Below are 220,022 nucleotides of genomic sequence, written 5' to 3'. Positions count from 1 at the left end.
TTAATTTCTGCCATAATGTTTTAGATAAATAGATGTAAATAATTAAACCTGATTATACTTATAATCTAAGATGTAATCTATAAGAACCATGCCTAGAAAATAAGCACTGTATATTTTTGAGTTGATTTTAAGTGTACAAATAGTAGCGGTTGCCATTTTAGGTATTTACGTAGTGATTTAGCGGACAAAGAATTACAGACTCTTCGATTTAGAGAAGTGTGTGTTTTTGCAGAAATTATAAAACAAGCGCTTGTAAATTCTGATTTATTTAACATATTTGCATCTCTAACAAAAAGGGGGATTAGCTCATTTGGCTAGAGCGCTTCGATCGGCTTGAAAGGGATGGTCGTTTGGAATAACAAATACAAAAAGGGGGATTAGCTCATTTGGCTAGAGCGCTTCGATCGGTTTGAAAGGGATGGTCTGTTGGAATAACAAATACAAAAAGGGGGATTAGCTCATTTGGCTAGAGCGCTTCGATCGGTTTGAAAGGGATGGTCTGTTGGAATAACAAATACAAAAAGGGGGATTAGCTCATTTGGCTAGAGCGCTTCGCTGGCAGTGAAGAGGTGATCGGTTCGAATCCGATATTCTCCACATAATTATTTAAAAGAAGCTATTTCTCCCCAGAAATAGCTTCTTTTGTTTCTTAGTAACGCAAAAAAAAAATCATTTTCATCGCTATCATAAAACAATTCATCCCGTAAAGCGGTGTAAATGCATTTAAGAAATAGTTTAATATTTGAGTTGTTTGCTCATTGCTGTTTTTTTATCTAGAAAATTGCAGTTTAATATGCTATTTGTATATTTATTTTAAATTAAAAAACAGTAAATGACGGCTTTATTGAGTGAACAACATCAGGATCTAATCCAATCGGCTAATAAATACGCAACTCAGTACCAAAGCGCAGATCCTTTTCCGAGTATAAGTTTCGATGATTTTTTTGATGAGGATTTTTTAACCGAGGTTCTTTCGGAGTTTCCAGATCTTTCAAGAAAAGACAACATTAGCTTTAACGACACTAAGCAGATTAAGCTTGCCAGTAAAGGGGAAAGTAGCTTTGGTTCTCAAACTAAAGTATTGATGCACTTTTTAAACTCCGAGCCATTTTTGAGCTTTTTACAAGTTTTAACTGGGATTGAGGAACCTTGATCAGTGATCCATATTTTTTTGGTGGTGGCCAGCATGAAATAAAAAAGGGAGGTTTGTTAAAAGTACATGCAGATTTTAATAAGCATCCACAGTTAAAACTTGATCGCCGAATCAATGTTCTGGTTTATTTGAATAAGGACTGGAAAGAAGAATATGGTGGTAATTTTGAGCTGTGGGGCAAAAATATGGAGCAGTGTGTAAAGAAAATTCTACCTGTATTCAATAGAATGGCAATTTTTTCGACTACAGATTTCTCCTATCACGGACATCCCGATGCTTTAAATTGTCCAGAAGATAGAAGCCGTAAATCTTTAGCCTTATATTACTACTCAAACGGAAGACCAGCCTCAGAAATTAATATCGATCAAGAAAAACATAACACCTTATTCAAAGAAAGAAAAAATAACTCAGAAGATTTAATAGCTTTTAAACCATCGCTAAAAGAAAAAGTAAAGGCTATTTTGAAAGATTGTATTCCTCCCATAATTCTAAAAAAGATAATGCCCTCAAAGCCATAATATAAATATTATTAATTGCTTTTTAGTGGCATACCCTTTGCATATCGCTGTTAATACGATATAGTGATGAGATTTATACTAAATATTTTAATAATAATTTTTATAGTGGGCTGGATACTGGGGGTTTTTGTTTTTGCCGCCGGTATTATGATTCATATATTATTGATTTTAGCTGTCTTCTCGTTCATTATTAAGTTTTTATCAGAACCAACATAGCACCTAAACTGCTCCTGAAATCTTTCAGAAAAATCTCGGAATTAGCTAATATCTTTGTGCTCTAATTTTTTAAGAACATGAATTTCAACAAGCTCTCTCAAATCCTATTTATTGGCTTAGCATTGTATATCTCTTCTTGCAGTACCTCTAAGCAAGTGCAGGCATTAAAACCTTTACCAGATTATTCTTCAACAGAAGTAATTTACGAAAAGCAACTTTCTTTTATAAATATGCCGGTAGAGATTGCGGTTAAAGATCTGCAAACACAGAGTAATAAATACTTAAAAGGATTAATTTATGAAGATAATTCTTTAGATGAAGATAACCTGATGATGAAGGTTTATAAGCCCTCTAACATTGTTATTAGCGAACAGAATGGCAAAATTTTGATGGATTTACCACTAAAAATTATAGGTAAAGTAAAATACGGCGTACAGTCTTTTGGTATTGACCTTACAGATGTTAAAGATTTTTATTTAAACGGAACAGTGAGGTTAAGTACCACAGTTGGTTTAAAAGATTGGAAATTGGTAACCGCTACCACTATCCAGAACGTACAATGGAAAGAAACACCAACCGTAACAATAGCCGGAAAAGCAATTCCAATTACTTATTTGATTAATCCGGCACTTTCTGTATTCAAGCCAACTTTGGCCAAATTAGTAGATGATGCAATTGCGCAATCTTTAGATATTAAACCGTATGTTTTAGATGCTTTAGAAAGCTTTAGCCAGCCAACTAAGGTAAATGATGAATATGAAACTTGGTTTTCCATGCAACCGGTAGAAATTTATGCTACCAAGGCGACCGTTGCCAACCAAAAAATTACGGTCAACATGGGACTAAAAACCTATTTAGAAACCGCTATTGGTCGCAAGCCGTCCATTGTTTTTGACCGGAATGCTATCGTTTTAAAATCGGTAGATAAAATGCCCGATCAGTTCAACGCAAATGTAGCCGCTTTTGCATCTTATAGCTATGCATCAGCAGTGGTTACCAAAAACTTCGCCGGGCAAAGATTCGAATCGGGCAGCCGGTCGGTTACAGTTAATAAGGTAGATTTATGGGGCAAAGATGGTAGAATGATTGTTGCTTTGAATTTAAGTGGTTCTGTGAATGGCGATTTTTACCTTACAGGTATTCCTGCTTATGATACTGCCACCAAAGAAATATATTTAGATCAGGTTGATTTTGTGCTCGACTCCAAAAATAAATTGTTAAAGGTTGGAAACTGGTTAGCACATGGTTTGATTCTTAAGAAAATGAGCGATGCCTGTCGCTTTTCTATCGCTAGCCAACTGGCAGACGGGCAGAAAACAATGGCTGGTTATTTAAATAATTATCAGCCCATTAAAGGCGTAAAAGTGAATGGAACCCTAACCGGCATAACACCCAACAAAGTTATTTTAACACCTAATGCAATTGTAGCTATGGTTGTTGCTACTGGAAAAGTGGCTGTAACGATTGACGGGACTGAGTAAGTCAATTAAACAAATAATGTAAAGCTAATCTCGCAACAGATTGGCTTTTTTGTTTTGCCATCTTGCGGTAATTAGATAGTGTAAGCATTACACTAAATAAAGAATTCGTTTCCAGTTTTCCGCCTAAAACTTTAGCTTAGCGTTTCAATTTTAATAACGATGAGAACAATAGACGATATCAATTTCTCCGGAAAGAAAGCATTAGTAAGGGTTGACTTCAATGTCCCTTTAGATGCTGAATACAATATCACCGATGATAAAAGAATGACGGCAGCAATGCCAACGATTAAGAAAATATTAAAAGATGGAGGTAGCGTAATCTTAATGTCGCACTTAGGCAGACCAAAAGATGGCCCTACAGAAAAATACTCCTTAAAGCATATAGTAACCCACTTAAGCGAATTAACAGGCACAAAGGTTGAATTTGCTGACGACTGTATTGGCGAAGAAGCAAAAACCAAAGCCGCTAATTTACCAATCGGTGGCGTGTTGTTGTTAGAGAATTTACGTTTCCACAAAGAGGAAGAAAAGGGCGATAAGGCTTTCGCTGAAAAGCTAGCTACTTTAGGTGATGTTTATGTAAACGACGCTTTTGGAACAGCTCACAGAGCACATGCATCAACAGCGATAATAGCTCAGTTTTTTCCTAATGCAAAGTACTTTGGTTATTTGATGGGGGCTGAGCTTAAAAATGCTAAAAAAGTATTGGATGCTCCAGAAAGACCATTTACTGCAATTATGGGCGGAGCAAAAGTATCAGACAAAATTTTGTTGATTGAAAAATTGATGGATAAAGTGGATAATATCCTTATCGGCGGTGGCATGACTTATACTTTTATTAAGGCTAATGGCGGTAAAATCGGTAAATCATTAGTGGAAGACGATAAACTCGAGCTTGCAAAGGAATTGATTAAAAAAGCAAATGAGAAAGGCGTTAAATTACTGATACCTAGTGACTCTGTAATTGCGGATGCTTTTAGTAATGATGCTGAGACGGGTAACGCTTATAACGATCATATCAAGGATAACTGGATGGGCTTGGATATTGGTGAAGATACAATCGAAAAGTTCTCTGCAATCATCAAAAAATCCAAAACAATACTGTGGAATGGACCAATGGGTGTTTTTGAAATGCCGAAATTTGAAAACGGAACAAAAGCTATTGCACATGCAGTAGTTGAAGCTACGGAAAACGGCGCTTTTTCTTTGATCGGTGGCGGAGATTCTGCAGCAGCAGTTGCTAAGTTTGGTTTAGAGGATAAAGTTAGCTACGTTTCTACAGGTGGTGGCGCTTTGTTAGAATATATGGAAGGTAAGGAACTGCCAGGTGTTAAAGCTATTTTAGATTAAGATTTTAACAGCTAATTTAAAAGCGACAGGCTTCTCCTTGTCGCTTTTTTTATGGGTTCTTTTGTGCAATTTGGTTTCACTCTGATTCTTGATAGATAATTTAAAACAATAAACTAAACATTATGTTCGTAACATGTTTTTTGAACTCTAAAACAAAGCGTACTACGCTGATAGCTCCGAACGTATGATTAAACTTTGCTATATTTGTTTTACATAAATTTGTATTAGATTAAACGACAGGAATATGACAACAATCACTTTAAAAATAAACGAACGGAGCAGTTACGGAAAAGCGCTATTAGAGTTGATAAAAGTTGGAATTGATGAGAAAAAAGGGATTGAGAGGGTGGAAGGAGAAAGTCCTTATAATCCTGAGTTTGTGAAAATGATTAAAGAATCAGCCGCAAGCAAAGAGCGTTACGAAGTGAAAGATATAAATGAACTATGGAAAAGTTTATAGTTTACTTAACAAAAAACGCAATGGCAGATATTGCCAAACACAAAAAATCAGGCAATAAAATCGCAGAACGTAAGATAAAAGAAATTTTAGAAGAATTAAAAGTACATCCATCCACCGGCGTAGGTCAGCCCGAACAGTTAAAATACGATCTTAAAGGTTTTTGGTCTCGACGCATCAATCAAAAAGACCGAATGATTTATTCGATAAACAACGATACAGTCGTTGTGGAGGTAATTTCTGCAATGAGACATTATACCGATAATAGCTATCCTCATTAATCTTAATTTTCCTTTATCACTGTTTATGTTTTAAAGAAGGCTGTTTTCTGTCCTTTCCCAGTTACATAAGTTCAATTTTTCTAAAAATTAACTCCAAAAAAACTAAAAGATGGAAATATCTGAGATTTTCTCCCACTTTTAACTCCAGCGAATCGAGCTTCCCCACACAAGGCTTATTTCTCTTTATTATTCTATATTTCAAATATTTACAAGTATAAATTTGCCTCAATTAAAATTGTTGACACTAAGTTTTTTGTCTAAAATCGTCTTTTAAAGTGGTTATGTCGCCATTTCTTGCTGTTGAAAACTTTTTGTGGCGAAAAGTGGGAAAAAGTGGTAACATTCTGTACTTTTACACTAATAAATAGTGTAAAGTTCAATGGTGTCCCATCTAATTGGTGAATTTGATTGCAAGCTTGACGCGAAAGGCCGTTTAATGGTTCCTTCCGGTTTAAAAAAGCAATTGCCTTTGGCGGACACGGAAGGCTTGGTGATTCACCGAGGGTTTGAAAAGCATTTGACTATTTATACCAAAGCCGAGTGGGATAAAATTACTGCTCAATTAGCAGCGTTAAATTCCTTCGAAAAGAAAACCAGAGAGTTTATTAGGTACTTCACCAGAGGTGCAACAATTTTGAGTCTGGATGCTTCTGGACGAGTTTTGTTGCCAAAACCTTTGTTAGAGTATGCGGGCATCAATACAGAAGTTGTTCTTTCCTGTCAGTTTGATAAAATTGAGGTTTGGGCAAAAGAAGCTTATGATGTGCAGATGGACGACGAGCCAGAAAACTTTGCTAACCTAGCAGAGGAAGTAATGGGTAATAAAGGAAGGAGTGCAAATGCCGAATAATTACCATGTTCCTGTAATGTTGCAAGAATGTATTGATGCCTTAGCGATAAAGCCGGCAGGTGTTTATGTTGACGTTACTTTTGGTGGTGGCGGGCATTCAAAAGAAATAATCAAGCATTTAGGGGCAGAAGGAACTTTGGTTGCTTTTGATCAGGATGCAGATGCACAAATGAATCTGATTGCCGATGATCGTTTTGAGTTTATCGATCAAAACTTCCGATTCTTAAAGAATAATCTCAGAGCTCATGGTTTACTTCCTGTTGACGGAATTTTAGCCGATTTGGGTGTTTCTTCACATCAATTTGATGTGCCGGAACGTGGGTTTTCCACCCGTTTTGATGCTGATTTGGATATGCGGATGGATCAATCAGCAGATTTGACTGCAAAAAAAATCATCGCCGAGTATACAGAAGAGGCGTTGCATAAAATCTTTGGCATGTACGGCGAGATCCAGAACGCAAAAACCTTGGCAAAAGCAATCGTAAATGCTAGGCTAACGCAGGAAATCGCAACCATCGCAGATTTAAAATCAGCAATCGCTAGCCTAACTCCTAGAGGGAAAGAAAATAAATATTTAGCGCAGGTTTTTCAGGCCTTACGCATTGAGGTTAATCAAGAGATGGAAGCTTTAAAAGAATTTTTAGAGCAAACTATCGATGTTTTGGCGCCGGGCGGAAGATTGGTTGTCATGTCTTACCATTCTTTAGAAGATAGGTTGGTGAAGAATTTTATGGCGAAAGGAAAATTCTCTGGTATGGTAGAGAAAGATTTTTTTGGTAACGAGATTAAGCCTTTTGATCTGTTGGTAAAAAAATCGATTACGGCATCGGAAGAAGAGATTAAAGTTAATAACCGGGCAAGAAGTGCAAGGTTAAGAATTGCGATAAAGAAATGAGTAACCGCTTAAAATCTGAAATAGAAGCAGAAAGAAAGCTGGCCGAACCTAAAAAAGTAGAGCAGAAGGAAAAGCCTGTTGAGGTGCCAAACATTTTTACGGTTTGGATGGCTAAAAAAGCTTTCTCTAAAGAAGCGGCAACAGATGCCTTGCCGTTTCTATTGTTTCTTTCCTTTTTAGGAATGATATATATCGGAAACCGTCACAATGCTGAGAATAATATCAGAAAAATTGACGGTTTAAGTAAAGAAGTAAAAGAGTTGAGCTGGGATTTTAAAACGCTTAAAGCGGATTTGATGTTTCAGAGTAGACAAACAGAAGTGATAAAAAAGGTGGACTCCTTGTTAGGATTAAAAGTATCTGTAAAGCCACCCACAAAATTGAAAGCAAATTAAAAATGAATATTAGAACTAACATCCTACTTAGAGTTTATGCAGCCTTTGGGCTCATTATTCTTTTTGCAGTGGCGGTTATGGCTAAGATGTTCCAAGTTCAGGTGGTTCAAGGCGATAGATATCGCTCCATGGCCGATAGTTTGAGCACTAAATATGCAACTGTAGAAGCTTCTAGGGGAAATATCTACTCGATAGATGGAAGTCTACTGGCCACTTCGGTTCCTGAGTATGATGTCCGAATGGATTTATTGGCCGGCGGTATTGAAGATAAAGAAGTGTTTTTTAGCAAAGTAGATTCTTTGGCTGCCAAGCTTTCTGGTTATTTTAAAGATAAAACCGAGCGTGAGTATTCTAGGGCTTTAAGAAACGCGAGACAAGATAAGCAGCGTTATTTTCTGGTTAAAAGAAATATCTCTTATCAGGATTTAAAAGCCATTAAAAAATTCCCGATTTTTAATATGGGCCGATATAAAGGCGGTTTAATTGCGGTACAGGAGAATAAAAGAATTTTACCATTTAGAGATTTAGCATATAGAACCATAGGTTATTATAATGTTCATTCAACGGCGGCTGTTGGTTTAGAAGGGGCTTATGGAGATTATATCAACGGCGAAACGGGCAGAAGATTGGTGCAACGTATTGCAGGTGGTGTTTGGATGCCAGTTAACGAAGATGCCGAAATTGCGCCTAAAGCTGGTGCTGATGTTATTTCGACTATTGACGTAAATATTCAGGATTTAGCGCAAAATGCGTTAAAAAAGCAATTGATAAAGTCCGCTGCAGATTTTGGTTGTGTGCTGGTAATGGAAGTTAAAACAGGCGAAATTAAAGCCATCTCCAATTTTACCAAGGTAGCGCCAGATACTTATAAAGAAACTTATAATTACGCAATTGCACAAAGCGCCGAGCCAGGTTCAACTTTTAAATTAGCTTCTTATCTGGTAGCGATGGACGATAATAAATTTGGTCCAAATGATATCGTTGATACGGAAGGCGGGAATTATAAACTATATCGCCATACCATCAGAGATCATGAGAATGAAGGGGTAATCTCTATGAAGGTTGCTTTCGAAAAATCATCAAACGTGGCAATTGTAAAGCAGATTTATAAAGGTTATAAAGACAATCCAAGTGAGTTTACCGATAAGTTGCATGCGCTACATTTGAATGATAAATTAGGTTTACAGATTTCTGGAGAAGGAACACCTTTGGTAAAAACGCCAAAAAGTAAGTCGTGGAGTGGTTTAACCTTGCCTCAGATGGCTTATGGGTACGAACTTAAAATGAGTCCTATTCAAATTCTTACACTTTATAACGCAGTGGCTAACAACGGTAAAATGATTGCGCCACTATTCGTTCATGAAATTAGAAGATTGGGGAACACAGTAGAGTTATTTAAAGCCCGCACAATTAAAGATAAAATCTGTTCTGACCGCACTTTGGGATTGTTAAAAGAAATGTTGGAAGGTGTTGTAGAAGAAGGAACAGCAAGCACTATCAAAAGTGATTTATATCGGATTGCAGGAAAAACAGGTACTGCACAGGTAGCAGATGGCGCAAATGGTTATCGTGGCAAAAGACAGTATCAAGCTTCTTTCTGTGGTTATTTTCCGGCAGATAATCCGAAATACTCGATGATTGTAGTGGTGCAAAATCCTACAAAAGGTTCTTACTACGCATCATCTGTGGCAGGTCCGGTTTTTAGAGAAGTTGCCGATGTTGTTTTTGGTAGCGATTTGGAAATGAATTCTAGCTATAAAGCACCTCAGTTGGTAGGTAATACTAAAATGCCCGAAGTTAAAGGTCGTTACAAAAAATCTACGCAAAACGTTTATAAGGCTTTTGGCGTGAAGGCTTTGCTTGCTTCTACCAACCAAGAAGAACTTGGAATTGATACCAACAGCGGTATTGCTTATAAAGAAGTAAAAATGAATAAAGGTCTGGTACCTAATGTTGAAGGAATGGGTTTAAAAGACGCATTGTTTGTATTAGGCAACTCTGGTTTATCGCCAGTAGTTAAGGGTAATGGCGAAGTAGTATCGCAATCATTAGCTGCCGGTACACCAATATATAAAGGAACAAGAATTTTAATTGAATTACAGTAAAGGTTTGGCAATTTTAAAAGACATATTGTACGGGGTTGCTTTAGAGCAAGTGGTAGGTTCTACAGATGTAGAAGTTGTTGCTGTGCAATTTGATTCGAGAAAAGCAACTAACGATAGTTTATTTGTTGCAATTAAAGGAACCGTTGCAGACGGACATCAGTTCATTGCCAAAACCATTGAACAAGGTGCAAAAGTTATAGTTTGCGAAGAGCTACCAGCCGTTTTTGCCGAAAGCGTTACTTACGTTAAAGTAACTGACGCAGGTAAAGCATTAGGTTTAATTGCTGCTAATTTCTATAATCACCCATCAACAAAATTAAAGTTGGTTGGTATCACAGGCACAAACGGAAAAACTACAGTCGCCACAATTTTATTTAAGTTATTTAGAGCATTAGGTTATAAAGTAGGGTTAATATCAACTGTAGAAAATCAGATAAACGATAAAATAATCCCTGCTACGCATACCACGCCAGATCCAATTGCACTCAATATTTTATTGAATGATATGTTGGACATGGGTTGTGATTATTGCTTTATGGAAGTGAGTTCGCATGCCATTGCGCAACACCGTATTGAAGGTTTAACCTTTACAGGAGGAATTTTCACCAACATTACCCATGATCATTTAGATTTTCACAAAACTTTTGGTAACTATATCAAAGCCAAAAAAGCTTTTTTTGATGGGCTAACACGTTCTGCGTTTGCGTTAACTAACGTTGACGATAAAAACGGAATGGTGATGTTGCAAAACACCGCGGCTAACAAAAAAACATACGGACTAAGATCTCTTGCAGATTTTAAGGCAAAAATTATTGAGAACCAATTTTCTGGTTTACACCTCGATATCGATAATCAAGAAGTTTATTTTAAGCTGGTAGGTAGTTTTAACGCCTCCAATTTGCTGGCAGTTTACGGCGCTGCTTTGTTGCTAGATCAAGATAAAATCAATGTTTTAACAATTTTAAGTACGCTAAGTGGTGCAGAAGGTAGGTTTGATTATGTTATTTCTCCAAACAAAGTAATTGGTATTGTAGATTATGCACACACACCAGATGCTCTGGAAAACGTGTTGAGTACAATTGATAACATCAGGTCGAAAACCGAAACGGTAATTACGGTTGTAGGCTGCGGTGGCGATCGGGATAAAACAAAACGTCCTTTAATGGCAAAATCTGCTTGTGATTGGAGTGATAAAGTGATTTTGACATCAGATAATCCGCGTACAGAAAACCCCGATACCATCATTCAAGAAATGCAAACTGGTGTTTCTCCAGTAAATCAAAAAAAGGTTTTATCAATAACAGATAGGAAAGAAGCGATTAGAACGGCTTGTCATTTAGCGAAACCAGGAGATATTATTCTTTTGGCAGGTAAGGGCCATGAGAAATACCAAGAGATAAATGGAGTGCGTAACCACTTTGATGACAAAGAGATATTAACCAACTGTTTTAACCAGTTAAGCTAAGAGACGAAATATGCTATATCATCTTTTTACATATTTAGACAAGATTTTTGATTTTCCCGGGTCAAATCTGTTTCAGTTTATCTCGTTTAGAGCAGCTTTGGCAATGATTTTATCGTTGGTAATTACAACGGTTTACGGTAGCCGATTAATAGAATACCTAAGGTATAAGCAGGTTGGTGAAACCGTAAGAAATTTAGGATTAGAAGGGCAAGTGCAAAAGCAAGGAACACCAACAATGGGTGGTTTAATTATTATTGCTGGAGTTTTAATTCCAACCCTACTTTTAGCTCGTTTAGATAATATCTATATCATTTTGATGATTATAACCACCGTATGGATGGGCTGCATCGGTTTTTTAGATGATTATATCAAAGTATTTAGAAAAAATAAGGAAGGCTTAGCCGGGAGGTTTAAGATTGTTGGTCAGGTTGGCTTGGCTTTAATTATCGGCTGGACGATGTTTTTTCATCCAGATATTTTAGTTCGCCAAACGGTTAGCCAAGTGCCTACAATAACTACGAACCAACGTATACCGAAAGCAGCTTTTAAAGAGCAGATCATCAACGAAAAAGGCGAAACGCTGATTAGGGTAGAAAAAGGTAACGGCGTTTATTATGCAAAAGATGTAAAGTCGACCATTACCAATATCCCGTTTTATAAAAACAACGAATTTGATTACGCAAAGGTTCTAAAATTTTTGGGAGACGATTACCAGAAATATTCTCTAGTGGTTTTCTTATTGTTTGTTATCGTAATTATAACAGCGGTATCAAACGGTGCAAACATTACGGATGGTATTGATGGGTTGGCGACAGGTACATCCGCAATTATTGGAATTACTTTAGCATTGCTGGCTTATGTTTCTGGTAACACCATCATTGCAGATTATTTAAAAATTATTTACATCCCTAATTCTGGAGAGTTGGTGATTTTCGCCGCGGCATTTGTTGGTGCTTGTATCGGCTTTTTATGGTATAACGCGTATCCAGCACAGGTTTTTATGGGCGATACGGGCAGTTTAACCATCGGTGGGATTATCGCTGTGTTTGCCATCATGATACGAAAAGAACTACTGATTCCAATTTTATGCGGTGTTTTTCTCATAGAAAACCTTTCTGTAATTATGCAGGTTACGTGGTTTAAGTACACCAAGAAAAAGTATGGAGACGGTCGGCGTATTTTTTTAATGTCTCCATTGCACCATCACTTCCAAAAGAAGGGCTATCATGAAGCAAAAATTGCAACAAGGTTTTGGATTGTAGGAATATTGCTAGCGATTATCACCATTGTAACATTGAAAATAAGGTAAGGAAGTAGTTAGTATTTAGTATCAAGACATAATACACAAGACAAAAGAATCAAGACATAAGTATCAAGTATCAAGACATAAGAATCAAGAAAATGACTAACCACCAAAATATTCCACACAGCGCTCCCTCTCCTTCGGAGAGGGCTGGGGTGAGGCTTGTTGTTTTAGGCGCTGGTGAAAGCGGTGTAGGTGCGGCTATTTTGGCGCAACAAAAGGGTTTTGATGTTTTTGTTTCAGATTTTGGAGTAATCAAGGATGTTTATCAACAAGAACTTAACAAGTTCAACATTCCTTTCGAGTCGCAAAAACATACTGAAGAGCTTATTCTAAATGCTAATGAGATTATTAAAAGCCCAGGCATTTCTGATAAAGTTACTATCGTAAAGAAAATAAAGGAAAAAGGTATTCCTGTTATTTCAGAAATTGAGTTTGCTGGTAGATATACCGATGCAAAAACCATCTGTGTTACAGGATCAAACGGCAAGTCAACCACTACCATGCTTACCTATCATATTTTGAAAGAAGCAGGTTTTAACGTTGGTTTGGCGGGTAATATCGGGCACAGTTTCGCTAGGCAAGTTGCTCAGCAAAATTTTGATGTTTACGTAATCGAACTCAGCAGTTTTATGTTGGACGATATGTACGAGTTTAAAGCAGACATCGCCATATTGTTAAACATTACTCCCGATCATTTGGATAGGTACGATTACCAAATGAGCAATTACGTGGCATCTAAATTCCGGGTAATCCAAAACCAAACAGAAGCAGATCATTTCATCTATTGTGATGACGATGCTGAAATTAAAGCTTTTATGGCTACGGCCGATATCAAAAGCCAAAAACACCCATTTTCTATTGAACACGAAGTAGAAAACGGCGCATATTTAAAATCAAATAATCTAATGATAAATCTCACCAAATCAGATCAGTTCGACATGACCATTAACGACTTAGCGCTACAAGGCAAGCACAACACTTACAATTCTATGGCTTCTGGAATAGTAGGTAAAATGCTCGAAATCAGAAATGAATCGGTTCGCGAAAGTATGGGGAGCTACAAAAACATTGATCATAGATTAGAGTTTGTGGCCAATATTTCCGGAATCACTTTCATCAACGATTCCAAAGCCACCAACGTTAACTCGGTTTGGTACGCTTTAGAAAGCATCAACACAGATGTTGTGCTGATTATGGGTGGAATTGATAAAGGCAATGATTATAGCATGTTGGTTGACTTGGTGAAGCAAAAAGTAAAAGCTATTATTTGCCTAGGTAAGGATAACAAAGCTTTGCATGATGCTTTTGAAGAACATGTAGAAGTAATGGTAAATACTTTTTCTGCAAGTGAAGCAGTAGAAATTGCATACCATGTTGCAAAAAAAGGAAGCACTGTATTGTTGTCTCCGGCTTGCGCTAGTTTTGATTTATTTAACAGTTACGAAGACAGAGGGAACCAGTTTAAAGCAGCTGTAAAAGAACTTTAAAAATGATAAAAGCAATACTTGATCATACAAAAGGCGATAGGTGGATATGGCTAATCATTATCCTGCTTTCCCTAATTTCTGTTTTAGCAGTTTATAGTGCCACAGGTACCTTAGCTTATAAAAGAGGAGTTGGGTCGGAGTCTTTGATGTTTAAGCATTTACTATTTATAGTAATTGGGTTTGTGATGATTTATTTTGCACACTTACTCAATTACCGCTATTACGCAGGTATATCTAAGGTGTTGATGGTAGTTACCGTTCCGCTTTTGTTATATACGCTGGTTTTTGGTAGTCACGTAAATGATGCAAGTAGATGGATTGCGATTCCCGGAACGGGTTTGACTTTTCAAACATCCGATTTGGCAAAATTAGCTTTGATTACTTATTTGGCCAGAACGCTTACTAAAAAGCAGGAGAATATTAAAGACGTTAGAAAGGCATTTATCCCAATTATGGGTTCTGTTTGTTTGGTTTTTATATTGATTGGTTTGGCAAACTTATCTACCGCTTTAATGCTTTTTGGAGTAAGTATTTTGGTGTTGTTGATTGGAAGAATTAGTATGAAGCAGATAGCCATTGTGTGTGTGGGAGGCGCTATTTTGTTAACCATATTGGTCATGTTTGGTCCACGTAGAGAAACCTACAAGTCAAGGATCAAAGCATACTTTAATCCAGAGATGCAGCATTCTGATAAAACCTTTCAGCAAGACCAATCAAAAATCGCAATAGCATCTGGCGGTTTCTGGGGTAAAGGACCAGGAAACAGTACGCAGAGGAACTTTTTACCGCATCCTTATTCCGATTTTATCTTCGCCATTATTGTGGAAGAGTACGGAATGTTAGGCGGTTTTATCATCGTTTTGTTATACGTTGTTTTGATGTATCGAATTATAAAAATTGTAACGCAGGCGCCAAAAGCCTTCGGGGCCTTACTCGCCGCCGGGCTTGGATTTAGTTTAACCATCCAGGCCTTAGCAAACATGGCGGTCGCGGTAAATTTATTTCCGGTAACCGGTGTTCCGCTTCCTTTGGTGAGCATGGGAGGAACATCAATTTTGTTTACCAGTGTGGCTTTCGGCATTATTCTATCAGTAAGTAAAGATATTGAAGACCATAAAGCGGAAAGTGCAGCAAATGGCAAAGAAGAAAAAATAATAGTAGGAGAAATACCTGCAATGGCGTAATAAGGAGTATCAAGCTTTAAGTATCAAGTATCAAGTATCAAGATGCTTATAGAATGTTTAGTAAAATAAACTACTAAATAAAAAGACAGCAAGTAAGTCTAGCTATTTGATACTGATAACTAGCTACTAAATAAAAAGACAGCAAGTAAGTCTAGCTACTTGATACTAGCTACTTAATACTAAAAAATATGGCGAAAAGAATAATCATAAGTGGTGGCGGTACCGGAGGACATATCTTCCCGGCAATTGCTATTGCCAATGCGTTAAAATCTTTAGATGCCAAAACAGAAATTTTATTTGTTGGTGCAAACGGCCGTATGGAAATGGAAAAAGTTCCCGCGGCGGGTTATAAAATCATTGGCTTAGATATTCAGGGATTTCAAAGAAGTAGATTGCTGAAGAATGTTTTTCTACCTTTTAAAATCATAGCCAGTGTCTTAAAATCACTATCAATTATAAAAAACTTTAAACCAGACGCGGTAGTAGGAGTAGGCGGCTATGCTTCGGGGCCTCTACTGTACGCTGCATCGTTAAAAAAAATACCATACCTGTTGCAAGAGCAGAATTCTTATGCTGGTGTAACCAATAAGTATTTAGGTAAAAAAGCGGAGAAGATTTGTGTTGCTTTTGATCATATGGATCGTTTTTTTAAAGCAGAGAAGATTATTAAAACCGGCAATCCAGTAAGAGAAAGCGCTGTGGATATTGAGGGCAAACGAGCGGAAGCACTGGAATACTTTGGGCTAGAAGCAACTAAGAAAACGGTGTTAGTGGTAGGCGGAAGTTTAGGGGCTTTAACATTGAATAACAGTATTATGGCGGGTATTGAAGCTTTTCAGAAAGCTGATATACAAGTGATTTGGCAAACTGGTAGGTATTACTATAAATCAATTGTTGAACGTTACGGCAACCAATCAAAAGATGGTGGGATTAGGATTCATGAGTTTTTAACCCGTATGGATCTGGCTTACGCCGCTAGTGATTTAATCGTATCGAGAGCTGGCGCAGGAACAATTGCAGAGCTTTCCTTAATCAACAAGCCAGCGATTTTAGTGCCTTCGCCCAATGTTGCAGAAGATCATCAAACAAAAAATGCGAACGCTTTGCTAATTAAGGAAGCAGCGGTTTTGGTGTCTGATAAGCATGCGGAAGTAGAATTGGTAGAACAAGCAATTAAGCTTTTAAACGATGAAGTGCTCTGCGCAAAATTAGTGGAGAATATCAAAAAATTAGGTTTTGCTAACGCCGATAAAGTTATAGCAGAGGAAGTAATTAAAATAGCGTTATAATGATAAATTTAACCGACATCAAACAAGTTTACCTAATCGGCATCGGCGGAATTGGGATGAGTGGCTTGGCTCGTTATTTTTATCAGAAAGGCTTTTTGGTAAGCGGTTACGATAAAACATCCACACCACTTACCCAAGCATTAGAAAAAGAAGGAATTGCCATTACCTACCAAGATGATGCTTCTTTAATTCCCGTAACATTTCAGCAGAAAGATGCGAAAACCTTGGTTATTTATACGCCTGCAATCCCAAAAGATAGTTTGGTTTTTAATCATTTTAAAAATAGCGGGTTTGATATCCAAAAGCGCTCACAGGTGTTGGGGATTTTATCAAAAGATGCTTTTGCAGTTGCGGTTGCGGGTACGCATGGTAAAACAACAACCAGTACTTTAATTGCTCATTTATTACGGGTTGGTGGCGTGGATTGCTCTGCTTTTTTAGGTGGAATTTCTACCAATTATAACACCAACTTACTCATCGGCGAAAGCAAAGTTATGGTGCTTGAAGCTGATGAATATGATCGTTCTTTTTTAACGTTGCACCCAAACATTGCGGTAATAACATCGATGGATGCCGATCACTTAGATATTTACGGCGCAGAGGAACAATTACACGAATCATTTAAGCTGTTTGCAAATCAGGTTAAAACTGGCGGAAAATTGATTTTTAAAGAAGGTTTGTCTTTAAGTAACGGTACAAGCTATGGGATATCAACATCAGCGCAAGCGAAAGCTTTAAACGTAAGAATCGAGAACCGTAAATTTTACTTCGATTTTAAAAATGAGTTTATCCATTTAGAAAATTTGGAGCTTGGTTTACCAGGACAGCACAATATAGAAAACGCTGTTGCAGCCATAGAAGTCGCCCTAGCTTTAGATATTAATCCGGATTTAATAAGAGAAGGCTTAACGTCTTTTAAGGGAGTTAAAAGACGTTTTGAATACCAGGTGCAAACAGAAAATCATGTTTACATAGATGACTATGCACATCACCCCGAAGAGTTAAAGGCTTGTTTTCAGGCAGTTCGTTCTTTATATCCCGATAAAAAAATGACGGTTGTTTTTCAGCCACATTTATTCTCGAGAACACGGGATTTTTTAGATAATTTCGCAGAAATATTGGGCACCGCGGATGAACTCTTATTAATGGAAATTTACCCGGCCAGGGAGTTGCCGATTACAGGAGTTACAAGCAAAGCTTTAGCAGAAAAAATCAATAATTCAGCAGTAACGGTTTGCAATCACCAATCGGCTTTAAAGCTGGTTAAAGAACTACAGCCAGAACTGTTGTTAACAGTTGGTGCAGGAGATATTGATACTTTGGTTTTACCTTTAAAAGAGTTATTTGCCAATGCTTAAAAAGATAAATTGGAAGTTCGTTTTTACCTGTTTTGCCTGGGTATTTAGCCTTAGCGCATTGGTTGTGCTGATGGGTTTTATTGAGGTAAAAAAAGCAGAAACTACTTGTAAAAAAGTACAGGTGGTTTTGCCTGGCAACCAGTTTTTTATTGAGCGGGCAGAGATTGACGAGATTTTAAAAGAAAACAACGGCTTATTGGTAGGTAGACGAATTGGTAATATCAATATTCAGGACTTGGAAAGCCGTTTAAAAGCCAATCCTTTTATTGAATATGCAAAAGTTTATGTGGATATGGATGGTGTAATCCATACGGATGTTAAGCAACGAGTGCCAGTTTTACGGATTTTAAACATGGCAGGTCAGGATTTTTATATTGATCAAAACGGATTAAAAGTACCTTTGTCTGACCATTTTACAGCCAGGGTTTTGGTGGCAAACGGACAGATAAACGAAGGTTTCGCTGGTAAAGTGGATACTTTGCGTACCAAGTTGGCTAAAGATTTGTTCAACACGGCAAAGTTCATTAGTCAAGACTCTCTATGGAATGACCAGATAGTACAGGTCTTCGTGAATAATGATAAAGACATGGAACTGGTTCCGAGAGTAGGAAATCAAAAAATTATTATAGGCGACGGTAGCCTATTGGAAGAAAAATTTAATAACCTGTTGGTGTTTTATAAAAAAGCAATACCAATGGTAGGTTGGGGCGCTTATAGTGCGGTCAACTTAAAGTTTAAAGGTCAAATTGTGTGTACACGCACAGATTCCACCTTGGTTAAAAAGAAACCAGTTGAAATAAAAATCGACAGTACAACACAACAAAATACGCAAATACAGGATTCAACAAACAATATACGCTGACATGGAAAAAGGTATAACTAAACAATCAAAAAGTTCATCAATTGTAGTCGGTCTCGATATCGGTACTACAAAAATCTGCGTAATAGTTGGTCGCCGCAACGAACACGGAAAAATTGAGGTATTAGGTCTCGGAAAAGCAGAATCTGCTGGAGTAAACCGCGGAGTGGTTGCCAATATTGCAAAAACCGTAAAAGGAATTGCACAGGCAGTTGAAGAAGGGAGCACACAGTCAAACGTAGATGTTAAAATTGTAAACGTTGGTATTGCTGGGCAGCACATCAAAAGCCTAAAACACCGCGGGATTTTAACACGTAAAGATCTAACTAACGAGATCTCTAAACGAGATATTGACCGTTTGATTGACGATATGTACAAGCTTGCCATGAATCCTGGTGAAGAAATTATCCATGTATTGCCTCAAGAGTTTACGGTTGATAACGAGCCTGGTATCAAAGATCCAATTGGGATGGCTGGTGTGCGTTTAGAAGCCAATTTCCATATCATCACTGGTCAGGTAATGGCCATCAGAAACATCATGAAGTGCGTGGTGCAGGCTAACCTAGAAACCGAGGAATTGATTTTAGAGCCATTAGCGTCTTCAGAAGCGGTGTTAAGTGAAGAAGAAAAAGAAGCTGGCGTTGTGTTGGTAGATATAGGTGGCGGTACTACAGATGTTGCTATTTTCCATGAAGGCATCATCAGACATACTTCGGTTATTCCTTTCGGCGGAAATAGCGTAACTGAAGATATTAGAGAAGGCTGTTCGGTAATGCGTAACCAAGCAGAATTGTTGAAGATTAAATTTGGATCTGCTTTGGCAGAAGAAAATAAAGAGAACGAGATTATTTGTGTCCCGGGATTACGAGGAAGAGAGCCTAAAGAGATTTCTGTTAAGAACTTAGCCAACATTATTGAGGCTAGAATGGCAGAAATTATTGAGCATGTACATTACGAAATCAAATCGTCTGGTTACGAAAAACGCCTAATTGGTGGTATTGTGATTACCGGTGGTGGTGCATTGCTTAAACATTTAACCCAACTGGTAGAATTTGAAACTGGGTTAGATTGTAGAGTGGGTTACCCTAATGAGCATTTGGCCAAAAACGAAACCTTACCAAAGAACATTTATGAGGATTTAAAAAGCCCGATGTATGCAACCGGTATTGGCTTGTTGATTAAAGGGATTGAGAAAGCAGAATCTGAGTATCAAAAAGAAGGTCAATTGACTAAAGGAATTGATTTAGCGCAGGAAACAACGCCTAAAAAGAGCAGAGGTTTGCTTGCGTCTATACTTGATGGAACTAAAAAGTTTATCAAAGACGATATATCTGACCAAGACTTTTTGAAATAATTTTCAACAATACGCTAGTTTTCCACACAATTAACATTTGTGGATAACTAATGTGGAAAATTATTTAATATTGAGAGAGGATAAAAATCTATTCATCAAAATGATTACCAACTGATAATTAAGGATATGCAGTTTGAAATGTTAAAAGAAAAGTCTTCAATCATCAAAGTAATTGGTGTTGGAGGGGGCGGAGGCAACGCGGTAAACCATATGTACAGGCAAGGAATAACAGGGGTGGACTTCATCATCTGTAATACTGATGCGCAAGCGTTGGAATTAAGCCCTATTCCTAATAAGGTACAATTGGGCGCTAGCTTAACCGAAGGAATGGGAGCAGGCTCTATTCCTGAAGTGGGTAAAAATTCAGCTATTGAAAACATTGACGATTTAAAAGAGATGCTGGGCTCAAACACCCGTATGCTTTTTATCACAGCCGGAATGGGCGGTGGTACAGGCACAGGGGCAAGTCCAATCATCGCGAAAGCTGCAAAAGAACTTGATATCCTTACGGTTGCTATAATTACTACTCCATTTTCATTTGAAGGCAAGCGCAGAAGAATGCAGGCCGAAGAGGGTTTGGAAGAATTGAAAAAATACGTCGATTCTTACCTGGTAATCTCGAATGACAGACTGCGTGAGATTTTCGGAAATTTGACTTTAGGTTCAGCTTTTGGTCAGGCCGATGATATACTGACTACTGCAGCAAAAGGGATAGCAGAAATTATTACTGTTCCTGGTTACATCAACGTGGATTTTAAGGATGTGCGTACCGTGATGAAAGAAAGCGGTGTTGCCATTATGGGTAGTTTTACTGCCGAAGGTGATGATAGGGCTTTAAGAGCGGTTGAAGGTGCTTTAGCGTCTCCGTTGTTGAAAGATAACGAAATCGAAGGCGCAAGATATATTCTTTTGAACATCAGCTCTGGCGATAAAGAAGTTACCATGGACGAGGTAAGTATTATTACTGATTTTATCCAAGAGCAAGCTGGTTTATCTGCAGATTTAATCTGGGGTAACTGTAGCGATCCGGAACTGGGAGATAATATTTCGGTAACGATTATTGCTACCGGTTTTCAAACTGTAGAACAAAGAGAGCAGACTAAACAAAGCGCTCCAAAAAAACAATATTTAACATCAGATACACCTTTAATTAAGCCAATCAATGAGTTCTCTAAAAAAGCAGAGGCCATTGTTGAGGAAGAAAAAGTGTATGACAATACTCCTGTGCTAAAAGCGCAAGAAAAGGAGAGTACGCCACAAGCAGATTTGTTTGGTGAAATGTTTAAATCAACTCCTCAAAGATCTTTTGAATCAGAAGAGAGCGTGGTAAAACACCAGTTGTTTGAGGAAGAACAAGAGGAAGAGGTTGAAGAACAAGACAGTCACGGTTTTAATTTAAAGTTTTCTGAACCAGAAGTTTTTTCTCCGGTTGCTATTGCTGAGGAAGAAGAGATTCCTGCTCAAGAAGAAATACCAGAAGTTGAGGCATATGTTTCTCCGGATGATAACAAAACGGATCAAACAATGGAAGAGCAGCTGCGTAAATCTAAGGAGCGTATCTTACGTTTGAAAGATTTAAGTATGAAGTTGCGTTCAACATCAGGTTTGCAAGAACTGGAAGATGTGCCAGCTTACAGAAGAAGACAGATGCCATTGAATGAGGTGCCTCATTCATCAGAATCTCAGGTTTCTCGGTTTACGTTAAGTAACGAAGACGGACAAACAGAGATACGTCCTAACAATTCTTTTCTACATGATAATGTAGATTAAAGTCGTAAAAAACAAGAAAGCCATTCCCAAAAGAATGGCTTTCTTGTTTGATTTTAAACCAACCAACAGAAACGTTGTTAATCACTGTTAAAAATTGTAAATTTGCAACGTTTTTTATATACGCATACAATTAAAATAACATAACATTTTGGATATTTTTGATAAGATAGCAAAGAACATGGGACCTTTGGGACAGCACCAAAAATGGTCACATGGATATTTTTCATTCCCTAAGTTGGAAGGAGAAATTGCACCTCACATGAATTTCAGAGGTAAAAAGCATTTGGTTTGGAGCTTAAACAACTATTTAGGTTTGGCTAATCACCCAGAAGTTAGGGAAGCAGATGCAAAAGCGGCACAGGAGTTTGGAATGGCTTACCCAATGGGTGCCAGAATGATGTCTGGTAACACCAAACATCACGAAGAACTAGAGCGATCTTTAGCAGATTTCACTGGCTTTGAAGATGCTTTCCTATTAAACTATGGTTACCAAGGTATATTATCTGCCATTGATGCTTTAGTTGATAGAAACGACGTGATAGTTTACGACGCGGAATCTCACGCTTGTATCATTGACGGTGTACGTTTACACATGGGTAAGCGCTATGTTTACCTTCATAACGATTTAGAAAGCTTAGAAAAGCAATTACAAAGAGCTACAAAATTAACCGAGCAAAGCGGTGGCGGTATTTTAGTAATTACCGAAGGTGTGTTCGGAATGTCGGGTGCGCAAGGTAAACTGAAAGAAATTGTAGAATTGAAAAAAAAATACGGGTTCCGTATTTTAATTGATGATGCTCACGGTTTTGGTACTATGGGTAAAACGGGTTCTGGTACGCATGAGGAACAAGATGTAATCAAAGATATCGATGTTTACTTTGGTACTTTTGCAAAATCTATGGCTGGTATAGGTGCTTTTATTGCATCAACAGAAGAGATTACAAATTACTTGCGTTACAATATGCGTTCGCAAACATTTGCTAAATCATTACCTATGCCAATGGTAATGGGTTTAAAAAAGAGATTGGAGTTATTGCAGACTAAGCCAGAGTTAAAAGCAAAACTTTGGGAAGTGGCTACAGCTTTGCAAACAGGTTTAAAAAATAAAGGTTTTGATATTGGTTCAACCAATTCTGTAGTTACACCGGTATTCTTAAAAGGCGAACTGAATGAGGCAACTGCTATCACAATGGATTTAAGAGAGAATTATAGTATTTTCTGTTCTATTGTGATTTACCCAGTTATACCTAAAGGTTTAATTATGTTGCGCTTAATCCCAACCGCAATGCACACTTTAGAAGACGTTAAACAAACATTGGAAGCTTTTAGCGAAGTGAGAGATCGATTGGAAAAGGGATATTATAAAGATAAAAATCCATCAGAAGCTTAAGCTTTAGTCGGTAAATATATAATGCCTCTGGATTATTTCAGAGGCATTTTTTTTACAGTTAAAATATGGAGTAGATTAAATAATTAGCAATTGACCAAGTTGCCCAAACTAGTAGCCCAATAATCAGTAAAAACAGTATTAAAAAACCAATAATTATCCCTTTAGCCCCTCCCGTGTGTTTATCTTCGGTATAATGTTCTTTTAGCAGCTGAACATTTTTATCGTTTGCTTTGTAGTAAAAGTCGAAAATCCAACCTAAAATCGGGATAGCTCCTAAAGCAAAATCTATAAATACATTCAGTAGCATCCGAGCAATTAATTTGTTACTTGCCCCGTGTTTGGACATGGTGTAAACCAGCATTACAGAAATTAGTGCAGAGGCTCCATCACCAGCAAAAGGAATAAAGTTAAGAATTGGATCTAAGCCAAAACGAAAATTCCCTATTTTGAATTGACTATCCAATAGCTTAGAGATGGCTTCAATGTTTTTGAGTTTGTTTGATGATGAACTGTTTGACATTAGGTTTCTTATTTTGTTAACAAAAATACTTGACGATTTTTGTGCCAAATCTGTATAGACTGTCTTTGTTTTTTTAGGAAGAAACTCCGGAGGGTGAAATTACCTTAGAAATTCATTCTTATTTAAGGATTAAAAATAAATCTAACGCGTGTTTCAGCACTGTTTTTTATACAGAACAGAAATTGAAAACTATTAAAAATATTTACTTATAAGAGTCCTTTGTCGATAGCTACCTGTTCTAAAACTTGTATTAAATCATTTAGTTTAAAAGGTTTTGATAGATAATCATCCATTCCTGCGCTCATGCAATCCTCTCTATCTTTAGGCATCGCATTAGCTGTCATTGCAATAACCTTAGGCTGGTGGTTAAGATTTTTACGGATATAGCGAGTTGTTTCTAAACCATCCATCTTTGGCATCAAAACATCCATTAAAATTAAGTCAAAATCGGTTGTTTTACACATACTGATAACCACGTTGCCATCAGAAGCAATTTCCGGATCGTAGCCGAATTTATTGAGTATTTTACTAATCAATTTTTGATTAATGATGTTGTCTTCTGCAATGAGTATTTTTAAGGGGAATTTTTTGGAGAATTCTTCTGAATAAGTAGGTTTGAATTCTGTTAAAGGCTGTATTTCTTTTGTTGTAAAGGAGCTTAGTAGTTTATAAAAACGTTCCTGTTTGATAGGTTTTGTGAGTATCGAAGAAAATTCTGAAGTCACTTCATGAGAAAGCTTAATTTGTGGATAGGCTAAAACGGCAACAGGTACTTTTGAGTTGACATCGCGAAGCATATTTAAAAAATTGGTATCGTTCGCGGAGTTTGTTTCTAAATTCACGATAACTAAATCAATTGTGTTGTCATCATTTATTACCGTCATTAATGATTCGGCAGAGTGGGCTAGGATGGTTTTAATTTTCAGACGACTTAACCAGGTTTCTAGGGTATTTAAACCCACAATATTATTGTCGAAAAGCAATACAGTCTTAGGCAATAAAGAGTTTTCTAAAATAGGCTCTAAATTAATTACATATTCTGCGTTAATGGTGAAACTAAAGGTACTGCCTACATTGGGCTCACTTACCACATTTATGTCGCCTCCAAACAATTTAACTAGCGATTTGCTAATTGCCAATCCTAATCCTGTTCCACCGTATTTACGTGTTGTAGATGAATCTACTTGATTAAATGCCTTAAATAGCCGCTCTATTTTGTCTGGAGCAATTCCAATTCCGCTATCGGCTACTTTAAATAGCAAAACTTGTTTTCCCGAAATGTTTTCTTTTGGAATTACGCTAACGTAGATTTGCCCATGCTGCGTAAACTTAACCGCATTACCCACCAAATTAACTAAAATCTGGCGAAGGCGTAAACCGTCTGTCTTAATGGTTTTCTCGATGCTTGCGTCGATGTCATAGAATAGTTCGATGTTTTGCTCGTATGCTTTGGTTGCAAATAAGTCGAAAACATCTTCAATTCCTTTACGAAGGTCAAAATCATAAAACTCTAATTCAACACTTCCCGATTCTATTTTCGAGAAATCTAAAATGTCATTAATAATAGAAAGTAACGCATCACCACTCGTGTTAATAATCTGAACATATTCCAATTGCTCTGCCGTTAAGGGAGTATCTGCTAGTAGATTATTCATCCCAATAATGCCGTTCATTGGAGTTCTAATTTCGTGACTCATGGTCGCCAAAAAAACACCCTTGGTTTTATTTGCCTCGTCTGCTCTTTCTCTTTCCACTTTTAGTTTTTCGTTGGCTTTTACCAAGTTATCGGACTGCACTTGTAATTCTTTCGACTGTTCCTGCAATTCTTTAGATTGCAACTGCAATCTTTTGTTTAGCTGTTGCAGCGCATTGGATTGTTCAAGTGTTTTTGCAGAGCTAATTACTAACTCTGAATTTAGTTGCTCTGCTATTGTCTTTTGTTCTAGTAAAGCTACCACGTGGCTCCGTGTGAATAAAATGCCTTTGTATGAAAAAGCTAAAGCGACGAAAAGAGCGCCGCCGGAGTTTACTAAGAATAAAAGTCTATACTGGGTAGCGGATATCGACTCCAAATTGCTTACTTCTGGCACTAATAAAATGCAACCTATGAAAGTTAGCGATGTTAAAACATAATAGAAAATCAGTTTCTTCCGGTATGGTCGAGATGTATTAACAAGAAATGGAAAGGCAACAAAAAGCGATAAAAAGAATAAGTAGAGCCCTGAATTCAAGCCGGATAGTATAATGCCGCCTGCAATAAAAACATTTGATATGATGACGGTAGCCAAACCCGGGTCTTCTCTATTGCTTTTTTTGTATAGCAGGACATTGATGACCATTGTTATACCGTATAATGAGACATCTATTGCGAGGTAATTTGCTCCAATTTGAAAAAAGAGAAATGATATTATCAAGCTTATAAGAATCGCTATTGATGCTAGCTGTATTATATTCTTTTTTTCTTCCTGCTTTTGCAAATTGGCAATACCAATCGACTCTGTACTCGTCATAATTCAATTATACGAAAATAAATACCTTATTTATTGGTTTTTTATTTGGCATACTGTAAAATTTTCAGACAAGAGAAGCTAGTTAATAGTATGTTTTTTATTCGATTCGAAGTCGACCTATTTACGACTAAATGCAAAATGTTAAAGAAAGATATTTTATGCATTTACGTACAATTTTATCTGTTATTGTTATAAACTTTAAAAGTTTCTTGGTTTTTTAGAGGGAAATTTCTTAAAATCTAATGTGAAAAATCCCAATCTTTTCGGGATTGGGATCTCAAAGCTTTAAAGTATCTATAAGATCAGTACTTGTAAAGAAAAACTGTATTAGTAATTCTTAGTGAAAACTTAATAGAACACTTATTAAGAGTTCATTCTACAGATTTACCAATAAAAAAGATTAGAACTATTTCTTTTTAGTGGTAATCTCAATCACGCCATTTTTTCCTTTATCACCGTATTTTTTTGTAGCGGCTTCTCCTTTCAGAACATTTATAGTCTCAATCGAAGATTTTATATCTTCTTTTAATTTATCCTTATCCCCCGTAAAATCTTTGCCATTTATTATGAAAAGCGCCTTGTTATCAGAGGGTATTTCAATCGGAGGGGGTGGAGGAGTTGCTAATTTACTAAAAGGTATGGATTCTACTTTGTCTTCTTTTATTTGAAAAAAAATAGGAATAGTATAACTTACTCTCACTATTTTTCCTTTTTGGACGCCAGAATTCCATTTTGGGGAGATTGCCAAGACTCTTACTGCTTCCTCGTCACAGCCTCCGCCAATTCCTCTTACAACTTTAATAGTGCTTAAGCTCCCGTCTTTTTCAACAATAAATTGGCAGAATACCCTTCCTTGTATATTTGCGTCGCGAGCTCCTTTTGGGTAAACTAAGTTGCTAGATAAGAACTGCCCAAATGCTTGGATTCCACCTGGAAAAGAAGGGAGTACTTCGACATTTGTAAAAACCGCACTGGTATCGCCAGAAGCAGACTGGTTTACCGAAACCTCTCTGATCGCTGTCGGAAATTTGTGTGGTTTTACAACTGAGTCTGTCTTTGTTGTTTTTGTTTTTAGGTTAGCAACAATCAAAGTCGTATGAGATCGATTGGGCTTCCTAATTGATTCGAAGTCTATAAAATCACTAGCTACTCCAGGTACTATTATCTCACTCAGATGTCTCTCTGGTTTTATCGTTTCAGAAAGGCTGTTGATCATTTTACTTTTGCTGATTTTAGCAGAAGACAGCACCAAGGCTAACAAAAATAGCGGTGCCGACAAACCATACTTAATGATGGCTGTTTTTCGGGATTTGGTTTTGTTCATCATTTCTATTCTTCGTTTTAATAAGGATTTATTGAAAAAATTATTGGTTAAAGTGTGTGGACTAACACCAAATGTTTTGCTCAATAATAAAAGCACATAAGGAGTTTTGTCGGTTTCAGTTTTTAGAACTGCTTCATCAGCAATAAATTCGTGAATGTGTTTGATGGAATTTTTAAAACAGTAGATTATAGGATTAAACCAGTTAATTATTGACAGTATTTCAAAAAAAAGTACATCTGCAGAGTGAAGTTGCCTGGCATGTGTAAGCTCATGCTTTTCTATGGCGGTCTGTTGTGGCAGGTTGCTGTTGATCCTGATTTTCTGAAAAAAGGAGAATGCTTCTGGCTGGTTTTTATCCTTCAATATCAGGTTTAATTTAATCAGCTTATAAATTAGCCGTATGCTCATTAACAGCACCACACCGAAGTAAACAAGTGTTAAAATGTCTCCCAAAGTCCAGCTGTCTTTAACGGGAGAGGCATAGCCGTCCATTACAATCGCCGTTACATTAACAAATTGTTGCTGTACAGGCTGTGCTGTTTGGCTAAACCAGGTTATCTTAATCAGTGGAATTAACCCCGAAGCGAATGCAACGAATAAAAGATAATATCTGTTTAGGTTAAAGAAAGTTTCTTTTCTTAAAACCAACCGATAGAAGGTATAAAATAATACCAAATATAGGTTCGCTTGGATAAGGTAGCTTGTCCAGTTCATGACTTATTTGTTTTTCATTTTTTCAATCAGTTTCATAATCTCATCTGCTTCGGCTAAATCTATTTTCTCTTTTTTTACAAAAAAGGAGAACATACTTTCTACTGAGTTTTCAAAGTAGCCGTTTAGGAGTTTCTCTGTAGCAAAGTTTTTGTATTCTTCTTTACTGATAATGGGATGGTACTGGTGGCTTTTACCAAAAGTAGTGTGGTCAACAAATCCTTTGTTCTCCAAAATTCTTATCACCGTACTTACGGTATTATAAGCAGGTTTAGGTTCTGGTAATTCATCAATCACCTCTTTTACAAAGGCTTTTTTTAAATCCCATAAAACCTGCATCAATTGTTCTTCTGCTTTTGTTAATTCCTTAATCCCCATAATTGATTTTTTTTAATGCTTAATCAAATATATAACTAAGTTTTTAGTTTTGCAACTATTTTTATAGTTTTGTAACTAGTTAGATAGTTTTATTTTAAACAAATACTAAGAATCTGCCTAAAAACATCGAACTGTCACATTGAACGGAGTTAGAAATGTATTCTGAATAGCACTGAATGAGGTTCTGACTCCGCTCAGCCTGACAAGCGATGATTCTAGACGCCTTCTTATGTTCCTAATGGAACATTTGTCTGCTTTAAGAATTCTGCTGAATCATTTTTTGACAGCTTCTAAGGTTAAAATGCTTTTTAAAGCAATTTTTAATGTGTTGATTAGCTGTAATTCGTTTTTAGCTTTGTTGGTCAAACCCATTATCAGGATAATGTTTATGAAACGAAAATTCTGCGTTAGGGATGGAAATGGATACCGGCATTGTGGCTAATGCCTGTGCAGTATGAATGTACAGCCCGCCCGAACGCCCAAAAGTTTAATTTTTTTTATCTTCTTTATAGTTATGTTCTGCGAGCTGGTTCGGTAGGAAAATCTCCTTAATTGACTCGTAAGGTTACCGATCCCGAAAATCTCAAAAGAAATTAGTCAATTTTAATGGTTCTCTATAATGCATGACAGTACATAACAGTTTTGTAGTTAACACCACTTACATTAGCAATACCAATAAAACTTAAATCTAATACATATTTATGGGCGCATTGTTAGGTGTTATTTATCATTTCTTTGGAGGCTTTGCTTCGGGGAGTTTTTACATCCCTTATAAAAAGGTTAAAGGCTGGTCTTGGGAGAGCTACTGGATAGTAGGTGGGATTTTTTCATGGCTTATTGTGCCACCATTGGCTGCTTACTTAACCATTCCGGGTTTTGCCGATATCATTAAGGAAGCATCTGGAACTATTCTATTTTATACATTTTTGTTCGGTGCTCTTTGGGGAATTGGTGGCTTAACTTATGGTTTGGGTGTCCGATATTTAGGTGTTGCTTTAGGTAGCTCAATTATCTTGGGATTGTGTTCTGTGTTTGGAGCGTTAATTCCGTCTATCTTTTATGAATACTATCCAGAAGCGGGTAAAGACTCTATCAGCATGATTGCTGGCTCGCCTTGGGGGCAGTTGGTTTTATTGGGGCTGTTTATCTGTTTATTGGGGATTACAGTTTGCGCTGTTGCCGGTAGCATGAAAGATAAAGATTTGGGTCATGCCGAAAAAGACGCATCAAATACTGAGTTTAAAATTGGCTTAGGCTTATTTGTGGCCATTGTTTCGGGCGTTTTAAGTGCTTGTTTTGCTTTTGGGATTGACGCTGGCAAATCAATGGCTGATGTTGCAAACGTAGCTTGGAAAGCAGCCAATCCTGGTCAGGGTGAATTCCTATACCAAAACAACGTTACCTATATTATTATCATGTGGGGTGGTTTGTTAACCAACTTTGTGTGGTGTATGATTTTGAACGGCAGAAATAAAAGTTTTGGCGATTATACCAACAAAAAAACACCATTAACCAGAAATTATATTTTCTCTGCCATCGCTGGAACAACATGGTTTTTACAGTTCTTTTTCTACGGAATGGGCGAAAGCTTATTAGGCAACGGTGCGAGCTCATGGATTTTACATATGGCATTCATCATTTTAGTAGCAAATCTTTGGGGACTTGTTTTAAAGGAATGGAAAGGCGTACGTACCAAAACCTTAGGAACAGTAATCGCTGGGATCGTTATTATATTAATATCCATTCTGGTGGTAGGCTACGGAAACTCAATTAAATAAAAAATAAAAATCATTATCAAAATAATATGTCATTAAATAAATCTTCTTTTAAACACGTAAGCTATTTGTGGAACGAGGCTGAAGCAGCCAAACTTGCTGGAGATGAAGTAGCATTGTTAATATACCGTTCAAATTTGTTGGGTGCCGATTTAAGGTTAACAAATTACGGTGGAGGAAACACTTCTTGTAAAGCTATGGCAAAAGACCCTCTAACTGGTCAAGAAACTGAGGTTATGTGGATCAAAGGTTCGGGCGGAGATATTGGTACTTTAAAGAAAAGCGGTTTAGCGGCTTTGTATGTTGATAGGTTAAGGTCTTTAAAAAATGTTTATAGAGGCATTGATCATGAGGACGAAATGGTGGAATTGTTTAACCACTGTATCTACGATTTAGCTTCAAAAGCACCATCAATTGATACGCCTTTACACGGGTTTTTGCCGTTTGCTCATATAGATCATTTACATCCTGATGCGGCTATTGCTATTGCAGCAGCTAAAGACGGCGAAAAAATAACCAAAGAGCTTTTTAACGGAGCAATTGGATGGGTGCCTTGGCAAAAGCCAGGTTTCGATTTAGGGTTGCAGTTGAAAGAATGCTTGGATAAAAATCCTGGAATTAAAGGGATTATGTTGGGTTCACATGGCTTGTTTACTTGGGGCGATACAGCTTACGAAAGCTACATCAATACATTAGAAGTGGTTGAGAAATGTGCGGAATACTTAGAGCAGAGTTACGGTAAAAAAGGTCCTGTTTTTGGCGGACAAAAAATCCAAAGCTTAATAAAAGCAGATAGATTAATTAAAGCTGCTGATTTAGCACCGATATTAAGAGGCTTCTGTTCAAACGAACGCTCCATGATTGGTCATTTTACTGATGATGACCGCGTTTTAGAATACATCAATTCTAATGATTTGGAAAGGTTAGCACCAATGGGTACCAGCTGTCCAGATCACTTTTTAAGAACTAAAATTAGCCCTTTAGTATTAGATTTAGCTAAAGATGAAGATTTAAGTGATGTTGAAGCAATCAAAACCAAACTTGCACCAGCTTTTGAAGCTTACCGTAAAATGTATGCAGCTTATTATAATACCTGCAAGCATGATAACAGCCCTGCAATTAGAGATGCGAACCCGGTAATTATTATATACCCAGGTGTGGGAATGTTCTCTTTTGCGAAAGACAAACAAACCGCCCGTGTTGCTGCCGAATTTTATACCAATGCAATCAACGTAATGAAAGGATCTGAAGCAGTTTCTGAATACACTTCATTACCTCGTCAAGAAGCGTTTAATATTGAATATTGGTTGTTAGAAGAAGCAAAATTACAGCGTATGCCTAAGCCAAAAGCTTTGTCTGGTAGAGTCGCCATGATTACCGGCAGTGCTGGCGGAATTGGAAAATCGATTGCTAGAAAATTTGTGGAAGAAGGCGCTTGCGTAATTTTGAACGACATGAATGCGGAGCGTTTAGCAGAAGCGGGAGAGGAGTTTAAAAAAGATTTTGGTAATGACGTTTATACAACAGCAATTTTAGATGTAACCAGTCAGACTCAAATTGAAGAAGCAATAAAGATTGCCGCTTTGAGTTTTGGTGGTGTGGACATTATTGTAAATAACGCTGGTTTATCAATTTCAAAAACCATTGAAGGTCATAGCCAAAAAGATTGGGATTTATTATATGATGTATTGGTGAAAGGTCAGTTTTTAGTGACTCAAGCGGCTACAAAGTTGATGAAACAGCAAGATATGGGTGGTGATATCATTAATATTGTAAGTAAAAATGCTTTAGTTAGCGGTCCAAATAACGCAGGTTACGGAAGTGCGAAAGCGGCACAATTGCATTTAAGCAGATTAAATGCTGCCGAATTGGGTGAGGCTGGAATTAGAGTAAACGTAGTTAACCCAGATGCGGTAATCAGCGACAGCAATATTTGGGCAGGCGGATGGGCTGAAGGAAGAGCAAAAGCTTACGGAATTACCGTGGCAGAACTTCCTGCTTATTATGCAAAAAGAACATTGCTGAACAAAATCATCCTTCCGGTCGATATTGCAAACGCTTGTTTTGCGTTCACTGGTGGCTTATTGTCAAAATCAACAGGTAACATGCTGAACGTTGATGGCGGTGTAGCAATGGCTTTTGCGAGGTAAAAGCCTCACCTAACCTCTCCGAAGGAGAGGGATTATTGTGGGAATGTATTGTGGAAAGCAGTAGGACTGCTAACCACGCCGTCATGTCGAATGATAATGAGGCATCCCACAAAGCAGAGTGCACATATACCGAGATTTATTTGCAATGAACTCTGTTCTCGTACCTCGAAATGACGAGGTGCAATGATTAGAAATAAATATGAATTAACGAGGTTTAAAATATCCATCTTGTTAGGCTGAGCGGAGTCGAAGCTAAGTTCAACGATTCCGCTTAATTTGGCAATTTAGGATTTTGAAAAACCATCATCATAACAACCAATTATGAAATTAGACAAAAATGTAATTGTGGCGCACAACGAAAGTTTAGCAACAAAGCACAAAACAAAACTAGCTCACTTCTTAGAAGAAAATGAAGGCGCTAACACACATATTCAAAAGCTAAAAGATTTTCAAATTGGGATACCTAGCTGGGCTCTAGGTACTGGTGGAACTCGTTTCGGTCGTTTTTCTGGCGGTGGCGAGCCAAGTAATTTAGAAGAAAAAATGGCGGATATTGGTTTATTGCACCAATTGAACCAAAGCAGCGGAGCTATATCTTTGCACATTCCCTGGGATATCCCAGAAGATGCAGAAAAAATTATGGCTTTGGCAAAATCTTTAAATTTAAAGTTTGACGCCATTAATTCAAACACTTTCCAGGATCAGGCGAACCAAAAATACAGCTACAAATTCGGTTCCCTACAAAACGTTGATAAAAACGTAAGAGACCAAGCTGTTGCACATAATATTGAAGTGATTAAGCATGGCGAAGCTTTAGGTTCTAAATCCTTAACGGTTTGGTTGGCAGATGGATCTAGTTTTCCTGGTCAATTGAATTTTAGAGAAGCTTTTGAAAATACTTTAGCTAGCTTAAAAGAGATTTACGCTGCGTTGCCAGCAGATTGGAAAATGTTTGTAGAATACAAATCTAACGAACCTAACTTCTATTCAACTACGGTTGCAGATTGGGGTCAGTCTTTATTGTACGCCAATAAATTAGGTCCAAAAGCTTATACTTTGGTTGATTTAGGTCATCATTTACCAAATGCCAACATCGAACAAATTGTTTCTTTATTATTGATGGAAGGCAAGTTGGGCGGTTTCCACTTTAACGATTCAAAATATGGCGATGATGATTTAACAACAGGCGCTATCAAACCTTACCAATTATTCTTGATTTTCAACGAATTGGTAGATGGTATGGATCATGCCAAAATGAACCACGCCTCTGGTTTAGCGTGGATGATTGATGCATCGCATAACGTGAAAGATCCTTTAGAAGATTTGTTGCAATCTGTAGAAGCTATCATGATGGCGTATGCGCAGGCTCTATTGGTTGACAGAAAAGCATTAAAAGAAGCACAACAGAAAAATGATGTAAGTTTAGCACAAGAAATTTTGCAAGCAGCTTACCGTACAGATGTTCGTCCGTTAATTGCAGAAGCAAGGTTGCAGAGTGGTGGCGCATTAGAGCCAGTAAAATTATTTAGATCTGCTAAAGTTAGAGAAAGTCTAGTTGCAGAAAGAGGCTCAGAAACTAAAGCAACGGGACTGTAATTGATATTTGAGATTAAAGACAGGAGATTTGAGAGCCTTTGATGCTACCAAATCTCATGTTTTTATCTTTTACGTTAATAATAGAAAGAAGAAATTTTTTTATTTAAGAGACTTTTCACTACTCGTCGTCATGTCGAGGATACGAGACACCTCACAAGCAAATTCTACATATAGCATGTAACACCTATTTGTGAGATGTTTCACTATCGTTCAACATGACGACACCTCTTTAAAAAACTTATAATCATCTTAATATGCTGTACTCAATACTTATTAAACAAAAATGAAAACCCCTGTTATAGCCATATTTGATATTGGAAAAACCAATAAAAAGCTATTTTTATTTGATGAGGACTATAAGATAGTTTTTGAAAGAACGGCTAGGTTTATAGAAACCAAAGACGAGGATGGCGATACTTGCGAAAATTTGGAAAGTTTGAGGCTTTCTGTTTTTGACTCGTTACATGAAGTTTTAAGAAACAAACAATACGATATAAAGGCGATCAACTTCTCCACTTACGGAGCGAGTTTGGTTTATGTGGACGAAAATGGGAAACCTTTAGCACCACTTTATAATTACCTAAAAGAATATCCAGAAGCCTTAAAAAAGCAGTTCTACGATAGTTACGGTGGCGAAGAAAAAGTTGCTGTAAGCACTGCGTCACCAGTATTGGGTAGTTTAAATTCCGGAATGCAGTTTTACCGAGTTAAATACGAAAAGCCAGAATTATTCGATAAAATAAAGTACGCCCTGCACCTACCGCAGTATATGAGTTCGATTATTACCGGCGAAATGCACAGTGATATTACCAGTATTGGTTGCCATACTAATTTTTGGGATTTTGAAAAACAAGATTACCATGAATGGGTTTACGCCGAAGGTTTGATTGATAAACTGCCTCCGATTTTTCCGGGCGATGACGTAATGCACTCCACTTTTCCTAGCGAAAACTACTTAACAGGTGTTGGCCTACACGATAGTTCCGCAGCTTTAATTCCGTACATCGAAAGTTTTAAAGAACCTTTTATCTTGTTATCTACGGGTACTTGGTGTATTAGTTTAAATCCATTTAACAATCAACCGCTTACAAAAGCGGAGTTGGATAAAGATTGTCTTTGTTATTTATCATACCAAGCAAAGCCCATCAAAGCATCTCGTGTTTTTTCTGGCTTTGAGCATGAGCAAGAAGTAAAACGTATTGCGGAATATTTTGATACAAACGTAAGTAAATACAAAAGCACTAAGTTGTTGCTATCAATTATTAAACAATATTTGCCTAAAGATAAATTGGCTGATTATTTTGATACGCTAAATGATGGAGATTTGAAATTTACCGATAAGCAATTATCAGATTTTGCAGACGATGAAAAAGCCTACCACTATTTGATTTTCACACTCGTTTTCAAACAGTACAAATCAACCCAATTAGTATTAAAAAATACCTCGGTAAAAAGGATATTTGTAGATGGCGGTTTTTCAAAGAATCAGATTTTTATGAATTTGTTAGCAATGGTATTTCCAGATATCGAAGTTTATGCTGCCTCAATGGCACAGGCAACTGCTATGGGGGCAGCGGTGGCTATACACAAGCATTGGAACACTAAACCGCTCCCAACTGATATGATTGGTTTAAAATTGTTCGTTTCGCCAGTAAAAAATTAAAAGATGAAACAGCCTAACTTTATCATAAATTTTGGACGAAATTGAGGAGTCAGTATATTTTGACCAATCTATTTAACCAACGGATATTAATAGATGGTGTTTTTTTGGTCGGATAATTATCTAAAATAAATATTAAAGCCGTTCTCTAACTGGTAAATGTCGCCCACTGAATTTTTAAAAACATACTCATTTGAATAACCCTTTCGGTAAAGTTGGGTCATTTTAGAGATAAGCTGGGGGTCTTTTTTGTACAGGTAATAAATTAGGGCGTAAGAAACGGTGTACATGTAATTAATTCGGTTTTTATCCCGCCAACTCGCTTGATCTTTTAAAAATGCTTCTAAATTAAGTTTTTTTCCTCGCTGAAATTCTTTCATTTTTTCCAGACGATTATACTGAGAAACAATCTGGATATTAAACTGCTTTTCTTCTAAAGTTTCTAAAAACTCAGCTAAACCCTCGGTAAGCCATCTTGGGTAATACTTGGAGTTGTTTTTTAAAAAGGCATGGCTGAGTTCATGCAATATGGTGCTAAGGTTTTCGGTTCCTTCAAAATAAACGTACGACTGGTTAGTGCTGGGACTATAGAACCCGGATTCGGTTAAGCCTTTTATTCCGTGTTGCTCAAGTAATATTTTAAAATCCTTACGCTTATTGTACAGGTTTAAAGTTATTTTTAAGCTGTCATTAATCAGATTGTTGTATAAGCCGTTGAAAATTTTAGCTTCGAATGAAGCCATTCTGTGGATTTTGGCACTGTCTTCTGGTTTTAGCTCGAAGCCAACGGGATTAAAAGTTATTTTTTGGGCAAACCCAAATGTTAAGTAGAAACAGAATATAACTGTAAAGTATAACCTCATCTCAAATACAAGGTTAGCATAGATTTTTTAAAAGTGATTTCATCGGCGGATTTGGAGGTGTATTTAAAAATCTAATATATTAAAAAAGCCCAATCTTTTTTGGATTGGGCTCTTGAATTATTACAGCATTGCTATAAAATCATCGAATAGATATCTTGAGTCATGCGGACCTGGAGAAGATTCTGGATGATATTGCACAGAAAATGCGTTTCGGCCTTTCATTCTAATTCCCTCAATGGATTTATCATTTAAGTTGATATGGGTGATTTCGACCGTTTCAGAATTTCTAACGTCATCTTCAACTACACCAAAACCATGATTTTGAGAAGTTACTTCGCAATGATCTTTAATGATGTTCTTTACCGGGTGATTTAAGCCACGGTGGCCGTTAAACATTTTTTTAGTAGCAATTCCGTTAGCCAATGCTAATAACTGGTGACCTAAGCAAATCCCAAACATGGGTTTGTCAGATTTTAAAAGGTCTTTTACTGTTTCCAATGCATAAGGCATGGCCGATGGATCGCCAGGTCCATTAGATATAAAATATCCGTTTGGTGCCCATTTTTCCATTTCTGCAAACGTAGTTTTTGCGGGGAAAACTTTTGCATAAACTCCTCTTTCAGAGAAATTTCTCAAAATATTTTTCTTTACGCCCAAATCTAAAACAGCAACTTTTATTTTAGAGTTTTCATCACCAACAAAATAAGGTTCTTTAGTGCTCACCTTTGAAGAAAGCTCTAAGCCATCCATTGAAGGCACCAGAGCTAATTTTGCTTTTAGCTCTTCGATATCTAAAATCTCGGAAGAAATAATGGCATTCATTGCGCCTTTATCTCTAATATGTCTTACCAATTCCCGGGTATCAACATCAGAAATGCCTACTAAGTTTTCATCCTGAAAATAATCTTGGATAGATTGTTCTGCCTGTTTTCTGCTGAATGGGATGTTGAAATTTTTACAAACCAAACCAGCAATTTTAATAGCTCCAGACTCAGCTTCTTCATTGGTTACGCCATAATTTCCAATATGTGCATTGGTGGTCACCATAATTTGTCCGAAGTAAGATGGGTCAGTAAAAACCTCCTGATAGCCCGTCATGCCTGTGTTAAAACAGATTTCACCTGTAGTAGTTCCAATTTTTCCGGCTGCTTTGCCGTGGTAAACGGTTCCGTCTGCTAAAAGAAGTACTGCGGGTAATTTGGTGTAGTATGCGCTCATCTTAAAAATGTAATTTTTGTGTTGGTTGTATTGAAAAAAAGAAAAAATAAGGAAGATGCTTCCGTGGATGTAAGTGTAGGAAATAAGGAATTCTTATTGTTCATCTCGGGGTGCAAAACTATGATTTTTTAATGGAATATTTAATATGTTTTCTGATTTTTTAAATATAAGTACAATCATTTTTTAACTTTGTTAATTATCAATCATAAAAATCAACAGGTATGTCGGTACATAAGGAGCTTAAACGTATAACAACGCACAGTTTACAGGAGATGAAGAGTAGGGGCGAGAAGATTGCGATGCTCACCGCCTATGATTATTCTATGGCAACCGTAGTTGATGAAGGCGGTATCGACGCGATTTTAGTGGGCGACTCTGCATCGATGGTGATGGCAGGGCATGAAACCACCTTGCCAATTACGCTTGATCAAATGATTTACCATGCGTCGTCGGTAATTAGAGGTACAAAGCGAGCTTTGGTGGTAGTGGATTTACCTTTCGGTACTTATCAAGGTAATTCTAAAGAAGCCTTAAATTCTGCTATCCGCATTATGAAAGAATCTGGTGCTCATGCAGTGAAATTAGAAGGCGGTGGTGAAGTTGCCGAATCTATCGAACGTATTGTAGCAGCTGGCATCCCTGTAATGGGGCATCTGGGTTTAACACCACAATCTATCTATAAATTTGGTACCTATACTGTTAGAGCAAAGGAAGAAGCCGAAGCAGAGCGATTGAAAAAAGATATGCTCCGTATACAAGAAGCGGGTTGTTTTTCGATTGTGTTGGAAAAAATACCAGCTAAGCTTGCCGAAGAGGTTACTAAAAGTGTAATTATTCCAACTATTGGAATAGGTGCCGGTCAACACTGCGACGGACAGGTTTTGGTAGTAAATGATATGATTGGTTTAACTAAAGGTTTTTCTCCGAGGTTTTTACGTCAATATTTAGATATGTATAGCCAAATTAATGGAGCGGTGCAATCTTATATCAAAGATGTGAAAAGTGGCGATTTCCCTAACGAGAAGGAGCAGTATTAGGTAGTTTGTTAGGATTCCGTTAGGTGATTAGGGTTTAGGTGGGTAGATTGTTAGGTCTTGCCGATACGCCAAATGAGGAGTTCATTTGTTCATTAGTCATTAGGTTTTGCCAGGTGACTAACTCAGTTCATTATACTTATTCCTCATTAGGCTTTGTAGGCTAACTAAATCATTTCATTCATTACCCATTAGCCATTGCCGTTAGCAGGTAGCTCCCTCTCCTTCGGAGAGGGCTGGGGTGAGGCTTTCAAAAAATCAATATTCCTTTTCAAGCCCTCAAATTTTGTTCGTTTAACGGGCGATTTTCTAAAAACTTTCTGGAAAACTTCTGTGGTGATATCTTCCCAATCCTGCTTTTTCAAGTGCAATAAATCTGGGTGAGGTTGAAATTCTGGTACGTTGTTAGGTACTGCAAATCGGTTCCAAGGACAAACATCTTGGCAAACATCGCAACCAAACATCCAATTATCCATTTTTCCGCTAAATTCTGATGGCAATTGGTCTTTTAGTTCGATGGTAAGGTAAGAGATACACTTGCTGCCATCAACAATATAAGGACCAACGATAGCTTCGGTTGGGCAGGCATCAATACACTTTGTGCAACTTCCGCAATGGTCTGCAGTGAATGGCTGGTCTTCCTGTAAATCTAAATCAACAATCAATTCACCTAAAAAAAAGAAAGAACCGGTTTTTTTAGAAATCAAATTGGTATGCTTTCCTCGCCAACCCAAACCTGCTTTCTGTGCCCAAGCTTTATCAAGCACCGGTGCCGAATCTACAAAAGCTCTACCATTTACTTCGCCAATTTCTGCTTCAATAAACTGCATTAGAGTTTTTAGTTTATCCTTAAAAACAAAATGATAATCAGTTCCGTAAGCATATTTGGAAAGTTTGGGAGCGGTAGAGTCTTCCTGTTTAGCATCGCTGAAATAGTTCAGGCTAACGGAGATCACGCTTTTGGCATCATCAACCAGTAATCTGGGATCCAAGCGCATGTCAAAATGGTTATTCATATAATCCATTTTGCCATTGAAGCTGTTTTTTAGCCAGTTCTCCAACTTTGGGGCCTCCTCTTCCAAAAACGTAGCTTTAGAAATTCCGCAAAAAGCAAAGCCGAGTCGTTCTGCCTCGGCTTTAATTAATATTGCATTTTTTTCTCTAGCAGTGGTCATTTTTTGTCGTCCGAGCTTACAGTTCGTCTTTAAATAGTTTTAAAATACTGTCTGGATAAGTTAGTAAATAAGTGTTTATCCCGAGTTCGCCAGCAGGTTTCAAATGTTGCGGGCTATCGTCAATGAATAATGTTTCTTGTGGTTTTAATCCGTTTTCTGAAAGCACCTGTTCAAAAATCTCTACGTTTGGCTTGCGCTTTCCTACCAAATGCGAATAGTAAATCTTTTCAAAAAATCCGTCATTGCCATCTAATCCAAATTCTTTCTTCAAATACTTGGTGATAAAATTTAAATGGGTTTCGTTGATATTACTCAGCAAAAACGTACGATATTTGTTTTTTAGCTTAAGCAATAAGTCGTGATTTCCGTCCATTACGCCCACCAATAAAGAGTTCCACGCATCATCAATTTGCTGGTCGGTTAAATTTGGATTACTTACCAAAGCTCTAATTCCGTCTCTAAATTCAGCCGCTGTAATTTGCCCAGTTTCAAATTTATCAAAAATGGAGTGGTGCCCTTTATGTGCGAAAAAAGATTCTACATTTTGTACACCTAAATCTTCAAAAGCTTTTTGTGTGCGTTTAAAATCAATTTTAAAAATTACGTTTCCGTAGTCAAATATAATATTCTTGATGTTTCTATCCACTTGTTATTCCTCGGTTTTGATATAAAAAAAGCCATTTCAAAAATGAAATGGCTTGTAAATCGTGTGTAAAAAATTACTGCTTCGCAGCTTCTACCTCTCCTTTAACGTAAAGCATTTTTAAAGGAGTTTTTGAGTTCGAAGTAATTTTTACAAACTTGTTAAATGGTGCTGCAACCGCCGCATTATAAGTCAAAGTAATTGAGCCAGATTGGCCTTTTAAAACTGGTGTACCTTGTTTTGGTTCTACACTTGGTACAGTGCAACCACAAGTAGATTCTACTGCAGTAATAATAAGAGGCTCATCGCCTACGTTTGTGTATTTAAATACGAAAGAAACTGGCTTGCCTTGTACAATCTTGCCAAAGTCATGTGTTTCTTCGTTAAATTTAAATTCAGCTTTGTTATCTTGCATCGCTGTAAACGCAACGAAACCAATAATTACCGAACATAATAACAAAATCTTTTTCATCTCTTTTTAATTGTTTTTTAAAGGTGATGAAGCAATCATGTCCTTGTGCGCTTTGCCAAAACCCATGATGGTTTCATTTCTTATTGTTTGTTTAGTCAAATATAGCCAATTCAATACGGCAATCAAATTTTTTTAAACATAGGAACTTAGTTTCAGAGCAGAAATTATTTTGCTATTTTTGAATTTTGAGCCCGTAAATTAACATGATAAATACTAACTATAGACCAGAAGACGCTTACGAAACTTCAAATTTAACATTTGATGATTTCAAGAAAATGGTGGTCAATGATTACGATATAGCGTTTAGAAGCCGACAAGCTAGTATTTTAGGGAGAAGAGAGGTTTTGACGGGCAAAGCCAAATTTGGGATTTTTGGCGACGGGAAAGAAGTTGCGCAATTGGCCATGGCCAAGGTTTTTAAAAATGGCGACTGGAGAGCAGGTTATTACAGAGATCAGACATTTATGTTTGCTACCGGGATGACCTCTATCAAAGAAATGTACGCTCAACTGTATGCAACTCCAGATATTGAGAAGGAACCAGCATCCGTAGGGAGGCAAATGAATGCGCATTTTGCTACTCGCTCTTTAAATGAAGACGGTTCTTTTAAAAACTTGGTAGAAAAGAAAAATTCCTCTTCCGATATTTCGCCCACAGCTGGGCAAATGGCCAGGTTAGTTGGCTTGGCTTATGCTTCAAAACTCTATCGTCAAAATCCAGATCTTAAAGAATTTTCTGATTTTTCTGTAAACGGAAACGAAGTTGCTTTTGGTACTATTGGCAACGCTTCAACATCTGAAGGTGTTTTCTTTGAAGCGATAAACGCCGCTGGCGTTTTACAGATTCCAATGGCAATCTCTATCTGGGATGATAATTATGGTATTTCTGTACCTGCAAAGTATCAAACTACAAAAGAAGATATATCCGAAGTTTTAAAAGGGTTCCAGAGAGAAGAAGGAAAGCCTGGATTCGAAATTTTTAAAGTTAAAGGCTGGGATTACGTGGCTTTGTGCGAAACCTATGAACGAGCTATAAAAGTTTGTAGAGAAGAGCATGTGCCAGTTTTGATTCACGTAACTGAGCTAACCCAGCCTCTGGGGCACTCGAGTTCTGGTTCTCATGAAAGATACAAGTCTCAGGAACGTTTGGCTTGGGAAAAAGAGTATGATTGCTTAGCTAAAATGAGAGAATGGCTACTTTCGTCGGCCATTTTAAATGAAGATGAAATTTTAACTTTAGAAGATGAAGGCAAAAAGTTTGTAAAAACAAGCCTAAGAGAAGCATGGAGAGACTTAACCACGGTAATTAAGGAAGAGAAGCAGGAAGCTTTAGCATTGATAGATGCAGTTTCTGAGGATGTGGAGGCAGTGAAAAAGGTTTCCTTGATTTTAAAATCAGAGATTGATCCATTGCGCAAAGAAGTGATTTCTGCTGTGCGTAAAACACTCCGTTTAAGTCGTAATAATCCTTCTAAAAAAAGAACTGAACTGTTAGATTGGTATAAAAACCAGATTGGAGAAAATAATGAACGTTATAATACAAAGCTTTTTTCAGATACCCCAAAATCGCCTTTAAAGGTAGAAATTACTGCTCCGGTATACGGTGAGGAACGTAATATGGTAGATGGAAGAGAGTTATTAAACGCTTGTTTTGATGCTAATTTTGCCAAGAACCCACTTTTAGTTGCATTTGGCGAGGATTTAGGGAATATAGGCGACGTAAATCAAGGATTCGCCGGCTTACAAGCTAAATATGGCGAGCTACGGATTTCAGATACCGGAATTCGGGAGATGACCATTATGGGGCAAGGTATAGGTTTAGCCTTGCGGGGTTTTAGACCTATTGCCGAGATTCAATACGTAGACTATGTGGTTTTTGCCCTAAACGTACTTACCGATGATTTGGCCAGCTTGAGTTATAGAACAAAAGCCGGACAAAAAGCACCAATGATTATTAGAACGCGAGGTCATCGTTTAGAAGGTATATGGCATGCGGGCTCTCCGATAGGCATGCTGTTAAATTCGTTAAAAGGTATCCATTTGTGCTTACCCAGGAACATGACGCAAGCCGCAGGTATGTATAATACACTTTTGCAAGGCGACGAACCGGCCTTAGTTATAGAGTGCTTGAACGCATATCGTTTAAAAGAAAAAATGCCAGAAAACCCAGGTGATTTTACCGTTCCCTTAGGTAAAGTAGAGGTTTTAAGGACAGGTAAGGATTTAACAATCATTTCTTATGGTTCAACGCTAAAGTTGGTGATGGAAGCCTGTAAAGAGCTGGAAGATTATGGTGTGGATGTAGAAGTGATAGATGCGCAGACATTGATGCCATTTGATTTAGAGATGGACTGTCAGAAGTCGTTAGCGAAAACCAATAAGCTTTTGATTGTTGATGAAGATGTGCCGGGAGGTGCAAGCGCATTTATTTTGAGGGATGTGTTGGAAAGACAAAATGGCTATTTTTATTTAGATGCAAAACCAGAAACGATGACCGGAAAAGACCATCGTACGCCTTATGGTTCGGATGGTGACTACTTTAGTAAGCCTAGTGTTGATGATATTATTGAGAAAGTTTACGAAATTGTAAAGAACGCGAAGCCAAGTCAGTTTAAATCGATATTCTGATAATGAGAGATTTAGCTTTTGGCAAGTCCAATTTTTTTAAGAGAAAGCGTTAATAGAAAAAACAGCGTGGATTTTTTTTGTATTATTTAGAAAAAAACGCTAACATTGCATCCGCAAATCAGTGATGATTTCGGCACCTATAGCTCAGTTGGTTAGAGTAGAAGACTCATAATCTTTTGGTCCCTGGTTCGAGCCCAGGTGGGTGCACAAAAAAAGATAATCATTCTTTGAATGAAGATTTCATAGCTCAACTTTCTTGATTTATCGGGAAGAGCAAAGCTTAAAGTGTAGAAATAGTCGGATTTAGTGTTTGATTATTGATTGAAATTACGGTCGCATAGCTCAGCTGGATAGAGCAACTGCCTTCTAAGCAGTAGGTCTCAGGTTCGAATCCTGATGTGATCACAAAAAAAATCTTGTCTCAAAAAGATAAGAATTTTTTAACCAGGGAGGTGATCAAAAAATATTTCAACTTATTTTTTGAAAACAAGATTATAATCCCGAACATTGCAATCCCGAAAGGGCAAAGGCTTAAAAGCTTTTGAAATAACCAGAAATTCCTAAGTAGCTCAGCTGGTTAGAGCATCTGACTGTTAATCAGAGGGTCCCTGGTTCGAGTCCAGGCTTGGGAGCTAAATAAAGCCCTTCAAACATTGTTTGAAGGGCTTTATGTTTTTTACAGGTTTTCAGAAATAACTATTCATTTAAGCGATTTCGGTTGTTTTGTGTCCGCAATAATCCTGGTGGGTGATCTATTATAAAATTTTCGGAGAGGCTGGCTTTTGATTATTTCCTAGTAAAAAATAAGCCGACTAAATCAGTGGTTTAAAAAATCATAAAACCAAAAAAGCCGACTTTCGTCGGCTTTCGTGGGAGATACTGGGTTCGAACCAGTGACCCCCTGCTTGTAAGGCAGGTGCTCTGAACCAGCTGAGCTAATCTCCCTTTAGGCAATCTTAAACAATGTTTTGTCGTTGATTGGGATTGCAAAAGTAGAGTATAAATTCATATTTCCAAAAAATATTTCAAAAAAAAATAGATTATTTTTTAAAATTATACCAGTAGGTTTTTAACCTCCTATTTATCAGTTGATTATTTGATAATCTTTTTTTCTCCCATCGTATAAATCAAAATAACTTTAAATTTCGATTTCGCTTTTAGCTTGTTTTGATTTTTCTCAATTAAAAACCACAATAAATGTAATTCGAAACACATTTATTGCCTATTTTTCTTATTTTTGCATAAAAAATTATGTTTTAATATAAATTAGAATATTTTTACGCCACGAATCAAGTTGATTCTATATTTTTTAACTTAACAACATGAAAGACCCTTTAAATATCATTAAAATCAGGAATGCCAACGAACCGGAATTTTTACAAGCTGTAACGGAAGTTGCAGAGTCGATTTTTCCTTTTGTAGAGCAAAATCCGATTTATAGAGATAATAAGATTTTTGAAAGAATGGTAGAGCCAGAAAGAGCTATCATTTTCAGAGTACCTTGGTTAACGGATAAAGGAGAGGTTGAGGTTAATAGAGGTTATAGAGTGCAAATGAATAGCGCAATTGGTCCTTACAAAGGCGGTTTGCGTTTTCATCCTTCAGTAACGTTAAGTGTGTTGAAGTTTTTAGCATTTGAACAGGTGTTTAAGAACAGTCTTACCGGCTTACCAATGGGTGGCGGTAAAGGAGGTTCAGATTTTGATCCTAAAGGAAAGTCGGATCATGAAGTAATGCGTTTTTGCCAAAGCTTCATGACAGAATTATATCGTCACGTAGGTGCCGATATTGATATTCCTGCTGGAGATATTGGTGTTGGAAAACGTGAGATTGGTTATCTTTTTGGTCAGTATAAAAGAATCAAGGGAGAATTTACTGGTGTGTTAACCGGTAAAGGGTCGGAGTGGGGCGGAAGTCATATTAGACCAGAAGCTACCGGATACGGATTGATTTATTTTGTAGAGGAAATTCTGAAAGCTCAAAAAGAGACTATGGAAGGCAAAATCGTTACTGTTTCTGGTTCTGGTAACGTGGCGCAGTTTGCGGTTGAAAAATGTATAGAAAAAGGTGCCAAGGTAGTAACCATGTCTGATTCTGAAGGTTTTATTCACGATCCAAACGGTATAGATACAGAAAAGCTAGATTTCATTAGAAACTTGAAGGAAGTTGAAAGAGGTAGAATTAAAGAGTACGCTAAGCAGTTTCCTGGGGTTACTTTTTACGCTGGCGAACGTCCTTGGAAAATTAAATGCGATATCGCATTACCAAATGCAACACAGAACGAATTAAATTTAGAGGATGCGTCTAAACTGATTACAAACGGATGTAGGTATGTTGCCGAAGGTGCAAATATGCCATGTACGCCAGAAGCAGTAAATGCATTCAACGCTTCTAATATTTTTTATGCTCCAGGAAAAGCATCTAATGCTGGCGGAGTTGCAGTTTCTGGTTTAGAGATGTCTCAAAACTCTCAACGTTACTCATGGACTCGTCAAGAAGTTGATGATAAGTTAAAGAAAGTGATGAAAGATATTCACGATATATGCGTGAAACATGGTAAAGATGAAAAGGGACATGTTAATTATGAAAGAGGAGCAAATATTGGTGGATTTGTTAAAATAGCAGACGCAATGCTTGCACAGGGTTTAGTATAACCTTTTTTCAACATAAAATTTTCGGAATCACCCAGGTTAATGTTTTTAGCCTGGGTGATTTTTGTTTTAACCACCATTTTTCTTCAACATAATTTACCCTTTAAGCCAACGTTGTATAACAAACAGTTAGATTCTATGAAAACCATTAACCCTGAAAATAATACGACTAATAGCTTTAGAAAGTGGTTTACTTTATCCAATATTTCTACAATGGTGATGCTTGCCTTTATTGTGGCCATGCTTGTTATTCCAAATGTAAAAGCGTTTGTAATCCAGAATTTAATGAAAGTTGGCCTGTTTCAGCCTTCGGTTCCTCCAGTTAATCAAAACAGTAATACGGAAGCCCTAACTCAAGAAAACACTCAAGATGTTGTTTTTAAAGACGGAAACGGAAACACTGTAAGTTTGTCGGAATTGAAAGGAAAAGTAGTTTTCTTGAATTTTTGGGCTACTTGGTGCCCGCCTTGTATCGCAGAAATGCCGAGTATAAATGAACTGAAGAAACGGTACAAAGGCAAAGAAGAAATTGTTTTTTTAATGGTGGATGCTGATAGTAATTATGAGAAATCGACAAAATTTATGCAGAAACGCGGTTATGATTTACCCGTTTCCATTGCGGTAAGTTCAGTTCCCGATAATATTTTCGATGGCTCCTTGCCCACAACGCTAATTTTAGATAAGCAAGGACGTTTATCCTTTAAGCATGAAGGCAGTGCTGATTACAAAAACCAGAAAATCGTAGATTTTATCGATCAATTACTCGTTGAATAATATTTCCTTCGGATTTTACCTAACCCATTTTTTCTTAAGATTTAAAAACCTTTTTTCAAAATAGTGGAAAGAAAAATAAGCTAGCACAAGACTCATCATGCCAATGATTAATGAGGTAATAACTTTTGAAAATATGCTGTATGGCAAGTTGCTGTAAATTATGGCTTCAAGTGGAGGCTTTATAAAAACATATAATACCCAATGGAAAACGTATAGGCCGTAAGAGATTTTCCCAATAAACAGCAACGCTTTTAGCGTTAATACCCGAACCAAAAACTTACTCTTAAGTTCCGATATACTCAGGATAAGTACACTCCCAAATAATAATGCAAAAAAAGTTAAGCCAAGGGACGCAAAATAAGGATTGCTAAAATGAAGACTTTTGGTAAATATTAGTACAGCCACTATATAGGTTAAAGAGATGTAGAAAAATGTGAGCGTCCATTTTTCTAATAAAAAACGGTTATAGCGTATAAAATACGCTATAATAGCACCTATCGCTAGGCTGTCCATTCTAGAAAAAGTTCCTACATAATAGCCAATATTTCCATCCGAAAAATAATAAAACCTAAAACCAATGGCTATAATTATGAAAGCCAAGAGTACCCAAGGCGTTCGACTATCTTTTATATATTTAACTACAAAAGGGAAGAAGAAATAAAACTGTTCTTCTATTGCTAAAGACCAAAAGTGGTTCATAGTGTCTTTCCCGTCGGGGAAAACGCCTTTGATGGTGTACTCCCAGTTTTGTAGGTAAAACCAATATGTCCAGGATGTATGAGTTACTGTGTTAACCCGAAAGAATACTTTTGGAATAATAATAATGGCTAAGACGAAATAATAAAGTGGAAAAATTCGGAGTACCCGTTTAATCCAGAAATTCTGAAAATAAAATGGATGATTCTTGGTCTCTATCAGGATGCCAGTAATCAAAAAGCCAGATAGTACAAAAAACAAGTCAACTCCACACCAACCCAACATAAAATGAAAGGTATGGAACAGTAGCACCAGTAGAATAGCAATCCCCCGTAGCCCATCTAGTGCTAAGATATGATGCTTAGCCCCTTCATAAGTGATACTGATTTTTGGAAATAAGAACTTGTTTTGCCGATTGAGCATTAAACTTTTAATAATATATTGGCAATGATAATGATTTATCTGCTAAGTTAAATAATACGTCTTCTTTCGGCGTGGTTGGTGAAATGGATTGGAAATTAATTTGACTCGTTTGAAAAACTAGTGCTATTAGTGGTCAAATGTTACATAGGAAGCTGTTTTGTCGCTAAATGTTATTAAATTTATAATCCATTATAAACTAAATTTTTATCTACATGTTCAGAATAAGCAGTTTTATACTCTTGGCGCTGTGTATAGCAACGTCTGTAAGTGCGCAAAATTTTAAGCCATTATTTAACGGAAAAGATCTCAAAGGTTGGAAACAGTTAAATGGTAAAGCAGATTATACGATCTCTAAAGGAGAAATAATAGGCACTACCAAAGCAGGTGAACCCAACTCATTTTTAGCTACTGAAAAAGATTACGGCGATTTTATTTTGGAGTTGGAACTTTTAGTTGACCCAGAAATGAACTCAGGAATACAGTTCAGAAGTGAAAGTAAGGAAGATTACCGCGATGGAAGGGTTCATGGTTACCAAATGGAAGTTGACCCGTCTGCCAGAGCGTGGAGCGGTGGCATTTACGATGAAGCTAGAAGAAACTGGCTCTACACGATGGAACTGAATCCTAAAGCAAAAACGGCATTTAAAAACGGGGTGTGGAATAAATACAGGATCGAAGCAATTGGAAACACCATTCGTACCTGGGTAAACGGAGTGCCTACCGCAAATTTAGTGGATGACCTGACTCCAAAGGGTTTTATTGCATTGCAAGTGCATGCAATTGGGAAAGATGGCAAGGCTGGTAAACAAATAAGGTGGCGTAATATTAAAATTCAAACCGAAAACTTAAAGCCAAGCGCACCAGATCATATTGAGGTGGTAAATTTAATCCCCAACAGTTTATCTGCACAGGAAAAGTACAATGGTTATTCCCTATTATTCGACGGTAAAAGTGTTGAGCAATGGAGAGGTGCCTATAAAAAAGATTTTCCTAAAAGCGGTTGGCAGGTAAGCAACGGCGTTTTATCTGTCGAAAAATCTAACGGCGCAGAATCTACTAACGGAGGTGATATTGTAACTAAAAAACAATACAGTGCTTTCGAATTTAAGTTTGATTTTAAGCTTAGCGAAGGGGCAAACAGTGGGGTTAAGTATTTCGTAACAGAATCTGAAGGGAACAAAGGCTCTGCAATAGGTCCAGAATATCAGATTTTAGATGATGAGAGGCATCCTGATGCGAAACTCGGCAAAAATGGAAACAGAACATTAGGGTCACTTTACGATTTAATGACCTCAAATAAGATTCCCGCCTCGCAGAAGAAGATTGGCGAGTGGAATCAAGGAATCATCAGGGTTTACCCCGATAATAAAATTGAATATTGGCTAAATGGCTATAAAATTTTGGAATACACTCGTGGTTCAAAAGAGTTTTTAGACTTAGTTGCCGGCAGTAAATATAAAGACTGGGACAATTTCGGAATGGCGCCACAAGGCCATATCCTTTTGCAAGATCATGGCGATAAGGTTTCTTTCCGTAGCTTAAAAATTAAAGACTTAAATTAATTACCAAATGGACAATACTAGAAGAAAATTTATAAAAAATTCGGCAATAGCCGCAGCTGGGACTTATTTGGGTACAATGGGTTTGAGCGCAAAAAGCTACGGAAATATTATTGGTGCGAATGATCGAGTGAGGGTAGGGGTAGTCGGTTTTTCAGATAGATTTACATCGGCGCTAATGCCAAGCTTTTTGAAAAGCAACAAAGAATTGAATTTTGATATCGTGGGAGTTTCTGATTTATGGAATTATCGCCGAGAACTCGGTGTAAACCATATCAAAGGGTTAATCGGGCATGATATAAAGGCTTGCAGAAATAACGATGAGCTTTACGCGATGAAAGATTTGGATGCTGTAATTGTAAGCACAGCTGATTTTCAACACGCTTTGCACACCATAGAAGCGGTAAATGCCGGTTGTGATGTTTATTGCGAAAAACCATTTGCAGAAACCATGTCTGATAACCGGGCAGCGCTTAAGGCTGTAAAAGCATCTAAGCAAATTGTGCAGATTGGATCGCAGAGACGGAGCGGAAAAAACTATAAGGCTGCGGCCGATTTTATTCAGCAAGGTAAGTTTGGTGATATTACGATGGTTGAGCTCAGCTGGAATGTGAACCAGCCCGGCCGTTGGAGACGCCCGGATTTGGTAGCTAAAATAAAGGAACAGGATACGGATTGGAAACGTTTTTTGATGAACCGTCCGTTTGAGGCGTGGGATCCAAGAAAGTATTTGGAATATCGGTTGTTCTGGCCTTATTCATCCGGAATGCCAGGTCAATGGATGAGTCATCAGATTGATACAGTACATTGGTTTACAGGTTTACAGCATCCACGGAGTGTTGTTGCAAATGGTGGAATTTACCAATGGAAAGATGGACGTAGAAACTGGGATACAACAACCGCTGTTTTTGATTACGGCCCACAGAACAAGAAAGACGATGGTTTTCAAGTAGTGTTTACTTCCAGGATGCATAATGGCGACGAAAAACCGGCCGAGATTTATTACGCCAACGGCGGTGAGCTAAATTTAATTACCAATACAGTTTCTCCAACGGGCGGTTTAACCGAGCGCCATGCTTCTGTAATGGGTATGAAACCCAATTTGCTTCCTAACCTAAAACTTGCCGAACTGGTAAAAGTTGATTCGGCTGCAGATGCTGGTGCAGATGATTTGGTAACCAACCACATGCGCAATTGGATGGAGTGCATAAGAAGTAGAAAGGAAACGCATGCACCTGTAGAAGCGGGTTACTACCACTCTATCGCAAATATTATGACTAATGCTTCCGCTAGAACCGGTTATAAGGCAACCTTTGACGAAACTACACAAGAAGTAATGGTAAATGGAAAAATCTTTAAATATTAATAAATGAAGTTTATGTTATTGCATGTTTTTAGTTGGATATATAAAGCTAAAAGTGTGTTTTTGTTTTTTTTAATTGGGTTTGTGTTAATTTTTAGTGGATTTAGAAATCACGCTAAACTCAATCTTTATTCCCTAACAGGTTCTGCGCAAGGAACAAGCTACACCATTAATTATTATGCAGCATCGCAATTGGTGTCAAAAAATCAGGTTGATAGCATTCTTAATAAAATTGATAGTTCCATGTCGGTTTATAAATCATACAGCCTAATAACCGAATTTAACAATTCGAAAAGTGGCGTTAAAATGGACGAGCACTTTAAAAATGTGGCAGAAAAATCGTTGGAAATCTCCAAAAATAGTGATGGTATTTTTGATATTACTGTTTATTCATTGGTGAGTGCTTGGGGGTTTGGACCAGTTAAACCCGCGAATCTGCCAGATTCAAACGAGATAAAAGCTATCCTGAAAAATATAGGCTATCAGCATTTGAAAATCAAAGGAAATGAGTTAATTAAAGATAATCCTGATGTTAAAATAGATGTTAATGGTGTTGCACAAGGATACTCCGTTGATGTAGTTGCAGATTTTTTAGAGGAAAAGAAGATAGACAGCTACATTGTTGAGATTGGTGGCGAACTTAGGGTGAAGGGAGAAAAACCAGGTAACGAAAAGTTTAAAGTAGGGATTGAGGCCGTGAATGATAGCGATTTTTCGCCAATACAAAAGTATATTGAAATTGAAAACGGTGCAATAACCACTTCGGGCAATTACCGTAAGTTTTACCAAGCAGGTAGTAAAAAAATCAATCATTTAATTGATCCTAAAACAGGGTATTATTTGCAAAATGATATGATAAGTGTTACGGTTTACGCAAAAGATGCAATTACTGCCGATGGCTATGATAATGTTTTGATGGGCTTAGGTTTCAAAAATGCCATGGCTTTTTTAGCTAAGCAGAAGGACTTGTCGGCTTATTTAGTCTACAGAGAGAACGGAATTGTGAGAGATACATGCAGTGTTGGTTTTCCTGTGATTAAGAAATTTTGAAATGAAAAGAAGAAGTTTTATACAAAAATCTAGTTTATTAGCTGGTGGCGTTTTATTGCAAAATCCAATTGTTAAAGCAATTGAAGCAGATGACATTAAACTTAAAATAGCCGTAATTGGTTGTGGGGATAGAGGAACTGGGCTTATAAAGACAATGCAAACCATGCCTCAATGGTTTGAGGTGACTGCAATTTGTGATGTACTGGATTTTCGGTTGGATAATGCTAAAAAGATATTGGGCAACGCCAAGTTTGAAAGTTTCACAGATTACCAGGTACTGTTAAAATCAAAAAATGTTGACGCGGTAATTATTTCAACTACGTTAAGCGAACATTTTGAAATTGCAAAAGCTGCTTTACTAAATAATAAGCATATTTATTTAGAAAAAGCCATGACTTATAACATTCCGCAAGCATTGGAATTGGTTAAGTTAAAAGAAAAGCATCCCAACCAAATTCTGCAGGTCGGTCATCAATACAGATATGCACCTTTGTATTTTAAAGTAAAGGAGATGATTCAGAAAGGATATTTAGGTAAAATAACGCAAATTGATTGTCGTTGGGATCGGAATAATAATTGGAGACGATCTGTTCCTAATCCAGATTTAGAGCGCCAAGTAAATTGGCGGATGTACAAAGAATATTCAGGAGGATTGGCTGCTGAGCTGCTATCGCACCAGATAGATTTTATCAACTGGGCTTTTGATACGCATCCTACACATATTATGGCAACTGGTGGAATTGATAATTATAAAGACGGGAGAGAAACTTTTGACAACATACAGGTAATGTTTAGGTATGGGAAAGAGAACATGATCGGTAATTTTGGTTCTACTTTATCCAATGAACATGATGGTTACTTATTTAGAATTAAAGGAACTAAAGGCATGATTTCAATGTTGATTAATGATGCCGTTTTTTATCCTGAAAAGAAAGCCTTAAAGGAGTTACAGACCGTAGATGGCGTTACTGGAGCTACAAAAATTGAGTGGAATAAAGAGGGCGGTGTGCCAATTATTGCTGATAAAGAAAAAGATGGAAGCTGGTATTGTTTAAAGGATTTTTATAACTGCATTTATAAACAAGTGGAACCAACATCGAACGTATTAACAGGCGCAACTACTGCTGTTTGTGTTCATTTGGCAAACGAAGCAATGTACACGAATACCTTGCAAAGCTGGAAACCAGAATATAATGTGTTTGGATAATTTGAGAAGCTAAATTATAAAAAAATAATTTCCGATACCACTTCCGATCCTGCTTTTTCGTTTAGATTGACCATGATTTGGGCTCTCATAATAGTAAGCTCGTTTTTTACAACTGACGATTCTATGCGTACGAAAAGTTTTTTATCTCTGATGAAGATTTCTTTGGTACGGTTTGCTACTGCTTTTCCCACAATAGTTTCCCAAGATTCTACCGCATGTGTTTCATCAAATTTATGTTTTAATCGATAAACTTTTAGCATTTGGTCCATTGCCTCCTTTAGCGTTTTATCATTATCTCTACTCATGGCTTACAATGCTGTTATTGATTTCAAATAAGTTTAAATCAACCTTAATGTCTTCAAATATACGCTTTACCCTTTCGGCGTTGGTATCGGTGATAAACAATTGCCCAAAATTGTCTGCCGAAACCATTTTCATAAGTTTTGTGATTCGTAAATCATCAAGCTTGTCAAAAATATCATCTAATAAAAGCAAAGGCTTAAATCCTTTTTGCTGATAGATAAAAGAGTATTTAGCTAATTTTAATGCAATTAAAAAAGACTTTTGTTGCCCTTGCGAACCAAATTTTTTCAAAGGCATATTTTCATGTACTTGAAAAACCAAATCATCTCTATGGATACCTTGGCTAGTGCGTTGTAAAATCCGGTCTTTCTCTAGGTTCTGCTTTAAAATAGTGGCGAAATCTGCATGTAGCAGTGGTGACTCGTAAACCAGACTAACACTTTCTGCCTCATCTGTTAAATACTGATAATGCTGGTCAAAAACCGGTGTAAAAATTTGCATAAAAGACTGCCTTTTGGCAAATATCTTGTTTCCAGAGCTAATCAATTGCTCATCAAAGATCTCTAATAAAGTTGGATCGTACCTGCCGCTATCTGCAATCTGTTTTAATAAAGCATTTCTGTTTTGGAGTGTCTTATTGTATATGATAAGTTCGTCCAAGTACTTGGCATCCGTTAAAGAGATCACAGTGTCAATAAATTTCCGTCTTTCTTCACTTCCTTCTAAAATCAAGGAAATGTCGTTCGGCGAAATCATCACCAACGGAAACAAGCCAATATGATCTGCCAAGCGCTGATATTCTTTTTTGTTGCGCTTAAATTGTTTTTTTTGATTCTTTTTTACGCCACAAGCAATCAATTCATCGTTCTCGTTTTTATCGAAAACACCTTGTAGCATAAACAAATCACGCTCTTGTTTGATCTGCTGGCTATCAATTGGGTTAAAATAACTTTTGCAGAGAGAGAGGTAATGTATCGCATCTAATAAATTGGTTTTGCCAGCGCCATTATTGCCGGTAAAGGCATTTGCTCCATCAATAAAACTAAGCTCGGCTTCGTCGTAACTTTTGAAGTTTACTAGCGTGATTTTTTTTAGATACATGACGCGAATTTAAGAAATCAGCCGATGATAATCGGCTTTAAGCGTTTTATTAGCCAATAATCAGCAAAATTATTTTAAAAATAGCGCTCCTGCTTACGTTAAATGCAGTTAATAGTACTATATTACAATAATTTAAATATTTGGTTGTTGTTTTTAACTAAAACACTATTTTTGCAATCTTTAATAGAACCCTAAAATGTCGAATACACAACACGAACAGTCAGTAAATCTAGCATCATCAATGGGTAAAACCAGTGACTTTATACAAGAGAATAAAAAAAGTCTTATTGTTATTGCGGCAACAATCGTAGGATTGGTTGTATTGTTTTTTGCTTATCAGAAATTTTATTTAGCTCCACGCGAGACTGAAGCTGTAAATCAAATGTACAAAGCACAGTCTTATTGGGAGCAGAAAGAATGGGATAAAGCCATTAAAGGAGACGGAAACTTCCCAGGTTTCGAAAAAATAATTGCAGAATACGATAACACCAAATCTGCTAATTTAGCTTATTACTATGTAGGTATTGCTTACTTAAACAAAGGTGAGTACCAAAAAGCCGCAGAAAGCTTAACAAAATATAATGGTACAGATGCTATCCTTGCTCCAGAAGCATTAGGCGCTGCAGGCGATGCTTACGTAGAACTTAAGGATTACGACCAAGCTGTTACTTTTTACAAAAAAGCGAGCTCAAAAGGTGATAATCTTTTTGCTGCACCAATTTTCTTAAAGAAATTGGGTTTAGTTTATGAAGAGCAAAAAAACTTTAAAGCAGCTGTAGATACTTACAGTAAAATTAAAACTGATTATCCAGAAAGTGCAACGGCAACTACTATTGATATGTATATCGCTAGGGCGCAAGGTAAATTGTAATTTATAAAATTTTAAAATATAGAGGTTAGTTGCACACAGCTAACCTTTTTTTATTTAATTATGGCTTCAGATCTTAAAAACCTTTCCGATTTTTCACATACTACAGTGCCATTAGGCACAGTTTATAAGTTTGGGATTGTAGTGGGAGCTTGGAATGCCGAAGTAACTGGCGCCTTGTACCGCGGAGCATATGATTCTTTGATTAAACATCATGTAAAAGAAGAGAACATTGTTTCTGTTGAAGTTGCAGGTAGCTATGAGTTAATTGCAGGTGCTGATTTAATGTTGAGCAATAAAGAATTAGATGCCGTAATCTGTCTGGGATGTGTAATCCAAGGAGAAACTAAACATTTTGACTTTATCTGTAATGCAGTTGCAAACGGATTGGCAAATGTTGGTATTAAGCACACCAAACCAGTGATTTTTGGGGTGTTAACAACAGATAATCAACAACAAGCTTTAGATAGGGCAGGTGGCAAGCATGGAAATAAAGGAGATGAGGCGGCAATAACAGCGTTAAAGATGGCTGCTTTTACTACTGCACTTTAAGTATTGAAGTTTAATCGTAATTTCTGCTGAATCAAATTATTAAATTTGTGTAAATTGCTTTTCGAAACAAAATCGACTGACCATCGTAATAATGTTTATCCGTTTAAAACGTTAACCATACAAAAATGAAAAAACTAGTCTTCATTATACTCTCGGTAATGATTTTAGGAACTGTTTTACAGTCCTGTTCCTCTAAATTATGTCCAGCATATAATTCTTATCCAGAATCGCGAGGAAGACGATAAGTCAACTCCAAATTTCTTAATTATTTAAATCATGAGAATTTTCTTTCTATACGCACTATTTTGTGTAATGCTTAGCTCTTGCACTAAAGCACAAACAAAAGAACAGGTATTTGAAAAAGTGTGGAAAGCTGTAGGCGGTAAATCTAAGTTTGATAAAAGCCGTTATTTTCAGTTTGATTTTGCACCAGAAAGAGGCGGGAAAGCTGTGCCGGCAAGAAAGCATCTTTGGGATAGGTACAGTGGAGATTACCGTTTAGAAACGTCTGATGCTTCGGGTAAAAAGACCATTGTGTTGTTCAATGTTAATACGAAAGCAGGTACTGTTTATGTGGATAATGTGCTGCAACAAGGTACAGAAGCAGATCAAATCTTAAAGAAGGCTTATGGAGCGTTCATCAATGATACTTATTGGTTAATGGTTCCGCTTAAATTGCAGGATGAAGGAGTAAACACAACCCGCGATGCAGACGAAACCGTTGACGGAGCATTATGTAATGTTATTCATCTTAATTTTGATAAAGTAGGATTAACACCCGGCGATCAATATTGGCTGTATGTAAATGATAAAACAGGCGAAATTATAAGGTGGAAGTTTTTATTGCAGAAACAGCCTAAACCATCTGTTTTTAATTGGATGCCTTACCAGGATTTAGGAAACGGTTTGAAGCTTTCTACTAGAAAAGTAAATATTGATGGTAAAAGTGCAATTAACTATCCTGTGGCAAAGGTTTTGAAGAAGGTAGATAAGAACATATTTTTAAAACCATGAATTGGATTCCATTAGATAGTACAGAACAGTTAGAGCGTATCAAAGCAACTGTTGGTTATAGCGTTATTTTTAAACATAGCACTCGTTGCTCCATCAGTATGATGGCTAAGAAAAGAGTGGATATGGATTTGGACGATTTGCCGGAGAACGTAAAGCCTTATTTTTTAGATTTACTTTCGCACAGAGCTATTTCTGGAGAAATAGCCGAACTTTTTAATGTTCACCATGAGTCTCCGCAATTGCTTTTGATTAAAGACGGGGAGTGTATTTTAGATCAATCTCACGGAGATATAAATATAGAAGAGACCTTAGAGCTTATAAAATAGTGAAAGCCCCGAATGGGGCTTTTTTTATACTTTATTGTTTTTGAATCTTAGTTTTTTAAATCAGTTTCTTCTTTTAAAAACTCCACGTTCCTGATTTTTTCTGCTTTTCGGCCAATTAGCCAGAATGACAGGGCTAACACTAAAAAGAAAATTGCTTTATGCCAAGTATCCCAAAAGTATTCGAAAAAACGAGAATATAAGTTAATGATTAGGAAAGTAGCTCCAAATTCTCTGGCCAGTTCATCTTTAAACCTAAATCCTAGATAAAAGGTAATTAAACATGTCGCAATAGATAAACCTGCCCACCCGTATAAACTTAGCTGGCTAACCTTATACCAGTCATCAATACGTCCAAAATTTCCAAATATGGATAGCAACCACAGCGCTATAAAAGTATATAACAGACCAACAAAATAGGTTGCAAACTGAAAATCCTTTAGTTTTTTAAAATAAACAAAAAGAAAAGATAGGGTAGTAAGAACCAATCCAAAGCAAACAAACCTCAATGGATAGTTCATTCCTAAAAAGTAAAAATTGCTTTTACTCAAATAGCTGCTTTGTGTACCAAACCAAGCTCCTAACGAGAATAAAGCAAAAATCCATATTAGCCTCGATTTGAAATAATAACCTAAAAACGCGTATATGGGAACAGCTGCCAAAAACAGGAGTGCATAGTTCTCAGCACTTTTGTCGATGGTTTTACCCAAATAAGCCAAACCATTAGCAATCAATAAAACACCTGCCACCAGCATTGCCTCATTACTAAAAACCCGATGTGACTTTTTCTGCCTTCTTTTACTACCAACGATTAAAAAATAAGTGGCCGCTAGCAATGAAAAAACACAAATGATAATATTTGGTGTATTGTATAAGGAAGAAAGGATTTTGGCAATTTGCTTGTCGAGCAGTAAAGAGCCTAGTGCAAAAACGCCACAAGCTAAAGAAATGTAGATGGCATATTGGGCTAATTTTTGCCAGTCGAAAGATTTGACGGTGAAACTATTATTTAATTCTTCCGCTTTATCAGCACTTATAATTCCTTTATTTTGCCAATGTTGAATGGTTTCTTTTAGAAATTCGGCTTTATCGTTATCCAGTTTCATCAATAACTAAGATAAGGATAAAATTTAAAGTGCTGTGTTTTCGAAGTATTTCAAAGTAGCAACCTTATCTTTCCCAAGCTGTTCCGTTAGTTTTTCTAAACCTTCAAACTTTACATCGTGACGGATAAAATGAAGGAATTTCATTTTTAAGTTCTGGTGATAAATGTCTCCACTAAAATCGAAAATATTGACTTCAATGTTCTGGCTCATTCCGTTAATAGTTGGGCGGTGACCGATGTATGCCATACCTCTATAAACGTTTGATTTACTTTCAGCGGTTTCTAAACCACTAGGTTGGTAGGGATTATAAAGTTCTTGGTTTTTATTTTTCGATTCTAAAATTTCAACGGTAACCGCATAAATCCCATCTGAAGGAATGATTTTATAACTTTCTTCGATAAAAAGGTTTGCCGTAGGGTAGCCCAAAGTTCTGCCAATTTGATCACCTTTAATTACCTTTCCTGATAGGGTAAATGGATGTCCCATTAACTGGTTTGCGGTATCCACATCGCCCAAACTTAAAGCAGTTCTAATCCGTGTAGACGATACAGCAATATCTCTAACATCTTCTTCGGCAATTTCGGTTACGCTATAATCGTAAATTGTTGAAAATTGCTTTAATTCCGTTAAACCACCACATCTATCTTTCCCGAAACGATGATCGTAACCGATTACCATTTGTTTCATGCCAATCTGCTCAATTAAAACCTCTTTAATATAAGCTTCGGCGCTGAGATTGGAGAAATCGCGTGTAAACGGAGTGATAATTAAATGGTCGACCCCCAATTGGTGCAAAATATTTGCTTTTTCTGCCATGGTGTTAATCATTCTTAACGCATGATTTTCGGGATTTAAAATCATCCGAGGATGCGGAAAAAATGTTAAAATAACAGACTCGCCACCATTTTGCTTTGCTTGCTGAATAAGTTCTTTGATAATTTGCTGATGCCCTAAATGCACACCGTCAAAAGTACCAATGGTAACCACTGCGTTTTTTAAGCACTTAAAATCGGTGATATGATGGTAGATTTGCATTTTTTGTTTTTTGCAGAAAGGGATTAGGAATTAAGGTGTAAAGAACAAAGATCAATGATAGATTTTTTTCTACTATTCATTTATGCTATCATTCAACCCTTCACTCATTCAAAATTATCCTGTACCTTAATCTCCCGCACATGATTTACCAATTCCATAATTTCAAAAGCATCTTCAACTTTAAAATTACCACTTCTGGTTCTTCTTAATTTTGACAAATGGGCACCGTTTCCCAGTTTCTCCCCAAAGTCTTTTGCTAATGAGCGTATATAAGTTCCTTTACTGCAAACTACCCTGAAATCTACTTCTGGCAATTCAATTCTAGTAATTTCAAATTCGCTGATACTTACTTTCCTGGTTTTTAGTGTTACTTCTTCACCACGTCTTGCTTTTAAATATAAGCGTTCGCCGTCAACTTTTATTGCCGAGTGTGCCGGTGGGTATTGATCTAAATCGCCAATAAAATGTTTGCAGTTAGCTAAAATTAATTCATCGGTAATATTAGAAATGTCAAAGGTTTGATCAATTTCTGTTTCTAAATCATAAGAAGGAGTGGTTGCTCCCATTGTAAAAGTACCGGTATATTCTTTTTCTTCTGCCTGAAAGGTGTCAATCTGTTTGGTGAGTTTACCTGTGCAAATAATTAAAAGTCCCGTTGCTAAAGGGTCTAGCGTACCAGCATGACCTACTTTTAACTTTAAAGGTTTAAAAGAGTTCCGCAATTTGCCAACCACATCAAAAGAGGTCCATTGGTATGGTTTGTTTAATAGTAGAACCTCGCCTTGTGTAAAGTTGAATTTCGGGAATATTTTTTTTGGATTTTCTTCGCTCATGCTTAAATCACTTTTAAGCTATGTCCGCTTAAAATCAATACAATAATAATGGCACCAACAACGATACGGTAAATGCCAAACACACGGAAACCATGTTTTGTTAAAAAGCCGATAAAGCTTTTTATAGCAATTAAAGCCACTATAAAGCCAATTACATTTCCAATTAAAAGTAGATTGAGTTCTTGCGAGGTAATGGTGTGTCCGTCTTTATAAAAATCGAACAGCTTTTTCGCAGTTGCTGCAAACATGGTAGGTACTGCTAAAAAGAATGAGAATTCTGCAGCTGCTTTACGTGTTAACTTTTGAGTCATACCGCCAACAATGGAAGCGCCAGAACGTGAAACACCAGGTATCATCGCCAAACACTGGAAAACACCAATTTTTAATGCTGTTGGATAGCTTATCTGATCTGCATCATCAACATTTGCATCTTTAAACCATTTATCTACAAAAAGCAGAATTATTCCACCTATTAAAAGAGAAACGGCAACCGTCATTGGGCTTTCTAAAAGTTCGTCAATTTTATCGCTAAAAAGCAAACCGAAAATAACTGCTGGTATAAAAGCCACCAACAATTTAAAGTAGAATTCAAACGTTCTAAAAAATCTTTTAAAATATAATACTACAACAGATAATATAGTGCCCAGCTGAATAGCAACTGTGAAAAGTTTCACAAAGTTATCTGACTGTATGCCCATTAGAGACGAAGCAATAATCATATGGCCGGTAGAAGAAACCGGTAAAAATTCTGTAAGGCCTTCAATAATGGCCAATACAATTACTTCGAAAATATTCATTTAGTTTTTAGATCTTTTCTTTAGAATGGCGAAAAAGCCAAGTATAAAACCGCCAATTACTACAATAGGCGCCAATACTATTTTAGTGAAACTGTAAATGTCAGTGGTGCCACTCATCAATATAAAACCAATAATAACTACCACAATACTGGCAATCATTAAAATGTAGTTTTGTTTTTCAAAAACAAAGTGCGCTGCGTTGTGATCTGTTGTATTTGGTTTTTGAGCCATGATTTTATCTGTATAAATCGTAAACTTTAAGTTTTAAATACTTGGTTACTGCAAAATAGGTGCTTAAGCCCGAGATTAAAATACCAACGCCAATTACGCCTAAAAATACCAAACCGAATTCGTAATAGTTAGTTAAAATAACTAATTCTGGGATTTGTTGCTGTGCGAAGTATAAAGTAAGTACCAATAAAATTACGGCGATTAATCCGGCTATAAAGCCATGTAAAATACCGTAATTGATAAAAGGCTTACGTATAAAGCCTCTGGTTGCACCAACCAGTTGCATGCTTTTGATCAAGAAACGTTGAGAATAAATGGCTAAACGGATGGTGTTATTTATTAAACCAACAGCAATAATTAAAAGAACAAAACCAAAGCCTAAAATTACAATAGAAATGGTTTTAATGTTTTGATTGATCATATCTACCAATGATTTTTGGTAGCGCACTTCGTTAATCATTGGGTTTTTACGCAGATCTTTGCTCAACATCTCAATACTCTCGTTATTGGCGTAATCGGCCTTCATGTAAACATCTATAGAAGAAAGAAGGGGGTTGTAACCCAAAAACTTAATAAAATCTTCGCCTAAATCTTTGGTTAAGTTACGAGCTGCAATTTCTTTACTGATGTACTGCGTAGATTTTACGTAATTGTTTTTTTCAACCTGTTTCTGCAATTGCAGAATATCAACCTCTTTGGTGCCTTCGTTAATAATCACATTTAAAACAATGTTTTCTTTAACGTAGTTAGATAGCTTTCTTCCATGAACAATGATAAGCCCAAGCAAACCAACCATTAATAACACTAAAGATATACTTACAACAGTAGATACATAAATAGTCTTGGTTTTTTTAGATGCTCGGCTGTCTTCAAATTCTTCCATAAAAACGATAATTATGTTGCGAAAATAATAAACCTTATCTTAATATAAGCATCATTCCCATATTTAACAATTTTTCACAAAGATCTTAAGTCCGTAAAATCTATGGGTTGACTTATTTAAGCTACAAATCTTCATTAGTGTTTAAAAACTTGAAGTTAATATTTAGCGATTATTTAGGTTTTTGCTTAAATTTTTATCATGATGTTAAAACATTTCGCGTTTAACGAGGCTGATTGCTTTTGGCATTTTAGTTGTTTTTCTGTAAGCATCATATATCTAAAATAAAACATCATGACAACAGCAAAGAAATCAGAAGTATCTAAAGAAATGAAAAATTCAGAGTTTCATGAATTTTTTATCGACGAGTTAAAAGATATTTACTGGGCCGAGAGCCATTTGGTAAAAGCGCTTCCTAAAATGAAGAAAGCTTCAACAAGTAAAGAACTGGCAAAAGCGTTTGATAAACATTTGAGTGAAACCGAGAAACATGTCGAGACTTTAGAAAAGGTATTCGAGATCCTGGGTGAAAAAGCCTCTGGAAAGAAGTGCGACGCTATGGCAGGTTTGCTTGCCGAGGCAGATGAAATTATTAGTGATACCGATAAAGGGACAATGGTAAGAGATGCCGGCTTAATTTTGGCAGCACAAAAAGTGGAGCATTACGAAATTGCGACTTACGGAACATTGCGTGTGTTTGCAAAAACAATGGGCCACAATGATGTGTACGATTTGCTTTCTAAAACTTTAGAAAACGAAAAAACAACCGACGTTGCTTTAACTAAAATTGCGGAATCGTTTGTAAACGAAGAAGCATCCGAAGAATAATTTCATCTACCTATGAAATTTTCAGGGCCGACTTCAAGGTGAAGTCGGCTTTTTATTATTAAATCATTATAAAATGAAAAAGTTATATACTGCAGTAGTAACTGCAAAAGGAGGTAGAGATGGGCATATAAACTCTGCGGATGGTGTTATTAATATGCAATTGAAAGCTCCACAGGCTATGGGTGGCGAAGACGGTTACGCAAACCCCGAATTGTTATTTGCCGGTGCTTGGGGAAGCTGTTATTTAGGCGCACTAGGTTCTGTAGGGAAACGCGACGGTGTAGATGTGAGTGATGCTACAGCAGAAGTCCATGTAAGCTTTAATCAAGAAGGTGAAACATCTTACCAATTGTCTGCAGAGATTCATGTGCACATTCCAGGTTTAGATTTAGAAAAAACTCAAAAATTGGCTGATGCCGCCCACAAGGGTTGTCCGTATTCAAAAGCCACTCGTGGAAATATTGAAACAGTGATTAAGGCTGTTTAATAGAGAACGATTGTTACTAGAGGCTTAAGCTTTTTTACGTTTAGTATTAAGGTTTAAGCCTTTTTAATTATTAAGTTTTGTGCGTTTTAACACGTAATCGGTCAATCCTAAGAACACTCTAGCCATACCTGCTTAGCTTTGTTTATTAAAGGTTTTTTCTGTTTCTATTGACATAGCTTATTGTAAATGACAGAAATACCGCTTGTCCTTGATTTATAAATCCGAAGACGCATTTTCGTACTTCGCAATGCGTTGAGTAAATTAATTGGACGTTTTTCTCTCTTTTAAAGAATGTATCCTTAGATTTGATTCCATAAAATAAAGTACACAGTTTGGTAATTGAACAAGCAATTTTTTTCTCCAGACAAATAAATTTTAAATTCCTTAAATAATGAAAGAAGTATCTGATATTGGCGTGATTGGAATCGCCGTGATGGGCGAGAACTTAATCCTTAACATGGAAAGCAAAGGTTTTCATGTAAGTGCATTTAACCGTACAGTTGATAAAGTTGAAAACTTTGTTGAAGGCAGAGCAAAAGGTAAAAATATCTATGGTGCGCATACTATAGAAGATTTTGTTTCCTCTTTAAAAAGTCCGCGTAAAGTAATGTTGATGGTAAAAGCTGGTCAGCCGGTTGATACTTTTATAGATTTATTAATTCCTTTATTGGCTCCAGGCGATATCATTATCGATGGAGGAAATTCGCATTTCCCCGATACTGAGCGCAGAGTAAAATATGTGGAAAGTAAAGGTCTTTTGTTTATTGGTGCTGGAGTTTCTGGTGGCGAAGAAGGCGCTTTATTAGGTCCATCTATTATGCCAGGCGGTTCCCCAGAAGCATGGCCAGCAGTAAAACCAATTTTTCAAGGAATTGCGGCTAAAGTTGATGATGGAACACCATGTTGCGACTGGGTAGGCGAAGGCGGTGCTGGTCATTTTGTTAAAATGATCCACAATGGTATCGAATACGGTGATATGCAGTTGATCAATGAGGTTTATCAGATTATGAAAGACGTTTTAGGCATGTCTGCTGATGAAATGCATGAAGTGTTTAAAGAATGGAACGAAGGTGAGCTAGATAGTTATTTGGTAGAGATTACCCGTGATATCCTTGCTTTTAAAGATACAGACGGACAACCATTGGTTGATAAAATTTTGGATACTGCAATGCAAAAAGGAACCGGTAAATGGACTGGTACTGTAGCGTTAGATTTAGGTGTTCCATTGACTTTGATCACGGAATCCGTGTTTTCAAGATGCTTATCTGCTTTAAAAGACGAACGAGTAGCAGCTTCAAAAATTTTAACAGGACCTAAGCCAGCTTTTTCTGGAGATAAAAAGGCGATGTTGGATGATTTGAGAGATGCATTATATGCAGCTAAAGTTATTTCGTACGCTCAAGGGTACCAATTAATGAAAGCAGCGGCTGCTGAATTTAAATGGAGTCTGAACTACGGAGGTATTGCTTTAATGTGGAGAGGTGGATGTATTATCCGTTCTAGATTCTTAGGCAACATCAAAGAAGCTTATGATAACAATCCTGATTTAGCTAACTTATTGTTAGATCCTTTCTTCGCTGGAAAAGTAACGCAACACCAAGCTGGATTAAGAAGAGTAATTGCAGCAGCAGTAATGGACGGTGTTCCTGTTCCTTGCTTAAGCGCAGGTTTAAATTTCTACGATGGCTACAGAACAGAGCGTTTACCGGCAAACTTATTGCAAGCGCAACGTGATTATTTTGGAGCACATACTTACGAGAGAATAGACAAGCCAAGAGGTCAGTTTTTCCATACTAACTGGACTGGCAGAGGTGGAGATACTTCTTCTACAACTTACGAAGTTTAACAAATCGTAAATTCATATAGCAAAAAAGCTCCTCAGGATATTCTGAGGAGCTTTTTTTATGCGGTGAAAAACTTGTTAAGGGAATTTTACTGATCTGTAATCAGATAGATTAGCTTGAGGAATAGTTGAACCATATTGAGCGTTGATTGCTTTAATGAACTCATTAGCCACTATTGCATAGCCTTTAGGTGTTAAATGAACTCCATCTAAAGAGAAAGCATTTCCCGTTATGAAAGAAGAACTAACATTAATTCCATTTATAAATACTCCGGTATAAGGTTGGCCATTTTCACTTACATGTTTAACATTTAGCGTATTCAAAAATGAATAAGCATCAAAAATGGCCAATTTTTTTGCGGTAGCAATAGACTTAATCGTCGCATTATAGCTATTTACATAATCTCTTGCCGTTGCTACTTCTGTTTTATCCAGAACATATTGAGACTGTATAGGGTTACTTGGATGTAAACCATAATATTGCATACTTCCATTTGGCTTGCCAAATAGACCAGTAGAGTTAAATGATAGAGTAATTAAATCTTCATCTGTAGCAATTCTATTACCCGCTGCAGTTTGAATATAAACCGCTTGAAAAGCCGGATTTAGTTTTTTTGCTCCATCCAACAGCGCTTTAACTGTAACTGTAGTTAAAAACGGGATAGAAGAAACATCAGGAATGGTAGCTATCGCACCTTTAGCGCCATTAGCTGTTAATTTTGCTATAAGTGCATTATACAAACCTAGAAATTGGTCTTTCGGTGTTAAAACGTCGCCAACACCGCCAGAAGTTGCATAACCTAAAGCATCATTGTTGCCCAACCAACTGGTAAAAAAAGTAAAAGGTTTGGCTGTCACAAAATCCAAATAAGTAGTATTGTTTGTTCCCGCATTCCCTGGTAATAAACGTTCAAAATATCCATTTAAATTTCCGTAAGGTGCAAAAGTAATCTGTTGAAGCTTGATACCTGGTACACCGAAGTTGTTATTGTCGCCGGCAAACTTTGTGTATAGTGTTACTTTTCCAAATGCTCCAGCGTCATACTCGCCTCTTACTGCTAGTTTATCTTTGACAGGTACAATATTAGGAGTCCCATCAGCATTAAATCCTGCAAATTTTAAATATCCCGAACCATCGCTTTGCGCTTCTGTAAATAAAGGTTGTTTGAAATCTCCACCACCTACGCTCTTCATTTGTTTAGCAATAATGCTTGGGTACGAATTCAGTTGACCTTCTAGATAAAGACCATTGTCAGCATATCCCGCGGTTAAAGAATTTCCAACTGCGATATATTTTGAGAAATCTGCACTCCCCTTGCTAGCTGCTGGTACATCAATTTCTGTTTTACAAGCTGCTGTGATTAAGATTAACCCAGCAAGCACCAATTTTAAATTGTTATATTTTTTCATGTTGTATGTTCTAAATTATAATTAAAACTTGTATGATACACCAATTCCTGGGATATAAACGTGGGTTTTAAACGTTCCAGATAAATTAGATTCTAAATTGGTTTGTTCCCTTTCTTTAACAGCTTCGTATAAGAAGGAAAGGTCAATCACAAATTTCTTTGAAATATCATACCCTAAGCCAGCCGACAATATAAACCTATTGGCATCTGGTGCTTCTGGCGTTACATAGCCGTCTTTAACGGGAGTAAAAGCATAACCAATTCCTGCCCTTAAAGCTAATTTTTCTGTTTGTTGTTGGTTGATGCCTAATTTCAGAGAAGCCCCATCGCCATAATTTCTTGGGGATTTAGTGTCGGGGACGGTTGTGTTTACATTATAATCAAATGCTAATTCTTTGTAAACACTCCAGTGTACCCAACTCGCATCAAATGCAATAGTTGTTTTAGCAGAAGGATAAAATCCAAATCCTAAACTTGTTGTTGCGGGTAAAGGCAATTGCGAAGTGAATTTGGTGGGTAAACTCGCTGCTGGAATGCTTGCTGGAAAGTCAAATATAGCGTCACCATCATTTAGTTTAGTCACTACTTTTGATCTGTGCGTTACACCAATGCTAACTCCTGATAAAGTTTTGAAATAAATACCTGCGTTCCATCCATAGCCTTCACCGGTTCCTTTTAAAGTTGCTCTGCTATCCTGTCCGTTGCCTTGCGTAATTGCAACTGCTTTTTGCAAGTTAACTTCGCCATGGTTATAAACAAATCCAGCTCCAAGCCCAATGTTGTCTGTGATTTTAACACTCACTGTTGGTTGAATGTAGATCGCTTTTAAGCTAAGCGATATTAACGAATACTTGCCAGACCATTCGTCTCCCCAATTCACCAAGCCTCCAAACGGAGTATAAGCACCAATACCCAATTTGTATCTGCCAGATTTTGGACCCCATACTGCATAGGCTTCAAAAGGTGGTGCAATCTCGTCTTTATTGTTCTCTACGGTTGAAGAGCCCGATTGCAAAAAAGCCGATTTGAAAAACAACGGACTTACCCCGAGGTTAACTTGGTTTTCTTTCAGCATGCTTACAGCACCTGGGTTAAAAAATATGGAAGCACCGTCCATTACTGTTCCTACACCAGTACCAGCCATTCCGATTTGTTTTTGGCCTTGCAAATTTACCTGAAAGCCTTGCGCTAAAATTGTGGCAGGCATTGCTAGGCAAGCCCCCAACAGTATTTTTCTAATCATAAATTTTTTTGTTAATGGATTAAATTGGTTTAATAATTGGTTTGGTGAATTTACTATGTTTGCATAGTAAATTTATTATGCTAACATAATAAATTTAAATATCAAATGGAAGAATAATTTGTAGTATTTGTTTGCAAATTGTACAAATAATTAAAAATCAACGAAAAGGAGAGTAGATAGAGTATAAAAACGGGTTACAAATAGCCATAAAGCACTTTTTGCCAATCTGTAAAAACATTTTAAAAATTGATGTTTGATTTTAACTAATAAAACGTAATTTTGCGAACTCAAACATAAAAGCCGTAACAGGCTATAAACAGGGATTTTAAAAAAATACCATATAATATGCCAAATATTGGAAAAATAGCGCAAATCATCGGTCCAGTTATCGACGTTAGTTTCTCTGCAGAAGATGCAAAACTCCCTAAAATTTTTGATGCATTAGTCATCACAAAAGAAAACGGACAAAGAATTGTTTTAGAGGTTCAACAACATTTAGGTGAAGACAGGGTAAGAGCTGTTGCCATGGACTCTACAGACGGTTTAGTTAGAGGGATGGATGTTGTTGATAGCGGTGCTCCGATTATGATGCCAGTTGGCGACGCCATTAAAGGACGTGTTTTTAACGTTGTTGGTGAGGCTATTGATGGTATTGAAAACGTTGACAAAACAAACGGAAAGTCAATTCATAATCTACCTCCAAGGTTTGAGGATCTTTCAACAGAGAACGAAATTCTTTTTACAGGAATTAAAGTAATCGATTTGTTAGAGCCTTACGCAAAAGGTGGTAAAATTGGATTGTTCGGTGGTGCCGGTGTTGGTAAAACTGTATTAATTCAAGAACTGATTAACAATATTGCAAAGGCTTATGACGGTTTATCTGTATTTGCTGGAGTAGGTGAGCGTACTCGTGAGGGTAACGATCTTTTACGCGAGATGATTGAAGCTGGTATCATTAAATACGGCGAAAAATTCAAGCACTCTATGGAAGAAGGTGGTTGGGATCTATCTGTAATTGATAGAGAAGCTTTGAAAGATTCGAAAGCGACTTTCGTATTCGGTCAGATGAATGAGCCGCCTGGTGCAAGAGCCCGTGTTGCTTTATCTGGTTTAACCATTGCAGAATATTACAGAGATGGAGAAGCAGACGGACAAGGAAAAGATATTCTTTTCTTTATCGATAATATTTTCCGTTTTACACAAGCAGGTTCAGAGGTTTCGGCTTTATTAGGTCGTATGCCATCTGCGGTAGGTTACCAACCAACTTTGGCAACAGAGATGGGAACGATGCAAGAGCGTATTACTTCAACAAAAAGAGGGTCTATTACATCTGTACAAGCGGTTTACGTTCCTGCGGATGATTTAACTGACCCTGCACCAGCAACAACATTTGCCCACTTAGATGCAACAACCGTACTTTCTCGTAAAATTGCTGAATTAGGTATTTACCCAGCGGTAGATCCATTAGATTCAACTTCAAGAATTTTGACTGTTGCAGTAGTAGGAAATGAGCATTACGATTGCGCTCAAAATGTGAAAGAGATTTTGCAACGTTATAAAGAATTACAAGATATTATCGCTATTTTAGGTATGGATGAATTATCTGAAGAAGATAAATTAACAGTATCAAGAGCTAGAAGAGTTCAGCGTTTCTTATCTCAGCCTTTCCACGTAGCAGAGCAGTTTACAGGCTTAAAAGGTGTTTTGGTTGATATTAAAGATACAATCAAAGGTTTTAACATGATCATGGCTGGCGAGGTTGACGAGTATCCAGAAGGTGCTTTCAACTTGGTAGGTAATATCGAAGAAGCCATTGAAAAAGGTAAAAAATTATTAGCTGAAGCGAACGCTTAAGAGGAATCAAGTAATGAGTATCAAGTAGCAAGGCTTGCAAATTTCTTGATACTTGATACCTGCTACTAAATACTGAAAAATGAAATTAGAAATATTAACACCAGATAAAAAGATTTTTGAAGGAGAGGTTACTTCAGTAACGGTTCCTGGTGCGCAAGGTTCTTTTGAAATTTTGAATAACCACGCTCCAATTATCTCAACCTTAGATGACGGAAAAGTTGTAATCAGAGGAAATGGAAGTGAGCAGCATTTTTATACTAAAGGTGGTGTGGTAGAGGTTATTGATAATAAAGTTATCGTTCTTGCGGAAGGTATCAAAGAAAGTTAATAAGCGCTTAAATTTTATTTAAAAACCAGTGCGAAATCACTGGTTTTTTTATGACTAAATTTTTGTGCCTGACTAAAATTTTTGCTAGGTGCAAAGAATTTAGGCAGAAATTATCTCTTTAGCGATTAGTCGAATGTTTTTGTACCGAATACCAATTCGTTGTTCGGTATAAGCAAGTAAAAATTATAATTGTATTTATATTGATAAATTAGAATTTTATTCTGTTTCTTGACGAGTAATAGAATTTTATTTTTTTTAAAACTATTTTGATTTACTATTGATACATAAAGTTTGTTGCGCTATCTTGTTTTTGTAAATAAAGCAATATAAAGTTTGTATTAGATATGTTATTGGTTGTCATTATTCCGCTCACTATTGTTCTGCTGGTAATCGGCGGTAAAAGGAAGGCATATGCTAATTAATACAAAAAAATATTAGAAAACGCCTTCCTTTTAAAGAAGGCGTTTTTTTTATAAAAAAATTAGATAAGGTATGGAAAGTTTTATAAAAGATCAAACCATATACAAAGACGGCGTTTTTGTGAAAGCAACCGATGCTGGAATTGATTTTTTTAGCCAGACAATTCATTATGGTTTTGGTGCTTTTGAAGGTATTAGATCTTATCAGACTGCAAACGGTGTAAAGCTTTTTAAAGTAAGAGAACATTTTGAAAGGTTAAAGCATTCTTGCGGGCAGATTAATATGCTGTTCAATTGGGATATTAATCAGTTAATTCATGATACGTACCAATTACTGGAAATTAATGGGTTAAAGAATGCTTATGTACGTCCTTTGGTTTTTGCCGGTACAGATATGTCTATGGTAGCTTCTCAAAAAACACAGCTCATTATAACGGCTTGGCAATGGGATTCGTTTTATGGAGATGATTTGCTGAAAACCTGTATTTCATCTTTCGAAAAGCCAACACCAAATGCCGTACCTATTAAAGCAAAAATTACGGGAAATTATATAAACTCTGTGTTAGCAATTTCAGAAGCTAAGCGCAAGGGTTATGATGAAGCATTATTGGTTGATATACATGGTTATATCAGCGAAACCACATCTGCTAATGTTTTTATCGAAAAAGGTGGGAAGTTGTTTACGCCGTTGAAAGACAATGTTTTAGCTGGGATTACTAGAGCAACAGTAATTAACATAGCAAAACAACTTGATATTGAGGTGGTAGAGAAAAATATTACCGTAGAAGAATTCAAGAATGCGGATAGCGCATTTGTTTGCGGCACAGCAGTGGAGATTTTTGGTGTCGAATCCGTAGATGAGTATGTTTTTCCACTTGCTTTTGATTTAAGTTTAGGAGCAATGATTCAAAGGGTTTATAAAAGCCTTGTTTTAGATAAATTAAGTTTTGAAGTTATAATATAATGGAGTTAAATAAGTACAGTAAAACGTTTACACAAGACAAAACACAACCTGCAACACAAGCAATGTTGTATGGCTTAGGTCTTACTACAGAAGATTTAAAGAAAGCTCAAATTGGGATCGCAAGTATGGGTTACGATGGTAATACCTGTAATATGCATTTGAATGATTTGGCTGCGATTGTAAAGCAGGGTGTCTGGAACAACGATTTAGTAGGTTTAACTTTCAACACGATTGGAATAAGCGATGGATTAACCAATGGCACAGAAGGCATGCGTTACTCTTTGGTGTCTCGCGATTTAATCGCTGATTCTATTGAAGCAGTTTGTGCCGGGCATTTTTATGATGGCGTTATCACCATTCCGGGTTGTGATAAAAATATGCCAGGTTCAATTATGGCGATGGCTCGTATAAATCGGCCATCAATTATGGTTTACGGTGGAAGTATCCATTCAGGTCATTATAAAGGACAATCATTAAATATTGTTTCTGCTTTTGAAGCTTTAGGGCAAAAATTAGCCGGAAATATTAGTGATGAGGATTACCAAGGTGTAATTGAACATGCTTGCCCAGGTGCTGGTGCCTGTGGCGGAATGTACACCGCAAATACTATGTCATCTGCAATTGAGGCTTTAGGTATGAGTTTGCCTTACAGTTCTTCTTATCCTGCGTTAAGTCAGGAGAAAAAAGATGAGTGCTTAGAAGCTGGTAAATACATCAAAATCCTTTTAGAAAAAGATATCAAGCCAAAAGATATCATGACCAAAAAAGCATTTCATAATGCAATGGTGGTGATTATGGTTTTAGGTGGATCAACAAACGCAGTATTGCACATGATTGCGATGGCAAAATCTGTAGGCGTTGATTTAACGATACAAGATTTCCAAGATATTAGTGATAATACGCCTGTAATTGCCGATTTGAAACCAAGTGGTAAGTATATGATGGAAGATGTGCATGACATTGGTGGAACGCCAGCAGTAATGAAATATCTTTTAAAAATGGGATTGATTCATGGTGACTGCTTAACAGTAACGGGTACAACTGTTGCAGAGAATGTTGCTGAAGCTGTTGATTTGGATTTTGATCAGCAAGATGTGATTCGTCCGTTAGATAAACCAATTAAAGAAACTGGTCACTTACAGATGCTTTACGGAAATATTGCGCAACAAGGCAGTGTGGCTAAAATCTCTGGAAAAGAAGGAGAAAAATTTACTGGTCCAGCAAGGGTTTTTAATGGTGAGTTTGAGTTGATTGACGGTATTTCTTCTGGAAGAGTAAAAGCAGGTGATGTTGTGGTAATTAGGTATTGCGGACCAAAAGGTGGACCAGGAATGCCAGAAATGTTAAAGCCAACTTCGGCTATTTTCGGAGCTGGATTAGGCGCATCAGTAGCGTTAATTACTGACGGTCGTTTTTCTGGTGGAACTCACGGATTTGTAGTTGGTCATATTGTACCTGAAGCCTTTGAAGGTGGTAACATCGCATTAATCAATGATGGAGATTCCATTGAAATTGATGCTACAAAAAACACCATGAATGTTTTGGTTTCTGATGAAGAACTGGAGTCTAGAAGAAAGGAATGGCAACAACCAGAACCACCTGTCAAAAGTGGCGTGTTGTATAAGTACTTCAAATTAGTGAAAAATGCAACTGAAGGTTGTGTAACTGATGAAGATTAGTTTTGCGTTAACGATAGAAACGGATACCGGCCAAGAGGTTAATGCCTTGTGGAGTATAAGTGGATAGCGTGTTAAAACGCCAAAATAATTTGAATAGATAAAAATGCAAATCATTAAAAGCATACAAAGTAGAATATACGACATCCGTGGCGAGCGGGTGATGCTTGATTTTGATTTGGCGTTTTTGTATGAGGTAGAGACTAGGATTCTAAATCAATCTGTAAAAAGAAATAGCAAACGTTTTCCTGAAGATTTTATGTTCAGGTTGACAGCTAATGAATTTGAAAGCATGCAGTCACAAATTGTGACCGCATACGAAACGAACGACAACTCATCACAAATTGTGATGAGTTCGCAAAAACACAGATGGAATTTGCCCTACGCGTTTACAGAACAGGGTGTTGCCATGTTAAGTGGTGTTTTAAATAGTGATAAAGCTATCAGCATGAATATCGCTATCATGAGAGCTTTTGTTGATGTGAGGAAAATTCTGGTCAAACAAATTGATATCAAAGATAAGTTGGATGAGATTGTGGAACGAGTCGGTGAACACGATATACAACTACACCACTTGTATCAAGCAATGGAAAATCTCATTGATGAAAAAGTCGCTCAGAAAAAGTGGGAAGAAAGAGAAAGAATTGGTTTCAAACAAAAAAGATAAATAAAGAGATTATGGATACTCTTGAAATGAAAGAAAATAAAACTGAAGAGCAAAAGCCAAAAGCAGTTGCTACACTTACAGGTTCTCAGATATTACTTAACGGATTAATTGCGGAAGGTGTTGAAACCATTTTCGGTTACCCCGGAGGTGCTATTATGCCAATTTATGATGCGCTTTATGATTATAAAGAAACGTTAAATCATATTTTGGTTCGCCATGAACAAGGCGCTACACACGCCGCACAAGGTTATGCCCGTACTTCTGGAAGAGTAGGGGTTGTATTTGCAACAAGCGGTCCCGGTGCTACGAACTTAATTACAGGTTTAGCAGATGCACAAATTGATAGCACACCAATGGTATGTATTACCGGGCAGGTTTTTGCGCATCTTTTAGGTACTGATGCTTTCCAAGAGACTGACGTTATTAATATTACTACGCCGGTTACCAAATGGAACCATCAAGTTACAGACGCTTCGGAGATTGAAGAAGTAATGGCCAAAGCTTTTCATATTGCACAGACAGGTCGACCAGGTCCCGTTTTGGTTGATATTACTAAAAATGCTCAGATCCAGTTGACAGAATATTTTGGTTACAAAAAATGCGAGCATATCCGTAGCTATAAGCCAAAGCCAATAGTTAGAAAAAGCTATATAGAAGAGGCGGCAGCTCTAATTAATGCTGCGAAAAAACCGTTTGTATTATTTGGACAGGGAATTTTATTAGGAAATGCGGAGCAAGAATTCAAAGCGTTTGTTGAAAAATCTGGGATTCCTGCAGCTTGGACTATTTTAGGTGCCGGAGCAATTCCTACAGATCACCCTTTAAACGTTGGGATGTTAGGCATGCATGGTAATTATGGTCCAAATGTGTTAACCAACGAGTGTGACGTTTTAATTGCCATAGGAATGCGTTTTGATGACCGTGTAACTGGTCGTTTAGATAAATATGCAAAACAGGCGAAGGTTATTCACTTAGATATTGATCCAGCAGAAATCGACAAAAATGTAAAAACAACCGTTCCGGTTTGGGGAGACTGTAAAGAATCTTTACCAATGTTGACTGAGTTGGTTGATCAAAAATCTCATGCCGAATGGTTACAAAAGTTTAGAGACTTTGACAGAGAAGAAATGGAGCAATGTATTGATGCTGAGATCAACCCGACAGAAGGAGAACTTTCTATGGGCGAAATCATCAATCAGTTAAACCAATTGACCAAAGGCGATGCAATTATTGTAACGGATGTTGGTCAGCACCAAATGGTAGCTTGCCGTTATGCAAAGTTTAATAACACCCGTAGCAACGTTACCAGTGGAGGTTTAGGAACAATGGGTTTCGCTTTACCAGCAGCCATCGGCGCAAAATTTGGTGCACCAGATAAAGATGTTGTTGCCATTATTGGTGATGGTGGTTTCCAGATGACTTTACAGGAGTTGGGAACTATTATGCAATCAAAAGTTAACGTGAAAATCATCATCCTTAACAACCAGTTTTTAGGAATGGTTCGTCAGTGGCAAGAGCTGTTTAACGATAAGCGTTATTCTTTTGTGGATATCACCAGCCCTGATTTTGTTGCCTTAGCGAAAAGCTATTATATAGATGGGAAAAGAATTTCTGAAAGATCTGAAGTTATTGACGCGTTGACCACGATGTTAAACCATGATGGCCCATATCTTTTGGAAGTAATGGTAAAAAAGGAAAATAACGTTTTCCCGATGGTGCCACAAGGTTGTAGTGTAAGTGAGATTAGATTAAAGTAATTCATCCCTAAATCCCCCTTGGGGGAAACCAATAAATTGATTTAATATGGAATCAAATATAGAAAAGCAGGAATATAACATCACAGTTTATACCGAAAACCAAATTGGTTTACTTAATAGAATTGCGATTATCTTTAGCCGTAGAAAGCTTAATATCGAAAGCTTGAATACTTCTCCATCAGAAGTTGATGGTATTCACCGTTTCAATATCGTGATTACTGAAACCGAAGAAGTGGTACGTAAAGTTGCCCGCCAATTGGAAAAACAGGTTGAGGTATTGAAAGTTTATTACAATACCAATCAGGACGTAATTTGGCAAGAAATGGCATTATACAAAGTGCCTACAGATATTATTGCAGAACAGGTAAGTGTTGAACGCTTATTGCGAGAGCATGGCGCCAGAGCCGTAGTAATCAGAAAGGATTATACAGTTTTTGAGACTACTGGTCACCGCGAAGAAACGGACCGGTTGGTAAAAGTATTACAGAAATACGGATTAATTGAGTTTGTGAGAAGTGCTAGAGTAGCGATTATTAAAGCTAGCGATGGTTTTCATGTGAAGTTGAGAGAATTCGAAAGACGTGAACCAAGTGAGGATGTAGTAGAGAACCAATATTTAAACAAAGGCGAGAAGATTTTCACAATGTAATCATGACAGTACAAGTTTTTAGTTTTATCGTTCAGAGTCGTCAGGCGTTTATCCACTTGTTAGATTCACTTACGGTGGAAGAGTTGAACGAAATTCCAGCAGGTTTCAATAATAACATTATCTGGAACTTTGGTCACATTGTGGTGAGTACACAGACTCTTTGCTACGTTCGTACTGGCATTTTGGAAGATGCAGTTGCTGTGAAATATAATGAAGAATATAAAAAAGACACAAAACCTACTCGTTTTATTCATACGGAAGAAATTGCTGAGCTAAAAGCACTGGCGTTATCTACCATCCAAAATATTAAAGAAGATTATCAAAAAGGAGTTTTTGGACCAATTCAGCCTTTTGCAACATCTACTTACAAAGCAGAAATGAATAGTTTTGAAGAAATTTTAATTACCACCGTAGGCCATGATAATATACACTTTGGTTATGCCTTGGCGCAAAGAAAATTAGTAAAAAAATAGTCGAAAATAAAATAATAGTAATAACAGATAAGAAAAATGGCAAATTATTTCAACACACTACCTCTTAGAGAGCAATTAAACCAATTAGGCGTTTGCGACTTTATGGACAATTCAGAATTTTTAGATGGCGTAGAAGCGCTAAAAGGTAAAAAAATTGTAATTGTTGGTTGCGGTGCACAAGGATTAAACCAAGGTTTAAATTTAAGAGATAGCGGTTTAGATGTAAGCTACACTTTACGTAAAGAAGCTATCGAAGGTAAAAGAGATTCGTGGAAAAACGCTACCGAAAATAATTTCAAAGTAGGAACTTACGAAGAGTTAATTCCATCTGCTGATGTGGTGGTTAACTTAACTCCAGATAAACAACACACTGCAGTTGTTAACGCAATTATGCCGTTAATGAAAAAAGGTTCTACTTTATTGTATTCTCATGGATTCAATATTGTGGAAGAAGGAATGCAAATCCGTAAAGACTTAACTGTAATTATGGTTGCGCCTAAATGTCCAGGTTCTGAAGTTAGAGCGGAATATGTTAGAGGATTTGGTGTACCAACTTTAATTGCTGTACATCCAGAAAATGACCCAGAGCGTAAGGGATTGGCGCAGGCAAAAGCTTATTGCGTTGGAACTGGCGGTCACAGAGCAGGTGTTTTAAAATCTTCTTTCGTTGCTGAAGTAAAATCTGATTTAATGGGCGAGCAAACTATCCTTTGCGGATTGTTGCAAACTGGTTCTATCCTTTCTTTCGATAAAATGGTTGAAAAAGGAATTGATGCAGGTTATGCTTCTAAATTGGTGCAGTACGGAGTTGAAGTTATTACTGAGGCTTTAAAGCATGGCGGTGTATCAGGTATGATGGACCGTTTAAGCAATGTTGCAAAAGTGGAAGCTTTCAAAATTTCGGAAGAATTAAAAGACATTATGCGTCCTTTATTCGAAAAGCACCAAGATGATATTATGGCTGGCGAATTTAGCCGTATCATGATGGAAGATTGGGCTAATGGAGATAAAAACTTATTGGCTTGGAGAGCTGAAACTGGCGAAACTGCTTTCGAAAAAACTCCAGCTGGCGATGTTAAAATTGGTAATCAAGAGTATTTTGATAATTACCTTTTGATGGTTGCTTTTGTTAGAGCAGGTGTTGAATTGGCTTTCGAAACGATGGTTGAAGCTGGAATTAAGCCAGAATCTGCTTATTACGAGTCATTACACGAAACTCCATTAATTGCAAATACCATTGCTCGTAAGAAATTGTTCGAAATGAACCGCGTAATTTCTGATACTGCTGAATATGGTTGCTACTTATTTGACCAAGCTTGTAAGCCTTTATTAGCTGATTTCATGAAAAAAGTAGGTACTGACTTAGTTGGTAAAAACTTCAACGAAGGTAAAGATGGCGCAGTTGATAACTCAGAATTGGTAAGAATCAACGAAATTTTACGTAACCACGAAGTAGAAATCATTGGTACTAAATTGCGTAAAGCGATGACCGCAATGAAAACTATTAAAACGGCATAAAAAGAGCCTCACCCCTTTGATTCCCCTCTCCGAAGGAGAGGGGAGCATTGTGGAAAGTTGAAGAGGAAAATAATATTAAAAAAAAAATAGAATAGTACCCAAAATATTCACGCTCTAACTCCCTCTCCTTCGGAGAGGGTTGGGGTGAGGCTTATGAGACAAGTAATTCATATAAGTAACCTAGGTTTAAGATTCCAAAACAAATCAGTTTTTTCTGATTTAAGCTGGACCATCAACCGTGGAGAAAACTGGGTTTTAGGCGGAGAAAGCGGAAGCGGAAAAACGGCTTTGGCAAAAATCCTTACAGGTAAACAAAGTGCTAGCGGAGAGGTTGAAATCAACTTCGAAACTGAAAGTAACTTGCCAGCTCAGGTTTTATTTGTAGAGAGCTGGTATCAGTTTAAGAATGTGGAAGGCGTTGCAAATTTTTATTATCAGCAACGCTATACCAGTCAACAAGCAAAAGAAACTTTAACCGTAAATGCAGAGTTAGCGCATTTTGGTAAGGAAGAAAATTTGAATTTTTCTGATGCTGAGAAATTGCTGAAAGCCCTCGGTTTTTCGGGATTAAGAGATTCGCAACTGATCGAATTATCAAGTGGTGAACACAAAAAATTACAGTTGGTAAAAGCGTTGTGGCTAAAACCCCAATTGCTCATTATCGACCAACCATACACCGGTTTAGATATAGCTTCTCGTAAAAGTTTAAATACTTTGTTGGATAATATTGCTAAAGCAGGTGTCACATTAATCTTGATTAGCAATGATGAAGAGTTGCCAACTTGTATCAACCGATTTGCCGAAATAGAAGATGGCAAACTGGTAGAATTAGAAAGTGCAAAAGAAATAACAGTTATTAAGGAAGATTTTGAAAGAACACTTCCAGAATTTTTAAAGCAATCGCCAATTTATAGCTCGAGTGAAATCGCTAAAATGATTGATGTTAATATCAGTTATGGGGATAAGCAAGTTTTGAAAAACATCAATTGGGAAGTTAAAGCTGGCGAAAAGTGGTTGTTGCAAGGACATAATGGTTCGGGTAAATCAACCTTGTTAAGTTTAATCAATGGCGACCATCCGCAATCTTATGCAAATGAACTTTATTTGTTCGGAAACAAAAGAGGAAGTGGAGAAAGCATTTGGGATATTAAACAGCACATCGGTTTAATATCGCCAGAGTTTCATTGGTATTTTGATGCAACCGCCACCGTTTGGGATAGCGTAGCATCAGGATTATATGATTCGGTTGGGTTATTCCAGCAATTGCCATATACCAAGGCAAAACATGTTGACGAGCTAGTTGCATATTTCGGTTTAACCGAGTATAAAAAAGAGCTATTGAGCTCCTTACCTTTGGGCAAACAAAGGTTGGTTTTATTAGCTCGTACAGTTATAAAAAATCCAGAACTGTTGATTTTGGATGAACCTTGCCAAGGATTGGATAAGCAACAAACGGCGCAATTTAATCAGTTGGTAGATGAGTTAAGCCATCACGGAATGACAGTGATTTACGTTGGGCATTTTGAAGCACAATTGCCCAGCTGTTTAACTAAAAAAATTGTGCTTAAAGATGGCGAGGTAATCGCCAACGAAGAAATCATAAAAAATAGAATATTAGAAGAAGCGTACTCAATTGTTGAGTGATATATTTAATCCAGCGAAAGCTAAATAATTAAAATAAAACATGTTACACGATCCAAATCGCATTTACATTTTTGATACCACACTTAGAGACGGAGAACAAGTGCCTGGTTGCCAATTGACAACTTCTGAAAAGATTGAAATTGCACTACGTTTGGAAGCTTTAGGGGTTGATGTAATAGAAGCGGGTTTCCCAATCTCTAGTCCTGGCGATTTTGAAAGTGTAGTTGCACTTTCGAAAGCGGTTAGAGAACCAATTATTTGCGCTTTAACCAGGGCAAATACCAAGGATATTGATTGCGCAGTTGAATCTTTAAAGCATGCTAAAAGACCACGTATCCATACCGGAATCGGTTCTTCGGATATGCACATCAAATACAAATTCAACAGTACACGCGAAGATATTTTGCAACGTGGTGTTGATGCCGTTAAATATGCAAAGCGATTTGTAGAAGATATTGAGTTTTACGCGGAAGATGCCGGTAGGGCAGATGATGCTTTTTTAGCGCAAATGGTGGAAGCCGTTATTGCAGCAGGTGCAACGGTGGTTAATATCCCTGATACAAACGGATATTGTTTGCCAGACCAATACGGTGCGAAAATCAAGTATTTGATGGACCATGTGAAAAACATTGACCAGGCAATTATTTCTGTACACTGCCATAACGATTTAGGTTTAGCAACGGCAAATACCATTGCAGGTATCCAAAATGGTGCTCGCCAAGCGGAGTGTACCATTAATGGGATAGGCGAAAGAGCTGGGAATACAGCTTTAGAGGAAGTTGCGATGATTTTGAAAACGCATCAGGCTTTAGGTAAATATACCAATATCAACTCCAAGCATTTTTATGAATTGAGCGGCATGGTGAGCAGAATGATGCGTATGCCAGTACAACCTAATAAAGCGATTGTAGGTAAAAATGCATTTGCACACAGTTCAGGAATTCATCAGGATGGTGTGTTAAAACACCGTGAAACCTATGAAATCATGAACCCAGAAGATGTTGGGATTGATCAATCTTCAATTATTTTGACAGCCAGAAGTGGTCGTCATGCTTTAAAGCATCATTTAGAACGTTTAGGATATGTTTTAGAGAAAATTAATATTGATGATGTTTACGAACGTTTCTTGGTAGTTGCTGATAGCAAGAAAGAGATTAAAGATGACGATTTATTAGCTTTAATGAGTGGCGAAGGTTCTGAGCGTAATTACAAAGCCGGTGTTACCGTTAAATTATTGCAAGTAATGTGTGGTGATCCTTTAGTGCCGACTTCAATTGTAAGATTGGATATTAGAGGGGAAATGAAAGAAGCGGTTTCATCTGGTAACGGTCCGGTTGATGCAACTATTAAAGCTATTAATTCAATCATCGAAAAAGAAGTAGATATTAAAGATTTCCATATTGATGCAATCCACGGTGGAAGTAATGATGTAAGTAAAGTGAATATGCGTATCAAGTACGATGGCAAGCATTATAATGGTTATGGGTTTAGTACCGATATCGTTGCTGCATCCGCGAATGCGTATTTAGATGCTGTGAATAAGTTTATATAGTAGAGCGTCATTGCGAGGAGTGCAACGACGTGGCAATCTGTAAGCTACGAAGGATAAATAAAGTTTAAGCACAAGCCGAAATTTGGGACGGTGCAAAGGAACTTACAGATTGCTTCAGCGCCTTTACGCTTTTGCCAAGGCTTCCGCTTCGCAATGACGGGAAGAAAAAAAATAAAATAGAGGATAAAACGACAAACAGTCGTACCTCGCAAAGACATAAAAAACAAATAAAATGAGCAATACATTATTTGACAAAGTGTGGGATAGCCACGTAGTTCGCCAGATTGAAGGCGGGCCGGATGTAGTTTTTATAGATCGTCACATGATTCATGAGGTTACCAGCCCGGTAGCGTTTTTGGGTTTAAAAAGCAGAGGTATTAAGGTTTTACATCCTGAGCGTACTTTTGCAACGGCAGATCATAACACACCGACTATTAACCAGCATTTGCCTGTTGAAGACCCGCTTTCGGCTAATCAATTGAGAGCGTTGGAGTCTAATAGTAACGAGTATGGCATTTCCCACTGGGGTTTAGGCCACCAAAAAAACGGGATTGTACACGTTGTAGGTCCAGAGTACGGAATTACACAACCAGGTGCTACTATTGTTTGTGGTGATTCACATACTTCAACTCACGGAGCTTTTGGAGCCATTGCGTTTGGTATCGGTACTTCTGAGGTGGAAATGGTGTTGGCATCGCAATGTATTATGCAGCCCAAGCCAAAGGCAATGAGAATCAACATTACCGGTTCTTTAGGTTTTGGAGTTACGCCAAAAGATGTGGCTTTGTTTATTATTTCGCAGTTGACTACTTCCGGAGCTACAGGTTATTTTGTAGAATATGCCGGAAAAGTTTTTGAAGAAATGACGATGGAAGGTCGTATGACTGTTTGTAACCTTTCGATTGAAATGGGAGCAAGAGGTGGTATGATTGCACCAGATGAAACTACTTTTAACTATGTTAAAGGAAGAGAATTTACACCAAAAGGCGAGGCTTGGGATAAAGCAATGGCTTATTGGGAAACGCTGAAAACCGATGCTGATGCTGTTTTCGATAAAGAATATACTTTTGACGGAAGCAAAATTGAGCCGATGATTACCTACGGTACCAACCCTGGAATGGGAATGGGTATCTCTAATGATATTCCTGATGCTGACGCAGTTGAAGGTGGCGTTGCCACTTACGAGAAGTCTTTGAAATATATGGGCTTTAACCAAGGTGATTCGATGATCGGCAAACCAGTTGATTATGTGTTTATCGGAAGTTGTACCAATGGTAGAATTGAAGATTTTAGAGCTTTCGCATCAATTGTTAAAGGTCGTCATAAAGCAGATAATGTAACTGCTTGGTTGGTTCCGGGTTCTCACATTGTGGAAGCAGCTATTAAAGACGAAGGTTTATTGGATATTTTCACCGAAGCAGGTTTTGTGTTACGTCAGCCAGGTTGTTCAGCTTGTTTAGCTATGAATGATGATAAAATTCCAGCAGGAAAATACGCGGTAAGTACTTCAAACAGAAACTTTGAAGGCCGTCAAGGTCCAGGTTCACGTACTTTATTGGCCAGCCCATTAGTTGCAGCAGCAGCAGCGGTAACTGGTAAGGTTACGGATCCGAGAGAATTAATGAGTGTGGAGGCATAATCCTTCGACTCCGCTCAGGATGACAACGGCGAAAAGCTTATTGCACTAATGTTAGTTAACAGAAAAATTAAATTAAAAACAAAAGTCCAGAAGTCCCTCTCCTTCGGAGAGGGATTTAGGGTGAGGCACTATGGCATACGATAAATTCACAATATTAAAATCTACGGGAGTTCCACTTCCGATAGAAAACGTAGATACAGATCAAATTATCCCAGCTCGTTTCTTAAAAGCGACAGAGCGTGTGGGTTTTGGCGATAATTTATTTAGAGATTGGAGATACAATACAGATGGTTCTCCAAAAGAAGATTTCGTTTTAAACAACCCAATTTACAAAGGAAAAATCTTGGTTGGGGGTAAAAACTTTGGTTCGGGTTCGTCTCGTGAGCATGCCGCTTGGGCAGTTTACGATTATGGCTTTAGAGCAGTAGTTTCTAGTTTCTTTGCGGATATTTTTAGAGGTAACTGTTTAAACATTGGTGTTTTGCCAGTACAGGTAAGTGCCGAATTTTTGGATAAAATTTTCACGGCAATCCATGCAGATCCAGAAACTGAATTGGAGATTAATTTGGAAGCGCAAACAATTACATTATCGACCACTGGCGAATCAGAAAGTTTTGATATCAGTTCATACAAAAAAGATAATATGATCAACGGTTTCGACGATATCGATTACCTACAGAACATCAAATCAGAAATAAAAACATTTGGGGAACAGCTTCCTTTATAAAATTTAAAAAAGCTCGTTGATGAAAAGAAGAAAAATAGAAATCATGGACACTACCCTTCGGGATGGCGAACAGACCTCGGGTGTATCTTTTTCGGTATCTGAGAAATTAACTATTTCTCAGTTATTGTTAGAAGAATTAAAGGTGGACAGGATTGAGATTGCTTCTGCTAGAGTTTCTGAAGGGGAACTGGAAGCCGTTAAAGCGGTTGCGAAATGGGCTAAAAAACATGGATTTCTTGAACAAATAGAGGTTTTAACTTTTGTTGATAAAGGTGTTTCTATTGACTGGATGATTGAAGCCGGTGTTAAAGTGCAAAACTTATTAACCAAGGGCTCGCTTAACCACTTAACTCATCAACTTAAAAAAACTCCAGAACAGCATTTTGCCGAAATTGGTGAAAACATCCAACTAGCCAATTCAAAAGGAATAAAAACCAATGTTTATTTAGAAGATTGGAGTAATGGAATGCGTAATTCGCAAGAATATGTATTTCAATACCTTGATTTTTTGACCAAGCAAAAGGTAGAACGTGTGATGTTGCCCGATACTTTAGGGATTTTGACACCTAAAGAAACCAGCGAATTTATATCAAAAGTAACCGAAAGATATCCGCAAACGCATTTTGATTTTCACGGACATAACGACTATGATTTAGGTACTGCCAATGTAATGGAAGCCATTAAATCAAAGGTTAGCGGATTGCATTTGACCGTAAACGGGATGGGAGAGCGAGCTGGAAATGCTCCTCTGGCTAGCGTAATTGCGGTAATCAATGACTTTTTGCCCGATGTGAAAGTTGGTTTGAAAGAGTCATCGCTTTACAAAGTGAGTAAACTGGTTGAAACTTTTTCTGGTGTGAGAATACCTGCAAACAAGCCAATTGTCGGTGAAAATGTCTTTACGCAAACGGCTGGAATCCATGCAGATGGCGATAATAAAAAGAACCTATATTTCAGTGATTTACTGCCAGAAAGGTTCGGACGTAAGCGTTCGTATGCTTTGGGTAAAACTTCTGGTAAAGCCAACATTGAAAAAAACTTGCAAGAGTTAGGTTTGAAATTGAACGATGCTGATTTAAAGAAAGTTACGCAACGTGTAATTGAACTTGGCGATTCAAAAGAAACTGTTACTCAGGATGATTTGCCTTACATTATTTCTGATGTTTTGGCGAGTAGCGCTTACCAGGAAAAGGTTAAGGTAGAATCTTATTTATTATCACACGCTTCCGGATTAAGACCGGCTGCAACAATTGCAATCAAGTTTAACGATAAGCTTTATGAAGAACACGCACAAGGTGACGGACAGTTTGATGCTTTCATGAACGCGTTGAGCAAGCTTTATAAATCTAAAGGAAGAAAATTGCCTGCTTTAATTGACTATAGCGTTCGTATTGCGCCGGGGAGTAGCTCCGATGCACTCTGTGAAACCACCATCACTTGGAAAACGGATAAAAAGACTTTTACCACACGTGGTTTAGATTCTGACCAAACGGTTTGTGCAATTAAGGCAACAGAGAAAATGCTGAATATTATTTGTGAGCAGGAGCGGGTAAATAGTATCAAGATTTAAGTATCAAGTATCAAGATGCTTATTGAAGTAGAAAGATATGAGTATCAAGTATCAAGTTGCTTATGAATTGGATTGGAAGATAAATTTTTAAATAAAACACGTAGCAAAAGTCTAGATACTCAATACTTACTATAAATTAGATTGAAAAAATAATTTTAAATAAAAAACAGAATAAAGTCTTGATACTAAGTACTCGATACTGAAAAACAAATACTAAACAAAAATGAAACTAAACATTGCCCTACTAGCGGGAGACGGAATTGGACCAGAGGTCGTAAATCAGGCGGTTAAAGTGATAGACGCTATTGCTGTTAAATTTAACCACGAAATCAATTATACATCTGCACTTACTGGTGCTTGTGCTATTGACGATTGTGGTGAGCCTTATCCAGACTCAACCCATGAAGTTTGTTTGGCTGCAGATGCGGTACTTTTCGGTGCAATCGGTCATCCAAAATATGATAACGATCCAAAAGCAACGGTTCGTCCGGAACAAGGATTATTGAAAATGCGTCAGAAGTTAGGTTTGTTTGCTAACGTACGACCAACTTTTACTTTCCCATCTTTAATTGATAATTCTCCTTTAAAAAGAGAAAGAATTGAAGGAACAGATTTAATCATTTTACGCGAGTTAACTGGTGGAATTTATTTCGGCGAAAGAGGAAGAAAAGATAATGGTGACACTGCTTTTGATACTTGTACTTACACCAGAGCAGAGATTCAGCGTTTAGCTAAAATGGGTTTCGAGCTTGCGATGACGCGTAGCAAAAAACTATGCTGTGTTGATAAAGCAAACGTTTTGGAAACTTCACGTTTATGGAGAGAAACCGTACAGGCAATGGAAAAAGATTATCCAGAAGTAACGGTAAGTTACGAGTTTGTGGATGCAGTTGCGATGCGTTTGGTACAATGGCCAAATTCCTACGATGTTATGATTACTGAAAATCTTTTTGGTGATATTTTAACTGATGAGGCTTCTGTAATTTCGGGTTCAATGGGATTAATGCCGTCAGCATCTAAAGGATTACATACTTCTTTGTACGAGCCAATTCACGGTTCATACCCACAAGCAACAGGAAAAGATATTGCAAACCCGTTAGCAACAGTTTTATCTGCAGCAATGATGTTTGAAGATGCCTTCGGATTACAAGCTGAAGCTGATGCAATCAGAGAAGTAGTAAACAAATCTTTAGCAGAAGGTATTGTTACGGAAGATTTATCAGGAAAGAACAAAGCTTACGGAACCAATGCAGTTGGTGATTGGTTGGCTAAGAATATATAGAAACCGAAAAGTTTTTTGATATAGAAGAACCGACGGTATTAATATCGTCGGTTTTTTTGTTTTTTAGAATAAGTTATTTCAAGCTTAACTAAATAAAAATAATTGTATATGAACAAAGAAATCAAACGTGACGGACAACAAGCAACCAAAATCTTCGACAACAGATCTCTTGAAAATGATTATGCGACATTAATCCCCCTATTAACAAAGGGACTTAAAGTTTTAGATATCGGCTGTGGAACGGGTGCAATATCTAAAGGAATAGCAGAAATAGTAGGTCCAGGAGGTTCGGTAATTGGGATAGATCATACGCAAGCTTTTATCAATAGTGGAACTGAAACCTATCAATCATGTAAAAACTTAAAACTGATTCATGCTGATTTGTTCTCTTTTGAACCAGAAGAAAAGTTTGATTTAATTGTTTCAGCAAGGGTTTTGCAATGGCTAAATAATCCAACGGAGGCTTTAATAAAAATCAAAACTATGCTTAAGCCCGGGGGTGCAGTTTCTATTTTAGACTATAACCATAGTTTTTTAAAGTGGCATCCCAGTCCACCGAAAAGTATGCAAAAATTTTATGACGTGTTCTTAAAGTGGCGGGCAGATTCCGGTTTAGACAATACAATGGCAAACAATCTTCCTAAGCATCTAAACGGTGCAGGCTTTAAAAGTGTAGAGGTTATTGATGCAGATGAAACTTATACAAGAGGTGAAAATAATTTTAAAGCTAAGGTTGGGATATGGTCTATGGTTGCTGGAGCATCTCAAACAGAAGACGAAGGTTATATATCTCACGCAGATAGAATTTTGGCGATAGAGGAATACAATAATTGGGTGGATGATGATGCTATACAAATGGTTATGAATTTAAAAGAAGTAAGGGGGATTAACTCATGATACTAGAAGTTGCCATTCTTTATATCAAAAAAGGTCAATCTGAATCATTTGAGAAAGACTTTGAGACTGCAAAAGCATATGTAAGCTCGATTACAGGATATATTACACATAGTTTAAGAAAATGTTTAGAGCATGATGGTAAATATTTGCTTTTAGTAGAATGGGAGAAATTAGAAGACCATACTATAAGTTTTAGACAATCCGAGGAGTATAAAATTTGGAAAAATTTACTTCATCACTATTATGATCCTTTTCCAGTTGTTGAGTATTATGTTTAGCAGGTAAAAAGGGATTTCTATTTAAGAGTCTGTTCCTTAGTAATCATTAATATACAGATTTGCTTTCAATCAAATAAACATGCAAAAATCTACCACCCAAGAAATAAAAGAACGTTTTGATAACGATGTGGAACGTTTTTCAAATTTACATACCGGACAGGTTTCTACCATTGATGCCGAAATATCTTTGGAACTGATTACCGAAGCCGCAAAAGGTATAAAGCCCAACGCAAAACAGGTTTTAGATGTGGGGTGCGGTGCCGGAAATTACACGCTAAAAATGCTGACTAAAATCCCCAACCTCAATTGTACTTTGGTAGATTTAAGCGAACCGATGTTAAACCGAGCCAAGGAAAGAGTTTCTCAACAAACAACCGGAGAAATTAGAACTTTACAAGGAGATATTAGAAGTATTGATTTTGCAGGACAAACCTTTGACATTATTTTAGCGGGAGCAGTTTTACACCATTTAAGAGATGATGAAGACTGGGATACTACCTTTCAAAAGCTTTTCAGCTTGCTCAATGATGGAGGTTGCTTGTTTATTTCTGATTTAGTTACTCAAGATACAGAAGCCATTAACCAATTAATTTGGGGCAAATACGGAGATTATTTGGAAGGAATTGGAGGAAAGGATTATCGCCAAAAGGTCTTTGAATATATCGAAAAAGAAGATTCACCACGCTCATTGAATTATCAATTGGATTTGATGAAGAAAGTTGGTTTTAGGCAAACAGAGATCCTACATAAAAATATGTGCTTCGCCGCATTTGGAGGGATAAAATAAATCTAATCAAATAAAAAAGACTTACGAGTTTGAGGATTTTACAATCCTGCTTCGTAAGTCTTTTTAGCTCATACTTGATGCTCTTGCATCACGAGCTTCCAAAGTCTTACTACTTTATACTGTCGACTTTACACTTTTTTATTGCGCAGTTAAAGTATAAACAATATTGGCAGTAGTGCCATTGGCCAAATCAAACGGCGAGCTTAATACCAAAGAGCTTTTAGAAGCTGCATCAATTCTCATACGGTAACCTTCAGTAACCTCTCTAGCTTTTTCACCAGCGTCAACTTTTTTGAATTGAAATACTGGAGTAAGTCCATCTTTCAATAAGTCCCAATATATGTTTTGGGTTGTTCCGTTTGGTAAAGTAATATATCCGCTATAACCACCGTATAACTTCCAAGTACTGCCTATAAAATCTTTATAAGGTGCCATACCAAAAGCATTTTCTACTCTATAACCATTTGGAAAACCTTCTAAACGTACATCAGAAACCGTCCAAGTGCCGGTAACCGTGGATTTAGAAACTTTTAAATTGGTAGATGCGCCATTTTTTGATGCACAAGAAGTAACGAGTAATGCCACAAGGCAAAAAGATAGGATAGATAAAATTAGCTTTTTCATTTTTAAAGTTTGAATGATTCTTTGTGAAATCTGTTTTATCCAAACGTTCAAAAACGAAGCCAAGTGTAAATCGTTAGCTAATTTTATTCATAAAAAAAACAGCGCAATTAAATTACGCTGTTTAATTTATCATATTATAAGCAGGCATTAAGCATTAAGCTTTCTGCCTTAAGCTTTAAAAACTTACTTATGATCTCCTCCACTTTTAGGTTTCGAGATAGATTCCCTCATATCCGTATCAGCTTGGATGTTCTGCATTTTGTAGTAGTCCATGATGCCAAGGTTTCCACTTCTAAAAGCTTCGGCAATAGCCAAAGGAATTTGTGCTTCTGCCTCAATTACCTTTGCCCTAGCATCCTGCGCTTTTGCAATCATTTCCTGTTCAAAGGCTACTGCAAATGCTCTACGCTCTTCCGCTTTAGCGTTAGCCACTTTTAAATCGGCCTCAGCTTGGTCTGTTTGCAGTTTTGCGCCAATGTTATCACCTATGTCAATATCAGCAATGTCAATAGATAAAATCTCGAAAGCAGTTCCAGAATCTAAACCTTTGCTCAAAACTACTTTTGAAATCTTATCAGGGTTTTCTAATACTTCTTTATGACTAACAGCCGAACCAATGGTAGTCACAATACCTTCGCCCACACGGGCTAAAATGGTTTCTTCACCAGCACCACCCACCAATTGGTTGATGTTGGCTCTAACCGTAACCCTAGCTTTTGCTATTAACTGAATACCATCTTTAGCAACCGCAGCCACTGGAGGCGTATTGATTACTCTTGGATTAACTGAAAGTTGTACCGCTTCAAACACATCACGACCTGCTAAATCTATAGCGGTTGCCAATTTAAAATTCAATGGAATATTTGCTTTATCAGCAGATATTAATGATTTAATTACGTTGTTTACGTGTCCGCCAGCTAAGTAATGGGTCTCGATATCGTTAGAAGTGAGATTTAAGCCTGCCTTGGTAGAGGTAATCATTGCGTTTACCACTAATGATGGAGGAACTCTTCTTAAACGCATTAATACCAGGTTCATTAAATTGATTCTTACACCAGATAATTGTGCAGTAAACCAAAGATTGACCGGTAAAATATAAAGCAAAAAGAAGAGCGCAATTATACTCCCAATGATGATGAAAATAATACTGATTGATGGATCCATTAATTATTATTTAGATTTATTTCACAATATCGTCAATTGCTTTGAAATTCGGAAGATCTCCAGCATTTTCTAATACTTCCGCATAAATTATTTTCTGATTTTCATCAATAACGAATGCAGATCTTTTAGAAACACCCTTTAAATTAAACTTAAACTCATCGTAGAATGCTCCGTAAGCCTGTGAAGCCTCTTTGTTGAAATCTGATAACAATGGAAATTGGTAAGCATTTTCTTCTTTAAACTTTGCTAAAACAAAAGGCGAATCAATAGAAATGCCTAAGACCTGTGCGCCTAAACCTTCATAAAAGCCAAAGTTATCTCTCATGGTACAAAGTTGTGTTGTACAAACACCTGTAAACGCTAAAGGGAAAAAATGGATGATAACTTTTTTACCTGCGAAGTCTTTTAAGCTTACTTCTTTTAAATCCGAACTGTATAAAGTAAAGTCCGGTGCTTTGTCTCCGATTTTTAATGACATGATTTTATGTTTTTTAGTTTATTAATATACCAAATGTATGATAAATGAAATCTCTAGCCGTCGGATTTAAGTAAATTCAACTGCTTTTCCATAATTGCAATTCCTTCTTTAAAAGAGTGTGGCTGATAACCCAATTCTTTTATCGATTTATCTAATATAAAACCCGTTTTTACTGGGCGTTTTGCCGCTTGGTTTAAAGATGCAGAACTTATAGGCTTAATTAAACTTTTGTCTAAGTCGTAATAATCTGCAACTTCATTTACCAGTTCAATAATGCTCATCATGTCTTTTCCAGAAGCATTAAAAACACCTTGAGCTTCTTTTTCGGCTGCTAGCAAACAGATATCCGCTAAATCTTCTGCAAGTGTGGGCATGCGCCATTGATCATCAACTACATTTATCGGATTTCCCTTTTCTAAAGCGCCTTTTGCCCATAAAACAATGTTGCTTCGGCTCATATCACTCACAATGCCGTAAACAATAATGGTTCGTAGTACCGTCCATTTAATAGCTGATTTTTGAAGTAGAAGCTCTGCTGCTAATTTAGATTCACCGTAAAAAGAAACGGGGGAGGGCGTAGCGTCTTCTTTGTAAGGTCCAGCTAAACCATCAAAAATAAAATCAGTAGAAAGATGGATCAGCTGCGCATTATGCTTTTTGCAGGATTGTATTAAATGTTCAACCGCTGTTACGTTTAAAGCCCAGCAAGCCTCTTTTTCTGTTTCGCAGGTATCAACATTTGTCATCGCAGCGGTATTGATTACAACATCTGGTAAAAATTTGCCAATTACGTTGTCAATACTTTCGGCGTCCAAAATGTCCATTTCCTCGTAGGTGTAACCTTCTTTTATCGGAAACCTATTGGCTCCTTTTCCTGTTGCCACCAGTTCGAAGTCGTTTTTTGCAAGAATTCTTTCCGTTAATTTTTGACCTAAAAGCCCGTTACTGCCGGTTACTAATATTTTTTTCATCATTATTTCTATATCTTTACTAAGCCGATTACTGTTAGTATTTCACAATTAATCTTCCAGCGCTTCCAATAAATCATCAGCACTTAAATCCACGCCTTTTAAAATCACTTGTGCTTGGTTATAAAAAGGTTTTCTTTCTTCTAATTTATTTTCAATAAAAACCATCAATTCCTCGAAAGATTTACCTTTAATCAAGGGACGTTCGACCCTTGCATTAATTAAACGCTCTGCTAGGATTTCCACAGGTGGATCAATAAAAATAGTAATTCCGTTTTTATTCATCCAATCCATGTTGTCAAAAAAACATGGAGCACCACCGCCCGTTGCAATTATGGCATCATTTGCAATTGCCGCTTCTTGCAAAGTTTGTTTCTCTCTTTCCCTAAACCCTTGTTCGCCAAATGCAGCAAAAATTTCTGGGATACTCATTTGGTTTTTTGCTTCCACTAAATCATCTAAATCTAAAAAAGGCAAATCCAGTTTTGCTGCTATGGCCTTGCCTAGTTTACTTTTGCCACAGCCCATAAAGCCAATTAAAAATATTTTTTTTGCTGGGAAGCTTTGCTTTAAATTTTCTGTTGACATACTGGTTTTAAATTTTTACACGTGGATCTAAACTGGCGTAAAGTAAGTCTGCTAAAATATTAATAATGATAAATATAAAAGCAATAAATAAAATAGAACCCATAATTACAGGCAGATCTGCTAATTCTAAAGCGTCTACCGTTGCTTTGCCTAAACCGTTGTAGCCAAAAATGTATTCCACAAAAAAAGAGCCTGCCAATAATGATGCAAACCAACCCGAAACTGCGGTAACTACCGGGTTTAATGCATTTGGTAAGGCGTGTTTTAAAATAATTGCTTTTTTACTGAGGCCTTTTGCTTTTGCGGTACGGATATAATCTTGCTTTAATACATCTAACATCGCACTACGCGTTAATTGCATAATTATGGCCAGCGGACGTAAACCTAAAGTGAGCATTGGCAGAATCAGGTTTTTCCAAACCAAGACTTCGCTTTTAAACGGGTCATAATCATATAAACTGCCTGACATACTCAGGCCAGTATAATCGCTTAACACAAAACCAAAGAGCCATGCGATAATAATTCCTGCAAAAAAAGATGGCGCAGAAATCCCGAGGATGGAACTTGCAATGGCAGTTTGGTCTATCCAAGTACCTTTGTAAACTGCCGCTAAAACGCCTAAAGCTATCCCAATAATTGTCGCAAAAAGCATTGCAGTAAATGCGAGAATCATGGTGTTGGGTACGGTTTCTGCCAAAATACTGGTTACATCTCTTTTAGTTTGGTACGAGCGCCGCAGATAGGGCATCTTTAAAATTAAGGCGTTTTGGTTGCCGATGTTAAATAGCTTTAAATAGTGATATTTTGCTTTCGCTGATGAATCTGCAGGGTGCACAGCTAAAGGTGATAAATCGTTGATATAATAGGCAAACTGAACTGGAACAGGCTTATCCAGCCCAAATTCTTTACGTACAGCTTCTAAAGATTGCACATCAGAACGTTGACCTTGCGTCATCCGAGCAGGATCTGCGGGTAAAATATTGAACAGAAAAAAAACCACCACCACTACACCAAGCAAAACAGCAAAGCCATAAGCTAGTTTTTGGAGGATGAATTTAATCATTGAGTTTACTGAAATAATGTTCTGCCAAATAGTTGTAAGTAGGTAGGGCAGAGGCGGGCCACTTATCGATAATTACACCATCTTTTAGCAACATCAATCCAGGGTTAGCTCTTACCATACTTTTTAGCGGAACGGCATCGGCATAAAAAATCTCTGTAAGTAGCGTTAAATTTTTAGCGAGTTTTGACGCATCCTGTGCAGATGCAGAGGTTAAAAGGACTGATCTTACATTGAAATTCTGTACCGCATTTATGGCAATTGCATTGATATCACCCAGCGATTTTTCGTGAGTTTTGTCTAAATTCCAAGCAACGGCAACCAAATTATAATAAGGATTTTCAAAAATTTCTGCAGTATAGTTTACGCCTTGCGAATCGTAAACGTTTAAATCACTTATTTTTGCTTTGTAACCTTCTTTCACCAAAATCGGGTCTGATGATGAAACCAATTCCCAATCTGGGTTTTCGTAAATTTTAGTAGCCAAATATTCCTTATCGGTCATTTCTTTGACTTCGCCAGATTTTTTGCTTTTTAAGGTGTAAATAATTTTGTATTCGTTCTGTACCGCACCTTCCGGGATTTTCATCGATGCTGGAATGTTTGCACCAACCTTATAGGGCAAAAAGTCTATAATTGGTAAAAAGTTGTAAGTATATAAGCCAAAGAAAATGGGACCGGCAACAAATAAAATCGTAAAAACCTTCCTTGCGCTTCTGCTCTCGTTCGTATTAACCAGCTTTTCTCGGTTAATAAACAATAGAACAATCATTACCAGTAAAACCAAATCTTTAGCAAAAGATTGCCAAGGTGTTAACGGAATGGCATCGCCAAAGCAGCCACAGGATTTAACAACATCAAAAAAGGCTGAGTAAAAAGTTAAGAACGTGAAAAATATAATGAGCAACAATAGGCCCCAAATTACTTTTTTAGCGTAATAACCTGTTAATAAAAACAGGCCCAATATTACTTCCAACGCACACAGTACAATAGAGAAAAATACAGCAAAAGAGCTGAAAAAAGTAACGTGAAATACTTCGAAATACTCCTCTAGCTTATACGAGAAACCTAGTGGGTCATTAAGTTTGATTAAACCACTAAATATAAAAAGTACACCAATAAATACTTTTACAATGGTTAAAACTGTATTTCTGCTCTTATCTAATGTCATTATTTACGATATTCCAAGTTTAATTAAAGCAAAAACCGAATAATTGATCATGTCCTGATAGTTTGCTTTTACGCCTTCAGAAGCTAAAGTTTTGCCGTCGTTATCTTCAATCTGTTTAACGCGTAAAATCTTCATCAAAATTAAATCAGTTAAAGAACTTACCCGCATGTCTCGCCAAACTTCACCGTAATCATGGTTTTTGGCAAACATTAGCTCTTTGGTTTCATTCACTTTTGCGTCAAAGTTAACAGCCACTTCTTCTGGGTCTAGTTCTTGTGGAGCATCGGCGCTTAGTTCTAACTGCATCATCGCAATTACGCAATAATTGATAATGCCAATATATTCGCCAACAATATCTTCGCCAACTTTACTTACTTTTTTGTCCTCTAAAGTTCTAATCCTTTGTGCTTTGATGTAAATCTGGTCGGTAATGGACGATGGACGTAAAATACGCCAAGCAGTGCCATAATCTCTCGTTTTTTTGATGAAAAGGTCTCTGCAAATTTTTATTATTGCGTCAAACTCTGCGGAAGTATTATTTGCCAAAATGCTGTAAATGTTTGTTTAAATGATGAAATTGTGCCTTATTTGTTCTAAAACAATGACGGATAAAGATACATTTTTTAAGCCAAAGCTCATACTTAACGTTGGTGGTCGAATAATTGATTTAGCAGAACCAAAAGTGATGGGGATTGTAAATCTAACTCCCGATTCTTTTTATGAAGGAAGTAGAATGCAATCTGGCCGTGAGGTATTGGCTACTGCAGAGAAAATGCTGGCGGATGGCGCAGATTTTTTAGATTTGGGAGCCTATTCAACTCGCCCAGGTGCGGAGGAAATTTCTGCAGATGAAGAATCAGAACGATTGTTGCCAGCTATCCGTAAGCTCAGTAAAGAATTTCCTCAAGCTATTTTATCTGTTGATACATTTAGGGCAAATATCGCCGAAAGGGCAATTGATTCCGGTGCGCATATCATCAATGATATTTCTGGTGGAACGTTGGACGATAAAATGTTTGAAACCATCGGAAAATTAAAGGTGCCTTATATTTTAATGCATCTAAAAGGTAATCCAAAAACCATGAACCAACTGAATCAGTATGAAAATTTGGCGCAGGAAATTGTGTCTCACCTTTCAGAACGTGTTGCTCAACTAAAAGCTTTTGGAGTAAAAGATATTATTGTTGATCCAGGTTTTGGATTTGCTAAAAATATAGATCAAAACTACCAGCTATTGAACCAAATGCAACGCTTGAAAATTTTAGGTCTTCCTATTTTAGCAGGTCTTTCTCGCAAATCAATGATTTGGAAAACATTAGGCATAACTGCCGGTGAAGCATTAAACGGAACTACGGTTTTAAATGCAATTGCTTTGCAAAACGGAGCAAGTATTTTAAGGGTTCATGATGTTAAAGAAGCTAAAGAATGTATACGTATCTTTAAAAAATTAAAAGAAAACGAACAAGAATTTTAAGCAATGGATTTTTTAGATTTCAGCTTTTTAAAGCTAACCGTTTTAGATGTGATAGATATGATTTTGGTCGCCATCATCATTTATTATATCTATAATTTAATTAGAGGAACCATTGCGGTAAATATCTTTTTGGGATTTATTTTAATCTATATCCTCTATTTTTTAACGGATGCCCTAAAAATGAAACTCCTTTCGGGCATTTTAGGCAGTTTTGTGAGCGTTGGTTTTATTGCTTTAATTGTTGTGTTTCAGCAAGAAATCCGAAGGTTTTTGTTAACAATCGGTAAAAATATCTCGTTAAGAAACCGGACTTGGTTAAAGTATATCTTTAGAAAAGAAGAGTTGGAGCGTAATAACTTGGCTAAAATAAAACCGATTATTGATGCTTGCAAAACCATGAAGAAATCGCGTACGGGAGCTTTGATTGTTTTTGCCAAATATTTCGATCAGGATGCTTTTGCCAATAGCGGAGAAATGATCGACGGTAAAATATCCAAGCGGTTGTTAGAGAGTATTTTTCAAAAACATAGTCCATTACACGATGGCGCCGTGGTAATCTCAGAGAACATGATCAAATCTGCCAGTTGTATTTTACCATTGACAGAAAACGATCAACTGCCACCACAGTTCGGTTTACGTCATCGGGCTGGAATCGGCGTTACTGAATCTAGTGATGCTACCGCTTTAATCGTTTCCGAAGAAACGGGAGAAATATCTTATGCGCAACAGGGGCGTGTAAAAATGAACATTAGCTTTACTGACTTGGAGCGATTATTGAATAAAGACTTTAATTAGTTTTTATTTAAAAATCATTTGTCATGGGACAAAAAATCGCACTTATCACTGGCGCAAACGCTGGTTTAGGTTTCGAAGAGAGTAAGCATTTAGCAGAGGCCGGTTATAGAGTTATCATGGCATGTCGGGATATAGATAAGGGTCTTAAAGCAAAAAAAGAGATTCTTGCTAGTTGCCAAAAAGCGGTTATCGACGTGTTGGAACTCGATTTAAGTAGCCAAAAATCCGTAAGGCTTTTCGCCGATCTAGTAAAACAAGATTATCATCGCTTGGATTTGTTGATTAACAATGCCGGCATTATGATGACCCCTAAAAAAATAACTGAAGACGGTTTCGAAAATCAATTAGCCACCAACTACCTTGGTCATTTTGCATTAACTGGATATTTATTGCACTTGTTAAAAATCACGGAGAACTCAAGGGTTGTAAGTTTAAGCAGTCTAGCGCATAGATGGTCGGACATTAGGTTCAGCGATATTAATTTTGTCGACGGTTACGATAAAAGAGAAGCTTATGGCCAAAGTAAATTAGCCTGTTTAATGTTTGCATACGAGCTGGAGCGAAGGCTGAAAGTTTCGGGATATTCAACGATTTCTGTAGTGGCACACCCCGGTATTTCTAGTACTAACCTTTTTAAATCTACATTTCTAAAATGGTTAAGCCCAATAATAGGTCAGCCGGCTAAAGATGGTGCTAAGCCAATTTTATATGCTGCACTTTCAAAAGGTTTAGATGGTGGAGAATACATCGGGCCAGATGGTTTTAACGAGTGGAGAGGTAATCCTAAAATAGTAGATTCTAATCTACCATCAAAAAACAACCAAAATGCAAAGCGTCTTTGGGAATTATCAGAAGAGTTAACTGGGGTAAAATATCAGTTCTAAGTTTCCAAGGGTTCAGCTACAAGAAAGGGATTGAATATTTAACTTTCAATTCCTTTCTTTTTTAAAATATAATGCATACTAATCCTTTTTAGGATAACCTTCTGCGTCCAGATCATCGCGGTCATCTTCGGGTACGTGGCTATTAATCTCATCTCCTATACTCATCTTTAATTGATCAGGTTCTGTAGGATGCATACCTAGCTTATCTAGGTCGTCTTTTAACGAGTGATCTTTTTCATATTCGTCGCCAACGTATGGATTTGCTTCATCATAATCCGAGTCCATGTCATCGCCGTTGTCGGCAGCTGTATCGTAAGGATCTGGATGCTGGTAGTCTGGGTTGTCTCCTTCAACATCAAGTTCGTAGCTGTTTTCCTCTTCGTTATACTTCAAATTTCTCGCTTCGTTGTCTGCAAGGTTTGATTCTCCGTTTCTTTCGAAATGCTCGTTACCTGTAGTTTCTTTTTTATTTTCCATGATACTTTTTTATTGGTATAATCAAAACGATACCATAAATATGCCAATTGATAGTTTTGTGGGATTTCCGGTGTTTTTTCTAAGACGAGGTGTCATCCTGAGCGGAATAAAAAAGGGGATGTCACCCTGAGCGGCGTCGAAGGGGAGCGTTGGGTATAATGCTTCGACTCCGCTCAGCAGGACAAACGACTCCGCTCAGCAGGACAAACGACTCTGTTACAACGCAATTAAAAAAAGCAATCGAGATTTAAGCAACTAGTATCAAAGCAAAATCCTACAAATAAAAAAACGGTTTAAGCTCTCGCTCAAACCGTTTCAAATAAATTTATAAAAACTACAAACCAGCTAAAGCTTGGTTAAAAGTATCGCTCGGACGCATCGCTTTTGAAGCTAGCTCGTCACTTGGGTTGTAATAACCGCCAATATCTTGAGGTTTGCCTTGAGAACCAATTAGTTCGCTAGTAATTTTTGTTTCGTTTTCGTTTAAAGCTTTTGCCAAGGGCGTAAATCTCGCTTTTAAATCTGCATCTTTTGTTTGTGAGGCCAAAGCTTCTGCCCAATATAAAGCTAAGTAGAAATGAGAACCACGGTTATCGATTGTACCTAGTTTTCTACCCGGAGACTTATCTTCGGCTAAAAATTTCGCATTAGCTTCATCCAAAGCATCGGCTAAAACTTGTGCTTTGCTATTATTTTGAGTTTGTGCTAAATGCTCTAAAGATGCTTGTAAAGCCAAAAATTCACCTAATGAATCCCAACGTAAATAACCTTCAGTAACAAACTGCTCTACGTGTTTTGGGGCAGATCCACCTGCGCCCGTTTCAAACAGACCACCACCATTCATTAAAGGAACAATAGACAACATTTTTGCCGATGTTCCTAATTCTAAAATCGGGAATAAATCTGTTAGGTAATCACGTAATACGTTACCCGTTACCGAGATGGTGTCTTCACCTTTACGGATACGTTCTAAACTGAATTTAGTAGCCTCAATCGGAGAAAGAATACGAATATCCAATCCTTTAGTGTCGTAATCTGGTAAATATTTGTTTACTTTTTTAATAATTTCCCTATCGTGAGCTCTGTTTTCGTCTAACCAGAAAACTGCCGGAGTATTAGACAAACGAGCTCTGTTAACCGCTAGTTTAATCCAATCTTGGATAGGTGCATCCTTAGCCTGGCACATACGGAAAATATCTCCTTTTTCTACCGGCTGGTCAAAAAAGACCTTTCCAGAAGCATCGCTTACGCGGATAGTTCCATTGCCTGTTGCTTGGAAAGTTTTATCGTGAGAACCATATTCTTCTGCTTTTTGAGCCATTAAACCTACGTTAGGTACGGAACCCATCGTTGTTGGGTCAAAAGCGCCGTGTGTTTTACAATCATCAATTGTTGCTGTATAAATACCTGCATAACATCTGTCAGGAATTAAAGCTAAAGTATCTTGTGGTTTGCCATTTTTATTCCACATTTGGCCCGATGTACGAATCATTGCAGGCATCGAAGCATCTACAATCACATCTGAAGGAACGTGTAAGTTGGTAATGCCTTTATCAGAGTTTACCATCGCCAAAGCTGGGCCGTTTGCAATTGCTGTATCAATCGCCGCTTTAACCTCTGCTTCTTGTGCGTTGCCAGCAATTTTCGCATACACATCGCCTAAACCGTTACTCGTGTCAACGCCTAAAGTTTTGAAAAGTTCTGCATATTTTTCAAAAACATCCGCAAAGTAAACTTCTACAATTGCACCAAATATTAAAGGATCTGAAACCTTCATCATGGTAGCTTTCAAGTGAGCCGAAAGTAATACGCCACTCGCTTTAGCTTCTTTTATCGCATCCGCAACAAAAGCTTTTAGTTTAGAAATACTCAATACAGAACTGTCAATCACTTCTCCGGCTTTTAAGTTAGCCAAACCTTTTAATGGTGTAACTGTTCCGTTAGTAGCTACAAAATCAATCTTAAATTGAGAATCGTTTTCTACTGTAACCGATTTTTCAGAACCGTAAAAGTCACCTTCGCTCATACTGGCAACTTTTGTTTTAGAATCTGCGGACCAAGCACCCATGGAATGTGGATTGGCTTTTACATAGTTTTTTACCGCTTTTGGTGCTCTACGGTCCGAGTTACCTTCGCGTAAAACTGGGTTTACTGCCGAACCTAATACTTTTGAATATTTTGATTTGATTGTTTTTTCTTCTTCTGTTTTCGCCTCTTCCGGATAATTCGGCAATGCAAAACCTTGAGACTGTAACTCTGCAATTGCTGTTTTTAACTGGGGAATTGAAGCAGAAACGTTAGGTAACTTAATGATATTAGCCTCTGGCGTGGTTGCCAGCTGACCTAACTCTGTCAATGCATCTCCAATTTTTTGATCATCTTTCAAAAATTCAGGGAAATTTGCTAAAATTCTTCCTGCTAAAGAGATGTCTCTTGTTTCTACATCAATTCCTGCCGAAGCTGTGAAAGCTTGTACAATAGGCAAAAGTGAATAAGTAGCCAACAATGGCGCCTCGTCTGTTTTGGTGTAGATGATTTTTGATGAATTTGACATGTATTTTAATTTAAGAATTATGAAATGAAATGTCCAAAATGAACTGATTTTATAAATCGCACAAAGATAAAAGAATGCATTTAATTTTATGAGTATAATAACCATTTTTACTGGTTATTTGGAGTATTTGACGGTTTAAATGATTTATATCAGAATTTAAAGAATCTTAATGAGATTAATTTCTTTTTTGGTCGAGTATTTGAATACTTGTGTTTTGTTAGAATTATTGAATTCCTCGAGTTGATACATGAGTTTGCGAGGATATCATAAAATTGGCAACAAATAAATTTTTATACGCCATGTAATAACGCCTTTACTAAATAAACTGAGGTATAATCTTAAATTTGACCCGAATCAATACTCAAATTACTTTATGAAAGAAGAAAAAAAACTAGGAGAACTTGCATCAACATCCATTTCGGGTAATGATATCAGCTCCTCAGTTCTTTACGTATGTGCTTTGGCTATTAGTTTTGCTGGTCAGTATGCTTGGGTTACCCTGTTAATTGTAGCATTAGTATTATTCACTTTCCGAAAAATTTATGGAGAAGTAGTTGGCGCTTTACCCTTAAACGGTGGTGCTTACAATGCACTCTTGAACACTACAAGTAAGTCTTTAGCATCTATGGCTGCTTGTTTAACCTTACTTTCTTACATGGCTACGGCGGTAATTTCTGCTAATGAAGCCATGCATTATCTGGCTCATTTAATCCCATCACTGCCCGTAATATTGGCAACGGTAGTAGTGCTTTTGATATTTGCCTTCCTCACCATATCTGGGATTACCGAATCTGCAAGAGTTGCAATAGGTATTTTCTTATTCCACCTAACTACGATGGTTGTTCTTATAGGAGCCATTAGTGTGTATATTTTTATAAACGGATTTGATAATCTTTATGCGAATTGGCAACGTCCGCTAACGTTTGGTAGTATTGGGATGGCAATTTTCTTCGGGTTTGCTGCTTCAATGCTTGGAATATCTGGTTTTGAAAGTTCTGCAAACTTTGTTGAAGAACAAAAACAGGGTGTTTTTCCTAAAACCCTACGTAACATGTGGATTGTGGTGAGTGTGCTAAATCCGTTAATTGCATTTTTAGCCATTTGCGTAATGCCTATCCCAGAAATTAAACTTCATAGCAACGCATTATTATCTCAGATTGGGTTGGTGAGTAGCGGAGAGTGGCTGGCAGTTATTATCTCGGTTGATGCGGTATTGGTGTTAAGTGGAGCTGTTTTGACATCGTTTGTTGGCGTTTCTGGCTTGCTAGAGCGTATTACTTTAGATCGGATTATGCCCAACTTTTTCTTGAAAAAAAATAAACGAGGCAGTTCCTATCGTATCATCATTCTGTTCTTTTTGCTTTGTTTATCTGTTCTGCTGATTACAAAAGGCAAAGTAGAGTTGTTGGCAGGTGTTTATGCACTTTCGTTTCTTTCTGTAATGTGCTTGTTTGTAATAGGTAATATGTTGTTAAAAGTGAAACGTAAGCGTTTGCCACGACCAGAAAAAGCTACTTGGCCTGCGTTGATTTTTGCTTTTGGAGCGGTTTCATGCGCTATTCTGGGAAACGTTCTGTTTGTCCCTGAAGATCCGGAACAACCCAGAAATATTGTAGTGTTCTTGAAATACTTAATTCCAACCATGTTATTTTTGGTAGTGATGTTAAATCGTACAACGCTACTGACTTTTTTGATCAACTTTATTCAGTATCTGTTTAATCCACTGCGCAAAGCTATTGAGGATAGTAATTTGGAGATTCCGCTACGCCGTGGCGTAATTTATATGAGTAAAGCGTTACAGAAAAGCATCAACAGAATTAATGGTCAGGAATTCGTTTTCTTTACCAAAGGTGATAACGTTGCCAATCTTAATAAGGTGATGACTTATATCAGAAATAATGAACATACCAAAAAAATTAGAATTGTAACCGTATTAAGAGAAGGCGAAGCGGTAGTAGAAAATCTTGAACAGGACATCAATGTGTTGGATAGGATGTATCCAGAGATTGATATAGAATTTATTCAAATGAAAGCCAAATTTGGTCCCGAGCTGATTCATGAACTTTCGGTAAAATGGAATATCCCACCTAACTTTATGTTTGTTGGGTCTCCGGGCGATAGATTCCCTTATAGAATTGAAGAATTGGGTGGCGTAAGATTAATTATTTGATAATGGACGGAACAGTAAGAGCAAATATTAAACCTGGCATGTTGGTTAATATTGTATTGAAAAAAGACCAACGAAGCGGAACTTTAACAGAAGGTATTGTGAAACGTTTGCTAACCAGTGCGCCAAAACACCATAGAGGAATAAAAGTGATGTTGGATGATGGACAAGTGGGGCGGGTACAAGATATTTTGGACGAAGATTAATAGTTAGTTAGTTAGTTAGTTAGTTAGTTAGTTAGTTAGTTAGTTAGTTAGTTAGTTAGTTAGTTAGTTAGTTAGTTAGTTAGTTAGTTAGTTAGTTAGTTAGTTAGTTAGTTAGTTAGTTAGTTAGTTAGTTAGTTAGTTAGTTAGTTAGTTAGTTAGTTAGTTAGTTAGTTAGTTAGTTAGTTAGTTAGTTAGTTAGTTAGTTAGTTAGTTAGTTAGTTAGTTAGTTAGTTAGTTAGTTAGTTAGTTAGTTAGTTAGTTAGTTAGTTAGTTAGTTAGTTAGTTAGTTAGTTAGTTAGTTAGTTAGTTAGTTAGTTAGTTAGTTAGTTAGTTAGTTAGTTAGTTAGTTAGTTAGTTAGTTAGTTAGTTAGTTAGTTAGTTAGTTAGTTAGTTAGTTAGTTAGTTAGTTAGTTAGTTAGTTAGTTAGTTAGTTAGTTAGTTAGTTAGTTAGTTAGTTAGTTAGTTAGTTAGTTAGTTAGTTAGTTAGTTAGTTAGTTAGTTAGTTAGTTAGTTAGTTAGTTAGTTAGTTAGTTAGTTAGTTAGTTAGTTAGTTAGTTAGTTAGTTAGTTAGTTAGTTAGTTAGTTAGTTAGTTAGTTAGTTAGTTAGTTAGTTAGTTAGTTAGTTAGTTAGTTAGTTAGTTAGTTAGTTAGTTAGTTAGTTAGTTAGTTAGTTAGTTAGTTAGTTAGTTAGTTAGTTAGTTAGTTAGTTAGTTAGTTAGTTAGTTAGTTAGTTAGTTAGTTAGTTAGTTAGTTAGTTAGTTAGTTAGTTAGTTAGTTAGTTAGTTAGTTAGTTAGTTAGTTAGTTAGTTAGTTAGTTAGTTAGTTAGTTAGTTAGTTAGTTAGTTAGTTAGTTAGTTAGTTTTTAGTTTTGGGGGCGCTTAAAAATTCGAACCTGTTGTCTCTTGATATTAATTGTGTACTTACGTTTTCATAAGCTTTTAAAAACGTAATGGGGATTTTGGCTTTAGCTTTGCGATTCCATTTAAACTCTACGGCAAGCAAATTTTCCCCTGTTTTCTCGATATAATCGATCTCTTGCTGTTGGGTGGTACGCCAGAAAAAGGTTTCGGCTTCTAATTGGTTTTGCTGTAAATACTTTATGCGCTCACTGATTATGTAGTTCTCCCATAGCGCACCAACATCATTTCTGTTGCTTAGGCTGTTGAAGTTCCTGGTTACAGAATTAATAATTCCATTGTCATAGAAGTAAATCTTTCTATTTTTTTTAATTTCATTACGCACATTTCCCGAAAAAGCTGGCAGACTAAATATTACAAATGCTTTTTCAAGCAAATTAATATACTTCTCAATCGTTTTTTGGTCGGCCTTTACCAACTGTGCCAGTTCAGAAAAATTAACTTCGCTACCCACTCGTAGTGCCAATGCTTTTACAATTTTTTGAAACAAAGCTGGTTTGCTTATTTGTTCTAAAGCAAATAAATCCTTGTATAAATAGCTGTCGGCCAAAAGTTTTAAATGTTCCTCTGCATTTTGTGGGTCATTTATTATCTCGGGGTAAGCTCCGTAAATTAAGCGTTGTTCAATTGATCTTTCTTCGGTTAAAAAGTCGCTATTGCTTATTAATTCTGCATAAGAAAAGGGCAACAGCATCATTTCGTATTTCCTGCCTGTTAAAGGTTCGTTCACTTTTCCCGAAAGTTCAAATGCAGAAGAACCAGTTGCAATTACTTGTACATTTTTAAACCGATCGACGATTATTTTTAGCAATAAGCCTATTTCATTAATTCTCTGTGCTTCATCAATAAATAAGATCTCGTAACCGCTTAATAATTGGGCAATTTGGGTTGCGTTAGGTTTAGCAAGCATTTCCCTAACATCTGCATCATCGCCGTTTAAACTTAAGGTGGCTTTATTGATTTTTTGCAATAAGGTTTCTACAAACGTAGTTTTTCCAGTTTGCCGAGGTCCAAACACTAAAAATGCTTTGTTTTTAAACATTCTTTTAAGTGCGAAATCTATCTGAATTCTTTCTATCACATTCAAATATATAATAATTTTGGATTATAATCCGAAATAAACATAATAATTTAGGATTTTAATCCGAAATAAACATAATAATTTTGGATTTTAACCTAAGCGTATTGTAGGTTTATTTTTTTAATACTTATTGAAATACACAATTATGCACCAAATCCGCAGAAACATCGTTAATTTTAAACTTTAATAAATAAACACTGAATGGTAAATTCTATTTTTAAAAGTTTCTTGTTTGCAGGTAGTCTACTAGTTGTCGCATCCTGTAATCAGAATAAAAAAGCACAAGGAGACGCCTCAGATTCTTCTAAAACTGCTATTACGGTAAATAATCATGATGATATCAAGTTTAATGGAGATACCTCTACAACAGGAATGGTTGCTATTCCGGGAGGTGCATTTATGATGGGAGGTGACAATGACCAAGCTGATAAGGATGAGTATCCAAAACATAAGGTAACTGTGGATGGTTTTTATATGGATGAGCATGAGGTTACAAATGCCCAATTTCAGAAATTTATTGATGCTACCGGCTATTTAACCACCGCAGAACAAAAGCCAGATTGGGAACAACTGAAAGCACAATTGCCTCCCGGAACACCTAAGCCAGATGAAAGCCAGCTCGTAGCAGCGTCTTTGGTATTTACACCACCAAACCACCCCGTAGATTTGAATAATTATTCGCAATGGTGGAGCTGGGTGCCAGGAGCGGATTGGAAACATCCGGAGGGACCAAAAAGTAACATTAAAGGAAAAGAGAATTATCCAGTGGTGCATGTAAGCTGGGATGACGCAATGGCTTATTGTAAATGGTCTGGAAAACGTTTACCAACAGAAGCCGAGTGGGAATATGCGGCTAGGGGAGGAATGAAAGATAAAATTTACCCTTGGGGAGATGAGAATGTGGCGTTAGGAAAGCCTAAAGCTAACTCGTGGGATGGTCCGTTCCCAAATGCTAACTCTGGACGAGATGGTTTTAAGGATTTGGCGCCAGTAAAGCAGTTTGCGCCTAACGGTTATAAATTGTATGATATGGCTGGTAATGTTTGGGAATGGTGTGCAGATTGGTACCGGAATGATTATTACGAAACAGTTAATAAGCCAGAAGGTGTGAAAAACCCGCAAGGTCCTGCAGATAGTTACGACCCAGATGAACCTTATACTCCAAAAAAAGTAGCTCGGGGCGGTTCATATATGTGTAATGATAGTTATTGCTCGGGTTATAGAGCCGCCAGAAGAATGAAAAGTTCTAACGACTCGGGTTTAAGTAATATGGGATTTAGGTGTGTTAAATAAACAAGATCTTAGTTTCAAAAAAAGACTTATCAGATTTTAAATGATAGGTCTTTTTATTTTTAAGCTATTTGGTTCTTAATCGTAAAAGTTCCAGCTTACACCAAATTTAGCCAAAGAATAAGGCATTGGGTAATGATTAACTGTATAGTAACCTTTGCTAAATAAACCTTGATTAACGTAGTCGTATCTTAAAAATAGATTCGCTCTTTTCCAGTTTGTACGTATCCAAACATCCATAACCGGTTCGGTATCAAATTGGATATTGCCTTTTTGGTAAAACTGCCCTATAGCGGGAGCATAAGATGGTGCGGTGTATTTGCTAAAATATCTTACATCAAAACCAAATTCTGTTTTAAGTACCTTAAAAAAATCATGATGCATAAAAAAACTATGGAATGTATAGATTTCTGGCGTCATCAGCACCGATCCAAAGTCTGTTTTTTGATAAACCAAGAAGTTCTCAAATGTAAATTTCCCAAATTTAAAGTCCTTCCTTAAACTTAGTTTTAACAGGTTTATATTACTGCCAATCTGTTTAGGATAGGCATCACCATCTGTTCCCTCTGCAAAATACAAGTGATTGCTGATGAGAAAATATTCTGCTTTAGCTCTAAAGTTATACTTTGGAATAAGGTAACTGAAGGCTAAATTTTGCGTTTTTGTTTTTTCGAAATTTAAATTCCACCGGTAGTGATTTGTTACCTGCCTTTGGTAAATAATTGAAGGACTTTGGTTTTGCGAGTAGGCTTCTAAAAGAACACTCCCAATCTTGTTTCCCAACTTAATTTCAGAGCTTGCTTGGTAAAGAAAATCGCCAAAATTACGGCCTTGGATAATCTGTTGGATGTTGAGTGTAAGATTGGCTTTGTTGCTAAAGCTATAATTGGCATCTCCTTTTAAGGTGATATTCTGAAACTTAGCGTTAAAACTGTACTGCTGATAATTGTAATAATCTTGCGCAATACCTACATTTACTTTTAGCTCATTCCGTAAAAAAGACAGGCTGTTGCCACGTAAATAAAAGCTATAACTAAACTCGTTTGTAAGGTGTTTTAAAAACGTACTGTCTGATGTTTGGCTAGAATCGGGATAGATGTAGTAGTTTTTCAGCAATCCAGATTCATCAGCAACTTCATTTTGAAAAAAGTATTTCTGTGTGTTGTACGCTAATTTATAGCCCACTCGTTGGGTGGGTAAAACTACCGCATTTGAATCAACAGATTTTTGTTTACCAATGTTATAAAACTGTTGTAAAAATAACGTGTTATTACGGTTGTTATGTTTAGCCGTGTTTAGTCTAGCCGCTTCATATTCGCGTTCTACATTCGTAGTGGTGGTGAAAATCGAATCGTTAAGTATAGCTCCGTTTTCGTAACCTTTTAAATTGTTGAAAGTTCCGTTGGCTAACAAGGTATAACGCTTGTTTTTTGATTGATACCAAGTCCACAGCGATGCATTTAGATGGTTTACAGCTAATGCGTCGGCTTTACGGGCGGGCGAACCATAATAATTACGAGAGCCTTGTTTGGCAAAACTAGCACCAATGTTCCAATTTGGTTTTACGTTTTGGGTATGGATTGCATGAAACTGCTGTTCTGTAAGCCTGCCAAAAGCGGGGTTTTCGTAATATAATTCTGTGTACTGTGTACGGGCCTGATAATATTTTACATCTTCGGGATTTAATAGGTACCTGTCATAATAATGATAACCGACGTCAAACCCAATGGTTTTTGAAGGTTCAAAAAGTAAATCTCTGTATGATAGTCCGTTTAAACCCAAGTTCATGGTTGGGTGTTCTGGCAAATCCAAAATTCGGTACCGGTGAAAATCTTTGGTAGTGGTATCTAAAATAAAAAGTCGCGAGCTATCTTTTAAAAATCTCGCTTTGGTATACTTAATATATTTGGAATTATAAACGATAGAGTCTCTTTTTGCATCTAGCTTAGCTCGTAACGAATCAATGTTTTCTTCGCGTTTTTCTTTGTCCTCGCCCGTATTACTACCTTCTCTTTGCTGGCGTTCAAATTCTCCTTCTTGTGGCATACGGCGTTGCAGTTGCGCAAGAGCTTGAAAGGCAAAAAAGCTAAAAATCACGAATAAAAAATACTTCTTCAATGCTATAAATGTAAAATTAGCTCTTTTAAAATTTTGGTCAGCTTTGGTTCTGCTTCTGTGGCTATTTTAATTATTTCTTCCACAGAAACTGCTTTTAATGTTTCTGGGAAACCTTCATCTGTTAAAACAGAGATTGCAAAAGTAGGTAAACCCATATGGTTGGCAACAATTATTTCTGGTACGGTGCTCATCCCAACAGCATCTGCTCCAATAGTTCTTAAATATTTATACTCTGCCTTAGTTTCTAGGTTTGGCCCAGTAACCGAAACGTAAACGCCTTTATGGCAAGTAATATTTTGTGCTTTGGCAATTGCTAATCCTTTTTCAATTAAACCCATGTCATACGGTGCGCTCATATCCGGGAAACGCGGACCTAATTCGTCGTAGTTTCTACCGATAAGTGGGTTGTCTGGTTGTAGGTTGATATGGTCTTCAATAATCATTAAATCGCCTTTTCTAAATTCGGGATTTAATGCGCCACTTGCATTAGAAACAAACAGATTTTGAATACCTAACATTTTCATCACCCTCACCGGGAAAGTAATCTGTTTCATGTTATAGCCTTCATAAAAATGAAGTCGACCTTGCATAGCCACTACTTTTTTACCAGATAAAGTGCCGAAAATGAGTTTGCCCGAGTGGAACTCTAAGGTTGAAATTGGGAAATTAGGAATGTTGGAATACATTAACTGGTATTCAACTTCAATCTCAGAAACCAAACCACCTAAACCGGTACCTAATATTATTCCGAGTTCTGGGTTAAAATCGCCAACTTTTTGTTTAATGTATTCTACCGATTCTCTAATTTGATTGAGCATATTCTTTTATTAAGGTATTAAATTCGTTTTTCGTATCGTTTAAAAAATCAACTTCTATTTGCCACTGATAAATTGCCAAGCTATTTAAGATTGGTGCAAATTTATCTGTTTTTAAACGTACTGCATCTTTTTCTGTTGTAATAATCACTTTGTTGTCTGATTTTATATTTTTAAAATCAGCTACAAGTTTAAGCATATTTTTTTCGCTAAACTGATGGTGGTCTGGGTAGGAGTGATGAACGATATTTTTAGTCAGTTTTTTTACTTCGTTCAACAAAGGTTCTGGTTTTGCAATACCTGTTAATAGTAAAACTGTACAGTCTTTATGAATAGATTTTGTAGGGATTAATGTGTGATTAAGTATGCTTTGTAATTCCTCTGCATATTTAATACTGCTAAAAAATAAGCTTTGATGTTGGTGTGGAGATATTACTTGCTCCAGTTCTTCTTGTGCTGATGCGGCTAAAGTTTGTGGACATTTTGTTACAATTAAAATGTCAGCTCGTTTTCTGCCACTAAATGCTTCCCTGTAATTGCCTGCTGGTAATAAAAGCCGAGGTTTTTTTATTTGATGATAATCGAAAAGCAAAATGCTTAACCCAGGTTTTACGGCTCGGTGCTGATAAGCATCGTCCATTAAAATCAGTTGATGATCTTTTTCTATTTGCTGAATTCCGAAGACTCGATTTTCGCAGACTGCTACGCTTATCTCAGGAAATTTTCTGCTGATTTGTAAAGGTTCGTCGCCAGTTAGTGTAGCGTCTTGATTAGGTTTTACCCATCTAAAACCTTTCGTTTGGCGACCATAGCCACGGCTTAACGTGGAAAGTTTGAAGTTGTTTTTCAATAGTTGGATGAGATATTCAACCATTGGGGTTTTGCCCGAGCCACCAACCTCTAAATTACCTACAGAAATGATGGGGATTTCAAAGGATCGGCTTTTAAATAAACCCCAATCGTAAAGTTTGTTTCTGAGAAAAATAACAATACCGTAAAGCAAAGAGAAAGGAAGTAAAAGCTTACGGAATTGTTGAAACATAGATTTTGCTAAAGCCTCAAATTTAATCAAAAAAAAGGAATTGAAACCTCGATTCTGCTTGGCTTTAAACAGTCTGGAGACTTTATTCCATTCGTTAATTCGAAGAACGCTCTGCTAAATTTCATTAGTTAGGAAATAGGGTGAAATCTCCATCTAGCTCTCTTCATTACAATTCCGTCTCCGTTAGCAGTAAGAATTTAAAGAATTTTTTAATTAGCTCTTTCTCTATTTCTTCTGATAACAAAGGCATAAGAATAATAGTGATTCCGTATTGGTTCATTTCTTACCTTCCTGTTTTTTAGGATAGCAAGTTGGGAAATAAAGTTCATGCTAATTTTAGAGTATACTTAATTTAAAGGTTAAACAATATAGCTGAGTTACTAACGTATTGATTAATTAAATTTGTTGCATCTCTTTTTAAAAGAACTTAAATTGCGAAAAGCCCAATAAAATATATAAAATATGAGATTACCCATCACAAGAAAAGATGTTACTGTAATGCCTGATTCAAAGCGGGTGATCGCTCGGTTTTTTTATAATGGTGAAGAACGGGCGAAAGAAATATTAGCACATCTTAATCAGTTTGATGAACAAGCTGTGTATAACCTGATTGCCCCAATTTTACAGGAGTTTTCAAAGAGGCACCGTAACATTACCCGGATATTAGAAAAAAATGCTGATAAATTGATGAGGGAAATTCCGGCAGAAGCCCAGAGCATTAAAGAAACCTCCCGTTTTAGAAAGCTTTTAATCGGCGCTTATTTTACACATGAATATTCAATCGAATCGGCGGCATTTTTTAATCCCTCTATTATTGAAGATCCAGATCAGTCTGATTTGGTGGAAGGTGAGCGAAGGTTAATTATAAGTTTTAGAGCCGTGGGCGAAGGACATATTTCGTCTATTGTTTTTAGACGGGCTTTATTGAAGAAAAATAATGACATAGAAGTAATGCCTGCCGGCAGATATGTAGATGAAGCAGAAATTGTAAAAAACAATGTGTATAAGAGAGAATTGTTTTTAGAAAAAGCAGAAGATGCCCGAATATCAAAAAAAACAATCAAGCTTGCACAAGAAAATCTGCCAGAAAAATTTGATTACCGCGAGCTAAAAAATGTAGTTGAAAACTTATTGGGCGACCGAACAGATAAAGCCGGAACTGAATTGCAAAAGCTTTTATGGTTGGCTGATTCTTATCACGAGATTATATTTTCTTTAGATACAGATATATCTGACCGTATTATTTACCCAATTACAGAATACGAAAGAAAAGGAATTGAAGACGCCCGGTTTGTAAGGTTTACAGATGATGAGGGCGGAATTAAGTACTACGCCACCTACACCGCTTATGATGGAAAAACCATTATGCCTAAGCTTTTGGAAACTACTGATTTTTATGATTTTAAAGTACGACCGGTATATGGTTCTGGCGCAAAAAATAAAAACTTAGCCTTGTTCCCGCGAAAAATTAATGGGAAATACGTGATGATGTCGAGGATTGATGGCTGGAATAATTACATTATGTATTCAGATAAAATAAATATCTGGACAGATCCTATCCAGCTTCAATCGCCAAAATACCCTTGGGAATTTGTGCAGATTGGAAACTGTGGTTCCCCTATAGAAACAGAACACGGTTGGTTAGTGGTAACACACGGTGTAGGTGCAATGCGTAGGTATTGTTTAGGGATAAGTTTGCTAGATTTAAACGACCCCGGACGTGAAATTGGACGTTTGAAAGAGCCGCTTTTAATAGCAAACACCGACGAGCGTGAAGGCTATGTGCCAAATGTGGTTTATTCCTGCGGTTCAATTATTAATAATGGCGAGCTAATTATCCCTTACGGATTGTCAGATTATTCGTCTTCATTTATGACGGTTAATTTGAATGATTTGATGGAGAGATTATTGGGTACAGATTCTCATACGGTAGCCGAAAGTAACGCGGAACAGAAAAAGGATGTAAGCCGTATGAAACCGATAGGACTAGCTAAGGGAGGCCGTTAGCGAGTACTTTATTTTATGATTTGTTGGTATAAATTCAAGTAGTTTTTAGCCATACTTTCGGCGGAAAATCTGCTTTTTGCCAATTCGGAACAGTGAGTACGATTGATTTTGGATAATTGAGAAACAGATTGGCTTGCTTCCGCAACATCACTCACTAAAAAACCGGTGGTTCCATGTTCAATTAACTCTGGCATGGAGCCACGGTTAAAAGCAATAACCGGTGTTCCGCACATCATTGCTTCTGCCACGCTTAAACCAAAAGGTTCGTTAAAATTTATGGGGTGAAGTAAGGCTAGAGATTCGCCCATTAATTCGTTTCTTTTTTCTGGACCGGCATGCCCAATGAACTCAATGTTATCATTTAAATGTGGTCGAACTTCTCTGTCAAAATAGCCTTCGTCTTGTACAATTCCGGCTATGATCAATTTTTTGTTGGTTTGTTTCGCAATCGCAATAGCTTCGGCAGTTCCTTTATCAGGATGAATTCTTCCAAAAAAGAGCAATTGATCTTTTGGACTGGTGTTTAATGTAAAATCTTCAATGTTTAAGCCGTTATAAACCGTTGCTAAATAATTTAACTTTTCATGCCTATCTGAATTGCTGATAGATACATAAGAAGTATTTGCATTGTATTTTTGATACACCGGGATTATTTTTTCTGATGAAAACCCATGGATTGTAGTAATCATGGGAGTTGCTATAAGGTTTGAATAGGTGAGAGGCAAAAAGTCGAAATGGTTGTGGATGATATCATAGTCCTTCGCATGCTCCATCAAATTACTGATGTGCAAACACTCTAACACCTTCGCATCCTGACCTTTTTTGGTTTCGTACCCTAGCTCAATGACCGCATTTAATTTTCCAGAAGTAAAAGAATCTCTAGTAGCAAAAAGAGTTACCTCAACGCCAAGTTTTACTAATTCTTCGGCTAAGTTAAAAGCCATCTGTTCCCACGGACCATAATGTACGGGCGGTGTACGCCATGCAACGGGAGCTAATATGGCAACTTTCATTTAAACTTGAGCTTTTAAAGCGGTTTTATCAAACAAGTATTCTTTCTCTTGTGCTTTTAAAACGGTCAAATGCGAGATGTAATAAGCCAAAGTACTTTCTGCGCCTTGATTTCTGTTTAAACCGTGTGGTGTTAAACCATCGCAACAGCCTTTAGTTTCATGATCGTAAAGTGGTACTCGCAAAGCATTTTCTCCCAAAAACCACAAATAGGTTTTAAACATTTTTTCGATGAACTTTACATCTTGTGTAGTTTCGAACGCTTGGTAATACATCATTACCGCGGCCATGGTTTCTATGGCTTGCTGATCAAACACTGCTTTTTCTTTAGATTTATAAAACCAACCTTCATTTCCAATAGGATTATAATATCCGTGGTTAAGGGTTTCGCTGTCTAAAAAGGTTAAACTCTCTAAACCAATTTCTTTATAAATCTGTTTATTTGTAATCTCATAAGATTTCAACAAGGCTAAGGGTAAAATTGCATTGTCATAAGTCAGCTTTTCTTCAAACCAATGCCATCCTTCCGAACGGTGTTTTTCATAAGCCAATACCAATTTATCTGCTAAAAGTACAAGCTGGTCTTCTACAATTTCATCTGGATAAGATTTTAGGTAATGTGCTAATCCGATGATGCTATTGGCATGACCACGTAAATGTTCTAATTTATCTAAATGCTGTAAAGAATTAAAAAACAGTTCGCGGGCGAATTCTTTGTAAGAATTGTTTGGCGAATTGCAGATCATAAAGCCCAAAGCCCATAATGTTCTTCCGTAAGAGTCATCGGTGCCAACTTCATCTAAATACTCACGTTTAAAGCTGAGGAAATTTCTAAAATTACCATTTTCACACTGCATATATTGAATGAAACTGAGGTAGATAGGCAATAAGTCAAGTGCTTCCTTAGATTGATACTGGTCATAAGTCATCAAAATCATGATTAAGGCCCTGCTGTTGTCATCCATGCAATAACCTTCCTTTAGATTTGGAATGCCATATTTGGCGTGTTGTACAATACCGGTATCATCTGTTAAACGCTTTACATAATCTAAAGTGAAATTTGGCAATAATTCCGCGTTCAATTGCGAAAAGTTGAACGCTACTTTTGGAAGATGGTTGCTGATGGCCTCTTCTGCCAATCTTTTGTATAGACCGCCAATTTTTGGATATCTTAATGTTAGCCCATAGGCATAAGCGTTATCCCTAATGTTTTTAAGTGCTTTATCATTATCCAACAACTCATTTACTATTTCCGCCAAAGCCTTTTCATCTCCAAAATCAAAAAGTTTACCTCTGTTGTTTGCAAGTAATTCTTGTGCATGCCAGTAGGGTGTAGAAACTACCGCTGCGCCAGCTCCAACTGCATAAGATAATGTTCCGCTGGTAATTTGAGCTTCGTTTAAGTAAGGAGTAATGTAAATTTCTGTTGCGGTGAGATATTTTACTAAATCTTCCTCACTAACAAAACTGTTTATGAAGTTTACATTTTTGCTCACACCTAAGTCAGCAGCTAGCTTTTTTAAGTAATCACGATATTCTTCTCCTTGGTTTTTTAAGATATGAGGATGTGTTTTTCCGATAATGGTATAAACTACATCTGGGTTGTTTTTAACAATCGCCGGTAAGGCTTTTATCACAGTTTCAATACCTTTGTTTCTAGATAGTAAGCCAAAAGTAGATAATACACGCTTACCTGGTAATACGTTTTTCTTGTTTAAGATTTCTTCTATGGAATCTGTATAATCTGGTACTCCGTGTTCAATTAGTGCAATTTTTTCTCTATTTATTCCGTAAATTCTCTCCAAAAAATCGACTGCTTTTTTAGCCATTACTACAATTTTAGCAGAATGGAGAGCAATATCTTGAATAATGAGCTTTTGAAGATAGTTAGGCTCTTCTAAAACGGTGTGTAAAATGGTAATCAGTGGTTTTTCAATCCGATTGATCAATGGAAGAACATAAACTCCGCTATCGCCACCATAAATCCCAAATTCATGTTGCATAATACAAACATCAGTATCGCTATTGTTGATGAAGTTTGCTGTTTGGATATAATCTTTCTGATGTTGCTGTCTAATGATGTATTTGACCTCTTTTCCGTACGAATATTGTGCTAAATCATCTTGATCATTGATAGCGATGACAAAGCTTTCACCTTTATTCTTCAACAAATTTTCATCTATGGCATTTTTAAGGTTTGCGTTAAATGTAGCCAAACCACAAGGGCGTGGCATGTATGTAGATATGTATGCAATTTTCATGGTATAAACGAAATAAATGATGAATAAGATGAACTTATCATAATGAGAAAATTGTGCCACGTTTGTTACAATACAAAGCTGAATCGAGTATGTTGACCGGAGTGAGTGTTTCTTGTCTGTTTATGGGAAGCTTATGACATAACTAAACATTTTTGGGTTGTGCGCAAATCTCTTGATCTTGAAAATTCTACAATTGATATGGGCTTTCATATATGGAGATTAACCACTAAAATAGCTTAGCGTAAAGTTAATATTTAAGGGGCTTCCGGATAGATTATAGGATTTCTCTATCTGTTTTTTTTGTGCTGATCTTTTATAACCTCACCTTGAATTTGGTTTTTGAACTAGGTGTCAATTTAGACTTACTTGCATCCAAAAAATAGGAGTCAGTTATATCTTAATTTATGTAAATGGGAGTCTAAAAACTCTTCTCCATTCGTTGAATCTGTAGAGATATCTGGCTAAATTTATCAGGTAGGAAATGATTTTCCTCTTGAAACCAAAAAAGCCCTCCATTTACGGAAGGCTTCTGTTTATTGCTGGGTTAGGGATAGTAGCGGTAGCTTTTTTGGTCATCCTGGGCGGAGTCGAAGGAAAAACCAAAAAACTTTAGCGGATAGCCCGACCCCGATTTTTTATCGGGGAAACCCCAGAATTATTTTATCCAATTAAGTTTTTGCTTACTAAATATTCTGCAATTTGTACAGCGTTAGTAGCTGCGCCTTTTCTTAAGTTATCGGCTACACACCACATGTTTAGCGTGTTTGGCTGTGATTCATCTCTACGGATACGACCTACAAAAACTTCGTCTTTTTCGTGAGCATCTTTTGGCATTGGGTATATTCCGTTAGCCGGATCATCTGCTACGATTACGCCACTAGTTGCTGCTAATAATTTACGAACGGTAGCTAGATCAAAATCTTTTTCAAATTCGATATTTAAAGCCTCAGAGTGACCACCCATTACAGGGATACGAACGGTAGTTGCGGTAACCGCAATACTGTCATCGCCCATGATTTTTTTTGTTTCCAAAATCATCTTCATTTCCTCTTTGGTGTATCCGTTATCTTGGAAAACATCAATCTGAGGAATTACGTTCAAGTCGATTGGATATGCATAAGCCATTGGGCCATCCATAATGCCTTTACGCTCGTTCATCATTTGTTCCACAGCTTTTACGCCGGTACCAGTTACCGACTGGTAGGTAGAAACCACTACGCGTTTAACCTTATATTCATCATGCAAAGGCTTTAAGGCAATTACCATTTGTACGGTAGAGCAATTAGGGTTTGCAATGATTTTGTCTTCGGCGGTTAACACGTTTGCATTAACTTCCGGAACGATTAGTTTTTTTGTTGGATCCATTCTCCATGCAGAAGAATTATCAATTACCGTGGTGCCAACTGCGGCAAATTTTGGAGCCTGTTCTTTAGAAGTATCTCCACCAGCAGAAAATAACGCAACATCCGGATGCATGGCAATAGCCTCGTCAACAGTTACAACTTTGTACTTTTTTCCCTTGAATTCAATTTCTTTGCCCTTACTTCTTTCTGACGCAACTGGAATTAATTCTGTAACTGGGAAATTGCGCTCTGCCAAAACTTTTAACATTACCGTACCTACTAGGCCGGTTGCGCCTACAACTGCAACTTTCATGTCTGTTATTTAATTTTTAAATAATTAATTATTAATATATTGTGATTGATTTATTGGCGCAAATATGGGAAAGTTTTTACTGTTTTTTAGTTTGTTTATAGCAAATGTTGCATTTTCCCAAGTCAATGATGCCTTTAATGACGGGGATTTTACGCAAAACCCAGTTTGGCAAGGTGATGCAGCTGGTTATTTTGTGAATTCAAGTAAACAGTTGCAAACCGTGAACTCCGGAAATGCCCAAACCGTTTATCTTTATACCGCAAATAGTTTGGCTATAAATGCTAAATGGGAGTTTTTTTTAAAGATGGATTTTGATCCGTCTACCTCTAATTTTTGTAGAGTTTACCTCTTATCAGACAAGACCGATTTGAGCGGTGCATTAAATGGTTATTTTTTGCAGATTGGCGAAAGCGGTGCGCTAGACTCGTACGATTTATATAAACAGAGCGGTACCACAATTACAAAAATAATCGACGGACCAGACAAAAACAGAGGAACTACCGAAATAAAGGCTAGGGTACAAGTGAGTAGAGACGGTACTGGTTTGTGGAAGTTGAAAACAGATATTGACGGCGGAACAAATTATACTACAGAAGGAACTGTAGTTGACAATACTTTTATAACCAGCAACTACTTTGGATTTAGGTCTTCTTTTACCGCGACCCGCTCTGGAATGCATTATTACGATGATATTTTGATTACTGAATTGGTTCCGGATGTTAGTCCGCCCGTTTTTACAAAAGCAAGTACCAACAACGGAAAAGAGATTGTTCTAAGTTTTGATGAGGCTGTGGATGTTACTGATGCGTCTTTAGCTAGTCATTACAGTATTAACCCAGGCAATATTCAGCCGGCGAGTGTGGCGGTGAGCGGGTCTAACGTAACGTTAACATTAACGGCACAGTTGAGTACAGCAGATTATACAGTTTCCGTAAGTAGCGTCAAAGATTTGAAAGGCAATACTGCGACTAGTCAAAGCAAAGGATTCAACTATAAGAAGCCTTACCTAGCTGGTTTTAAAGATATTGTGATTAATGAGGTTTTTGCTGATCCTTCGCCTCAGGTAGATTTGCCCTCTACAGAGTTTGTGGAACTTTGGAACAGAACCACAGAGGATGTCGCTTTAAGTGGTTTTAAATATAGTGACGCAACTACTACCTATACGTTTACAGGCGACACTATCAAAGCAAATCAGTACGTTATTTTATGCGCTAAAACAGATACGCTAGAGTTTAAGAAATATGGTGAAGTTATTGGCATTTCACCTTGGCCCTCTTTAAATAACGCTGGTGATAACTTAAAGCTTGTTAACCAAAACGGAACTTTAATTTCTGAGGTTAATTATCAGGATAGTTGGTACAAAGATGATACTAAAAAGCCCGGCGGATGGAGCTTGGAGCTGATAGATCCATTGTCTGTTTGTAAGCACTCCCAAAATTATTCGGCCAGTAAGGATGCAAGTGGCGGAACGCCAGGAAAGCAGAATTCAATTTATTTAAGCAATAAAACCACGGACCTTCTGAAGTTATTGAGTGTAAGTTTGAAGGATAGCGTGACTTTAACTTTGGTTTTTAATAGAGGTTTGGATAGTTTGCAGGCTACATTGCCTTCTCATTATGATATAAATAACGGAGTTGGAAGCCCTACTTCCGTTAACCCTTTATCGCCGGCTTTTAGTGCTGTAGAGCTAAAATACACACAAGCTATAAACAGAAATCAGAACTACACCCTTACAGTAGATGGTTTAACAGACTGCGGAAGTAATATATTGGCAAATCAAAAGATGAGCTTTATATATCCGGGCTTAATTGTAAAAGGGGATATTTTGATTAACGAGGTTTTATTTAACCCAAGACCTGGCGGGGTAGATTTTGTAGAAGTTTATAATGCTTCTGATAAGATTCTGGATTTTAAAGATTTGAAAATCGCGACAATTGCTACGACTAAAGACTCTGTAATAAGCATAAAAGATGCAAGTACAAGTACTATTTTGTTTGAACCAAAAAGCTATTGGGTGATTACCACAAACCCAGATTCTGTTAAAGCGCAGTACACCACGGCTAATCCTAACAATTTCATAAAATTGAGTTCTCTGCCAACGTATGCGAATGATAAAGGAAAAGTGGTGATTCTGGCCGGGTCTACTCGTTTAGATCAGCTAGATTATACCAAGGATATGCATTTTGCTTTGTTAAAAGATGTTGTAGGTGTTTCTTTGGAGCGCAGTAGCTTTACACTTCCAACTAATGCAACTGGTAATTTTAGATCTGCAACTGCCACTTCTGGTTATGCAACCCCGGCTGGCAAAAATTCTCAGTATTTAGAGGATTTGGTAAACGCTACCGAAGAAATCTCTTTGCCTAGCCAAACATTTTCTCCAGATAACGATGGTTTCGAGGACATTCTACGTATTCAATATCAATTTCCGGTACCAAGTAAAGTTGCAAATGTTACCATCTACAATAATCAGGGTAGGTTAGTCAAAAAACTGATCAGTAATGAGACTTTAAATACCGAAGGTCAATGGGTTTGGGATGGTCTGGATCAAACCAATGCAAAAGCAAAAACAGGAATTTATATTATTTATGTAGAGGTTTTTGAATTAGACGGTAATGTTAAGAGTTTTAAGAAAACAGTTGCCTTAGCCTCTAAATTTAATTAAAATACGTCTGGAAAACAGCTCTTTTGAACTTCTCTATAAAGGACGCATCCCTTTATTGTAAACAAATTTTAAGAATCCTGGAAGCATTTTGATGAGCTCTTTGACAGTTTTCATAGTTAGTGAGATGTTAAATATGTTTTTTTGGTGGGGCAAATGTACGGTTAATTTTAATTAATAACTAAATATTTTCAGATAATGTTTCTTTAATAGAAATTATCACACCGAAAGTAAGCCGTTGCCTCTCAGTTGCTGTATAGGCTTGCTAAACCAGAAAAGTTCAAAGTCTTCAAAAGTAGTTTCAAAACTTTGCTTGAGCTGATGAAAGGTGGTTGATTTACCACTATGAATATCCAGCTCAATTAAAATAGATTTTAACCATGCACCTTTTTCTTTGTCGAGGTTAATAGCAAAGCTTTCTTTTTTCTGATGAAAGGTTAAAGACATTAAATCCCAAGATTGTCCTTTTTTAGATTTAGTAAACACACTAGTTTGAGGTATAGTGCCCAACCAAACGATTTTAGCGCTGCTTTTGGTGGTAAACGCTGTTGTGGTATTTAAAGACTGCTGGATAAAATCTTTTTTGATGGTGGTGCGTGGTATTTTAAAATCAAACCAATCCTGTAAAGGAAATTCGAAACAAATGCCATGCATATAATTGAAGAGTGATTTTCTTAATCCTTCGCTAAATTTTTGATGGTCGATACCGGTTTTATCTTTAAACTCCACATCATTATGTGCAAAACCAATTTCTTTCTGGTTAGGGATTACATCAAAATCAGCAGGTTTTAAGCCTATCGGACTGTGAGCCGTTAATGCAAATTGATGCCAGAACCCCGATTGCATAACGCCCAGTTCGAACATTTGCCTCACCATCTCCAAACTGTCAACCGTTTCTTGTACTGTTTGTGTAGGAAAACCATACATTAAATAGGCATGTACCATAATGCCGGCATCGGTAAAGTTGCTGTTTACTTTGGCAACTTGTTCCACGGTTACACCTTTGTCAATTAATTTTAATAGCCTGTCCGAAGCTACTTCTAAACCCCCAGAAACTGCAATACAGCCCGAAGCTTTTAGCAATAAGCATAAATCTTTGGTAAAGCTTTTCTCAAAACGAATATTTGTCCACCAGGTAACCACCAGTTTTCTCCTGATTATTTCTAAGGCAACTTCACGCATTAAAGCGGGTGGTGCGGCCTCATCAACAAAATGAAAACCTTTTTCGCCGGTTTGCTCAATTTGTTGTTGCATGCGGTCAACTAAAATACCTGCTGCAACGGGTTCGTAATTTTTAATGTAATCTAAGGAGATATCGCAAAACGTACATTTGCCCCAATAGCAGCCATGCGCCATGGTAAGTTTATTCCACCGGCCATCACTCCATAAACTATGCATGGGGTTTGCAATTTCAATTACAGAGATGTATTTGTCTAACAACAAGTCCGAATAATCTGGAGTGCCAACATCTAGCTGTTTATAATCTTGCCTTAAAGAAAAGTTATTGTAAACAACAGATCCCTTCTCTAGCAATAGCGTACGTTTGTAAGCTTTATGGTTAGGATTTTTAGCTGAGGAATCAATAATATTTGAATGTAGGATTTCTACAGGTAGTTCTCCATCGTCAAGCGTGATGAAATCGAAAAACTCAAATACTCTTACGTCTTTCAAACTTCGCAATTCGGTATTTGGGAAACCACCACCCATACTCACTTTTACATTCGGATAGTTTTTTTTGATCCATTGGGCACAACGAAAAGCACTGTATAAATTTCCTGGAAAGGGTACAGAAATACAAACTAACTTAGGTTGTTGAGATTGCATTTTGTTTTCCAGCAAGGTTAACGTGATTTCATCAATGTAAGTTGGTTCTTGTTTTAAAAAACTATATAGTTCATCAAATTGATTTGCACTTCTGCCAAGGCGTTCCGCATACCTGCTGAAACCAAAATTCTCATCAACACACTCTACCAAAAAATCAGATAAATCTTCCAGATAAAGCGTTGCCAAATGCTTTGCTTTATCTTGATTACCCATGTTGCCAAAGGCCCAGTCTAAATCATCTAATTGTGAAAATCTAGAGGCTTGTGGTAAAAAATCGTCGCTACAGATTTGACGAGCCATTGTTTGGTTTTTACCCTGCAGAAAAAGCATCACGTCATCAATCGTTTTGACGTATTCATCTTTTAAAGCATAAATGCGCTGTATATTCTCCGAAAAGTTAGATTGGTTATCGCGGACGTGGTAGAATAACTGTGCGAGACTGTTTTTATTGAAAAGTGCTATAATTACTTCTATACCCAAATCCGCATGGTGCGAACTGATGTTTTTGGTATTCAAAAAACCTTTTAAATAAGCCGTAGCAGGGTAGGGCGTATTTAACTGGGTAAAGGGCGGGGTAATTAGAAGGATATCTTTCAAACTGCCACAAATTTATCAAAAAAAATTGATGTAGCTTTTCAAATGAGGTTTGTAGGTTTCCCTATATTTTGAGCTAGTTATTATTTTACACGCAACCAAGTTTTGGATTTACCAATGAACACCACCGTAGCGGTAGCTTTAAGTTCATCTGGGTTTTCCATTGTTATTTTTCCTTTTAAACTTAAATCACGGTTAGGGATTTCGATAGTGCCTTTCCACTCCTCGTTCTCATAAACAAAATCCTTCATAATTACCGTTCCTGGCTGTATTTTGTTTTCGTCGTCACTTAAATTTTCTGTTATTTTGCCAAAGTAGCTTGTTTCTACTTTGTAAATTTTGATGGTCTTTGTTCCGTCTTTCTCTTTCCATAAACCAATAATGGAATCAGGTTGTAATGCGTGGAATGAAGACATGCTGAGAAAAATGAATAATACAGCACTAATTATTATCGGTGTTTTGAATTTGTACATAATAAAAAATGTTTTTTCGTGATAGCTGATTAGTGTTTTCAAAAACTGTGCTATTTTTCGAAAATCCACAGGAGAATCAAAAACAAAAGTCATAATTCAACCTCTTTCATTCACTCATTGATCCAATCATGTCACTTAGAATCTGTCTAAAATTATATTGCAATTTCTTTTATAGGTTTCTTTTTGATGAAAAGAGCGCCCACGCCGTCATGTTGAACGGAGTGAAACATCTCACTCGAAAGACTTATACGCATCGCATGGCAACCTGAATGTGAGATGTCTCGTTGCCTCGACAGGACGAAAATTTTTAATATATATTATTGAATCTTTTTTGGACAGCTTCTTAGTCTTTTTCCATGAAAGGATATCGGTAATCCACTGGAGGGTTGAACGTTTCTTTAATTGTGCGGGGAGAAACCCAACGTAATAAGTTAATCATTGACCCGGCTTTGTCGTTAGTACCAGAACCTCTTGCACCACCAAACGGTTGTTGACCCACTACCGCACCGGTACATTTATCGTTAATGTAAAAGTTGCCCGCTGCATTTTTCAAAGCTACCGAAGCTTGTTCAACTGCATACCTGTCTTGAGCGAAAATAGAACCGGTAAGTGCATAATTTGATGTTTCGTTTACTAAGGTTAATGTTTTCTCGAAATCTTCATCATCATAAACAAAAACCGTTAAAACAGGACCAAAAAGCTCCTCGCACATGGTAATGTATTTTGGATCGTCGACGAGAATAATGGTTGGTTCAATAAAATAGCCTACAGATTTATCATATCCGCCACCACAAATAATTTCTGCGTCTTTGTCTTTTTTTGCCTGGTCTAAATATTTTGCCAGTTTGTTAAACGATTTCTCATCGATAACCGCATTTATAAAATTGCCAAAATCTTCTACACCGCCCATATTAAATGAAGCAACATCTGCTAGCATTTTCTTTTTAATGTTACTCCAAAGCGATTTTGGAATATAAGCTCGTGAGGTAGCAGAACATTTTTGTCCTTGGTATTCAAACGCACCACGCACAATTCCGGTAGCTGCCGCTTCCCAATCTGCAGATGGGTGCACTAAGATAAAATCCTTTCCGCCGGTTTCTCCAACAATACGGGGGTAGCTTTTATATTTATGGATATTATTTCCAATGGTTTTCCAGATGTGCTGAAACACTGCTGTAGAACCGGTGAAATGTATACCTGCAAAATCCGGGTGATTGAAAACAACTTCGCCAACTTCTGGTCCATCAGCGTAAATTAGGTTAATTACTCCGTTTGGAACGCCAGCTTCTTTAAATATTTTCATCAACACATGGGCAGAATAAACTTGCGTGTCGGCAGGTTTCCAAACTACTACGTTGCCCATCATGGCGCAAGAAGTTGGTAGATTTCCCGCAATAGCGGTAAAATTGAACGGTGTTAAAGCAAATATAAACCCTTCGAGCGGTCGTTGCTCCAATCTGTTCCAAACACCATCGGGCGAAATTGGCGGTTGTTGAGCATAAATTTCGGACATATAACTTACGTTGAAGCGTAAAAAATCGATGATTTCGCAAGCCGAATCTATTTCTGCTTGGAAAGCATTCTTAGATTGTCCCAACATGGTTGCCGCATTTAATTCGTATCGATATTTGGTAGCTATTAAATCAGCAGCCTTTAAAAATATTGAAGCTCGATGCTCCCAGGCTATGTTTTCCCAATCTGCCTTAGCTAATAAGGCAGCAGAGATTGCCTCTTCAATATGGCTTTTGTTTCCGTAGCTAAAATGACCTAAAATATGTTGATGCTGGTGTGGAGGTGAAATGTTTTTTTTGTTTTTTGTATGCACTTCTTTCGCTCCGATATACATAGGAATGTCGACTTGCTTTTCGCGAGCCTCCGCTAATGCTTGTTTTAAAAGCGCTCTTTCCTTTGTGCCTGGTTGGTAACTGAATATGGGTTCGTTTTTTGGACTTGGTACGTTAAAAAATCCTTTGAGCATGACTTTTTTGTTTGGTTTGTACAAGGTAAGATTTTAAATTAAAATATATTTTGGGATTGTCAGAATACTGATACAAAATTTAAAGCACCTGTTTACTTTATGATTGTTCTTATATTTGGCTGGTAAAATTTTAAATTATGAAGTCGAAATTTATTTTTCCGATGGCAACCGTTTTGGGTGCTTTCTTACTGATATCTTGGGGTGTTACAGGTCACAGAACAATCGCTAAAATTGCCGAAAATCATTTAAGTGCAAAAGCAACTTTAGCCGTGAAAGGCATATTAGGAGATGAAGAGATACCTTTGGTAAGTACTTTTGGAGATGAGATTAGATCGAACGAAAAATTTCGCGATACAGGAAGCTGGCATTATTTAAACCCGCCACAAGATTTGGATTATTCGCAATTTGCAAAGTACTTGAAAACAGATACTACTGCAAACGTTTATAATGCGCTGTTAAAGATGACTACCGAACTTAAAAAGCCAAATATCAACAAAGAAGATAGGTTGTTTGCGTTAAAAATGGTTATTCATTTGGTTGGCGATTTGCACCAGCCGATGCATGTAAGTAGGGTAGAAGACCAAGGCGGTAATAAGATAAAACTACGCTATAATAATAAAGAATCAAATCTTCATTCTATTTGGGATAGTGGTTTGATAGAATACAACGGCTACACTTTTACAGAAATGGCAACAGCTTTAGATAACATAAGCGATGCTAAGATTAAGGAATGGCAAAGTGATGATATTACAAAATGGCTGTTTGAATCGTACCAGATTAGTGCGCAGTTGTACAAAGAAGTAGAAGGAAAAACCAGTTTAGATTACACTTATTACCCAGAACATTCAAAAATTTATAAGGAACGCATTCAAAAAGCGGGAATTAGATTGGCGGGGTTGCTTAATGAGGTTTATAAGTAGTAATGTTTGAAAAACTATGTTTTTTTTGACGATAAAGACATCTCACGAAGGAAAGTCTATGTGTGTGATTATAAAATTTGTGAAGAGGGTTGGATCATATTAATTTAACTGAAAAATAGAACAAACGGAAAGCTGGTGCTACCTGAGAAAGGTAACTTTATCTAATTCTCAATAATCATAAGTCAGTTCAATTAAATCATTTTCCGGAATGTACATTCTAACATCTTCATATGATGTTACCCCATTTTTTCTACGCCCTATGCGAATAACATTATTTTCACCTTTTGCTGCGAAAATAGTTAATGAATTGTTCAGTTGAGTTGCAACAAAAGGCATGCTTGAGCCAGTACAATATTGGGAATTTAAATATAGATTTGATCCTACAAATAAGCCAAACGGGTATAAAGATTCAACGTTGAAAAAATCCCCCTGTAATTGTGGCTTAAAATTGTTTAGTTTTACATTGATGAGTTTTTTTTAGGGATGTAGTAGGTGTTGTTTATTACAGTATCCCTCTTGTAAATTGAGCTGATGTTAATGTCTATTACGTTGCCACCTGCATTCTGGTTATCTTGCTTAATATATTTTGAAATGTCAAGCGGAGAGTCGTCAATTGTGAAATCAAAATATCCTTTACCATTTCCCAACTCACTGTCTTTTACATAAAATGACTTTTTAAAGTATCCGTTTTTGTCAGACTTGATTTGAACTATCTTTCTAGAAGAGCCACTACTAAAAAATGTTCCGCTTATTTTGTAGCTAAGAGATACATTAACATTGGGGACAGGCTCATTATTTAAACTTACAAATCTGCCACTTAAAGTTGTGCAGTTCGATTTACAATCTTTCTCCCACTCCTCCTTACTACAGCTCGAGAAAAAGAAAGCAATCATGAGCATACATATTAATTTTTTCATGGCGTTTCCCTAAATTAAGATGAGTTACAAAAGCTACACTAAGTTAATCTATAAAAATGAACTATAGATGAGATAAAAACCTATAATCAACCTAAACGTCCTTCCCCTGAATCCTAATCGCATTCAAAATCGCCAACAAAGCTACACCAACATCAGCAATTACCGCTTCCCAAAGTGTTGCCAAGCCACCAGCACCTAAAATCAGAACTAAAACTTTCACTCCGCCGGCAAGTGCAATATTTTGCCAAACAATGCTTTTCGTGATTTTTCCGATTTTTATTGCGGTGATGATTTTATAAGGATTATCATTTTGTATCACCACGTCGGCAGTTTCTATAGTTGCATCGCTACCTAAACCGCCCATGGCCAAGCCAACATTTGCCAAAGTAATTACGGGAGCATCATTTAAACCATCGCCCATAAAAGCAACTTTTTTACCTGTTTTTTGCAATTCTTCTACTTTTGCAATCTTATCCTGAGGCAATAAATCGCCAAAAGCATTGTCAATTTTTAATAGTTTGGCAACACTATCGGCTACACTTTGTTTATCGCCACTTAACATTAAAGTCCGGATCCCTAATCGGTGCAAACCGTCAATTGTACTTAAAGCTTCCTCTTTGATTTTGTCTGCAATTATAATGTATCCAGCATATTTTTGGTTAATCGCCACGACTACGATCGTGTCTTCAATTTTAGAAATTTTATCGTCGAATGGAATACCGAATTTGCTGAGTAATTTTGCGTTCCCTACCAATACTTTGTCGCTATTAACGTTTGCGCTCAATCCGTAACCTGCAATTTCCTCTACATCAGAAACTGTTAATTTTTCAAAACCGTTTCCACTCTTTTTTAGGATTGCTTTGGCAATGGGGTGCGATGAATGATTTTCAACCGCAGCAGTGTAGTTTAATAGTTGTTCTTCGCTTAGGCTGATAGCTTCAATGTGCTGTACTTCAAAAACACCTTGAGTTAGTGTTCCGGTTTTATCCATTACAACGGTGTCTATTTCAGTGATATCATCCATAAAATTGGCGCCTTTAAACAGAATTCCGTTTTTTGAGGCCAAACCAATTCCTCCGAAATAGCCTAACGGAATAGAAACCACCAAAGCACATGGACAGCTAATTACCAAAAAAACCAGAGAGCGGTAAAGCCATTCCTTAAAAACGTAGTCTTGTACAAAAAGAATTGGGACCAAAATCACCAGCAAAGCTAAGGCAAACACAATGGGTGTATAAACCTTCGCGAATTTTGAAATGAAGAGTTGGGTTTTAGATTTTCTTGCAGTAGCATCTTGTACCAATTCTAAAATCTTGCTTAGCTTACTGTCTTTAAAAAGCGTGGTGACTTCAATGTTTATAACAGCGTTGGTATTAATCATCCCCGCTAAAACCTCTTCGTTTTTATATTTCGATGCTGGTTTGCTTTCTCCTGTTAAGGCCGCCGTGTTGAAGCTTGCTTTTTCATTCAGCAAAATTCCATCAAGCGCAACTTTTTCTCCAGCTTTTACACTTATTATATCGCCAATTTTTATTTCTGAAGCTTGTGTTTGGATATTTTGATTGTCTTTTATCAATGTTACTGTGTCCGGGCGACTATCTAAAAGGCTCTTTATGCTTTTTTTAGCGTTATTTACCGCAGCATCCTGAAACCACTCGCCTAAAGAATAGAAAACCATTACTGCAACACCTTCGCTAAATGCACCAATACTAAACGCACCAATAGTTGCAACGCTCATTAACACAAACTCGTTAAAAAAATCGAATCGAATAGCTTTCCGGAAAGCTAGATTTAAAACATCAAACCCTGCTAGTAAATAGGCTGCCAAGTAAATGGCAATAGAAATGTAAAAGTTGGGAATAAAGTGAAGTCCGAACTCTAGAATCAACATGGCAACTAATATGGCCAGCGCTGTTAATAACTGCCAATGGGTTGGTGTTTCATGGTTATGGTCATCATGGTTGTGGTCATGAGTATGTTCCTTGTTCTGTATTTCTGAATTTTGTTTGCTGTCATCATTACCACAGCAATGTTGGTGGTGATTGTCGGTTGGTTTTTGCATCATGTTCTCTAATACAAAAATCATTCTTATTTATTTGATTTTTAAATTTTTAGGGATTTTATTACTTAAATCGCTGTTAACTATTACTAATTACTCGCTCACCTCGCCGTTGCTTGTCGGGATTTGCAATCCCGATGCTATAATAAAGGATCCCCAATCCAGTTTAAACTAAAACAGCATCAATCCGACAACAAGCGTGGCAACACTTGTCACCACAATGTTTTTATCCCAAAAATTTAAAAAGCACAAACATTTAAACAATATATTTGTTGTACTAATTATTATTAAAGCAATGGAAAAATTTGGTACTTATTCTTTCCTTTTAGATCGCACTTCGAAACGTGTTAAGCAATATGCGCAACAGCGATTTAAAGAAGAGGATTTTGATATTACGGTTGATCAATGGTTGGTTTTAAAGAACCTTAATGAGCACAACGACCAAAATCAAAGTCAGCTTGCAGAAGTTACCGGTAAAGACCATCCCACTTTAACTCGAATTTTAGACCTAATGTGCAAGAAAGGTTTAGTAGAGCGGAAGGCATGTGCAGGCGACAGGCGAAGTTTTATTATCCATTTAACCGACTTCGGTAAATCCAAGCAAAAAGAATGGGTACCCAAAGTTGATAAAATTAGAGCAAAAGCTTGGGAGAATTTAACCGAGCAGGATTACCAAGATTTAAAAAGAATTTTAAACACTATTTACGAATCATTATCATGAGCAATAATATTATACACACCGATTTATGTATTATTGGCGCAGGGCCAGTAGGGTTATTTGCAGTTTTTGAAGCTGGATTATTAAAAATGAGATGCCATTTGGTAGATGTTTTGCCACAGGTAGGTGGGCAACTTTCAGAGATTTATCCGCATAAGCCAATTTACGATATTCCAGGATTTCCAGAAATTAAGGCGCAGGAATTGGTGGAGAACCTAATGGAACAGATTAAGCCTTTTGATCCAGGATTTACCTTGGGCGAAAGGGTGGAGAAACTAGAGAAATTAGAAAACGGAATTTTTGCCGTACAGACAAGCGATGGAACTGTTATACATTGTAAGGCGGTAGTAATTGCCGGTGGTTTGGGATGCTTTGAGCCACGTAAGCCTGAAATTGAAAATTTACTGAACTTTGAAGGCAAGGGCGTAAATTATATGGTTAAAGATCCAGAAGTTTATCGCGATAAAAAAATTGTACTTGCTGGTGGTGGCGATTCTGCGTTAGATTGGACAATTTTCTTGGCTAATATTGCAAAAGAAGTTACGCTGGTTCACCGTGGAGATACTTTTAGAGGTGCGCCAGACAGTGCTGAAAAAGTATTTAAATTAGCTGAAATGGGGAAAATCAATTTGATTTTATCTTCTCACTTAATGAAAATTAATGGAAATGGCTCTTTACAAAGTGTTCATCTGCTTAATAAAGCGAAAGAAGAAATTACTTTAGATGCTGATTATTTAATTCCGCTCTTCGGCTTAAGTCCTAAATTGGGCCCAATTGCAGATTGGAATTTGAATATCGATAAATCCGCAATTAGTGTAAATACAGAAGATTACTCTACCAATATCAGTGGGATTTATGCGATAGGTGATATAAACACTTACCCCGGAAAGCTTAAATTGATTTTAAGTGGTTTCCATGAAGGTGCGTTGATGGCACAAAGCGCTTTTAAGCATGTTTTTCCAGATCAAAAGTTAAGTTTTAAATACACTACCGTTTACGGAGTTAACAGTTTTTAGTAATGATCCAGTTTACAGTAATAGATAGAAATGGCGAAAGCAAAGAAGTAGAAGTTCCAGAGGATATCAATCTTAATTTAATGGAATTGCTTAAAGCTGCTGAGTACGATATTTTGGCAACCTGTGGTGGGATGGCTTTGTGCGCAACTTGCAGGGTTGATGTAGAATCGGGTTTGGAGCAATTGGCGGAGGCGCAAGATCAAGAATTAGACATGTTAGACACCTTGCCAGATGCGCAAACTGTAAGTAGGTTGGCATGTCAATTGCGTGTGAACGAACAACTACAGGGCATTGTAATTAGGATCAAAGGTGACCTTGCGTAACAGCTTTTTCGTCGATTTTAAATTATAATTTATAGATTATTTAGAAATTAGAAATGGACAATAACCATACAACTTTTCCAAAAGTTATCATCATAGGTGGCGGATTTGGAGGCATTCAATTAGCGAAGAAACTCAATAAAAAAGAAGTTGATGTTTTGATGCTGGATAGACATAATTACCACACTTTTCAACCTTTACTTTATCAAGTAGCAACTGGTGGTTTAGAACCCGATTCTATCGCTTTTCCATTGAGAAAGGTGTTTAAAAGCCAAAAAAATTTAAACTTTAGAGTTGCAGATGTTTTAGAAATAAAACCGGATGAAAATAAAGTGATTACAGATATTGGCGATTACAGCTACGACTATTTGGTGATTGCAACCGGTTCTGAAACCAATTTCTTCGGACAAACGGAGATTGAGCATTTCTCTATGCCAATGAAAACCGTTCCAGAAGCACTTAATTTGAGGTCTTTGCTACTCCAAAACTTGGAGGAAGCATTGGTTGAGCAAGATGCGGTAAGAAAAGAAGCTTTACTGACTTTTGTGGTTGTTGGCGGTGGACCAACGGGCGTTGAAACCGCTGGAGCTTTGGCCGAATTAAGAAACCATGTCTTAATAAGTGATTATCCCGAACTTGACATTAAAACTTTAAGGATATTTTTAATTGAAGGTAGCCCTAGGGTATTAGAACCTTTTTCTGAACAAGCATCTGCGAAAGCAAAAGAGTTTTTAGAAAATATGGGTGTGGTTGTGATGGAGCAAACCCGTGTAAATGGTTACGATGGTAAGATCATTACTTACGATACGGATAAAACAATCAATACCAAGGCGGTAATTTGGAGTGCTGGGGTAAAAGGAGCAATTATTCCCGGTTTAGAGAAAGCAGAAATTGTTAGAGGCGGACGAATTAAAACCACTACTTATAACAAGATAATTGGTTACAACAACGTTTATGCAATTGGCGATTTGGCGTATATGGAAACTAAAGATTTTCCACACGGGCATCCTGGTGTGGCACAAACTGCTATCCAGCAAGGGCAACAGCTCGGAGATAACTTGATACGGATTATCAATAACGAACAACCAAAAGATTTTGATTATTACGACAAGGGTTCAATGGCAACAGTGGGTAGAAACAAAGCCGTAGTTGATTTAAAATACTGGAAATTTCAAGGATTTTTTGCGTGGTTAACTTGGATGTTTGTTCACCTCTTATTTTTAGTTGGTTTCAGAAATAAAGCCGTTACCCTAATGAACTGGATCATCAACTACTTTAGTTACGATAGGGGTACGCGGGTTATTATTAGAAAGTTCAACAGAGAACTGATGAAAGAGGAGATGATAGCTAAATAAATAGCCGGATTGCATTTTTGAATTAACATAAAAAGACCCTTCCAAAATTAATGGAAGGGTCTTTTTATGTTTTACGCTATTGAGCGATATTATTTTGCTGGGGCAACCGGTACTACTGGAGCAGCAGTTGGAACCTCGTTTTTCTGAACTACATCAACCAGTTCTAAATCAAAAACTAGTGGAGTGAATGGGCCAATCATGCCACCTGGCATTCCTTGCTCACCATAACCTAATTTAGATGGGATAATGATGGTAGCTTTTCCACCTTTTTTCATTTTCAATACACCTTCGTCAAATCCTGGAATTACGTTTCCTTTACCAATAATTAAGCTTAATGGTTGGTAAGGTGCTCTTGCTGGGTTAAAAATTTTTGCTTTTTTAGCATCAGCTTCAACGCTAGTGTCAAATACTTTTCCTGATAATAATTTACCAGTGTAATTAACTACAACGCTATCACCAACAACTGGCTGAATTCCTTTGCCTTCTGTAGTAGTTGCTACAAATAATCCAGATGGAAGTGCATCAGCTTTTACTTTGCTATCCGCAACGTATTTTTTGATGTTTTTTTCTTCAGCATTTTTAGAGCGTTCGCCTTCAGCTTTAAAATAAGCTTCTACTTTGCTTTGGAAACCTTTTTCATCTGCAGTGTCTTTGTGAATTACTTCTTCAATTTTCACAGTGTAAATGATGTATTTTCCTTTGATTGTTGCTGGTTTTGGCTGTCCTTTAGCTTCTGCAGAATCTAAATCAATTTTGAATGTAGCGCTATCGCCTTTACTCAATAATTTAATTGCATAAAATAAATCACCTGGGTAAGCTGGTTTAGATACAAAAGTTTGAGATGGTCTGTCTAATTCATATGAATTATATAGAACAGAGTCACCATCTGTTTTTGCAATAATATTCAAGCTGATAAAATCGCCATCAGCAATTGAATCTCCTTTTACATCGTTGTGAATATTGTAAAGTAAACCAGAAGGTCCTTTTTGGAAGCCTCCGCCACAAGCAGCAAAGCCTAATGCCGCCACTGATAAGATTAATAATCCTTTTTTCATTCCTTATTTATTGTTTTTTAATTGCATTCAAGAATCCCGAAATGGGATGTTTTCATTCTTTATTTATTGTTTTTTAATTGCATTGTTGTTAGTCCATAGTCCGCGGTCGATAGTCCATCGTCTGGGCGGTTACGAACAATTATTTATTGTTTTTTATTTTATGCCGTTAACAATGGACTATTGACCATCAACTATCGACTATTATCTTCTACTGCAAAAGCAAATTCTTATACTCTGGCAAGATAGCCTTAAACTGGCTAATTACTTTTTCAAATGAATCGTCTGATTGTCCTCCAGCTGCGTTTCTATGTCCGCCACCATTAAAGTACTTCTTACAGATTTCATTTGCCGGAAAAGTCCCAACCGAGCGCAAAGATAGTTTTATTTTATCTTTTCGTTCAACAATAAAAGCAGCCAGTTTAATTCCACTAATTGATAGCGCATAATTTACTATTCCTTCAGTTTCGCCCGTTTGTATGTCAAATTTTGCAATATCTTCTTTACTAACTGTAATTAAGGCGGTATTAAATTCTCTTAAAACTTCCAGCTTGTTGCTTAAACAGTAGCCTAAAAATTTAAGTCGGCCTTCAGTTGCATTATCATATACATGTTGGTGTATTCTCCAATTTTCTGCTCCCGCCTCAATCAAATCTGCAACAATGCGGTGTAAATTTGCGGTAACGTTAGGGAAACGGAATGAACCAGAATCCGTCATGATGCCGGTGTACAAACATGTAGCAACATCCTTATTGATTAATTCTTTATCGTCTAATAAATTAGCGATGAAATCATAAATAAGTTCGGCAGTTGCGCAGGCATTGATATTCCAATGTCTAAAATCATCAAAACCTTCGGGTTCTAAATGATGGTCAATCATCACTTTAATAGCTTTGGCTTTTCTTACCTCTTCGCCAAGTTCGTTAATTCGGGTAAGGGTATTAAAATCTAAACAGAAAATAATATCTGCTTCGGCAACTAAAACCTTGCTTTCTGCTTCTTTTTCTGTGTAGATTACTACCTCTGGGTTGTTTGGCAACCACTGCAGAAAGTAAGGATAATCTGTTGGAGAAACTACTTTTACAAAATGACCTTTTTGGATCAAATAATTGTATAAGCCTAAAGAAGAGCCCATTGCATCACCATCTGGTTTGTGATGCGTGGTGATTACTATTTTGCAAGGCTGTGCTAGTTTTTCCTTTAAAAGGTTTAAATCAATCATTAATTTATATAAGGTGACGAAGTTAAGCAAATCCTCTGAAAATTAAACCAATACTTTCTGTTACGATTTTAAAAACTTACTTTTGCCACAATTTTAAAAATAGAACCATGACAACTAACAGAACATTTACAATGATTAAGCCTGATGCCGTTGCTAACGGACACATCGGAGCTATTTTGAACGATATTACAAATGCTGGCTTTAAAATTATTGCCATGAAATACCTTAAGTTGACTCCAGAAAAAGCAGGAGAGTTTTACGCAGTTCACAAAGAGCGTGGTTTTTACGGTGAATTGGTAAGCTTTATGTCTTCTGGACCTATCGTTGCTGCAATTTTAGAAAAAGACAATGCGATTGAAGATTTCAGAAAATTAATTGGCGCTACTAACCCAGCTGATGCTGCTGAAGGAACTATCCGTCAGAAATATGCTAAATCAATTGATGCAAATGCAGTTCACGGATCAGATTCTGACGAGAACGCTAAGATTGAAGGCGATTTCTATTTCTCAGAAGCTGAGCGTTTCTAAGTCATAAAAAAACTAGGTTAATAAAAAAGCAACGGGATGTTCTCGTTGCTTTTTTTTGTGTTTGAAAGTTTATTTGATAGCGGTGATTCGCGTTAACGATAGGAACGTCATCCTTTTTTTGTCCTTCGACTCCCTCTTCGAATCCGCTCAGCGTGACAATACTCAGGATGACAAAAAAATATATAGTGGATAGCGTGTTCTCCCGATAGCCATCGGAACGACCTAATCGAAATTCTTATTCTAAACAAAAAAAGCCACCTAAAAAGGTAGCTTTTAAATTAACTATGGTAATGAACTATTTAATCTCAAAAACTGCTCTGATATTTACACTCAATTTTATTTTTTTGAAATCAATTTGAGGAGCACTGTCTGCCATAGATTCTGATGATTTCATCATCGCCATACGATAAACAGGCTGTGGATAATTGTTGTTTTCAGATTCGTTGATTTCTAAAGTCTGATATAATTTGTCTCCGATAGATTGCAGTAAATACGTAGCTTTTTCTTTTGCCTGTTTTAATGCTTTGATTTTTAATTCTTTTTTTAATTCCTCTTCTTTAGAGTAAGCGTATCGTTCAATGTTTGTGGAAGCAATTCCTTTTGCATCAACTGCAGCAATAACCATGTTCAATTTGTTTAAATCTGATACTTTAATGCTGTATTGTTTAGATGCTAAAAAAGTAGGGTCTTTTTTCTTGTCCCAATAGTTGTTGTATGCACTAATGTTATTGATCATGAAATCCTGTTGCGCAATGCCCGCTTTTGTAACTGCTTTTTGTAACTGAGCTTCCAAATCTTCAATATTCACCTTTTTTTTGCCGTCCATGTATTCTTTCAAAGATATTCCGATATAAATTTCATCGGGAGTAACTTCCTGCTCTGCGGTACCGTTTACTTCAATTTTTTTACGGAGGTCTACGTTTTGTGCAAATACTGTAGATGTTGTGAACGCTATTAGTGCGATAAAAATTAACTTTTTCATAATTTATTGTTTTTTGTTTTAGTATAGATGTAATTTTAATGCCAATTCCATAAATAAAAATTCATTTTTTACGTTTAATTCTCGATGATGAAATTTATAAAAGTTTTTGCAATTCTTTTTTTTACCCTTAGTGTCTCATATGCGCAGGAACCAGCTAAGCAGATGCCCGATTTTAGCTTTGTAACCACTACTGGGGAAACCTTCAAAAAATCTGATTTAAATAAAGCTCATAATACGCTGATTGTGTTTTTTGACGCTACGTGTTCGCACTGCCAAAAAGCAGGGACTTTTTTTAATTCGCATTTGAAAGATTTGAAACCATATAATGTTTTATTTATTACGATGGATGAGGATAAAGCGATACAGTTATTTATGAAAGATTATGCGCCACTTATTCCCACGGATAAAAATGTTAAAATTTTGAGAGATACCGCTTATTATTTTGTGCCTAATTTTTTACCCAAACGCTTTCCTGCAATTTACGTTTATAATAAAAAGCAAGAGTTAGAACTTTATACCAGCGATGAAAAAGAACTTGATGCGGTGTTGAATAAATTAAAAGCCCTTAAATAGAAGCTAAAGACAAAGTAATGCGCCAATTTTTTTTTGAGGTATTCTACCTTTTTACTCATTTTATCCTTCAGAACCTGCCTACTTTGTGATTTTATCTGTGTGGCCTAAATCTTTTTCTGGGCTCACGATATCTCTTACCAGTTTTTTTAACTCTTTAATTTCGGGGAATCTTTCTTCTGTTTTTCTGTCGAAAACCACCTTATCGTCGATTTCAACCGTAAACACACCGCCAATTTCCGCAGGACGCAGTAAAACACCATGAACTTCGTCGGTAAAAGTGTGTAGTAGTTCCTGTGCCATGTATGCAGAACGAAGCATCCAGCCACATTTTGGACAGTAAGTGATGGTGATGGTTGGTTTTTGATTCATAATTTATACAAGATTTAATAGCTTATTTGTAAATTGAGCGCTTTGTTTTACCTTTTGAAAGGTACAAAAAAAAATATTTACGCTTTAAGCGTATCGAATGGTGACTAAAAAGATGGAATTAATTGTTGTAGGTGCTGGACCTGGAGATCCCGAGTTGATTACGCTAAAAGCGATAAATGCTTTAAAAAGAGCGGATGCTATTCTTTATGATAATTTAGCTAACAAAGTATTGCTCGATTATAAAAAAGAAGGTTGTGAGCTGGTTTATGTGGGGAAAACGCCTTATCAAAAATATAACAGTCAGGAAGAGATTCATGCTTTAATAAAAGAGTACGCAGATAAATGTGAGGTTGTGGTGCGCTTAAAAGGTGGAGATCCTTTTGTTTTTGGACGTGGGATGGAAGAGATTATGTTCGCCAAATCTTATGGGATGAAAACCAGTTACATCCCAGGAATTACAAGTATGTTGGCCATTGGGTTAAGTGATATTCCGTTGACACACCGCGGGATAAGCGAAGGTTTTTGGGTAATTACCGGTACAAAAAAAGATGGAAGTTTATCCAGAGATATTGAATTGGCTTTACAGAGTAAAACCACTTTGGTAATTTATATGGGTATGAAAAACCTGCCTTTTATTGTTGAAGAAGCTATTAAGTACGGTAAACCAAATACACCTGCCGCGGTAATTCAGAATGCATCATTGCCTAACATGAAAATGGCAAAAGGAACTATTGTAGAGCTAGAAGCTTTAAGTAAAGAACATGGGATTACGCATCCAGCCATTATCGTTATTGGCGATGTTGTTAATTTGGAAGGAATTTAATCTGTTCTGAGAGGATTAAACGGGAAACATTTTGTTATTTACAATAACGCTAAAGATCACATTATTCTTTTAATGTGAGTTTTGGGTCTTATTAAACGTGAATTTTGTCGCAAATGCCTTTTCAGCACAGGCTTTCCTGCCCTCATGCCGGGCAATGGCATTTCTTTTTTTCTGCAAAAAAGTAAACAAAAAACTCTCGACTACGCCCTTTGCTATGAAAGGGGTGCTTTTACTCCCTTCATCTGTACCGCAAAGTTCTGATGTCGAAAATAAGGTGAACTTTGGTCTGTGCTTGGGCTGGATTGAATAAAAAGCAATTAATTTTGCATTATTCTAATAGAATCATTTTACATCTATTGGTAATCAGATGATTACATCTAAACTCACGTTGTTTTGGCGAAAGCTAAGATTTCCGTTGCGTTCTGTTTTGGGTTAAGATGCTCTAGACCGATTGTATGTACGGTGCTTTTCTCTCTTTTTTCTAATCCTCGTTGATAGGTTTTATCATAATAAATCAAAACCTGATTAATGAAATCTTTCATTCTGCCTTCATCAATCGCCTGTAAGGTGATTTTGGTTTCTAAAGGCCCTAATCTTTTACTGATTCTTTCGACTGCATCTTTCAAAAAATATTTATCCAACGAGCCGTAATCATTATTTAAAAACGCTATTCTTTCGAACTTTGGCATTTCAATTTTAATAACTGGAGCCGTTCTCAGTTGTTGCCAGATGTTTTTTGGAATAATTCTTTTACCGATGGTTACGCTCTCATCTTCTATCCAAATTCGTTTTTGTAAATCTAAATTTTGCAGTTCTAAACCCAAAAGATTTTCAAACTGCTCTTGCGATGGTTGCGTGAGTTTATTCATCGAGCCAAATGAAGAACCTTGATGTTGTGCTAAGTCTTCTAAATCAATAATTTGCTCGCCCAGTGCTTTCAGCTCGTGTAAGATTTTAGTTTTTGCAGAACCTGTATTGCCACTTAACACCACAAAGGGATAAGTTTTTTCGAAAGCATCCAAGCCAAAACGACGGAATGCTTTATAGCCACCTTCGAGCGTAGCAACGTTGAAACCATATAAATTAAAAGCCCAAGCCATGGCACCACTGCGCATTCCGCCACGCCAGCAATGAACAAAAATATTTTTATCCGGTGCTAAAATTTCTGCCTGTCGAATAAAATCAGCCCATTTAGGGCCAGTAATTTCAAAACCTAATAAAATAGCCGGTTGGCGACCTTGTTGCTTATAGGCTGTACCAACAATTACGCGTTCTTCATTACTGAAGATGGGAATATTTACTGCCCCAGGAATATGACTTTGTGCAAATTCTAAAGGTGTGCGGACATCAACCACCAAAGTGGTTTTTGCTTTCTCCAAAAATTCGAGAAGAGCGAGTTTTTTAATCATGATGGATTAAATCGATCATGCTAATTGGTATAAATAACGTTGAACGGTGTTTTCCAAACCTAAATACAAAGCGTCGCAAATTAAAGCATGACCTATGCTTACTTCCAATAATCCAGGGATGTTTTCTGCGAAATATTTAAGGTTATCTAAATCTAAATCGTGGCCAGCGTTAATACCAATCCCTAATTCATTCGCTTTTTTTGCAGCGATAATATAAGGAGCAATTGCTTTTTCTTTATCCGCAGGGAAACCGTTCGCATACGCTTCGGTATAAAGCTCAATTCTGTCTGTTTCCGTAGTTTTGGCAGCTTCCACCATCTCCGGGTTTGGATCTACAAATATGGAAACACGGATATTTGCTTCTTTAAAAACACCGATGATGTCCTGTAAATAATTCTGATGCTTAATAGTGTCCCAACCATGGTTACTGGTAATCTGTCCTAATGCATCTGGTACTAGCGTTACTTGTGCAGGTTTGTTTGCCAATACCAAGTCCACAAATTTCTGCTCTTCGCAATTCCCTTCTATGTTAAATTCGGTCGCGATTTTAGCTTTTAAATCAAAGGTATCTTGGTAACGGATATGTCGTTCATCCGGACGAGGGTGAACCGTGATTCCCTGCGCACCAAAACGCTCGCAATCTAAAGCGGTTTTAACTAAATCTGGGTTGTTTCCGCCACGGGAATTTCTTAGCGTGGCAATTTTGTTGATGTTTACTGAAAGTTTACAAGCTGACATGTTGCAAATTTAACATTGTAGGATTTAAAATGAGATTTATTTAGGCATCATCTCCAGTAACTCGTCCACATACTTACGTTCATTGGCTAAACGAGGAACTTTATGTTGGCCCCCTAGTTTCCCTTTTGCTTTTAGCCAATTGTAAAATAAGTTATTTGGTGCCATGTGAACTTTTGGGCGACGTAAAGCCATATCTTTAAAACGTTTGGCGTCATAATCTGAATTAACTTCGCGTAAAGTATTATCTAAAATATCAATAAAACGTTCGAACTCTTTTGGTTTTTTTTCAAACTCAATAATCCATTCATGCGCTCCCAGTTCATCGTCAGAAAAATAAATGGGGCAGGCAGTATAGTCTTTGATCTGCGCATCGGTATCGGCGCAAGCCTTATTCAAAGCTTTTTCTGCATTGTCAATAATTACTTCTTCGCCAAAAGCATTGATGAAATGTTTGGTTCGGCCAGTAATTTTTAATCGGTATGGATTTTTGGTGGTAAAAGTTACTGTGTCGCCAATCATGTAGCGCCACAAGCCTGCATTAGTACTGATGACCATTGCGTAGTTTTTTCCTAATTCTACTTCTGATAAAGAAACAGTGTCCGGAAATTCTTTATCCACTTCCTCCATTGGGATAAATTCATAGAAAATTCCGTAATCTAGCATGAGTAACAAATCGGAAGAATCACTTTGATCTTGAATACCGAAAAATCCCTCAGAAGCGTTGTAGGTTTCCAAATAATACATATTTGGATTGTCGATTAAGCGTTTAAATTGTTCACGATAAGGTTCGAAATTTACTGCTCCATGAACATAAAGCTCTAAATTTGGCCAAACTTCCATCAGGTTGCTTTTGCCAGTGATTTCTAAAATGCGCTTAGCCAAAACGATGGTCCAAGTAGGTACACCTGCAATGTTGGTCACGTTTTCACCGAGCGTAGCGTGAGCCATTTTCTCAATCTTTTCCTCGTAATTATCCATCAAAGCGATCTCCATGCCTGGTGTTCTGAGCATTTCTGCCCAAAATGGAAGGTTCTTGATAATTACTGCGGATAAATCTCCGTAATAGGAGTCTGGGCTGAGTTGATTGATTTGATGACTGCCACCTAAAACCAAGCTTTTACCCCTAAACATTTTAGCGTCCGGTCGATTGTTGCAGTAAATAGCCAACATATCTTTTCCTCCACGAAAATGGCAGTCTTCCAAAGACTCCTCACTTACTGGGATAAATTTACTTCGATCGCTGGTGGTGCCAGATGATTTAGCAAACCACTTTATTTCTGATGGCCAAAGTACATTTTGCTCGCCATTCAGCATTTTTTCTATATAAGGTTTGAGCGTATCGTAATTTTGTACAGGTATGCGTTCCTTAAATTGATTAATATTTTCTATTGATCGGTAATCGTATTTCTTTCCCCATTGCGTTCCTACGGCATCGTTTACCAACCAGCCAAACCATTCTTCTTGTACCTCGTTTGGGTACTTCATAAACAGTTCAATCTGGTGCATACGCTTTTTCATGTACCAGTTTAAGAAAGAGTTTACTATAGTCATGTTTAGTTGGTCAGGTTGTTGGTTTGTTCGTTGGTTAGGATTTGCATGGTGTTTTAGTTGAATTGGTTAAAATAGCTCATTAGCGTTGTGTGGTAGATTAGTTTTATATATTTAACGCGTTTTATAAGCCTAACCAAAAACAACCTAATCTCAAATCACCTAAATTAAAATCGCTTAATCTTCAACTCAAAACTTTCTCCCAAATAGAACTTTCTCGCCATTTCGTTATCGGCAATTTCTTGTGGAGTACCGCTAAGCATTAAGTTTCCTTCAGTTAATAAATAAGCCCTGTCTGTAATAGAAAGCGTTTCGTTAACATTGTGATCTGTTATTAAAATACCGATGTTACGGTGCTTTAACCTAGCCACAATCATCTGAATTTCCTCTACCGCAATCGGGTCAACTCCGGCAAAAGGCTCATCTAACAAAATAAATTTGGGATCCGCGGCTAAGGCTCGGGCAATTTCTGTTCTTCTACGTTCACCTCCAGAAAGTAAATCACCGCGGTTTTTTCGCACTTTATGTAAACTAAACTCGTCAATTAATGTTTCAAGCTTGTCTTTCTGCTCATCTTTCGTCATTTTAGACATTTCTAAAACGGCCAAAATATTATCTTCTACGGTGAGTTTTCTAAAAACAGAAGCTTCCTGCGCTAAATAACCAATGCCCTTTTGTGCTCTTTTGTACATTGGATCGCTGGTGATATCTTCATCTTCTAAAAAAACTTTCCCTTCGTTTGGTCTAATTAAACCCACAATCATATAAAATGAAGTGGTTTTTCCAGCTCCATTAGGGCCTAACAAACCAACAATCTCTCCCTGACCAACATGAAAAGAGACGTTGTTCACAACAACTCTTTGCTTATATTTTTTAATCAGGTTTTCTGCTCTTAATATCATGCTTAATAAGTTCTAATCCCTTTTATATTTAGTTGGATGTTTTTCCGCTCTTTCCACACATTTTGTTCAATAGTATAGCAAACGTCAAAAGGCTTCCCTCTATTAATTTGCTCTAAATGTTCGCCACAACCAAAAGCAATGCAATCAAATAAAGAACTATCCGCTTGGCGTATGGTCATTTTTAAATGATTATTTCCCACTATACTTCCGTAACGGTACGAAGATACATTTCTACTTAAAAAAATGGGTGCCATGTTTTGTGGTCCAAAAGGCGAAAATTGGTTTAATATTCTAAAAAACTTAGCGTCAATCTCATTTAATGAAATCTCGTCTTCAATCACAATTTCTTGGGTCAGCAAATTATCTGTGATTGATGCGCAAACCACCTCTTCAAACCGTTGACTAAAAGCTTCAACATTTTCTACCTTCATGGTTAAACCAGCTGCGTATTTATGTCCGCCGTATTGTTCCAATAAATCGCTACAAGCGGTTAAAGCTTCGTATAAATCATAACCTAAAACCGAACGGGCTGAACCAGAAACCATGCCATTTGATTGTGTAAGTACAATTGTTGGACGGTAATATTTTTCCGTTAGCCTTGATGCTACAATTCCAATTACGCCCTTATGCCAGCTTTCGTGGTAAACTACGGTAGATTTTCTGTTCTCCATCTCTGGCGAATTTAAAATCATAGCCAAAGCTTGTTCGGTAATGTTGGCATCAAATTCTTTTCTTTCCGAATTTTTAAGGTTTACAATTAAACCAGCATCTTCTGCCGTTTCGGTTGAGCTGGCAATTAGCAATTTAACTGATTTTTTGGCATCATCAATTCTTCCGGCAGCGTTAATGCGTGGACCGATGGAAAAAACAATGTCGGTAATGGTAAAATCATCTGTTTTGCCTGAAAGTTCTTTCAAAGCCTGTAAACCTTTGCAGGGGTTGTCATTCAGTTTTTTTAACCCAAAATGGGCCAAAATCCTATTCTCGCCGGTAACAGGTACAATATCAGAAGCAATACTTACAGCAACTAAATCTAAATAACAGGCTACCTGTTCAAATGGGATACTGTTTTTTATGGCATAAGCCTGTATCAGCTTAAAGCCTAATCCACAACCCGAAAGTTCTTTATAAGGGTAGGGGCAATCTGCTCTTTTTGGATCTAAAACTGCGATTGCTTGTGGTAATTCATCTCCGGGAAGGTGATGGTCGCAAATAATGAAATCAATATTTTTCTCATTTGCGTAAGCTACTTTATCCACAGACTTTATCCCGCAATCTAGCGCTATAATTAGGGTATAAGCATGATTATAAGCATAGTCAATTCCTTCAGTAGAAATTCCATAGCCTTCTTTGTATCTATCTGGAATGTAATAATCTATTTTTGGATGAATTTTTTTAAAAAAAGAATAAGTTAATGCGACGGATGTGGTACCGTCAACATCGTAATCTCCATAAATTAAAATCTGTTCGTTATTTTGAATGGCTTCCTCAATCCTAGTGACTGCGGCGTCCATATCTTTCATCAAAAAAGGATCGTGTAGTTGTGATAGCTGTGGACGGAAGAAAGATTTTGCTTCATCATAAGAATTTAGTCCTCGCCTAATCATCATACTGGCAAGGATGTTCCCCACCTTTAGTTCTGCATCTATTTTCTCAACCAATTGTGCATCAGCTTTTTCCTGCGTCACCCACCTTTTTTCCATATATTTGCTTTGAATCACCCGTAAATATACATTTTAATGTAGGTGTTCAACAACACAAAATCAGCAATTTGCGGGGTTTTATTTATTTTATATCATTGATTTGAAAGTTGTAGCCTTGCTTGAAGGATCTTATTCTGTAGATGTTTCTAAAAAATTTATTCCCTTTAATCCTGCTGTTGATAAGCCTAGCGATCGTCCGGCGTCACTTTTTGTGTACATCCAGCCGTTTTTAGTGGAAACCAAAAATGATTTAATTTTAATTGATACCGGTTTGGGCTACGATAACGAAACTGGGGGTTTGGTGTTGCATGAAAATATCAAAAAAGCGGGTTATGCAGTTAACGACGTTACCAAAGTTTTAATGTCGCATCTGCATTTTGACCACAGCGGTGGAATGGTGAAAAATACTGGCGGAAGTCTGTCGATAAGTTTTCCGAATGCCGATTATTACATCCAAAGAGGGGAGTGGGAAAATGCTTATAGCAATATCTCAAAATCGTACAAAACCGAAATTTTTGATGTGGTACAACGCTCAGGGCAGATTGTGTTTTTAGAGGGTGACGGAAACATCAACGATGAAATTAGCTATGAAATTACTGGTGGACATACCGAGTTTCACCAGGTTTTTCACATCGAAGAAGATGGTGAACATGTTTTTTTTGGTGCCGATATTGTTCCAGAACCAGAACAGCTACAAAGAAAGTTTATTGCTAAATATGACCTTGATGGCCGTAAGGCAATGGAGTTACGAGAAACATATGGTAAAAAAGCAATTGAAGGTAACTGGACTTGTTTGTTCTATCATGCAAAAGCAAAATCAATTGCCAAGGTAACGGAGAAACAAGGTGCCGTGATTATTAATGAGGTTCTTCAATAATATTGAGGGAAGTGTAAAGTTCTCTTATTTTTTCTACTGTTAAAGGTTTGGAAATAAACTTATTAACGCTATTATAGGTTTCAGCTTTTGTAATATCGTCATTATAAACCGAAGAGGATAACATGTTTACACACACGTTTTTATCTATTAGATTTTTTATAGTTTCAAACTCTTCTAAAAATTCCCAGCCGTTCATAATGGGCATGTTAATGTCTAGGAAAATAATATCCGGTAGGTTTTCTTGAGCTTCTAAATTCGACTTAATATAATTTAAACCTTCTAACCCGTTTAAACGAGTATTGACCTCGGTTTTTACAGCGATTTTATCAATCAACCTAGATGCGATAAAGTTGTTTATCTCATCATCGTCAATAATCAAAATTTGTAGAAGGTCGTTTTTCATTAATGTTTAATACGAAATGATAAATGTGAATGTTACAAAAAATATATATATATCAAGCTTTTTTTGTTTAGTTCTGATAATCAGACGACAAAAATCGAGCCTTGTTGTTAACTCTTAGCTTATTAACGGGAACGTTAATCATTTTATTTCTTAATGATTGTTTACAGTACAGTTATTTTTTAGCCGAAATCAAAATATTGAGCTCAAAATTGTCATCAATCGCTTTGTCTCCTAAACCCGTTATAAAGTTGTTTGATCTATACTTGATGTCATATTTGGTTCGGTCAATTTTCACACCTGTTGCAGTAGCTACCAAAATATTGTTTTTTTGTTTAACAGTTGCCGGGAAAGATAGTGTATTAGCGATGCCTTTGATTGTTAATTTGCCAGTTATGATTGCCTTTTCTGGTGTCTGGTGAGTTACATTGGTGATGATAAACTGAGCATTAGGATTTTTATCTGTCGAAAAAAAATCGTCGGATTTTAAATGTCCCAATAATTTTGTTGCGCTTGTGCCAGTTAGATCGTTGTTGGTAATGCTGTTCATATCTATCTCAAATGAACCACCTGAGAGTTTGTTTTTGTTGAAATTTAATGTCCCAGAAGCTAGTTTTATTTCTCCTGTATGTGAACCGGTGACTTTTCTTCCGGTCCATTCTATTTTTGATTTGTTTAAATCTAAAATATAAACTTCATCCTTTGTAGAAAATGAGGAGAAAATGGAAATTGCGGTAATTGCTAATATTGATAAGTAATTCTTCATTATTTAAAATTTTAATTTGCAAACTAAGCAAAACTAAACGTTTAAACATATTTTTAATTATCTGTTGGAGGTTATTTTAGTTTTTTTAGATTAACTAAAATGCTGTTTGGGAAAATAGAGCGTAAAAGTTGTACCAATGTTTGGAGTGCTTTCTATTTCAATTCGTCCATTTAAGGTATCCATATGTGATCTTACGATAAACAGTCCAATTCCTTTACCTTCAATATCATGATTTATACGCTGGTATAGGTTAAATATTTTGTGTTTATGTTTTAAAAGATCTATCCCAATTCCATTGTCATTAAATCTTAGAACTGTGTTGTCGCCCTCATCAAACGCTTGTACCTCAATTAGCAGTTTCCTGTCGTACGTTCTAAACTTTATGGAATTTGTTATTAAGTTTGTTATGATGCTTAAAAAAGCATGTTTAGGCAACATCAATTTATTAACCTTTAAATCGAAATCAATATTCAGATCATTATTAGGTCCCTGCTCTTGAATGCTTTTAATCACAGACTGTATAGTTTCGGCGATGTCTATTTTTTCTAACGATAAATTACCAGATTTATCATGCGCCACTAGCTCAACTAAATCATCTAAAATAGTTTCTAGTTTTTTGATAGATAGGTCTATTTTATCGAAAATTATAATGTTCTCTTTATCTAAGAAACTTTGATCTATCATCTGAGAGAGAGACAAAATGTTTACCACTGGACCACGGATGTTATGTGAGGTGATGTAAGCAAATTTCTTTAACTCATTGTTACGCCTGATTAGTTCGTCAGATACTTTTAATACTTCTAATTCTTTCTGTTTAAGCTCTTCAATACTTAATATGATACCTGATATTTTAAATGGTTTTTGATTCTTTAGGATTATTTTTGAGGATGAGAGAACGTAAATATATTGCCCCTTCGCGTTCTCGACTCTCAGCTGAGTCATTTTTTTGGTAGGAATATTTAAATTTTCCGTACAGAATAATGGTTGCGCAAGTTTTAGATCATCAGGATGTATTTTGTCGTAAAATTCCTCGAGCGTAAGGTTGTATTCATCTTTATAACCCAAAACAGCTTTAAAACGAGAGTTAAAGGTTGCTTTTTTAGTTTCGATTTCCAATTCCCATAAACCAATATTAGAACTGTTTAAAATAAGCTCAATTTGTTCTTTATTTTCATTGGCTAAATGCTCGGCTTCTTTACGTTGCTCAATTTCTTTAAGCAGTTTGGCTGTACTTAGTCTTACTCGATTACGCAATTGACTGTTAATCAACATTATTACAATTATAATGATGATGATAAATGTTGAGACGTATATAAGCGGGAGGTAAAAGCGGGATAAACGGTTTTCGTTCGATTCGTAAATTAAGCCTTTTAAAGAGTAGTTGTTATCTGCAATTCCAAGTCTTTGAAGAATCGTTAACATGTATTGCCATCTCCCTAAGTTGGTGTGACCAATCTCAACCAAATTGGGCATAATGAGCTTTTTTATTTCTTTAGCTTCATACTCTAAGTTTTTACGGCTGGTTCCGTAAGCTCTTACGTCCGGCAACGTAAGAATGTAGTTTATTATTTCATTTTCGTGACTTAAAGCGTATTTCCATCCTTTTAAAGATGCTTCAATAAAAGCATCGGTTGTTTCTGTGTTTCTGTAGGCAAACTTTTTTGTAGTGAATAATATATCACCATAGAAATCCACACCGTACTCTTCTGGCCTCATGATATTAAAATCGTAGCCCATTGCTTTTAATCTTTGAGGTTGTGACGCTATAAATGTTATTACGGCATCCACGCTGTCTTTATAGATATCCTCAGAATCTTTTAAACGTGGCCCTATCTTTATTTTGGAGATATCAATTCCTTCTTTTAAAAGAATCGTTTTAAAAATACCCCAGCCTTGTCCGTCTTCAATTAAAATATGTTTACCAACTAAGTCTGCCGGTCTTAAAATGTTTTTTGTTTTTGAACTAATGATGCAATAGCCCGATGACTGCATGATAGTTGCGAGTACTACCAGATTGTTTTTCGTGTATTCTTTAGATAAAATACCAGGGTCGTAAACCCCAATATTAGCTTTCCCTTCTGTAACGTTTTTTACAGGAGAAATATGTGGCCCGCCGGGAAGTATTTTTACATTAAGACCTTTTTCGGCATAAAATCCTTTTATTACTGCTGCATAATAACCTGCAAACTGAAACTGATTACGCCATTTTAGCTGAAGTTTAATGGTATCGGTAATTAGAGGTGTTGAGGCACTACATTGGGAACTGTGGAGATTTGAGATAAAGAGTATGCAGTACAAAACAATAATTAATTGCTTTTTAAATATAGTTTTACTACAAGGTTTACGCATAAAATAACTCGACAAAGAATGAGTAATGAAGCAAGTACCTAAAGATAAATGTTTTTGTTAGACTTAAGTTAATCTTTTTTAATAAAAAAACCGTTGCCTTATGGACAACAGTTCTATTGTTATGGATGTGTTTTTAAGTTTTATATTGTAAAGCTACTTAAGCTAACAAACTCTTTTACTCGGCTGGCAATTTCATCCTGGCTTAGGTTTTTAATTTTCTCTGTGCCAAACTTTTCTACGCAAAAAGAGGCTAAAGCAGAACCAAAGATGATGGCGTTTTTCATGTTCGAAAAGTTGATTGTTCCAACTTTTGCTAGGTATCCAATAAAACCGCCTGCAAAAGTATCACCTGCGCCTGTTGGGTCAAACACTTCTGCTAAAGGCAAGGCAGGAGCAGAGAAAATTTGATCGCCATGGAACAGAAGTGCGCCATGCTCTCCTTTTTTGATGATTAAAAATTTAGGTCCCATTCCAAGAATTTTTTTGGCCGCTTTTACTAAAGAATATTCTCCAGAAAGTTGGCGAGCCTCTGCATCATTAATGGTTAAAACATCTACTAATTTGATGGTCTCTAGCAAATCATCCATTGCAATGTCCATCCAAAAGTTCATGGTGTCCATTACAATTAGCTTGGGGCGTTTATGCATTCTTTTAATTACCGTTTGTTGAATCTGCGGGGTAAGGTTGCCCAGCATTAGGTATTCGCAGTCTTGATAAGATTCAGGAATGATAGGGTCAAAATCGGCCAGCACATTTAGTTCAGTAACAAGGGTATCCCTACTATTCATGTCGTTATGGTACTTTCCCGACCAAAAAAAAGACTTTTCCCCAGCTTTTATCTGTAATCCTTCAACATTAATTCCGTGATCCGCAATTTCTTTGATATCTTCTTTGTGGAAATCATCGCCAACAACAGCAACTATTTTTGTTTTTTTATAAAGATAAGATGCTGCTAAACTAGCATAAGTGGCCGCTCCGCCTAAAATTTTGTCCGTTTTTCCGAAAGGAGTCTCTATAGCATCAAATGCTACAGTGCCTATAACAACTAAGCTCATAAATTTTAAATTTTTTTTTACAAATATTGCATATTTAATTTAAAATACCGAACATTGCACTCCCGAAAGGGCAGAGGCTTAAAAAGCTTTTGAAATAGCCAGAAATTCCTAAGTAGCTCAGCTGGTTAGAGCATCTGACTGTTAATCAGAGGGTCCCTGGTTCGAGTCCAGGCTTGGGAGCAAGATAAAAGCCTCACAGAAATGTGAGGCTTTTTTGTTTATCGAGCGCTAGATAGGCTATATAATATAGGACTAGTAAGTTTATCCCGTTTAAAAATGCAATCCAAAAAAAAATCAGCGTCCTCTAAAGAAGAAAACGCTGATCAATTGATTATATGGTGATTGTTATTTATGCAACTCTTTTAACAGAGAGAACTTCAACCTCACTTTGCTCGCCATCTAAAACCCAGTTAACTTTATCACCTTCTTTACAACCTACTAGTGCTAAACCAATTTTAGTTAAAATAGATTCAGTATTGTTTTTTCTTCTTGCTTTATCCGGGCCAACAAATGAGTACGTTTTTTCTTCGTTTGTACTATGGTTTTTGATGGTAACAACCGTATCAACAGTAACAACATCTGCAGGCAAATCTTTTCTTAATACTTGTTCGGCGTGTTTTAATTGTAGTGTTAGTACTGCCTCTTCTGTTGGTGTTACTTTTCTCTTTCTGATGTGATCTTTGATTAAATCGTAGACACCGGTTGTTAAAATAATGTGTTTTGGATTTTCTTCGATGATATTTTCTGACATGTTATTGTTTTTTATATGGTATTGGCCTTGCTCATTTTCTTAGATGCATCCCAAATTGAAAAGTATATCCAATTGATGGATATTCCTGTCAAATACAAGAAAACCGCTTAAAGCCGTAGTATTTAATTTTACGAAAAATGTTGGAGGAGGTACCCTGCCTTGAGATTTAGCAGGGATTAATTTATAAAGTCCTTATTGCTCTTCAGAAAAGAACGATCAAGAACGTGTGTCGATAAACAAATAAAGTTTAGCGCACAGGTGTTTTTATATAAAAAAGCAGCTAAGTTCATGTGTGAATCTGTTTTTTTATAAAAATAGAGAATTATCTGATTTTAAAAGAATTTGATAGCAATTATGACGTTGAAAGGTGAAATAAGACCTTTCTGTTTACAGAACTTTGTTCTATTACTAACGATGGTATTTGCTGGGTGACGTTGAGTGTGCAATTAGTCCAGTTTTGTTAAAGCACTTCCTTTATGCGCTGCAATATGGTTGGTTTTGTCGCTTTTAATTTCATATTGTGGATCGTTTTTGCTTGCATGGTGAGTATAGCCTTTATAGTCGAAATCTCGGATATGCACTTTTATGATTTTTCCGCTAACTCGGCCTGCTTCTGAATTCCAGCTTACATGGTCTCCTGTTTTATATTCTTTACTCATAATTATCGTATAAATAATAAGGTCATCATCTGGGTTTTATTTGTCATCCAAAGGAGGGAGTTCCTCTTTGTTCAGAAATCCATTAAAAATAGACTTTTGCTGTTTTTGCGGTTCAGAAGACCTGTCAGCATCTAAACCTAGATCTAATTTTTTAGTTTCTTCAACCTGTTGTTTGATGAGTTTTTTGCTTTTTTGAATAGACTGTCTGTCTTTTTTGCTTGTCATTCTGTTTGTTTTGTGAATAATTTAAAGCAAAATTTAAACCATTTATATTTGCGCAATATAAACGGCGGTATTTGTATCGCTATAAGCGAAGAAATATTTCTGTACATGTACTATTTCTTTGAGCGCTTTCCAGTATCCGCATATTTGACGTCTTGCATTAAAAGCTTGAATAAATCGTTATAATAGTGAGGCCTACCATTTGTGCGAAAGATATTTTTCATAGATTTGTCCAACAGTTTCTTTAAAGTAGATAAAATAGATCTTGAGAATTCTTTGCACATATATTCTATTATTTACGCTGACACTCCAGTCTTTGTATTACAGTGTTATGACGGTAGAATATCAGGGGCATTTAACAGAATATATCGCAAAATGTGTAAATAAAGATAAACCTCAGCTTCATTGTAACGGTCAATGTGTTTTCATGAAGAAAATGAAACAACAAGACGAGAAGCAAGCAAAAAAGAATTTGGTAGCTTATGAATATAGTGCATTTTATATACATAATGAATGCTATACCATTAACCTGTATACACCAAAAGAAGAAATTAACGAAAGCCAATTTTCACCTTATCTAATTGGTTACAGATTTAACTACCATACTTCCATATTTCGCCCTCCCGTTAGCGATTTCATCCCAGTAGTAGCAGCTTAAGTGTTTTTAGATCATTAGTTCAATTGATATTTCTTTGTCTTAGCAATTTGATAAAAGATTAGCATAATCTGTTGTTTTAAGCAAATGGCAATTTTAGATTGACACAAACTGTGTTGTTTCTTTTTTAATGCTATTGATACGCCTACTGGTTTTTCCTTCCATTATTCATTATACAATGTTTCATCATGAAAAAAATATTATTTTTTCTCACGGCATTATGCTTTGTGGTAGCGTCTTGTACAAAAAAAAAGACGGATTACGAAGCAGAAATAAATACCGTAGTTACCGAACATTATGAGTTTAAAGAAGCTGTCGCCATTACTAATTCAGGCTACGCTATCAGTATTGAAGCTTTAAACGGAACTTTTTACAAAGGCTATAACGAAATCCGTTTGAAGATCACCGATAAACAAACTCATATCGAAGTAAAAGCATCTAACGTGACTTTTTTGCCAATTATCACAACTGCTAATGGGCAAACTATTTCCTGTCCGCACAGCTACAGTTTGGACTACCAAGCGGATAGTCAATATTATTCTGGTTATGCGGTATTCACGAAAGAAAGCAAGACCAATGAAAATTGGGACTTATACCTCAGTTTTACTATTAATGGTCAAAGCTACTCGCTGAAACAAAATATTTCTGTAAAGGAGCAAACCAACAAAAACCTAAGCATGACAGCATTTACTGGGAAAGATGAGGAACAGTATTTTATTGCGATAGTAGCTCCGCAAAAGCCAAAAATTGCCGAAAACCAATTGATTGCTGGTATTTACAAAAACAATAAACCTAGCAATCCGTCATCGGGAGTTTTTCCAGATCCGTCACAGTTTTCCTATAGTGAAGTAAGCGACTATGTTTTACAGCTTGATCCGCGGATGCCAGAGCCTTCCATGGGTAATCATTCCTCTCTCAATAATAGAGATTTGATCCAACGTAATGATGGTTTATACGCTGGGGTGGTGAATTATACCATGACGGGGAACTGGACATTGAACTTTATCCTACTCAATAAAAATGGAAGAATCTTGAAAGGAACCGAGGTATCCAAAGATTTTACACCAGGAGTAGAAGGTGCCAAAAGCGACTTATTTATTGATATTTTATTCTAGCAATTATGAAAATATTAAGTATTGTTTTGGTGTTTTTGGGATTAAATGTAAATGCACAAAATGCTCCACTGCAAAGCGACAGTACAAGACTTCTTAAAGAAGTTAAAGTAATTGGAACTGCAAAAAGAAAAATTGAAACGGAGCTAAAGATGGCAGTTTCGGTTGATGAGTTTTTGGCATCTTCTGAAAATATAAGTTTTATTAAACGTGGTGCGTATGCATGGGAACCTTTGCTTAATAACATGAGTTCCGAACGTTCTACGCTAACTATAGATGGAATGCATTTGTTCGGAGCTTGTACAGATAAAATGGATCCAATTACGTCTTACGTGGAAAGCAACAACCTTTCTACAATTGATATAAAATCTGGGCAGGAAGGAAGTATGCATGGGGCAACGGTTGCAGGAAGCATTGATTTAAAAAGAAAAAGTACGCCGTTCGGGATGGAAAAGAAAGTAAACGGCACTTACCAAAGTGGCTTTGAGTTCAATAACAATCAGCTATTTAATTTAGGAAATGCATCTTACTCCTCACAAAAGTTTGTAGCAGATGGCAGTGTTTCTTTCAGGAAAGCGGGCAATTATTACGACGGAAATAACAACAAAGTAAACCATTCTCAATACCAAAAATTCAATTCATCTGTGGGTTTGGCTTTAAAAGCAAGTCCGCTATCTTGTTTAAGAGTAGATGCCATTTATGACCAGGCAAATGATGTAGGGTTTCCTGCACTTCCGATGGATTTGTGGCTTTCTAGGGCAATTATTACTTCAGTTGCTTACAAGAAATTATTTGAAGAAGGGTTAGTGAAAGTATGGGATACCAAGCTTTATTTTAACGCCATTGAACATTACATGGATGACACCACGCGTCCCGAAAATTTAGTACACATGGATATGCCGGGTTGGAGCACCACCTACGGTTTAATTTCGAAGGTAAATCTTAAAAAAGGAAACTATTCTTCAGAGATTCAGCTCAATGCCTACGATAATTTATCTATCGCAGAAATGCGGATGTACCCACAGGACAGAAACAAGCGAACCATGTTTGCTTACAGCTGGCCTTGGGTTTCTACTCGTTTCGCCGGACTTTCTATGAACAATTCTTTGGAAGTTTCGGAAAGAAGTCAGGTAAATTTTGGAGTAACTTTGGGTTTGAATTATAACCACTCAAAATATGTGGAGTTCAACTGGATTTTCCATCCCGGAGCATCCCAAAGCAAAACCAGAATATTGCCAGGTTTACATGCCAGTTATCAGCTCCACATTAATGAGTTTGATTTTTCTGTTGGAACAGGATATGGACATCGGGCGCCTTCTGTTTCCGAAGGATACGGATATTACATCTACAATAGTTTTGATCGTTACGATTACATCGGAAACCCAAATTTAAAGAATGAGGTTTCTTACGAGGCCAATGCGAGCGCAGGTTTTACCAAAGAAAAAATGGGCATCCAAGCTAAGGTCAATTATTTCTATATCGAGAATTACATCATCGGCAGAATTTTAAGTTTAGGAAGCCCGATGAATTACCAATCGGTAGGCGTAAAAGGTTATACTTTCTTAGATCACGCTAAAATTTTCAACCTATCATTGAACACGCACTATAATTTTTCGGATGATTTACGCTGGAAAGGAACGCTAACTTATGCCCACGCGGTAGACGAGCAAGACCAGACTTTGCCTTTCATCAGACCTTTGAGTTACCAAACCAGTCTTCGTTATGTGAAAAACAAAATCAGTTTGCAAACCGCATTGAACGGCGATTTTACGCAGAATAATTACAGTCCGCAATATGGCGAGGACGAAACGCCAGCTTACGTGACTTGGAATATTTCTGCGGATTACACTTTCAGTTTTAAGAAACTTAAACCTGTTATACAGGTTGGTGCAGAAAACTTGCTGAACAAACAATACAGCACTTATGCAGATTGGGGAAATATCCCAAGGATGGGACGAAATATTTTCACTTCCTTGAAAGTCAATTTTTAAAATGAAGCGAGTTTTTAGCGTTGTTGTAGTGGTTTTATCCTTGCTGATGGTGTTTCAGCAAGCCTTTATGATCGTGTGCTTTAAACTGAACCAAGATGCTATAGAACAACGGTTTTGCATTAACAAAAATGCTCCGGAATTGCAATGCCACGGCGCTTGTCATTTAAAAAAGAAATTGCAAGATGCTGAAAGTAAAGATTCCACCGTTCCAACCTTTAAAGGAGTGGATATGTTGTTTTTCCCGATTCCTTTGTTTGAGGTGAAAAATCTGGTAACGGAAATTAGGACGGCAGACTATTCTTATCAGCAGATTGCCTATGAAGAACCCGGTCAAGAAGTGATTTTGCCACCGCCTTGGTTTGTTTGAGTACATCAACAATCACCATTAGAAATTATAAAAGCATAAAATTTACAACAATAAAAAAATGGAAAAATTAAAACAAATCTTTTTCTTAACGCTTGCAACATCAGCTTTAATATCGTGTAGTAAGGATGATAAAATCCCAGTAGCCAATAACCTAACTTTACACTTTAACAATACGTTTAAAACCAATGCCATTGTTCTTGGCGGTGCTACCTCTACAGCGCTACGGTAAATACTTCTGCTAAGGGACAAGTTCATCACCTATCAGAATTAAAATACGTGATTAGTAACATCCGTTTGGTAAAAGCAGACGGTACTGAGTTTCCGTACCATGTGAACGACCTAGATAAAGGAGCAACGGTGGTTAACCAGGCCAAACCGCAAACTTTGGATTATGTACTTAGCAATATACCTGCTGGAGCGTATAAACAGATTAAATTCGGCTTAGGGATAAAACGAGAGTTAAATACTTTGGATCAAGTAAAATTCCCTAAATTTTATGTAGCCACTGGTGCAAATGATACCAAAATGATGTGGGAGTGGGGAACGGGTTATCGTTTTACTAAGCTGGAGGGCTTTTATGAAGCCGACAATAAAGAAATGTCTATCCATACCGGAAGCACCATTGAAGGAACTGCGGGCGCCTATACACAAGGTGTGGATGCCTACCGAGAAATTGTGTTGGATTTAACAACGAATGCCGTGGTAGGTCGCAAAGTTCCAAAAATTACCATCTATGCAGATTTTGATAAATTGTTGAGTGGAAAAACAAATACACTTACGTTGAAAACAGGAACCGGAATGGGAGATAATGCCACACCCAATATCCATACTGCAGATCAAATGGTGAAGTTTGTTGATAACTTAGGTGGCGATGGAACCAGCGATATTAAAGGAATGTTTGCTATAAGCAATGTAGAAAACTAAGATAAAAAAGAGTCATCGAACAGGGGGCTCTTTTTTTTAATATTCACCGATAGATTCATTTTAAAATGAAAAAAACTTTTGGAGTTTTAGTGCTTTTCTTCCTGTTTATAGCTTGTCATAAAGCTGACATTGTGGAACCTATTGTAGAAGAGAATCCAGAACTTTCTTTAGCTGTTCCTGCGGATTTTCCGGAGATGAATACTTCAGTAGCGCAGAATAAGCCCACAAAATTTGGAGTAGCGTTAGGTGAAAAACTATTCAACGAAAAACGATTCAGCGTTGCAAATACCATTTCATGCGGAAGCTGTCACCAAAAGGAAAATGCCTTTGCTGATCATCACCCAAAAGGTGTAGGCGTTTATGATCGGGTGGGTTTGCGTAATGCACCTCCAGTTCAGAACATGGCGTTTATGAAGTTTTATAATTGGGACGGCAATGTGCTACAGCTTGAAAAACAGCCCTTAGTCCCTATTATTACGCATGAAGAAATGAATTCTTCTATTGTAGAGGTGATCAGTAAAATTAGTGCGGGTGGCGAGTATCAAAAGCTGTTTAAAAAAGCTTTTGGCGATATAAATATTACTCCTGATCGCATTTACCGAAGTATTGCGCAATATGAATATACCCTAATTTCTGCCAATAGTAAATATGATAAAGTAAAAAGAAATGAAGGCGAGGTGTTTACCGAAACTGAAAAACGCGGTTATCAAGCGTTTTTAAACAAATGTGCCACTTGCCACAGTACGGGGCTGTTTACCGACCAAAGTTTTAGGAATGTTGGTTTTCCGTTGAATCCAAGTACAGAAGAAGCAGGACGTAGTAGAGTGACAGGAATTCCTTCCGATTATAGGAGCTTTCGGGTACCTTCTTTACGGAATGCAGAATTTACAGCACCTTACGGAAGTTTCGGGCAGTTTGCAGCTTTGATAGATGTGCTGAATTATTTTGACAATGGCGTTTTAGATGCCGATAACCTTGATCCTATTTTGAAAGCAAACGGCAACAGAATCCCGCTAACAGAAACAGAAAAACACGATATCATTTCTTTTATTAAAACTTTGAGCGATGAGGATTTTGTGGGGAGGTAAGTTGTTGATATAGCTACTTAGCTAATTCAAAAACAATCCTCAACGCACAACCCATTCTTCCAGCACTGCTCACCCTCCGCTCCGTCACCCAAACTACCCCCGTCACCTCGACGATAGGAGAGGTCTGCAAGTAAATAGCACCTGGGCACTCGTTCCAGCACTCCACAACCCCACACCGTCACCTCGACCCAAGGAGAGGTCCCTAAGTCCTTTGCGAATACTCCATCTTTCCAGCACCCACCCCGTTTGTATTATTCTGTTTATTTTCCTAAGCTTGCCAAAGCAATGCAATATTCCCTCAACACCTACCTCAAAGCCCTCACCTGCCTCAAACGCGGAAACACCCCTATGGGCATGCACCGCATAAGCCAGTTTACTCATTAGCATGATAGAACTGCTAGAGAAAGGCATGCTGAAATAAAACAAAGTGTACATCAATGCTGATCTGGTAGGTACGTTTAAAGAGAACTGGCAACTCTTGGTGAATACCCTGCACCAAGTCGATTTTACCCAACCCTTTTATTATTTACAGAGCGATAAAGTAGCAGGCCAGCGCTTTTGGTTTTTAATCCCCAATACCGGTTGCCAAATCAATGCACACATCAAAAGCGTAAACACATTGGCGGCTACGGTAGCCTATGGTTCTTTTTCGGCAGAACTGTTCCTGCTGTTAATTGATCCCTTTTCCCGCAACGTCATCAAAGAAACTTTGCTCCAAACCTATTTTTCTCACACCCGCCAAAACCTCACGGGTGTACAAAAGGAGGGTGGCTATATCCAACAGCTGGAACACTATATCCTTAATGAGCCAGAAGCTGAATACAGAAGAATTAAAATAGAAACATAAGAAGATGTTTTTGTACGCGGGGGCCTATTTAAAAAACTGGTGCCTAAAGCCTATGCCACTACTTGCAGTTTTACGGGTATGCGGTTAAGCTCTACTCACGGGCATCACTTTATTGATGCCTGCCATATTGTGCCTTTTAGCCTTACCCGTGACGAAAAATCAGCAATGGCATTGCCCTCTGCCCCAATATGCACCGGGCTTTTGATAGGGGACTGTTAAGTGTTGATGAAAACTACCGATTGCTCGTATCTCCCGGAGTGATTGAAAACCCTACGCATGATTATAGCATCAACAAATTGGACGGGAAACAAATCCACCTGTCACCGGGCGAGCAATACTATCTCGCACAGGAGAATCTGGCTTGGCATAGGGAGAATGTTTTTAAGGGGTGAGATTTTTTTAAATTAGATGACTTCCAGAATTTTAAATTACTACTTCTGTTACTATGACTTGTCGAAGTTCTTCTCTTATCGCTGCTGTTCTTACTGCTTTAAACGATGTTTCTTTAGTTACTTAGACATAATTTATGTTTCTTGTCTAAGTTGTTGTCAGTGATATTGCTTTTGTTACTATAATTTGTCTAAGTCCTCCTCTTGCAACTTTGAACAATGTTTCTTTAGTTGCTTAGACAGAATTTATGCTTCTTGTCTAAGTTGTCGTTAATGATGTTGTCTTATCTGCAGTTTATATGACAACTCTTATACTTTATTAAGAATCTTGTTGAGTTGAAAGAGATGTAGGTCTATCTGTTTTAAGATTTATACTTCATAGCCTTAATAAGCGCTTTGTTGCGTTGGTCTGAACGGGGAGTTCTGCAATGAAATAACAGCCCAAATTGCTGCGGGTATCCAGCCTATTAAGGTAATCTGTAAAATCAGGCAGATAATACCCGTAATTATTCTCCCTCTTAAAATAAAAGAAATAAAAGGAAAAAATATGGCTATTAATGTCATCATGTTTCTTTGAGACCTAAAATTAAGAGAAAATTTAGACATTTTATAGGAGTGATCCTGCTAAAATACTAGAAAACACTGATTCTTGCCCTTAGTTAAATCCATACTTTTATCTTATCCCACACATCACCTCGAACGAAAGAGAGAAGTCTCCCATTTCTCCTTTCAATATTTATTTATTTTACTAATATTTTTAGTATTATATTTGTAGCCCATCTTTATAATTCACAGCAATTAATTACAAAAGCTGAGGGGAGGAAAGCGTTATGGCGACAGGAGCAACAAAGAGAAACATCATCAGCCGGCTAAAAGAAGACATTTTGCGTTTGGAAGGTTTTAAATCACCTGCCACTGGCAAAGAAGTGAGTTTTGGATTGGAGATGTTGGAAAATGCTTTTCCTTATGGTGTATTCCCAAGTTCCGCTGTACACGAGTTTTTATGCGATGAGGAAGAAGATACCGCCGCCACCAACGGTTTTTTAGCGGTATTGCTATCCATATTGATGCAGAACGGGCGGTCCTGCATCTGGATCAGTCCTTTCCCTCAGGTATTTCCTCCCGCCTTAAAAAATTATGGCATCCATCCCGACCGTATCATCTTCATACAGCTCCGTCGAGATCGGGATATTCTTTGGGCAATGGAAGAAGCTTTAAAATGCAGTGCTTTGGCAGCTGTAATTGCCGAACTGCAAAACCTCACCTTTGCCCAATCCCGACGTTTGCAATTGGCAGTAGAAAACAACCGGATAACAGGATTTGTACTGCGCAAAGACAGTAAAAAAATCACCACCACTGCCTGTGTAGCCCGTTGGCGCATCAGTCCTCTGCCCAGTTTTTCGGAAAAAGGTCTGCCCGGTGTGGGCTTTCCGCAATGGCAGGTAGAACTGTTAAAGGTAAAAAACGGCCAGCCCAGCGTATGGAAAGCCACCCATACACCAGAAGGCTTAACGGTAAAAAGCACAGAAAAAAGCAATACACTTTTACCAGATTCATTAACCGTTAAAACAGGAACCTGATGCAAAAACGTTACCTGTCTTTATGGTTCAAACAATTGCTGACCGACCAGCTCGCCATTGCCAATCCCTCACTCAATGAAGCGCCATTAGTAATTGCGATAAAAGAGAGAGGCAGGCAATCGGTAAAATGCTACAATAACTTTGCGCTTAAACAGGGCATAAAACCGGGGATGAGTATTGCCGATGTAAAAGCTTTGGTGCCGGATGTGGTTGTGGAAGATGATGAGGAAGGCACAGAACGCCATTTGCTCAAAGATTTGGCCGAATGGTGTATCCGCTTTTCACCCATTGTCGCCATTGATGAACCCGATGGTTTGCTGATCGATCTTACCGGCTGTTGTCACCTTTGGCAGGGAGAAGTCCCTTATTTGCGGGAACTATTAACGCGACTCCGGAAAAAAGGTTATCAGGTGCGTGGCGCCATTGCTGATACCGCCGGTGCCGCTTGGGCAATTGCCCGCTATGGCAAAGAGAAAGCAATTATCGCCAGTGGCGAACATTACCATGCGGTTTTAAGCTTACCACCTGTGGCATTGCGCTTAGAAAACAATTTAGTGCAACGCCTGCATAAACTGGGCCTGCACCGTATCGAAAACTTTATCGACATCCCTCGTTCGGTACTGCGGAGACGGTTTGGGGAAGCGCTGCTGTTGAGGATCGCACAGGCAATGGGCAAAGCAGAGGAGTTTTTAAAGCCCATTTACATTCCCGAGCCTTATACCGAACGTTTGCCCTGCTTAGAACCCGTCCGTACTGCAGAAGCCATTGAAATCGCTATCCAAAAATTATTGGAAGCCCTATGTGGCCGTTTGCAAAAACAAGGCATGGGTTTAAGAAAAGCGGTGCTGGCTTGTTACCGTATAGATGGAAAAGTGGTTTCCGTCTGCATCGGTACCCATAAATCCACCCATCATATCCAGCACCTGTACCAGCTTTTAAAAATGCGGATTGTAAATATCGAACCCGCGTTGGGGATCGAGCTTTTTGTGTTGGAAGCTTCGGGAATAGAGCCTGTGGAGCTTTTGCAACAGCCAATATGGACAAGCTCCCATGAAAGCGATGAGCAATTGCTGGCCGAAGTTTTAGACCGTATTGCGCTTCGGGCCGGGAAAAATGCCATACAGCGTTACCTTCCGCAAGCGCATTATTGGCCCGAGCGTTCCATTAAAAAAGTAAACAGTCTGGAGGAAAAACCGACAATCCCTTGGCCAACCGACAAACCCCGACCAACACATTTACTCGCTGTACCGCAACCGGTTTTGGTTTCGGCACCTATTCCAGATTATCCGCCTATACTGTTTGTTTATAAAGGAAAACGGCATGATATTAAAAAAGCCGACGGTCCCGAACGGATAGAAAGAGAGTGGTGGATTGAAAGTGGCGAACATCGGGATTACTATGTGGTGGAGGATGAAACGGGCAAACGTTACTGGCTTTTCCGCTCAGGGCATTATGCAGAAGAGCGTTCAGAATGGTTTATTCATGGTTTTTTTGCTTGAGCCTGATTTTATTTTTTTTCAAATACAATGGAGTCGATATTTTGAGCGGAGATTTTGGCCTTTTCACACAGTCTTGCCTGCCTTCTTGCCGGGCAAATGGCAGTTACTTTTTTTTCCGCAAAAAAAGTAACCAAAAAAATTCTCGCCTGCGCCGGTTGCTACAAGGGGAAGTGCTTAAACTTCTTCATCATTTCCGCAACCGCCAAGAGCGAATTAAAGGTCAATGAAGTCAGTGCTTGGGCTGGATAAAACGGATAAAGCAAAAGTTAAATATAATCATGGATTATTCAGAACTACAGGTAACCAGCAATTTCAGTTTCTTAAGAGGAGCATCGCATCCGCATGAACTGATGGAGCAGGCCGCACTTTTAGGCTATAAAAAAATCGCCATTACCGACCGTAACACCTTGGCAGGAATTGTACGGGCACATGTCGCTGCCAAAAAACACGGCATCGCTTTCATCCCGGCCTGTCGCTTAGATTTATTGGACGGCCCAAGCTTACTCGCTTACCCAACCGATAGATCCGCTTACAGCCGATTATCTGCTCTGCTTTCGGTGGGCAACCTTAGGGCAGAAAAAGGGAAGTGTTTCCTGTACCGTCAGGATGTTTTTGACCATGCCGAAGGAATTTTGTTCATTATTATTCCTCCCGACCATTTAGATAACAATTTCAATTTTTCCAAGGATTTTGTAAACGATTTAAAAGCCTATCAGAAACAGCTTGCGCCGAATTTATTTTTGGCAACGGTACGGAGTTATCAGGGCGACGACCAAAAAAGGTTGCATCGTCTCTGGGAATTATCCCAACAATTAAACATTCCTTTGGTGGCCACCAATGATGTACATTATCACCAACCGGCAAGAAGAGAATTACAGGATGTATTGACCTGTGTCCGCGAAAAATGTACCATTACTGAGGCTGGTTTTAAGCTCCATGCCAATGCCGAACGTTATTTAAAACCTATTCAGGAAATGCAACGCTTGTTTAGGCAATACCCCGAGGCCATCGCCAATGCCCAAAAAATTGCGGATGCCTGCAATTTTTCTTTGGGTGAATTAAAATACGTATATCCCGAGGAACTCACTACCGAAGGTCGCACACCGCAACAGGAACTGATACATTTGACTTGGATAGGCGCTCATGAACGTTTTGGAAAAGACATCCCACCAAAAATTGAGGCGCAGATAAGGGAAGAGCTGGCTTTTATAGAGAAAAACGATCTGCCCAATTATTTTTTAACCGTTCAGGACCTGGTCCGTTTTGCCCGGAGTAAGGCTATTTTATGCCAGGGCAGAGGTTCGGCCGCCAATTCTGTAGTTTGCTATTGTTTGGGAATTACCTCCGTTGATCCTACAAAAATCAAATTATTGTTCGCTCGTTTCATGTCCGATGCCCGTAATGAACCGCCCGATATTGATGTGGATTTTGAGCATGAGCGCCGTGAGGAAGTAATCCAGTACATTTATGAAAAGTACGGCAGAGAACGGGCGGCGATCGTGGCCACCGTAACCCAGGAACGTTATAAAGGAGCCATCCGCGATGTGGGCAAAGCCATGGGGCTTTCCGTGGATACCATCAACAACCTTTCTGCCAGTGTATTGCGACCGTCAGCCGAATGGCTGGACAATTTAGACGTGGAGGAGCAGGGCTTAAACGTAAAAGACCCTCACCTTAAAAAAACCTTGCAGCTTACCCGGCAATTAATCGGATTCCCACGGCAATTGGGACAGCATACAGGTGGTTTCGTGATTACACAGCACAAACTTTCGGACCTTTGCCCCATCATGAACGCCCGCATGGAAGACCGTACCTGTATCGAGTGGAACAAGGATGATATTGAAGCTTTGGGTTTTATAAAAGTAGATGTGCTGGCTTTGGGAATGCTTACCTGCATCCGTAAAGCCTTTGACCTGGTTAAAACACATTACAATGAGGATTTAACTTTAGCAAACGTTAAGCAGGATGACCCAAAAGTGTATAAGATGATCAGTCTTGCGGATACCGTGGGTGTCTTTCAGATTGAAAGCCGGGCGCAGATGTCCATGCTTCCGCGATTAAGGCCTAAGGAGTTTTATGATCTGGTAATAGAAGTCGCCATTGTACGTCCGGGCCCCATACAAGGCGATATGGTACATCCTTATTTACGCAGACGGAACGGGGAAGACCCAATTACTTACCCTTCCAAAGAGTTAGAAGATATATTGTCACGCACAAACGGCGTTCCTTTGTTTCAGGAACAGGCGATGGAAATTGCCATTGTTGCCGCTGGTTTTACTCCTGCCGAAGCCGATGAACTGCGCCGAAGCATGGCCACGTTTAAGGCACACGGGCAAGTGAGCGCATTCCGTCAAAAATTAGTGGCCGGCATGGAAAAAAAAGGTTATGACCCAGCATTTGCACATCGGGTTTTCAAACAGATTGAAGGTTTCGGAAGCTATGGTTTCCCCGAAAGCCACGCGGCCAGTTTTGCGCTCCTGGTTTACGTTTCCTCCTGGATAAAATGCCACTATCCCGATGTTTTTGCCTGCGCCATTTTGAACAGCTTGCCCATGGGCTTTTACCAGCCGGCACAACTGGTAATGGATGCACAAAATCATGGCGTAGAAGTTAGGGAAGTGGACATCAATTATTCTTTTTGGGACTATGTGCTTGAAGAACAGGTAGGTGAGCATAAGGCCCTGAGATTAGGTTTTAGGCAAATAAAAGGGTTAAATATGGAGGAAATAGCGTTATTGCTCAATCAAAGAAAACAGCCTTATCGCAATGTTACCCAACTATTAAATGCCGGACTTTCCCTTGCTGCTTTAGAAAAACTGGCCGATGCCGATGCTTTCCGCTCTGTTGGTCTGGACCGCAGGCAAGCTTTATGGGAAGTGGCCGCTTTGGCGGATAGCCCCATTGCCTTGTTTAAAGATCAGCCTTCCGAAAGCAGGCAGGAAGTACAGATTGCTTTGCCCTTAATGCCACAGAGCGAACATGTGGTGCATGATTATGCCAGCACCTCCTTGTCATTAAAAGCGCATCCGCTGAGTTTTCTACGTCCGCAATTGGATGCCTTGCAGGTAACCGGTAACGGGCAGCTAAAATCTGTAGCCAATGGCACAAAAGTAAAAGTTGCCGGTCTGGTGCTCATCCGGCAAAGACCGGGGACCGCAAAAGGCGTTTGTTTTGTAACCATTGAGGACGAAACCGGCAGTGCGAACACCGTAGTTTGGGAAAATATATTTAACAGATACCGTAAAGAGGTCATTGGCGCCAAACTGTTAATGATTGAAGGTAAACTGCAAAAGGAGGGGGAGGTGATCCACGTGGTAGCCGAACGCTGTTTCGATTTATCCAAACTTTTGCAACAGCTTAAAAAGAAAAACAACGCAATTAATGGGGCAGAGGTCTTTGATAGGTCAAGGAATTTTAAGTAATCTTTCCCCACCGTCATCTCAATTCCCTCCAGGTCACCTCGAACGCAAGAGAGGGGTCCCTAAATTCTTAGCACCAACCGAAATTCACGGGCTTCTGCACCCTTGTCTCCCGCTCGCGGGAGAATTAAAGACGGTGGTTAATAAGCTCAAAAGCAATACCAGCCAAACCTCCACCAGATTCCCCATCCTCCATTCCGTCACCTCGAAAGAATGTGAGAGGTCTGTAAGTCCTTTGTACTATCCCCAATCTTCGGCGCAGTAACCATATTAAAGCAGTTTAATAATCACATTAATCCTTTAATTCAACATTTTCTTGAACGGGACGTTGCCTTTTTAATTCTACAGTTTTTCCGGTATTGGTAGTATCCTTCAATAAATTTAAATTATTGAGATCGGTTTTACGTAATTCAAAATGTTCGTAACCGCCCTTTTCATTTTTAAGTGTAAATGTAATGCGGTTTTGATTCGGGTCATTATAGAAGCCTTCTAACTGTATGTTACTTCTTTTGGTATTATCAATAATATCGATCTGGTTGCCGTTTATAATCAGTTCATAATTCTTCGTTATAATTACTCCTGCTGCATCTTTCAACCTATAATTATAAAACCATTCACCGTTTAGAATATTGACATCATTCGCTGCTTTCCATTGTGATAATTCTCTAAATAAGCTGTTGTTTTTACTACTTAAATCAAGCATTTCATTTCGGAGTCTTTCGTTTTCATTTAAATGAAGGCTCTCTTTTTTAAGAATATTTTCTAAAGTTGTTGTGCGTGTCTCATAAATTTCTCTCAGCTGTAAGTATTTATTAATGGATATTTTTCGAGATTTAGATACCCTTAGGTTCCAATTTTCTCCCCACGTTTTCGTCCAAGCTAAAAAAGCATCTATACCATTTTTAAATAAGGGATAAATAAAGGTATAAGCAAACGCAGCTAATAGTGGACACCATAAGTTATTTGTAGAAGATGTATTTTGTTGTATCAAATCAATATATGAATGATAGCCATCTAGCTTTACCTCGCTATGTTTATAAAATAATAAGGCAATAATAATTTGCCAGTTGAAAACACACCATGCCAATAAAAACGAAAAGAAAAACGGACTGGATAGTCGTTGGTTTAAGTTCTTAAATAATGTAGAGATATTATCCATAAGAATTTTAGGTTGCCTCATAGTTAAGAAAAAAAACAATATCTTGTATGTATAAATGAACTAAAATCAAATTTTTATCTAAATGAAATTGTTGAAATATGAGTACACGGATGCTCCAGCAGGGTCTTATAATGATATATTAGGCGACCTCGTAAAAAAAATAAGGCATTATCATTCAAATGTTCCCCATGGTGAACTTAAGAAAGCTTTGCCTCAATTAAAGTCTATTGAAGCACAACTTCAGAGGTTAGACAGAGACATAGGGGATGAAAAACGATATTATCTGGAAGAAATCCTAAGTGAACTTACAAAAGAGAATGAAATAGAAGAAAGTCTTTTCGAAGATATAAAAGAGAAAGCAACAGCTATCTTAGATTTCTTGTATGGAACGAAATTTCAGATCGAAACCTATTCTTATGAGTTTAAAAAGCATAAAGGAGTATTTTTGATGATATTTAATGAAAATGAGGATATTGAGCATGTCGAGCTAGGAATTGTTAAAGAGGTTTTTAGGACTATTTGCTATAAGTATGAAGTGATTTTTATAGATACAGTTAAATAATTAACTTGAGTTGTATTGGTTTAATTTATATGATTTATCTGTATTTCCCATGTTCAATAATAAACATTAAGTCGTATCCTTTCTTTTCATTTAGCCATTGATCTTTTTCTACAGTAATAGTTGAACTATTATTTTGATAACTAATGGTATTGTTTTTTTTAATAGCTTCAATCAAGGCTTTAGGGAGAGGCTTGTTCAAAGCTTTACTGTATAGATGATTGCATCGCAATAAGAACTTTTCTTTAGCGTCAGACTTTAAAGAACTATCAAATATTCTCAGGTTTAATTTTAACTTTTTAGCCACATACCTTGTACCAAATATATAGTAACTGCAATCACCGTCCATAAAATCGTCACCTAATTTCTGATAGTTTGAAATCGCTTGCCATTCATCGCCTAAATCAGGCCAGTAATCTCCTGTTTCAATTCCTAATCCTTTTAAAAAATCTTTTGCAACATAAGGAGACCAACCATCTAGTTCCGAAACAGGTGGAGGCTTTAATTCTATTCGTTGCAGTTGGCGAATATCCCGCATCGTGGCTGATATTTCATCTTTGCTATGAACACGATTTACGGCAATATGTCTTCGCCATCTTAATAGACCTTGGATGTTAAAGTTGAAGTACACTAAGGCCCTTGCTGTTGCGTAGCGGTACAATTGAGGTTTAATGTGACGCTTTATCACTTTTGACGATTGTTCGTAATGTACATATAATGATAATCCTGCTAAGAGGGGAATAAATAGAACCGTGAAAAAGATAGGTAGCGAGAATTGTATTGCTACTTCGGCTTTAAGATAATCTGAATAATGTAGAACAACCTTAGCCAGAATGTATAGAAATATCGCTATGCTACTCCAAGAAAGAAGTTGTTTAAGAATATTGTTGACTTTAGCATACTCTGGCTTCGTTGTACTCACTGCATACATCCCAGCAATTATTACTACCGTTGGTATTAGTGCAAACTCTATCCAAAAACTAAAAGTGCTTAATCCTATAATGAACTCTAAGAAGACCGTGATTTTAAGAAGCGACTTTAATGTTGTTTCAAAGAATACAATTGGCTTTTTATCTTTTGCAATATTGAACATCATAACAGTTCCTGAAAATAAAAACCAGAATAATGCATCTTTTGATAAGGAAAATTCCCAGATGCCAAGGTTATAAAGTAATGCTAAGCATCCGCAGAAATACGCTAACGCCGATAAATATACTACCGATAATTTCCATGCGAACAAGGTTTTCAAAAACGGCAATGTCCTTTTCCTAGCAGGAGAATATGCTATTATAAAAATAAATGTAATTATAAACCAAGCTAAAAAAGCTGATTCTTTAGGGTTGAAACTTTCAAGCATTTATTTAAAATTCCATATGGATATTATTGATAACTATCCCAACATTCTCGCCTGTACCCAACTATCGGTTTTTTGCAAATCTTTGAACTGTTCTTCTAAACTTTGCGTCATGGATTGGATTATTTTTCCGGTCGGTTGAAAACCTATCTATTCTTGAAATCCTTAGAGCCTTTCAGAACTCTAAGGGCAGGTGTTGGGGCTACGAGCTTAAAGCTCGCACCCGCTAGGGATTTTTTTAAAATTTAGATGACTCCAGAATCTCAATTTACTACTTCTGTTACTATGACTTGTCGAAGTTCTTCTCTTATTACTGCTGTTCTTACTGCTTTAAACAATGTTTCTTTCGTTACTTCGACAGAATTTGTGATTCTTGTCTAAGTTGTTGTTAATGATATTTCACAGCTCACACTCCACACCGTCACTTCGAACGCAAGAGAGGTCTCCAAGTTCTTTAGCACTGCCCCATCTTTCCAATACCCAGCCATTTGGTAATAGCAACATAAAATTCCTTTGTTAATACACCAGATGATACTTATTGGGCAACAGCCGAGCTGTGCGGTACGCCGCTAATCGCTTCGGTGCTACGCACAAATTTTTACAAAATTTCACCTACCATCCCTGTTGCAAAACAGCATGGATAACTATTAGTTTTGATTGCTTACACAAAGTGTTGAAATTAAGAATTTTTATTTTTATAATTGTATATGCTTATTGGCAAGCTTGCTCGTTTGTGCAAAGATTTCATCAGCCAATAGTTTAATAATGCAAACCTACCTGCTTATTATCCAAACAAGATTACAAACGCGAAAAGTAGAGATAGTAAGTTGGTATAAAAGGAATGTATTATTATGAAAACTATTGAGTACATCAAACTCCAAGCAAAAAATCTTCACAAAGATTTCAAAACACAAAAGCCTTATTTCGATTCCACTTATGGTCGCGACTTATTTGAATATGCGCCCAAGTTCTTCGATATTGAAGCTCTGATTTCGGACTTTGAAATTGATGAAAACAATTTCACCCTAATGAACGCACAGCATATCATTGCGAAATTGGGAGGATTTCAAAAATGGACGGATATGCTAAAAGCGTCACAGCCAGCAATGGAATTGGCTAAACTGCTGTTCGATAACATGCACAAGATCACAAATGAAGAGTGGGATTATTATATCTTAGATGTGGAAAGTGAAAATAATATAACACTCGATGATGAGGATAAACTGGATATTTTCAAAACGGTTTTTGCTGATGTAGATGGACATCAAAGTGATGGTTATGATTACCGGTTAGGGATAAAAAAAGAAAATCTATCAGAAGAAAATCAAACTGTTAAACCAAAAAGAAAGAAAGTAAAAAATAAAACTACTGTGATGATTTCTGCTTTACCATTGGCTTCAGCTGATAGGCTGGAATTTACCAGAACGGCCAACTCAAGTTTCGAGCGTGTATTTGACAGGATTGAGCCAGAAAACCCCGAACTGGTTCGTGAAATGTGGGATGCGGAAAAATATATCTATGAAGATGTATTGAGACCCGATACGTTGCCAATCCATCGAGATTATGCACTTTCTATAGTCGATGCCTTCATGGTTGGTTATGTAATTCAACTTGCCGTGGAAGCTGACGACCAAGCTGCAAACTGTAATTGAAGTCTGCGGATTAAGCAAAATTAACGATTTCAAAAATAGTTCATAAATATGCTTTTTGTAAGTCAGAAAGCATATTTATGCCTCATATAAGGATAGGTAGTTATAAGAAAATGAAATAATTTTATGCGTCATCTAAGTTAGATTTTTTACATTACATTTTGCTATTCTCAAACTCCAGCCATCGTGATAGATACTTTCTTTGAAAAGTTTTGAGAGCAAGGAAATAGACTATAAATAGTAGAAGGGTATAATCGCAGTTATTATTTTAGTAAAGAAATATGCAAAAGGTAAAATCGGTTTCAGAATACATTGAAACTATAGTAAACACAGAAAAAAAATCAATTACTGATGATGATGAAACTAATGTATTCTGGTTTCGAGGAGAATCAAGTATAAACTACAAAACTCCCCTTGTTCCCAATGCTTATAGAGTGATAGCGGAGTCTATAAATCTTAGCACAAATAAACAGTTTATGTCTAAGAATATACAATCTATTGAGGGAAATATAAATTCCGATTATTACAGAAAAGCAGTCTTTTATTTAAAAGAAAATAATATCGAGAATACAAGAGCTAATAGATATTTCTTAATGCAACATTACGGCCTTTTAACGAGACTGTTGGACTGGACAGAGAATGCTTTAATAGCATTGTATTTTGCTACAAACTCTGCAGGCAATTCGTTAGACGCGAGGGTTTGGATGTTAAATCCGTTTGAGCTTAATAACTATACAATGCAACAACTATTTTCAAATAGGGAAACCAAAGAATACAAACTGATTCCAGGAATTGCGAATACTTATAAGAAGAAAAAACTTTTTAATAAAAAGAATCAACTAAGGTTAACTGAGCTTACGCGAAGATATTTGTATATGGATTTTTTAACCAATGATGGCGATATTGAATCAGAAGAGGCATATTTTCCTTTAGCGGTATATCCACCTTATATCGATCGAAGAATTCAATCACAGTCTGGATGTTTTACGATTTTCGGGAATCAAATAACTGGCTTAACATGTGCAAAGAAAGATTGGTTGAAATCTATCATTATTGATGGAAACAAAAAAAACGAGATTTTGAAGGAATTGGAAATAATAGGAATAAGTGAACATAGTATATATCCAGATCTAGACGGCTTAAGTAGATCTATTAAGCAGAAGTATTTGAAAGGGTATTATGATAATAGAGAATTGATAATACATATGTTAAAAAATTCTGGTGGAAGTAAATATGATATAAAACAATTTAATTCTATTGATTTATTAACTAAGATCAGGTGAAGCTGCACCGAAAACAGAGACTATTCTTCCTATCGAGTAAAAAAGAATTTTATCACCCTATGAATTACGAAACCAATAATTGCTAAAAATGCAATAATCTTTAGACCTGTTAAAATTTCCTTGTCATTATCATCTTTTTGTTCAGTAATGTTAAATTTTAATTTCCCCATTCTATTACTCTCTAAACATTGTAAATCGAGCTCGTATTCAGAAATACTCCTTAGGTTGTTATTGTTCCAGTTCGTCATTATTATTTGTTATTATAGGTTTATAGTAATTTTACAAGGTACGAATTAGCTGATTTTTTCACATCTTTAAGTAACACTAAGAGGTAAGGTTAATACTAGCAAAAGTGATTGTTTTATGATAAGTATACTGTCAGTTATTAAATTAATAGAATTGTTTACTGTCAGCTTGTCATTCAAATCAATTTATTAAAAACCTGTCTTAAAAGTAAAAAAAAATCTAACCGCTGTTTGTAACGAAAATGATAGATTTTGAACCGAAAGCAACTTTAGTTCAATTTTAAGTTTCGTGGCTTGGCATAGTAACTGATAAAACGAATCTGGATTTAAATAAAAAATCCCGACAGATCTTCGACCATCTGCCAGGATATAAATTTAAGTTGCTGACAGTGTAACCTGTAAGCAGATTATAGATATTAGTATTACAAGCCGCAAAGCTAAAAAAAAGTTTGATAAAAACAAACTTTATCGCGTTTACAATCTATAACAGCTACATACTCCTCAAAGCGGTGGTTTTTCAGCCATACAAATCAATTGATTTTAATTAACGTTCTCTCTGTTTGCCAAATAGGGAGAGTTATGCTCACTTAAAATTTAAAATTATGGCAATTGATTATTTTATTAATGGGGTGTGGAAAGACACTCAAGAAAGAATTACACATGTTTCTTTGTGTAAAAACAATTCTTCTACATTTTCTGGTGGTGTAAAAAAGTCAGAAAGTGAAGTGATTAGATTAATTAAGGCCGGCAACCTAGCTCACACCTTAATATGGCTTTATCCAGACTGGAAGATTGGTGCTAAAGTTGAAGTAGTATCAAATAACGGTCGGGAATATCTAAGAACAGTTGCAAATACGACTGCCATTGATAACTTGGACAATTGTATGGATATGAAAGGGTTCTATTCACTTTAATTTAAGAAAATTATGATAAAAGTACCATGCTCACAATTAGAAGAGGTTAGGAGAAACCCAAATGCTTTTGCGCAAAAATTACTGAGTGATAATCCTCAAGCTGCTGGCGGTAGTTTTGGAATGTTTTCCTGTTGGCAAAAGAATGTTAAAGATGTTCATAAAGATGAGCTAGTAATTTCAGAAGCCATCAAGGCTTTACAGCAAAGATTTATGAATTACGCAGATAATACTGCTAATAGAAAAAAACAAGAATTTCTATTAGATAGAATGATGCCTTATTTTGAAGAGTTCAATGCAAAAGGTTTTATTTTAGAAAAACCTATGGTAAGGATTAAATGGGAATTGATTCCAGAAGTCAGCCTAACGGGTAATTCACCTCTTCTAGTGTCTAATGAAGATTATAATGCTGCTTATTTCTTTACAGAAGCACCACTAGATTGGGAAAGCCAACTTAGGTTTCCATTATTGCAAGAATATTTAGCACATAACTTTTTTAGTTGTGAACCAAAAGATTTAAAAATCGGCACTTATTGTCTAAGTGAGAACGCTTTTGATTTAAAATCTTACGATGAAGCTGATATAAGTATTGCTATTGAGGAAGCTTGTGATATTTTTAATAAAATTAAAAATACATTGCGTCGAGTAGCTTAATTAATTGAACTTTATTAGTCTAAATTTCATGAAAATTGCTTAACTGCCCCTTTGCAAAGAGGGGCTTTGTTTTTTTATATCACAATGGAGTAGGAAACACTTTTTGATTTAAAAACTCTAAATGACGCAATGCCTAATGCTCCGAAAAGTGGATGTTATTCCTCGGTTATCTTAGGTGTTAGTATAATTTCTGGCTCTTTTACTTCGTTTGGATTTTCTACTTCTATTATTTCTCTTTTTTCTTCGTAGTGAGGATTAATTTTTAGTTTTAATTTTCCTTCTTTTTTAAAATCACGTGATTTAAGTAACCAGGTTACTGCAATTTCTTCTATATTATCTTTAGGAATAATACCCACTTCAAACCTGACAATATCTTCCTGTACTAAAATTTTATTTGTTGGTATGAATTCTATGAGGTTATAATATTCGGAGGATTGGAAAACTTGCCTGTTTTTTCTCCGTTCAGCGTTCTCTGTTGCAACTATTACTTGGTCATATAAAGGGCCTGGATTGAAGTGACGGTATTTGTCATCAATTTTTTCAACTTTATCTCCATCAAAAATTACTAACAATTTGTAATCTTCAATTACAGTTGAGCCGGTATTGTAAATTTTAAATGGTAATGAACACCATCTATGATCAATCTTTCTTTTTTTTCGATCGAATGGACTTGAATAAATTGGTTCTTTTAATCTCTGCATGGAAGCTAATTGTTTAGCTAAAGGATGATCTGGATTTGCCCAAACAGGTAATATTGAATAATCTATTGCTCGTTTTAGTCTGTATATTTTGCTGGTTTGTATATATTTTGGATATACTTCTATTTCTTCTTTACTGCCGAATAATACGTTTACATCGGACGCGTCTTTATATTGGCAGTTGTTTATATACCAATTAAAGGTATTTCTTCTTTCTTCCAATAAATCGACAATGTCACTCCAAGAATCAATATCAATATTAAAGAAACCATTTTGAATGTTTTCTAAATTTTTCTTTCTAATGTATTCCTCTATCTTAACATCTTTATCCGCAGTAGTTGCAAAAATTAAAGTATGTAAAGCAGGGGTAAAGAGTTTCGCTTTCTCGATCTCTAGGTCAATTTCTTTTTCAGATAACTTACTCTTAGAATAATCGTCTTTTCCTTTACATTGTATACCGAAATATTGCTTTTCGCCTTTAGGTAAGCCATAAATATCTACACCGCTCTGGTTTTGACCACCACGTCCGTTTCTTTTTATAGAAGCAGAACACTCCCAAATTTCACCCCAAAGTTTCTTACATAGTTTTTCAAAATCTTGCCAATTTTCAGGCTTTCTTATTTGTGTTGGGGAAATCATAATTTTAAATAAAATCTATATTTTACTCCACCACCACAAGCTGCCCCGGCTCCGTAACAACAACCTCCGCTTTACCCTTATACTCCACCACTTTGCCAGTTACCACTACGTTTTCCCTTTTTAAAAAACTCTCCGGGGCATAACTAAATTTCTTACGGTCTATATCTTTTATCATAATGGTAAGGGCATGGTTGGGGTATGCGCCATCTACATTTATTAAGGTAATAAATGATTTTTCTAAATAACGCCCATCGCTTACCGTACCATAAATTTAAATGTGGCACCAACGAAGGGTAAATGCTATAGTTGTCAAAACAGGAATTATTTTAATATATCCTCAAGTCTAATTTGATATTTCTCTAAGAGATCTAAAAACTTTATTTCATCTTTCACCTTTTCATAAACTGTTTTTGCAGTATTCAGTTCAGCAGCTGTTAAATTTTTAGATAATGCCAAATTAAGGTTTAAATAGAAATCCTCTTTTTTATCCTGTTCAAGTGAAATTTCAGCAAGTGTGGCAAATAAAAGTCCTCTGTTTGGCTCAATTTCTATTGCTTTGTAGATATCATTTAGTGCATCAGCATATTTTTTGTCTTTACGTAATATATTCGCTCTTAAATTGTAAAGTAGAGCACTATTAGGGAAATTTTCAATTCCCTCAGAAATGGTTTTTTTTGCCATTTCTGTTTTACCTAAGTTGTTTAAACTCAGTCCCTTCAAAAGATATGTTAACTCAATTGGAATGTGTAATTTGTTTAAATATTTTAAAGTTTCCTTATAATCACGCTTATTATAGTAAAGATTCCCTAGATAAAGCATTAATATAGGGTCATTAGGCTTGATTTCTAAAGCTTTATGGAAATCGGAAAATGATTTTTCTAAGTTCTGTGAGGAATAGTAAATTTGTCCTCGCTCTTTAAAATATTCATATCTTGTGGGGTCAAGGTCAATTGCTTTGTTTAAGAGTTCTAATTTTAATAATGTATCATTTTCTGTAAGAGCCTTATTAAATAAATATTCGGCTTCTTTAATGGTTTCAAAATGATTGTCAGTTTCAGTAATAGGGGTGCCTCGAAAAAGCTTTTCAAAGAGTTTTAAATAATCATAGGTAATAGTATTGGTTTTACCCGTTTCACCAATTTTGACAATTTCTTTTTGATGAATTTGTTTGTCAGTATGAATAATCGTAATATCCTTTACTTTCTCCATACTCACCGTCTGGATTTCTTTTTCCCAACGTTTTAAAATGAGAAATTCTTCAGATTTATCCTCAACTTTTTCCGGGAAGGGTAGGCGAGTAAGAACAATATGGATTTTAGGGCTATGGTTTAACAATTCATTTTCAGGAGCAGTTAAACTCGTTAATATTTTTTTTGTACCAAATAAGTTTTCCCTATTGTTTACTGCTAATACGACAATTTCGTCCGCAAATATTTTTAAGGTGATGCCTGAAATATCAGTAATTCCAGTGCGGGAATCTATTAGTAAAAAATCTGGCGCAAATTCCTTTTCTATTTTTGCTTTAAGATCTAAGAAGAAACGGATACCATAAGAATTATGAGAATAGAATAATTGAGACCACTTGGTAGTTGCTAGTTTACGCCAATAATCATTGTTCTCAAAGTCTCCAGCGGCCAAAAAGTGAATATCATTATCGTTAATATTTCTAGCTTCTAAAATATCTGTATATTCAGAAAGTTTGTTAGGTATTATATTCTCATTTGCAAAACTATATATATAGTCTACCAAACCTTTTTTGCTTTCGTTCTTATTTAAATTATAATCTTCATCAAATTTAAATTGAAGACCAGGAGCTTCTAAGTCAAAGTCAATTACAAAGATTTTTTTCTTCAGCTGAGATAGTTTAATGGCAATATTACTTAAAGCAAGAGATCTACCTACACCTCCCTTATATGAATAGAATGTTATTGTCTTCATGATTTATATAACAAGAGAACATTTTTGTCTAATAATTCTCTCTGCATTTTTAATATCATCTTCAGTAATATTTTCTGGTATGTCAAATTTCGGTCCTGATCCTATTACAATCGTATTCTCAAAACGAACACATATTCCTAGGATTTTGGCAATTTGGAGCAACCTATCAAAAGAAATAGTTTGATAATCGTTTGCTTCATATCTTTGAATCTGTTGCGCTTGAATATCGAGTCTTTTACCTAAATCTGTTTGAGAAATTCCCTGTGCTATTCTTGCTTTAATAATAAGTTGAGGTAGTTCTTTTAAGTTTTTTGCTTCTAAAATTTTAAGATTACCCTCTTTTAATGTTTTATATTCTTCAAGTTCTTCTTGCAAGTTCGCAATCATCCCATCAAAAGAATTAAGGGTATATAGTTTTTCTATTTTGCTTATTTCTTTACTAGCTTCAGTTTTACTCCTTACTTTTATGAGTTCTGAAACTCTTTCCTCAGTTAATATTTTTTGTTTATTGTTTTTGATCATAATAAGTCAATAACTATAATGCCCTTTGGCTCATCTGTGTGTTTATCTTTCTGGAAAAAATCTTTGAACAGTAATCCAGAATCTCTTTCTTTTGTGTTTGCAGGAAAAACATCTGCACAGAATTCTTTTTGAATATATTCTCGATTTTCTATTTTGTTTAGAAAAAAGAGTGGTGGACAGATTTTAAGTAATGCTTCCAATTGTTGATCTCTTTTACTACTTTCATTATGCATATGCCAACAAACATCTATATCGCTAGGAAAAGGTTTTTTTGTTACAAAACTACCATCAGCGTAGAGATACTCACATTCAATGGCGGTAAAAATTTTTATTAACTTTTGGAAACCCTTGAATATAATTCGTCTTTCTTCATTAGTTACAAACTCCTTTTCAAATTCTTTAATAGACAATTTATATTCACCTGGTATTAGCAAACCTGTGTCTTTATCAAATACAATATGCATACCAGTTATTATTTTCTATCACAATATTACAACTATTTTGTTGTAATGCTATTTGTTTAATGTAAATATTATTCATTAGGTAGTATTTTGTAATAATTTTAATTTTCTGAATTCATATTAATTTAACTATTTCAATATGGCTAATACACCCACCGCTAACTACACCATAAATTTTAACGCTCTCATTATAGTGTTGGTTAGCTTCTTTTGCAAGGAATGCTATCTGTAATGCTTTTCTGAGTCGTTGTCAGGCTGAGCGGAGGCGAAGCATGATAAAAGAAGGGAGAGCAAAAGCCGCTAATAGGAAATGACAATAATTTCTCTCATAAACTAAGATAGATTTTTTACGTTACATTTTCAGTATAAGGGAGTTGTAAACTCCTTTCTATTAACTAATCCGTAGTCACGCTTTGCTTAAGCCTACGTACAGTGTTTTTTTTTATTTATTAGATTTTTGTCGTTGAAATTCTAATTGCAATGAGCTTAGGAATTCTTTCAAAATTTTGTTCTTATGCAATATTATCTTTTCTACCAATTCGACTCTCGATTTTTTATATCTTTTAATTTCGAATTCAATAAAGCGCAAAGGAAATATCATTTTTAGTTCCTCATCTACTTCATAACCTTCAAATTTATAAAGACTAAAGCCCATATCAATTTCTATGTTGTCTTTTTGATTGTCAAAGAATAAACCTCTATGAGAGCTAAGATGACGGGAATCAATAATATTCTCAAAGGTTTTGTAGTAAGAATCAATATACTTCATGCATAATTCTTTTCTATTAATGTATTTACACATGTTAAGCCAGTTGCAATCTTTTTCAGGGATTTTTAAATCATAAACTTTGTTTACTAAAAGTTTCATGATTTCCAATACTGTATGAGTTTTATGAAAAAGAACTTCCATGTGATATTGTATATATTCCAGTTCAGAAATATTGTTTTTTTTATAATGCTGTTTGAACGGGTATCGCATTAAAAAAATTCTTATATATGATATTTGATTATTTACTTCAATGAGGTTGGAATGTACTTTTGAAACGTATGATATATACTTCTCTTCTGGGTTCAATAAATGATGGTTATTCTCGCCCAATATAAAGCCTTGCCGTTTATCCAAATCGTTAATTGATTTGGATAGCGACGTTATTAGATTAATTGAAAATGGATTATTAACATAATCCATCTCTTCCTTTCTACTCACACAACGATATTTAGAAGTGACGAACTTTTATTATTATAAACTATAGAAGATTTGGATGTTGTTTATTTACTCTCTTATCGAGTTTGTTTATCCAAACGATGATTAAATCAATAATATCGACAACTGATGGAGGATTTATAATATGTTTAGATGGATGCATATGATGATTTCTTATCAAACGAATTAAATCTAATACTCTGGCTCCTTCTTCATCTTTAATAAATTTGTTTTCTTTGAACCATTTTAAGCTTTTAGCTAGCATTAACTTACACTCTATCCCATTTACTTTTTCGTAATAAACATTCAATGTAAGTTCCATTAATAATAAACTTTCCCTTAATGCAACAGTTAGAAATTCATATTCAAAATAGCTATAAATAATAAGTTGTTTGGTAATATTGTAGTATTTTATTATTGGTTCTTGAACACTAGCGTTAAGCTGCGTTTTCGGTACGATATGATTTTGGAATGCCTCAAAATTTGGAGTTTCAGACATAATTACCACCTAACGTCAGGTACTAATTGTTCGTAATTATCCATTTATATAAACATGGTGGTAATTTATTCTAAAACTGTAATCTGCCTCGGCTCCGTAACAATAACCTCCGGTTTACTCTTATACTCAATTACCTTCCCACTTACCACAATTTTTTACCTTTTAAAAACGTTTCTGGGGTATCACTAAATCTCGAAGGACTGTTTAACACCTAAAATAAACCCAATATCTTCCTGACTAAGCTTTCTCTCATTTCTTAATTTCAAAATGAAATCTATTATAAACTGTTCTATTAGAGTTAAGAGAGACTCTTTCATATCTACTCCTAAAAAAATGTATTATATGTTTATGCTTGAATTTAGTGAGTTGAGCTAAACTCAAGTGATATTAAAAATTCAATAAATCTTTAGCCTCTACACCTAATCCCTTTGCTATTTCCAGTAAAGTTGTAAAATGAAAATCCTTTTTTCCATTTTCTATATTACTTAGATTTCCCTTTGTAACGTCACAGTTAGCAACCACTTCATCTTGACTTAAATTTAGTTTTTCTCTAATCTTTCTAAGATTATCTCCAAAATTAGTTAATCTTACTTTGTCTCTTGCTTCATTCATGTCTAAAGACAAGGATTTTTATAAATTAAATTGTTACAAGAACTTGCAACAATTTAATTTTAATACTATATTTGAGTAATACGTAAATAGGTATAAATAAGAGTCTTGCAACTCCATTCTCACGCCGTTGATGCAGGACAGCAGAGTTGTACCCATTCCTTATTACTTTAATGTTATTTTAGCATTACAGAATAGGAGTGGGTTTCTGCTGTAAATCCGTATCAACATAGGGCGTGAGAAACTAAATGGAGTTATGGTAGGTAGAAACCCACTTTTATAGTTTCTAGCAATACCCACAAGACTCGTAAATCTATACGAGCAATGAAAATTATTCAACTACATTCTCAAAAGTCCCTATCCATTTTAGCATGGATGTACCATTGGTGCAATGGGCAAAAACAATTGTTTTCTTTAAAAATTTGCCCTCCAGATTAAAGAAATCGGGCAGGGAGTCTTTCGTTCTTTATGCTTATTAGTAATAGCTGTTAATTAAGTTCCCTGCTCTTTTTAAGCCTTTTTAAGGTGCTGTTTTCTTTTTATACACGGTAAAAATAGATTTAAAATGAAGCAAAATATACATGCTATTGCCACTGCTTTGGCTTTTTTTAAGCAGAAAGCAGAAGGCTTTTTTAGGCTAAAAGCAGAAAGCAAAAGGCTTAAAGCTATCGGTCAATTCAGCAAAAAGCTATTAACACGGGGATTGCCACAGCCCGCTTCACACAAGGCACACACTTCGGGCTTCGCAATGACGGGTGAAGGGGAGGCAGTGCTGTTAAAGGAGAGAATAGCTAACAGCAAAGCCATAAAGATGGGATTAATTACTTATCGAATGGTGGTACATCGATTCAAGAAAAAGCTTCGACCATTGATCAGCGAACACAACGGTTTCCTGATGTTGATCAGAAAAGACATCAGCCTATTTCTGGAAGAAGAGCATGTGCCGTTTAACTTCTGCTATAATTCTATGCTTATCGGTTTTGCAAAGCCAACAGCATTTAGTCGTATGCTTAAGAAGCGTTGCTCTCCACTAAAAATGAACCTATTGAAGGCAGCTAAGCTACCAGAAGTGCAAATTGTAAAACTTAGAGAAAAAATATTGGATACCTTTTTAGCATGCATAGCAGAAGCTTGGGAAGGTAACAGGGAATATCGATTACCCCTTAAAAAAACAAAAAAATGATGACAGTAAATTACCTAAACAGGCGCAGTTTAAGAAACTGGCTACCTGATTTTCGCATACACCCTATTGAGCAATACTTATTTGTTTTATTGCTTTTATGGTTTGTAATACCTTATTTAATTTATCCTTTAGACCCTACGGCTGCTCTGCCAGATGTCGGGATATGGTCGCTGATTTTACTATCCATCATTGTATTTCTGATGCTCCTTTTGCTGAGCACCTATCTTTTCAAGAGGATGATCAAATGGCTGGGTTTACCAGCTTTTGATAGATTGGTTTCACAATTTAAAACATTAACATTATGGGAACAATACGTATTTTACTGGGCATCATTTGCTTTGCTGCTGTTGGCAGCTATCGGCTGCCTGATTGCCATCTGCTAAATGTACAAGAAAGACAATACCAGCAATTAATCAATATCGCCCGTGGGGAAATAGGCATCCGCGAAAAAAGTGGTCAAAATGATGGCGAAAGGGTAGAGGGCTATCTAGCTACCGTAGGTTTGAAAAAGGGCCAACCCTGGTGTGCCGCTTTTGTAAGCTGGGTATTTCAAAAAGGCGGTCATAATCAGCCCAAAACGGGGTGGAGTCCAGCCCTGTTCAATTCCAAAGTAAAAACCAAAACTGTAAAACCTGGAAACATTTTTGGAATCTGGTTCCCACAACTAAAGCGCATTGCACATGTTGGGCTGGTGGAAAAGCGGGAAGGCGATTGGTTGATTAGTATAGAAGGGAATACCAATATTGCTGGTGGCAGGGAGGGCGATGGTGTTTACCGAAAACGCAGATCTGTTAAAAGCATTTATGCCTTTGCCGACTGGTTAAAGGGAAAGGAGGTAAGGCCATGAAAAAATGGATGATTTTTGCCCTGCTGTTGTTAGTAGTTGTGCTGCTTTCAAAGAGAAACGGCGTTTAAGAATAGATTCGTTAAGCCAACAAAAAATCAAGATACAAGAGAACTTTAGAGAAAAATGGCTCAATTGGGACGATCAGCTTAAAGAGATCAACAGTGAACAGGCATTGCTGATTAAAGCAGACGCTCCTTTTAAATGGCAAGTGGATAGCGGCCTGTCTGGAAATGCGGGCAACTATCAGCTTTACCTAATCCATGATACTAAAGCTATCGTTGCTAAAAAACAAGGCGAACAAAAGAATCTGAAGCTTAGCCAAACTCATGAACAAAGCGAAACCGTGGAAAGTGTTAAAGAAGAAAAAAGTATTTCTTCAATAACCCTGCAGAAAACGCTGTTTTTATTGTTGATTTTGATTCTGTTTTTTGGATTGTGTATGGGATTTAAGCGATTTGTAAAGTAACGCAAACCCTTCTTGGCTTTTTTATTTTGTAAAATATTTGCTTTTAAGTTTCTACTTTGTTGAGTTCAAAGTCCTCGCTAAGCCTTTCAGGAAGTATTAATGATAGTAATGTAGAATCCAAAATATTGCTTTTCTACAAAATTAATCAAATATTAATCCTCCCCAACTTTCACGCTTGATTCGGACGTTGTAGGAGTAAGTGGCTGAAAACAACCTTAAACCCCATTTAAACGCATAAAAAAAGCCTCACATTTCTGTGAAGCTTTCTGTTTTGGGTGTGGTGCCTGCTGGGATCGAACCAGCGACACAAGGATTTTCAGAAGTGATAAAAAACGATTCAAAATGCACTTGCAGTATTTCTACAGGTGTTTTCTAAACTTGGCGAGTCAAGAAATGCGCCAAAACAATGTTTAGTCAAGCTAAGGTCGTTTTATCCGAAGACCTTTCAAAAAGAGGATATGTTACTTTCTATATAGATAGAAAACGCTATAGAGAATATAATGGAAGCAAAATCAATGTTGACCTTAATCCTAATCTTTATAAAAGTTACAAGGAAAGGTTAAAGTGTTTTAATCAATTGGCATTCGAGTTTACAAAGGCTGTTGAACGCGGTTGGTTACCCGAAGAACTAACTTTAGAGAGAGAAAAAAAGCATCCTACTTTTAAGAAAGCTATTACTGAAATTCTTAGGGAAAAATTAGATTCTAATCTTAGCATTGTTTATAAAAGAGATTTAAATCAAGTCTGTAATTCAATCTTAGATTATCTTGGTGAAAATTTGATTAATACTGATATAAGTAAAATCAGAGAAATAGATATTGAGAGTTTTCTAAATCAATATAAAAGTTCTGGCACTTATTATATGAGTAAACGAAAAACAACGAATGTGTTTTTTTCGGAGCTTGTACGTAAAAAATTGCTTGTTGAAAACCCTGTGAAAGAAACTCGACCTATGAAAAGAATTCCTAAACTTCATCAGGTTTATGATAAGGAACAACTCAAAGCAGTTTTAGCATTTTTAGAAAAAGATTATCCCAATTTGCATTTCTGTTGTATTTTAACTTATGGATGTTTTTTAAGACCACATCAAGAGATTAGGCTTTTAAAAAAGAAGCATGTGAACGATGAGATAACTAAAATCATATTGTCAGCTTCGGAAAACAAAAGTAGGAGGGTAAGAACCTCTATCGTCCCAGGTTTCGCACAGGAAGTTTTAAAAAGACGTTTAGAAGGAATAATAAACCCTGAGACTAATCTTTTAAGTGAAAAAACTTTCCCTTATAATGAAAGCTATATAAACACCCAATGGGCAAGAGCTAAAAAGCGAATGTTGGAATTGGATCTTTTAGAGAAGGGTCACACAATATATTCGTTTAGGCACACCTCAGCGGTAAACGTGTATCGTAAAACCAAAGATATTCATGTGCTCCAACAATTGTTACAACACTCCAATATGATTGTTACGGTTAATTATCTGCGAGGTCTCGGAGAGATCAACACAGATCAATTGATGGATGCGTTGCCTGAATTATAATTTTAAAATTAGCTCTCGTAGTTTTACTATGAGAGCTAATAGCTAAGAATCTACTATTTGATAATAAAATTAAAAATTATCGCAATAACTACCTTTTGGATTTGGCCAATTCTGGGATATTACCTGAAAGATTCTATCAACCTGTAAGCTTCCCCGTTTTTCAGACCACTCAAAAGTAGAATTTCCAATCAACATTCCTGCAACAAATCCGCAGGTGATCTAAAGTTGAGTGCCTGATGTGGGCGGTGATAATTATAGTCTGTCATCCATTCTTCTGTTTTTTCTCTTACCTCACTTAGTGAGTTAAAAATGTAAGCATTCAACAATTCTCTGCGGATGCTCCCATTACATCTTTCGATATAAGCATTCTGTGTAGGCTCTCCGGGTTGAATAAAAAGCAGTTCTACGCCATGTTCCTTTGCCCATTCATCCAGTTTATGCGAGATAAACTCGGGTCCGTTGTCCATCCTTATTTTCAGAGGCAGTCCTCTACACTCTCTGAGCATATCAAGTGTTCTGGTTACTCTTGACGCTGGAAGAGAGGTGTCAGCCTCCATGGCAAGCATCTCACGGTTATAATCGTCAACAACATTCAATAACCTGAACTTCCTTCCGTCCCAAAGGCTGTCGCTCATAAAATCTATAGACCATACCTGATTGATTCCATCGGGTACCGTTAAGGGTTTTTTCACTCTTGCAGGTAGTCTTTTCTTAGCTCTACGACGAATATTGAGTTTCATTGCTGTATATATCCTGTAAACTTTCTTATGGTTCCATTTAAATCCCCTTCGCCGTAATCGATGGTAACATTGCCAAAATCCGATGGAAACATGCTTCTGGGTAAGCAGAATAAGCTCGTGGATTATCTCTCTCCGTCATCCTTTCTCTTTAACTCGTAGAAACAGCTACTTCTATTCAGTCCAACACATTTACACGCCTGACGATGGCTCACTTTCTTTACCATCTCTTCCACCAACATCTCTTTATCGGCAGGCGTTAAAGCTTTTTTTCTACCGCCTCCTTAAACACTTCGTGTACCAGACTGAGGTTGGCGTACATATTTTTCAGTCTTGCATTCTCTTCTTCCAGCGCCTTCAATCTGGAAAGCTCTTTCACCTCCATTCCTCCGTAACGCTGTCGCCACTTGTAAAACGATGCGGTGCTGATACCAAGTTCCCGACAGAGATCATGTGCATTTCTGCCACTCTCATGTTCTTTGATTGCCTTGACAATCTGTGTCTCCGTAAATTTGATCCTTTTCATATCCCAATTAAATTTAAAGTTATTAAAATAGCCTCGCTAAGCTCGGGCTAGAATTCTACTTTTAATTGGTCTGAATTTCGGGAAGCTTACACAGGTTTATGACGTCAAACTCCAAAATTTCCATCTATGCGGCTTTAGCAGCAAACATTGGTATTGCTATCATCAAATTTTTCGCAGCAGCATTTACCGGAAGTTCCTCAATGCTTTCGGAAGGTATCCATAGCACTGTTGATTCTGGGAATCAGATTTTACTGTTGGTGGGCATCAAAAGAAGTCAGAAGCCTGCCGATGAAAACCATCCATTTGGACACGGACAGGAGCTTTACTTTTGGTCGCTGATTGTTGCGGTTTTGATTTTTGGATTAGGCGGAGGAATGTCTGTTTATGAAGGGATTCTTCATATCAATAACCCCGAAACGTTAAGTAGTCCGTTTTGGAATTATGTTGTTTTAGCAATTGCAATAGTATTTGAAGGTGCATCTTTTTTAATCGCAATTAAGGGTTTTTTAAAAACGGAAGGTAAAGGAGATTTCTTCCGAAAGCTGAGAGAAAGTAAAGATCCATCACTTTTTGTGGTTATATATGAAGATGGAGCAGCTTTAGCCGGACTTGTATTGGCTGGAGCAGGCGTGTTTCTTAGTCACTATTTTAATGACGCAAGAATTGATGGTTTTGCATCCATTCTGATTGGTGTTTTATTAGCTTTTGTTGCTGTGAAGCTGGTGATAGAAAGTCGGAATTTGTTGATAGGGGAGAGTGCTAATAAAACTCAGGTTGAACTGATAAAGCAACTCGTTAATGCAGATGACGACGTCGAGACGCTTCGCCCGCCTTTAACCATGCAGTTAGGTCCGGATGAAGTTTTATTGGCTTTGGATATCCAATTTAAAAAGCATCTACACGGAACAGAAGTGGCAGAAGTGATTAAACGTTTAGAAAATAAAATCAAGACAGAAATCCCGATGATTAAACAGATTTTTATTGAAGCGAATTTTTTTAAGAAAGCCTCACCCCAGCCCTTTCCGAAGGAGAGGGAGCGATCTTCTAACGGTAATGTTGAGTAAATTTGATTTGCGAAGTTGAAATCACCTCTGCAAATTCGGTTCATAAATCTATTAATCAAGCCTGATGAACCAATAAAAAAAAACTTTACAAAGCCTAACAACCTAACCATCTAACAAAACCAACCACCTAACAAACTAAACCACCTAAACCACCTTCCGTTTCCTAATCATTTTAGAAAAATACTTAGGAAAAAACCGTTTAATCAACACGCCATAGGTTTCTTTGCCACCAATTAAAACTTCCTCTTTATTTTGATCAATAGCTTCTAAAATCTTTTGGGCACAGTCCATGACGCTCATTCCGTTTTCTTGGTTCTCGTCCATTTGGTTGTACTTTTCTCCAGTTGCGGTTACCGAGTTTATTGTGACATTGGTTTTAATAAAACCAGGACAAATGATATTTACGGAAATTCCTTTATCATAAACCTCGCAACGTAAACTATCAAAATAGCCCTGCAAAGCATGTTTAGAAGCGGAGTAAGTACTACGAAATGCAGTGCCAAATTTACCCACTACCGAGCTTAAAACTACCAGATTGCCTGTTTCTCGCTCCAACATTTTGGGTAAAATCAATTTGGTTAAATTTACTGTTCCCCAATAATTGATGTTCATGATTTTCTGCTCCACTTCGGGTGTGGTTTCTAAAACCGTTCCCCGCTGGCTAATTCCGCCTGCGTTGATTAAAATATCAATTGTGCCATAGATTTTCCATGCATTCTCTGCTTTGCTAGCAAGGGTTTCTGTTTGCTCTAAATCCAAAGGTAAAACATGAACGTCCAAAGGGTTTTTCTTGCACTTTTGCTTTACTTCGTATAATGCTCCCGACCTGCGGGAAGAAATAATCAGCTTAGCGCCCTCATTGTTTAATAAATATACCAAAGCCTCTCCGATACCAGATGAAGCGCCGGTAATCCATACAATTTTATTTTTGAAATTCATGTTCTGTTATAAATAATTCAGACGCGATTAAATCTGCATATAATTTTCCTTCTCGGGTTAAAACAAGTTTGTTTTCAACTGAATTCAGCCAGTTTTTATCTAAGTATTCCTCGGCCAAAGCCAATAAACTGCTCATTTGTTCCGATCCGTAATCGTTTTCAATTTTAGCTAAATCTACACCCCATTGCGTACGCAAACTGGTCATTAAATATTCGTTATAGCGGTTCTCCAAAGTCAAGGTCTCCACTTCAAAAGGAATCTCGTTTTTCTCTAAAGCACCTAAATATTTTGAATTATTAGCAACGTTCCACTGTCTGCTTTTTCCATTAAAAGAATGTGCTGATGGACCAATACCTAAATAATGCACTCCTCGCCAGTAATTGGTGTTATGTTTAGAATATTGCTCGGGTTTGGCGAAATTTGAAATCTCGTAGTGCTCAAATCCGTTAGTAGTAAGCTCGTCCATTAAATATTGGAACTGATGAGCACTTTGAGCATCATCCATAGCCTTTTGCTTGCCTTTATTAATAAAGCTTGCCAAGGCAGTTTTCGGTTCAACCGTCATGCTGTAACTTGAGATATGCGGAATTCCAAAGTTTATGGCATTTTGGATATTGGTTTTCCATTTTTCATCCGTTAGTAGGGGGTAACCGTAAATTAAATCAATCGTAATGTTTTCTAATCCAAAATCTTGTGCTCTTTTAATCGCAGATTCAGCTTCTTTTGCCACATGTGCCCTGTTCATCCATCGTAAATCCTCATCAAAAAAAGATTGTACACCAATGCTTAATCTGTTTACTGCGGTATTTCTTACATCTTTCAGTTTTTCTACGCCTAAATCATCTGGGTTTGCTTCTAAAGTGATTTCTGGATTGGCAACTACTTCATAATTAGATTGAATGCTTTCAACCAAATTAGATATTTCATCTGCAGACAATAGGGAAGGAGTGCCTCCACCAAAGTAAATAGTTTCTATTTTATGATTCTCGAGATAGGGCTTTTGGAGTTTGATTTCCTTATGGATACTTTCCAGCATCTCCTCTTTATATTTTAAAGAAGTGCTAAAATGGAAATCGCAGTAATGACAAGCTTGTTTGCAAAAAGGAATGTGAATGTAAATACCTGCCATGTTGCGAATTTACGGAAATTGGAAGGGATTATCTAAATAAGATTTATGGTTAGTCAATCTTCAGGCGATCGTAATGGTCATGTGTGCTATCTAATGATAAGTAAATGAAAATCATTACAAAAATGGAGATAACAACCTCACAAACTTCTCCCAAAGTTGTACGTATTTTGGTCTTTTCAGCCATTCATCGGCTTTAATTTCTACAGCTTCCAATAAATCATTATCAAAAGCTTCTCGCATTTGCCCGTTTATTTTCTCTCTGTAAAGCACAGCATTGACCTCGAAATTTAAATCAAAACTGCGGTAATCCATATTTGCAGAACCTACGATAGCCAGTCCATCATCAACAGTCATGGTTTTGGCATGTATAAAGCCTTTTTGGTATTTGAAAATTCTTACGCCTTGTTGCAGTAATTCGGTATAATAGGAGTGAGCAGCCGCATTTGCCATTTTAGAATCAGAAATACCTGGTACTAATATTTTAACCGAAACACCACTTGTAGCAGCAATAATTAAAGCATCCATTAAGCTTTCGCCAGGAATAAAATACGGACTGGTGATGCAGATGCTGTTTTTAGCTGTACCGATTGCTTCCATCAGCGAATAAAATATCACAGGTAATTTAGAGTCGGGGCCGGAAGATGCAATTTGAACGATTTCTCCCTCAATAATTTGATCAGTTGGGTTTTGTGGAAAATAGTCAGCTCCGAAATTAAGTTTTTCTTTACTGCAAAAATTCCAATCGCACATAAACAGGTATTGCAAATAAAACGAAGCGTTACCTTTCAGCATTAAGTGACTGTCTCTCCAAAATAGTTTATTTTTGGGTTCTAAGTCGTTCCGGTATTTGTCGCTAATATTTATGCCTCCAACAAATGAAGTATCACCATCAATTACAATAATTTTACGGTGATTTCTATAATTCAGTTGGCTAGCAAAAGAATACCATCTAATTTTATAGAAAGGTGCAGTTTTTACACCCGCATCGGCCATTATTTTTAGTAACGCTTTATCGATACGGTGACTTCCAAAATCATCATATAAAAAACGAACCTCTAAGCCTTGTTTAGCCTTTTCGATTAATAGTTCAATAATTGAATTACCTGTAATATCATTTTCGTAGATATAATACTCTAAATGAATATGATATTTTGCCTGCGCTAGTGCTTGTAAAACTATTGGGAATTTTTGTTCCCCATTGATCAAAAGTTTAACGGTATTGTTGGCAGTTAAGGGACTATCGTTGCTGTTACCAATAAATTGCGCCAGATTGCGGTATTTATTATCAAAAAAATTAGAGTTTAGTACGCTATTGGTATAGTTACCGACGCCTTGTTGAATTTGATGGCGTATATTTTCGTCGGCAATAATTTTTTTACTGTACATTTTTCGCTTTCGGTAGTTTACACCGAAAGAAAAATAGAATAGGATGCCAACGATTGGAAAAAATACGATAAATAAAACGTAAGCCAACGTTTTAGAACCGCTACGGGTATCGTATAAAACCCGAAGCAGTACAAAAAGCATGAAAACAAAATAAATCAGCTGTAATACGGCGATCCAATCCATTTTTGAATTTACGAAATTAGTGGACTCAATAAAATCGATTATTTCCAGCCGCCGCCTAAAGCTTCGTACAAATCTACTACAGCTTGTAACTTACTGTTTTTTGCATTTACGATATCTAAACTTGAGCTTAGGGCATTTTCTCTAGCTGTTAAAACTTCTAAATAATTTGCTAAGCCATTGTTAAGTAGTTCTTCCGAATATTGCGTAGCTAAATTATAAGCGTTGTATTCTTTCTGCTTAATCTCAATCTTCTCGCTTGCAATTTCATAGGCATACATCGCATCAGAAACTTCTTTACTCGCTACTAACAATGTTTGTGTAAAGTTAAGCCTTGCCTGCTCCTGCGAAATTAGAGATACCTCATATTGCGTTCTGATTTTTCTTTTGTTGAATATGGGTTGCGTTAAACCTGCTACTGCACTCGCAAAAAGAGAATTTGCGTTAAAAAGCTGGTCGAGCTGTAAATTTTGTAAACCTCCGTTTGCAGAAATAACCAGTGAAGGATAAAAATTGCTTTTAGCTACGTTAGTTAATTGAAACGCATTTCTCAAATTATATTCTGCCGCAATCACATCAGGGCGATTACTCAATAATTGAGAGGGTACTCCAGTGGTTAATACAACATCTATTACCTGATTTTTTAAAGCGCTTCGAACAAATGTTTTTGGATTTTCGCCCAATAAAATTGCGAAAGAGTTTTCTAAAATCCGACTTTGCTTTTTAAGGTCTAAAAGAATTGCTTTTGCGGTGTAAAGTTGTGCATCTGTTTGTTGTACGCCAACTTCTGTAACTTCACCAGCCTCTTTTAAAGCTTTTGTAGTTTCTAAACCGTTTTCACGAGTGCTAATGGTGTTTTTAGTAACCTCCATTTGCTCATCTAAAGCTAACAGATTAAAATAAGTAGACGCGATATTAGCAATTAACCTTGTTTTTACAGCTTTATGCGCAGCTACAGTTTGCAGATAAGAAGCTTGGGTTGCCAAATCATTACTTCTTATTTTGCCCCAAATATCAGCCTCCCAAGATAATCCTCCGCTCAGTTCAAATTGATTGATTGAACCATTATAAACCGAACCCAGTTGACTGTTTTTTGCAGGTTTTTGATAGCTATATTGTGCATTTGCAGATAAACTTGGTAAATATCCCGCCTTGCCTTGCTTCATATAGGCTTCTGCAGCCAAAATCTGCTGTATCGCAATTCGTATATCGATATTGTTTTGAAGACCTTGATCAATGTATTTTTCTAATACGGGATCGGTGAAAAGTGTACGCCAAGAAACATTGGCGATGCTTGACGTATCGTTAGATATTTTGTCTGTTCTGTAATTATCCGCAACGTTAACATCCGGACGTTTATAATCTTTTGCCACAAAACAAGATTGCAAAGTTAATATGCCGAAAGCAAGAAATACTATTTTTATAAAGCTCAATTTTTTCATCTTAAAGGTTTTCGTTTGTTGGTTGTGGAGATGCATTATCGAAAACTGGTTTTTTAACTTTTTCTTGCAACCATTGGAATAACATAAACAATATTGGAATAACAAAAACTCCCAATAAAGTACCGATTAGTAAACCGCCCACTGCGCCAGTTCCAATAGCTCTGTTACCTTCGGCACCTACGCCACTGGCGAATACCAAAGGCATTAAACCAAAGATAAATGCAAATGAAGTCATCAAAATTGGACGTAATCTCGCTTTTGCTCCATCCAAAGCTGCGTCATAAATAGATTCTCCGTGTTTACGCCTTTGAATGGCAAACTCCACAATCAAAATGGCGTTCTTGGCTAGTAAGCCAATCAGCATAATCAGTGCTATTTGGAAATAGATATTATTTTCTAAGCCCATTAATTTTGTAGTGATATATGCACCAAAAATTCCTAATGGTAAAGAGAACAGTACTGAAAATGGCAGTAAAAAGCTTTCATATTGTGCACTTAAAATAAAATACACAAAAACAATTACCAATATTAAAATAGTAGTGGTTTGTCCGCCCGCGTTTTGCTCTTCTCTGGTTAAACCCGAGTAGGCAACGCTGAAATTGTTAGGTAAGGTTTTACTGACTTCATTAACAGCAACAATGGCGTCTCCGGTACTGTAACCAGGTGTGACCGCACCAGAAATCTTTGTTGAATTAAATAAGTTAAAGCGTGTAACAGATTGTGGTCCAAAAACCCGTTCAAGACTGATGAACTGAGTAATGGGCGCCATTTCACCACTTTTTGTTTTCACGTACATGCTTCCTAAATCCTGTTCAACAGAACGATCTTCTGGTAGCGCCTGCATGTAAACTCGATATTGTTTACCAAAGCGAGAGAAATCTGCTGCATATACGCCACCGATATATCCTTGTAAAGTGTTAAAAATGCTTGTAATCGTAACTCCATTCTCTTTCGCCAACTCCATATTGATATCCAGTTTGTATTGTGGATATTTGGTGCTAAACGATGACTGAGCATATTGGAATTCTGGTCTTTGGCTCAGATTTTTGATAAATTCCTGATTTACCTGATCCAAATCCTTAAAATTACCTCCCGATTTATCTAATAAGTTCAGTTCTACGCCAGCAGAATTACCGAATCCGGGAATACTAGGTGGTGCAAAGAAAATGATATTTGCTTCTGGAATGGTGGACGCTATCCCAAAAAGTTTTCCAGTGATGGCTTTAACAGATTGATCGTCTGATTTTCTTTCACTCCAATTTTTTAGTTTAATAAACCCTAGGCCGAAATTACTTCCTGCGCCACTAATTAAGCTTATTCCGTTAATAGTAGTAACTCCAGCAATACCGGGAACATCTTTAAGTTTTTCGTAAAGCTGTCGGTTCACTTCTGCAGTACGGTCAATGGAAGATCCTGGAGGGAGTTCAGTATTCACGAAAAGCAAACCTCTATCCTCATCTGGTACAAAACCACTTTTAGTAGTACTATCCGCATATAAAATTCCGGCGACAGCCGCCAAAATAATAAAACCGGTAATCCATTTGTGTTTATGTAAAAAGCCTAAAGACCTACCATAACGCTGAGTTGTAGCGTCAAACCCCCGGTTGAATGCATCAAAAAAACGTTGTGCAAAGCTTTTCTTTTCATGCTCATGGTCTTTGTTATGAGGTTTTAGGAAAATTGCACACAAAGCAGGGCTCAGGGTAAGCGCATTAACCGCAGATATTAAAATGGCTACGATCAAGGTAACGCCGAACTGTTCATAAAAAACCCCAGTTGGTCCTGTAATAAAAGTAACCGGAACAAATACTGCTGCCATTACTAAAGTAATAGATACAATTGCGCCTGATATTTCGCTCATCGCTTCTATTGTAGCTTTTTGCACATCTTTTGCTCCTTCATCTATTTTCGCATGGACGGCCTCAACCACCACAATAGCATCATCCACCACAATACCGATGGCCAAAACCAATGCGAAAAGCGTTAATAGGTTGATGGAGTACCCAAATAAGTTGAGGAAGAAAAACGTACCTATAATAGATACAGGAACTGCGATAGCAGGAATCAACGTTGACCTAAAATCTTGAAGGAAAATAAATACCACGATAAAAACTAAAATAAAAGCTTCAATAAGCGTAGTAACCACCTTTTTTACAGATGCATCTAAAAACTCGTTGGTGTCATAAGGAATAGTAACCTTAATTCCTGGTGGAAGGCCTTTTTTTACTGATTCAAGCTCGGTTTTAATATCATTGATGATTTGTTGTGCATCTGATCCTTTGGTTTGGTAAACCGCCATTGCAATACTTGGATTGCCGTCTGTTTTGGCGCTACTGGAGTAAGATTGCGCATCTAACTCAATCTTGGCAACATCTTTCAACCTTAAAAACGCTCCGTTGCCAAGTGCTTTTAAAATAACATTTTCATATTGCTGTTGGGTACGGTAGCGCCCGTCGTAGGTGATTACATAAGAAAAAGCTTCACCATTATTTTCGCCGATGGTTCCAGCAGCAGCTTCCTGGCTTTGCTCATTAAGGGCGGCCGATACGTCTGATGGAGCAATGCCGTACGAAGCCATTTTATCTGGCTGTAGCCAAACACGCATTGCGTAATCTTTACTTCCAAATACGTTAACATCACCTACTCCATTTACTCGTTGGAAAGCAGGAACAACGTTAATCTTTAAATAATTCTGTAAGAAAACGTCGTTATATTCTTTTGACTCGCTATAAAAACTCAAGAACATTAAAGCACTTGTTTGTTGTTTTTGGGTAACTACACCGGTTTGTTTTACTGCTTGGGGCAGGAGCGGGGTAGCTCTTGCAACGCGGTTTTGTACGTTTACAGCAGCAATATCTGGATCAACATTTTGGTCAAAAAACACAGTGATAGACGCCGTACCGTTATTGGTTGCGCTAGAGGTAATGTAAGTCATACCCTCCACACCGTTAATCTGCTCCTCAATAGGTACTATTACACTTTCTAAAATTGTAGCCGCCGAAGCGCCTGGGTAAGTTGCAGAAACCTGGATAGTTGGTGGTGCTATGTCGGGATACTGGGTTACCGAAAGCGAGCTTAAACCCAGTATACCTAATATTAATATAATTATGGAAATAACAGCCGATAGTACCGGCCGTGTAATAAATGTTTTAAGCATTGTGTCCTTTTTTAGGGATTATTATTTAAACTCGGTGATGATGGGTTGCGCAATGCTATCAAAATTAATGAGCTGCGGTTTGATCTTTAACCCTTCGCGAACTTTGTTAACTCCTTTGGCTACAATTTTTTCTCCGTTTTTAATCCCCGAACCCACAACATAAACGTTACCCGTATTGGCTTTGATTTCGATAGACTGTGCAAGGGCTGTAGTATCTTTAGAAAGCTTGTAAACAAATGTTTTTTCTTGTTGCTCAAAAGTTGATTCTTGCGGAATAACAACTGCATCTTTATAAACCGTTGGTACTTTTATAGTTCCACTGTTCCCGTTATTCAGCATGCCGTTTTTATTACTAAATAAAGCTCTAAAAGAAACTGTTCCCGTATTCGGGTTAATTTGAGCGTTGATGGTTTCAATGGTGCCTTTTTCAGGATATTCTGCTCCGTTTGCTAAAACAAGTGTAACTTTTGGGAAGTTTTTAATCTTTTGTGTTTTGGATTCGCCTGCGGTCTGCTGCAAAAAATCTAAATATTCCTTTTCGTTCATGGAAAAATAGGCGTAAACGTTGCTGATCTCCGAAACGGTAGTTAAAGGTATTTGATCTGATGGACTTACTAAAGAGCCTTTTCTAAGTTTTATAGAGCCAACGAATCCGTTTACAGGACTTTTAATAGTGCCATAACCGATATTTGCTGCAATGCTATTATAGCTACTTTTTGCTTGTTGTAGTTTTGCGTTTGCGGTAGCCAACTGTAATGAGCTGATGATGTTTTTTGCAACCAAAGGTTTTAACTTATCAACTTCTACCTGTGCGGCATTTACATTTGCTTTTGCGGCGTCGGCATCTTGTGTTAACGATTGTGTTTCTATCCTGAAAAGTACCTGCCCCTTACTTACCTGCTGTCCCTCGTCAACCAAAACATCTGTAATGTAGCCACCAACTTTAGCTCTTACTTCACTATTGATCATCCCTTCAATGTTTGTTGGGTAAGTGGTATAAGCTGTTACGGTTTTAGTTGGAACTTCAATAACAGGTAAAGAAAGTGCTTGCTGTGCAGCATTACTTTGCCCGCTAGGTTTGTTGTTACATGCCATTATCAACAATACAGCGATTGCTGGCAAACTAAGTTTGAGGATTGATTTCATAAATTATTTCTAAATAAAATGCTTCAATATTTCTTTTGCGATGACTTTCAATCTTAATAAGAAATGCTAAGAAGTTTGCAAAATTACGTTAACTATTAAAAAACAATGTCACATTAAAGTATATTACACTAACACTTATATTTTACAAAAGTTTCCTAGTAGCGGTTTTTTTGTAGAACGTACCATACAATTGCCAAAATATTTCAAAAAAAAAGACCACCCAAAACGGATAGTCTGGATATATAAAATAGGTGTAGACTTAATCTAAAGTCTGTTCACCTCCGCCATTTACAAATAGCGTTTGCCCACTTACCCACTCAGAAACGGGCGAAGCAAAATATAAAATTGCGCCTGCGATATCCTCTGCTGTACCTAAACGTTTTATAGGGGTATGGGATAACATTTTTGCTTCAATCTCCGGCGTTAATACAGTTTCTAATGCAGCTGTTCTTGTAGCGCCAGGTCCAACAGCATTAATTCTAACTTCCGGACCAAAATCATGTGCTAAGTTTGCTGCCATATGGTTTACCGAAGCTTTGGAGGCAGCATAGCCACTCATGTTCTTGCTTTTGTTAATGCTTGCCATAGAGGTGGTAATTACAATAGAGCCGTACCCAGATTTTTTCATGTGCGGAACGCATAATTGACACAAACGCCAAGCGCTAAATACATTTAAATCGAAGTCGCGTTTAAAATCTTCCACAGAAATTTTGAAAGGGTTTTCTCTGCCACCACCACCACCTCCGGCGTTGTTAATTAAAATTTCAATCCCACCCAATTCTTTTAAAGTGGTTTCTACTAAATTAACCAAATCTTCGTCTTTTAAAACGTTACAGGAAACGGCAATGGCCTTTACGCCTAATGCACTTATTTCAGATGCAGTTTTTTCAGCATCTTCCAATTTAAAATCTGCAATTACAATATTTGCTCCAGCTTTTGCTAGCATAATTGCAGTAGCTTTCCCTATACCATTTGCACCACCGGTAACAATCGCGTTTTTTCCGCTCAAATTAAATAGTTCCGAAAATTCTGACATCTTAAATTTTATAAAATTGTAAATTATATGGTTTCTTCTCTGGGGGTAGTAGCCTCTTGTGGCGCTGTTGCTAAATCTTTGTCTAAATCATAAAGATTGTGGTTGTCTTTTATTTGGTTAGATGCTAAGTTATATTTATCAATTACACCGTTAATTAGCGTTTCTTCTTCAATCTGTTCTTTTACAAACCACTGCCCGAAATTAAATGTTGCCCAATCACTTTCTTCATGAGCTAGTTTTACAATTTTATCAATTTCCTTTGAGTTTTGTATTTCGTGATCTAAAATATTATTTAGGCATTCGCCGATGTCTTTCGGGTGCACTGGTGCCGCTTTTATGGCTTCTACTTTAACTTCCCCGCCACGGTCTAAAATGTATTTCAATATTTTGAACATGTGTTCTCTTTCTTCCTGCATGTGTCCATATAAAAACGTGGCTATGCCTTGGAAACTATGAGATTCTGCCCAAGCACCGTAAGAGAGGTAAACTTGTGCTTGATAAGCCTCGCGAGTCATTTGTTTGTTCAACATTTCCTCCATTTGGTCTGATATCCTTTTCATTTTATAGTGATTTTAATGGGAATAATTTTTTTCATTAAAAACTATACAAATGGGATGCCTAAACAATAAAATAAGTATAGAATCATCATTTATTAACACGGATATGAGATAAATAATTTATTTAGAACAGTGGTGTTCCCACAATTTTAAACCATAGCTACGCTGAAATTTCGAGTTAAAGCTATTTGAATTTTGCTGATTTGAGATCCAGGATTCTAGTATTTGTTGTTTTTAACGCCAAACCATCACTTGTTTTTTTGTAGCAATAGGGAAAGCCGATAAGCTTTTTTTTGCCTCGGAAATTGAAATGTATTGTCTGTTATTTTAACTTATAAAGCTAATTTTGTAATTATACCGTTTATTAGCTCAATGCGCCAACTTGGTTTTGTTTTCTTGTTTCTGTTCTCAGCCCAAATCGGCTTAAGCCAAACCAAGCCTGTTATCTTAGAAACTGAAGGTTTGTCCAAGTCGAAGGCACATAAAAGTCAACAATTCACAGATTCCTTAAGCGCTTACCGCGGATTGCAGCAACAAATTAGGGAACAACAGTTTGCGGGTTACTTTGATGTGGATTTAGCAAGTGAGCGCTTTGCCAATGATACACTTTTTGCTACGCTAGATTTAGGTACACGTTATAAAGGAATCAATTTGCAAAATGGAAACGTTGCACCAGCGTTAATCATCGATTTAGGGTTAAAGCCACAGTTTCAGAAAAACACTCCGATTGCTTTAAATGCCCTTGAAAAAACATATACCATCATTCTTAATTATTATCAAAACAACGGTCATCCTTTTGCACAGGTTTGGTTAGATAGTTTGGCTAAAACCAACGAAGGCTTACAAGCAAAAATTTTTATAAATGAAGGTAAAAAGATAACGTTAGATACACTACGGCTGGTAGGTTCTGCAAAGTTGAGCCAAGCCTACTTATCTTCTTATTTGGCGTTAAAAAACGGAGATTATAACGAAGAAAGAATTCAAAGTATAGATAAGAGACTACGTGATTTATCTTTTATTACTTTGCCTAAGCCTCCAGAAGTGGTTTTTAGTGGAAACAGCGCCAAAATAAATTTATTTGTTGATAAACAGAATGCAAACCAGTTTGATGGTGTTATCGGTTTTTTGCCCAACGCCCAAACAGGTAAATTACAGTTGACCGGCGATTTTAAACTGAACTTAAAAAATGCCTTAAAAAACGGTGAAACCTTAGATTTTAATTACCGTGGCTTGCCTTCGCAATCTCAAGAATTGAATTTGGCATTTGTTTATCCTTATCTTTTTAAAAGCCAGCTAGGCCTTAGCGCAGGTTTTCAGCTTTTTAAACGAGATACCAGTTTTTTGAATCTAAATACCAAATTAGCTTTTGATTATAATTTCAGCCTCAGCAAAAAGATTAGTTTTTTTCTGGAGAATTTCAACGGTAATCAGGTTGCTGATAACCCAACAGCCAACATACCAAACAATGCGAATATCAATTCTGTTTTTTACGGCATAGCGCTGGCCTATATAAATCTAGATAATAAGATTACGCCTTTAAAAGGCGCCGACCTAAATTTACAGCTCTCCGCCGGGCAAAGAAAAGTTACCCCATCACAAAACTTTAATCCGCAAGATTTTTTTGAGAAAACAAAAAGTCAGCAATTTAAAGTACAGGCAGATTTGAAATATTACTTTAAGTTGGGCACCAAGGCGGTGCTTTTTGCGCACAACAAATCGGCAATATTAACCGGTAAAAACATTTTCGAGAATGAAGCTTTCAGAATAGGAGGTTTTAAAACCTTGCGAGGTTTTGATGAACAATCTATCAATGTAAATAGCTTTAGTATACAAACTACCGAGTTTAGGTATTTTGTAGAGAAAAACTCGTACTTAAATGTTTTTTATGACCAAGCTTATACCTATCAAAACTTTATCAATCAAAAATCAACGGATTATCCGTTGGGGATTGGTGCAGGAATTACCTTTCAAACTAAAATTGGCATTACATCTTTGAGTTATGCAATTGGTAAACAGAAGAATATTCCATTAGATTTGCAGAAGGGAAAAATCCACATTGGTATTTTGAGCTATTTTTAGATTTATGAAGCAAGTTGTTTTGGTTTTGTGTTTGTTATTGATGAGCTTTTCGGGTTTTGCCCTGCAAGACTCCGTTCAAAATATGGATACAACAGCTAAAGTAATTTACAAACCAAGTATCATCATAGATTCAGCAGCTTTAGCCCGAAAAAACTTTGTTAAAGATTCGCTCACCTGGCAATTTTTAAATCCAAATCCTAATCGCCCAAACCCGTATGTAGAAAAGCTTTTGAAAGACAATTTAACAACAGACCCTTATCTGTTGAGTTTACCTAAAAACTTTAAGATTGTAAAGAATTCTTACGGTGTGGGTAACCACCTAAACAAGTACCCACAATGGTTTTTGTTTGCAGTGCTAGTGCTTTTAACAATGTTTGGTGTAGTTAGGCTGGTTTTTGCTAAAGAGATTGCGAATTTATTTAGGGCCTTTTTTGATAATAGAATTTTAAGCCAGATAGATAAAGAAGACAATGTGCTTATCACTTGGCAGTTTGTGTTTCTTTACCTGATTTTTTCTTTTACGGTTGGGTTATTTATATGCTTGTTATTGTATAAAACAGCCGCTTCAGATGTAGCTACAGATTTTAACTCATTCTTAATCATCTCTTTTGCAGCATTTGTTTTTTTTGGATTAAAAATATTCGCTATAAAGTTTATCGGTTTTTTATTTGAGATTCAAAAACTCACCAGATCTTACCTAAATATACTTTACCTAGGATATATTAATTCATTATTCCTTTTATTGCCGGCTATTTTTATTCTAACATTTATAGGTGCAAATCATGGTAATATTGTGATTTGGGCTTTTATATTACTCTTCACCGTCTTAATAGGTGCTCAGCTACTCAGATTGTTGTTTAAAATTTTATTAAATCACCAATTGTCAAAATTTTATTTATTTCTGTATCTTTGCACTCTTGAAATTTGTCCGATATTATTGTTTGTGAAAACAATTAATATTAGTTTATAGTGTTAATGAAATTTAATTTGGAAGAGAGAAAAGTTAAGGTTAAAAGTGTATTAGTTACCTTACCAGAACCAGAGGGTGAAAAGTCTCCGTATTATGATTTAGCATCATCTTTAAACTTAAAGATTGATTTTAGATCTTTTATACATGTGGAAGGTGTAGCAGGAAAGGATATCAGAAAAGATAAGATTAACTTGGCTGATTTCAGCGCTGTTATTTTAACAAGTAGAACCGCGGCCGACCATTACTTTAGGGTTTGCGAAGAAATGCGTTTTGATGTACCTGCAGATATGAAATATTTCTGCTTGTCAGAATCTATTGCTTTATATCTTCAAAAGTACATTCAGTACCGTAAACGAAAAATATTTTTTGGAAAACAGACTGCAAAAGATTTGGCAGAGGTTTTAAAAAAGCATACGGCAGAAAAGTTTTTATACCCATGTTCTGATGTTGCTGCGGAGGCTACCGAAACTTTCTTGAAAGCGCAAGGAATAGATTTTACCCCTGCTGTACTCTTTAAAACCGTAGTTTCAGATCTGTCTGATTTGGCAGATGTGTTTTATGATGTTATTGTATTCTTTAGTCCGTCTAGCGTACAATCTCTTTACACCAATTTTCCACAGTTTAAACAGAACAATACCAGAATAGCTGCATTTGGCAAAACCACGCAACAGGCTATTATTGATGCAGGATTAATTTTGGATATTCCGGCCCCAACACCAGAGGCTCCTTCCATGACAATGGCGATAGAACAGTACATAAAATCATTAAAATAGGTGTTTTATAACGATATTTATTTAAGCGACTTAAAAAAATAGTCGCTTTTTTTTTGAAACCTTATGAAACTGACTGCGTAATAAGGAGAAAATAAAAGCTTTGAAATACCTATTACTTGGTATTTGAACAAGCTTTTTAAGATTTTAACTTTGAAACGAAGAGATTACAGAACGTCTGATTTTGATAAAAAAAAATAATTTATTTGAAAATGTTGAATTTCTGTATATTAGGAACGTTTTTTTACACAAGAAAAACACAATAAAACTTGAAGAGCACATGAGAAATTTATTCATATCAGGACTGATATTGATTAGTATTGCCCTGTTTAGTTGCGGTAAAGGAGACGGAAGGGGCGAATTAGTTGGTGTAAAGTCAAAAACAGTTAGGCAAGAGCTACCATATGGCATGGTTTACATCCCTGCAGGTACCTTCATCATGGGTCAGGTAGATCAAGATGTTACCATATCACAATTTCCACAAAATAAACAAGTTACAATTTCCGCATTCTACATGGATGAAACTGAAATTTCAAACAGCGAGTACAAGCAGTTTGTGAATTGGGTTAGAGATTCAATTGCTTTTAATTTAGTAGGCAAGCCAAAAAAATACTTGTTAAAAAGTAAAGGCGGTAAAGAAAGTCCTTATATCAACTGGAAAGCAATGAGTTCAGGGAAAGGTATGTGGGGAGATAAAACTTTAAAGGATAAGTTAGACCAAGCGATGTATTATTCTGGTACTGCTAAGTTTTTTAATAAAAAGGAACTTAAAGTAGAGCAGCTTAAGTATGATTACGCTTGGATAGATTATAAAAAGGCAGCCGCTTACAGAGGGTTAAGAGATCCAAACTTAACTAAAGGTGCACCAACAGTAGAAAGAGACGAGTTTATTGTAAAAGAAGAAGCTTACATTTATCCAGATACTTTGGTTTGGATATCGGATTTTACCTACGCACAAAATGATCCAATGGCGAAAGGTTATTTTTCTCATCCATCATTCTCTAACTATCCTGTAGTTGGTGTAACTTGGGAGCAAGCAAAAGCTTTCACCGTTTGGAGATCGAGACTGAACGAGTCTTACAAAAACTCAAAGCAGTTACCTGCTAGGTTAGATTACGACCTACCAACCGAAGCAGAGTTCGAATATGCAGCTAGAGGCGGACGTGTGGCAACAAGTTACCCTTGGGGCGGTCCTTACATCAGAAATGCAAAAGGATGCTTGTTGGCTAACTTTAAGCCTGGTAGAGGTAATTATATTGATGACGGTGGAGCTTTTACAGTTTATGTTAAATCATATTTTCCTAACGATTACGGTTTGTACAACATGGCTGGTAACGTTGCGGAGTGGACAAGCTCTATCTATAGTGATGCAGCGTCGGCTTATGTAAGTACAATTAACCCATCTTTTAATAAAGCAGTGCAAAAGGGAGATCCAGATTACAACAAGAAAAGAGTTGTTAAGGGCGGTTCTTGGAAAGATATTGGTTACTTTCTGCAAAACTCTGCTAAATCTTATGAATATCCAGATTCGGCAAGATCTTCCATTGGTTTTAGATGTGTTACTCCTTTCTTAGGTAGAGACATCAAAGACAAGCCAAGCAAGATGAAGCCATAATCTCAACCTAAAAACTTATAAACCAAAATAAAGCAATCTAAATCCAAACTCTTATAAAATGGCAAGCAAAAAAAGATCTATTATCACATTAGACGCAATTATATCTTGGGGGGCAACAGTAGTAATTATTGGCGCTATGGCAAAAATACTTCACTGGCCAGGTGGCGAATTAATTATTGGTGTGGGGTTAGCTACAGAAGCAGTTCTCTTTTTTATTATGGGATTTGTACCACCACATAAAGATCCGAAATGGGAAAAAGTATATCCACAGCTTTCAGAAGAATTTAGTGGCAACGCAATTGACATGTCTAAACCTGTAAAACTAAACGAACTTGAAATTAAAGGTTCGGCTGGTGGTGGCGCAGGGTTACCAGATTTACAGTTAGGTGATGATGCAATAGCCAAAATTAAGGCTGGTTTAGATAATTTTACCAATAAAGTTGGAGCAATATCTAATGCAGCAGATGCTTCTATAGCAACTCAAGATTTTGTTGCGAATATAAAAACAGCAGCTAATAAGGTAAATGGTTTAGGTGTAGCATTTGATCATGCTACGGCAGGCGTTGCAACCATTGCAACCGCAACAGAAGGCGCAAAAGAATACAACACCCAAATCAATAATTTGGGTAAAAATATTTCTGCATTAAATGCAGTGTATGAATTAGAGCTTCAAGATTCAAGTGCACATTTGAAATCAATGAATAAGTTTTATTCAAACCTTTCTCAAACCATGTCTAACTTTAATGATTCTATGGATGATTCTAAGCAATTCAAGGACGAAGTTTCAAAACTTTCTAAAAACTTGTCGAGCTTAAACGCAGTTTATGGCAATATGCTTTCTGCGATGAATCAACCACGAGCATAATCATTAATTTTTTAATTTAAAAAAACGCTTTAAGAATTAAGATATGGCAGGCGGTAAGGAAACCCCAAGGCAGAAGATGATTGGTATTATGTACCTGGTGTTAATGGCAATGTTAGCATTAAACGTAAGTAATACCGTATTGGATGCCTTTAAAACAGTAAGAGACGGTTTAGAAAAGAGTAATGAGAATATGAACGATCGTTTAAAGTTCATTATGACGCTTTTTAAAAACTATTATGATAATGCACCTAAAAAGGCAGAAGAAAATTATAACAAAGCATTAGAAGCTAAAAAAGTAGGTGACGGTTTAGTTGCCGAGATTGAAAAAGTTAAGCAGGAGTTGATTACCATGACTGATGGCTTACTAGAGAACGGCGATTTAAAAAAACGTGATGATTTAGGCATTTCTCACAAAGAATTGGTAGAGAAGAAAAAAGGAGATGTATTGCAAAAGAAAATTGAAGAAGCCTCTAAAAAGATGGCGGCTTTAATTGGACAAACTCCAAAAGGAATTGGTTTAGAGCTGGAATGGCCAAAGATTAATCCAAGTACAAAAACTGCTCAGAGCTGGGCTAATTACAATTTTGGAGAAGGCAAGCCTTTAACCTCCACAATTACATTACTATCTAAGTTTCAGAACGATGCGAAAAATGCTGAGGCTTATGTAATTAATAAATTGTATCAAGAAACCACAGGTGGTGGAGTAGTAGATTCATATAAAGCTGTAGCGGTAGCGAAAAGTAGCTACATTTTGGCCGGTCAAACGTACGAAGCTGATGTGTTTTTAACAGCAGGAAGTTCAAGTATTCCAATTACTGCCACTGTGAATGGTTCAGCCCTTCCTAATATAGATGGTAGGGGTAAATATAAAGCTGGAAGTTCAAAAGAAGGTGTTTATAAATGGACTGGTACGGTTTCTTTTAAAGATCCAACTACAGGACAAATAAAGTCATTTACTACAGATCCTATTGAATATCAGGTTGCAAAGCCATCTGCGGTAGTTTCACCTGATAAAATGAACGTATTTTACAAAGGTGTTTCAAACCCAGTTTCAGTTTCGGCGCCCGGTATCGCTAAAGAAAAACTTAAAGTGAGTATTTCTACGGGTTCTATAAGTGGATCAAACGGAAATTACACGGTAAAAGTTAGTGGTGGAACCGAAGCAACAGTTACAGTTTCTGCGGAAATTGAGAAAGGGAAATCACAGGTTTTAGGGGCAACAAAGTTTAGAATTAAAGAAGTACCAGATCCAATTGCAACTTTTGCAGATAAAGCATCCGGACAGATTTCATCCGCTACGGCTAGATCAACAAGCCGTTTAGAAGCAGAACTAAGAAACTTTGATTTTGATTTAAAGTTTAGGGTAGTTAGTTTCAATTTGTTTATTACCAGACCCAGACAGGATCCTTTATTTTACCAATCAAAAGAAGGAACTTTTAGTGGGGCAATAAAACAGAACATGAGCAGTTTAAATCCTGGTGATATGTTAAGCTTCCAAAGTATAGTGGTTGCGGGAGAAGACGGTACAACAAGAACCCTTGAAGGGGCAGTAAGTATTTCAGTAGGTAGATAACATGAAAAAATTAAGCATCATCTCGTTATTAGTATGCGTTACTTTTAATCTTTTTGCACAAAAAGATTCTGATAAACCTAAAGTAATGCCTATTTATTCAATCTTTCAAAAGGCTGAAGCGGTAAAGGCAGATAGAGAAAAAGAGTTAGGAAAGGAACCTGTAAATTGTGCTCCTGAGTTGCCAAGGGTAAAAAGTGACGACGTTATTTTTGCTAAAAGGTTAACCAGAGATATTTATTTTGCAGATCCAACTAACAGGTATCTTACACCTGTTGATACCAATAGAAACTTTTTAACGGTTTTATTGAGAGGTATATCTGAACAAAAGGTTGAAGCTTATCAATCATGGAATCCAAGTACAGGTAGGGTAGAAGAATTAATTGATTACAATACTTTGTTAACTAAAACAGACGCTTCGGCGGGTTTAGGTTATCCATTGCAGTTTTCTGATCAGGAATTATTAGCTAAATGTGGTTTAAGAATTGTTGAAGATTGGTATTTTGATACCAATCGTTCGGAGTTTAAGTCGTTCATCATAGCTATTGGGTTGATAGTGCCAAGCAGTGCGGCAAGTTCTGCAAGTGTACCAAAACTAAAAGACCCCAATGTAAAACTTGGAGAAGCTGGTGCTGATATGGTTGGTCTGTTTTACGTGAATTATCCTACCATTAGAAATTACATCTGTAAATTCAATGTTTATCATCCAAACGAAAAAATCAGATACACTTTTGATGATGTATTTCAGTTGAGATATTTTTCAAGCTTAATTATTGAAGAATCAAACCCAGATGGGTATAAGCTGGCTACCAGACCAGATTTAAAATCAGGTTTGGATAAATTGCTGGAAGCGGATAGGATTAAGAAATCGCTGATTCAGTACGAGCAAGATATGTGGGAGCAATAATCCACTTCTCGGTACATTAATAAAAAAAGCTCTTCCTATTGGGAAGAGCTTTTTTGTTGGAAAAAACTAAGCAGTGATTTTGTTTGCTTGGTATTAATTACCTGTAACAGTTCCGCTTCGTTAGCTTCCCTGATCTTTTTAACGGATTTAAAATGTCTCAATAGGTTTTGAGCAGAGGTTTTACCTATTCCTTCAATCAACTCTAATTCGGTTTTAAGCGTTCCCTGGTCTCTTTTCTTTCGGTGGAAGGTGATTCCAAAACGGTGGGCCTCGTCACGCAATTGCTGAATGATTCTTAACGTTTCCGATTTTTTATCGAGGTATAGTGGATATTGATCGCCAGGATAATAAAGTTCTTCTAAGCGTTTTGCAATCCCAATGATGGCTACTTTATTGTAAATGCCTAAAGTTTTCAAACTTTTAACTGCAGAGGAGAGTTGGCCTTTACCACCATCAATTATAATGAGTTGAGGTAGTGGTTCATTTTCTTCTAACAGTCTTTTGTAACGTCTATAAACAGCCTCTTCCATAGTGGCAAAATCGTTTGGGCCTTCTACTGTTTTTACGTTAAAATGCCTATAATCTTTTTTCGACGGTTTAGCATCCTTAAAAACCACAATTGCCGATACCGGATAATCTCCTTGGAAGTTGGAGTTGTCAAAACATTCAATATGCCGAGGAAGATCGTTTAAACGTAAATCTTTTTGCATCAGCGCAAGCAAACGGTCTGTTCTAAATTCTGGATTCAGTTTTTCATATTGATCTATCTTATCCTTTTTAAAGAATAGCACATTCTTTTGTGATAGCTCTAAAAGCTTTTTCTTCTCACCTTGCTTTGGAACGGTAAACTTTACGTTTTCATCTTCCAGTTCCATTTCAAACGGAACGATGATTTCTTTAGATGTACTTTGAAACTTTGTGCGAAACTCAGAAATAGCGATAGAAAGCAGTTCTTCATCAGACTCGTCAAGCTTCTTTTTAAGTTCTATGGTTTGCGTTTGGATAATTGTGCCATGCATTACTTTTAAATAGTTTACAAAGCTTATTTTATCGTCAGACGCGATGCTAAAAACATCAACCTCGGTAATGGAAGAATTTACAATGGTAGATTTACTTTGGTAGCGCTCCAATAAATCGTATTTTGATTGTAAGCGGTGCGCTTCTTCAAAATGTAATTGACTTGCTTCATCGGTAACTTGTGCTTTTAAATCTTTGAGTACATTCCCAATTTTACCGCTCAAGATATCTTTGATCTCTTCGATATAGTGGTTATAACTTTCTTCTGACTGGTAAGCTTCGCAAGGTCCTTTGCAATTACCTATCTGATACTCTAAACATACTTTAAACTTCCCTGCTTTAATGTTTGTTTGGTGTAACGCAAGGTTGCAGGTCCGTAAAGGGTAAGTATCTTTAATGAGGTCTAAAATATGGTGCATCATACTTACAGAAGGGTAAGGACCAAAATATTTACTGCCATCTTTAATCAGTCTCCGCGTAGAAAAAATACGTGGAAAAGGTTCGTTTTTGATAACAATCCAAGGATAAGTCTTGTCATCCTTCAGCATTACATTGTATTTTGGTTGATGTTTTTTTATTAAGCTGTTTTCTAACAGCCAAGCATCAATCTCCGTATCTACAATGGTAAACGTTAGGCTTCTGATTTTGCTTACCAGTACTTTGGTCTTTGCGTTTACTTTATAGTTGTCGTTATTAAAGTACGATGCAACCCTGTTCCTTAAATCTTTAGCCTTACCAATATAAATCAGTTCACCAACGGCATCGTAATATTGGTACACGCCGGGTTTGTGAGGAACATTTTTTAAAGCCGATTTATAATCAAACATGTAAGCAAAAATAAAAAAACCACCTTTTGGGTGGTTCATTAAAATGTAATGAATCTGTTAAAAACCTAGTCTTTCATCTGGATTTGCTCCGGTTTCGCCAGGTTTTTGCGTTTCTTGATTTTGATATTGCCCGCAATCCAACGTGATGCTAACGCCGTTTTTTGGTTGTGGAAAATCTATGTTTTTTTTGATGCCCAAAGATTCGTCGGCATAAACTTTTTTCAAAAATAAAGCAAAAACAGGAAGTGCGGTGTTTGCACCTTCTCCAAGGTTTGTTGTTCTAAAATGTATTGCTCTATCTTCGCAACCTGTCCAAACGCCACCTACTAATTTAGGCGTAATTCCCATAAACCATCCATCCGAGTTATCGTTAGTAGTTCCCGTTTTACCACCAATTGGGTTGGTTAATCCGTATTTGTATCGCAATCTAACACCAGTTCCTTGTTCTACTACACCTTTCAGCATATATGTCATTACGTAAGCGGTTTGCTCATTTAATGCTTGTACAACTTTTGGTTTGCGCTCATATAGTGTGTTCCCGTTTTTATCCTCAATTCGGGTAAGGTATATAGGTTCTGTCCAAACTCCGTGGTTAACAAATGCGCTATAAGCACCCACCATATCATACACGGAAGCTTCAAAAGAACCCAGAGCAATGGAAGGGTAGGGCGGAATGTCTGACGTAATTCCCATTCTTTTGATCAAAGTAGCAACCGCGGTTGGACCAACTTGTTGCATTACCCAAGCAGTAATATAGTTTTGAGATTTTGCCAATGCTTTTCTTAACGTTAAATAACCTGGGATTGAGCCATAGGCTCTAGGTGTCCAAGGTTCTCCGTAACCAGTTACGGTGTACGGAACGTTGTCAACTTGGTAGCATGGAGAATAGCCATTGTCGATTCCTACGGCATAAGTAAATGGTTTTGCTGTTGAGCCAACTTGGCGAGTTCCCATTTTTACTTGGTCGTATTTAAAATGCTCGTAATCGATTCCTCCTACCCAAGCTCTAACTTCTCCGTTTTCCGGATCCATTGCCATCATAGAGTTTCTCAAAAACATTTTATAGTATTTTATAGAATCTATTGGGGTCATTGTGGTATCTATATTTCCTTTCCAGCTGAAAATTTGCATTTTCACCGGTTTTTTAAAATCAGCATTGATCTCCTCATCCGATTTCCCTTCCTCTTTCAGCACCGCATATCTATCAGAACGTCTCATCCCTTGTTTAATCAGGTTTTCGTTTCCTTTAAAAGCATCTCTCCCTTTCCAATGACTGTTAAATTGCGCCTGTAATTCTTTCATATACTCTTTTTGAGCTTGCTCGGCGTAAAGCTGCATTTTGGAGTCAATGGTGGTGTAAATTTTCAAACCATCCCTATCTAAGTCATAAGTGCTACCATCTGCTTTGGTAATAGAAAGTTGGGTAAAAGTCTTTTGTATATCCTGTTTAAGTATCGTCCTAAAATATGTTGCCAAGCCTTCATTATGGTTGGTTGGTCTAAAATGCAGCTCCAAACCTTTCTCTTTAGCAGATTGGTAAACATCTACCGAGATATAATCTGCATCGTACATTTTACTTAGAATTAGGTTTCTTCTGCCTAAAGACCGATCTGGATTTCTAGTTGGGGAGTAAAGTGTAACGCCTTTTAAAATACCAATTAAGGTTGCGGCTTGTGGGGCACTTAATTTTGCTGGTGTAGTGTTAAAATAAGTACGAGCGGCAGCTTTGATACCATAAGAGTTGTTTCCAAAATCTACCGTGTTTAAATACATGGTAATTATCTCTTCTTTGGTGTAGTTACGCTCAAGTTTAATAGCGACAACCAATTCTCGTAATTTTTGGGGAATTCTTTTGAAAAATGATCTAGCCCGACCTTCATCAGAAAAAAGGTTGAGTGCCAATTGTTGCGTTATGGTACTTCCACCTTGTTTTTTACCAATGAAATTATACAGAAAGATAGTGAATGTTCTTTTAAAATCAATTCCAGAATGATCTTTAAAACGCTCGTCTTCGGTAGAAATTAAAGCATTGATTACATTGGGTGATATATCCTTATAAGTGATATTTGAACGATTTTGAACAAAATAATTTCCTAGCTCGGCTTTGTCTGAAGTGTAAATTACAGAAGCCTGATTACTTTTTGGATTTTCTAAGTCTCTAAAAGAAGGTAATTCGCCAAACAGCCCAAAGGCGGTTGCAACAAATACCAGCGCAATAAAAGCAAGAACCCCGAGAATGGTTTTCCAGAATATTTTGTTGTACTTGGCAATATCAGCCTTGGTTAAAATTGTTTTGTCTTGCATTATTTGTTAGGAGTAATAGCTTTTAAATATTGATCTATAGATTTTTTATCGGTCAAAAGCATTAAGTTTTCTTCCGACACTACAAACTGTCTGTACTGCGTGGTTTGTCCTTCCATAATTTCGGGCAAATTTTTAGCCAGTTCATCAGACACGATATCTACTTGTTCTTTAGTATAGAAATTGCCGCTTATGATTACAAATTTTTCCGTTCCACCAACTATGCGAATCACCAATTTAACTTCAGAAGGGTCAAATTTAGAATAAAAATAGCGAGATAGCTTAGAAAATGGTTGCGCAATATTTTGTTTAGGGTCTGATATGTCTATAATGATTAAATGCCGCTGTCTTTCGTTTGTACTAAATGCAAGAGTTTTTGGTGCAATAGGCGCTGGCTCAGGTGTTTTTTCTACAATAGCTGGTTTTAAAACTTCTACAGTTTTACTGATTTCAGGTGATGGCGCTGGTAATTCTTCCGTTTTTATCGCGGGTTTTTCTACTATTACTTCTTTTTCAACCTTAGCAAGCTCTGGCTTGGGTACTACTATAGGTTTAGGCTCGGGCTTTTTAAGCGATTCCTTAATAATTTCTGGTTTAATAATTTTTGCTTCAACGGGCTCCTCTTTTATAGCGGGTGCAAAAACAAGTTGAGGTTGTTGATTATTGTATTCATTATCATCATGCGAAAGCAGGGCGGTAGGTCGCTGGTCAAAAACAGTTCTGTTTCTGGTGATAAAATCAATCTGATGCTTAGCAATTGGAACTACCTCGTTATTGTCCGGATAGCTTTTTACAATCTGATTTAGACTAGCTAAAAAAACAGGTGTTTTTTGAGTGTGCCCAATTGTTAATGCCTCTAAGTAAGCAAAGGTTGGCTCAATTTCTTTAAAGGTTGAATACCTAGGTTTTAAGGTATTTAACTTTGTTAAAACTTCGCGGTATTTTTTCGCGGTGTAAAGTTGGTAAACACCAGCATACTCGTCTTTCAGTGCATTTAACCCAAACTCTCTTTCCTTACCAAAATTAGGTTCGGCTATTGCTTTGGCGTAAACACTGTTTGGGTATTGCGTTAATATCTTTTGTTTAAAAATCGCTGATTGAGCCGGATTGGTCTCTGCTGACAATCGGTATAACTGGTAGTAAATATTTGCTAAATTTTTATCCTCGGGAAAGTTTTGGATAACAGCTTGAAAAGCTTCTGTTGCTTCTGCCTCGTCTTTCAAAATATCTTTATAGAACAGTGCAATTTCGTAAAGTGCTGTCGATATTTTTTCGTTAGCACTTTGCTTTGCTTGTAAAGTATAAGGAATAGTTCTAACCATTTTTGCTCTTATTGAATCTCTATTTTCACCCACAGATGAAGAACCATCGCTATTGTCCTCGTTCGGATTTTGGCCATTATCTGCAGACGCTAACATGTTTTCTGCGCTTACCCGCCAATTATCAGTTAAGGTTCTGTTTCCCCACCTGCGTTTAAACTCACTAAAACCTTGACCCATTGCAGCATCGTTATAGAAATAAAAAGTACCAGCTTTTTTATTTGCCGACGAATAATCGTTTATACTTACCAACTGCTCCGCTGTGTTGCTTTGTGTAGTTTTGATGTGTGATTTTTCGTTTTCTGCAAATATAGAATCCACTCTTGCGGTAATTTGATCTTCGCTTAACGTTGCTAAATACAAACTGTTTTTTTGGTTATCGATGATAGTTAAACGCTCTGCCAGATATTTTAAATTGTTTGCCTTTGTAGCGATGCTTGTATAATTAGGATAGTTTTTTGGAAGAAACTGTAAAGTACTGTCGTAATAAAGCTGTGATTTTGTATAATTTTTGAGTGTCTCAAAATTAAGCTCTGCTAATTTTAGATAAGTTAACCCTTTTTGTTTTGCAGTGCCAGGAACAGTATGTGCTGCGGTAACATAGAAATCCGTCGCTATGGAGTATTCCTTTTTTTCTTCGTAAGCTTTACCAATCTGATAATAGATCTGATCTTTCAGCTGTCGGTTTTTGTCTTCTTTCAACAGCTTTTTTAACGTGGCTATTTTATCAAAATCTTTACCGTCGGCACTTTCGCTAATTCTGATTTTTGATAAGTTGGCATTAAAGGCCATCTCAAAAGAGGTATTGCTTTTTGCAATCTTATCATAATTAGCTGTTGCGCTTTCTGTATCGCCATCGATTTCCTGCAACTGCGCCAAAATGTATCTCCATCTTGTTTTATCGTAGGTGTTTTTTGTATCGCCAACTGCATTTTTTAGATGGTTAATTGCACCTTTTACATCGTTTTTTATAATGGCTAACTTAGCTTGTGTTACTGCAACTTGGTCTCTTTGGTATTTATATTTTAAAGCGATGGCCATATCTAATACAGAGTCTGCTTCTGGTATCAGGTCTAAGGCAAAGTCGCTTTTAACTTGGCCTAAATATGCTTTTAATTTGTTCTTTTTTTCTTTGGTAAAGGTTTGCCCAACGTAGCTGTAATACTCAATAGCATTATAATAATCGCCTTTAAGGTATTCTGCATCAGCTAACAATAGGTAAGAATCATCTAACCAATTGCTTTCGTATTTTTCAATAGCTATCAGGTTTGCCCGCTTAATTACTTCATCCAGTTTTTCTGTCTCGTTTGCAGAAACATCTGGGTTTGGTAATGGAAAAATCTCTAGGAGTTGACTAAAATCTTCCTCTTGTGCATTTCTTATGGTGTTTTTGCTTTCTTCTAAAGCTTCTTTTGCATTAAAATAAATGTTGTAGTGTGCCGTTAAATTCTTCATAAATTTAACTTTTGGCTTGTCTTTTTTTGCTTTACAGCTCCATGCAAAAATACATACTGCTGATAAGGTTAATAGGTAAAGGTATTTATGGGATATTTTCAATGCGTTAATTTTGATGTTCGGATTTAATACGGACAAATTTATTTTATATTGCCAACTTTGAAGGAATAAAGATATTAATTAAGCAAAGAATATATAGACATTGGCGGGTAAAAGAAAAAAACTCATAGACAAACTTAAAGAAAGGTATAAATTAGTTATCCTTAACGATGATACATTCGAAGAAAAAGCTTCGTTTAACGCATCTCTTTGGTACTTAATTATCGGTAGCGCAACGTTTGCAATCCTGTTGATTATGTTAACAATTGTTACGGTTAAGTTTACGCCACTTAGAGAATATGTTTCTGGTGTTACAGATGCGAGTTCTAAAAAGGACATTATCGATACTTACGGTAAAGTAGATTCATTAGAGCAGTTGGCTAATGCAAATAGAGTTTATTTAAAAAACCTAAAAGATATTATTGAAGGAAAAACTCCCGATGCTGGCGAAACAAAACGCGATAAGGATATAAGCAAGGCCACAGACAGCATAAAACTGAACCAGAAAATATCTAAGGAAGAAAGAGAGTTAAGGAAGTTGATTGAGTCTGAGGGTAAATTTGATTTAAATGCAGATGATAAAACGGAGAAGTCAAGTATTGCTTCTTACACTTTTTTCAACCCTTTACGAGGTAGAATTACTGAAGAGTTTGATCCAAAGATTCAGCATTACGGAACTGATATTACCAGCAAAAAAAACGAAAACGTGAAGGCAACTTTGGATGGGACTGTGTTTTTTGCCAATTTTACATCAGAAACCGGTTATGTTATAGCAGTTCAGCACCGGAACAATTTGGTTTCAATTTATAAGCATTGCTCTGTGTTATTAAAAAAAGTTGGTAGTTTCGTAAGGGCGGGAGAGGTGATTGCTGTAGTTGGTAACAGTGGTGAATTTACAACAGGACCACATTTGCATTTCGAATTATGGTTTAACGGAACTGCTGTTAATCCAAAGAATTATATGACATTTTAAAATAAAAACAGATGTTTGGTAATAAAAAATTAGATAAGCTTAACGGCGAACAAAAAGCGGGATCTATAAATATTATAGGTGTGGGTACCGAAATTAGTGGTGATTTAATTACCAAAAGTGACGTTAGGATAGATGGAAAGATAGTGGGAGATGTAAAATCAAAAGCTAAAGTGGTAATTAGTGTAAGCGGAGAGGTTTTAGGTGATATTTTTTCAGAAAGCGCTGAAGTATCTGGGAAGGTTTCTGGAGATGTAACCACTACAGATTTGTTGTTCTTAAAAGCGACAGCCTATTTAAAAGGCGACGTTTTTTCGAATAAACTGGTTGTAGAGAACGGTGCAAATTTAATTGGGCAGTGCCAAACTGGTCTTACACAAACAAAATCTATATTAAAACCTGCTAACGATGGAACCGAAGAAAACCGACCAGAACGAAGAGAAGCAACCGCTTAATGCTTACGTAAAATATTCGAGCTTGGGTTTTCAAATGGTAGGCATTATTGGTGCTTTTACTTTTGCTGGCTATAAGTTAGATGAATACCAAAATAGCAGCATACCAATATATACAGCTATACTTAGCTTGGTTGGTGTTGCTATCTCATTATACTTCATTTTTAGAGGACTTAAATAAAATTCTTTGGACTTTCGTAAATTTTCATTGCTGTACGTTTTATTGATTTTAAGCGTAGCGCTAATTTTCTGGTCTGTTGATCGCTTTTTGCTTAACGGAACATTTTTAATTCCACACTTTTGGTTGGTTTATGGGTTTATGGCCGGAATTACTTTGTTGGTTTACGGGCTGTCTGTAGTCGGTTTAAAAATAGGAGGTGATCATCAAAGCTCTATTCTACTAGCTGCAATCGTTTTACGACTACTTTTAACCCTTAGTTTTATACTGTTTTATGTGGTTAAAGTGCGAGTGGACGCCGTTTTATTCCTCATCAACTTTTTTTCTATATATTTATTGTTTACAGTCTTTGAAATTTATTGTTTGTTGTGTAACTTGCGCCACCAAATTAAGAAGTAAAAAACACGTAATAAATGTATTTAAGCCACATTTTAAATTTTAAAAATCTCGCTAGCAGGGCATCCATCGCTCTTTTTCTCCTGTTTTTAACGTTTAATTCTTTTGCAATGCAAGAAATTGAGGCCGAAAAAACAATAATCGAGATTGAGGAAGGTCATGTATCACACGACGAGAAATTCGATCCAACGGTAACTATCTTGGAGCATATTGGTGACTCTCATGGATGGCACTTATGGGGGCACACTTCTATTCCTTTGCCAGTGATTTTGTTTACACCAAACGGTTTGGATGTTTTTTCTTCATCAAGATTATTTGACGAACACCATAATCCAGCTCCTTACAACTCAGGAAAAAACACTTACCTATTGGCCGAGAAGCATATTAAGATTCTTGGTGCAGATGGGCAGGTGAGCGAAGAGCTTTCTTCAGGAGTTTACGATTTTTCCATTACTAAAAACGTAGCTGCGCTGTTTATATCTATCATTGTCATTTTATTGATTTTCGTAAGCGTTGCAGGTGCTTACAAAAAGAGGGTAGGTAAAGCGCCTAAAGGTTTGCAGTCTTGGGTAGAGCCCATCATCATATTTGTACGTGACGATATTGCTCGTCCGAACATTGGTTATAAGTTTGAGAAATTTATGCCACTGTTGTTGACCATTTTCTTTTTTATCTGGATCAATAACTTATTAGGCTTGGTGCCAATTTTTCCTGGAAGTGCAAACGTAACAGGTAATATTGCGGTAACAATGGTGCTCTCTGCTGTTGTTTTGGTAGTAGTTAATTTGAACGGTAATAAATACTACTGGGCTCATATCTTTAAACCAGATGTTCCGTTTTGGTTATTACCAATAATGTGGATCGTGGAAATTATAGGGGTTTTCTCTAAGCCATTCGCATTAATGATTCGTTTGTTTGCAAACATTACTGCTGGGCACATTATCGTGTTGAGTTTAATATCACTGATCTTTATTTTTAAAACATTGGCTATGGCTCCTGTTTCTGTTGCATTCGTATTGTTTATGTATGTTTTAGAATTACTGGTAGCCTTTTTACAAGCCTTTATTTTTACGATGCTTACAGCCTTGTTCATTGGAACTGCTGTAGAAGAACATCACCATTAAAATAGAGTTAAGAGTCAAGAAAAAAGAGTAAAGATTAAAGACCAATTTGTAGTCTTGACTTTGCTCTCGAAAAGAGAAACATTTTGTTTAACAATCATATAATAAATTAAAATAGTTATGGTAGGTTCAATCGCTGCAATTGGTGCAGGTTTAGCAGTTATCGGTGCAGGTATCGGTATTGGTCAAATTGGTGGTAAAGCAATGGAAGGTATTGCTCGTCAGCCAGAGGCTGCTTCAAAAATTCAAACTGCTATGATCATCGCTGCGGCACTTGTTGAAGGTGTTGCTTTGTTTGGTGTAGTAGTAGCTCTTTTAGGTAATAACGTAGGAGCTTAAGAATTAACAAACCGAGAATTTAGCGATTGGCTAAATTCTCGGTTTTTAAAATGATTATTTAACAATAGCACATAAAATTTTATGGAATTAGTAACTCCTAGTATTGGCTTAGTATTCTGGACATTAGTATCATTTTTGATCCTCCTGATGCTATTGAAGAAATTAGCTTGGAAACCTGTTTTGGCTGCAATTCATGACCGTGAACGTTCAATTGAAGATGCTTTAAACAAAGCCGAACTTGCCCGAGCAGAAATGTCTCGTTTATCAACCGAAAACGAAGCATTGTTAAAAGAAGCAAGAGTTGAGCGTGACCAGATTCTAAAAGAAGCAAAGGAGTTAAAAGACCAGATTGTTGCCGAAGCTAAAAACGCTGCACAAACAGAAGGTGCTAAGTTGATCGAGAAAGCTAAAATCGAGATTAACAACCAAAAAATTGCTGCTTTAGACGAAGTTAAAAACCAAGTTGCCTCTCTATCTTTAGAGATTGCGGAAAAGGTTTTGCGTAAGCAGTTTGATGATAAACAAAAACAAGATGCTCTAGTAAGCGACTTGTTGAAAGATGTGAAATTGAACTAAGAAGTTAAAAGTATAAAGTTAAAAGTTAAAAGTAGGCTTAGCCTTTAAACTTTAAACCTTTAACTTTCAACTCTACAAATATGTCAGAAATAAAAGTAGCATCCAGATACGCAAAGTCTTTAATTGATTTAGCTTTAGAAAATAAAGTTCTAGAAGAAATTAAGGGTGATATGAGTCTTTTCGTAAATACCCTAAAAGCAAATACCGAACTGCAAGCAGTTGTTAAAAATCCGATCATTCCTTTAAGCAAAAAGAATGCGATTTTGATAGCTATTTTTGGTGAAAAAATAAATAAAATGACTGCTGCGTTTTTAAAGATAGTTGTTGATAAGGGAAGGGCGGGGATAATTTACGGCGTAGCAAAAGAATTTTTAGCAGAATACAACGAGTATAAAAACATCGTTACAGCTAAAGTAATTTCTGCTGTTGAGTTAACAGAAGCATCAAAAACGGAAATTATTAATAAAGTTAAAGCAGTAACCGGTGGAGATGTTAAGCTTGATACCGCTATAGATGCTAGTTTAATTGGCGGTTTTATATTAACTGTTGGCGATAAACAATACGATGCAAGTATAGCTAGTAGTTTAAGCAAATTAAAAAAGGATTTTGCCCAAAAAGTGATTGCCTAGTTTTAGCTGGTTTTAACCAGTAAAACAACCTTTACAGAAACAATAAAAAAAATAAAAAATCTTAAATAAAAAAAGATGGTAGAAGTAAGACCAGATGAAGTTTCGGCGATTTTACGTCAGCAATTATCAGGCTTTAAGTCAGAAACTGAATTAGAGGAAGTTGGTACCGTACTACAAGTTGGTGATGGTATTGCTCGTGTTTATGGTTTAACAAAGGTACAAGCTGGTGAGCTGGTTGAGTTTGAGTCAGGCTTACAAGGTATCGTTTTGAACTTAGAAGAAGATAACGTTGGGGTGGTTTTGTTAGGTCAGTCTGACGAGATTAAAGAAGGAGATACCATTAAGCGTACAAAACGTATTGCATCTATTAACGTAGGTGAAGGTATGTTAGGCCGTGTGGTAAATACTTTGGGTACTCCAATTGATGGTAAAGGTCCAATCGTTGGTCAAACTTACGAAATGCCTTTGGAGCGTAAAGCACCAGGTGTAATCTACCGTCAGCCAGTTACAGAACCATTACAAACTGGTATCAAAGCTATTGATGCAATGATTCCAATTGGACGTGGACAACGTGAGTTGGTTATTGGTGACCGCCAGACTGGTAAATCAGCAGTTTGTATTGATACTATCATCAACCAAAAAGAATTTTACGATGCAGGAAAACCTGTATTCTGTATATATGTTGCCATTGGGCAAAAAGCAAGTACTGTAGCTAACGTTGTTAAGGCGTTAGATGAAAATGGAGCAATGGCTTACACAGTTGTTGTTGCCGCTTCTGCTGCAGATCCAGCTCCAATGCAATTTTACGCTCCTTTCGCAGGTGCTGCAATTGGCGAGTTTTTCCGTGATACAGGAAGACCAGCTTTAATCGTTTATGATGATTTATCAAAACAAGCAGTTGCTTACCGCGAGGTTTCTTTATTATTAAAGCGTCCTCCAGGACGTGAGGCTTACCCAGGTGATGTTTTTTACCTACACAGCCGTTTATTAGAAAGAGCTGCAAAAATCAACCAGAATGATTCTATCGCTCAACTAATGAACGATTTGCCAGAATCTATTAGAGGTATTGTAAAAGGTGGTGGTTCTTTAACTGCATTGCCAATTATTGAAACTCAGGCTGGTGACGTTTCTGCATACATCCCAACCAACGTAATCTCGATTACTGATGGTCAGATTTTCTTAGAATCTAACTTGTTTAACGCAGGTGTTCGTCCGGCTATTAACGTAGGTATCTCCGTATCTCGTGTAGGTGGTAACGCTCAAATTAAATCAATGAAGAAAGTTGCTGGTACTTTAAAACTAGATCAGGCACAATACCGTGAATTGGAGGCTTTCTCTAAATTCGGATCTGATTTAGATGCTTCAACCAAATTGGTTTTAGATAAAGGTGCTAGAAACGTTGAAATTTTAAAGCAAGGTCAGTTTTCTCCAGTTTCTGTTGAAAAACAAGTAGCAATCATTTATGCAGGTGTTAAAAACCTAATGAGAAGTGTACCTGTCAATAAAATCAGAGAATTCGAATTAGAATACACTACACAATTAGAGCAACGTCACCCAGAAGTTTTAGCTGCCTTAAAAGCAGGTAAATTTGACGACAGCTTAACAAGTGTGTTAGAAAAAGTAGCAGCAGAATTATCAGCGAAATATTAATTAGGTAGCAAGACAAAAGTATCAAGTATCAAGACTGCATTCATCTTGATACTTGATACTAAATACTCGATACTATAAAATGGCAAATTTAAAAGAAGTAAGAATCAGAATAGCATCGGTAAGCTCTACACAGCAAATTACCAAAGCAATGAAAATGGTTTCGGCTGCTAAGTTAAAAAGAGCAACTAACGCCATTATACAATTGCGTCCCTATGCTAATAAGCTTAAGGAAATTTTGGCTAATCTTTCTGCTAGTTTAGAAGATGGAGTTTCTGTTTATACTCAAGAGCGTGAAGTTAAAAACGTTTTGGTTGTTGTAGTGACATCAAACCGTGGTTTGGCCGGCGCTTTTAATACCAACGTAATTAAAACTGCCAACAACCTTATTGCCGATAAGTATAACACTTTCCACCAGTCTGGAAATTTGAACATTATTGCGATTGGTAAAAAGGCACATGATTATTATGAGAAACGTAAGTACAACGTTATCGGAAACAATAATGAAGTATACGGCGCTTTAAATTTTGAGAATATCTCTACAATTACTGAAGCCATTATGCAAGGTTTTGTAGATGGTAAATACGATAAAGTTGAGGTGATTTACAATCAGTTTAAAAATGCAGCAATGCAGATTTTAACTACTGAGCAGTTATTGCCTGTACCTAAAGTTGCACAAACCGAAAACACAT

Annotated in this window: 194 protein-coding genes, 6 tRNA genes and 2 pseudogenes (1 of these 202 running past the window's edge); 120 read left to right on the top strand and 82 right to left on the bottom strand. The window is 36.8% G+C overall.

Features of this window, described 5'->3' with window-relative positions; all coding sequences use genetic code 11:
* Positions 1-523 precede the first annotated feature (523 nt).
* From B176_RS0115155 to B176_RS0115045, 22 genes are all read left to right on the top strand, one after another.
* Positions 524-597: transfer RNA gene (locus tag B176_RS0115155), tRNA-Ala, on the top strand.
* 235 nt (positions 598-832) lie between these two features.
* Positions 833-1,153: a hypothetical protein gene (locus B176_RS21305; protein WP_202803354.1), complete on the top strand. Its 321-nt coding sequence runs from the start codon at positions 833-835 to the stop codon at positions 1,151-1,153.
* Positions 1,150-1,671 carry a 2OG-Fe(II) oxygenase gene (locus B176_RS19715; protein WP_202803353.1) on the top strand — a complete coding sequence of 174 codons (522 nt, stop codon included), beginning with the start codon at positions 1,150-1,152 and terminating at the stop codon, positions 1,669-1,671. Before B176_RS21305 ends, B176_RS19715 begins: the two co-directional genes overlap by 4 nt.
* Before the next feature lie 66 nt (positions 1,672-1,737).
* Positions 1,738-1,887, top strand: coding sequence for a lmo0937 family membrane protein (locus tag B176_RS21035; protein ID WP_154648001.1), 150 nt, complete (start codon positions 1,738-1,740; stop codon positions 1,885-1,887).
* 77 nt (positions 1,888-1,964) lie between these two features.
* The gene (locus B176_RS0115140) at positions 1,965-3,368 is read left to right on the top strand and encodes a DUF4403 family protein (protein WP_017259674.1); all 1,404 of its coding nucleotides are present in this window, start codon (positions 1,965-1,967) and stop codon (positions 3,366-3,368) included.
* Positions 3,369-3,527: 159 nt separating this feature from the next.
* Positions 3,528-4,718 carry a phosphoglycerate kinase gene (locus B176_RS0115135; protein WP_017259673.1) on the top strand — a complete coding sequence of 397 codons (1,191 nt, stop codon included), beginning with the start codon at positions 3,528-3,530 and terminating at the stop codon, positions 4,716-4,718.
* Between the two features lie 244 nt (positions 4,719-4,962).
* Complete coding sequence (locus tag B176_RS0115130; protein ID WP_017259672.1) at positions 4,963-5,178, top strand: DUF2683 family protein; 216 nt, start codon at positions 4,963-4,965, stop codon at positions 5,176-5,178.
* Positions 5,163-5,456, top strand: coding sequence for a Txe/YoeB family addiction module toxin (locus tag B176_RS0115125; RefSeq protein WP_040540518.1), 294 nt, complete (start codon positions 5,163-5,165; stop codon positions 5,454-5,456). Before B176_RS0115130 ends, B176_RS0115125 begins: the two co-directional genes overlap by 16 nt.
* A 382-nt stretch (positions 5,457-5,838) precedes the next feature.
* On the top strand, positions 5,839-6,306 hold the full coding sequence (gene mraZ / locus B176_RS0115115) for a division/cell wall cluster transcriptional repressor MraZ (protein ID WP_026063374.1): 468 nt from the start codon (positions 5,839-5,841) through the stop codon (positions 6,304-6,306).
* Positions 6,296-7,201 (top strand): 16S rRNA (cytosine(1402)-N(4))-methyltransferase RsmH, encoded by a 906-nt coding sequence (rsmH, locus tag B176_RS0115110; RefSeq protein ID WP_017259668.1) that lies wholly within the window; start codon positions 6,296-6,298, stop codon positions 7,199-7,201. The genes mraZ and rsmH overlap by 11 nt, the downstream gene beginning before the upstream one ends.
* Entirely contained in the window at positions 7,198-7,596 is a 399-nt protein-coding gene (locus B176_RS0115105) for an FtsL-like putative cell division protein (RefSeq protein ID WP_017259667.1), read from the top strand. Before rsmH ends, B176_RS0115105 begins: the two co-directional genes overlap by 4 nt.
* 2 nt (positions 7,597-7,598) lie before the next feature.
* Positions 7,599-9,701 carry a penicillin-binding protein gene (locus tag B176_RS0115100; RefSeq protein ID WP_017259666.1) on the top strand — a complete coding sequence of 701 codons (2,103 nt, stop codon included), beginning with the start codon at positions 7,599-7,601 and terminating at the stop codon, positions 9,699-9,701.
* Positions 9,688-11,166 carry a UDP-N-acetylmuramoyl-L-alanyl-D-glutamate--2,6-diaminopimelate ligase gene (locus tag B176_RS0115095; RefSeq protein ID WP_017259665.1) on the top strand — a complete coding sequence of 493 codons (1,479 nt, stop codon included), beginning with the start codon at positions 9,688-9,690 and terminating at the stop codon, positions 11,164-11,166. The genes B176_RS0115100 and B176_RS0115095 overlap by 14 nt, the downstream gene beginning before the upstream one ends.
* A 10-nt stretch (positions 11,167-11,176) precedes the next feature.
* Positions 11,177-12,475 (top strand): phospho-N-acetylmuramoyl-pentapeptide-transferase, encoded by a 1,299-nt coding sequence (mraY, locus tag B176_RS0115090; protein ID WP_017259664.1) that lies wholly within the window; start codon positions 11,177-11,179, stop codon positions 12,473-12,475.
* Between the two features lie 92 nt (positions 12,476-12,567).
* Positions 12,568-13,959, top strand: a complete 1,392-nt coding sequence (murD, locus tag B176_RS0115085; RefSeq protein ID WP_017259663.1) for a UDP-N-acetylmuramoyl-L-alanine--D-glutamate ligase — start codon at positions 12,568-12,570, stop codon at positions 13,957-13,959.
* Positions 13,960-13,961: 2 nt separating this feature from the next.
* Positions 13,962-15,143 carry an FtsW/RodA/SpoVE family cell cycle protein gene (locus B176_RS0115080; protein WP_017259662.1) on the top strand — a complete coding sequence of 394 codons (1,182 nt, stop codon included), beginning with the start codon at positions 13,962-13,964 and terminating at the stop codon, positions 15,141-15,143.
* Between the two features lie 188 nt (positions 15,144-15,331).
* Positions 15,332-16,432 (top strand): undecaprenyldiphospho-muramoylpentapeptide beta-N-acetylglucosaminyltransferase, encoded by a 1,101-nt coding sequence (gene murG, locus B176_RS0115075; protein WP_017259661.1) that lies wholly within the window; start codon positions 15,332-15,334, stop codon positions 16,430-16,432.
* Entirely contained in the window at positions 16,432-17,790 is a 1,359-nt protein-coding gene (gene murC, locus B176_RS0115070; protein WP_017259660.1) for a UDP-N-acetylmuramate--L-alanine ligase, read from the top strand. The genes murG and murC overlap by 1 nt, the downstream gene beginning before the upstream one ends.
* On the top strand, positions 17,783-18,652 hold the full coding sequence (locus tag B176_RS0115065) for a cell division protein FtsQ/DivIB (RefSeq protein WP_017259659.1): 870 nt from the start codon (positions 17,783-17,785) through the stop codon (positions 18,650-18,652). Before murC ends, B176_RS0115065 begins: the two co-directional genes overlap by 8 nt.
* A gap of 1 nt (position 18,653) precedes the next feature.
* Complete coding sequence (gene ftsA, locus B176_RS0115060; protein ID WP_017259658.1) at positions 18,654-20,003, top strand: cell division protein FtsA; 1,350 nt, start codon at positions 18,654-18,656, stop codon at positions 20,001-20,003.
* Positions 20,004-20,129: 126 nt separating this feature from the next.
* Positions 20,130-21,773 carry a cell division protein FtsZ gene (ftsZ, locus tag B176_RS0115055; RefSeq protein ID WP_026063371.1) on the top strand — a complete coding sequence of 548 codons (1,644 nt, stop codon included), beginning with the start codon at positions 20,130-20,132 and terminating at the stop codon, positions 21,771-21,773.
* Positions 21,774-21,921: 148 nt separating this feature from the next.
* The gene (locus B176_RS0115045; protein ID WP_026063370.1) at positions 21,922-23,163 is read left to right on the top strand and encodes an aminotransferase class I/II-fold pyridoxal phosphate-dependent enzyme; all 1,242 of its coding nucleotides are present in this window, start codon (positions 21,922-21,924) and stop codon (positions 23,161-23,163) included.
* Between the two features lie 58 nt (positions 23,164-23,221).
* Here B176_RS0115045 and B176_RS0115040 read toward each other — a convergent pair whose 3' ends face one another.
* The 4 genes from B176_RS0115040 to B176_RS0115025 form a co-directional block, all read right to left on the bottom strand.
* Positions 23,222-23,683 carry a DUF4112 domain-containing protein gene (locus B176_RS0115040; RefSeq protein WP_017259655.1) on the bottom strand — a complete coding sequence of 154 codons (462 nt, stop codon included), beginning with the start codon at positions 23,681-23,683 and terminating at the stop codon, positions 23,222-23,224.
* 206 nt (positions 23,684-23,889) lie between these two features.
* A complete protein-coding gene (locus B176_RS19710; RefSeq protein WP_017259654.1) occupies positions 23,890-26,193 on the bottom strand; it encodes a response regulator in 2,304 nt (767 codons plus the stop codon).
* Between the two features lie 406 nt (positions 26,194-26,599).
* The gene (locus B176_RS0115030; RefSeq protein WP_017259653.1) at positions 26,600-28,231 is read right to left on the bottom strand and encodes an energy transducer TonB; all 1,632 of its coding nucleotides are present in this window, start codon (positions 28,229-28,231) and stop codon (positions 26,600-26,602) included.
* A 3-nt stretch (positions 28,232-28,234) separates the two neighbouring features.
* Positions 28,235-28,606, bottom strand: coding sequence for a BlaI/MecI/CopY family transcriptional regulator (locus B176_RS0115025; protein WP_017259652.1), 372 nt, complete (start codon positions 28,604-28,606; stop codon positions 28,235-28,237).
* A gap of 701 nt (positions 28,607-29,307) precedes the next feature.
* Here B176_RS0115025 and rhaT point away from each other — a divergent pair.
* From rhaT to B176_RS0115000, 4 genes are all read left to right on the top strand, one after another.
* Entirely contained in the window at positions 29,308-30,384 is a 1,077-nt protein-coding gene (gene rhaT, locus B176_RS0115015) for an L-rhamnose/proton symporter RhaT (protein ID WP_017259650.1), read from the top strand.
* Between the two features lie 26 nt (positions 30,385-30,410).
* Positions 30,411-32,531, top strand: coding sequence for a bifunctional rhamnulose-1-phosphate aldolase/short-chain dehydrogenase (locus B176_RS0115010; protein ID WP_017259649.1), 2,121 nt, complete (start codon positions 30,411-30,413; stop codon positions 32,529-32,531).
* A gap of 321 nt (positions 32,532-32,852) precedes the next feature.
* The gene (locus B176_RS0115005; protein WP_017259648.1) at positions 32,853-34,127 is read left to right on the top strand and encodes a sugar isomerase; all 1,275 of its coding nucleotides are present in this window, start codon (positions 32,853-32,855) and stop codon (positions 34,125-34,127) included.
* Between the two features lie 283 nt (positions 34,128-34,410).
* Positions 34,411-35,790, top strand: a complete 1,380-nt coding sequence (locus B176_RS0115000) for an FGGY-family carbohydrate kinase (RefSeq protein ID WP_017259647.1) — start codon at positions 34,411-34,413, stop codon at positions 35,788-35,790.
* A 116-nt stretch (positions 35,791-35,906) separates the two neighbouring features.
* Here the strand turns inward: B176_RS0115000 and B176_RS0114995 are convergent, their stop codons facing one another.
* Together B176_RS0114995 and carA are read right to left on the bottom strand one after the other, a co-directional pair.
* A complete protein-coding gene (locus tag B176_RS0114995) occupies positions 35,907-36,530 on the bottom strand; it encodes a DUF1570 domain-containing protein (protein WP_161603030.1) in 624 nt (207 codons plus the stop codon).
* A 240-nt stretch (positions 36,531-36,770) separates the two neighbouring features.
* Positions 36,771-37,868 carry a glutamine-hydrolyzing carbamoyl-phosphate synthase small subunit gene (gene carA / locus B176_RS0114990; RefSeq protein WP_017259645.1) on the bottom strand — a complete coding sequence of 366 codons (1,098 nt, stop codon included), beginning with the start codon at positions 37,866-37,868 and terminating at the stop codon, positions 36,771-36,773.
* Between the two features lie 221 nt (positions 37,869-38,089).
* Here carA and panB point away from each other — a divergent pair, with 221 nt between their 5' ends.
* On the top strand, positions 38,090-38,905 hold the full coding sequence (panB, locus tag B176_RS0114985; protein ID WP_017259644.1) for a 3-methyl-2-oxobutanoate hydroxymethyltransferase: 816 nt from the start codon (positions 38,090-38,092) through the stop codon (positions 38,903-38,905).
* Between the two features lie 188 nt (positions 38,906-39,093).
* Here the strand turns inward: panB and queG are convergent, their stop codons facing one another.
* The 3 genes from queG to B176_RS0114970 all read right to left on the bottom strand — a co-directional run bounded on the left by queG (position 39,094) and on the right by B176_RS0114970 (position 41,192).
* On the bottom strand, positions 39,094-40,077 hold the full coding sequence (gene queG, locus B176_RS0114980) for a tRNA epoxyqueuosine(34) reductase QueG (RefSeq protein WP_017259643.1): 984 nt from the start codon (positions 40,075-40,077) through the stop codon (positions 39,094-39,096).
* Positions 40,078-40,093: 16 nt separating this feature from the next.
* Positions 40,094-40,723 carry an HAD family hydrolase gene (locus B176_RS0114975; protein WP_017259642.1) on the bottom strand — a complete coding sequence of 210 codons (630 nt, stop codon included), beginning with the start codon at positions 40,721-40,723 and terminating at the stop codon, positions 40,094-40,096.
* 73 nt (positions 40,724-40,796) lie between these two features.
* Positions 40,797-41,192, bottom strand: coding sequence for a DUF1573 domain-containing protein (locus tag B176_RS0114970; protein ID WP_017259641.1), 396 nt, complete (start codon positions 41,190-41,192; stop codon positions 40,797-40,799).
* Positions 41,193-41,395: 203 nt separating this feature from the next.
* On the opposite strand from B176_RS0114970, the gene B176_RS0114965 reads away from it, so the two are divergent.
* The 4 genes from B176_RS0114965 to B176_RS0114950 all read left to right on the top strand — a co-directional run bounded on the left by B176_RS0114965 (position 41,396) and on the right by B176_RS0114950 (position 44,451).
* Complete coding sequence (locus B176_RS0114965) at positions 41,396-43,819, top strand: alpha-ketoacid dehydrogenase subunit alpha/beta (protein ID WP_017259640.1); 2,424 nt, start codon at positions 41,396-41,398, stop codon at positions 43,817-43,819.
* 133 nt (positions 43,820-43,952) lie between these two features.
* A tRNA-Ile gene (locus B176_RS0114960) sits at positions 43,953-44,026 on the top strand.
* A 124-nt stretch (positions 44,027-44,150) separates the two neighbouring features.
* A tRNA-Arg gene (locus B176_RS0114955) sits at positions 44,151-44,224 on the top strand.
* Positions 44,225-44,377: 153 nt separating this feature from the next.
* Positions 44,378-44,451, top strand: a tRNA-Asn gene (locus B176_RS0114950).
* A 238-nt stretch (positions 44,452-44,689) separates the two neighbouring features.
* Here the strand turns inward: B176_RS0114950 and B176_RS0114945 are convergent.
* Positions 44,690-44,764 (bottom strand) — tRNA-Val (locus B176_RS0114945).
* Positions 44,765-45,141: 377 nt separating this feature from the next.
* Here B176_RS0114945 and gdhA point away from each other — a divergent pair.
* The gene (gdhA, locus tag B176_RS0114935; RefSeq protein WP_017259638.1) at positions 45,142-46,473 is read left to right on the top strand and encodes an NADP-specific glutamate dehydrogenase; all 1,332 of its coding nucleotides are present in this window, start codon (positions 45,142-45,144) and stop codon (positions 46,471-46,473) included.
* Between the two features lie 135 nt (positions 46,474-46,608).
* Positions 46,609-47,244 carry a TlpA family protein disulfide reductase gene (locus tag B176_RS19705; protein WP_154648000.1) on the top strand — a complete coding sequence of 212 codons (636 nt, stop codon included), beginning with the start codon at positions 46,609-46,611 and terminating at the stop codon, positions 47,242-47,244.
* 15 nt (positions 47,245-47,259) lie between these two features.
* Here the strand turns inward: B176_RS19705 and B176_RS20395 are convergent, their stop codons facing one another.
* Complete coding sequence (locus tag B176_RS20395) at positions 47,260-48,363, bottom strand: acyltransferase family protein (RefSeq protein ID WP_017259636.1); 1,104 nt, start codon at positions 48,361-48,363, stop codon at positions 47,260-47,262.
* A gap of 212 nt (positions 48,364-48,575) precedes the next feature.
* Between B176_RS20395 and B176_RS0114920 the strand changes: the two genes are divergently transcribed.
* Genes B176_RS0114920 through B176_RS0114905 form a run of 4 tightly spaced genes read left to right on the top strand, consistent with a single transcriptional unit; the run spans position 48,576 to position 53,542 of the window.
* Positions 48,576-49,925 (top strand): 3-keto-disaccharide hydrolase, encoded by a 1,350-nt coding sequence (locus B176_RS0114920; protein WP_017259635.1) that lies wholly within the window; start codon positions 48,576-48,578, stop codon positions 49,923-49,925.
* 7 nt (positions 49,926-49,932) lie between these two features.
* A complete protein-coding gene (locus B176_RS0114915) occupies positions 49,933-51,288 on the top strand; it encodes a Gfo/Idh/MocA family protein (protein ID WP_017259634.1) in 1,356 nt (451 codons plus the stop codon).
* A gap of 3 nt (positions 51,289-51,291) precedes the next feature.
* The gene (locus tag B176_RS0114910) at positions 51,292-52,335 is read left to right on the top strand and encodes an FAD:protein FMN transferase (protein ID WP_237739839.1); all 1,044 of its coding nucleotides are present in this window, start codon (positions 51,292-51,294) and stop codon (positions 52,333-52,335) included.
* A 1-nt stretch (position 52,336) separates the two neighbouring features.
* A complete protein-coding gene (locus tag B176_RS0114905; protein WP_017259632.1) occupies positions 52,337-53,542 on the top strand; it encodes a Gfo/Idh/MocA family protein in 1,206 nt (401 codons plus the stop codon).
* Between the two features lie 14 nt (positions 53,543-53,556).
* On the opposite strand, the gene B176_RS0114900 is transcribed toward B176_RS0114905, so the two are convergent.
* Together B176_RS0114900 and recF are read right to left on the bottom strand one after the other, a co-directional pair.
* The gene (locus B176_RS0114900) at positions 53,557-53,847 is read right to left on the bottom strand and encodes a DUF721 domain-containing protein (protein WP_017259631.1); all 291 of its coding nucleotides are present in this window, start codon (positions 53,845-53,847) and stop codon (positions 53,557-53,559) included.
* A complete protein-coding gene (recF, locus tag B176_RS0114895) occupies positions 53,840-54,946 on the bottom strand; it encodes a DNA replication/repair protein RecF (RefSeq protein WP_017259630.1) in 1,107 nt (368 codons plus the stop codon). The genes B176_RS0114900 and recF overlap by 8 nt, the downstream gene beginning before the upstream one ends.
* Positions 54,947-55,142: 196 nt before the next feature.
* Here recF and B176_RS0114890 point away from each other — a divergent pair, with 196 nt between their 5' ends.
* From B176_RS0114890 to ytxJ, 4 genes are all read left to right on the top strand, one after another.
* The gene (locus B176_RS0114890) at positions 55,143-55,817 is read left to right on the top strand and encodes a tetratricopeptide repeat protein (RefSeq protein WP_017259629.1); all 675 of its coding nucleotides are present in this window, start codon (positions 55,143-55,145) and stop codon (positions 55,815-55,817) included.
* Between the two features lie 60 nt (positions 55,818-55,877).
* Positions 55,878-56,366 carry a 6,7-dimethyl-8-ribityllumazine synthase gene (ribH, locus tag B176_RS0114885; protein WP_017259628.1) on the top strand — a complete coding sequence of 163 codons (489 nt, stop codon included), beginning with the start codon at positions 55,878-55,880 and terminating at the stop codon, positions 56,364-56,366.
* A 276-nt stretch (positions 56,367-56,642) separates the two neighbouring features.
* The gene (locus B176_RS0114880; protein WP_154647999.1) at positions 56,643-57,380 is read left to right on the top strand and encodes a hypothetical protein; all 738 of its coding nucleotides are present in this window, start codon (positions 56,643-56,645) and stop codon (positions 57,378-57,380) included.
* A complete protein-coding gene (ytxJ, locus tag B176_RS0114875) occupies positions 57,377-57,706 on the top strand; it encodes a bacillithiol system redox-active protein YtxJ (RefSeq protein WP_017259626.1) in 330 nt (109 codons plus the stop codon). Before B176_RS0114880 ends, ytxJ begins: the two co-directional genes overlap by 4 nt.
* 47 nt (positions 57,707-57,753) lie before the next feature.
* Here the strand turns inward: ytxJ and B176_RS0114870 are convergent, their stop codons facing one another.
* The 6 genes from B176_RS0114870 to B176_RS0114845 all read right to left on the bottom strand — a co-directional run bounded on the left by B176_RS0114870 (position 57,754) and on the right by B176_RS0114845 (position 62,588).
* Complete coding sequence (locus B176_RS0114870) at positions 57,754-58,809, bottom strand: DUF2157 domain-containing protein (protein WP_017259625.1); 1,056 nt, start codon at positions 58,807-58,809, stop codon at positions 57,754-57,756.
* Positions 58,810-58,833: 24 nt separating this feature from the next.
* Complete coding sequence (locus B176_RS0114865; RefSeq protein WP_017259624.1) at positions 58,834-59,844, bottom strand: bifunctional riboflavin kinase/FAD synthetase; 1,011 nt, start codon at positions 59,842-59,844, stop codon at positions 58,834-58,836.
* Between the two features lie 104 nt (positions 59,845-59,948).
* Positions 59,949-60,677, bottom strand: a complete 729-nt coding sequence (truB, locus tag B176_RS0114860) for a tRNA pseudouridine(55) synthase TruB (protein ID WP_017259623.1) — start codon at positions 60,675-60,677, stop codon at positions 59,949-59,951.
* Positions 60,678-60,679: 2 nt separating this feature from the next.
* Positions 60,680-61,474 (bottom strand): undecaprenyl-diphosphate phosphatase, encoded by a 795-nt coding sequence (locus tag B176_RS0114855; RefSeq protein WP_017259622.1) that lies wholly within the window; start codon positions 61,472-61,474, stop codon positions 60,680-60,682.
* On the bottom strand, positions 61,475-61,705 hold the full coding sequence (locus B176_RS0114850) for a DUF3098 domain-containing protein (RefSeq protein ID WP_017259621.1): 231 nt from the start codon (positions 61,703-61,705) through the stop codon (positions 61,475-61,477). It abuts the gene before it with no gap.
* Between the two features lie 4 nt (positions 61,706-61,709).
* Positions 61,710-62,588, bottom strand: a complete 879-nt coding sequence (locus B176_RS0114845) for a cell division protein FtsX (RefSeq protein ID WP_017259620.1) — start codon at positions 62,586-62,588, stop codon at positions 61,710-61,712.
* A 291-nt stretch (positions 62,589-62,879) separates the two neighbouring features.
* On the opposite strand from B176_RS0114845, the gene B176_RS0114840 reads away from it, so the two are divergent.
* The 3 genes from B176_RS0114840 to gnd all read left to right on the top strand — a co-directional run bounded on the left by B176_RS0114840 (position 62,880) and on the right by gnd (position 65,746).
* Complete coding sequence (locus tag B176_RS0114840) at positions 62,880-63,413, top strand: YciE/YciF ferroxidase family protein (protein ID WP_017259619.1); 534 nt, start codon at positions 62,880-62,882, stop codon at positions 63,411-63,413.
* 73 nt (positions 63,414-63,486) lie between these two features.
* Positions 63,487-63,900, top strand: coding sequence for an Ohr family peroxiredoxin (locus tag B176_RS0114835; protein ID WP_017259618.1), 414 nt, complete (start codon positions 63,487-63,489; stop codon positions 63,898-63,900).
* A 391-nt stretch (positions 63,901-64,291) separates the two neighbouring features.
* The gene (gnd, locus tag B176_RS0114830; protein ID WP_017259617.1) at positions 64,292-65,746 is read left to right on the top strand and encodes a decarboxylating NADP(+)-dependent phosphogluconate dehydrogenase; all 1,455 of its coding nucleotides are present in this window, start codon (positions 64,292-64,294) and stop codon (positions 65,744-65,746) included.
* A gap of 75 nt (positions 65,747-65,821) precedes the next feature.
* On the opposite strand, the gene B176_RS0114825 is transcribed toward gnd, so the two are convergent.
* Both B176_RS0114825 and B176_RS0114820 read right to left on the bottom strand, forming a co-directional pair.
* The gene (locus B176_RS0114825; RefSeq protein WP_017259616.1) at positions 65,822-67,153 is read right to left on the bottom strand and encodes an SGNH/GDSL hydrolase family protein; all 1,332 of its coding nucleotides are present in this window, start codon (positions 67,151-67,153) and stop codon (positions 65,822-65,824) included.
* A 21-nt stretch (positions 67,154-67,174) separates the two neighbouring features.
* Entirely contained in the window at positions 67,175-68,395 is a 1,221-nt protein-coding gene (locus tag B176_RS0114820; protein WP_051130032.1) for an OmpP1/FadL family transporter, read from the bottom strand.
* 345 nt (positions 68,396-68,740) lie between these two features.
* Here B176_RS0114820 and atpD point away from each other — a divergent pair, with 345 nt between their 5' ends.
* From atpD to B176_RS0114730, 18 genes are all read left to right on the top strand, one after another.
* Complete coding sequence (gene atpD, locus B176_RS0114815) at positions 68,741-70,249, top strand: F0F1 ATP synthase subunit beta (RefSeq protein WP_017259614.1); 1,509 nt, start codon at positions 68,741-68,743, stop codon at positions 70,247-70,249.
* 79 nt (positions 70,250-70,328) lie between these two features.
* Entirely contained in the window at positions 70,329-70,577 is a 249-nt protein-coding gene (atpC, locus tag B176_RS0114810) for an ATP synthase F1 subunit epsilon (RefSeq protein ID WP_017259613.1), read from the top strand.
* 492 nt (positions 70,578-71,069) lie between these two features.
* Positions 71,070-71,960, top strand: coding sequence for an aminotransferase class IV (locus B176_RS0114805; RefSeq protein ID WP_017259612.1), 891 nt, complete (start codon positions 71,070-71,072; stop codon positions 71,958-71,960).
* The gene (ilvD, locus tag B176_RS0114800) at positions 71,960-73,639 is read left to right on the top strand and encodes a dihydroxy-acid dehydratase (RefSeq protein ID WP_017259611.1); all 1,680 of its coding nucleotides are present in this window, start codon (positions 71,960-71,962) and stop codon (positions 73,637-73,639) included. Before B176_RS0114805 ends, ilvD begins: the two co-directional genes overlap by 1 nt.
* Positions 73,640-73,742: 103 nt before the next feature.
* Positions 73,743-74,303: an ORF6N domain-containing protein gene (locus B176_RS0114795; protein WP_017259610.1), complete on the top strand. Its 561-nt coding sequence runs from the start codon at positions 73,743-73,745 to the stop codon at positions 74,301-74,303.
* Between the two features lie 26 nt (positions 74,304-74,329).
* Positions 74,330-76,060, top strand: a complete 1,731-nt coding sequence (gene ilvB, locus B176_RS0114790; protein WP_017259609.1) for a biosynthetic-type acetolactate synthase large subunit — start codon at positions 74,330-74,332, stop codon at positions 76,058-76,060.
* A gap of 46 nt (positions 76,061-76,106) precedes the next feature.
* Positions 76,107-76,709, top strand: coding sequence for an acetolactate synthase small subunit (gene ilvN / locus B176_RS0114785; protein WP_017259608.1), 603 nt, complete (start codon positions 76,107-76,109; stop codon positions 76,707-76,709).
* A 2-nt stretch (positions 76,710-76,711) separates the two neighbouring features.
* Entirely contained in the window at positions 76,712-77,182 is a 471-nt protein-coding gene (locus B176_RS0114780; RefSeq protein WP_017259607.1) for a DinB family protein, read from the top strand.
* A 36-nt stretch (positions 77,183-77,218) separates the two neighbouring features.
* Positions 77,219-78,700 carry a ketol-acid reductoisomerase gene (gene ilvC, locus B176_RS0114775; RefSeq protein ID WP_026063366.1) on the top strand — a complete coding sequence of 494 codons (1,482 nt, stop codon included), beginning with the start codon at positions 77,219-77,221 and terminating at the stop codon, positions 78,698-78,700.
* A 153-nt stretch (positions 78,701-78,853) separates the two neighbouring features.
* The gene (locus tag B176_RS0114770; RefSeq protein WP_017259605.1) at positions 78,854-80,344 is read left to right on the top strand and encodes an ATP-binding cassette domain-containing protein; all 1,491 of its coding nucleotides are present in this window, start codon (positions 78,854-78,856) and stop codon (positions 80,342-80,344) included.
* Positions 80,345-80,384: 40 nt separating this feature from the next.
* Positions 80,385-81,896, top strand: a complete 1,512-nt coding sequence (locus B176_RS0114765) for a 2-isopropylmalate synthase (RefSeq protein ID WP_017259604.1) — start codon at positions 80,385-80,387, stop codon at positions 81,894-81,896.
* Between the two features lie 232 nt (positions 81,897-82,128).
* A complete protein-coding gene (gene leuC / locus B176_RS0114760; RefSeq protein WP_026063365.1) occupies positions 82,129-83,535 on the top strand; it encodes a 3-isopropylmalate dehydratase large subunit in 1,407 nt (468 codons plus the stop codon).
* A gap of 130 nt (positions 83,536-83,665) precedes the next feature.
* Complete coding sequence (gene leuD, locus B176_RS0114755; RefSeq protein ID WP_017259602.1) at positions 83,666-84,262, top strand: 3-isopropylmalate dehydratase small subunit; 597 nt, start codon at positions 83,666-83,668, stop codon at positions 84,260-84,262.
* A 19-nt stretch (positions 84,263-84,281) separates the two neighbouring features.
* Positions 84,282-85,832, top strand: a complete 1,551-nt coding sequence (locus B176_RS0114750) for an alpha-isopropylmalate synthase regulatory domain-containing protein (RefSeq protein ID WP_017259601.1) — start codon at positions 84,282-84,284, stop codon at positions 85,830-85,832.
* 223 nt (positions 85,833-86,055) lie between these two features.
* Positions 86,056-87,114 (top strand): 3-isopropylmalate dehydrogenase, encoded by a 1,059-nt coding sequence (leuB, locus tag B176_RS0114745; RefSeq protein ID WP_017259600.1) that lies wholly within the window; start codon positions 86,056-86,058, stop codon positions 87,112-87,114.
* Between the two features lie 108 nt (positions 87,115-87,222).
* Positions 87,223-88,011 carry a methyltransferase domain-containing protein gene (locus B176_RS0114740; protein WP_017259599.1) on the top strand — a complete coding sequence of 263 codons (789 nt, stop codon included), beginning with the start codon at positions 87,223-87,225 and terminating at the stop codon, positions 88,009-88,011.
* On the top strand, positions 88,008-88,289 hold the full coding sequence (locus B176_RS0114735) for an antibiotic biosynthesis monooxygenase family protein (RefSeq protein ID WP_017259598.1): 282 nt from the start codon (positions 88,008-88,010) through the stop codon (positions 88,287-88,289). The genes B176_RS0114740 and B176_RS0114735 overlap by 4 nt, the downstream gene beginning before the upstream one ends.
* Positions 88,290-88,368: 79 nt before the next feature.
* Complete coding sequence (locus B176_RS0114730) at positions 88,369-89,076, top strand: class I SAM-dependent methyltransferase (RefSeq protein ID WP_017259597.1); 708 nt, start codon at positions 88,369-88,371, stop codon at positions 89,074-89,076.
* Positions 89,077-89,214: 138 nt separating this feature from the next.
* Here B176_RS0114730 and B176_RS0114725 read toward each other — a convergent pair whose 3' ends face one another.
* The 8 genes from B176_RS0114725 to B176_RS0114690 all read right to left on the bottom strand — a co-directional run bounded on the left by B176_RS0114725 (position 89,215) and on the right by B176_RS0114690 (position 95,675).
* Positions 89,215-89,700, bottom strand: coding sequence for a hypothetical protein (locus B176_RS0114725; RefSeq protein WP_154647997.1), 486 nt, complete (start codon positions 89,698-89,700; stop codon positions 89,215-89,217).
* A gap of 183 nt (positions 89,701-89,883) precedes the next feature.
* The gene (floA, locus tag B176_RS0114720) at positions 89,884-90,864 is read right to left on the bottom strand and encodes a flotillin-like protein FloA (protein ID WP_017259595.1); all 981 of its coding nucleotides are present in this window, start codon (positions 90,862-90,864) and stop codon (positions 89,884-89,886) included.
* A 16-nt stretch (positions 90,865-90,880) separates the two neighbouring features.
* A complete protein-coding gene (locus tag B176_RS0114715; protein ID WP_017259594.1) occupies positions 90,881-91,342 on the bottom strand; it encodes a redoxin domain-containing protein in 462 nt (153 codons plus the stop codon).
* Positions 91,343-91,395: 53 nt separating this feature from the next.
* The gene (locus B176_RS0114710) at positions 91,396-92,316 is read right to left on the bottom strand and encodes an SDR family oxidoreductase (protein WP_237739838.1); all 921 of its coding nucleotides are present in this window, start codon (positions 92,314-92,316) and stop codon (positions 91,396-91,398) included.
* A gap of 45 nt (positions 92,317-92,361) precedes the next feature.
* Entirely contained in the window at positions 92,362-92,898 is a 537-nt protein-coding gene (locus tag B176_RS0114705; RefSeq protein ID WP_017259592.1) for a shikimate kinase, read from the bottom strand.
* 7 nt (positions 92,899-92,905) lie between these two features.
* The gene (locus B176_RS0114700; RefSeq protein WP_017259591.1) at positions 92,906-93,961 is read right to left on the bottom strand and encodes an ABC transporter permease; all 1,056 of its coding nucleotides are present in this window, start codon (positions 93,959-93,961) and stop codon (positions 92,906-92,908) included.
* Positions 93,954-95,129: a BT_3928 family protein gene (locus tag B176_RS0114695; protein ID WP_017259590.1), complete on the bottom strand. Its 1,176-nt coding sequence runs from the start codon at positions 95,127-95,129 to the stop codon at positions 93,954-93,956. The genes B176_RS0114700 and B176_RS0114695 overlap by 8 nt, the downstream gene beginning before the upstream one ends.
* Before the next feature lie 3 nt (positions 95,130-95,132).
* Positions 95,133-95,675 carry a DUF1599 domain-containing protein gene (locus B176_RS0114690; protein ID WP_017259589.1) on the bottom strand — a complete coding sequence of 181 codons (543 nt, stop codon included), beginning with the start codon at positions 95,673-95,675 and terminating at the stop codon, positions 95,133-95,135.
* A 55-nt stretch (positions 95,676-95,730) separates the two neighbouring features.
* Between B176_RS0114690 and folP the strand changes: the two genes are divergently transcribed.
* Genes folP through B176_RS0114675 form a run of 3 tightly spaced genes read left to right on the top strand, consistent with a single transcriptional unit; the run spans position 95,731 to position 98,282 of the window.
* Positions 95,731-96,603 (top strand): dihydropteroate synthase, encoded by an 873-nt coding sequence (gene folP / locus B176_RS0114685; RefSeq protein ID WP_017259588.1) that lies wholly within the window; start codon positions 95,731-95,733, stop codon positions 96,601-96,603.
* Between the two features lie 3 nt (positions 96,604-96,606).
* On the top strand, positions 96,607-97,398 hold the full coding sequence (gene cdaA, locus B176_RS0114680) for a diadenylate cyclase CdaA (RefSeq protein ID WP_017259587.1): 792 nt from the start codon (positions 96,607-96,609) through the stop codon (positions 97,396-97,398).
* A 23-nt stretch (positions 97,399-97,421) separates the two neighbouring features.
* On the top strand, positions 97,422-98,282 hold the full coding sequence (locus tag B176_RS0114675; RefSeq protein WP_017259586.1) for an oxidoreductase: 861 nt from the start codon (positions 97,422-97,424) through the stop codon (positions 98,280-98,282).
* Between the two features lie 78 nt (positions 98,283-98,360).
* On the opposite strand, the gene B176_RS0114670 is transcribed toward B176_RS0114675, so the two are convergent.
* A complete protein-coding gene (locus tag B176_RS0114670) occupies positions 98,361-98,759 on the bottom strand; it encodes a hypothetical protein (protein WP_017259585.1) in 399 nt (132 codons plus the stop codon).
* A gap of 334 nt (positions 98,760-99,093) precedes the next feature.
* Positions 99,094-101,313: an NADP-dependent isocitrate dehydrogenase gene (locus B176_RS0114665; RefSeq protein ID WP_017259584.1), complete on the bottom strand. Its 2,220-nt coding sequence runs from the start codon at positions 101,311-101,313 to the stop codon at positions 99,094-99,096.
* A gap of 373 nt (positions 101,314-101,686) precedes the next feature.
* On the opposite strand from B176_RS0114665, the gene B176_RS0114660 reads away from it, so the two are divergent.
* Both B176_RS0114660 and B176_RS0114655 read left to right on the top strand, forming a co-directional pair.
* Entirely contained in the window at positions 101,687-103,483 is a 1,797-nt protein-coding gene (locus B176_RS0114660) for an APC family permease (protein ID WP_017259583.1), read from the top strand.
* Between the two features lie 2 nt (positions 103,484-103,485).
* Positions 103,486-103,686, top strand: a complete 201-nt coding sequence (locus tag B176_RS0114655) for a YwbE family protein (protein ID WP_017259582.1) — start codon at positions 103,486-103,488, stop codon at positions 103,684-103,686.
* Positions 103,687-104,541: 855 nt separating this feature from the next.
* On the opposite strand, the gene B176_RS0114650 is transcribed toward B176_RS0114655, so the two are convergent.
* Positions 104,542-105,645 (bottom strand): ATP-binding protein, encoded by a 1,104-nt coding sequence (locus B176_RS0114650; RefSeq protein WP_017259581.1) that lies wholly within the window; start codon positions 105,643-105,645, stop codon positions 104,542-104,544.
* Between the two features lie 240 nt (positions 105,646-105,885).
* Here B176_RS0114650 and B176_RS0114645 point away from each other — a divergent pair, with 240 nt between their 5' ends.
* Complete coding sequence (locus B176_RS0114645) at positions 105,886-106,977, top strand: formylglycine-generating enzyme family protein (RefSeq protein ID WP_017259580.1); 1,092 nt, start codon at positions 105,886-105,888, stop codon at positions 106,975-106,977.
* Positions 106,978-107,052: 75 nt separating this feature from the next.
* On the opposite strand, the gene B176_RS0114640 is transcribed toward B176_RS0114645, so the two are convergent.
* The 3 genes from B176_RS0114640 to lpxK are packed head-to-tail and all read right to left on the bottom strand — an operon-like array spanning position 107,053 to position 110,949.
* Complete coding sequence (locus tag B176_RS0114640) at positions 107,053-109,092, bottom strand: putative porin (RefSeq protein WP_237739837.1); 2,040 nt, start codon at positions 109,090-109,092, stop codon at positions 107,053-107,055.
* A 2-nt stretch (positions 109,093-109,094) separates the two neighbouring features.
* The gene (locus B176_RS0114635) at positions 109,095-109,910 is read right to left on the bottom strand and encodes a purine-nucleoside phosphorylase (protein WP_017259578.1); all 816 of its coding nucleotides are present in this window, start codon (positions 109,908-109,910) and stop codon (positions 109,095-109,097) included.
* A complete protein-coding gene (lpxK, locus tag B176_RS0114630; protein ID WP_026063363.1) occupies positions 109,894-110,949 on the bottom strand; it encodes a tetraacyldisaccharide 4'-kinase in 1,056 nt (351 codons plus the stop codon). The genes B176_RS0114635 and lpxK overlap by 17 nt, the downstream gene beginning before the upstream one ends.
* 462 nt (positions 110,950-111,411) lie before the next feature.
* Between lpxK and B176_RS0114625 the strand changes: the two genes are divergently transcribed.
* Complete coding sequence (locus B176_RS0114625; RefSeq protein ID WP_017259576.1) at positions 111,412-112,956, top strand: glycoside hydrolase family 130 protein; 1,545 nt, start codon at positions 111,412-111,414, stop codon at positions 112,954-112,956.
* Between the two features lie 8 nt (positions 112,957-112,964).
* On the opposite strand, the gene B176_RS0114620 is transcribed toward B176_RS0114625, so the two are convergent.
* The 3 genes from B176_RS0114620 to B176_RS0114605 all read right to left on the bottom strand — a co-directional run bounded on the left by B176_RS0114620 (position 112,965) and on the right by B176_RS0114605 (position 117,884).
* On the bottom strand, positions 112,965-113,969 hold the full coding sequence (locus B176_RS0114620) for a glycosyltransferase family 4 protein (protein WP_017259575.1): 1,005 nt from the start codon (positions 113,967-113,969) through the stop codon (positions 112,965-112,967).
* Positions 113,970-116,228: a glycosyltransferase family 4 protein gene (locus B176_RS0114615; RefSeq protein ID WP_026063362.1), complete on the bottom strand. Its 2,259-nt coding sequence runs from the start codon at positions 116,226-116,228 to the stop codon at positions 113,970-113,972. It abuts the gene before it with no gap.
* 660 nt (positions 116,229-116,888) lie between these two features.
* Positions 116,889-117,884, bottom strand: coding sequence for an aspartate-semialdehyde dehydrogenase (locus tag B176_RS0114605; RefSeq protein WP_017259572.1), 996 nt, complete (start codon positions 117,882-117,884; stop codon positions 116,889-116,891).
* Between the two features lie 64 nt (positions 117,885-117,948).
* Here B176_RS0114605 and B176_RS0114600 point away from each other — a divergent pair, with 64 nt between their 5' ends.
* On the top strand, positions 117,949-120,546 hold the full coding sequence (locus B176_RS0114600; RefSeq protein WP_017259571.1) for a lamin tail domain-containing protein: 2,598 nt from the start codon (positions 117,949-117,951) through the stop codon (positions 120,544-120,546).
* Positions 120,547-120,762: 216 nt separating this feature from the next.
* Here B176_RS0114600 and B176_RS0114595 read toward each other — a convergent pair whose 3' ends face one another.
* From B176_RS0114595 to pruA, 3 genes are all read right to left on the bottom strand, one after another.
* Positions 120,763-122,964: a B12-binding domain-containing radical SAM protein gene (locus B176_RS0114595; RefSeq protein WP_017259570.1), complete on the bottom strand. Its 2,202-nt coding sequence runs from the start codon at positions 122,962-122,964 to the stop codon at positions 120,763-120,765.
* A gap of 80 nt (positions 122,965-123,044) precedes the next feature.
* Positions 123,045-123,377 carry a DUF2147 domain-containing protein gene (locus B176_RS0114590; protein WP_161603029.1) on the bottom strand — a complete coding sequence of 111 codons (333 nt, stop codon included), beginning with the start codon at positions 123,375-123,377 and terminating at the stop codon, positions 123,045-123,047.
* Positions 123,378-123,777: 400 nt separating this feature from the next.
* The gene (pruA, locus tag B176_RS0114585; protein WP_017259568.1) at positions 123,778-125,412 is read right to left on the bottom strand and encodes an L-glutamate gamma-semialdehyde dehydrogenase; all 1,635 of its coding nucleotides are present in this window, start codon (positions 125,410-125,412) and stop codon (positions 123,778-123,780) included.
* A 137-nt stretch (positions 125,413-125,549) separates the two neighbouring features.
* Here pruA and B176_RS0114580 point away from each other — a divergent pair, with 137 nt between their 5' ends.
* Positions 125,550-126,332 (top strand): S1/P1 nuclease, encoded by a 783-nt coding sequence (locus tag B176_RS0114580; protein WP_083852725.1) that lies wholly within the window; start codon positions 125,550-125,552, stop codon positions 126,330-126,332.
* A gap of 458 nt (positions 126,333-126,790) precedes the next feature.
* Here the strand turns inward: B176_RS0114580 and B176_RS0114570 are convergent, their stop codons facing one another.
* Together B176_RS0114570 and B176_RS0114565 are read right to left on the bottom strand one after the other, a co-directional pair.
* Positions 126,791-127,225 carry a hypothetical protein gene (locus tag B176_RS0114570; protein WP_154647996.1) on the bottom strand — a complete coding sequence of 145 codons (435 nt, stop codon included), beginning with the start codon at positions 127,223-127,225 and terminating at the stop codon, positions 126,791-126,793.
* Between the two features lie 115 nt (positions 127,226-127,340).
* A complete protein-coding gene (locus B176_RS0114565; RefSeq protein WP_017259564.1) occupies positions 127,341-129,335 on the bottom strand; it encodes a heavy metal translocating P-type ATPase in 1,995 nt (664 codons plus the stop codon).
* A gap of 268 nt (positions 129,336-129,603) precedes the next feature.
* On the opposite strand from B176_RS0114565, the gene B176_RS0114560 reads away from it, so the two are divergent.
* The 4 genes from B176_RS0114560 to B176_RS0114545 are packed head-to-tail and all read left to right on the top strand — an operon-like array spanning position 129,604 to position 132,717.
* On the top strand, positions 129,604-130,029 hold the full coding sequence (locus B176_RS0114560; RefSeq protein ID WP_040540656.1) for a MarR family winged helix-turn-helix transcriptional regulator: 426 nt from the start codon (positions 129,604-129,606) through the stop codon (positions 130,027-130,029).
* Positions 130,030-130,037: 8 nt separating this feature from the next.
* The gene (locus B176_RS0114555; RefSeq protein ID WP_026063360.1) at positions 130,038-131,042 is read left to right on the top strand and encodes an NAD(P)/FAD-dependent oxidoreductase; all 1,005 of its coding nucleotides are present in this window, start codon (positions 130,038-130,040) and stop codon (positions 131,040-131,042) included.
* 2 nt (positions 131,043-131,044) lie between these two features.
* Positions 131,045-131,365, top strand: coding sequence for a 2Fe-2S iron-sulfur cluster-binding protein (locus B176_RS0114550; RefSeq protein ID WP_017259561.1), 321 nt, complete (start codon positions 131,045-131,047; stop codon positions 131,363-131,365).
* A 53-nt stretch (positions 131,366-131,418) separates the two neighbouring features.
* The gene (locus B176_RS0114545) at positions 131,419-132,717 is read left to right on the top strand and encodes an NAD(P)/FAD-dependent oxidoreductase (RefSeq protein WP_017259560.1); all 1,299 of its coding nucleotides are present in this window, start codon (positions 131,419-131,421) and stop codon (positions 132,715-132,717) included.
* An 89-nt stretch (positions 132,718-132,806) separates the two neighbouring features.
* Here the strand turns inward: B176_RS0114545 and B176_RS0114540 are convergent, their stop codons facing one another.
* Both B176_RS0114540 and B176_RS0114535 read right to left on the bottom strand, forming a co-directional pair.
* A complete protein-coding gene (locus B176_RS0114540; RefSeq protein WP_017259559.1) occupies positions 132,807-133,772 on the bottom strand; it encodes an FKBP-type peptidyl-prolyl cis-trans isomerase in 966 nt (321 codons plus the stop codon).
* A 208-nt stretch (positions 133,773-133,980) separates the two neighbouring features.
* Entirely contained in the window at positions 133,981-134,991 is a 1,011-nt protein-coding gene (locus tag B176_RS0114535) for a DHH family phosphoesterase (RefSeq protein ID WP_017259558.1), read from the bottom strand.
* A gap of 107 nt (positions 134,992-135,098) precedes the next feature.
* Between B176_RS0114535 and B176_RS0114530 the strand changes: the two genes are divergently transcribed.
* Entirely contained in the window at positions 135,099-135,518 is a 420-nt protein-coding gene (locus B176_RS0114530; protein ID WP_017259557.1) for a nucleoside-diphosphate kinase, read from the top strand.
* Positions 135,519-135,813: 295 nt separating this feature from the next.
* Here the strand turns inward: B176_RS0114530 and B176_RS0114525 are convergent, their stop codons facing one another.
* The gene (locus B176_RS0114525) at positions 135,814-136,500 is read right to left on the bottom strand and encodes an SIMPL domain-containing protein (RefSeq protein ID WP_017259556.1); all 687 of its coding nucleotides are present in this window, start codon (positions 136,498-136,500) and stop codon (positions 135,814-135,816) included.
* 84 nt (positions 136,501-136,584) lie between these two features.
* Between B176_RS0114525 and B176_RS0114520 the strand changes: the two genes are divergently transcribed.
* Positions 136,585-137,073: a peroxiredoxin family protein gene (locus B176_RS0114520; RefSeq protein ID WP_083852724.1), complete on the top strand. Its 489-nt coding sequence runs from the start codon at positions 136,585-136,587 to the stop codon at positions 137,071-137,073.
* A 78-nt stretch (positions 137,074-137,151) separates the two neighbouring features.
* Here B176_RS0114520 and B176_RS0114515 read toward each other — a convergent pair whose 3' ends face one another.
* Positions 137,152-137,442 (bottom strand): SelT/SelW/SelH family protein, encoded by a 291-nt coding sequence (locus tag B176_RS0114515; protein WP_017259554.1) that lies wholly within the window; start codon positions 137,440-137,442, stop codon positions 137,152-137,154.
* 112 nt (positions 137,443-137,554) lie between these two features.
* Between B176_RS0114515 and cobA the strand changes: the two genes are divergently transcribed.
* On the top strand, positions 137,555-138,265 hold the full coding sequence (cobA, locus tag B176_RS0114510) for a uroporphyrinogen-III C-methyltransferase (protein ID WP_017259553.1): 711 nt from the start codon (positions 137,555-137,557) through the stop codon (positions 138,263-138,265).
* Positions 138,266-138,648: 383 nt separating this feature from the next.
* Here the strand turns inward: cobA and mnmH are convergent, their stop codons facing one another.
* From mnmH to recJ, 5 genes are all read right to left on the bottom strand, one after another.
* A complete protein-coding gene (mnmH, locus tag B176_RS0114500) occupies positions 138,649-139,674 on the bottom strand; it encodes a tRNA 2-selenouridine(34) synthase MnmH (RefSeq protein ID WP_017259551.1) in 1,026 nt (341 codons plus the stop codon).
* Positions 139,675-139,689: 15 nt separating this feature from the next.
* Positions 139,690-140,412, bottom strand: a complete 723-nt coding sequence (locus B176_RS0114495) for a pyridoxine 5'-phosphate synthase (protein WP_017259550.1) — start codon at positions 140,410-140,412, stop codon at positions 139,690-139,692.
* A gap of 36 nt (positions 140,413-140,448) precedes the next feature.
* On the bottom strand, positions 140,449-141,963 hold the full coding sequence (locus B176_RS0114490; RefSeq protein ID WP_026063359.1) for a GH3 auxin-responsive promoter family protein: 1,515 nt from the start codon (positions 141,961-141,963) through the stop codon (positions 140,449-140,451).
* 164 nt (positions 141,964-142,127) lie between these two features.
* Positions 142,128-142,862: an LPS export ABC transporter ATP-binding protein gene (gene lptB / locus B176_RS0114485; RefSeq protein ID WP_017259548.1), complete on the bottom strand. Its 735-nt coding sequence runs from the start codon at positions 142,860-142,862 to the stop codon at positions 142,128-142,130.
* A 2-nt stretch (positions 142,863-142,864) separates the two neighbouring features.
* The gene (gene recJ, locus B176_RS0114480; RefSeq protein WP_017259547.1) at positions 142,865-144,565 is read right to left on the bottom strand and encodes a single-stranded-DNA-specific exonuclease RecJ; all 1,701 of its coding nucleotides are present in this window, start codon (positions 144,563-144,565) and stop codon (positions 142,865-142,867) included.
* Positions 144,566-144,665: 100 nt separating this feature from the next.
* Here recJ and B176_RS0114475 point away from each other — a divergent pair, with 100 nt between their 5' ends.
* A complete protein-coding gene (locus B176_RS0114475) occupies positions 144,666-145,442 on the top strand; it encodes an MBL fold metallo-hydrolase (RefSeq protein ID WP_017259546.1) in 777 nt (258 codons plus the stop codon).
* Here B176_RS0114475 and B176_RS0114470 read toward each other — a convergent pair.
* The 4 genes from B176_RS0114470 to B176_RS0114455 all read right to left on the bottom strand — a co-directional run bounded on the left by B176_RS0114470 (position 145,423) and on the right by B176_RS0114455 (position 150,012).
* Positions 145,423-145,845: a response regulator gene (locus B176_RS0114470; RefSeq protein ID WP_017259545.1), complete on the bottom strand. Its 423-nt coding sequence runs from the start codon at positions 145,843-145,845 to the stop codon at positions 145,423-145,425. The genes B176_RS0114475 and B176_RS0114470 overlap by 20 nt on opposite strands.
* A 172-nt stretch (positions 145,846-146,017) precedes the next feature.
* Positions 146,018-146,608: a YceI family protein gene (locus B176_RS0114465; protein ID WP_017259544.1), complete on the bottom strand. Its 591-nt coding sequence runs from the start codon at positions 146,606-146,608 to the stop codon at positions 146,018-146,020.
* 90 nt (positions 146,609-146,698) lie between these two features.
* Positions 146,699-148,957: an ABC transporter substrate-binding protein gene (locus B176_RS0114460; RefSeq protein WP_017259543.1), complete on the bottom strand. Its 2,259-nt coding sequence runs from the start codon at positions 148,955-148,957 to the stop codon at positions 146,699-146,701.
* A 140-nt stretch (positions 148,958-149,097) separates the two neighbouring features.
* Complete coding sequence (locus B176_RS0114455) at positions 149,098-150,012, bottom strand: PfkB family carbohydrate kinase (RefSeq protein WP_017259542.1); 915 nt, start codon at positions 150,010-150,012, stop codon at positions 149,098-149,100.
* 106 nt (positions 150,013-150,118) lie between these two features.
* Here B176_RS0114455 and B176_RS0114450 point away from each other — a divergent pair.
* A tRNA-Asn gene (locus B176_RS0114450) sits at positions 150,119-150,192 on the top strand.
* A gap of 169 nt (positions 150,193-150,361) precedes the next feature.
* Here the strand turns inward: B176_RS0114450 and B176_RS0114445 are convergent.
* From B176_RS0114445 to B176_RS0114435, 3 genes are all read right to left on the bottom strand, one after another.
* On the bottom strand, positions 150,362-150,763 hold the full coding sequence (locus B176_RS0114445) for a GreA/GreB family elongation factor (protein ID WP_017259541.1): 402 nt from the start codon (positions 150,761-150,763) through the stop codon (positions 150,362-150,364).
* Positions 150,764-151,209: 446 nt separating this feature from the next.
* The gene (locus B176_RS0114440) at positions 151,210-151,422 is read right to left on the bottom strand and encodes a hypervirulence associated TUDOR domain-containing protein (protein WP_017259540.1); all 213 of its coding nucleotides are present in this window, start codon (positions 151,420-151,422) and stop codon (positions 151,210-151,212) included.
* A gap of 36 nt (positions 151,423-151,458) precedes the next feature.
* Positions 151,459-151,647, bottom strand: coding sequence for a hypothetical protein (locus B176_RS0114435; protein WP_017259539.1), 189 nt, complete (start codon positions 151,645-151,647; stop codon positions 151,459-151,461).
* A 328-nt stretch (positions 151,648-151,975) separates the two neighbouring features.
* Between B176_RS0114435 and B176_RS19695 the strand changes: the two genes are divergently transcribed.
* From B176_RS19695 to B176_RS21600, 10 genes and pseudogenes are all read left to right on the top strand, one after another.
* Positions 151,976-152,302 (top strand): hypothetical protein, encoded by a 327-nt coding sequence (locus B176_RS19695; RefSeq protein ID WP_017259538.1) that lies wholly within the window; start codon positions 151,976-151,978, stop codon positions 152,300-152,302.
* A gap of 185 nt (positions 152,303-152,487) precedes the next feature.
* Positions 152,488-153,414 (top strand): hypothetical protein, encoded by a 927-nt coding sequence (locus B176_RS0114425; RefSeq protein ID WP_017259537.1) that lies wholly within the window; start codon positions 152,488-152,490, stop codon positions 153,412-153,414.
* Positions 153,415-153,419: 5 nt separating this feature from the next.
* Complete coding sequence (locus B176_RS0114420) at positions 153,420-155,402, top strand: TonB-dependent receptor plug domain-containing protein (RefSeq protein WP_017259536.1); 1,983 nt, start codon at positions 153,420-153,422, stop codon at positions 155,400-155,402.
* A 1-nt stretch (position 155,403) separates the two neighbouring features.
* Positions 155,404-155,769, top strand: a complete 366-nt coding sequence (locus B176_RS20390; RefSeq protein WP_017259535.1) for a hypothetical protein — start codon at positions 155,404-155,406, stop codon at positions 155,767-155,769.
* Positions 155,770-155,827: 58 nt separating this feature from the next.
* The gene (locus tag B176_RS21300; protein WP_017259534.1) at positions 155,828-155,998 is read left to right on the top strand and encodes a hypothetical protein; all 171 of its coding nucleotides are present in this window, start codon (positions 155,828-155,830) and stop codon (positions 155,996-155,998) included.
* Between the two features lie 23 nt (positions 155,999-156,021).
* Positions 156,022-156,693: pseudogene (locus tag B176_RS19685) on the top strand (MbnP family protein); the annotation flags it as partial.
* A 65-nt stretch (positions 156,694-156,758) separates the two neighbouring features.
* A complete protein-coding gene (locus B176_RS0114405; RefSeq protein WP_017259532.1) occupies positions 156,759-157,781 on the top strand; it encodes a cytochrome-c peroxidase in 1,023 nt (340 codons plus the stop codon).
* 427 nt (positions 157,782-158,208) lie between these two features.
* Positions 158,209-158,628 carry a hypothetical protein gene (locus B176_RS20380; RefSeq protein WP_017259530.1) on the top strand — a complete coding sequence of 140 codons (420 nt, stop codon included), beginning with the start codon at positions 158,209-158,211 and terminating at the stop codon, positions 158,626-158,628.
* Between the two features lie 39 nt (positions 158,629-158,667).
* Positions 158,668-158,847, top strand: coding sequence for a hypothetical protein (locus B176_RS21030; RefSeq protein WP_154647995.1), 180 nt, complete (start codon positions 158,668-158,670; stop codon positions 158,845-158,847).
* A complete protein-coding gene (locus B176_RS21600) occupies positions 158,817-159,020 on the top strand; it encodes a hypothetical protein (protein ID WP_083852723.1) in 204 nt (67 codons plus the stop codon). Before B176_RS21030 ends, B176_RS21600 begins: the two co-directional genes overlap by 31 nt.
* 381 nt (positions 159,021-159,401) lie before the next feature.
* Here B176_RS21600 and B176_RS19675 read toward each other — a convergent pair whose 3' ends face one another.
* On the bottom strand, positions 159,402-159,584 hold the full coding sequence (locus tag B176_RS19675; RefSeq protein ID WP_237739836.1) for a YqaE/Pmp3 family membrane protein: 183 nt from the start codon (positions 159,582-159,584) through the stop codon (positions 159,402-159,404).
* A gap of 263 nt (positions 159,585-159,847) precedes the next feature.
* Here B176_RS19675 and B176_RS0114390 point away from each other — a divergent pair, with 263 nt between their 5' ends.
* The 3 genes from B176_RS0114390 to B176_RS0114375 all read left to right on the top strand — a co-directional run bounded on the left by B176_RS0114390 (position 159,848) and on the right by B176_RS0114375 (position 165,518).
* A complete protein-coding gene (locus tag B176_RS0114390; protein ID WP_017259529.1) occupies positions 159,848-160,597 on the top strand; it encodes an ImuA family protein in 750 nt (249 codons plus the stop codon).
* The gene (locus B176_RS0114385; protein ID WP_017259528.1) at positions 160,597-162,096 is read left to right on the top strand and encodes a Y-family DNA polymerase; all 1,500 of its coding nucleotides are present in this window, start codon (positions 160,597-160,599) and stop codon (positions 162,094-162,096) included. The genes B176_RS0114390 and B176_RS0114385 overlap by 1 nt, the downstream gene beginning before the upstream one ends.
* Before the next feature lie 278 nt (positions 162,097-162,374).
* The gene (locus tag B176_RS0114375) at positions 162,375-165,518 is read left to right on the top strand and encodes an error-prone DNA polymerase (RefSeq protein WP_040540508.1); all 3,144 of its coding nucleotides are present in this window, start codon (positions 162,375-162,377) and stop codon (positions 165,516-165,518) included.
* A 289-nt stretch (positions 165,519-165,807) separates the two neighbouring features.
* Here the strand turns inward: B176_RS0114375 and B176_RS0114370 are convergent, their stop codons facing one another.
* A complete protein-coding gene (locus B176_RS0114370; RefSeq protein WP_017259525.1) occupies positions 165,808-166,674 on the bottom strand; it encodes a hypothetical protein in 867 nt (288 codons plus the stop codon).
* 82 nt (positions 166,675-166,756) lie between these two features.
* Here B176_RS0114370 and B176_RS0114365 point away from each other — a divergent pair, with 82 nt between their 5' ends.
* Positions 166,757-167,236, top strand: a complete 480-nt coding sequence (locus B176_RS0114365) for a hypothetical protein (protein WP_017259524.1) — start codon at positions 166,757-166,759, stop codon at positions 167,234-167,236.
* Between the two features lie 34 nt (positions 167,237-167,270).
* Here B176_RS0114365 and B176_RS0114360 read toward each other — a convergent pair whose 3' ends face one another.
* Complete coding sequence (locus B176_RS0114360; protein ID WP_017259523.1) at positions 167,271-168,590, bottom strand: hypothetical protein; 1,320 nt, start codon at positions 168,588-168,590, stop codon at positions 167,271-167,273.
* 848 nt (positions 168,591-169,438) lie between these two features.
* Here B176_RS0114360 and B176_RS21220 point away from each other — a divergent pair.
* The 4 genes from B176_RS21220 (at position 169,439) to B176_RS0114335 (ending at position 173,329) form a co-directional block, all read left to right on the top strand.
* Complete coding sequence (locus B176_RS21220; protein WP_017259522.1) at positions 169,439-170,239, top strand: hypothetical protein; 801 nt, start codon at positions 169,439-169,441, stop codon at positions 170,237-170,239.
* A gap of 278 nt (positions 170,240-170,517) precedes the next feature.
* Positions 170,518-171,519 carry an FRG domain-containing protein gene (locus tag B176_RS19670; protein WP_017259521.1) on the top strand — a complete coding sequence of 334 codons (1,002 nt, stop codon included), beginning with the start codon at positions 170,518-170,520 and terminating at the stop codon, positions 171,517-171,519.
* 847 nt (positions 171,520-172,366) lie between these two features.
* Positions 172,367-172,678: a DUF3892 domain-containing protein gene (locus tag B176_RS0114340; protein ID WP_017259519.1), complete on the top strand. Its 312-nt coding sequence runs from the start codon at positions 172,367-172,369 to the stop codon at positions 172,676-172,678.
* 12 nt (positions 172,679-172,690) lie between these two features.
* Entirely contained in the window at positions 172,691-173,329 is a 639-nt protein-coding gene (locus B176_RS0114335) for a hypothetical protein (protein WP_017259518.1), read from the top strand.
* A gap of 155 nt (positions 173,330-173,484) precedes the next feature.
* Here the strand turns inward: B176_RS0114335 and B176_RS0114330 are convergent, their stop codons facing one another.
* The 8 genes from B176_RS0114330 to B176_RS0114290 all read right to left on the bottom strand — a co-directional run bounded on the left by B176_RS0114330 (position 173,485) and on the right by B176_RS0114290 (position 179,902).
* On the bottom strand, positions 173,485-174,666 hold the full coding sequence (locus B176_RS0114330) for a hypothetical protein (RefSeq protein ID WP_017259517.1): 1,182 nt from the start codon (positions 174,664-174,666) through the stop codon (positions 173,485-173,487).
* A 22-nt stretch (positions 174,667-174,688) separates the two neighbouring features.
* A complete protein-coding gene (locus tag B176_RS21025) occupies positions 174,689-174,841 on the bottom strand; it encodes a hypothetical protein (RefSeq protein WP_017259516.1) in 153 nt (50 codons plus the stop codon).
* Positions 174,842-174,987: 146 nt separating this feature from the next.
* Positions 174,988-176,604 (bottom strand): KGGVGR-motif variant AAA ATPase, encoded by a 1,617-nt coding sequence (locus tag B176_RS20375; protein ID WP_017259515.1) that lies wholly within the window; start codon positions 176,602-176,604, stop codon positions 174,988-174,990.
* Positions 176,605-176,607: 3 nt separating this feature from the next.
* Positions 176,608-177,126 carry a helix-turn-helix domain-containing protein gene (locus tag B176_RS0114315; protein WP_017259514.1) on the bottom strand — a complete coding sequence of 173 codons (519 nt, stop codon included), beginning with the start codon at positions 177,124-177,126 and terminating at the stop codon, positions 176,608-176,610.
* The gene (locus tag B176_RS0114310; RefSeq protein WP_017259513.1) at positions 177,123-177,590 is read right to left on the bottom strand and encodes a DUF6932 family protein; all 468 of its coding nucleotides are present in this window, start codon (positions 177,588-177,590) and stop codon (positions 177,123-177,125) included. Before B176_RS0114310 ends, B176_RS0114315 begins: the two co-directional genes overlap by 4 nt.
* Positions 177,591-178,029: 439 nt before the next feature.
* Entirely contained in the window at positions 178,030-178,794 is a 765-nt protein-coding gene (locus tag B176_RS0114305) for a Cthe_2314 family HEPN domain-containing protein (protein ID WP_017259512.1), read from the bottom strand.
* 40 nt (positions 178,795-178,834) lie between these two features.
* Complete coding sequence (locus tag B176_RS0114300; RefSeq protein ID WP_017259511.1) at positions 178,835-179,290, bottom strand: hypothetical protein; 456 nt, start codon at positions 179,288-179,290, stop codon at positions 178,835-178,837.
* Positions 179,291-179,677: 387 nt separating this feature from the next.
* Positions 179,678-179,902: a helix-turn-helix domain-containing protein gene (locus B176_RS0114290; RefSeq protein WP_017259509.1), complete on the bottom strand. Its 225-nt coding sequence runs from the start codon at positions 179,900-179,902 to the stop codon at positions 179,678-179,680.
* A 562-nt stretch (positions 179,903-180,464) separates the two neighbouring features.
* Between B176_RS0114290 and B176_RS0114285 the strand changes: the two genes are divergently transcribed.
* The 5 genes from B176_RS0114285 (at position 180,465) to B176_RS0114270 (ending at position 183,929) form a co-directional block, all read left to right on the top strand.
* Positions 180,465-181,082 carry a hypothetical protein gene (locus tag B176_RS0114285; RefSeq protein ID WP_017259508.1) on the top strand — a complete coding sequence of 206 codons (618 nt, stop codon included), beginning with the start codon at positions 180,465-180,467 and terminating at the stop codon, positions 181,080-181,082.
* On the top strand, positions 181,079-181,465 hold the full coding sequence (locus B176_RS21130) for a hypothetical protein (protein WP_161603028.1): 387 nt from the start codon (positions 181,079-181,081) through the stop codon (positions 181,463-181,465). The genes B176_RS0114285 and B176_RS21130 overlap by 4 nt, the downstream gene beginning before the upstream one ends.
* The gene (locus B176_RS0114280) at positions 181,384-181,929 is read left to right on the top strand and encodes a CHAP domain-containing protein (protein ID WP_017259507.1); all 546 of its coding nucleotides are present in this window, start codon (positions 181,384-181,386) and stop codon (positions 181,927-181,929) included. Before B176_RS21130 ends, B176_RS0114280 begins: the two co-directional genes overlap by 82 nt.
* A 4-nt stretch (positions 181,930-181,933) precedes the next feature.
* The gene (locus B176_RS0114275; RefSeq protein ID WP_017259506.1) at positions 181,934-182,395 is read left to right on the top strand and encodes a hypothetical protein; all 462 of its coding nucleotides are present in this window, start codon (positions 181,934-181,936) and stop codon (positions 182,393-182,395) included.
* A gap of 406 nt (positions 182,396-182,801) precedes the next feature.
* Positions 182,802-183,929 carry a tyrosine-type recombinase/integrase gene (locus tag B176_RS0114270; protein WP_017259505.1) on the top strand — a complete coding sequence of 376 codons (1,128 nt, stop codon included), beginning with the start codon at positions 182,802-182,804 and terminating at the stop codon, positions 183,927-183,929.
* A gap of 188 nt (positions 183,930-184,117) precedes the next feature.
* Here B176_RS0114270 and B176_RS21595 read toward each other — a convergent pair.
* Positions 184,118-185,192 (bottom strand): annotated as a pseudogene (locus B176_RS21595) (IS3 family transposase).
* Positions 185,193-185,290: 98 nt separating this feature from the next.
* On the opposite strand from B176_RS21595, the gene B176_RS0114250 reads away from it, so the two are divergent.
* A complete protein-coding gene (locus B176_RS0114250) occupies positions 185,291-186,256 on the top strand; it encodes a cation diffusion facilitator family transporter (protein ID WP_017259503.1) in 966 nt (321 codons plus the stop codon).
* Between the two features lie 144 nt (positions 186,257-186,400).
* On the opposite strand, the gene B176_RS0114245 is transcribed toward B176_RS0114250, so the two are convergent.
* The 8 genes from B176_RS0114245 to B176_RS0114210 all read right to left on the bottom strand — a co-directional run bounded on the left by B176_RS0114245 (position 186,401) and on the right by B176_RS0114210 (position 197,231).
* A complete protein-coding gene (locus B176_RS0114245) occupies positions 186,401-187,195 on the bottom strand; it encodes an SDR family oxidoreductase (RefSeq protein WP_017259502.1) in 795 nt (264 codons plus the stop codon).
* Positions 187,179-188,324, bottom strand: coding sequence for a radical SAM family heme chaperone HemW (gene hemW, locus B176_RS0114240; protein WP_017259501.1), 1,146 nt, complete (start codon positions 188,322-188,324; stop codon positions 187,179-187,181). Before hemW ends, B176_RS0114245 begins: the two co-directional genes overlap by 17 nt.
* Positions 188,325-188,438: 114 nt before the next feature.
* The gene (gene cls / locus B176_RS0114235) at positions 188,439-189,893 is read right to left on the bottom strand and encodes a cardiolipin synthase (protein WP_017259500.1); all 1,455 of its coding nucleotides are present in this window, start codon (positions 189,891-189,893) and stop codon (positions 188,439-188,441) included.
* 38 nt (positions 189,894-189,931) lie between these two features.
* Entirely contained in the window at positions 189,932-191,332 is a 1,401-nt protein-coding gene (locus B176_RS0114230) for an efflux transporter outer membrane subunit (RefSeq protein ID WP_026063357.1), read from the bottom strand.
* A 1-nt stretch (position 191,333) separates the two neighbouring features.
* The gene (locus B176_RS0114225; protein ID WP_017259498.1) at positions 191,334-194,489 is read right to left on the bottom strand and encodes an efflux RND transporter permease subunit; all 3,156 of its coding nucleotides are present in this window, start codon (positions 194,487-194,489) and stop codon (positions 191,334-191,336) included.
* 21 nt (positions 194,490-194,510) lie between these two features.
* Positions 194,511-195,635, bottom strand: coding sequence for an efflux RND transporter periplasmic adaptor subunit (locus B176_RS0114220; protein WP_017259497.1), 1,125 nt, complete (start codon positions 195,633-195,635; stop codon positions 194,511-194,513).
* Between the two features lie 259 nt (positions 195,636-195,894).
* On the bottom strand, positions 195,895-196,671 hold the full coding sequence (locus tag B176_RS0114215) for a glucose 1-dehydrogenase (protein WP_017259496.1): 777 nt from the start codon (positions 196,669-196,671) through the stop codon (positions 195,895-195,897).
* Positions 196,672-196,694: 23 nt separating this feature from the next.
* Complete coding sequence (locus tag B176_RS0114210) at positions 196,695-197,231, bottom strand: ferritin (protein ID WP_017259495.1); 537 nt, start codon at positions 197,229-197,231, stop codon at positions 196,695-196,697.
* A 459-nt stretch (positions 197,232-197,690) separates the two neighbouring features.
* On the opposite strand from B176_RS0114210, the gene B176_RS0114205 reads away from it, so the two are divergent.
* From B176_RS0114205 to B176_RS0114175, 7 genes are all read left to right on the top strand, one after another.
* Positions 197,691-199,307 (top strand): ShlB/FhaC/HecB family hemolysin secretion/activation protein, encoded by a 1,617-nt coding sequence (locus B176_RS0114205; RefSeq protein WP_193372309.1) that lies wholly within the window; start codon positions 197,691-197,693, stop codon positions 199,305-199,307.
* A 4-nt stretch (positions 199,308-199,311) separates the two neighbouring features.
* A complete protein-coding gene (locus B176_RS20370; protein ID WP_017259493.1) occupies positions 199,312-200,277 on the top strand; it encodes a DUF4271 domain-containing protein in 966 nt (321 codons plus the stop codon).
* Between the two features lie 5 nt (positions 200,278-200,282).
* The gene (locus B176_RS0114195) at positions 200,283-201,050 is read left to right on the top strand and encodes a uroporphyrinogen-III synthase (protein ID WP_017259492.1); all 768 of its coding nucleotides are present in this window, start codon (positions 200,283-200,285) and stop codon (positions 201,048-201,050) included.
* A gap of 277 nt (positions 201,051-201,327) precedes the next feature.
* Positions 201,328-202,662 (top strand): T9SS ring complex lipoprotein PorK/GldK, encoded by a 1,335-nt coding sequence (gene porK / locus B176_RS0114190; RefSeq protein WP_026063356.1) that lies wholly within the window; start codon positions 201,328-201,330, stop codon positions 202,660-202,662.
* Between the two features lie 58 nt (positions 202,663-202,720).
* The gene (porL, locus tag B176_RS0114185; protein ID WP_017259490.1) at positions 202,721-203,527 is read left to right on the top strand and encodes a type IX secretion system motor protein PorL/GldL; all 807 of its coding nucleotides are present in this window, start codon (positions 202,721-202,723) and stop codon (positions 203,525-203,527) included.
* A gap of 43 nt (positions 203,528-203,570) precedes the next feature.
* The gene (porM, locus tag B176_RS0114180; RefSeq protein ID WP_017259489.1) at positions 203,571-205,100 is read left to right on the top strand and encodes a type IX secretion system motor protein PorM/GldM; all 1,530 of its coding nucleotides are present in this window, start codon (positions 203,571-203,573) and stop codon (positions 205,098-205,100) included.
* 1 nt (position 205,101) lies between these two features.
* The gene (locus tag B176_RS0114175) at positions 205,102-206,004 is read left to right on the top strand and encodes a hypothetical protein (RefSeq protein ID WP_017259488.1); all 903 of its coding nucleotides are present in this window, start codon (positions 205,102-205,104) and stop codon (positions 206,002-206,004) included.
* 35 nt (positions 206,005-206,039) lie between these two features.
* Here the strand turns inward: B176_RS0114175 and uvrC are convergent, their stop codons facing one another.
* The 3 genes from uvrC to porW are packed head-to-tail and all read right to left on the bottom strand — an operon-like array spanning position 206,040 to position 213,025.
* On the bottom strand, positions 206,040-207,887 hold the full coding sequence (gene uvrC / locus B176_RS0114170; RefSeq protein WP_017259487.1) for an excinuclease ABC subunit UvrC: 1,848 nt from the start codon (positions 207,885-207,887) through the stop codon (positions 206,040-206,042).
* An 18-nt stretch (positions 207,888-207,905) separates the two neighbouring features.
* Positions 207,906-210,152 carry a penicillin-binding protein 1A gene (locus B176_RS0114165; protein WP_017259486.1) on the bottom strand — a complete coding sequence of 749 codons (2,247 nt, stop codon included), beginning with the start codon at positions 210,150-210,152 and terminating at the stop codon, positions 207,906-207,908.
* Positions 210,152-213,025, bottom strand: a complete 2,874-nt coding sequence (porW, locus tag B176_RS0114160) for a type IX secretion system periplasmic lipoprotein PorW/SprE (protein WP_456238396.1) — start codon at positions 213,023-213,025, stop codon at positions 210,152-210,154. The genes B176_RS0114165 and porW overlap by 1 nt, the downstream gene beginning before the upstream one ends.
* A gap of 100 nt (positions 213,026-213,125) precedes the next feature.
* Here porW and B176_RS0114155 point away from each other — a divergent pair, with 100 nt between their 5' ends.
* The 9 genes from B176_RS0114155 to atpG all read left to right on the top strand — a co-directional run.
* Positions 213,126-213,995: a M23 family metallopeptidase gene (locus tag B176_RS0114155; RefSeq protein WP_017259484.1), complete on the top strand. Its 870-nt coding sequence runs from the start codon at positions 213,126-213,128 to the stop codon at positions 213,993-213,995.
* Positions 213,996-214,006: 11 nt separating this feature from the next.
* Entirely contained in the window at positions 214,007-214,447 is a 441-nt protein-coding gene (locus B176_RS0114150; protein WP_017259483.1) for a bactofilin family protein, read from the top strand.
* Positions 214,401-214,625 (top strand): AtpZ/AtpI family protein, encoded by a 225-nt coding sequence (locus B176_RS0114145; protein ID WP_026063354.1) that lies wholly within the window; start codon positions 214,401-214,403, stop codon positions 214,623-214,625. Before B176_RS0114150 ends, B176_RS0114145 begins: the two co-directional genes overlap by 47 nt.
* A gap of 410 nt (positions 214,626-215,035) precedes the next feature.
* On the top strand, positions 215,036-216,142 hold the full coding sequence (gene atpB / locus B176_RS0114135; RefSeq protein ID WP_017259480.1) for a F0F1 ATP synthase subunit A: 1,107 nt from the start codon (positions 215,036-215,038) through the stop codon (positions 216,140-216,142).
* 117 nt (positions 216,143-216,259) lie between these two features.
* The gene (atpE, locus tag B176_RS0114130; RefSeq protein WP_017259479.1) at positions 216,260-216,478 is read left to right on the top strand and encodes an ATP synthase F0 subunit C; all 219 of its coding nucleotides are present in this window, start codon (positions 216,260-216,262) and stop codon (positions 216,476-216,478) included.
* Positions 216,479-216,559: 81 nt separating this feature from the next.
* On the top strand, positions 216,560-217,054 hold the full coding sequence (locus B176_RS0114125) for a F0F1 ATP synthase subunit B (RefSeq protein WP_017259478.1): 495 nt from the start codon (positions 216,560-216,562) through the stop codon (positions 217,052-217,054).
* Positions 217,055-217,134: 80 nt separating this feature from the next.
* A complete protein-coding gene (gene atpH / locus B176_RS0114120) occupies positions 217,135-217,683 on the top strand; it encodes an ATP synthase F1 subunit delta (protein WP_017259477.1) in 549 nt (182 codons plus the stop codon).
* Between the two features lie 75 nt (positions 217,684-217,758).
* Positions 217,759-219,333: a F0F1 ATP synthase subunit alpha gene (gene atpA, locus B176_RS0114115; RefSeq protein WP_017259476.1), complete on the top strand. Its 1,575-nt coding sequence runs from the start codon at positions 217,759-217,761 to the stop codon at positions 219,331-219,333.
* 79 nt (positions 219,334-219,412) lie between these two features.
* On the top strand, positions 219,413-220,022 hold the 5' portion of the coding sequence (gene atpG / locus B176_RS0114110; RefSeq protein WP_017259475.1) for an ATP synthase F1 subunit gamma. 275 nt of this gene lie beyond the right edge of the window; only the first 610 of its 885 coding nucleotides appear in the window; it begins with the start codon at positions 219,413-219,415; its stop codon lies beyond the right edge, outside the window.

The sequence above is a fragment of the Pedobacter arcticus A12 genome, assembly GCF_000302595.1.
GTDB lineage: Bacteria > Bacteroidota > Bacteroidia > Sphingobacteriales > Sphingobacteriaceae > Pseudopedobacter > Pseudopedobacter arcticus.
The sequence above is the reverse complement of the archived record's forward strand: the minus strand, read 5'-3'. Positions and strand labels throughout refer to the sequence as shown.

Coding starts and splice junctions, on each gene's coding strand:
- B176_RS0114820 (WP_051130032.1), bottom strand. CDS start 68,395: ATGATTAGAAAAATACTGTTGGGGGCTTGCCTAGCAATGCCTGCCACA.
- mraY (WP_017259664.1), top strand. CDS start 11,177: ATGCTATATCATCTTTTTACATATTTAGACAAGATTTTTGATTTTCCC.
- B176_RS0114735 (WP_017259598.1), top strand. CDS start 88,008: ATGATACTAGAAGTTGCCATTCTTTATATCAAAAAAGGTCAATCTGAA.
- B176_RS0114365 (WP_017259524.1), top strand. CDS start 166,757: ATGAAATTGTTGAAATATGAGTACACGGATGCTCCAGCAGGGTCTTAT.
- B176_RS0114210 (WP_017259495.1), bottom strand. CDS start 197,231: ATGAAAAGGATATCAGACCAAATGGAGGAAATGTTGAACAAACAAATG.
- lpxK (WP_026063363.1), bottom strand. CDS start 110,949: ATGTTTCAACAATTCCGTAAGCTTTTACTTCCTTTCTCTTTGCTTTAC.
- B176_RS0115080 (WP_017259662.1), top strand. CDS start 13,962: ATGATAAAAGCAATACTTGATCATACAAAAGGCGATAGGTGGATATGG.
- B176_RS0114725 (WP_154647997.1), bottom strand. CDS start 89,700: ATGAAAAAGCTAATTTTATCTATCCTATCTTTTTGCCTTGTGGCATTA.
- B176_RS0114805 (WP_017259612.1), top strand. CDS start 71,070: ATGGAAAGTTTTATAAAAGATCAAACCATATACAAAGACGGCGTTTTT.
- B176_RS0114600 (WP_017259571.1), top strand. CDS start 117,949: ATGGGAAAGTTTTTACTGTTTTTTAGTTTGTTTATAGCAAATGTTGCA.
- B176_RS0114425 (WP_017259537.1), top strand. CDS start 152,488: ATGAAAAAAATATTATTTTTTCTCACGGCATTATGCTTTGTGGTAGCG.
- B176_RS0114195 (WP_017259492.1), top strand. CDS start 200,283: ATGAAATTTAATTTGGAAGAGAGAAAAGTTAAGGTTAAAAGTGTATTA.
- B176_RS0114855 (WP_017259622.1), bottom strand. CDS start 61,474: ATGAATATTTTCGAAGTAATTGTATTGGCCATTATTGAAGGCCTTACA.
- rsmH (WP_017259668.1), top strand. CDS start 6,296: ATGCCGAATAATTACCATGTTCCTGTAATGTTGCAAGAATGTATTGAT.
- ftsZ (WP_026063371.1), top strand. CDS start 20,130: ATGCAGTTTGAAATGTTAAAAGAAAAGTCTTCAATCATCAAAGTAATT.
- B176_RS0114655 (WP_017259582.1), top strand. CDS start 103,486: ATGGACGGAACAGTAAGAGCAAATATTAAACCTGGCATGTTGGTTAAT.
- B176_RS0114625 (WP_017259576.1), top strand. CDS start 111,412: ATGAGATTACCCATCACAAGAAAAGATGTTACTGTAATGCCTGATTCA.
- B176_RS0114150 (WP_017259483.1), top strand. CDS start 214,007: ATGTTTGGTAATAAAAAATTAGATAAGCTTAACGGCGAACAAAAAGCG.
- B176_RS21305 (WP_202803354.1), top strand. CDS start 833: ATGACGGCTTTATTGAGTGAACAACATCAGGATCTAATCCAATCGGCT.
- B176_RS0114900 (WP_017259631.1), bottom strand. CDS start 53,847: ATGAGTAGAGATAATGATAAAACGCTAAAGGAGGCAATGGACCAAATG.
- recF (WP_017259630.1), bottom strand. CDS start 54,946: ATGTATCTAAAAAAAATCACGCTAGTAAACTTCAAAAGTTACGACGAA.
- B176_RS20390 (WP_017259535.1), top strand. CDS start 155,404: ATGAAGCGAGTTTTTAGCGTTGTTGTAGTGGTTTTATCCTTGCTGATG.
- porM (WP_017259489.1), top strand. CDS start 203,571: ATGGCAGGCGGTAAGGAAACCCCAAGGCAGAAGATGATTGGTATTATG.
- B176_RS0114850 (WP_017259621.1), bottom strand. CDS start 61,705: ATGGCTCAAAAACCAAATACAACAGATCACAACGCAGCGCACTTTGTT.
- B176_RS0114635 (WP_017259578.1), bottom strand. CDS start 109,910: ATGCTCAATCAAATTAGAGAATCGGTAGAATACATTAAACAAAAAGTT.
- B176_RS0114965 (WP_017259640.1), top strand. CDS start 41,396: ATGATAAATACTAACTATAGACCAGAAGACGCTTACGAAACTTCAAAT.
- B176_RS0114245 (WP_017259502.1), bottom strand. CDS start 187,195: ATGAATTTCAAAAATAAAATTGTATGGATTACCGGCGCTTCATCTGGT.
- atpB (WP_017259480.1), top strand. CDS start 215,036: ATGTATTTAAGCCACATTTTAAATTTTAAAAATCTCGCTAGCAGGGCA.
- B176_RS0115140 (WP_017259674.1), top strand. CDS start 1,965: ATGAATTTCAACAAGCTCTCTCAAATCCTATTTATTGGCTTAGCATTG.
- B176_RS0114870 (WP_017259625.1), bottom strand. CDS start 58,809: ATGAAACTGGATAACGATAAAGCCGAATTTCTAAAAGAAACCATTCAA.
- B176_RS0114750 (WP_017259601.1), top strand. CDS start 84,282: ATGAAAAGAAGAAAAATAGAAATCATGGACACTACCCTTCGGGATGGC.
- B176_RS0114795 (WP_017259610.1), top strand. CDS start 73,743: ATGCAAATCATTAAAAGCATACAAAGTAGAATATACGACATCCGTGGC.
- atpA (WP_017259476.1), top strand. CDS start 217,759: ATGGTAGAAGTAAGACCAGATGAAGTTTCGGCGATTTTACGTCAGCAA.
- B176_RS0114435 (WP_017259539.1), bottom strand. CDS start 151,647: ATGACAAGCAAAAAAGACAGACAGTCTATTCAAAAAAGCAAAAAACTC.
- B176_RS0114915 (WP_017259634.1), top strand. CDS start 49,933: ATGGACAATACTAGAAGAAAATTTATAAAAAATTCGGCAATAGCCGCA.
- leuB (WP_017259600.1), top strand. CDS start 86,056: ATGAAACTAAACATTGCCCTACTAGCGGGAGACGGAATTGGACCAGAG.
- recJ (WP_017259547.1), bottom strand. CDS start 144,565: ATGGAAAAAAGGTGGGTGACGCAGGAAAAAGCTGATGCACAATTGGTT.
- B176_RS0114165 (WP_017259486.1), bottom strand. CDS start 210,152: ATGCAAGACAAAACAATTTTAACCAAGGCTGATATTGCCAAGTACAAC.
- B176_RS0114460 (WP_017259543.1), bottom strand. CDS start 148,957: ATGCGTAAACCTTGTAGTAAAACTATATTTAAAAAGCAATTAATTATT.
- B176_RS0114465 (WP_017259544.1), bottom strand. CDS start 146,608: ATGAAGAATTACTTATCAATATTAGCAATTACCGCAATTTCCATTTTC.
- B176_RS0114730 (WP_017259597.1), top strand. CDS start 88,369: ATGCAAAAATCTACCACCCAAGAAATAAAAGAACGTTTTGATAACGAT.
- B176_RS0114315 (WP_017259514.1), bottom strand. CDS start 177,126: ATGATCAAAAACAATAAACAAAAAATATTAACTGAGGAAAGAGTTTCA.
- B176_RS0115130 (WP_017259672.1), top strand. CDS start 4,963: ATGACAACAATCACTTTAAAAATAAACGAACGGAGCAGTTACGGAAAA.
- B176_RS0114590 (WP_161603029.1), bottom strand. CDS start 123,377: ATGTCTTCATTCCACGCATTACAACCTGATTCCATTATTGGTTTATGG.
- B176_RS0114560 (WP_040540656.1), top strand. CDS start 129,604: ATGGAAAAATTTGGTACTTATTCTTTCCTTTTAGATCGCACTTCGAAA.
- B176_RS0114230 (WP_026063357.1), bottom strand. CDS start 191,332: ATGAAAAAATTGAGCTTTATAAAAATAGTATTTCTTGCTTTCGGCATA.
- B176_RS0114370 (WP_017259525.1), bottom strand. CDS start 166,674: ATGGATAATATCTCTACATTATTTAAGAACTTAAACCAACGACTATCC.
- B176_RS21300 (WP_017259534.1), top strand. CDS start 155,828: ATGGAAAAATTAAAACAAATCTTTTTCTTAACGCTTGCAACATCAGCT.
- B176_RS0114910 (WP_237739839.1), top strand. CDS start 51,292: ATGAAGTTTATGTTATTGCATGTTTTTAGTTGGATATATAAAGCTAAA.
- B176_RS0114495 (WP_017259550.1), bottom strand. CDS start 140,412: ATGTCAGCTTGTAAACTTTCAGTAAACATCAACAAAATTGCCACGCTA.
- B176_RS21035 (WP_154648001.1), top strand. CDS start 1,738: ATGAGATTTATACTAAATATTTTAATAATAATTTTTATAGTGGGCTGG.
- murD (WP_017259663.1), top strand. CDS start 12,568: ATGACTAACCACCAAAATATTCCACACAGCGCTCCCTCTCCTTCGGAG.
- B176_RS21130 (WP_161603028.1), top strand. CDS start 181,079: ATGATGACAGTAAATTACCTAAACAGGCGCAGTTTAAGAAACTGGCTA.
- B176_RS0115010 (WP_017259649.1), top strand. CDS start 30,411: ATGTCATTAAATAAATCTTCTTTTAAACACGTAAGCTATTTGTGGAAC.
- B176_RS0114330 (WP_017259517.1), bottom strand. CDS start 174,666: ATGATTTCCCCAACACAAATAAGAAAGCCTGAAAATTGGCAAGATTTT.
- uvrC (WP_017259487.1), bottom strand. CDS start 207,887: ATGAACCACCCAAAAGGTGGTTTTTTTATTTTTGCTTACATGTTTGAT.
- B176_RS0114565 (WP_017259564.1), bottom strand. CDS start 129,335: ATGATTTTTGTATTAGAGAACATGATGCAAAAACCAACCGACAATCAC.
- B176_RS0114905 (WP_017259632.1), top strand. CDS start 52,337: ATGAAAAGAAGAAGTTTTATACAAAAATCTAGTTTATTAGCTGGTGGC.
- B176_RS0114540 (WP_017259559.1), bottom strand. CDS start 133,772: ATGAAAAAAGGATTATTAATCTTATCAGTGGCGGCATTAGGCTTTGCT.
- B176_RS0114335 (WP_017259518.1), top strand. CDS start 172,691: ATGATAAAAGTACCATGCTCACAATTAGAAGAGGTTAGGAGAAACCCA.
- B176_RS0114700 (WP_017259591.1), bottom strand. CDS start 93,961: ATGATTAAATTCATCCTCCAAAAACTAGCTTATGGCTTTGCTGTTTTG.
- B176_RS0114515 (WP_017259554.1), bottom strand. CDS start 137,442: ATGAATCAAAAACCAACCATCACCATCACTTACTGTCCAAAATGTGGC.
- B176_RS0114570 (WP_154647996.1), bottom strand. CDS start 127,225: ATGATTGCTTTCTTTTTCTCGAGCTGTAGTAAGGAGGAGTGGGAGAAA.
- B176_RS20395 (WP_017259636.1), bottom strand. CDS start 48,363: ATGCTCAATCGGCAAAACAAGTTCTTATTTCCAAAAATCAGTATCACT.
- B176_RS0114535 (WP_017259558.1), bottom strand. CDS start 134,991: ATGATTGATTTAAACCTTTTAAAGGAAAAACTAGCACAGCCTTGCAAA.
- B176_RS0114710 (WP_237739838.1), bottom strand. CDS start 92,316: ATGATGAAAAAAATATTAGTAACCGGCAGTAACGGGCTTTTAGGTCAA.
- B176_RS0114270 (WP_017259505.1), top strand. CDS start 182,802: ATGTTTAGTCAAGCTAAGGTCGTTTTATCCGAAGACCTTTCAAAAAGA.
- B176_RS0115065 (WP_017259659.1), top strand. CDS start 17,783: ATGCTTAAAAAGATAAATTGGAAGTTCGTTTTTACCTGTTTTGCCTGG.
- B176_RS0114605 (WP_017259572.1), bottom strand. CDS start 117,884: ATGAAAGTTGCAGTTGTAGGCGCAACCGGCCTAGTAGGTACGGTAATG.
- B176_RS0115030 (WP_017259653.1), bottom strand. CDS start 28,231: ATGAACTGGACAAGCTACCTTATCCAAGCGAACCTATATTTGGTATTA.
- panB (WP_017259644.1), top strand. CDS start 38,090: ATGTCGGTACATAAGGAGCTTAAACGTATAACAACGCACAGTTTACAG.
- porK (WP_026063356.1), top strand. CDS start 201,328: ATGAGAAATTTATTCATATCAGGACTGATATTGATTAGTATTGCCCTG.
- floA (WP_017259595.1), bottom strand. CDS start 90,864: ATGGATCCATCAATCAGTATTATTTTCATCATCATTGGGAGTATAATT.
- B176_RS0115135 (WP_017259673.1), top strand. CDS start 3,528: ATGAGAACAATAGACGATATCAATTTCTCCGGAAAGAAAGCATTAGTA.
- B176_RS0114440 (WP_017259540.1), bottom strand. CDS start 151,422: ATGAGTAAAGAATATAAAACAGGAGACCATGTAAGCTGGAATTCAGAA.
- B176_RS21025 (WP_017259516.1), bottom strand. CDS start 174,841: ATGATAAAAGATATAGACCGTAAGAAATTTAGTTATGCCCCGGAGAGT.
- B176_RS19670 (WP_017259521.1), top strand. CDS start 170,518: ATGCAAAAGGTAAAATCGGTTTCAGAATACATTGAAACTATAGTAAAC.
- B176_RS0114285 (WP_017259508.1), top strand. CDS start 180,465: ATGAAGCAAAATATACATGCTATTGCCACTGCTTTGGCTTTTTTTAAG.
- ytxJ (WP_017259626.1), top strand. CDS start 57,377: ATGAATTGGATTCCATTAGATAGTACAGAACAGTTAGAGCGTATCAAA.
- B176_RS0114695 (WP_017259590.1), bottom strand. CDS start 95,129: ATGACATTAGATAAGAGCAGAAATACAGTTTTAACCATTGTAAAAGTA.
- B176_RS0114490 (WP_026063359.1), bottom strand. CDS start 141,963: ATGACTATAGTAAACTCTTTCTTAAACTGGTACATGAAAAAGCGTATG.
- B176_RS0114765 (WP_017259604.1), top strand. CDS start 80,385: ATGTTACACGATCCAAATCGCATTTACATTTTTGATACCACACTTAGA.
- ribH (WP_017259628.1), top strand. CDS start 55,878: ATGGCTTCAGATCTTAAAAACCTTTCCGATTTTTCACATACTACAGTG.
- B176_RS19705 (WP_154648000.1), top strand. CDS start 46,609: ATGAAAACCATTAACCCTGAAAATAATACGACTAATAGCTTTAGAAAG.
- B176_RS0114225 (WP_017259498.1), bottom strand. CDS start 194,489: ATGCTTAAAACATTTATTACACGGCCGGTACTATCGGCTGTTATTTCC.
- B176_RS0114665 (WP_017259584.1), bottom strand. CDS start 101,313: ATGTCAAATTCATCAAAAATCATCTACACCAAAACAGACGAGGCGCCA.
- B176_RS19695 (WP_017259538.1), top strand. CDS start 151,976: ATGACGGTAGAATATCAGGGGCATTTAACAGAATATATCGCAAAATGT.
- gdhA (WP_017259638.1), top strand. CDS start 45,142: ATGAAAGACCCTTTAAATATCATTAAAATCAGGAATGCCAACGAACCG.
- B176_RS0114405 (WP_017259532.1), top strand. CDS start 156,759: ATGAAAAAAACTTTTGGAGTTTTAGTGCTTTTCTTCCTGTTTATAGCT.
- B176_RS0114445 (WP_017259541.1), bottom strand. CDS start 150,763: ATGTCAGAAAATATCATCGAAGAAAATCCAAAACACATTATTTTAACA.
- B176_RS0114770 (WP_017259605.1), top strand. CDS start 78,854: ATGAGACAAGTAATTCATATAAGTAACCTAGGTTTAAGATTCCAAAAC.
- ilvN (WP_017259608.1), top strand. CDS start 76,107: ATGGAATCAAATATAGAAAAGCAGGAATATAACATCACAGTTTATACC.
- queG (WP_017259643.1), bottom strand. CDS start 40,077: ATGACCACTGCTAGAGAAAAAAATGCAATATTAATTAAAGCCGAGGCA.
- B176_RS0114650 (WP_017259581.1), bottom strand. CDS start 105,645: ATGTTTAAAAACAAAGCATTTTTAGTGTTTGGACCTCGGCAAACTGGA.
- B176_RS0114530 (WP_017259557.1), top strand. CDS start 135,099: ATGACAACTAACAGAACATTTACAATGATTAAGCCTGATGCCGTTGCT.
- B176_RS0114890 (WP_017259629.1), top strand. CDS start 55,143: ATGTCGAATACACAACACGAACAGTCAGTAAATCTAGCATCATCAATG.
- B176_RS0114250 (WP_017259503.1), top strand. CDS start 185,291: ATGACGTCAAACTCCAAAATTTCCATCTATGCGGCTTTAGCAGCAAAC.
- murC (WP_017259660.1), top strand. CDS start 16,432: ATGATAAATTTAACCGACATCAAACAAGTTTACCTAATCGGCATCGGC.
- cls (WP_017259500.1), bottom strand. CDS start 189,893: ATGGATTGGATCGCCGTATTACAGCTGATTTATTTTGTTTTCATGCTT.
- B176_RS0114300 (WP_017259511.1), bottom strand. CDS start 179,290: ATGTCTGAAACTCCAAATTTTGAGGCATTCCAAAATCATATCGTACCG.
- B176_RS0114280 (WP_017259507.1), top strand. CDS start 181,384: ATGGGAACAATACGTATTTTACTGGGCATCATTTGCTTTGCTGCTGTT.
- murG (WP_017259661.1), top strand. CDS start 15,332: ATGGCGAAAAGAATAATCATAAGTGGTGGCGGTACCGGAGGACATATC.
- B176_RS0114645 (WP_017259580.1), top strand. CDS start 105,886: ATGGTAAATTCTATTTTTAAAAGTTTCTTGTTTGCAGGTAGTCTACTA.
- B176_RS0114780 (WP_017259607.1), top strand. CDS start 76,712: ATGACAGTACAAGTTTTTAGTTTTATCGTTCAGAGTCGTCAGGCGTTT.
- B176_RS0114125 (WP_017259478.1), top strand. CDS start 216,560: ATGGAATTAGTAACTCCTAGTATTGGCTTAGTATTCTGGACATTAGTA.
- B176_RS0114835 (WP_017259618.1), top strand. CDS start 63,487: ATGAAAAAGTTATATACTGCAGTAGTAACTGCAAAAGGAGGTAGAGAT.
- B176_RS0114660 (WP_017259583.1), top strand. CDS start 101,687: ATGAAAGAAGAAAAAAAACTAGGAGAACTTGCATCAACATCCATTTCG.
- cobA (WP_017259553.1), top strand. CDS start 137,555: ATGGAATTAATTGTTGTAGGTGCTGGACCTGGAGATCCCGAGTTGATT.
- B176_RS0114520 (WP_083852724.1), top strand. CDS start 136,585: ATGATGAAATTTATAAAAGTTTTTGCAATTCTTTTTTTTACCCTTAGT.
- B176_RS0114470 (WP_017259545.1), bottom strand. CDS start 145,845: ATGAAAAACGACCTTCTACAAATTTTGATTATTGACGATGATGAGATA.
- B176_RS0114340 (WP_017259519.1), top strand. CDS start 172,367: ATGGCAATTGATTATTTTATTAATGGGGTGTGGAAAGACACTCAAGAA.
- carA (WP_017259645.1), bottom strand. CDS start 37,868: ATGAGCGCATACTACACCAAATTACCCGCAGTACTTCTTTTAGCAGAC.
- B176_RS0114385 (WP_017259528.1), top strand. CDS start 160,597: ATGCAAAAACGTTACCTGTCTTTATGGTTCAAACAATTGCTGACCGAC.
- B176_RS0114825 (WP_017259616.1), bottom strand. CDS start 67,153: ATGAAAAAATATAACAATTTAAAATTGGTGCTTGCTGGGTTAATCTTA.
- B176_RS0114375 (WP_040540508.1), top strand. CDS start 162,375: ATGGATTATTCAGAACTACAGGTAACCAGCAATTTCAGTTTCTTAAGA.
- B176_RS0114360 (WP_017259523.1), bottom strand. CDS start 168,590: ATGCTTGAAAGTTTCAACCCTAAAGAATCAGCTTTTTTAGCTTGGTTT.
- B176_RS0114670 (WP_017259585.1), bottom strand. CDS start 98,759: ATGGAAAATAAAAAAGAAACTACAGGTAACGAGCATTTCGAAAGAAAC.
- cdaA (WP_017259587.1), top strand. CDS start 96,607: ATGGATTTTTTAGATTTCAGCTTTTTAAAGCTAACCGTTTTAGATGTG.
- folP (WP_017259588.1), top strand. CDS start 95,731: ATGACGGATAAAGATACATTTTTTAAGCCAAAGCTCATACTTAACGTT.
- B176_RS19710 (WP_017259654.1), bottom strand. CDS start 26,193: ATGACGAGTACAGAGTCGATTGGTATTGCCAATTTGCAAAAGCAGGAA.
- rhaT (WP_017259650.1), top strand. CDS start 29,308: ATGGGCGCATTGTTAGGTGTTATTTATCATTTCTTTGGAGGCTTTGCT.
- B176_RS21600 (WP_083852723.1), top strand. CDS start 158,817: ATGCACCGGGCTTTTGATAGGGGACTGTTAAGTGTTGATGAAAACTAC.
- B176_RS0114995 (WP_161603030.1), bottom strand. CDS start 36,530: ATGGCTTCATTCGAAGCTAAAATTTTCAACGGCTTATACAACAATCTG.
- B176_RS0114215 (WP_017259496.1), bottom strand. CDS start 196,671: ATGTCAGAATTTTCGGAACTATTTAATTTGAGCGGAAAAAACGCGATT.
- B176_RS0115100 (WP_017259666.1), top strand. CDS start 7,599: ATGAATATTAGAACTAACATCCTACTTAGAGTTTATGCAGCCTTTGGG.
- B176_RS0114580 (WP_083852725.1), top strand. CDS start 125,550: ATGAAGTCGAAATTTATTTTTCCGATGGCAACCGTTTTGGGTGCTTTC.
- B176_RS0114545 (WP_017259560.1), top strand. CDS start 131,419: ATGGACAATAACCATACAACTTTTCCAAAAGTTATCATCATAGGTGGC.
- leuD (WP_017259602.1), top strand. CDS start 83,666: ATGGCATACGATAAATTCACAATATTAAAATCTACGGGAGTTCCACTT.
- porL (WP_017259490.1), top strand. CDS start 202,721: ATGGCAAGCAAAAAAAGATCTATTATCACATTAGACGCAATTATATCT.
- B176_RS0115125 (WP_040540518.1), top strand. CDS start 5,163: ATGGAAAAGTTTATAGTTTACTTAACAAAAAACGCAATGGCAGATATT.
- B176_RS0114310 (WP_017259513.1), bottom strand. CDS start 177,590: ATGCATATTGTATTTGATAAAGACACAGGTTTGCTAATACCAGGTGAA.
- mnmH (WP_017259551.1), bottom strand. CDS start 139,674: ATGATTAAAAAACTCGCTCTTCTCGAATTTTTGGAGAAAGCAAAAACC.
- B176_RS0114615 (WP_026063362.1), bottom strand. CDS start 116,228: ATGAAAATTGCATACATATCTACATACATGCCACGCCCTTGTGGTTTG.
- B176_RS0114455 (WP_017259542.1), bottom strand. CDS start 150,012: ATGAGCTTAGTTGTTATAGGCACTGTAGCATTTGATGCTATAGAGACT.
- B176_RS0114715 (WP_017259594.1), bottom strand. CDS start 91,342: ATGTCATTAAAAATCGGAGACAAAGCACCGGACTTTACTTTATACAGT.
- B176_RS0114420 (WP_017259536.1), top strand. CDS start 153,420: ATGAAAATATTAAGTATTGTTTTGGTGTTTTTGGGATTAAATGTAAAT.
- ftsA (WP_017259658.1), top strand. CDS start 18,654: ATGGAAAAAGGTATAACTAAACAATCAAAAAGTTCATCAATTGTAGTC.
- B176_RS0114740 (WP_017259599.1), top strand. CDS start 87,223: ATGAACAAAGAAATCAAACGTGACGGACAACAAGCAACCAAAATCTTC.
- B176_RS0114705 (WP_017259592.1), bottom strand. CDS start 92,898: ATGTCAACAGAAAATTTAAAGCAAAGCTTCCCAGCAAAAAAAATATTT.
- ilvB (WP_017259609.1), top strand. CDS start 74,330: ATGAAAGAAAATAAAACTGAAGAGCAAAAGCCAAAAGCAGTTGCTACA.
- B176_RS0115000 (WP_017259647.1), top strand. CDS start 34,411: ATGAAAACCCCTGTTATAGCCATATTTGATATTGGAAAAACCAATAAA.
- atpH (WP_017259477.1), top strand. CDS start 217,135: ATGTCAGAAATAAAAGTAGCATCCAGATACGCAAAGTCTTTAATTGAT.
- B176_RS19675 (WP_237739836.1), bottom strand. CDS start 159,584: ATGATGACATTAATAGCCATATTTTTTCCTTTTATTTCTTTTATTTTA.
- atpC (WP_017259613.1), top strand. CDS start 70,329: ATGAAATTAGAAATATTAACACCAGATAAAAAGATTTTTGAAGGAGAG.
- B176_RS0114275 (WP_017259506.1), top strand. CDS start 181,934: ATGGATGATTTTTGCCCTGCTGTTGTTAGTAGTTGTGCTGCTTTCAAA.
- B176_RS0114290 (WP_017259509.1), bottom strand. CDS start 179,902: ATGAATGAAGCAAGAGACAAAGTAAGATTAACTAATTTTGGAGATAAT.
- leuC (WP_026063365.1), top strand. CDS start 82,129: ATGAGCAATACATTATTTGACAAAGTGTGGGATAGCCACGTAGTTCGC.
- B176_RS0114865 (WP_017259624.1), bottom strand. CDS start 59,844: ATGCAAATCTACCATCATATCACCGATTTTAAGTGCTTAAAAAACGCA.
- B176_RS0114840 (WP_017259619.1), top strand. CDS start 62,880: ATGACAACAGCAAAGAAATCAGAAGTATCTAAAGAAATGAAAAATTCA.
- B176_RS0114220 (WP_017259497.1), bottom strand. CDS start 195,635: ATGAAATCAATCCTCAAACTTAGTTTGCCAGCAATCGCTGTATTGTTG.
- B176_RS20375 (WP_017259515.1), bottom strand. CDS start 176,604: ATGAAGACAATAACATTCTATTCATATAAGGGAGGTGTAGGTAGATCT.
- B176_RS0115025 (WP_017259652.1), bottom strand. CDS start 28,606: ATGGGGATTAAGGAATTAACAAAAGCAGAAGAACAATTGATGCAGGTT.
- B176_RS0114880 (WP_154647999.1), top strand. CDS start 56,643: ATGAGAATTTTCTTTCTATACGCACTATTTTGTGTAATGCTTAGCTCT.
- ilvC (WP_026063366.1), top strand. CDS start 77,219: ATGGCAAATTATTTCAACACACTACCTCTTAGAGAGCAATTAAACCAA.
- B176_RS0114675 (WP_017259586.1), top strand. CDS start 97,422: ATGGGACAAAAAATCGCACTTATCACTGGCGCAAACGCTGGTTTAGGT.
- B176_RS0114175 (WP_017259488.1), top strand. CDS start 205,102: ATGAAAAAATTAAGCATCATCTCGTTATTAGTATGCGTTACTTTTAAT.
- pruA (WP_017259568.1), bottom strand. CDS start 125,412: ATGCTCAAAGGATTTTTTAACGTACCAAGTCCAAAAAACGAACCCATA.
- B176_RS21220 (WP_017259522.1), top strand. CDS start 169,439: ATGAAAACTATTGAGTACATCAAACTCCAAGCAAAAAATCTTCACAAA.
- B176_RS0114390 (WP_017259529.1), top strand. CDS start 159,848: ATGGCGACAGGAGCAACAAAGAGAAACATCATCAGCCGGCTAAAAGAA.
- lptB (WP_017259548.1), bottom strand. CDS start 142,862: ATGATATTAAGAGCAGAAAACCTGATTAAAAAATATAAGCAAAGAGTT.
- B176_RS0114525 (WP_017259556.1), bottom strand. CDS start 136,500: ATGAAAAAGTTAATTTTTATCGCACTAATAGCGTTCACAACATCTACA.
- B176_RS0115040 (WP_017259655.1), bottom strand. CDS start 23,683: ATGTCAAACAGTTCATCATCAAACAAACTCAAAAACATTGAAGCCATC.
- B176_RS0114920 (WP_017259635.1), top strand. CDS start 48,576: ATGTTCAGAATAAGCAGTTTTATACTCTTGGCGCTGTGTATAGCAACG.
- gnd (WP_017259617.1), top strand. CDS start 64,292: ATGAAAGAAGTATCTGATATTGGCGTGATTGGAATCGCCGTGATGGGC.
- B176_RS0114145 (WP_026063354.1), top strand. CDS start 214,401: ATGGAACCGAAGAAAACCGACCAGAACGAAGAGAAGCAACCGCTTAAT.
- B176_RS0114970 (WP_017259641.1), bottom strand. CDS start 41,192: ATGAAAAAGATTTTGTTATTATGTTCGGTAATTATTGGTTTCGTTGCG.
- ilvD (WP_017259611.1), top strand. CDS start 71,960: ATGGAGTTAAATAAGTACAGTAAAACGTTTACACAAGACAAAACACAA.
- B176_RS0114845 (WP_017259620.1), bottom strand. CDS start 62,588: ATGGAAGAATTTGAAGACAGCCGAGCATCTAAAAAAACCAAGACTATT.
- atpE (WP_017259479.1), top strand. CDS start 216,260: ATGGTAGGTTCAATCGCTGCAATTGGTGCAGGTTTAGCAGTTATCGGT.
- B176_RS20370 (WP_017259493.1), top strand. CDS start 199,312: ATGAAGCAAGTTGTTTTGGTTTTGTGTTTGTTATTGATGAGCTTTTCG.
- atpD (WP_017259614.1), top strand. CDS start 68,741: ATGCCAAATATTGGAAAAATAGCGCAAATCATCGGTCCAGTTATCGAC.
- hemW (WP_017259501.1), bottom strand. CDS start 188,324: ATGGCAGGTATTTACATTCACATTCCTTTTTGCAAACAAGCTTGTCAT.
- B176_RS0115005 (WP_017259648.1), top strand. CDS start 32,853: ATGAAATTAGACAAAAATGTAATTGTGGCGCACAACGAAAGTTTAGCA.
- B176_RS0114620 (WP_017259575.1), bottom strand. CDS start 113,969: ATGAAAGTTGCCATATTAGCTCCCGTTGCATGGCGTACACCGCCCGTA.
- B176_RS0114550 (WP_017259561.1), top strand. CDS start 131,045: ATGATCCAGTTTACAGTAATAGATAGAAATGGCGAAAGCAAAGAAGTA.
- B176_RS0115105 (WP_017259667.1), top strand. CDS start 7,198: ATGAGTAACCGCTTAAAATCTGAAATAGAAGCAGAAAGAAAGCTGGCC.
- truB (WP_017259623.1), bottom strand. CDS start 60,677: ATGAGCGAAGAAAATCCAAAAAAAATATTCCCGAAATTCAACTTTACA.